Annotated in this window: 240 protein-coding genes, 1 tRNA gene, 2 riboswitches and 2 other annotated features (1 of these 245 cut by a window edge); of the genes, 196 read left to right on the top strand and 45 right to left on the bottom strand. The window is 41.7% G+C overall.

What is annotated here, in order from left to right; translation table 11 throughout:
* The 13 genes from ACIFOD_RS01205 to ACIFOD_RS01145 form a co-directional block, all read left to right on the top strand.
* On the top strand, window positions 1–488 hold the final stretch of the coding sequence (locus ACIFOD_RS01205; protein WP_430313191.1) for an AI-2E family transporter. 589 nt of this gene lie to the left of the window's left edge; only the last 488 of its 1,077 coding nucleotides appear in the window; the start codon falls outside the window, past its left edge; the stop codon is at window positions 486–488.
* A gap of 76 nt (window positions 489–564) precedes the next feature.
* Window positions 565–839: a binding site (T-box leader), on the top strand.
* Window positions 840–900: 61 nt separating this feature from the next.
* On the top strand, window positions 901–3,534 hold the full coding sequence (gene alaS / locus ACIFOD_RS01200; RefSeq protein WP_430313189.1) for an alanine--tRNA ligase: 2,634 nt from the start codon (window positions 901–903) through the stop codon (window positions 3,532–3,534).
* An 83-nt stretch (window positions 3,535–3,617) separates the two neighbouring features.
* On the top strand, window positions 3,618–3,884 hold the full coding sequence (locus ACIFOD_RS01195) for an IreB family regulatory phosphoprotein (protein WP_064092452.1): 267 nt from the start codon (window positions 3,618–3,620) through the stop codon (window positions 3,882–3,884).
* Between the two features lie 3 nt (window positions 3,885–3,887).
* On the top strand, window positions 3,888–4,304 hold the full coding sequence (gene ruvX / locus ACIFOD_RS01190) for a Holliday junction resolvase RuvX (RefSeq protein ID WP_113971295.1): 417 nt from the start codon (window positions 3,888–3,890) through the stop codon (window positions 4,302–4,304).
* Window positions 4,305–4,318: 14 nt separating this feature from the next.
* Complete coding sequence (locus ACIFOD_RS01185) at window positions 4,319–4,612, top strand: DUF1292 domain-containing protein (protein WP_113971296.1); 294 nt, start codon at window positions 4,319–4,321, stop codon at window positions 4,610–4,612.
* Window positions 4,613–4,777: 165 nt separating this feature from the next.
* Window positions 4,778–5,917 carry an endolytic transglycosylase MltG gene (mltG, locus tag ACIFOD_RS01180; RefSeq protein ID WP_397552207.1) on the top strand — a complete coding sequence of 380 codons (1,140 nt, stop codon included), beginning with the start codon at window positions 4,778–4,780 and terminating at the stop codon, window positions 5,915–5,917.
* A 200-nt stretch (window positions 5,918–6,117) separates the two neighbouring features.
* A complete protein-coding gene (locus tag ACIFOD_RS01175) occupies window positions 6,118–6,765 on the top strand; it encodes an O-methyltransferase (RefSeq protein ID WP_430313188.1) in 648 nt (215 codons plus the stop codon).
* Window positions 6,762–7,691 carry a peptidase U32 family protein gene (locus ACIFOD_RS01170; RefSeq protein ID WP_430313187.1) on the top strand — a complete coding sequence of 310 codons (930 nt, stop codon included), beginning with the start codon at window positions 6,762–6,764 and terminating at the stop codon, window positions 7,689–7,691. Before ACIFOD_RS01175 ends, ACIFOD_RS01170 begins: the two co-directional genes overlap by 4 nt.
* Before the next feature lie 37 nt (window positions 7,692–7,728).
* A complete protein-coding gene (locus tag ACIFOD_RS01165; RefSeq protein WP_430313253.1) occupies window positions 7,729–9,006 on the top strand; it encodes a peptidase U32 family protein in 1,278 nt (425 codons plus the stop codon).
* Between the two features lie 5 nt (window positions 9,007–9,011).
* Window positions 9,012–9,647, top strand: a complete 636-nt coding sequence (gene udk, locus ACIFOD_RS01160) for a uridine kinase (protein WP_044339568.1) — start codon at window positions 9,012–9,014, stop codon at window positions 9,645–9,647.
* Window positions 9,648–9,825: 178 nt separating this feature from the next.
* Window positions 9,826–10,302, top strand: a complete 477-nt coding sequence (gene greA / locus ACIFOD_RS01155; RefSeq protein WP_148969762.1) for a transcription elongation factor GreA — start codon at window positions 9,826–9,828, stop codon at window positions 10,300–10,302.
* 99 nt (window positions 10,303–10,401) lie between these two features.
* A complete protein-coding gene (locus ACIFOD_RS01150; RefSeq protein WP_430313186.1) occupies window positions 10,402–12,159 on the top strand; it encodes a peptidoglycan D,D-transpeptidase FtsI family protein in 1,758 nt (585 codons plus the stop codon).
* A gap of 137 nt (window positions 12,160–12,296) precedes the next feature.
* On the top strand, window positions 12,297–13,016 hold the full coding sequence (locus ACIFOD_RS01145; protein ID WP_397552121.1) for a DUF1510 family protein: 720 nt from the start codon (window positions 12,297–12,299) through the stop codon (window positions 13,014–13,016).
* 52 nt (window positions 13,017–13,068) lie between these two features.
* Here ACIFOD_RS01145 and ACIFOD_RS01140 read toward each other — a convergent pair whose 3' ends face one another.
* Entirely contained in the window at window positions 13,069–13,275 is a 207-nt protein-coding gene (locus tag ACIFOD_RS01140; RefSeq protein ID WP_113971303.1) for a DUF2536 family protein, read from the bottom strand.
* A gap of 195 nt (window positions 13,276–13,470) precedes the next feature.
* Here ACIFOD_RS01140 and ACIFOD_RS01135 point away from each other — a divergent pair, with 195 nt between their 5' ends.
* The 6 genes from ACIFOD_RS01135 to ACIFOD_RS01110 all read left to right on the top strand — a co-directional run bounded on the left by ACIFOD_RS01135 (window position 13,471) and on the right by ACIFOD_RS01110 (window position 18,394).
* Window positions 13,471–14,109, top strand: coding sequence for a class I SAM-dependent DNA methyltransferase (locus ACIFOD_RS01135; RefSeq protein WP_430313183.1), 639 nt, complete (start codon window positions 13,471–13,473; stop codon window positions 14,107–14,109).
* Window positions 14,110–14,124: 15 nt separating this feature from the next.
* Complete coding sequence (mtnN, locus tag ACIFOD_RS01130; protein WP_397552123.1) at window positions 14,125–14,817, top strand: 5'-methylthioadenosine/S-adenosylhomocysteine nucleosidase; 693 nt, start codon at window positions 14,125–14,127, stop codon at window positions 14,815–14,817.
* A gap of 124 nt (window positions 14,818–14,941) precedes the next feature.
* On the top strand, window positions 14,942–15,865 hold the full coding sequence (locus tag ACIFOD_RS01125; protein ID WP_430313182.1) for a PLP-dependent cysteine synthase family protein: 924 nt from the start codon (window positions 14,942–14,944) through the stop codon (window positions 15,863–15,865).
* A 2-nt stretch (window positions 15,866–15,867) separates the two neighbouring features.
* Window positions 15,868–17,004, top strand: coding sequence for a bifunctional cystathionine gamma-lyase/homocysteine desulfhydrase (locus ACIFOD_RS01120; RefSeq protein ID WP_430313181.1), 1,137 nt, complete (start codon window positions 15,868–15,870; stop codon window positions 17,002–17,004).
* A gap of 102 nt (window positions 17,005–17,106) precedes the next feature.
* On the top strand, window positions 17,107–17,346 hold the full coding sequence (locus ACIFOD_RS01115; protein ID WP_430313180.1) for a YrhC family protein: 240 nt from the start codon (window positions 17,107–17,109) through the stop codon (window positions 17,344–17,346).
* Between the two features lie 907 nt (window positions 17,347–18,253).
* Entirely contained in the window at window positions 18,254–18,394 is a 141-nt protein-coding gene (locus ACIFOD_RS01110; RefSeq protein WP_181778201.1) for a YrzI family small protein, read from the top strand.
* 504 nt (window positions 18,395–18,898) lie between these two features.
* Here ACIFOD_RS01110 and sigK read toward each other — a convergent pair.
* A complete protein-coding gene (gene sigK, locus ACIFOD_RS01105) occupies window positions 18,899–19,615 on the bottom strand; it encodes an RNA polymerase sporulation sigma factor SigK (RefSeq protein ID WP_430313178.1) in 717 nt (238 codons plus the stop codon).
* 198 nt (window positions 19,616–19,813) lie between these two features.
* On the opposite strand from sigK, the gene ACIFOD_RS01100 reads away from it, so the two are divergent.
* Window positions 19,814–19,951, top strand: a complete 138-nt coding sequence (locus tag ACIFOD_RS01100) for a hypothetical protein (RefSeq protein WP_172655779.1) — start codon at window positions 19,814–19,816, stop codon at window positions 19,949–19,951.
* Between the two features lie 70 nt (window positions 19,952–20,021).
* Here ACIFOD_RS01100 and pssA read toward each other — a convergent pair whose 3' ends face one another.
* Window positions 20,022–20,561, bottom strand: a complete 540-nt coding sequence (pssA, locus tag ACIFOD_RS01095) for a CDP-diacylglycerol--serine O-phosphatidyltransferase (RefSeq protein ID WP_397552126.1) — start codon at window positions 20,559–20,561, stop codon at window positions 20,022–20,024.
* Between the two features lie 227 nt (window positions 20,562–20,788).
* Here pssA and ACIFOD_RS01090 point away from each other — a divergent pair, with 227 nt between their 5' ends.
* The gene (locus tag ACIFOD_RS01090) at window positions 20,789–21,571 is read left to right on the top strand and encodes a phosphatidylserine decarboxylase (protein WP_430313176.1); all 783 of its coding nucleotides are present in this window, start codon (window positions 20,789–20,791) and stop codon (window positions 21,569–21,571) included.
* A gap of 86 nt (window positions 21,572–21,657) precedes the next feature.
* On the opposite strand, the gene ACIFOD_RS01085 is transcribed toward ACIFOD_RS01090, so the two are convergent.
* Window positions 21,658–21,798 carry a sporulation histidine kinase inhibitor Sda gene (locus ACIFOD_RS01085; protein WP_113970654.1) on the bottom strand — a complete coding sequence of 47 codons (141 nt, stop codon included), beginning with the start codon at window positions 21,796–21,798 and terminating at the stop codon, window positions 21,658–21,660.
* 439 nt (window positions 21,799–22,237) lie between these two features.
* On the opposite strand from ACIFOD_RS01085, the gene ACIFOD_RS01080 reads away from it, so the two are divergent.
* The 8 genes from ACIFOD_RS01080 to ACIFOD_RS01045 are packed head-to-tail and all read left to right on the top strand — an operon-like array spanning window position 22,238 to window position 27,258.
* A complete protein-coding gene (locus ACIFOD_RS01080; protein ID WP_397540958.1) occupies window positions 22,238–22,780 on the top strand; it encodes a YqeG family HAD IIIA-type phosphatase in 543 nt (180 codons plus the stop codon).
* On the top strand, window positions 22,777–23,877 hold the full coding sequence (gene yqeH / locus ACIFOD_RS01075; protein ID WP_113970652.1) for a ribosome biogenesis GTPase YqeH: 1,101 nt from the start codon (window positions 22,777–22,779) through the stop codon (window positions 23,875–23,877). The genes ACIFOD_RS01080 and yqeH overlap by 4 nt, the downstream gene beginning before the upstream one ends.
* Before the next feature lie 10 nt (window positions 23,878–23,887).
* Complete coding sequence (aroE, locus tag ACIFOD_RS01070) at window positions 23,888–24,733, top strand: shikimate dehydrogenase (protein WP_430313175.1); 846 nt, start codon at window positions 23,888–23,890, stop codon at window positions 24,731–24,733.
* Window positions 24,720–25,013: a ribosome assembly RNA-binding protein YhbY gene (yhbY, locus tag ACIFOD_RS01065; RefSeq protein ID WP_113970651.1), complete on the top strand. Its 294-nt coding sequence runs from the start codon at window positions 24,720–24,722 to the stop codon at window positions 25,011–25,013. The genes aroE and yhbY overlap by 14 nt, the downstream gene beginning before the upstream one ends.
* Window positions 25,014–25,024: 11 nt before the next feature.
* Window positions 25,025–25,594 (top strand): nicotinate-nucleotide adenylyltransferase, encoded by a 570-nt coding sequence (locus tag ACIFOD_RS01060; RefSeq protein WP_430313173.1) that lies wholly within the window; start codon window positions 25,025–25,027, stop codon window positions 25,592–25,594.
* Window positions 25,587–26,153: a bis(5'-nucleosyl)-tetraphosphatase (symmetrical) YqeK gene (gene yqeK, locus ACIFOD_RS01055; protein WP_430313172.1), complete on the top strand. Its 567-nt coding sequence runs from the start codon at window positions 25,587–25,589 to the stop codon at window positions 26,151–26,153. Before ACIFOD_RS01060 ends, yqeK begins: the two co-directional genes overlap by 8 nt.
* Before the next feature lie 4 nt (window positions 26,154–26,157).
* Window positions 26,158–26,511, top strand: coding sequence for a ribosome silencing factor (gene rsfS / locus ACIFOD_RS01050; protein ID WP_397552131.1), 354 nt, complete (start codon window positions 26,158–26,160; stop codon window positions 26,509–26,511).
* Window positions 26,512–27,258 carry a class I SAM-dependent DNA methyltransferase gene (locus ACIFOD_RS01045; protein WP_430313171.1) on the top strand — a complete coding sequence of 249 codons (747 nt, stop codon included), beginning with the start codon at window positions 26,512–26,514 and terminating at the stop codon, window positions 27,256–27,258.
* Window positions 27,259–27,382: 124 nt separating this feature from the next.
* Here ACIFOD_RS01045 and comER read toward each other — a convergent pair whose 3' ends face one another.
* Window positions 27,383–28,204, bottom strand: a complete 822-nt coding sequence (gene comER / locus ACIFOD_RS01040; protein WP_430313170.1) for a late competence protein ComER — start codon at window positions 28,202–28,204, stop codon at window positions 27,383–27,385.
* 80 nt (window positions 28,205–28,284) lie between these two features.
* Here comER and ACIFOD_RS01035 point away from each other — a divergent pair, with 80 nt between their 5' ends.
* From ACIFOD_RS01035 to ACIFOD_RS01025, 3 genes are all read left to right on the top strand, one after another.
* The gene (locus ACIFOD_RS01035) at window positions 28,285–28,890 is read left to right on the top strand and encodes a helix-hairpin-helix domain-containing protein (RefSeq protein ID WP_430313168.1); all 606 of its coding nucleotides are present in this window, start codon (window positions 28,285–28,287) and stop codon (window positions 28,888–28,890) included.
* Window positions 28,891–28,970: 80 nt separating this feature from the next.
* Window positions 28,971–29,534, top strand: coding sequence for a ComE operon protein 2 (locus tag ACIFOD_RS01030; RefSeq protein WP_428974849.1), 564 nt, complete (start codon window positions 28,971–28,973; stop codon window positions 29,532–29,534).
* Window positions 29,527–31,794 (top strand): DNA internalization-related competence protein ComEC/Rec2, encoded by a 2,268-nt coding sequence (locus ACIFOD_RS01025; RefSeq protein ID WP_430313166.1) that lies wholly within the window; start codon window positions 29,527–29,529, stop codon window positions 31,792–31,794. The genes ACIFOD_RS01030 and ACIFOD_RS01025 overlap by 8 nt, the downstream gene beginning before the upstream one ends.
* A 149-nt stretch (window positions 31,795–31,943) precedes the next feature.
* Here ACIFOD_RS01025 and ACIFOD_RS01020 read toward each other — a convergent pair whose 3' ends face one another.
* Window positions 31,944–32,078 carry a YqzM family protein gene (locus ACIFOD_RS01020; RefSeq protein WP_113970642.1) on the bottom strand — a complete coding sequence of 45 codons (135 nt, stop codon included), beginning with the start codon at window positions 32,076–32,078 and terminating at the stop codon, window positions 31,944–31,946.
* Between the two features lie 293 nt (window positions 32,079–32,371).
* Here ACIFOD_RS01020 and holA point away from each other — a divergent pair, with 293 nt between their 5' ends.
* On the top strand, window positions 32,372–33,400 hold the full coding sequence (holA, locus tag ACIFOD_RS01015) for a DNA polymerase III subunit delta (RefSeq protein ID WP_430313165.1): 1,029 nt from the start codon (window positions 32,372–32,374) through the stop codon (window positions 33,398–33,400).
* A 72-nt stretch (window positions 33,401–33,472) separates the two neighbouring features.
* Here the strand turns inward: holA and rpsT are convergent, their stop codons facing one another.
* Complete coding sequence (rpsT, locus tag ACIFOD_RS01010; protein WP_113970640.1) at window positions 33,473–33,724, bottom strand: 30S ribosomal protein S20; 252 nt, start codon at window positions 33,722–33,724, stop codon at window positions 33,473–33,475.
* 202 nt (window positions 33,725–33,926) lie between these two features.
* On the opposite strand from rpsT, the gene gpr reads away from it, so the two are divergent.
* The 14 genes from gpr (at window position 33,927) to deoC (ending at window position 51,111) form a co-directional block, all read left to right on the top strand.
* Entirely contained in the window at window positions 33,927–35,036 is a 1,110-nt protein-coding gene (gene gpr / locus ACIFOD_RS01005) for a GPR endopeptidase (protein WP_430313164.1), read from the top strand.
* A 470-nt stretch (window positions 35,037–35,506) separates the two neighbouring features.
* A complete protein-coding gene (gene spoIIP, locus ACIFOD_RS01000; protein ID WP_397552139.1) occupies window positions 35,507–36,715 on the top strand; it encodes a stage II sporulation protein P in 1,209 nt (402 codons plus the stop codon).
* A 19-nt stretch (window positions 36,716–36,734) separates the two neighbouring features.
* Entirely contained in the window at window positions 36,735–37,070 is a 336-nt protein-coding gene (locus tag ACIFOD_RS00995) for a DUF3679 domain-containing protein (RefSeq protein ID WP_397552140.1), read from the top strand.
* A 187-nt stretch (window positions 37,071–37,257) separates the two neighbouring features.
* Window positions 37,258–39,090, top strand: a complete 1,833-nt coding sequence (lepA, locus tag ACIFOD_RS00990) for a translation elongation factor 4 (RefSeq protein ID WP_430313163.1) — start codon at window positions 37,258–37,260, stop codon at window positions 39,088–39,090.
* A 66-nt stretch (window positions 39,091–39,156) separates the two neighbouring features.
* Window positions 39,157–40,314: a radical SAM family heme chaperone HemW gene (gene hemW, locus ACIFOD_RS00985; protein ID WP_430313252.1), complete on the top strand. Its 1,158-nt coding sequence runs from the start codon at window positions 39,157–39,159 to the stop codon at window positions 40,312–40,314.
* Between the two features lie 86 nt (window positions 40,315–40,400).
* On the top strand, window positions 40,401–41,435 hold the full coding sequence (gene hrcA / locus ACIFOD_RS00980) for a heat-inducible transcriptional repressor HrcA (protein WP_430313162.1): 1,035 nt from the start codon (window positions 40,401–40,403) through the stop codon (window positions 41,433–41,435).
* A gap of 96 nt (window positions 41,436–41,531) precedes the next feature.
* Window positions 41,532–42,098, top strand: a complete 567-nt coding sequence (grpE, locus tag ACIFOD_RS00975) for a nucleotide exchange factor GrpE (protein ID WP_430313161.1) — start codon at window positions 41,532–41,534, stop codon at window positions 42,096–42,098.
* 39 nt (window positions 42,099–42,137) lie between these two features.
* The gene (dnaK, locus tag ACIFOD_RS00970; protein ID WP_397552143.1) at window positions 42,138–43,967 is read left to right on the top strand and encodes a molecular chaperone DnaK; all 1,830 of its coding nucleotides are present in this window, start codon (window positions 42,138–42,140) and stop codon (window positions 43,965–43,967) included.
* Window positions 43,968–44,160: 193 nt separating this feature from the next.
* Window positions 44,161–45,288, top strand: a complete 1,128-nt coding sequence (gene dnaJ, locus ACIFOD_RS00965) for a molecular chaperone DnaJ (RefSeq protein ID WP_113970634.1) — start codon at window positions 44,161–44,163, stop codon at window positions 45,286–45,288.
* 24 nt (window positions 45,289–45,312) lie between these two features.
* Window positions 45,313–46,254, top strand: a complete 942-nt coding sequence (gene prmA, locus ACIFOD_RS00960) for a 50S ribosomal protein L11 methyltransferase (protein WP_430313160.1) — start codon at window positions 45,313–45,315, stop codon at window positions 46,252–46,254.
* 31 nt (window positions 46,255–46,285) lie between these two features.
* Window positions 46,286–47,032: a 16S rRNA (uracil(1498)-N(3))-methyltransferase gene (locus ACIFOD_RS00955; protein ID WP_430313159.1), complete on the top strand. Its 747-nt coding sequence runs from the start codon at window positions 46,286–46,288 to the stop codon at window positions 47,030–47,032.
* A 5-nt stretch (window positions 47,033–47,037) separates the two neighbouring features.
* Window positions 47,038–48,372 (top strand): tRNA (N(6)-L-threonylcarbamoyladenosine(37)-C(2))-methylthiotransferase MtaB, encoded by a 1,335-nt coding sequence (gene mtaB, locus ACIFOD_RS00950; RefSeq protein ID WP_430313158.1) that lies wholly within the window; start codon window positions 47,038–47,040, stop codon window positions 48,370–48,372.
* A gap of 236 nt (window positions 48,373–48,608) precedes the next feature.
* A complete protein-coding gene (locus ACIFOD_RS00945; RefSeq protein ID WP_430313157.1) occupies window positions 48,609–50,273 on the top strand; it encodes a glycoside hydrolase family 13 protein in 1,665 nt (554 codons plus the stop codon).
* Window positions 50,274–50,439: 166 nt separating this feature from the next.
* Window positions 50,440–51,111: a deoxyribose-phosphate aldolase gene (gene deoC / locus ACIFOD_RS00940; protein WP_430313156.1), complete on the top strand. Its 672-nt coding sequence runs from the start codon at window positions 50,440–50,442 to the stop codon at window positions 51,109–51,111.
* 35 nt (window positions 51,112–51,146) lie between these two features.
* On the opposite strand, the gene ACIFOD_RS00935 is transcribed toward deoC, so the two are convergent.
* The gene (locus tag ACIFOD_RS00935; RefSeq protein WP_430313154.1) at window positions 51,147–52,079 is read right to left on the bottom strand and encodes a Na/Pi symporter; all 933 of its coding nucleotides are present in this window, start codon (window positions 52,077–52,079) and stop codon (window positions 51,147–51,149) included.
* 335 nt (window positions 52,080–52,414) lie between these two features.
* Between ACIFOD_RS00935 and rpsU the strand changes: the two genes are divergently transcribed.
* A complete protein-coding gene (gene rpsU, locus ACIFOD_RS00930) occupies window positions 52,415–52,588 on the top strand; it encodes a 30S ribosomal protein S21 (RefSeq protein WP_032087602.1) in 174 nt (57 codons plus the stop codon).
* Window positions 52,589–52,602: 14 nt separating this feature from the next.
* Window positions 52,603–53,049, top strand: a complete 447-nt coding sequence (locus ACIFOD_RS00925; protein ID WP_397552151.1) for a GatB/YqeY domain-containing protein — start codon at window positions 52,603–52,605, stop codon at window positions 53,047–53,049.
* On the opposite strand, the gene ACIFOD_RS00920 is transcribed toward ACIFOD_RS00925, so the two are convergent.
* The gene (locus ACIFOD_RS00920; protein WP_430313152.1) at window positions 53,044–53,244 is read right to left on the bottom strand and encodes a hypothetical protein; all 201 of its coding nucleotides are present in this window, start codon (window positions 53,242–53,244) and stop codon (window positions 53,044–53,046) included. The two genes, ACIFOD_RS00925 and ACIFOD_RS00920, sit on opposite strands and share 6 nt — an antisense overlap.
* A gap of 124 nt (window positions 53,245–53,368) precedes the next feature.
* Between ACIFOD_RS00920 and ACIFOD_RS00915 the strand changes: the two genes are divergently transcribed.
* From ACIFOD_RS00915 to recO, 13 genes are all read left to right on the top strand, one after another.
* On the top strand, window positions 53,369–54,679 hold the full coding sequence (locus tag ACIFOD_RS00915) for an NfeD family protein (RefSeq protein WP_430313151.1): 1,311 nt from the start codon (window positions 53,369–53,371) through the stop codon (window positions 54,677–54,679).
* Between the two features lie 26 nt (window positions 54,680–54,705).
* Window positions 54,706–55,707, top strand: a complete 1,002-nt coding sequence (gene floA, locus ACIFOD_RS00910; protein WP_113970660.1) for a flotillin-like protein FloA — start codon at window positions 54,706–54,708, stop codon at window positions 55,705–55,707.
* 29 nt (window positions 55,708–55,736) lie between these two features.
* Window positions 55,737–56,195 carry a hypothetical protein gene (locus ACIFOD_RS00905; protein WP_430313150.1) on the top strand — a complete coding sequence of 153 codons (459 nt, stop codon included), beginning with the start codon at window positions 55,737–55,739 and terminating at the stop codon, window positions 56,193–56,195.
* 56 nt (window positions 56,196–56,251) lie between these two features.
* A complete protein-coding gene (gene yqfC, locus ACIFOD_RS00900; protein WP_113970624.1) occupies window positions 56,252–56,536 on the top strand; it encodes a sporulation protein YqfC in 285 nt (94 codons plus the stop codon).
* An 11-nt stretch (window positions 56,537–56,547) separates the two neighbouring features.
* Window positions 56,548–57,735: a sporulation protein YqfD gene (gene yqfD / locus ACIFOD_RS00895; protein WP_428974833.1), complete on the top strand. Its 1,188-nt coding sequence runs from the start codon at window positions 56,548–56,550 to the stop codon at window positions 57,733–57,735.
* Between the two features lie 3 nt (window positions 57,736–57,738).
* Window positions 57,739–58,698, top strand: a complete 960-nt coding sequence (locus ACIFOD_RS00890; RefSeq protein ID WP_397552155.1) for a PhoH family protein — start codon at window positions 57,739–57,741, stop codon at window positions 58,696–58,698.
* A gap of 212 nt (window positions 58,699–58,910) precedes the next feature.
* A complete protein-coding gene (locus ACIFOD_RS00885) occupies window positions 58,911–61,076 on the top strand; it encodes an HD family phosphohydrolase (RefSeq protein ID WP_430313149.1) in 2,166 nt (721 codons plus the stop codon).
* Complete coding sequence (gene ybeY, locus ACIFOD_RS00880) at window positions 61,073–61,546, top strand: rRNA maturation RNase YbeY (RefSeq protein ID WP_430313148.1); 474 nt, start codon at window positions 61,073–61,075, stop codon at window positions 61,544–61,546. Before ACIFOD_RS00885 ends, ybeY begins: the two co-directional genes overlap by 4 nt.
* Entirely contained in the window at window positions 61,521–61,919 is a 399-nt protein-coding gene (locus tag ACIFOD_RS00875; RefSeq protein WP_428974830.1) for a diacylglycerol kinase, read from the top strand. The genes ybeY and ACIFOD_RS00875 overlap by 26 nt, the downstream gene beginning before the upstream one ends.
* Before the next feature lie 251 nt (window positions 61,920–62,170).
* Complete coding sequence (locus ACIFOD_RS00870) at window positions 62,171–62,569, top strand: cytidine deaminase (protein ID WP_034757514.1); 399 nt, start codon at window positions 62,171–62,173, stop codon at window positions 62,567–62,569.
* Window positions 62,562–63,482, top strand: coding sequence for a GTPase Era (era, locus tag ACIFOD_RS00865; protein WP_397552159.1), 921 nt, complete (start codon window positions 62,562–62,564; stop codon window positions 63,480–63,482). The genes ACIFOD_RS00870 and era overlap by 8 nt, the downstream gene beginning before the upstream one ends.
* Before the next feature lie 111 nt (window positions 63,483–63,593).
* Complete coding sequence (locus ACIFOD_RS00860; RefSeq protein ID WP_113970616.1) at window positions 63,594–63,737, top strand: YqzL family protein; 144 nt, start codon at window positions 63,594–63,596, stop codon at window positions 63,735–63,737.
* Window positions 63,738–63,782: 45 nt separating this feature from the next.
* Window positions 63,783–64,535: a DNA repair protein RecO gene (recO, locus tag ACIFOD_RS00855; protein ID WP_397552160.1), complete on the top strand. Its 753-nt coding sequence runs from the start codon at window positions 63,783–63,785 to the stop codon at window positions 64,533–64,535.
* Window positions 64,536–64,856: 321 nt separating this feature from the next.
* Here recO and ACIFOD_RS00850 read toward each other — a convergent pair whose 3' ends face one another.
* Entirely contained in the window at window positions 64,857–66,230 is a 1,374-nt protein-coding gene (locus ACIFOD_RS00850) for a glycine--tRNA ligase (protein WP_430313145.1), read from the bottom strand.
* A gap of 467 nt (window positions 66,231–66,697) precedes the next feature.
* On the opposite strand from ACIFOD_RS00850, the gene ACIFOD_RS00845 reads away from it, so the two are divergent.
* The 10 genes from ACIFOD_RS00845 to ACIFOD_RS00800 all read left to right on the top strand — a co-directional run bounded on the left by ACIFOD_RS00845 (window position 66,698) and on the right by ACIFOD_RS00800 (window position 76,452).
* Window positions 66,698–67,324, top strand: a complete 627-nt coding sequence (locus tag ACIFOD_RS00845; protein ID WP_113970613.1) for a helix-turn-helix transcriptional regulator — start codon at window positions 66,698–66,700, stop codon at window positions 67,322–67,324.
* Window positions 67,325–67,337: 13 nt separating this feature from the next.
* Window positions 67,338–68,150 carry a pyruvate, water dikinase regulatory protein gene (locus tag ACIFOD_RS00840; protein ID WP_113970612.1) on the top strand — a complete coding sequence of 271 codons (813 nt, stop codon included), beginning with the start codon at window positions 67,338–67,340 and terminating at the stop codon, window positions 68,148–68,150.
* Window positions 68,151–68,486: 336 nt separating this feature from the next.
* On the top strand, window positions 68,487–68,927 hold the full coding sequence (locus ACIFOD_RS00835; protein ID WP_397552162.1) for a YaiI/YqxD family protein: 441 nt from the start codon (window positions 68,487–68,489) through the stop codon (window positions 68,925–68,927).
* A gap of 43 nt (window positions 68,928–68,970) precedes the next feature.
* A complete protein-coding gene (dnaG, locus tag ACIFOD_RS00830) occupies window positions 68,971–70,782 on the top strand; it encodes a DNA primase (RefSeq protein ID WP_397552163.1) in 1,812 nt (603 codons plus the stop codon).
* A gap of 33 nt (window positions 70,783–70,815) precedes the next feature.
* Window positions 70,816–71,946 (top strand): RNA polymerase sigma factor RpoD, encoded by a 1,131-nt coding sequence (gene rpoD, locus ACIFOD_RS00825; RefSeq protein WP_113970609.1) that lies wholly within the window; start codon window positions 70,816–70,818, stop codon window positions 71,944–71,946.
* A gap of 118 nt (window positions 71,947–72,064) precedes the next feature.
* Window positions 72,065–72,601: a hypothetical protein gene (locus ACIFOD_RS00820; RefSeq protein ID WP_430313143.1), complete on the top strand. Its 537-nt coding sequence runs from the start codon at window positions 72,065–72,067 to the stop codon at window positions 72,599–72,601.
* Between the two features lie 164 nt (window positions 72,602–72,765).
* Window positions 72,766–73,908, top strand: a complete 1,143-nt coding sequence (locus ACIFOD_RS00815) for an acyl-CoA dehydrogenase (protein WP_113970607.1) — start codon at window positions 72,766–72,768, stop codon at window positions 73,906–73,908.
* A gap of 228 nt (window positions 73,909–74,136) precedes the next feature.
* Window positions 74,137–74,511 (top strand): cytochrome c550, encoded by a 375-nt coding sequence (cccA, locus tag ACIFOD_RS00810; protein ID WP_148969708.1) that lies wholly within the window; start codon window positions 74,137–74,139, stop codon window positions 74,509–74,511.
* Between the two features lie 118 nt (window positions 74,512–74,629).
* On the top strand, window positions 74,630–75,337 hold the full coding sequence (locus ACIFOD_RS00805; protein WP_430313251.1) for a tRNA (adenine(22)-N(1))-methyltransferase: 708 nt from the start codon (window positions 74,630–74,632) through the stop codon (window positions 75,335–75,337).
* The gene (locus ACIFOD_RS00800) at window positions 75,334–76,452 is read left to right on the top strand and encodes a Nif3-like dinuclear metal center hexameric protein (protein ID WP_430313141.1); all 1,119 of its coding nucleotides are present in this window, start codon (window positions 75,334–75,336) and stop codon (window positions 76,450–76,452) included. Before ACIFOD_RS00805 ends, ACIFOD_RS00800 begins: the two co-directional genes overlap by 4 nt.
* A 41-nt stretch (window positions 76,453–76,493) precedes the next feature.
* Here ACIFOD_RS00800 and ACIFOD_RS00795 read toward each other — a convergent pair whose 3' ends face one another.
* Window positions 76,494–77,450 (bottom strand): 4-hydroxy-3-methylbut-2-enyl diphosphate reductase, encoded by a 957-nt coding sequence (locus tag ACIFOD_RS00795; RefSeq protein WP_397552167.1) that lies wholly within the window; start codon window positions 77,448–77,450, stop codon window positions 76,494–76,496.
* Between the two features lie 175 nt (window positions 77,451–77,625).
* Window positions 77,626–78,342: a VrrA/YqfQ family protein gene (gene vrrA, locus ACIFOD_RS00790; protein WP_397552168.1), complete on the bottom strand. Its 717-nt coding sequence runs from the start codon at window positions 78,340–78,342 to the stop codon at window positions 77,626–77,628.
* A gap of 307 nt (window positions 78,343–78,649) precedes the next feature.
* Between vrrA and ACIFOD_RS00785 the strand changes: the two genes are divergently transcribed.
* Window positions 78,650–79,957 (top strand): DEAD/DEAH box helicase, encoded by a 1,308-nt coding sequence (locus tag ACIFOD_RS00785; protein ID WP_113970602.1) that lies wholly within the window; start codon window positions 78,650–78,652, stop codon window positions 79,955–79,957.
* A gap of 69 nt (window positions 79,958–80,026) precedes the next feature.
* On the top strand, window positions 80,027–80,920 hold the full coding sequence (locus tag ACIFOD_RS00780) for a deoxyribonuclease IV (RefSeq protein ID WP_430313140.1): 894 nt from the start codon (window positions 80,027–80,029) through the stop codon (window positions 80,918–80,920).
* A gap of 55 nt (window positions 80,921–80,975) precedes the next feature.
* Here ACIFOD_RS00780 and ACIFOD_RS00775 read toward each other — a convergent pair whose 3' ends face one another.
* On the bottom strand, window positions 80,976–81,230 hold the full coding sequence (locus tag ACIFOD_RS00775) for a DUF2624 domain-containing protein (RefSeq protein ID WP_113970600.1): 255 nt from the start codon (window positions 81,228–81,230) through the stop codon (window positions 80,976–80,978).
* 90 nt (window positions 81,231–81,320) lie between these two features.
* On the opposite strand from ACIFOD_RS00775, the gene ACIFOD_RS00770 reads away from it, so the two are divergent.
* The 5 genes from ACIFOD_RS00770 (at window position 81,321) to ACIFOD_RS00750 (ending at window position 84,900) form a co-directional block, all read left to right on the top strand.
* A complete protein-coding gene (locus ACIFOD_RS00770; protein ID WP_113970599.1) occupies window positions 81,321–82,202 on the top strand; it encodes a YitT family protein in 882 nt (293 codons plus the stop codon).
* A 151-nt stretch (window positions 82,203–82,353) separates the two neighbouring features.
* Window positions 82,354–83,130 carry a metal ABC transporter ATP-binding protein gene (locus ACIFOD_RS00765; protein ID WP_430313139.1) on the top strand — a complete coding sequence of 259 codons (777 nt, stop codon included), beginning with the start codon at window positions 82,354–82,356 and terminating at the stop codon, window positions 83,128–83,130.
* Between the two features lie 18 nt (window positions 83,131–83,148).
* Window positions 83,149–84,006: a metal ABC transporter permease gene (locus ACIFOD_RS00760; protein WP_430313138.1), complete on the top strand. Its 858-nt coding sequence runs from the start codon at window positions 83,149–83,151 to the stop codon at window positions 84,004–84,006.
* A 3-nt stretch (window positions 84,007–84,009) separates the two neighbouring features.
* Window positions 84,010–84,426 carry a Fur family transcriptional regulator gene (locus tag ACIFOD_RS00755; RefSeq protein ID WP_113970596.1) on the top strand — a complete coding sequence of 139 codons (417 nt, stop codon included), beginning with the start codon at window positions 84,010–84,012 and terminating at the stop codon, window positions 84,424–84,426.
* Window positions 84,427–84,540: 114 nt separating this feature from the next.
* The gene (locus tag ACIFOD_RS00750; RefSeq protein ID WP_430313137.1) at window positions 84,541–84,900 is read left to right on the top strand and encodes a DUF1499 domain-containing protein; all 360 of its coding nucleotides are present in this window, start codon (window positions 84,541–84,543) and stop codon (window positions 84,898–84,900) included.
* A gap of 33 nt (window positions 84,901–84,933) precedes the next feature.
* Here the strand turns inward: ACIFOD_RS00750 and ACIFOD_RS00745 are convergent, their stop codons facing one another.
* Window positions 84,934–85,503: a hypothetical protein gene (locus ACIFOD_RS00745; RefSeq protein ID WP_397552174.1), complete on the bottom strand. Its 570-nt coding sequence runs from the start codon at window positions 85,501–85,503 to the stop codon at window positions 84,934–84,936.
* Between the two features lie 734 nt (window positions 85,504–86,237).
* Here ACIFOD_RS00745 and ACIFOD_RS00740 point away from each other — a divergent pair.
* Window positions 86,238–86,618 (top strand): DUF4190 domain-containing protein, encoded by a 381-nt coding sequence (locus tag ACIFOD_RS00740; protein ID WP_113970527.1) that lies wholly within the window; start codon window positions 86,238–86,240, stop codon window positions 86,616–86,618.
* An 88-nt stretch (window positions 86,619–86,706) separates the two neighbouring features.
* Here the strand turns inward: ACIFOD_RS00740 and ispG are convergent, their stop codons facing one another.
* Entirely contained in the window at window positions 86,707–87,810 is a 1,104-nt protein-coding gene (gene ispG, locus ACIFOD_RS00735; protein ID WP_324748471.1) for a flavodoxin-dependent (E)-4-hydroxy-3-methylbut-2-enyl-diphosphate synthase, read from the bottom strand.
* A gap of 123 nt (window positions 87,811–87,933) precedes the next feature.
* Window positions 87,934–88,296 (bottom strand): hypothetical protein, encoded by a 363-nt coding sequence (locus ACIFOD_RS00730; RefSeq protein ID WP_430313136.1) that lies wholly within the window; start codon window positions 88,294–88,296, stop codon window positions 87,934–87,936.
* 56 nt (window positions 88,297–88,352) lie between these two features.
* On the opposite strand from ACIFOD_RS00730, the gene ACIFOD_RS00725 reads away from it, so the two are divergent.
* Together ACIFOD_RS00725 and ACIFOD_RS00720 are read left to right on the top strand one after the other, a co-directional pair.
* The gene (locus ACIFOD_RS00725) at window positions 88,353–89,549 is read left to right on the top strand and encodes an MFS transporter (protein WP_430313135.1); all 1,197 of its coding nucleotides are present in this window, start codon (window positions 88,353–88,355) and stop codon (window positions 89,547–89,549) included.
* Between the two features lie 137 nt (window positions 89,550–89,686).
* Entirely contained in the window at window positions 89,687–91,357 is a 1,671-nt protein-coding gene (locus ACIFOD_RS00720; protein ID WP_430313250.1) for a methyl-accepting chemotaxis protein, read from the top strand.
* A 75-nt stretch (window positions 91,358–91,432) separates the two neighbouring features.
* Here ACIFOD_RS00720 and ACIFOD_RS00715 read toward each other — a convergent pair whose 3' ends face one another.
* A complete protein-coding gene (locus ACIFOD_RS00715; RefSeq protein WP_397552179.1) occupies window positions 91,433–92,206 on the bottom strand; it encodes a DUF1189 domain-containing protein in 774 nt (257 codons plus the stop codon).
* Between the two features lie 244 nt (window positions 92,207–92,450).
* On the opposite strand from ACIFOD_RS00715, the gene ACIFOD_RS00710 reads away from it, so the two are divergent.
* The 10 genes from ACIFOD_RS00710 (at window position 92,451) to phoU (ending at window position 103,850) form a co-directional block, all read left to right on the top strand.
* Window positions 92,451–94,079: a Na/Pi cotransporter family protein gene (locus ACIFOD_RS00710; protein WP_397552180.1), complete on the top strand. Its 1,629-nt coding sequence runs from the start codon at window positions 92,451–92,453 to the stop codon at window positions 94,077–94,079.
* 72 nt (window positions 94,080–94,151) lie between these two features.
* Entirely contained in the window at window positions 94,152–94,631 is a 480-nt protein-coding gene (locus ACIFOD_RS00705) for a DUF456 domain-containing protein (RefSeq protein ID WP_430313133.1), read from the top strand.
* A 174-nt stretch (window positions 94,632–94,805) separates the two neighbouring features.
* Window positions 94,806–95,414 (top strand): superoxide dismutase, encoded by a 609-nt coding sequence (locus tag ACIFOD_RS00700; protein ID WP_044339644.1) that lies wholly within the window; start codon window positions 94,806–94,808, stop codon window positions 95,412–95,414.
* A 105-nt stretch (window positions 95,415–95,519) separates the two neighbouring features.
* Window positions 95,520–96,734, top strand: a complete 1,215-nt coding sequence (locus ACIFOD_RS00695; protein WP_397552181.1) for an MFS transporter — start codon at window positions 95,520–95,522, stop codon at window positions 96,732–96,734.
* Window positions 96,735–96,911: 177 nt separating this feature from the next.
* Window positions 96,912–99,041 carry a peptidoglycan D,D-transpeptidase FtsI family protein gene (locus ACIFOD_RS00690; protein WP_430313131.1) on the top strand — a complete coding sequence of 710 codons (2,130 nt, stop codon included), beginning with the start codon at window positions 96,912–96,914 and terminating at the stop codon, window positions 99,039–99,041.
* Between the two features lie 356 nt (window positions 99,042–99,397).
* Entirely contained in the window at window positions 99,398–100,333 is a 936-nt protein-coding gene (locus ACIFOD_RS00685) for a PstS family phosphate ABC transporter substrate-binding protein (RefSeq protein WP_430313130.1), read from the top strand.
* A gap of 132 nt (window positions 100,334–100,465) precedes the next feature.
* A complete protein-coding gene (gene pstC / locus ACIFOD_RS00680) occupies window positions 100,466–101,371 on the top strand; it encodes a phosphate ABC transporter permease subunit PstC (protein ID WP_397552211.1) in 906 nt (301 codons plus the stop codon).
* A 2-nt stretch (window positions 101,372–101,373) separates the two neighbouring features.
* Window positions 101,374–102,252 carry a phosphate ABC transporter permease PstA gene (pstA, locus tag ACIFOD_RS00675; RefSeq protein WP_430313129.1) on the top strand — a complete coding sequence of 293 codons (879 nt, stop codon included), beginning with the start codon at window positions 101,374–101,376 and terminating at the stop codon, window positions 102,250–102,252.
* A gap of 44 nt (window positions 102,253–102,296) precedes the next feature.
* Window positions 102,297–103,103 carry a phosphate ABC transporter ATP-binding protein PstB gene (pstB, locus tag ACIFOD_RS00670; RefSeq protein ID WP_397552184.1) on the top strand — a complete coding sequence of 269 codons (807 nt, stop codon included), beginning with the start codon at window positions 102,297–102,299 and terminating at the stop codon, window positions 103,101–103,103.
* Between the two features lie 87 nt (window positions 103,104–103,190).
* On the top strand, window positions 103,191–103,850 hold the full coding sequence (gene phoU / locus ACIFOD_RS00665) for a phosphate signaling complex protein PhoU (protein ID WP_187443284.1): 660 nt from the start codon (window positions 103,191–103,193) through the stop codon (window positions 103,848–103,850).
* Between the two features lie 51 nt (window positions 103,851–103,901).
* Here phoU and ACIFOD_RS00660 read toward each other — a convergent pair whose 3' ends face one another.
* Window positions 103,902–104,249: a helix-turn-helix domain-containing protein gene (locus ACIFOD_RS00660; RefSeq protein ID WP_430313128.1), complete on the bottom strand. Its 348-nt coding sequence runs from the start codon at window positions 104,247–104,249 to the stop codon at window positions 103,902–103,904.
* 352 nt (window positions 104,250–104,601) lie between these two features.
* Here ACIFOD_RS00660 and ACIFOD_RS00655 point away from each other — a divergent pair, with 352 nt between their 5' ends.
* From ACIFOD_RS00655 to ACIFOD_RS00615, 9 genes are all read left to right on the top strand, one after another.
* The gene (locus ACIFOD_RS00655) at window positions 104,602–105,309 is read left to right on the top strand and encodes a DUF4912 domain-containing protein (protein WP_430313127.1); all 708 of its coding nucleotides are present in this window, start codon (window positions 104,602–104,604) and stop codon (window positions 105,307–105,309) included.
* Window positions 105,306–107,621, top strand: coding sequence for a glycosyltransferase (locus tag ACIFOD_RS00650; RefSeq protein ID WP_430313126.1), 2,316 nt, complete (start codon window positions 105,306–105,308; stop codon window positions 107,619–107,621). The genes ACIFOD_RS00655 and ACIFOD_RS00650 overlap by 4 nt, the downstream gene beginning before the upstream one ends.
* Window positions 107,618–108,625, top strand: coding sequence for an NDP-sugar synthase (locus tag ACIFOD_RS00645; RefSeq protein WP_397552188.1), 1,008 nt, complete (start codon window positions 107,618–107,620; stop codon window positions 108,623–108,625). The genes ACIFOD_RS00650 and ACIFOD_RS00645 overlap by 4 nt, the downstream gene beginning before the upstream one ends.
* 6 nt (window positions 108,626–108,631) lie before the next feature.
* Entirely contained in the window at window positions 108,632–109,213 is a 582-nt protein-coding gene (locus ACIFOD_RS00640) for a hypothetical protein (protein ID WP_430313125.1), read from the top strand.
* Window positions 109,214–109,270: 57 nt separating this feature from the next.
* Window positions 109,271–109,420 carry a 50S ribosomal protein L33 gene (gene rpmG / locus ACIFOD_RS00635; protein WP_064091498.1) on the top strand — a complete coding sequence of 50 codons (150 nt, stop codon included), beginning with the start codon at window positions 109,271–109,273 and terminating at the stop codon, window positions 109,418–109,420.
* Between the two features lie 115 nt (window positions 109,421–109,535).
* A complete protein-coding gene (locus ACIFOD_RS00630; protein WP_430313124.1) occupies window positions 109,536–110,102 on the top strand; it encodes a 5-formyltetrahydrofolate cyclo-ligase in 567 nt (188 codons plus the stop codon).
* Window positions 110,092–110,874: a DUF92 domain-containing protein gene (locus ACIFOD_RS00625; RefSeq protein ID WP_430313123.1), complete on the top strand. Its 783-nt coding sequence runs from the start codon at window positions 110,092–110,094 to the stop codon at window positions 110,872–110,874. The genes ACIFOD_RS00630 and ACIFOD_RS00625 overlap by 11 nt, the downstream gene beginning before the upstream one ends.
* A gap of 87 nt (window positions 110,875–110,961) precedes the next feature.
* Window positions 110,962–111,141, top strand: a complete 180-nt coding sequence (locus tag ACIFOD_RS00620) for a hypothetical protein (RefSeq protein WP_113970508.1) — start codon at window positions 110,962–110,964, stop codon at window positions 111,139–111,141.
* A gap of 122 nt (window positions 111,142–111,263) precedes the next feature.
* Window positions 111,264–112,787: a rhomboid family intramembrane serine protease gene (locus ACIFOD_RS00615; protein ID WP_430313122.1), complete on the top strand. Its 1,524-nt coding sequence runs from the start codon at window positions 111,264–111,266 to the stop codon at window positions 112,785–112,787.
* Here ACIFOD_RS00615 and ACIFOD_RS00610 read toward each other — a convergent pair.
* A complete protein-coding gene (locus ACIFOD_RS00610) occupies window positions 112,784–113,662 on the bottom strand; it encodes a hypothetical protein (protein ID WP_430313121.1) in 879 nt (292 codons plus the stop codon). The genes ACIFOD_RS00615 and ACIFOD_RS00610 overlap by 4 nt on opposite strands.
* A 141-nt stretch (window positions 113,663–113,803) precedes the next feature.
* Here ACIFOD_RS00610 and ACIFOD_RS00605 point away from each other — a divergent pair, with 141 nt between their 5' ends.
* From ACIFOD_RS00605 to ACIFOD_RS00575, 7 genes are all read left to right on the top strand, one after another.
* Window positions 113,804–115,264 (top strand): spore germination protein, encoded by a 1,461-nt coding sequence (locus ACIFOD_RS00605; protein WP_430313120.1) that lies wholly within the window; start codon window positions 113,804–113,806, stop codon window positions 115,262–115,264.
* Between the two features lie 821 nt (window positions 115,265–116,085).
* Entirely contained in the window at window positions 116,086–116,292 is a 207-nt protein-coding gene (locus ACIFOD_RS00600) for a YqgQ family protein (protein ID WP_113970503.1), read from the top strand.
* A 5-nt stretch (window positions 116,293–116,297) separates the two neighbouring features.
* Window positions 116,298–117,266, top strand: coding sequence for an ROK family glucokinase (locus ACIFOD_RS00595; protein WP_430313119.1), 969 nt, complete (start codon window positions 116,298–116,300; stop codon window positions 117,264–117,266).
* A 359-nt stretch (window positions 117,267–117,625) separates the two neighbouring features.
* The gene (locus ACIFOD_RS00590; protein ID WP_430313118.1) at window positions 117,626–119,494 is read left to right on the top strand and encodes an LTA synthase family protein; all 1,869 of its coding nucleotides are present in this window, start codon (window positions 117,626–117,628) and stop codon (window positions 119,492–119,494) included.
* Between the two features lie 101 nt (window positions 119,495–119,595).
* Window positions 119,596–120,789 carry a M14 family metallopeptidase gene (locus ACIFOD_RS00585; RefSeq protein ID WP_430313117.1) on the top strand — a complete coding sequence of 398 codons (1,194 nt, stop codon included), beginning with the start codon at window positions 119,596–119,598 and terminating at the stop codon, window positions 120,787–120,789.
* Between the two features lie 431 nt (window positions 120,790–121,220).
* Window positions 121,221–122,327 (top strand): hypothetical protein, encoded by a 1,107-nt coding sequence (locus ACIFOD_RS00580; protein WP_430313116.1) that lies wholly within the window; start codon window positions 121,221–121,223, stop codon window positions 122,325–122,327.
* Window positions 122,327–122,641, top strand: a complete 315-nt coding sequence (locus ACIFOD_RS00575) for an MTH1187 family thiamine-binding protein (protein ID WP_430313115.1) — start codon at window positions 122,327–122,329, stop codon at window positions 122,639–122,641. Before ACIFOD_RS00580 ends, ACIFOD_RS00575 begins: the two co-directional genes overlap by 1 nt.
* A 54-nt stretch (window positions 122,642–122,695) precedes the next feature.
* Here the strand turns inward: ACIFOD_RS00575 and ACIFOD_RS00570 are convergent, their stop codons facing one another.
* Both ACIFOD_RS00570 and ACIFOD_RS00565 read right to left on the bottom strand, forming a co-directional pair.
* A complete protein-coding gene (locus tag ACIFOD_RS00570; RefSeq protein WP_430313114.1) occupies window positions 122,696–123,049 on the bottom strand; it encodes a winged helix-turn-helix transcriptional regulator in 354 nt (117 codons plus the stop codon).
* Window positions 123,050–123,269: 220 nt separating this feature from the next.
* Window positions 123,270–123,443 carry a DUF2759 domain-containing protein gene (locus ACIFOD_RS00565; protein ID WP_148969664.1) on the bottom strand — a complete coding sequence of 58 codons (174 nt, stop codon included), beginning with the start codon at window positions 123,441–123,443 and terminating at the stop codon, window positions 123,270–123,272.
* 199 nt (window positions 123,444–123,642) lie between these two features.
* Between ACIFOD_RS00565 and ACIFOD_RS00560 the strand changes: the two genes are divergently transcribed.
* Window positions 123,643–124,278 (top strand): MBL fold metallo-hydrolase, encoded by a 636-nt coding sequence (locus tag ACIFOD_RS00560; protein WP_430313113.1) that lies wholly within the window; start codon window positions 123,643–123,645, stop codon window positions 124,276–124,278.
* 47 nt (window positions 124,279–124,325) lie between these two features.
* Here the strand turns inward: ACIFOD_RS00560 and ACIFOD_RS00555 are convergent, their stop codons facing one another.
* Window positions 124,326–124,571, bottom strand: a complete 246-nt coding sequence (locus ACIFOD_RS00555) for a DUF2626 domain-containing protein (RefSeq protein ID WP_113970494.1) — start codon at window positions 124,569–124,571, stop codon at window positions 124,326–124,328.
* A gap of 81 nt (window positions 124,572–124,652) precedes the next feature.
* Window positions 124,653–125,351: a helix-turn-helix transcriptional regulator gene (locus ACIFOD_RS00550; RefSeq protein WP_430313112.1), complete on the bottom strand. Its 699-nt coding sequence runs from the start codon at window positions 125,349–125,351 to the stop codon at window positions 124,653–124,655.
* A 218-nt stretch (window positions 125,352–125,569) separates the two neighbouring features.
* Here ACIFOD_RS00550 and ACIFOD_RS00545 point away from each other — a divergent pair, with 218 nt between their 5' ends.
* Entirely contained in the window at window positions 125,570–125,950 is a 381-nt protein-coding gene (locus tag ACIFOD_RS00545; RefSeq protein WP_397553401.1) for a Spx/MgsR family RNA polymerase-binding regulatory protein, read from the top strand.
* Window positions 125,951–126,057: 107 nt separating this feature from the next.
* Here ACIFOD_RS00545 and ACIFOD_RS00540 read toward each other — a convergent pair.
* Together ACIFOD_RS00540 and ACIFOD_RS00535 are read right to left on the bottom strand one after the other, a co-directional pair.
* Window positions 126,058–126,129 (bottom strand) — tRNA-Gln (locus ACIFOD_RS00540).
* A gap of 81 nt (window positions 126,130–126,210) precedes the next feature.
* Entirely contained in the window at window positions 126,211–126,849 is a 639-nt protein-coding gene (locus ACIFOD_RS00535) for a cupin domain-containing protein (RefSeq protein ID WP_430313111.1), read from the bottom strand.
* 251 nt (window positions 126,850–127,100) lie between these two features.
* On the opposite strand from ACIFOD_RS00535, the gene comGA reads away from it, so the two are divergent.
* From comGA to ACIFOD_RS00490, 9 genes are all read left to right on the top strand, one after another.
* Window positions 127,101–128,141, top strand: a complete 1,041-nt coding sequence (gene comGA, locus ACIFOD_RS00530; RefSeq protein WP_430313110.1) for a competence type IV pilus ATPase ComGA — start codon at window positions 127,101–127,103, stop codon at window positions 128,139–128,141.
* Window positions 128,125–129,147 (top strand): competence type IV pilus assembly protein ComGB, encoded by a 1,023-nt coding sequence (gene comGB, locus ACIFOD_RS00525; protein WP_430313109.1) that lies wholly within the window; start codon window positions 128,125–128,127, stop codon window positions 129,145–129,147. The genes comGA and comGB overlap by 17 nt, the downstream gene beginning before the upstream one ends.
* A 107-nt stretch (window positions 129,148–129,254) precedes the next feature.
* Window positions 129,255–129,560, top strand: a complete 306-nt coding sequence (gene comGC, locus ACIFOD_RS00520) for a competence type IV pilus major pilin ComGC (protein WP_113970487.1) — start codon at window positions 129,255–129,257, stop codon at window positions 129,558–129,560.
* Window positions 129,560–130,003: a competence type IV pilus minor pilin ComGD gene (gene comGD, locus ACIFOD_RS00515; RefSeq protein WP_430313108.1), complete on the top strand. Its 444-nt coding sequence runs from the start codon at window positions 129,560–129,562 to the stop codon at window positions 130,001–130,003. The genes comGC and comGD overlap by 1 nt, the downstream gene beginning before the upstream one ends.
* The gene (locus ACIFOD_RS00510) at window positions 129,987–130,313 is read left to right on the top strand and encodes a hypothetical protein (protein ID WP_430313107.1); all 327 of its coding nucleotides are present in this window, start codon (window positions 129,987–129,989) and stop codon (window positions 130,311–130,313) included. The genes comGD and ACIFOD_RS00510 overlap by 17 nt, the downstream gene beginning before the upstream one ends.
* A complete protein-coding gene (gene comGF, locus ACIFOD_RS00505; protein ID WP_430313106.1) occupies window positions 130,240–130,743 on the top strand; it encodes a competence type IV pilus minor pilin ComGF in 504 nt (167 codons plus the stop codon). The genes ACIFOD_RS00510 and comGF overlap by 74 nt, the downstream gene beginning before the upstream one ends.
* A 109-nt stretch (window positions 130,744–130,852) precedes the next feature.
* A complete protein-coding gene (locus ACIFOD_RS00500; RefSeq protein WP_430313105.1) occupies window positions 130,853–131,092 on the top strand; it encodes a hypothetical protein in 240 nt (79 codons plus the stop codon).
* Between the two features lie 3 nt (window positions 131,093–131,095).
* Window positions 131,096–131,605 carry a shikimate kinase gene (locus ACIFOD_RS00495; protein ID WP_430313104.1) on the top strand — a complete coding sequence of 170 codons (510 nt, stop codon included), beginning with the start codon at window positions 131,096–131,098 and terminating at the stop codon, window positions 131,603–131,605.
* A gap of 47 nt (window positions 131,606–131,652) precedes the next feature.
* Window positions 131,653–131,832, top strand: coding sequence for a YqzE family protein (locus tag ACIFOD_RS00490; protein ID WP_044340022.1), 180 nt, complete (start codon window positions 131,653–131,655; stop codon window positions 131,830–131,832).
* 77 nt (window positions 131,833–131,909) lie between these two features.
* Here the strand turns inward: ACIFOD_RS00490 and ACIFOD_RS00485 are convergent, their stop codons facing one another.
* Entirely contained in the window at window positions 131,910–132,701 is a 792-nt protein-coding gene (locus ACIFOD_RS00485) for a YqhG family protein (RefSeq protein ID WP_430313103.1), read from the bottom strand.
* Window positions 132,670–134,370: a DEAD/DEAH box helicase gene (locus ACIFOD_RS00480; RefSeq protein WP_430313102.1), complete on the bottom strand. Its 1,701-nt coding sequence runs from the start codon at window positions 134,368–134,370 to the stop codon at window positions 132,670–132,672. The genes ACIFOD_RS00485 and ACIFOD_RS00480 overlap by 32 nt, the downstream gene beginning before the upstream one ends.
* Window positions 134,371–134,544: 174 nt before the next feature.
* Window positions 134,545–134,636: riboswitch (glycine riboswitch) on the top strand.
* A gap of 3 nt (window positions 134,637–134,639) precedes the next feature.
* A riboswitch (glycine riboswitch) is annotated at window positions 134,640–134,720 on the top strand.
* Window positions 134,721–134,816: 96 nt separating this feature from the next.
* Here ACIFOD_RS00480 and gcvT point away from each other — a divergent pair.
* From gcvT to gcvPB, 3 genes are read left to right on the top strand one after another with little or no spacing between them, the layout of a single operon-like run.
* The gene (gcvT, locus tag ACIFOD_RS00475) at window positions 134,817–135,923 is read left to right on the top strand and encodes a glycine cleavage system aminomethyltransferase GcvT (protein WP_430313101.1); all 1,107 of its coding nucleotides are present in this window, start codon (window positions 134,817–134,819) and stop codon (window positions 135,921–135,923) included.
* 16 nt (window positions 135,924–135,939) lie between these two features.
* Window positions 135,940–137,286, top strand: a complete 1,347-nt coding sequence (gcvPA, locus tag ACIFOD_RS00470) for an aminomethyl-transferring glycine dehydrogenase subunit GcvPA (RefSeq protein ID WP_430313100.1) — start codon at window positions 135,940–135,942, stop codon at window positions 137,284–137,286.
* Entirely contained in the window at window positions 137,279–138,742 is a 1,464-nt protein-coding gene (gene gcvPB / locus ACIFOD_RS00465) for an aminomethyl-transferring glycine dehydrogenase subunit GcvPB (RefSeq protein WP_430313099.1), read from the top strand. Before gcvPA ends, gcvPB begins: the two co-directional genes overlap by 8 nt.
* Window positions 138,743–138,842: 100 nt before the next feature.
* On the opposite strand, the gene ACIFOD_RS00460 is transcribed toward gcvPB, so the two are convergent.
* Both ACIFOD_RS00460 and ACIFOD_RS00455 read right to left on the bottom strand, forming a co-directional pair.
* Complete coding sequence (locus ACIFOD_RS00460; protein WP_430313098.1) at window positions 138,843–139,163, bottom strand: hypothetical protein; 321 nt, start codon at window positions 139,161–139,163, stop codon at window positions 138,843–138,845.
* Window positions 139,164–139,254: 91 nt separating this feature from the next.
* Window positions 139,255–139,638, bottom strand: coding sequence for a rhodanese-like domain-containing protein (locus ACIFOD_RS00455; protein ID WP_113970477.1), 384 nt, complete (start codon window positions 139,636–139,638; stop codon window positions 139,255–139,257).
* A gap of 212 nt (window positions 139,639–139,850) precedes the next feature.
* Here ACIFOD_RS00455 and ACIFOD_RS00450 point away from each other — a divergent pair, with 212 nt between their 5' ends.
* From ACIFOD_RS00450 to ACIFOD_RS00440, 3 genes are all read left to right on the top strand, one after another.
* Window positions 139,851–140,687 (top strand): lipoate--protein ligase family protein, encoded by an 837-nt coding sequence (locus ACIFOD_RS00450; protein WP_430313097.1) that lies wholly within the window; start codon window positions 139,851–139,853, stop codon window positions 140,685–140,687.
* Window positions 140,688–141,038: 351 nt separating this feature from the next.
* The gene (locus tag ACIFOD_RS00445) at window positions 141,039–143,609 is read left to right on the top strand and encodes a vitamin B12-dependent ribonucleotide reductase (protein ID WP_430313096.1); all 2,571 of its coding nucleotides are present in this window, start codon (window positions 141,039–141,041) and stop codon (window positions 143,607–143,609) included.
* Between the two features lie 106 nt (window positions 143,610–143,715).
* On the top strand, window positions 143,716–144,597 hold the full coding sequence (locus ACIFOD_RS00440; protein WP_324744508.1) for a patatin-like phospholipase family protein: 882 nt from the start codon (window positions 143,716–143,718) through the stop codon (window positions 144,595–144,597).
* A gap of 16 nt (window positions 144,598–144,613) precedes the next feature.
* On the opposite strand, the gene ACIFOD_RS00435 is transcribed toward ACIFOD_RS00440, so the two are convergent.
* Window positions 144,614–144,976 (bottom strand): SA1362 family protein, encoded by a 363-nt coding sequence (locus tag ACIFOD_RS00435; RefSeq protein WP_397553417.1) that lies wholly within the window; start codon window positions 144,974–144,976, stop codon window positions 144,614–144,616.
* A 282-nt stretch (window positions 144,977–145,258) separates the two neighbouring features.
* Between ACIFOD_RS00435 and ACIFOD_RS00430 the strand changes: the two genes are divergently transcribed.
* From ACIFOD_RS00430 to ACIFOD_RS00295, 28 genes are all read left to right on the top strand, one after another.
* Entirely contained in the window at window positions 145,259–145,828 is a 570-nt protein-coding gene (locus tag ACIFOD_RS00430) for a YqhR family membrane protein (RefSeq protein WP_148969594.1), read from the top strand.
* 94 nt (window positions 145,829–145,922) lie between these two features.
* Window positions 145,923–146,381, top strand: coding sequence for a type II 3-dehydroquinate dehydratase (gene aroQ / locus ACIFOD_RS00425; protein WP_397553418.1), 459 nt, complete (start codon window positions 145,923–145,925; stop codon window positions 146,379–146,381).
* Window positions 146,371–147,435, top strand: coding sequence for a M24 family metallopeptidase (locus ACIFOD_RS00420; protein ID WP_430313095.1), 1,065 nt, complete (start codon window positions 146,371–146,373; stop codon window positions 147,433–147,435). Before aroQ ends, ACIFOD_RS00420 begins: the two co-directional genes overlap by 11 nt.
* A 40-nt stretch (window positions 147,436–147,475) precedes the next feature.
* Entirely contained in the window at window positions 147,476–148,033 is a 558-nt protein-coding gene (gene efp, locus ACIFOD_RS00415) for an elongation factor P (protein ID WP_148995647.1), read from the top strand.
* Between the two features lie 200 nt (window positions 148,034–148,233).
* On the top strand, window positions 148,234–149,157 hold the full coding sequence (gene spoIIIAA / locus ACIFOD_RS00410) for a stage III sporulation protein AA (protein WP_430313094.1): 924 nt from the start codon (window positions 148,234–148,236) through the stop codon (window positions 149,155–149,157).
* Window positions 149,158–149,673, top strand: coding sequence for a stage III sporulation protein SpoIIIAB (gene spoIIIAB / locus ACIFOD_RS00405; protein WP_430313093.1), 516 nt, complete (start codon window positions 149,158–149,160; stop codon window positions 149,671–149,673). It begins immediately after the preceding gene.
* Window positions 149,674–149,748: 75 nt separating this feature from the next.
* Window positions 149,749–149,955, top strand: a complete 207-nt coding sequence (gene spoIIIAC / locus ACIFOD_RS00400; RefSeq protein ID WP_034758004.1) for a stage III sporulation protein AC — start codon at window positions 149,749–149,751, stop codon at window positions 149,953–149,955.
* A 12-nt stretch (window positions 149,956–149,967) separates the two neighbouring features.
* Window positions 149,968–150,360 (top strand): stage III sporulation protein AD, encoded by a 393-nt coding sequence (gene spoIIIAD, locus ACIFOD_RS00395; protein ID WP_172655798.1) that lies wholly within the window; start codon window positions 149,968–149,970, stop codon window positions 150,358–150,360.
* 28 nt (window positions 150,361–150,388) lie between these two features.
* Window positions 150,389–151,585, top strand: a complete 1,197-nt coding sequence (gene spoIIIAE, locus ACIFOD_RS00390; protein WP_430313092.1) for a stage III sporulation protein AE — start codon at window positions 150,389–150,391, stop codon at window positions 151,583–151,585.
* Between the two features lie 18 nt (window positions 151,586–151,603).
* Window positions 151,604–152,227, top strand: a complete 624-nt coding sequence (spoIIIAF, locus tag ACIFOD_RS00385; RefSeq protein WP_430313091.1) for a stage III sporulation protein AF — start codon at window positions 151,604–151,606, stop codon at window positions 152,225–152,227.
* The gene (spoIIIAG, locus tag ACIFOD_RS00380) at window positions 152,217–152,870 is read left to right on the top strand and encodes a stage III sporulation protein AG (protein WP_430313090.1); all 654 of its coding nucleotides are present in this window, start codon (window positions 152,217–152,219) and stop codon (window positions 152,868–152,870) included. Before spoIIIAF ends, spoIIIAG begins: the two co-directional genes overlap by 11 nt.
* A gap of 14 nt (window positions 152,871–152,884) precedes the next feature.
* Complete coding sequence (locus ACIFOD_RS00375; RefSeq protein ID WP_430313089.1) at window positions 152,885–153,433, top strand: SpoIIIAH-like family protein; 549 nt, start codon at window positions 152,885–152,887, stop codon at window positions 153,431–153,433.
* A 274-nt stretch (window positions 153,434–153,707) separates the two neighbouring features.
* A complete protein-coding gene (gene accB, locus ACIFOD_RS00370) occupies window positions 153,708–154,220 on the top strand; it encodes an acetyl-CoA carboxylase biotin carboxyl carrier protein (RefSeq protein WP_430313088.1) in 513 nt (170 codons plus the stop codon).
* 15 nt (window positions 154,221–154,235) lie between these two features.
* Window positions 154,236–155,588 carry an acetyl-CoA carboxylase biotin carboxylase subunit gene (gene accC / locus ACIFOD_RS00365; protein WP_113970462.1) on the top strand — a complete coding sequence of 451 codons (1,353 nt, stop codon included), beginning with the start codon at window positions 154,236–154,238 and terminating at the stop codon, window positions 155,586–155,588.
* 24 nt (window positions 155,589–155,612) lie between these two features.
* Window positions 155,613–156,023, top strand: coding sequence for an Asp23/Gls24 family envelope stress response protein (locus ACIFOD_RS00360; RefSeq protein ID WP_113970461.1), 411 nt, complete (start codon window positions 155,613–155,615; stop codon window positions 156,021–156,023).
* Between the two features lie 611 nt (window positions 156,024–156,634).
* Entirely contained in the window at window positions 156,635–157,021 is a 387-nt protein-coding gene (gene nusB / locus ACIFOD_RS00355) for a transcription antitermination factor NusB (RefSeq protein ID WP_397553425.1), read from the top strand.
* A gap of 21 nt (window positions 157,022–157,042) precedes the next feature.
* Window positions 157,043–157,909, top strand: a complete 867-nt coding sequence (gene folD, locus ACIFOD_RS00350; RefSeq protein WP_430313087.1) for a bifunctional methylenetetrahydrofolate dehydrogenase/methenyltetrahydrofolate cyclohydrolase FolD — start codon at window positions 157,043–157,045, stop codon at window positions 157,907–157,909.
* Between the two features lie 118 nt (window positions 157,910–158,027).
* Window positions 158,028–159,395 carry an exodeoxyribonuclease VII large subunit gene (xseA, locus tag ACIFOD_RS00345; RefSeq protein ID WP_430313086.1) on the top strand — a complete coding sequence of 456 codons (1,368 nt, stop codon included), beginning with the start codon at window positions 158,028–158,030 and terminating at the stop codon, window positions 159,393–159,395.
* The gene (gene xseB / locus ACIFOD_RS00340; protein ID WP_113970456.1) at window positions 159,382–159,615 is read left to right on the top strand and encodes an exodeoxyribonuclease VII small subunit; all 234 of its coding nucleotides are present in this window, start codon (window positions 159,382–159,384) and stop codon (window positions 159,613–159,615) included. Before xseA ends, xseB begins: the two co-directional genes overlap by 14 nt.
* 3 nt (window positions 159,616–159,618) lie before the next feature.
* Window positions 159,619–160,509, top strand: a complete 891-nt coding sequence (locus ACIFOD_RS00335) for a polyprenyl synthetase family protein (RefSeq protein ID WP_397553429.1) — start codon at window positions 159,619–159,621, stop codon at window positions 160,507–160,509.
* A gap of 703 nt (window positions 160,510–161,212) precedes the next feature.
* Window positions 161,213–161,845, top strand: a complete 633-nt coding sequence (locus ACIFOD_RS00330; protein ID WP_397553430.1) for a hypothetical protein — start codon at window positions 161,213–161,215, stop codon at window positions 161,843–161,845.
* Window positions 161,846–161,866: 21 nt separating this feature from the next.
* Complete coding sequence (gene dxs / locus ACIFOD_RS00325; protein WP_430313085.1) at window positions 161,867–163,759, top strand: 1-deoxy-D-xylulose-5-phosphate synthase; 1,893 nt, start codon at window positions 161,867–161,869, stop codon at window positions 163,757–163,759.
* A gap of 2 nt (window positions 163,760–163,761) precedes the next feature.
* Window positions 163,762–164,598 (top strand): TlyA family RNA methyltransferase, encoded by an 837-nt coding sequence (locus ACIFOD_RS00320; RefSeq protein ID WP_430313084.1) that lies wholly within the window; start codon window positions 163,762–163,764, stop codon window positions 164,596–164,598.
* 398 nt (window positions 164,599–164,996) lie between these two features.
* Entirely contained in the window at window positions 164,997–165,446 is a 450-nt protein-coding gene (gene ahrC, locus ACIFOD_RS00315) for a transcriptional regulator AhrC/ArgR (RefSeq protein ID WP_044340153.1), read from the top strand.
* Window positions 165,447–165,567: 121 nt separating this feature from the next.
* Window positions 165,568–167,277: a DNA repair protein RecN gene (gene recN / locus ACIFOD_RS00310; RefSeq protein ID WP_397553433.1), complete on the top strand. Its 1,710-nt coding sequence runs from the start codon at window positions 165,568–165,570 to the stop codon at window positions 167,275–167,277.
* Window positions 167,278–167,403: 126 nt separating this feature from the next.
* Window positions 167,404–168,693, top strand: a complete 1,290-nt coding sequence (gene spoIVB / locus ACIFOD_RS00305) for a SpoIVB peptidase (RefSeq protein WP_324744486.1) — start codon at window positions 167,404–167,406, stop codon at window positions 168,691–168,693.
* Between the two features lie 348 nt (window positions 168,694–169,041).
* Window positions 169,042–169,821, top strand: a complete 780-nt coding sequence (gene spo0A / locus ACIFOD_RS00300; protein ID WP_113970450.1) for a sporulation transcription factor Spo0A — start codon at window positions 169,042–169,044, stop codon at window positions 169,819–169,821.
* A gap of 601 nt (window positions 169,822–170,422) precedes the next feature.
* Complete coding sequence (locus ACIFOD_RS00295; protein WP_430313083.1) at window positions 170,423–171,157, top strand: glycerophosphodiester phosphodiesterase; 735 nt, start codon at window positions 170,423–170,425, stop codon at window positions 171,155–171,157.
* Window positions 171,158–171,171: 14 nt separating this feature from the next.
* Here ACIFOD_RS00295 and ACIFOD_RS00290 read toward each other — a convergent pair whose 3' ends face one another.
* A complete protein-coding gene (locus ACIFOD_RS00290; protein WP_113968006.1) occupies window positions 171,172–171,411 on the bottom strand; it encodes a DUF2627 domain-containing protein in 240 nt (79 codons plus the stop codon).
* Window positions 171,412–171,545: 134 nt separating this feature from the next.
* On the opposite strand from ACIFOD_RS00290, the gene ACIFOD_RS00285 reads away from it, so the two are divergent.
* The 18 genes from ACIFOD_RS00285 (at window position 171,546) to ACIFOD_RS00200 (ending at window position 197,023) form a co-directional block, all read left to right on the top strand.
* Complete coding sequence (locus ACIFOD_RS00285; protein WP_430313082.1) at window positions 171,546–173,615, top strand: sigma 54-interacting transcriptional regulator; 2,070 nt, start codon at window positions 171,546–171,548, stop codon at window positions 173,613–173,615.
* Window positions 173,616–173,751: 136 nt separating this feature from the next.
* Complete coding sequence (yqiS, locus tag ACIFOD_RS00280; RefSeq protein WP_430313081.1) at window positions 173,752–174,660, top strand: phosphate butyryltransferase; 909 nt, start codon at window positions 173,752–173,754, stop codon at window positions 174,658–174,660.
* Window positions 174,661–174,699: 39 nt separating this feature from the next.
* On the top strand, window positions 174,700–175,797 hold the full coding sequence (bcd, locus tag ACIFOD_RS00275) for a branched-chain amino acid dehydrogenase (protein ID WP_113967509.1): 1,098 nt from the start codon (window positions 174,700–174,702) through the stop codon (window positions 175,795–175,797).
* A gap of 136 nt (window positions 175,798–175,933) precedes the next feature.
* Window positions 175,934–177,055: a butyrate kinase gene (gene buk / locus ACIFOD_RS00270; protein ID WP_397553439.1), complete on the top strand. Its 1,122-nt coding sequence runs from the start codon at window positions 175,934–175,936 to the stop codon at window positions 177,053–177,055.
* A gap of 19 nt (window positions 177,056–177,074) precedes the next feature.
* Entirely contained in the window at window positions 177,075–178,499 is a 1,425-nt protein-coding gene (gene lpdA, locus ACIFOD_RS00265) for a dihydrolipoyl dehydrogenase (RefSeq protein ID WP_430313080.1), read from the top strand.
* A gap of 349 nt (window positions 178,500–178,848) precedes the next feature.
* Complete coding sequence (locus ACIFOD_RS00260) at window positions 178,849–179,847, top strand: thiamine pyrophosphate-dependent dehydrogenase E1 component subunit alpha (protein WP_113967514.1); 999 nt, start codon at window positions 178,849–178,851, stop codon at window positions 179,845–179,847.
* Between the two features lie 14 nt (window positions 179,848–179,861).
* Window positions 179,862–180,845, top strand: coding sequence for an alpha-ketoacid dehydrogenase subunit beta (locus tag ACIFOD_RS00255; RefSeq protein WP_149157725.1), 984 nt, complete (start codon window positions 179,862–179,864; stop codon window positions 180,843–180,845).
* 47 nt (window positions 180,846–180,892) lie between these two features.
* Window positions 180,893–182,212, top strand: a complete 1,320-nt coding sequence (locus ACIFOD_RS00250) for a dihydrolipoamide acetyltransferase family protein (protein WP_430313079.1) — start codon at window positions 180,893–180,895, stop codon at window positions 182,210–182,212.
* Window positions 182,213–182,725: 513 nt separating this feature from the next.
* Window positions 182,726–187,075, top strand: a complete 4,350-nt coding sequence (locus ACIFOD_RS00245; RefSeq protein ID WP_430313078.1) for a S8 family serine peptidase — start codon at window positions 182,726–182,728, stop codon at window positions 187,073–187,075.
* A gap of 213 nt (window positions 187,076–187,288) precedes the next feature.
* A complete protein-coding gene (locus tag ACIFOD_RS00240) occupies window positions 187,289–189,070 on the top strand; it encodes a methylmalonyl-CoA mutase family protein (RefSeq protein ID WP_430313077.1) in 1,782 nt (593 codons plus the stop codon).
* Window positions 189,057–191,213 carry a methylmalonyl-CoA mutase gene (gene scpA, locus ACIFOD_RS00235; RefSeq protein ID WP_430313076.1) on the top strand — a complete coding sequence of 719 codons (2,157 nt, stop codon included), beginning with the start codon at window positions 189,057–189,059 and terminating at the stop codon, window positions 191,211–191,213. Before ACIFOD_RS00240 ends, scpA begins: the two co-directional genes overlap by 14 nt.
* Window positions 191,213–192,250 carry a methylmalonyl Co-A mutase-associated GTPase MeaB gene (gene meaB, locus ACIFOD_RS00230; RefSeq protein ID WP_430313075.1) on the top strand — a complete coding sequence of 346 codons (1,038 nt, stop codon included), beginning with the start codon at window positions 191,213–191,215 and terminating at the stop codon, window positions 192,248–192,250. The genes scpA and meaB overlap by 1 nt, the downstream gene beginning before the upstream one ends.
* Window positions 192,251–192,367: 117 nt before the next feature.
* Complete coding sequence (locus tag ACIFOD_RS00225) at window positions 192,368–192,805, top strand: BrxA/BrxB family bacilliredoxin (protein WP_430313074.1); 438 nt, start codon at window positions 192,368–192,370, stop codon at window positions 192,803–192,805.
* A 380-nt stretch (window positions 192,806–193,185) separates the two neighbouring features.
* Window positions 193,186–193,968, top strand: a complete 783-nt coding sequence (locus ACIFOD_RS00220) for a transporter substrate-binding domain-containing protein (RefSeq protein WP_430313073.1) — start codon at window positions 193,186–193,188, stop codon at window positions 193,966–193,968.
* Window positions 193,969–194,036: 68 nt separating this feature from the next.
* Window positions 194,037–194,696, top strand: coding sequence for an amino acid ABC transporter permease (locus tag ACIFOD_RS00215; RefSeq protein ID WP_430313072.1), 660 nt, complete (start codon window positions 194,037–194,039; stop codon window positions 194,694–194,696).
* Window positions 194,689–195,405 carry an amino acid ABC transporter ATP-binding protein gene (locus ACIFOD_RS00210; RefSeq protein ID WP_430313071.1) on the top strand — a complete coding sequence of 239 codons (717 nt, stop codon included), beginning with the start codon at window positions 194,689–194,691 and terminating at the stop codon, window positions 195,403–195,405. The genes ACIFOD_RS00215 and ACIFOD_RS00210 overlap by 8 nt, the downstream gene beginning before the upstream one ends.
* A 106-nt stretch (window positions 195,406–195,511) precedes the next feature.
* The gene (locus ACIFOD_RS00205) at window positions 195,512–196,498 is read left to right on the top strand and encodes an aromatic acid exporter family protein (protein ID WP_430313070.1); all 987 of its coding nucleotides are present in this window, start codon (window positions 195,512–195,514) and stop codon (window positions 196,496–196,498) included.
* 21 nt (window positions 196,499–196,519) lie between these two features.
* Window positions 196,520–197,023, top strand: coding sequence for a L,D-transpeptidase (locus ACIFOD_RS00200; RefSeq protein ID WP_430313069.1), 504 nt, complete (start codon window positions 196,520–196,522; stop codon window positions 197,021–197,023).
* 50 nt (window positions 197,024–197,073) lie between these two features.
* On the opposite strand, the gene prli42 is transcribed toward ACIFOD_RS00200, so the two are convergent.
* A complete protein-coding gene (prli42, locus tag ACIFOD_RS00195; RefSeq protein ID WP_428974694.1) occupies window positions 197,074–197,169 on the bottom strand; it encodes a stressosome-associated protein Prli42 in 96 nt (31 codons plus the stop codon).
* Window positions 197,170–197,359: 190 nt separating this feature from the next.
* Between prli42 and mce the strand changes: the two genes are divergently transcribed.
* The 8 genes from mce to ACIFOD_RS00155 all read left to right on the top strand — a co-directional run bounded on the left by mce (window position 197,360) and on the right by ACIFOD_RS00155 (window position 205,872).
* The gene (gene mce, locus ACIFOD_RS00190) at window positions 197,360–197,773 is read left to right on the top strand and encodes a methylmalonyl-CoA epimerase (protein WP_430313068.1); all 414 of its coding nucleotides are present in this window, start codon (window positions 197,360–197,362) and stop codon (window positions 197,771–197,773) included.
* A gap of 4 nt (window positions 197,774–197,777) precedes the next feature.
* On the top strand, window positions 197,778–199,325 hold the full coding sequence (locus ACIFOD_RS00185) for an acyl-CoA carboxylase subunit beta (protein WP_430313067.1): 1,548 nt from the start codon (window positions 197,778–197,780) through the stop codon (window positions 199,323–199,325).
* A 76-nt stretch (window positions 199,326–199,401) separates the two neighbouring features.
* Window positions 199,402–200,526, top strand: coding sequence for a tripeptidase T (locus ACIFOD_RS00180; RefSeq protein WP_430313066.1), 1,125 nt, complete (start codon window positions 199,402–199,404; stop codon window positions 200,524–200,526).
* Window positions 200,527–200,673: 147 nt separating this feature from the next.
* A complete protein-coding gene (locus tag ACIFOD_RS00175; protein WP_430313065.1) occupies window positions 200,674–201,144 on the top strand; it encodes a chemotaxis protein CheW in 471 nt (156 codons plus the stop codon).
* A 21-nt stretch (window positions 201,145–201,165) separates the two neighbouring features.
* Window positions 201,166–202,419, top strand: a complete 1,254-nt coding sequence (locus ACIFOD_RS00170; protein ID WP_430313064.1) for a DNA polymerase IV — start codon at window positions 201,166–201,168, stop codon at window positions 202,417–202,419.
* Window positions 202,420–202,620: 201 nt separating this feature from the next.
* Window positions 202,621–204,027: an NADP-dependent phosphogluconate dehydrogenase gene (gene gndA, locus ACIFOD_RS00165; protein ID WP_374054247.1), complete on the top strand. Its 1,407-nt coding sequence runs from the start codon at window positions 202,621–202,623 to the stop codon at window positions 204,025–204,027.
* 215 nt (window positions 204,028–204,242) lie between these two features.
* On the top strand, window positions 204,243–204,806 hold the full coding sequence (locus ACIFOD_RS00160) for a GNAT family N-acetyltransferase (RefSeq protein WP_430313063.1): 564 nt from the start codon (window positions 204,243–204,245) through the stop codon (window positions 204,804–204,806).
* Window positions 204,807–204,852: 46 nt separating this feature from the next.
* A complete protein-coding gene (locus tag ACIFOD_RS00155; protein ID WP_430313062.1) occupies window positions 204,853–205,872 on the top strand; it encodes a serine hydrolase domain-containing protein in 1,020 nt (339 codons plus the stop codon).
* A 148-nt stretch (window positions 205,873–206,020) separates the two neighbouring features.
* Here the strand turns inward: ACIFOD_RS00155 and ACIFOD_RS00150 are convergent, their stop codons facing one another.
* A complete protein-coding gene (locus ACIFOD_RS00150; protein ID WP_430313061.1) occupies window positions 206,021–206,641 on the bottom strand; it encodes a cyclase family protein in 621 nt (206 codons plus the stop codon).
* A gap of 16 nt (window positions 206,642–206,657) precedes the next feature.
* A complete protein-coding gene (gene zwf, locus ACIFOD_RS00145) occupies window positions 206,658–208,166 on the bottom strand; it encodes a glucose-6-phosphate dehydrogenase (protein ID WP_430313060.1) in 1,509 nt (502 codons plus the stop codon).
* Between the two features lie 308 nt (window positions 208,167–208,474).
* Here zwf and rnz point away from each other — a divergent pair, with 308 nt between their 5' ends.
* Genes rnz through ACIFOD_RS00130 form a run of 3 tightly spaced genes read left to right on the top strand, consistent with a single transcriptional unit; the run spans window position 208,475 to window position 210,733 of the window.
* Window positions 208,475–209,401, top strand: a complete 927-nt coding sequence (gene rnz, locus ACIFOD_RS00140) for a ribonuclease Z (protein ID WP_430313059.1) — start codon at window positions 208,475–208,477, stop codon at window positions 209,399–209,401.
* Between the two features lie 10 nt (window positions 209,402–209,411).
* Window positions 209,412–209,951, top strand: a complete 540-nt coding sequence (locus tag ACIFOD_RS00135; protein ID WP_430313058.1) for a histidine phosphatase family protein — start codon at window positions 209,412–209,414, stop codon at window positions 209,949–209,951.
* Window positions 209,952–209,977: 26 nt separating this feature from the next.
* Complete coding sequence (locus tag ACIFOD_RS00130) at window positions 209,978–210,733, top strand: GNAT family N-acetyltransferase (RefSeq protein ID WP_430313057.1); 756 nt, start codon at window positions 209,978–209,980, stop codon at window positions 210,731–210,733.
* A 62-nt stretch (window positions 210,734–210,795) separates the two neighbouring features.
* Here ACIFOD_RS00130 and namA read toward each other — a convergent pair whose 3' ends face one another.
* The 3 genes from namA to proC all read right to left on the bottom strand — a co-directional run bounded on the left by namA (window position 210,796) and on the right by proC (window position 213,955).
* Complete coding sequence (namA, locus tag ACIFOD_RS00125) at window positions 210,796–211,812, bottom strand: NADPH dehydrogenase NamA (RefSeq protein WP_430313056.1); 1,017 nt, start codon at window positions 211,810–211,812, stop codon at window positions 210,796–210,798.
* A 99-nt stretch (window positions 211,813–211,911) separates the two neighbouring features.
* Window positions 211,912–213,063 carry a glycosyltransferase gene (locus ACIFOD_RS00120; protein WP_430313055.1) on the bottom strand — a complete coding sequence of 384 codons (1,152 nt, stop codon included), beginning with the start codon at window positions 213,061–213,063 and terminating at the stop codon, window positions 211,912–211,914.
* A gap of 73 nt (window positions 213,064–213,136) precedes the next feature.
* A complete protein-coding gene (gene proC, locus ACIFOD_RS00115) occupies window positions 213,137–213,955 on the bottom strand; it encodes a pyrroline-5-carboxylate reductase (RefSeq protein ID WP_430313054.1) in 819 nt (272 codons plus the stop codon).
* Window positions 213,956–214,005: 50 nt separating this feature from the next.
* Window positions 214,006–214,228, bottom strand: a binding site (T-box leader).
* Between the two features lie 249 nt (window positions 214,229–214,477).
* Here proC and ACIFOD_RS00110 point away from each other — a divergent pair.
* From ACIFOD_RS00110 to ACIFOD_RS00090, 5 genes are all read left to right on the top strand, one after another.
* Window positions 214,478–215,437: an MBL fold metallo-hydrolase gene (locus tag ACIFOD_RS00110; RefSeq protein WP_430313053.1), complete on the top strand. Its 960-nt coding sequence runs from the start codon at window positions 214,478–214,480 to the stop codon at window positions 215,435–215,437.
* Between the two features lie 16 nt (window positions 215,438–215,453).
* Window positions 215,454–216,248: an SDR family NAD(P)-dependent oxidoreductase gene (locus ACIFOD_RS00105; RefSeq protein WP_430313052.1), complete on the top strand. Its 795-nt coding sequence runs from the start codon at window positions 215,454–215,456 to the stop codon at window positions 216,246–216,248.
* 49 nt (window positions 216,249–216,297) lie between these two features.
* On the top strand, window positions 216,298–216,822 hold the full coding sequence (locus ACIFOD_RS00100) for a DUF3221 domain-containing protein (RefSeq protein ID WP_430313051.1): 525 nt from the start codon (window positions 216,298–216,300) through the stop codon (window positions 216,820–216,822).
* Window positions 216,823–217,076: 254 nt separating this feature from the next.
* Window positions 217,077–217,928, top strand: coding sequence for a GRP family sugar transporter (locus tag ACIFOD_RS00095; protein ID WP_430313249.1), 852 nt, complete (start codon window positions 217,077–217,079; stop codon window positions 217,926–217,928).
* Between the two features lie 12 nt (window positions 217,929–217,940).
* The gene (locus ACIFOD_RS00090) at window positions 217,941–218,726 is read left to right on the top strand and encodes a glucose-1-dehydrogenase (protein WP_430313050.1); all 786 of its coding nucleotides are present in this window, start codon (window positions 217,941–217,943) and stop codon (window positions 218,724–218,726) included.
* A 64-nt stretch (window positions 218,727–218,790) separates the two neighbouring features.
* On the opposite strand, the gene ACIFOD_RS00085 is transcribed toward ACIFOD_RS00090, so the two are convergent.
* A complete protein-coding gene (locus tag ACIFOD_RS00085; protein ID WP_430313049.1) occupies window positions 218,791–219,093 on the bottom strand; it encodes an EthD family reductase in 303 nt (100 codons plus the stop codon).
* A 398-nt stretch (window positions 219,094–219,491) separates the two neighbouring features.
* Here ACIFOD_RS00085 and ACIFOD_RS00080 point away from each other — a divergent pair, with 398 nt between their 5' ends.
* Together ACIFOD_RS00080 and ACIFOD_RS00075 are read left to right on the top strand one after the other, a co-directional pair.
* Window positions 219,492–220,754 carry a DNA polymerase thumb domain-containing protein gene (locus tag ACIFOD_RS00080; RefSeq protein WP_430313048.1) on the top strand — a complete coding sequence of 421 codons (1,263 nt, stop codon included), beginning with the start codon at window positions 219,492–219,494 and terminating at the stop codon, window positions 220,752–220,754.
* Window positions 220,755–220,772: 18 nt separating this feature from the next.
* Complete coding sequence (locus ACIFOD_RS00075) at window positions 220,773–221,105, top strand: YolD-like family protein (protein ID WP_430313047.1); 333 nt, start codon at window positions 220,773–220,775, stop codon at window positions 221,103–221,105.
* A 54-nt stretch (window positions 221,106–221,159) separates the two neighbouring features.
* Here the strand turns inward: ACIFOD_RS00075 and ACIFOD_RS00070 are convergent, their stop codons facing one another.
* Window positions 221,160–221,375: a CDGSH iron-sulfur domain-containing protein gene (locus ACIFOD_RS00070; RefSeq protein WP_113967576.1), complete on the bottom strand. Its 216-nt coding sequence runs from the start codon at window positions 221,373–221,375 to the stop codon at window positions 221,160–221,162.
* Between the two features lie 131 nt (window positions 221,376–221,506).
* Here ACIFOD_RS00070 and ACIFOD_RS00065 point away from each other — a divergent pair, with 131 nt between their 5' ends.
* Entirely contained in the window at window positions 221,507–221,839 is a 333-nt protein-coding gene (locus tag ACIFOD_RS00065; protein ID WP_430313046.1) for an iron-sulfur cluster biosynthesis family protein, read from the top strand.
* A gap of 108 nt (window positions 221,840–221,947) precedes the next feature.
* Here ACIFOD_RS00065 and ACIFOD_RS00060 read toward each other — a convergent pair whose 3' ends face one another.
* From ACIFOD_RS00060 to ACIFOD_RS00045, 4 genes are all read right to left on the bottom strand, one after another.
* Entirely contained in the window at window positions 221,948–222,853 is a 906-nt protein-coding gene (locus tag ACIFOD_RS00060; RefSeq protein WP_430313045.1) for an aminoglycoside phosphotransferase family protein, read from the bottom strand.
* Window positions 222,850–223,776 (bottom strand): alpha/beta hydrolase, encoded by a 927-nt coding sequence (locus ACIFOD_RS00055; RefSeq protein WP_430313044.1) that lies wholly within the window; start codon window positions 223,774–223,776, stop codon window positions 222,850–222,852. Before ACIFOD_RS00055 ends, ACIFOD_RS00060 begins: the two co-directional genes overlap by 4 nt.
* 129 nt (window positions 223,777–223,905) lie before the next feature.
* A complete protein-coding gene (locus ACIFOD_RS00050) occupies window positions 223,906–224,037 on the bottom strand; it encodes a hypothetical protein (protein WP_258549516.1) in 132 nt (43 codons plus the stop codon).
* 58 nt (window positions 224,038–224,095) lie between these two features.
* Window positions 224,096–224,998, bottom strand: a complete 903-nt coding sequence (locus ACIFOD_RS00045) for a hydroxymethylglutaryl-CoA lyase (protein WP_430313043.1) — start codon at window positions 224,996–224,998, stop codon at window positions 224,096–224,098.
* A 173-nt stretch (window positions 224,999–225,171) separates the two neighbouring features.
* Between ACIFOD_RS00045 and ACIFOD_RS00040 the strand changes: the two genes are divergently transcribed.
* The 5 genes from ACIFOD_RS00040 to ACIFOD_RS00020 all read left to right on the top strand — a co-directional run bounded on the left by ACIFOD_RS00040 (window position 225,172) and on the right by ACIFOD_RS00020 (window position 228,642).
* The gene (locus ACIFOD_RS00040; RefSeq protein ID WP_397553478.1) at window positions 225,172–226,359 is read left to right on the top strand and encodes an acetyl-CoA C-acetyltransferase; all 1,188 of its coding nucleotides are present in this window, start codon (window positions 225,172–225,174) and stop codon (window positions 226,357–226,359) included.
* A 35-nt stretch (window positions 226,360–226,394) separates the two neighbouring features.
* Window positions 226,395–227,087: a CoA transferase subunit A gene (locus ACIFOD_RS00035; protein ID WP_098353600.1), complete on the top strand. Its 693-nt coding sequence runs from the start codon at window positions 226,395–226,397 to the stop codon at window positions 227,085–227,087.
* An 18-nt stretch (window positions 227,088–227,105) separates the two neighbouring features.
* Window positions 227,106–227,768: a CoA transferase subunit B gene (locus tag ACIFOD_RS00030; RefSeq protein WP_430313042.1), complete on the top strand. Its 663-nt coding sequence runs from the start codon at window positions 227,106–227,108 to the stop codon at window positions 227,766–227,768.
* Window positions 227,769–227,884: 116 nt separating this feature from the next.
* Complete coding sequence (locus ACIFOD_RS00025) at window positions 227,885–228,115, top strand: YqkE family protein (protein ID WP_113967588.1); 231 nt, start codon at window positions 227,885–227,887, stop codon at window positions 228,113–228,115.
* Complete coding sequence (locus ACIFOD_RS00020; RefSeq protein WP_430313041.1) at window positions 228,094–228,642, top strand: GrpB family protein; 549 nt, start codon at window positions 228,094–228,096, stop codon at window positions 228,640–228,642. Before ACIFOD_RS00025 ends, ACIFOD_RS00020 begins: the two co-directional genes overlap by 22 nt.
* Before the next feature lie 29 nt (window positions 228,643–228,671).
* On the opposite strand, the gene ACIFOD_RS00015 is transcribed toward ACIFOD_RS00020, so the two are convergent.
* A complete protein-coding gene (locus ACIFOD_RS00015) occupies window positions 228,672–229,595 on the bottom strand; it encodes an aldo/keto reductase (protein WP_430313040.1) in 924 nt (307 codons plus the stop codon).
* Between the two features lie 79 nt (window positions 229,596–229,674).
* Window positions 229,675–229,800 (bottom strand): Z-ring formation inhibitor MciZ, encoded by a 126-nt coding sequence (mciZ, locus tag ACIFOD_RS00010; protein ID WP_427596633.1) that lies wholly within the window; start codon window positions 229,798–229,800, stop codon window positions 229,675–229,677.
* An 82-nt stretch (window positions 229,801–229,882) separates the two neighbouring features.
* On the opposite strand from mciZ, the gene ACIFOD_RS00005 reads away from it, so the two are divergent.
* Window positions 229,883–230,431: an NUDIX hydrolase gene (locus ACIFOD_RS00005; protein ID WP_430313039.1), complete on the top strand. Its 549-nt coding sequence runs from the start codon at window positions 229,883–229,885 to the stop codon at window positions 230,429–230,431.
* Window positions 230,432–230,686 lie beyond the last annotated feature (255 nt).

Here is a 230,686-nt window from a genome sequence, read left to right as displayed (position 1 = left end):
AATGGAGGGACAGCGCTATTTCATTCTCAAAGGATGTGGATGAATCGCTGGGAGGCTATATCCGGGGACAGCTTTTAGTTTGTTTGATCATTGGGGGACTTTCAGCATTGACGCTCTGGTTCATTGGTATGAAGTATCCTTTGATCCTTGGATTGATCATTGGAGTAACCAATGTAATACCCTATTTCGGACCGATTATCGGAGCCGTTCCAGCTGCCATTGTGGCAAGTACGATTTCCGTCAATATGATGATATATGTCGTCATCATGGTCGTCATACTCCAATTCCTGGAGGGGAATATCTTATCGCCCCTCATTGTCGGAAAAAGCCTTCATATGCATCCACTGTTTATTATGGCTGCCCTTATCATCGGTGGTGAAGTAGGGGGTGTGATCGGCATGATTGTGGCAGTACCTTTTTTAGCTGTGGTAAAAGTAGCGATTTTACACGGACGAACCCATTTCATTCATGCAGCAGGGAAAGATTAACTGAAAAAATAAGAATCAACATTGACAAATACAGTGAATATTTCTATAATCCAACATATACAAGTATTCGCATAAAATGAAAGCAATGAAGGATCGAGTAGGTTATAGCCCATCTACCAGAGAGGAATCCCCCAGGCTGTAAGGGATTTTAGATGAAGGATAACCGAACGCTAATCCTGAGTGCAGGTAAAGCCTGTCGTCTATCCGCGTTAAGGTGTTTTGAGGGATGAACAATATAGAAATGCAAAAAGGTTTTGTGAGGGGGCAACCAAGGAATTACGAACCCCTAAGCCTGCACTTTCTTTGTTCATAACCAGGGTGGTACCGCGAGAAACAGCTCTCGTCCCTGTTTTAGGGATGAGGGCTTTTTTGTATTCTTTTTTAACCATACATATAAAGGAGGAAGCTTAACATGAAAAAGTTAACAGGCGCAGAAATTCGTCAGAAGTTTTTAGATTTCTTTCAGGAAAAAGGGCATGGGGTGGAACCAAGTGCACCATTAGTTCCACATGAGGATCCGTCCCTTTTATGGATCAATAGTGGGGTAGCGACATTAAAGAAATATTTTGATGGACGTGTCATCCCTCAAAATCCTAGGATCGTGAATGCCCAAAAGTCGATTCGTACAAATGATATTGAAAACGTAGGGAAAACAGCACGCCATCACACGTTTTTCGAAATGCTTGGAAACTTCTCGATCGGAGAATATTTTAAAGTAGAAGCGATTGAATGGGCTTGGGAGTTCTTAACGGATAAAAAATGGGTCGGCTTTGATCCTGAATACCTATCTGTTACCATTCATCCCGAAGATCACGAAGCATTTGACATCTGGAACAAAAAAGTTGGCGTACCAGCTGAACGAATCATTCGCATCGAAGGGAACTTCTGGGATATCGGGGAAGGTCCAAGTGGCCCGAATACAGAAATCTTCTATGATCGTGGGCCGGAATATGGGGACAATCCTGAAGACCCTGAATTATATCCGGGTGGAGAGAATGATCGTTACCTTGAGGTATGGAATCTTGTGTTCTCACAATTCAATCATAACCCTGACGGAACGTACACTCCGCTCCCTAAGAAGAATATCGATACCGGTATGGGACTTGAACGTATGGCATGTGTCGTACAAGAAGTACCTACAAACTTTGATACCGATTTATTCATTCCGATCATTAAGGCGACAGAAGAAATTTCTGGTAAGTCTTACGGAACAGACAGTGACATCGACGTAGCGTTCAAGGTCATCGCCGATCATATCAGAACGGTTTCCTTTGCCATAGGTGACGGAGCTCTTCCATCCAATGAAGGCCGCGGCTATGTATTAAGAAGACTGCTTCGCCGTGCGGTTCGATTTGCGAAACAAATTGAAATCAACCGTCCATTCATGTATGAATTGGTCCCGGTTGTTTCTGAAATCATGGTGGATTTCTATCCGGAAGTGAAACAAAAAGCGGAATTCATCCAAAAAGTAGTGAAAAATGAAGAAGATCGCTTCCACGAAACATTGAACGAGGGGCTTGCTATTCTTTCTTCTATCATCAAGGTACAAAAATCTGCAGGTAATAAGATCGTTCCAGGTGAGGATGTCTTCCGTTTGTATGATACGTACGGCTTCCCGGTTGAGTTAACGGAAGAATATGCAGAAGAAGAAGGATTAACAGTGGACCATGAAGGTTTTGAAAAAGAAATGGAAGCCCAGCGTGAAAGAGCGAGATCGGCTCGCCAGGATGTAGGAAGCATGCAGGTGCAGGGTGGAGTCCTTAGTGACATCACGGTAGAAAGTCGCTTCGTAGGGTATGACACTCTAGAAACGACTGCTACTATTCTTGAGCTGCTGGTTGACAATGAGCGTCAGCCTAAAGTAGATAAAGGACAGGAATGTCAATTCATTCTGGACCAGACACCTTTCTACGCAGAGAGCGGCGGACAAATCGGCGATAAAGGGTACATTGAAGCTATGGGTGTGAAAGTTTTGGTGACAAACGTCAAGAAAGCACCTAATGGCCAAAACCTTCACTCTGCCATCGTCGAAGAGGGTACGTTAGAGCAACATGCACAGGTGCTGGCTAAAGTGTCCCGTGAGTCCAGAACAAGAGTGGAGAAAAATCACACAGCTACTCACATCCTTCATCAGGCATTGAAAGATGTTCTTGGAGATCATGTAAACCAGGCAGGTTCTTTAGTAGAACCAGATCGTCTGCGATTCGATTTCTCTCATTTCGGTTCTGTTTCCCAGGAAGAGATTGAACGAATCGAAACCATCGTCAATGAGAAGGTTTGGCAAGCTATTTCAGTGAACACAGCCCTTAAATCATTATCAGAGGCAAAAGCGATGGGGGCGATGGCTCTATTCGGAGAAAAATACGGCGAAGAAGTTCGCGTGGTATCGATTGGAGAATATAGCTTAGAACTTTGTGGTGGCTGTCATGTATCGAACACGTCTGAAATCGGGTTATTTAAGATCCTGTCTGAAAGCGGGATTGGAGCAGGTACGAGAAGGATTGAAGCTGTTACAGCAGAGAATGCTTATAAAGTGCTGAATGACCAAGTTTCTCAACTGAAGCAAGTAGCAGGCAAACTTAAAGCGAACCCTAAAGAAGTGGTCAATCGCGTCGACTCCTTATTAGTAGAAATGAAAGAGCTTCAAAGAGAAAATGAATCATTATCCGGAAAGTTGTCTAACATAGAAGCAGGTAGCTTAACGGATCAAGTCAAAGTCATTGACGGGGTGAATGTTCTTTCCGCGAAAGTGGCTGCTGGAGATAGCAATGGATTGCGTACAATGATGGATGATCTTAAACTGAAAATGGGCTCCGGGGTGATTGTATTGGCAACAACTGGGGACGATAAAGTTACGATCATTGCAGGAGTTACGAAGGACTTAGTCGAAAAAGGATATCATGCTGGAAAACTTGTTAAAGAAGTAGCTTCACGCTGTGGTGGAGGAGGCGGTGGCCGTCCGGACATGGCTCAAGCTGGTGGTAAACACCCGGAAAAAGTTGAAGAAGCACTGCAAATTGTAGAAGAATGGGTCAAATCCATTTAACTCCTTGTGAAAGTGGTGTACAATGTAGGTAACGATTAACAATTCGGTTGTCAAAAAGACAAGCCTAAAGAGAGGTGCTAAAAATGAGTTCTTTTGACAAAACGATGCGGTTTGATTTTTCAGAGGAGCCGTTCGAACATGACGTGAGGGAAGTTCTCCTGCAGGTTCATGATGCTCTTCAAGAAAAAGGGTACAACCCGATCAATCAAATCGTAGGGTACTTATTATCTGGAGATCCTGCTTACATTCCCAGACATCAAGACGCCAGAAATATCATCCGCCGTTTAGAACGTGATGAGATCATCGAAGAATTAGTCAAATCGTATTTGAAACAGCACAAAGAGGGATAATACATGCGTGTAATGGGTTTAGACGTCGGCTCTAAAACAGTGGGAGTCGCAATTAGCGATGAGCTTGGTTGGACCGCTCAAGGAATTGAAACGATTAAGATTGACGAAGATCAAGGTGTGTTCCGGATCGACAGATTAAAGGAACTTGCCGAAGAGTACCAGGTGGATACAGTTGTAGTCGGATTGCCTAAAAACATGAACAACTCAATTGGTCCCCGGGGAGAAGCGTCTAAAGCTTATGGGGATTTAATTCAGCAAGAGTTATCCCTTCCCGTTAAATACTGGGATGAACGACTGAGTACGATGGCTGCGGAACGAGTCCTTTTAGAAGCCGATGTAAGTAGGAAGAAACGTAAGAAGGTAATTGATAAAATGGCTGCGATGATGATCCTTCAAGGATATCTTGATAGCCAAAAATAATGAGGTGAATGTTCATGGAACACGGAGAAAAACAAATAACAGTAGTTGACGAACAAGGAAATGAACAATTATGCGAGGTTCTTTTCACGTTTGAATCAGATAAATTCAATAAATCATATGTCCTTTACTATCCACTGGGAGCAGATGAGAACGACGAAGAAGAAATCGAAATTCACGCTTCTGCTTTCCTTCCGGGAGACGAAGGACAAGAAGGCGAATTAAAGCCGATTGAAACGGAAGAAGAGTGGGACATGATCGAAGAAATGTTAAACACTTTCTTAGACGAAGAAGAAGAAGACGCAGAATAAGCAGTAAGCTATAGTTTCATACGAAACAGGGACCGCAAAAAGGGACAAAAAATTCACCTTTTTGCAGGTCCCTGTTTCACTTTGTGCAAAATATTGTATAATAGTGGAGATGATGTCGAATTACGTTTGACGGATATCCCGCTTTTTTGCTCGAAAGGGGGAAATATAGCTTTGGATAAAAAGAAAAACATAAAAGAAACACTTATGAAAAAACTGCTGGAAAGACAAGAGGAGGCAAAGGTCATTAGAAAAATAGTAGGACTTGTCATTCTTTGTCTTGTCATTATTATTGGAGGAACGGCCATTGGTGGATACCTTTATGTGAATTCAGCATTAAAACCCGTCGATCCGGACAATACGAAACCAGTAAAAGTCGAAATACCTATAGGCTCTGGAGTTACATCCATCGGGAACATTCTCGAGGAAGAAGGAATCGTTAAGAATTCTACGATTTTTAAATACTATGTCAAATTCAACAATGAATCCGGTTTTCAGGCAGGTTCTTATGACTTGACACCTTCCATGACATTAAATGAAATTGTGAATAGCTTAAAAACAGGGAAGGTAATGAGAAAAGCAGAATTCAAGATTACCATACCCGAGGGACTGCAATTAGACCAAATCGCTGAGCTTATTGCTGATAAGTCCCCTTACAAAAAAGACGAAATTGAAGAGAAATTAAATGATAAGAAATGGTTCGAGCAATTAAAACAGGAATATCCGGCATTGATAACTGATGAAATATTAAAGGAAGGAATTAAACGTCCGTTGGAAGGATACCTCTATCCTGCGACGTACCCTTTCTATGAGAAAAAACCTTCTTTAGAAGCCATCTTAACGAAGATGATTGCCCAAACGAATGAAGTCCTCGCTCAATATGAGGGAGCGATGGCAGATAGGGAATACACGGCTCATGAGCTTCTTACGTTATCTTCCCTCATTGAAGAAGAAGCAACAGAAAAAGCAGACAGAGGAAAAATCTCAAGTGTTTTCTATAATCGTATAGAAGAAGGTATGCCTCTTCAAACCGATCCTACGGTGCTTTATGCATTAGGTAAACATAAAAAAAGAACCGTCTACAAAGATCTGGAAGTGGATTCACCTTATAACACATATCAAGTGAAGGGGTTACCACCCGGCCCGATCGCGAATGCCGGTGTCTCTTCGATTGAAGCGGCTTTAGAACCAGAGGATACAGAATATTACTATTTCCTGGCTTCTTCCAATGGATCCGTTTATTATTCTGAAACTTTAGAAGAACATAACGAGAAAAAGGCGAAGTATATAACAAACAAAGAAGAATAGCCTGGTGAGAAGAGGAAAGAAATATTCGCTTTCCTCTTCTCTATGTGATAAAATAGTACAAGTTATTTTTATATACGGGCGATATCTTTATGAAGATGTGTGTGAAGTAGAAAGCTCATTGTAGCTTTCTTCTTTTCATGTTGTCTAAAGAATGGATCGTTACCCGAGACCACTTATGAACATGATCGTGAGGCTTATTTATGAACGAAGAGGTTATTCACTATATAGAATCAATTGTGAAAGAACGTCCCCCTTTACTTGCTGAGATGGAGCAATATGCAGAAGCTCATAACGTTCCGATTATGGAGCTGGTAGGGATTGAAGCATTGCTGGGGATGTTACGTATACAACAACCGAAACGCATCTTGGAAATTGGGACTGCTATTGGGTATTCCGCTCTCAGGATGGCGGAGGCTCTTCCCCACTCGACAATCGTCACCCTTGAACGTGACGAAGAAAGATTCGACGCAGCTCAGAGCTTTCTGTCTCGTTCAGATGACCGTAAGAGGATCGTAACTTTATTCGGTGACGCCTTGGAGCTCGGCGAAGAAGTAGAAAACCACGGTCCTTTTGATGCCATATTTATCGATGCTGCCAAGGGACAATACCTTAAATTCTTTGAACTCTACTCTGAAATGCTGTCAGAAGAAGGGGTCGTCTACTCGGATAATGTCCTTTTTAAGGGACTTGTCGCCCAAGAAGAAGTAGAACAGAAAAGAATTCGGAACATGGTGAAAAAATTAAAGAATTATAATGAATGGCTCATGAATCATGGGCAATTTGATACGAGTATTTTACCCGTTGGAGACGGTATTGCCATCAGTAAAAAAAGAGGTGATCGCTCATGAAAAAACCAGAATTACTCGTGACCCCTGTCTCTGTTTCTGATATTGAACCGTTAGCATCGGCGGGAGCGGATGCGTTTATGATTGGTGAACAAAGGTATGGCTTAAGGCTTGCAGGAGAGTTTTCAAGAGAAGATGTAGCCGAAGCCATCAAAGCGGCCCACAAATATGGTAAAAAAGTGTATGTAGCCATGAACGCCCTTTTCCATAATGATAAAATTTCTGAACTTGACGACTATATTGCCTTTCTAAAAGAAGCCGGTGCGGATGCGATCGTGTTCGGTGACCCTGCTGTGTTAATGGCTGCCCGTGAAGTGGCACCGGATATGTTGCTTCATTGGAACACGGAAACGACCGCCACCAATTGGTATACATGTAATTATTGGGGCAGAAAAGGGGCGAAACGCGCTGTTCTGGCCCGGGAATTAAGCATGGATACCATCGTGGAGATGAAAGAAAATGCAGAGGTTGAAATCGAGGTCCAGGTCCACGGAATGACCTGCATGTTCCAATCAAAACGCTCATTACTAGGTAATTATTTTGAGTATAGAGGCAAGGCGATGGAGATTGAAAACCGTAAAGAACAACGTAATATGTTCCTGCACGATGAAGAACGTCATAATAAATACCCAATCTATGAAGATGAGAACGGCACCCATATTATGAGTCCGAATGATATGTGCATTGTCGATGAGCTGGGTGAAATGATCGAAGCCGGCATTGATTCCTTCAAAATCGATGGGGTCCGGAAATCTTCAGAATATATACTGGAAGTAACGAAACTATATCGTAAAGCCATTGATCTATATGTAGAAGACGAAGATCAATATGACGAGAAAAAAGACGGGTTTTTGGAAGAAGCGAAGAGCCTGCAACCTGAAAATCGTCCATTGGATACTGGATTTTTCTTTAAAGAAACGGTGTATTAAGAACGAAATGAAGATTGATCAGAACGGAGGAGTTACGATGACCACGGTTGTGAAAAACCCCATATCCAAGATAGTAGATGGAAGACGTGTCATTGTGAAGAAACCTGAGTTACTGGCTCCTGCTGGTAATCTGGAGAAATTGAAGATCGCTGTCCATTACGGTGCAGATGCAGTCTATATAGGCGGACAGGAATACGGCCTGCGCTCAAACGCCGGGAATTTCACCCTCGAACAAATGAAAGAGGGCGTGGAGTTTGCGAGAGGTTATGGCGCCAAAATTTATGTAACAACCAACATCTATGCCCATAATGAGAATATGGAGGGTCTCGAAGACTACCTGCGTGGACTTCAGGAAGCGGGGGTTGCGGGTATTATTGTCGCTGACCCACTCATCATTGAAACATGCAGGAGGGTCGCACCAAAAGTGGAGGTGCATTTAAGTACCCAGCAGTCCCTTTCAAACTGGAAAGCGGTTCAGTTCTGGAAGGAAGAAGGACTCGATCGAGTGGTATTGGCACGTGAAGCAAGCGGGGACGAAATCCGTGAAATGAAAGAAAAGGTAGATATTGAAATCGAGATCTTTATCCATGGGGCGATGTGCATTGCCTACTCCGGCCGCTGCACATTAAGTAACCATATGACGGCCCGTGACTCAAATCGTGGCGGGTGCTGTCAATCATGCCGTTGGGATTACGACTTATATGAAGCGGACGGAGGGAATGAGAATCCTCTTTACCAAAACGGTGATGCACCTTTTGCCATGAGTCCAAAAGATTTAAAGCTGGTTGAATCGATTCCGAGAATGATTGAATTGGGCATTGACAGCCTGAAAATCGAGGGACGTATGAAGTCCATTCACTACGTAGCCACTGTCGTAAGCGTATACCGTAAAGTGATTGACGAATACTGTAAAGATCCCGATAATTTTACGATTCAACAACAATGGCTGGAAGAGCTCGATAAATGTGCGAACCGTGATACAGCTCCAGCATTTTTTGAGGGAGTTCCAGGCTTCAAGGAGCAAATGTTTGGTGTTCATAATAAGAAAAACACAAATTATGAATTTGTCGGACTTGTGTTAGATTACGACGAAGAAACGCAAATCGTCACCCTGCAACAGAGAAACCATTTTAAAACAGGAGAAGAAGTAGAATTTTTCGGTCCTGAAATCTCAAACTTTACGCAAGTTGTCGAGAAGATGTGGGATGAAAAAGGAAATGAGCTTGATGTTGCACGTCACCCATTACAAATTGTGAAATTCAAGGTTCATCAGAGAGTATATCCTGATAACATGATGCGAAAGGAGAACACCTAATACTTATGAAGCATAAACCCGTTGTGATTGGTGTAGCAGGAGGATCCGGCTCAGGTAAAACAAGTGTTACCAAAGCCATTTATGAGCAATTTCAAGGTCATTCGATTTTAATGCTGCAGCAGGATTATTATTATAAAGATCAATCGAATCTACCTTTTGAGGAACGTCTGAAAACGAATTATGATCATCCATTGGCCTTTGATAATGATCTATTGATTCAACATCTTCACGGTCTTTTAGATCATCAACCCGTAAATAAACCGGTATATGATTATAAAATGCACACCCGTTCAGACGATACGATTCTCGTTGAACCAAAAGATGTTATTATTTTAGAAGGAATTTTAGTATTAGAAGATGAAAGATTGCGTAACTTAATGGATATTAAGCTATATGTAGATACAGATGCCGATCTTCGCATCATCAGAAGAATGCTTCGCGATATTAAAGAGCGGGGTCGTTCCATTGATTCCGTCATTGATCAATACATTACAGTTGTTCGTCCTATGCATAATCAATTTATCGAACCGACGAAGCGATATGCTGACGTGATCATTCCTGAAGGTGGTCATAATCACGTAGCAATCGATTTAATGGTAACAAAAATTCAAACTATTCTTGAACAAAAGTCATTTTTGTAATACGATAGCATAGATAAAGACATATAGGTAGATTTTACATTTTCCCACATTGTAAAGAAGCAGGGAATGGAGAGAGAAGGAATTCTCTCTCCATTCCCTACCTTTACATAGTTAACAAATGAACATTTACATAAAGAGTATGGGGAACTCTTAGATAGAAGAAGGAGTGAAGAGGGTCATGAGTACAGATAAAGTATTTCCGATGACAGCAGAAGGTAAAGAGAAGTTAGAAAAAGAACTTGAGAATTTGAAAACGGTTAAACGTAAAGAAGTCGTTGAGCGTATTAAAATCGCCCGAAGCTTTGGAGATTTATCCGAGAACTCAGAGTACGACGCAGCGAAAGATGAACAAGCATTTGTTGAAGGTCGTATTTCTACTTTAGAAAACATGATTCGCAATGCGAAAATCATTCAAGAAGATGATATGAACTCAGATACAGTACAATTAGGGAAAAAAGTAACGTTCGTTGAACTGCCGGACGGAGACAAAGAAACATACACAATCGTCGGTAGTGCAGAAGCGGATCCATTTGAAGGGAAAATTTCAAATGATTCACCAATCGCGAAAAGCCTTCTGGGACATAAAGTTGGCGCGAAAGTAAGTGTTCAAACTCCAGGTGGAGAAATGAATGTGAAGATTGTAGAAGTAAGCTGATCATGTAGAAGAGACTCATTAGCGAGTCTCTTCTTTTTTTATGCTGTGAATAAGATTATTTCACATGAAACTCGTCAACAATGGGGACGAGGTGACAAAATGAAACGAAAACGAATCAGGTTACTCAGTATATTTTTATTACTTGCCCTTTTTGCGCTAGCAGGTAGACTGATGCAATTGCAATTATTTCAAACAGAATCCTATTCGAAACATCAAATCAATCTTCTGGAAGAAAGTGTCTCTCAACGAACGCAACAATTGGTGATCGATGAAGGCCGGGGAGAATTTCTCGATCGGAACGGGGAACCACTTACGTATACGGAGAAAAATGTTCTTGTTCTTTTTCCTTTCTTGAAGAAAATGGACTGGCCAGCAGAAAAAGTGGCAGATATACTCCATGTGCCACCTCAAACCATCCTAACAAAGCTTGCGGAAGCGAAAGGACCCATCATCTTTGGCGGAAAAGAGCCGTTACAGCTGTCGGAAAGCCAAATGAGTGACATTAATGACCTTGAAATTCAGGGAGTGTTTGCACTCACTAAAAAGTTCAAAAGCACCGAAGTCCCTGCTTCTCAGTTGATCGGCGTAACAGGAGAAAATACAGAGGTTTTTCATAAGCGGTATCCTGATAAAGTAAAAGGAGCGAATCAGAAAATTGGTGTGTCCGGCCTTCAAGAAAGCTTTGACGAGTGGCTGGTCGCAGAGGAAGAAGCAAAGCTGATCTATCATGTGGATGCCATCGGTGGTCCGCTATTCGGTGTAGACGTGAAGTATTTGGCCCCTGCCAATCCCTTCTACCCCCTTAATGTGAAAACGACAATCGATGCCAGGATGCAGATAGCATTGGAAGAAGTCGCCGATATGTATAACATTCAAAAGGGAGGATTACTGCTCCTTGATATTGAAAAGAGTGAAATCGTTGCCAGTGTATCAAGACCTTCCATGAAAAGCCGTGACCCGTTTAGTGGAGGTGCAACGAATTACATGCTGAAAGCGTTGATCCCCGGATCCGTGTTTAAGACCGTGGTTGCCGCTGCAGCCATGGACGAAGGGATTGTGGATGAAAGCAGGCTGTTTGCATGTGATGAAGGCATCAGGGGGGCTCCAGCCGAAAAGCCACACGGTAATATCAATATTAAGACGAGTCTTGCTGTCAGCTGTAACCGAACGTTTGCGGATTTGGCGAACGAACTAACGGAGAAGGATGGTCATCTCCTGGATGAATATGCTGAAAAGATTGGTCTGCTCGGGGATATAACCTGGAAAGGAAACGTCTTTCATTATGAAAGTTTTCCTCAGCTTCAAGTAAGCGCGGGAAGAATCTTTACCTCAGAGACAGACAGAGAGGATCCGAATCTCGTTTCCTTAACAGGTATCGGACAAAAAGAAGTTCGAGTCACCCCCCTTGGCATGGCCAATATGATGGCCACCATTGCCAGGGGAGGAGAAAAATATCAGGTAAGTGCGGTATCCGCAGTCGAGTATCAAAATGGAACGAAGATGTTTTCCTTCCCCAAACAGAAGCAGGAGGGTGAGACAATCACTCCTTATACGGCCATGAAGCTTCAGCAGTATTTAAGAGGAGTGGTGAACTCCCCAGAGGGAACAGCTCCATACCTGCAAACAGCTGCCTACACCATTGCCGGTAAAACGGGAACGGCCCAGACAGGTAATTATCGTGGAGAACAAGTGAAGGAAAATGAATTGTACAATAAATGGTTCGCAGGATATTTTCCTTTTGAAAATCCCAAATACTCCCTCGTTGCCGTCAACATGGACGTAAAAATAAATGAAGGCGGCATTTATCCGATTTTCAAAGATAGCGTGGATGCCATTTATAATCTAGAGAATAATTAACCAAGATGTACAATGGTCCTGCGACCTTTTTCCCTTTCTTATGAAAGTAACTAAAACCAGCTGAGCTGGATAATGTTTCGCTTTATTCTTTTCCTCTAGTCATGTTAAAATGTTTAGGATAATAGGGAGGGAACGTAATGGCGAAATACCAATCTCGATTAGATAAACGATCCAAGAAGAATTCAAATAAAATTTTGAACATAATGATCGCAGTCGTACTTTTATTGATTGTCGTTGTCGGAGCTACAATAGTGATGGGAGGCGGCGATGAGAAGGCATCATCTAACGCTGCTGATACAGAAACAAAAGATACAGAAACAAAAGATTCAGACAAAAGCAATAAGAATGCTGAAAAAGACGATAAATCTGTTTCTTTAGATGAGGATAAGAAATCTGAGGAAAAAGAAAATGAAGATAAAAAAGACGAAGAAAAGAAAAGCGATGAAGAAAAACAAAAAGACAAAGCTTCTGATGAAGAGGACACTGTTAAATTAGAAGGTGAAGAACAAAGCGAATTAAAAGTGGAAGATAGTGACGAACCCAATGTGAAGAAAACCATGGTGCATCCTAACTGGAAGCCGATTGGTACTGAGCAATCAGGCGAGCACGTATCGTCATATGATATGGGATCTGCCGACTGGCAGGAAAAGGTGAAGGCCACCTCGTATGCAACGGGCATTCCCGAAGAGAATATGACGGTTTGGTTTATCGAAGGAAATGGCGGACCTCAGAAGTCCATGGCTACCGTAACAGCGAAAGATACAAAAACCCCATACAGAGTGTATCTGCAATGGGTGGACGGCAAAGGGTGGCAGCCTACCAAAGTACAGGAATTAGTGGAAAATGATAAAGATTAATATGTGATGAAATGAAAAAGGCTTTTCCTAATTAGGAAGAGCCTTTTTTGAATCATTTTTTTACTTTAAAATGAACCGCCGCGCTATACAATCTTCTGCCATTCTCATCAATGGATACGGCATGATTTACATGATGAACGCTCAGCATGATCGCTTTATTATGCTGGATTTGTTCATCCACCTTCTTTTCCAACGTTCGTAAGCTATCTGCTTCAAAAAATTCTACTTTATCTTCTATTAAGTCAAATGAAATATTCATATGTTTATCCTCCTCTATTACTTATGATCTTTTTACAGACAGGTTGTCCTCCTTATTTTAGAGGCGGAAAATGTTTTTTACAATTATTATTTGTTGAATTGATTGAAAGAATATGATAATTTAATAACAGTTTTAATTTTAATCCATAGTATGTTTATAGGAATTATAAACTTAATGTAGCTGAGGTGCTGAACCATGGGTAGAGAATTTTTGGATTTGTTCCAGGATTGGGCAGATTCTTATGACGATACAGTAACGGGAAAAGACGTTGAATATCAAGCGGTTTTCGAACACTATGAATCCATTCTTGACGAAGTCGTTTCCCGGTCAAAGGGAAGAGTCGTTGAATTTGGCCCGGGGACAGGGAATTTGACCAGGAAATTACTGGATGCAGGGCTTGAAGTGGTTCCTTTTGAACCTTCCCCTGAAATGAGAGCCATTGGAATGCAGAAGCTTGGAAAAGAGGTAACGTTCACGGATGGAGATTTCCTCGACTTCTCTTTAGAAGGAGGGGCAGATTCGATCGTGAGCTCCTATGCATTCCATCACTTAACAGATGAAGAAAAGGGAAAAGCTTTTCGCATATATGGAAAGCTACTGGCACATGGTGGTAAAATAGTATTTGCCGATACGATGTTTGAAACGGATCAGCACTATCAAGCCGCCATATCCCAAGCAATCAAAAAAGAGTATTACAACCTTGCTGAAGATTTAAAACGGGAATATTACACAACCTTGGATGTTCTAAGGGAATTGTTGGACCAGAATGGGTTTTCAGTCACTTTTAAGCAAGTAAATACCTTTGTGTGGATTATGGAGGCGACTAAACAGTAGAAAGAGGTTTTAGTAATGAAAATCGCCATCATTGGAGCAATGGAAGAAGAAGTAGCCTTACTTAGAGAAAATATTTCAAACCCGACAGTGGAAACAATCGCAGGGTGTGAATATACAAGTGGAACGATGGAAGACAAAGAAGTGATTTTACTTCGCTCAGGAATCGGCAAGGTGAATGCAGCGATGTCAACAGCCGTTCTTCTGCAGCATTTTAAACCGGATTGCATCATCAATACAGGGTCAGCCGGAGGATTCGATCCTTCGTTAAATGTTGGGGATGTTGTCATCTCAACAGAAGTAAGGCATCATGATGTGGATGTGACGGCTTTTGGATATGAATACGGTCAGGTACCACAGCTTCCGGCCGCATTTACAGCAGACGGGAAATTAATGCAGACAGCCATTGATAGCGTGAAGGAGCTTGGAAATGCACAAGTGGTGTCAGGATTGATCGCCACGGGCGATTCATTTATGAATGATCCTAAGCGTGTGGAAGCGATCCGTGACAAATTCACTGATTTACAGGCAGTGGAAATGGAAGCGGCAGCCATTGCGCAAGTGGCTCATCAATTTAACGTACCATTTGTCATCATCCGCTCTCTTTCTGATATTGCCGGCAAGGAATCAGATGTTTCCTTCGAACAATATTTAGAAAAGGCGGCCCTCCACTCTGCCAAAATGGTTATGAGCATTGTAAAGTCTGTTTAATACAAGGAAAATACGGCTGACCCGGGTACCTACTTTCTCATCAAAACATACGGTCCAATCATATGTATTTGAGGACAGGGGAGGTACATGGAGTCAGCTTTTTTTATGAAGGGGGATTGAGTACATGGACGTGTATAACAGCGTACATGACCTGATTGGGAATACACCGATTGTCGAGCTTACAAACTTCCCATTAAAAAAAGGAGTCCGCCTCTTTGCTAAGCTGGAATTTTTCAATCCTGGAGGTAGTGTGAAGGATCGTCTGGGCAGGGAATTATTAGAAGATGCCATCCGTAACGGTAAAATAGAACCGGGAGGCACTCTCATCGAACCGACTGCAGGGAACACGGGAATCGGCCTGGCTCTTGCAGCTGTGAATTCGGGATACAATGTCATGTTCTGCGTACCTGAAAAATTCAGCATAGAAAAGCAGGAGCTTATGAAAGCATTAGGCGCCAAAATCATTCATACCCCAACCGAGGAAGGAATGAAGGGGGCCATTGCAAAAGCAAATGAACTGGTAAAGGAAATTCCGAACTCTTATTCTCCGCAGCAATTCGGGAATGCGGCCAATCCGGAGACGTATTACAAAACGTTGGGACCTGAACTATGGAATCAGATGGATGGCAACATTCAAACATTTGTTGCAGGAGCAGGGACAGGGGGTACCTTCATGGGGACTGCTCAGTACCTGAAGGAAAGAAATAAGAACATCAAAACAGTCATTGTTGAACCTGAAGGCTCCATCTTGAACGGTGGGCCATCAGGACCTCATAAAACAGAGGGAATCGGCATGGAATTCTTGCCTCACTATATGGATTCAAGCTATTTTAATAGCATCCATACCGTGACGGACGACAATGCTTTTAAACGAGTAAAAGAGCTTGCGCTGATGGAAGGCTTGCTGGTCGGAAGTTCTTCTGGCGCAGTGCTGCATGCTGCATTACAGGAAGCGGAAGAAGCAGAGCCGGGAAGCCATATCGTCACGATTTTCCCGGACTCGAGTGAGCGCTATTTAAGTAAGAAAATATATGAAGGAGGACTCTAATCATGAAAAAGAAAACACAACTAATTCACGGCGGTATCCCTACAGATACTCAAACGGGTGCTGTATCCACTCCCATCTATCAGGTGAGTACGTATAAGCAGGATGAAGTAGGAAAGCATAAAGGCTTTGAATATTCACGTTCAGGAAACCCGACAAGGCACTCACTTGAAGAGTTGATTAAAGATCTGGAAGGCGGAGAAAAAGGCTTTGCATTCGGATCGGGAATGGCAGCTATTACGGCAGTTATGATGATGTTCAATAGCGGAGATCATATAGTCATGACAGATGATGTGTATGGCGGAACGTATCGGGTCATGACCAAGGTCTTAAACCGCATCGGCATCGAGTCCACTTTCGTTGATTCAAGTGATATCGGCAATATTGAACGTGCTATTGGGCCGAATACAAAGGCTGTCTACATTGAAACACCAACGAATCCACTGCTGAAAATTACCGATATCGAGGCAGCGGCTTCCTTAGCCAAGAAGCACAATCTATTGACGATCGTGGATAATACATTCAGCACGCCTTATTGGCAAAATCCAATCAGCCTGGGAGCAGACATCGTTCTTCACAGCGCAACGAAATATATCGGCGGACATAGTGACGTTGTGGCAGGACTGGTCGTTGTGAATTCCGAAGAGCTTGCTGAAGAGTTGTTCTTTGTACAGAATTCAACAGGCGGGGTTCTTGGACCACAGGATTCATGGTTACTGATTCGAGGCATTAAAACCTTAGGGCTGAGAATGGAAGAGCATGAAGAAAACACGAAGAAAATAGTCGAGTATCTTACATCACACCCGAAAGTATCAAAGGTTTACTATCCGGGACTCGAAACGCATCCGAACCATGACATTGCCAAGAAACAGGCATCGGGCTTCGGGGGAATGGTTTCCTTTGATGTAGGCAGTGAAGAAAATGCCGATCGTCTGCTCACGAACACCAAATACTTCACATTAGCTGAAAGTCTTGGTGCTGTAGAAAGTTTAATCTCAGTACCTGCCCGCATGACTCACGCATCCATTCCGGCAGATCGCCGAAATGAGTTAGGGATCACAGATGGTTTGGTACGTATCTCTGTCGGTCTTGAAGACGTAGAGGACCTGATTGAAGATATTGAAAATGCCCTCTCGAAGTAATTCGTCTATTGGCAGAACTGGTATCAATTACATGGTAGCTGACATGAGTTAATATGTTACCATAGAATGAGAGTTTACTAGTTCTAAAGTAGGTGAATACACATGAAGAACGCAAAAATGAGAACCATTCAACAAAAAATGAACGACTTCAAGCGATTTGGTTTTACGCTACTTGCACTTAGTGTCTTTATGTATTTAGGGGTTATTATTCCAACCGAAACCGTCACACCAAGTAAAACGATCACCCTCATGACAGGGACCGTTGTTTTACTCGGATTGTCACTTGTATTTTTTACAAAAGCGATCAAATACAAAAAAGATATGCAATCTATAGATGAATAGATCATGTAAAGCGGGTTCTCATTGAGGACTCGTTTTTTTCATGTCGTTTTCAAAGGGTGCTGGCGGTGAGTTTTGAATAGATTCCCAAAAAGTAAATTCATTTTTTATATGAGTGAAGTGCGAAAACCCTGACCGTTACTTTCCGCTCCAATCCACTCTGTGCTATTTATTTTTTGTAATCAAAAATAGTTCCTATTGAAGAGAATTTGTTTCTAAAAAAACTATCTGCAAAGAAAGCACAAAACATCTATTGGTAACTCATAAACCGGTCATTAATCAATGTTTACTCTTCTTATTGCCACATTGAATCATTGGAATTGATATCCTATACATTCTATATTTGTTATTCTGATCTTTAAGCTCTGTCACGAAAATCTATTATAGATGGTGAGGAGAACTGCGTAGACTCCTGCGGAAGAACGGTCGTGCAGAGACCCCGTTCGGCTAAGCTGAGGAGGCTCGGCCGAACACTAGCTGCAAGCGAAGCAGTTCCCCTCACCATCAAGCACAATACTCATTGACAGAGCACCGGCAGATCAGATGTTTTAAAATCATAAACCTGAAAAAAGAACATTCTAGAACCATGTGGAAATTTGTAGAAAAAATAATGGGGAAAGTGGTTTACTTTACTGTAAAAATTGGATATACTAACCAATGTAAGAAAAAAATCACAAGAAGGAGGTCGAAGAACATGTTCGTGCTTAATGGAAAAAAAGACACAACTTCATATTGTTTTCATCATTCGACCACTTGTGGGATGTTTTACGCTTAATTTTAAATCCATTAAATGATAGCCACAGGGAGAATGTAGGTTCCTGTGGCTTTTTTGTGCCACAAGGATCGGTCTCTTTGTGGCTCTTTAGTATGCCTTGTAGCTCACGGGGCACTTTGAAAGGGGTGATACGTAATGACACTTAATCTTTTATTTATAACGGTAACGTTCAATAAGAAACAAGAAACGTTTGAAGAAGCGACGCACAATGAAACGGTTTCAAAATCCTATGAAGAAACAAAAACCAAGAACCAATACATGTCGCAAATGTTCTAATTCCAATGATATCTAAATAATGGAGAGGAGAATGAAATATGATTTATGTTCAGGAGAAAATGCTTAATGCGCTATGGGTAGAGAAGGATACTGCCTAACGAAACAAAAGGTGGGTGAAACGATGTTTTTAAATATTGTTTTTTGGTCGGCTTTCTTCCATAAAAAGAAGAAGCAGGAGACGAAATAGAATGAATGAGGAGGATACCCTTTTTTTGCCGGGTGTCCTCCTTTATTTTTATAGTGGTTACGACGGGATAAGGAAGACACAGTTCTGTCAATCTTTAGTAATAAGTTGTTCACGAATGAGAGGGGAATATGCAGGTTTTCGTGATACATTAATAGTAAGAAGAGCAGGTAGTTATGACTGCTAAAGAGGGAGTGAGATTACGATGTTTTCAATGATAATGGGTCTGGTCGTAACATCTGTGATTGGTCTGATTATTGCCGCTGAAGTCAGTGTTGAATAGAGAATAAAAAAAGCGATCCGAGTCTGGATCGCTTTTTTTATGATTTATTCCGTTTTTCTTTTTCCTCGCGATAAAATTCATGAAACATCTTCATGAGTGCCCTTTTCTCGATTCGTGATACATAGCTTCTTGAGATTCCTAATTCCTTGGCAATTTCCCGTTGGGTTTTTTCCTCTTTCAAGTCTAATCCGAATCGCCCGACGATCACTTCTTTTTCCCTCTCGTCCAATACACAAATGTATTTTCTTACCTTTTCAAGCTCCATACTTAATTGAATCGTATCGATGACATCATCACTCTCGGACTTTAAGATATCAATTAAGCTGATTTCGTTTCCTTCTTTATCTTGACCGATAGGATCGTGAAGAGAGACATCTTTTTTCGTTTTCTTGAGAGCACGAAGATGCATAAGGATCTCATTCTCGATACAACGTGCCGCATAGGTAGCAAGCTTCGTGCCTTTGCCTTCTGAATAACTTTCAATTGCCTTTATCAATCCGATGGTCCCGATGGATATCAGATCTTCTGGATCTTCGCCTGTGTTTTCAAATTTCTTGACGATGTGAGCAACCAATCGCAGGTTATGTTCAATGAGCATGTTTCGGGCATGCTCATCTCCTTCTGCCATCAGCCTTAAATATTTTCGTTCATCCGCTGCTGATAGAGGTTGAGGGAATGCATTGTTCTTTACGTAAGAAACGAGGAAAATTAACTCTTTGAAGAAATACCCCAGTGCCGTTAGAATTCCAGACATATTCACACCTCCATGAGGACTTAAGCCTATACTCATTCATATGTTTCGAAAGGGATGTCCTTGCATGTCCCTGGAAAGTAATCAAAGAAATCGTTAACTTTCTTTCCGGAGGATTCGGGTAATAATGTTGGAAACTGCCTATACGCTATTTCCCTATGAACATATACTAGTAGTAAAAGTAGGTGAGGAGGTATTGCAATGCCGTATGGATACCCTTGTTATGGACCAGTCTATCCAGGTTATTATGGTGGTGGCGGATTCTACTTCGCTCTAGTCGTTGTATTACTAATCTTACTTTTCCTATTTGGTGGATGGTGGTACTACAATAACTGTTAGCCTGACAAGCACAACATTTATAACATGACAGAGCCCTGTTCACCTTGTGAACAGGGCTCTGTCATACTCCTTACATCTTCTTCAATGTAAAAGGGCTGATCATTAATACAGCCAGAGTGATTGTCATACATAAAATCAGCACACCTGAAACAAACGGGATAGCCAGGTAGCACAGGGTCAGTAAACATCCGGCTACGGTGATCGGCAATCCCGTGAAGTAGCCATCGTTCTCTGAAATATTGAAGCGGGCTAACCGAAAAGCGCCACACCCTATATAGAATATGGTGAAAAACATCCCGGGAAAGTCATACTGATTAAGAACGGATATATACAGGAGCAGGGCAGGGGCAATGCCGAATGAAATGATGTCACTCATGGAATCCAGCTGTTTCCCTAACTCTGACTCAATGTGCATTTTCCTTGCCACCATCCCATCGAAGCGGTCTGTTAAGGCAGCGATGAAAATCAATAACAAGCTCAGGTTTAATTGGTTATGAAGTATAGAAATAATAGCAAATCCACCTAATGATAAGTTGGACAAAGTAATGAGGTTGGCCGTTTGACTTTTAAGCTTTTTAAATGTTTGATCGACGACTTCGGAGAGAAACAATCATCACTCACTCCCTTTGAATAAGTTTGTTCACTACTGAACATGTTTTCTGGCTAACATATTCGCTTTACACACGTTTGTAGATACAATTGGAAAGGTAATAACAATATATGTTAAATTCCACAGTGAAAAAAGATTCTTATAAATATAGTATATAATAATATTTTATTATATACTTATTAAACTGTTAAAGTTAATCGTTTTTTAGAAATTTGTGAGGGATATTAATGAAGCAATCGATTTATCGACTATTTATCGAACTAACAAATAAAAGATGGTCTTCTTATATGATCAGGAAATTTGTACAGTCTCCTTTGAGTCGGCCATTTATTTCATCATTCATCAAAACGTACAAAATAAACGTGGATGAAATAGAAGGTCAAGTATCTGACTATAAAACGCTACATGATTTCTTTATAAGAAACCTGAAAGAAAATGCAAGGATTGTAAAATATAGCGAGAAACAAGCGGTCAGTCCAGTGGATGGATTATTGGCCGAAACCGGCAGCATTTCCGATGATCTTGTTATTGAAGTGAAAGGAAAGCCCTACTCCATCCTTGATATGCTTGGTAGTGAAGGGAAAGCTTCTGATTATAGTGGGGGAGAATTCGCGGTATTTTATTTAAGTCCTGCGAATTATCACCGTATTCACAGCCCCGTGTCAGGCGCGATTCTAAAGCGGTGGTCACTTGGGCAACACTCTTACCCCGTCAACGAGCTGGGATTGATGTACGGAAAAGAAGCCCTTTCAAAAAACTTCCGCTCTATTACGGAGCTGAAGCATGTAAAAGGGAAAGTAGCTGTCGTAAAAGTAGGGGCCATGTTTGTCAACAGCGTTGATTATGTCCATGAGAGGAAAGAATGGACACAAGGCGAGGAAGTCGCATACTTCAGCTTCGGCTCCACCGTCATTCTCCTTTTTGAAAAAGGTACGTTCCGATTCGAGCAGAATAAAGAAGTACCTAGAAATGTGACGGTCGGGGAAACGATTGGAGATTTCATTAAATAACGCTGCTTTCTAAAGATTACGAAAACATCCTTATATAAAAAAGAGGACGGATTTTAAACAAATCCGTCCCATTTCATGTTAGTATTCTACGATGAAGCTTTTATTTTATTAGTAAGAGATCGACGGTGAATTTCCATTTCGATGAGGCGAATGAATTCTGTATTGAGTTTCAACTCCAACGCTTTGAAATAAGAATCAATCAACAGTTCGTCCGATAATTTCCTCATTAATGCCACCTCCAATAATCATCATCTTTTTTGTATTTCGAAACATAATGTCAGTACGTTTTTAAGTAGTAATTAAACTTTACCAAATTTGTTTTTTCAGAACAAGCGTTCCGTTATCCACAGTTCACGGTGGATAAGTTGTGACTAACTTGTATATAACTGGTAAATAAGCGATGTTTATGTCTTGTATAATGTGAATAAGGTTATCCACAACCATGAAAGCATCTGGAAATTTGTCGAAAAATATTTATTCTCCTTGGGAATATTTATGGAATTCCAGGAATATATGTGATTTATTTTGAATCTGCAGGGAAAATTGGTTATCATTAATCTGTTATAGGTTAAAAGATACTATAGAGAGAATAGGTATCCGCAGAAACAATGAACGTGGAGCTATACGACTAAGAAGAAAAGTAAACATTAGAGTATATAAATGATAATGAAATTTGAGGTGCTGCAAGTGATAAAGCAATTTTTACCCGATGAACAGGTTCAGGATATTTTCAGTATCAGACCGGAGTATCTAAAAGAAAAAGGAATTAAAGCGATCATTACAGATTTAGATAATACGTTAGTGGAATGGGATCGTCCCAATGCCACCCCTAAGTTAATCCAATGGTTTAAAGAAATGCAGGAGCATGGAATCCTTGTGACCATTGTGTCCAATAATAACCAAAACCGGGTGGGAGCATTTGCAGAGCCTTTGGGTGTTCCGTTTATCTTCCAGGCCCGTAAGCCAATGGGACGTGCTTTTAAAAGGGCGATTCAGGAAATGGGTGTCAAGAAGGAAGAGTCGGTAGTCATTGGAGACCAGCTGTTAACGGATGTTTTAGGTGGAAATCGAAACGGCTTCCATACGATACTGGTTGTTCCCGTTGCACAATCAGATGGGTTCATCACAAAGTTCAATCGTCGTGTAGAACGAAGAATAATGAAGTTTTTCAAGCGTAAAGGCATGCTTGAGTGGGAGGATAAAAAGTGAGTCAAGTTGTATGTATAGGATGTGGCGTTGAAATCCAGACGGAGAATAAGGAAGGGATGGGGTATGCACCTCCTTCCGCTCTTCAAAAAGAAGAGATTATTTGTCAACGTTGCTTTAGATTAAAGCATTATAATGAAGTCCAGGATGTCCCTTTAACGGATGATGACTTCTTGAAAATTTTAAATGAACTTGGTGATTCAGAAGGGTTGATAGTCAAAATCGTCGATATATTCGATTTCAATGGGAGCTGGCTGCCTGGACTGCATCGTTTCGTGGGATCTAACCCGATTCTGCTCATTGGAAACAAAGTGGATCTGCTTCCAAAGTCAGTGAAACCCTCCAAGCTCATTCATTGGATGAAGCATGAAGCAAGTCAATTAGGGTTAAAGCCTATTGATGTTCAGTTAGTGAGTGCCGCAAAAGGTCAGGGAATTACCGAAGCGATCGAAGCGATTGAACATTATCGAAACGGGAAAGACGTGTATGTAGTAGGGTGTACAAACGTAGGGAAATCAACGTTCATAAACCGTATTATCAAGCATGTATCAGGAGAACAAGATGTCATTACGACATCTCACTTCCCTGGCACCACTCTCGATATGATTCAAATTCCACTTGATGACGAAGAGTCACTCATAGATACGCCGGGAATTATCAATCATCATCAGATGGCCCATTTTGTTGATAAACAGGATTTGAAAATCATTACTCCCAAGAAAGAAATCAAGCCGAGAACCTTCCAGTTGAATCCAGAACAAACCTTGTTCTTCGGTGGGCTGGCACGCTTTGACTTCATGGCTGGTGAGCGTCAGGCATTTACCTGCTATTTCTCAAATGAGCTATCCATTCATCGCACAAAGATTGAAAAAGCCGATGATCTCTATAAGAACCATGCAGGTGAGCTATTACAGCCGCCAAGAAAAGATGATATGGGCACATTCCCTCCACTTGTGAGGCATGAATTCAGAATTAAAGAAGCAAAAACGGATATCGTCTTCTCAGGTTTAGGATGGATTACCGTAAATGACGCTGGGGCGACCATTGCTGCCCATGTTCCTAAAGGCGTTAGTGTTTTCTTGAGAAAGTCATTAATCTAGGAGGGATTCTGTGGCTCTTTATGGTGTTATAGGAGATCCGATTGCCCACTCTATGTCTCCCCAGATGCATAATGCCGCGTTCCAAGAATGTGGCGTGGATTCTGCTTACGTGAAATTTCACGTGAAAAAAGAGCAGCTTTCCGAGGCTCTTAATGGAATTAAAGCGCTAGGAATACATGGAGTGAATGTGACAGTTCCACATAAGGAACATGTCATGCCTCTTTTAGATGAAATCGATCCATTGGCCGAGGCAATCGGGGCAGTGAATACGATTGTCAATGAAAATGGCAAGCTGATCGGTTATAATACAGACGGTCTTGGATTTGTGGAAGGCTTGAAAAATATAGCAGATGAACCACTTGAAGATAAATCGATGCTGATCATCGGTGCCGGTGGTGCTGCGAAAGCCATTTATTATTCCCTTGCTTCTCTTGGAGTGAAGAGAATCGATGTGACCAACCGGACGGCACTGAGAGCTGAAAAGATGATGGAAGCTTGCCCTTTCGATTTGAACTCAGGGTTTCTATCTCTAGAAGCTGCTGAAAACGCATTGGACCAATATGATGTGATCATCCATACAACATCTATCGGAATGTTTCCTCATATAGAAGTCAGTCCAGTAACGATCCAAGAGTTGAAAGAGGGATCCATCGTTAGTGACATTATCTATAATCCCTTGGAAACAGCATTATTGAAGCAGGCGAAACAGAAAGGTGCCCGTACTCAAAATGGTCTTGATATGTTTGTGTATCAGGGAGCCCTTTCATTTGAAAAGTGGACGGGAATCTTTCCACCATATTCGATTATGAAAAACATCGTTTTACAACAACTAGGAGGTCAACATGTTAACAGGTAAACAAAAAAGATATTTACGTTCAGAAGCACATCATTTAAATCCGGTTTTCCAAGTAGGAAAAGGCGGAGTCAATGAAAATATGATCAAAACAATCGGAGAAGCGATTGAAGTAAGAGAATTGATGAAAATCAGTATTCTTCAAAACTGTGATATGGATAAGTCCGAAATTGCTGACGAGTTATCCAAAGGAGTAGGGGCGGAAATTGTCCAAATCATTGGAAATACCATTGTCCTATACAAGGAATCGAAAGAAAACAAGCAATTAATCCTCCCACGATAAGGATTGATAAAATGAAGAAAAAGGTTGGACTCCTGGGGGGGACATTCAATCCTCCTCATATGGGCCACTTGGTTATTGCAGAACAAGTTTTAATGAAAGCGGATTTGGATGAAATACGATTTCTTCCGAATCACGTTCCTCCTCATAAACAGGCGGATGAAAGTGTATCAGTAGAACAGCGTCTCTTCATGCTGCAAAACGCGATAAAGGGTAACCCTCACTTTTCCATTGAACGGATTGAACTTGAAAGAGAGGGTGCCTCATACACTTACGACACCATCAAGCTATTAACCGAGAGGGAAGAGAATACCGAGTTCTCTTTTATCATAGGCGGGGATATGATTGAATATCTACCGAAGTGGTACCGGATAGAGGAACTTCAGGAAATGGTCAGCTTCATTGGTGTTAATCGTCCTTCCTATTCACATGACACTGCGTTTAATGTTCAATTGATTGAAGTACCGGCCATTGATATTTCTTCTTCCTACATTCGCAACACAGTGAAACTGGGGCAATCGGTACGCTACTTAGTCCCCGACGATGTGTATCGATTCATAAAGGAGGAGAAATTGTATGAATAGGGAAAAAGCCTTGGAAATCGTGAAAGAACATTTAACGGAACATCGTTATATACACACTTGTGGAGTCATGGAAACAAGCATAGAGCTTGCAAAGCGATATGGAGCTGATGAGAAAAAGGCGGAAATAGCGGCGATTTTCCATGACTATGCGAAATTCCGGGATAAACAGGAAATGCAAACAATCATTGTAGAAGAGAAGCTGGCTCAGGATCTTTTACTGTATAATAGCGAGCTTTGGCATGCACCGGTAGGAGCGTTACTTGTAGAGCGTGAAGTTGGTATACAGGATGAAGATATATTAAATGCCATCCGGTACCATACTTCGGGAAAAGAAGAAATGACCATCCTGGACAAAGTAATCTATTTAGCTGATTACATCGAGCCGAATCGTCAATTTCCCGGGGTGGAAGAAGTGAGGGAACTCGCCAAAGAGTCATTAGATCAAGGGCTGTTGAAGGCACTTCAAAATACAATGACGTTTCTTATGAAAAAAAATCAAGCGATCTACCCGGATACATTCCGCTTTTATAACGGATTAATTTTAAACAAGAGGAGATGAAGGAATGGAACAAAATTTAGTAGAATTAGCGTTTAATGCCGCTGATGATAAACGTGCTGAAGATATTGTTGTATTAGATATGAAAGGTGTTTCTTTAATTGCGGATTATTTTCTGATCTGTCACGGGAACTCAGACAAACAGGTGCAGGCCATTGCACGGGAATTAAAGGACAGAGCAGAGGAAAACGGCTATACGGTCAAACGGTTGGAGGGCTTTGATCAAGCACGCTGGATTTTAGTTGACTTAGGTGATGTCGTTGCTCACGTGTTCCATAAAGAGGAAAGAGGCTACTATAATCTAGAGCGTTTATGGGGAGATGCATCCTTCGTCGAAGTTGGACAAGGTGAGAGTCGCTAAATGAGTTATGAACGTTTTGCTTATGTATACGATTATTTAATGCAGGACGTCCCATACGACGGCTGGTTGGAGTTTGTCAATAAACAGGCTAAAGCCTATTCAATCCAAGGGGATAGCGTCCTTGACATTGCTTGTGGCACCGGGGAATTATCGCTGCGCCTTGTCCGGGATGGCTACGATGTGACAGGCGTCGATCTTTCCCAGGATATGCTGATGGTAGCTCAGGAAAAGGCTTTAGAAATGAACGTAAAGCTTAATCTGTTTCAACAGGATATGTCAAAGCTTGATTCCCTTGGTGAATACGACCTTATTACGATTTTTTGTGATTCCCTGAATTACCTGGAAGACGAAAAGGACGTGGAAAATACGTTCAAAAGTGTATATGCTCATCTTAAGCAGGATGGCTTATTCTTATTTGATGTGCATTCCATTTATAAAATGACGCAAATATTTATAAACCAGACGTTTACCCTGACCGATGAACATGTCTCGTACATTTGGGATTGCTTCCCTGGAGAAGTTCCCAATAGTGTAGAGCATGAGCTGACTTTTTTCGTGAAAGATGAGGAAACGAATCAGTACGAAAGAGTAGAAGAGCTTCACAAACAGCGCACATACCCCATTCTGACCTTAAAGGAATGGTTGAAGGATGCAGGGTTCGAAGTGTTGAACGTCTCTGCAGACTTCACAGAAGAAGCCCCTGCAGACCATAGCGAAAGAATTTTCTTTACGTGTAAGAAGAAATGATAAAAAGCCGGACCGTCTCTAAAAAAGAGAATGGTCCGGCTTTTATTTATGGTTTTTTATAAAATTTTTTTTGAAAAAAGAAGGAAAAAATCAATTCGTGTCGAAATATAAAAAAGGAGCCTCGCTAGACTCCAAATTGTGATTTCGTTCCTTCGATATCATCCACGAACTTTTCCTGCGTGGCTTCAAATAATTTCTCGAAAACATCTCCCAGCTCTCTTTCCATTACGGAAATACCTATTCCAGTCACTCCACCTTTTACACAAACTTTTTCTTGAAGTGTCGGTAATGTATAGATATTTTTCTTCAATAAGTCCCCAAGACCAACAAGCATTTCAGAAGCTAAAACAGTGGCCGTTTCCCTATCAATTTCTGTCACTTCTGCAGCAGCGTTAATAAACCTCTGTGTAACATAACTGAAAAAAGCAGGTCCACAGCTGACAATGTCAGAAGCCACTCGTGTCACATTTTCATCAATGACCACCGGTGTGGAGATATGCTCAACCAATGTCATTAAATCCTGCCTCCATTTATCTGAACAATGACTTCCATACGTTAAAAGTGACACTCCGCTTAATGCACGATTCGTAATGCTTGGAATGAATCGGGCACAGGAACTGGTCAGGATTGATTCTAATTGTTCCACACTTACTGGACTGGTTATTGAAACTACGCATTTATCCCTGGTAAAACTTTTTTTATTCTCCTGAATCACATCATAAACATCATGAGGTTTCACGCATATGAAGATTAAGTCAGATAACTTGATCACTTCTTCATTTGAATGGCTGACATTCACTTTATTCCATTTTTCCTTTATATCCTTGGCTTTTTTTAATGAACGATTCGTAATATGAAGATGTGAAGGAGAAATCGCCTTTGATTCAATGAGAGCTTCAATAATGATTTTCCCCATGTTCCCTGTGCCAATGATACCCACTTTCATGTGCAGCCCTCCTTCTATCACACTCTCTCCTAAAACTTATGAATTCCTTTCAATGAATATTCCACCTGAGGTGATTTCCTGTGCAGTCCCTAATTGAAAAATACAGAACGGTTCTTGTAATTCTTGTCATTTGTGCCATTGTCCTGATTGCATATATTTTAAAAAGTGCTTCCGCCGCTCCTGTAAAAGAAGCTTCTTTTACAGCCGCTCCCGTTAAAAAAGAAAAGGAGCCTGAAAAATTGAAAATAGTCGAAAAAGTATTTGTAGACGTAAAGGGAGAGGTTGTTAAACCTGGATTATATGAAGTCAGGCAGGGAGACAGGTTGAAGTTTGTGATCGATCGAGCCGGTGGTTTCACCCCGGAAGCAGATAAGAAAGTGATCAATTTAGCGGTAAAGGTATCAGACGAAATGATGATTTATGTCCCTAAAGTCGGAGAAATAGAAATGCCCGGGCTGGCTCCTTCCATGCCTGGGACCGATTCAGCAAAGGATAGAATCAACATTAATACAGCCACTCAACAGGAATTCGAAACACTGCCCGGAATTGGCCCTGCGAAAGCATCAACCTTTATCCAATATCGGGAAAAACATGGTCCATTTGCAGCTATAGAAGAGATTCAAAACATCTCTGGAGTCGGAGAAAAAACGTTTGAGAAATTAAAAGAATATATTTATGTTCAATGAATTGACGAAACATAGAAAGTCTTTATACACTTAAACAAGCAAATGAAAATGCAGCTAAAAACATAGAAGGGGGAATGGTGATGGAAAGAATCGCTTGGCATCAATATTTTATGGCCCAAAGTCAGCTCCTTGCCCTGCGCAGCACGTGTACAAGACTGGCGGTGGGGGCAACCATCGTTCGTGAAAAACGAATCATTGCAGGAGGCTATAACGGCTCCATTGCAGGAGGGGATCATTGTATTGATGAAGGGTGCTATGTGATTGACAATCACTGCGTGAGAACCATACATGCCGAAATGAATGCCCTGCTACAATGTTCAAAGTTTGGGGTCGGAACGGAGAATGCGGATATTTATGTTACTCACTTCCCTTGTCTTCAATGCTGTAAGGCTCTTATCCAGGCAGGAATCAAAACGGTTTATTATGCAAAAGATTATAAAAATCATCCTTACGCCATTGAACTTTTCCAAAAGGCAAACGTCCATGTAGAGAAAGTGCCCTTTCAAGAAAGCAGCATCGACGTAAAGCACAAAGAAAAAGCCTCCATGATGCTTCAATTAATCGAAGACTTGAGAAAGCAAGGTGCCGAAGACGAGAAGCTCGCTTACTATGAACAAGAATACATAAAATTATTTAATGAATAGAGGATTATACCTCTATCCCGCGATTTCAGTACTTTCAGGAACATTACTGGCACTTCAATTCCATTGGGGTGCCGTCGTTCTTGCTCTGCTTCTGGTATCCCTTTTCCTCAGAAAAATGACCTTCACCATCCTTTTTCTCTGCCTCGTATTCCTCTTTATTTCCTTTCTCAACACCACTATTCAAGAAAAGAGACAGAAAACCGTTCTGACATCAGAACCTGAAACGGTCGACTTTCAAATTGTGATCAATGACATTCCGGCCATCGATGGGAATTCCTTTGTCACCCTCGCTCAAATAAAGAAAGAGAAGGTTCTCATTCGCTATTATTTCTCTACAGAGGAAGAAAAACGAAAATTCCAATATGTGAAACCCGGTTTTGTATGTAAAGTGAAGGGGCAGTTCACAGAACCCAAACCGAATAAAAATCCAAACCTGTTTCATTATAAAAATTATTTGGCTCATCGAGGAGTGTATTGGGTTCTTGGCGTAAACGTATTCGAGAAGTGTGCAGATAAAAGTACATGGAAGCATGCCCTCATAAATCTGAGATTCAATGGATTGAAAAAAATCGAAAGGGAATTTCCATCTTCAACAGTAGGAGTGACCCAAGCGTTACTGTTTGGAGAAACTGGGATGATTGCAGAAGACACGATGAAGGCATTCAGAGAGCTGGGTGTCGTTCATTTACTGGCAATTTCAGGCCTGCACGTTGGGTTGGTCTTTGCGATTCTTTACTATTGTCTTTTGAGGATCAGCGTCACAAAGGAATCGGTGACATGGATCGGGATTGTTTTTCTCCTATGTTACATCGTACTGACGGGGGCATCTCCTTCCGTGATGAGGGCATCCTCCATGCTGATCGTGATTCTCCTCAGTAGAAAAGTGGCAAGTAAGTTAAGTACAATCGACAGTTTGTCCATTGTATTTGTGATGTTGGTTTTATATGATCCATATTCTGTATTCAATGTTGGGTTTCAGCTGTCATTTATGGTGAGTTTTTCTATTGTAGTTTCTTCAGGCGTTATTCTAAATACTTCCTCATCCATTGCACAATTGGTGAAAGTAACACTCGTTGCCCAGCTGTCTTCGCTGCCGATCATCCTCTATCATTTCTATGAATTTTCTTTACTGGGCTTTCTCACGAATCTTCTTTATGTACCCCTCTTCTCATTCATTGTTCTTCCCATGACCATCATCGTCTATATTCTGTCAGTTGAGTGGTTGATACTGCTCCATAAACATCTTTTGGATGGAATACAATGGGTTTCTACCTTTATCGCTTCTTTTCCATTCAGCACCATTGTGATGGGAAAGCCTCCATTTTTGTTATTGATTGGTTACCTCATCGCTATTTATATTGTGTTTGTTTGGTTTGAAAAGAGGAAATATATGCTTTCCGGTCTTCTTTTGATTTTCTGGGCATCCACTCACGTGCTCATCAACACCTATAATCCATATGGAGAGATTGTATTTGTGGATGTTGGGCAAGGTGATGCTACATTGATCAAGCTGCCGTACAATCGAGGAACCTATCTGATCGATACAGGTGGGGAAGTGCAGTTTTCGAAAGCAGAATGGGAAGAGAGAAAGAGTCGTTTTTCTGTAGGGGAAGATATCGTCGTTCCTATTTTGAAAAGTAAAGGCATCACGTCCATTGACACCTTGATCTTAACACACGGAGATCTCGATCATATTGGCGGATCAGCAGCGGTTCTTAAGGAAATGAAAGTGAAGGAAGTCCTGATTAGCCCTAACAGCGACGAGAAAGGCGAAATGAAGAAAATCATGAAAATCGCCGTACAAAAGAGAGTTCCTGTTAAAGAAGCCTGGTATCCATACAGCTGGGCTGGTGATAAAGATGGATTGCATATTGTTTCTCCGCAGGATGAAGAGTATGAAGGAAATAATGATTCCATTGTGTTATATGGAGAAATCGGGTCATTGAAATGGTTATTTACTGGAGATTTAGAAGAGCAAGGAGAGAATGAGTTCATCCGAAACTTCGATCTGCCGATTGATGTGTTAAAAGTGGGGCATCATGGGAGTAATACGAGTACAACCGAAGAGTTCCTCGTTGACACGAAACCGTCTGTGGCGGTTATTTCTGTGGGTGAAACCAATCGCTTTGGCCATCCTCATCCTGAAGTAGTGGAACGATTGAAGAGAAGAGGAATAACTATATATAGCACAGGAGAAAATGGGGCGATCACCTATCGATTCTGGGATAAAAAAGGAACGTTTTCAGCCCACCTGCCATAGGATGTATGACAAAACAAATTAAGCGCTAATGAAAAAGGGGCAGACCTGCTACAAGAAGTCAGGCACCTTCAAGCCATCTGTATGATACATCAGTACCATATATGGAAGTTGAAGAAACCGGAATCTTTAAGGTCTGCCTCCTATATTCATTAAGAGCCGATAAACTTAATAACAGTTGCAATAACGAACATTGTCGCAAAGAATCCAAAAGAAACAATAAACCCAACGCCTGAATCTACTGCATCATTTCTTTTTGATTGTACATTCTTTTCAAATTGGTTCACAACTACCCCTCCTATTTCTATTCTAGTATAGAACATCGCTACTGAAAAATCTATACTTCACTTTACTTTTTCCTTTACTGACAAGAGTTGTCACCTATAAGTTCCTGAAAGGGGGTGACACTAATCATTACAAAGGAAATACCGTTTTCGGAAAAGGTTCCTAGGTCTTCTCCGTTAACGTTAATATAGATATAGGGGGTGTCCCATTTGACGGATGTCCCCTTTACCCCTTGTCAAAACCAAAAAGCTTTTTTACCATAGAGTAGAGAAAAGAATTAATGGAGAGTGCTGACTTGGTTATTGATACTTGGAAGAAAATAGAGAAATCTCAATTCGCAGCTATATATTTAGTTTACGGAAATGAGTCATTTATTATTAATGAAACGAAACAAAGAATTGTTTCAAGTGCCCTTTCAGAGGAAGAAATGGATTTTAATTTTTCCAGTTATGATCTGGAGGAAACTCCTGTGGAAGTGGCGATAGAAGATGCAGAAACCTTTCCATTTATGGGGGAGAAAAGGGTCGTCATCCTACAAAACCCTGTATTCTTGACAGCTGATAAAACAAAAGAGAAGGTAGAGCACAATATTAAACGACTGGAACAATACATACAATTCCCTGCTCCTTATACGATCTTGGTCATTACAGCGAATTACGAAAAATTGGACGAACGTAAGAAGATTACGAAGTCCTTGAAAAAACTGGCAGAAGTCGTAGAAGCCAAAAAGCTGAACGAGCATGAATTAAAGTCGTGGGTTAGAGAACGGGCTGCCTCTAATAGTGTTAAAATAGATGAAGATGCCATTGAATTATTGCTCACCCTCGCCGGAACAAACCTAATGATGCTGACACAGGAGCTGGACAAGCTTTCTTTGTACGCAAGCGATACAAACAGAATCGATGTGGAAGTGGTGGAACGATTAACAGCCCGGTCCCTGGAACAAAACATTTTCACATTAGTGGATAAGGTTGTTCACCGAAGAATTGATGAGGCATTGAGAATTTATTACGATCTTCTCAAACAAAACGAAGAACCGTTGAAGATTCTATCGATCCTGGCAGGACAGTTCAGACTGATATATGGAACGAAGGAACTATCACGAAGAGGATACGGGCAACAAAAAATTGCTTCCTACCTAAAAGTACACCCTTTCAGAGTGAAACTTGCAGCAGGTCAGGCAAAGCACTTCAACGATAAACAACTTGCCCATATCATCGAATTGCTGTCTCAAGGAGATTATGAAATCAAAACAGGAAAAATCAAAAAAGAGCTGATGATTGAAATGTTTCTCTTTAAACTTCATGATCAGAGTTTTACTTGAGGACACCCCTTAATGAAAAATAAAGAGCAAAAGAAAAACCACCCGGCCATAAGGCTAGGTGGTTTTTTTCAATTAGTTCGCTTTTTTCATAAGGCGAGACTTTTGACGATCCGCAGCGTTTTTGTGGATAAGACCTTTTTGAGCTGCTTTGTCTAATTGACGAACCGCTTCTGTTGCTAAATCTTTAGCGTTATCTGCGCTGTTAGCAGCTGCAGCTTCTGCTTTCTTGATAGCAGTACGCATTGTAGATTTCACAGCAGCGTTTTGAGCGTTGCGCTCGTTGTTAGTTTTTACACGTTTGATAGCTGATTTGATATTTGGCATTCCTGTCACCTCCTATAAAAGGATCGAGATTCTATGTGACTCGATTTAAATTCCTAAACAATAAGAACAAATGATATTTTATCAAACGAACAGTGATATTGCAATACTATGTAGTGAAATTAAACGAGTGAATGAACACATACGAAAAAGGTAAACATAAAAAAATAGTAGATAACATCCCAAGCCTGGAGGTAGAGCCGAAATGAAAAACGAAGAAATCGATTATAGTAAATATTCCATTCGTACCGATCTTGCCGTTGAAGCAAGAGAAATGGTCGTCACTGATAAGGCGGAAGATACGTCATCCATCCAAGGAGTCATGATTAAAGAGAAAGAAGAAGATGGAGTAAAAGTTTCCCTTGTCACCGTTACACCTGAAGGAGAAGAGAAAATCGGTAAAAAACCTGGTAATTACTTAACCATCGAGGCCCATGGAATTCGCCAGGAAGATGCAGAACTGCAACAAAGAGTTGAAAAAGTATTTGCCAATGAATTTAATCAATTTTTAATTAATAATAAAATCAGTAAAAATGCAAGCTGCTTAATTGTTGGGCTCGGCAACTGGAATGTAACCCCAGATTCATTAGGGCCGCGCGTCTGTGAAGATATCATTGTGACGAGACATCTTTTTGAACTGCAGCCGGAATCAGTGGAGGAGGGCTATCGACCGGTCAGTGCCCTCGTGCCTGGTGTGATGGGGCTCACGGGTATTGAAACGAGTGATATCATTTTCGGAGTAGTGGAGAAATCCAAACCCGACTTCATCATCGCCATCGATGCCCTGGCATCCCGTTCCATTGAGCGTGTCAATTCAACCATCCAGATCTCGGATACAGGCATCCATCCTGGGTCAGGAGTAGGGAACAAGCGAAAAGGATTGGATCAGGAAACGTTAGGGGTTCCGGTTATTGCCATCGGTGTTCCGACCGTACTTGATGCTGTCACGATCGTAAGTGATACAGTCGACTTTCTTTTAAAGCATTTTGGAAAGGAAATGAGAGAAGGGGACCGTCCATCCAGATCCCTTGCACCGGCAGGGTTGAGCTTCGGTGAGAGAAGGAAATTAACAGAAGAAGATCTTCCGGAAGAACAACATCGTCAAGCCTACATGGGAATTGTAGGAACACTCGAGGATCATGAAAAACGAAAATTGATTCATGAAGTATTGGCTCCCATCGGGCATAATCTGATGGTCACACCTAAAGAAGTCGACGTGTTCATGGAAGATATGGCCAACCTTATCGCAAGCGGCTTGAATGCCGCACTGCATGATGCGGTCGACCAGGAGAATACGGGATATCAGACGAGGTAGATGGCAGGTGAAAGATAGCGTCTTAGGGGTGGTTAATGATCCTTGAGGCGTTTTTTTAGTAGTGGATTCATTGCAGAGAGACCATTTCGCCGATATATTTGGAGTTTCGCCGTTAAATTGAAAAATTCGCCGATATCAAAAAATGCAGATGAAATATTTCTATAAAAAATGGAATTTATATGCCCCTGACACCGGAGATAATAGATAAAAGGAGTGATCTTTACCTGAAAAAGATTATTCTGCCTTAAAAATCGCAGTTCTCCCTCCAAAAATTGAAATTTCCTACTCAGCTCACTACACCTCACTCTAGCTATCGAACCCCACCCCCACCTTGCCAACCAATATAAAAATAATAGATTCCCCTGTTTAACTTTCCACCAATAACCTCATAATGACTACTAAATATTGTTCTACTTTCTCTAGTAATGACATACGTTGTACTAGAGTAGATTAAAGGAAAGGGTGGGAGAATGAGGTCGTATAAAGCGCCTAATTATGTAGTTGCGATTAATATGTCAACGATACTGAAAGGGATGTTGATCTTCGTGGCAGGATTGCTCTCAATTTTTTCGATAACGGGCATCCTCACTTCCTTGAACCCTGAGTATAGAATTACATCGAATTCCTTGAATCAAGCAGCTTCCAATGTGAAGGGTGAAGCATTATATAAGATCCTGGCATTAGAAAACCGGTCTTTTAATCAAGTTTTGACTGAAGAAGAGCAGGCTTTACCAAATTTGTCCTCCCTCCTTTTTCAGGTGGCTACCAATGTGAGCTTTGAAGATCCACGAAGTTTCCTGGGGAGAGAGCTTCCGGGATTCTCGATTTTCGATGGGGATATCCTTGTGGCCGGGGAGGGAACGGATTTTACGAATATGCCGATCGAATCTGTCCCTCCTCCCGAAGCACTCGAAGCGGGAAATGAAGCTCCACTCAAGAATGTAGAGAATTTAAAAGAATCGGATCAAAAGAGTGGGGATGTGGCCCCACCACTATCAACCGGAAATAAAAAGACGGTTCATCTTTACTTCACCCACACCCGCGAATCCTATCTGCCCTACTTGGAGGGGGTGACCAATCCGGATTCAGCCATGCACTCGGAAGTAAATGTCACCAAGGTGGGGGAAATGGTGAAGAGGAACTTAGAGGGACTTGGGATTGGAACGACCATCGATAAAACCGATGTGATAGCGAACCTGAACAATAAAGGATTGGATTATTGGGCTGCTTACCAGGAGTCGAGACCATTAGTGCAGGCTGCCATGACGAGTAATAAAGACTTACTTTATCTTGTTGACATCCATCGTGATTCACAGAGAAGGGCTATCACGACGGGGACCATCAATGGGAAATCTTATGCCAAGCTCGCATTTGTCGTTGGGGAAGAGCATCCGAATTACGAGCAGAATTTAAAGGTGGCCACAGAGCTTCATAAATTATTGGAAGCAAACTATAAAGGGATCTCACGTGGAGTGATAGCGAAAAAGGGAAGCGGGACCAACGGGAAGTTCAATCAGGATCTTTCAAGCAATGCCATGTTACTGGAGTTTGGCGGAGTAGATAATACGTTTGAAGAATTGGAGCGTTCTGCACAGGCTTTCGCTGAAGTATTCGCAGATTATTATTGGCAGGCTGAAAAGGTGAATCATACACCTGTCACTCCTGCTTCAAGTCAGTAATCAAAAGGATGGATGACCAATGACCAAATTCTTTTTTAAATGTGCATTACTTATATCTGCATTATTTATCGGGGTACTTATCGGAATGCAGTATGCGAATCAAGGGATCGTGGAAATGAAGGGACATGAACAACAAAAATTCACTTCGCCGGTGGGAGTGAGTCAGGACGGGGAAGGAAATGTGGAAGCGTCTTTCCTTGGGAATGAAGTGGAATCGAAAACGTTAAGCGAAAAGAAAGAGAAATTAGAGGACATGAAAGCCTTTAATGCGTTTTCCTCGATCGGAAAGGCGCTTGCAAATACAATTGAAAGTATCACCAATGAAATAGTGAACTTTATTGCTTCGTTAATATAAGAGGAGGCTTTCGGGAATGTTCCTGCCTTCTCTTTTTTTGAGGCTTTTTCTCTGAGAACTTAAGTGATTTGCTTTTTAAAATGGACAATTCCGTATAGCCCTTTTAGTTTACATTGAATAATATATAGTCTACTGCTATAATTCAAAATAGTGTACATGTGTGGAAATAACAGGAGTTGAACGTATAATGAACCGTGAAGAGAAATTAGAAAGACAATCGAGAATTAGAAACTTTTCAATCATTGCTCATATAGATCATGGGAAATCTACCCTTGCCGATCGTATTTTGGAGAAAACAAAAGCACTGACGGCGCGTGAAATGAAAGAGCAATTACTGGATTCAATGGATCTTGAGAGAGAACGTGGAATCACAATCAAATTAAATTCTGTGCAATTAAAGTATCAAGCAAAGGATGGAGAAGAATATATCTTTCATCTGATTGATACACCAGGGCACGTAGACTTTACATACGAAGTATCTCGTAGTTTAGCTGCTTGTGAAGGAGCCGTCCTTGTTGTTGATGCTGCTCAAGGGATTGAGGCGCAAACATTGGCAAACGTGTATCTTGCCTTGGATAATGACCTGGAAATCCTGCCGGTCATCAACAAAATCGACCTTCCTGCAGCAGATCCTGAAAGGGTTCGACAGGAAGTGGAAGATGTCATCGGTCTGGATGCATCTGAAGCGGTCCTTGCATCAGCCAAAGCAGGGATCGGGATTGAAGAAATCCTCGAGCAGGTGGTTGAAAAGGTACCGGCTCCCCAGGGAGATCCCGATGCCCCACTAAAAGCCCTTATCTTTGATTCATTATATGACGCCTATAGAGGTGTCGTTGCCTACATCCGTGTGATGGAAGGGAGCGTCAAAGTAGGGGATAAGGTCCGAATGATGGCAACCGGTAAAGAGTTTGAAGTGACCGAGATCGGAGTCTTCACTCCGAAAGCGACGGGTCAGAAAGAACTGACGGTCGGGGATGTTGGGTACCTGACAGCAGCAATCAAGAATGTTGGGGACACCCGGGTGGGGGATACCATCACTCTTGCGAAAAACCCTGCTGAAAAAGCATTACCAGGTTACCGCCGCTTAAACCCGATGGTATATTGCGGTTTATATCCAATCGATTCAAATCGCTATAACGATCTTAGGGAAGCACTTGAAAAGCTTGAATTGAATGACTCGGCACTTCAATATGAGCCTGAAACATCTCAAGCGTTAGGGTTCGGGTTCCGTTGTGGATTCCTGGGACTTCTTCATATGGAGATCATCCAGGAACGCATTGAGCGCGAATTCAAAATCGACCTTATCACGACTGCACCAAGTGTTATCTATCATGTCAAATTGACAGATGGCGAAGAAGTGAAAGTGGATAACCCGTCTATGATGCCTGATCCGCAAAAAGTGGATCATGTTGAAGAGCCGTATGTTAAAGCAACGATCATGGTTCCGAACGACTACGTCGGTGCGGTCATGGAGCTTTGCCAAGGAAAACGCGGTAACTTTATCGACATGCAGTATATGGATGATACACGAGTAAACATCGTCTATGAACTCCCGCTTGCTGAAATCGTATATGACTTCTTCGATCAATTGAAGTCGAATACGAAAGGGTACGCTTCATTTGATTATGAGCTGATCGGATACAAAGAATCCAAGCTTGTGAAGATGGATATCCTTTTGAACGCTGAAAATGTCGATGCCCTTAGCTTTATCGTTCATCGTGACTTCGCTTATGAACGCGGGAAGTTGATTGTAGAGAAATTAAAGGAATTAATTCCGAGACAACAATTCGAAGTACCTGTCCAGGCAGCGATCGGGCAGAAGATTGTCGCAAGATCGACTATTAAAGCCATTCGGAAGAACGTTCTGGCAAAATGTTACGGTGGAGATATATCACGTAAACGTAAACTTCTTGATAAACAAAAAGAAGGTAAAAAACGTATGAAGTCCGTAGGGAATGTAGAAGTTCCGCAAGAAGCATTCATGGCCGTCCTGAAAATGGACGATACGGATAAAAAATAATTGTCTTCATGATAAAGGGGGGAAAGTGGCTTGTACCATACAGGCACTGCTTACCCCCTTTTCTCTATGAATGCCCCCAAAGGAGGGATATACTTGGTAAAATCAGCTTATATTCATATACCTTTCTGTGAACATATCTGTCACTATTGTGATTTCAATAAAGTCTTTTTAGAAGGACAGCCCGTAAATGAATATTTAATCAGCCTGGGCAATGAAATGAAGCAAAGAGTCATGTCTCCTGACAAACTGGATACGATTTTTGTCGGTGGCGGCACTCCGACATCATTGAATGCAAGCCAGCTTGCTCTATTATGCGAATCGATCAACACTCATCTACCCTTTGATCAGGGTGAATTCACATTTGAAGCAAACCCCGGCGATTTGACGGAAGACAAACTTCGAGTGTTAAAGGACCACGGTGTGAATCGATTGAGTTTTGGTGTTCAGTCATTCAATGATGAGCTTCTAAAAGGAATCGGACGGACACATAGAAGCGAAGATGTGTATACGTCTGTGGAAAAGGCTCAAAAAGTTGGATTCTCGAATATCAGCATTGATCTGATTTATAGCCTGCCTAAGCAAACAGAGGAAGATTTTCAAGATACATTGAAGAAAGCACTGGACCTTGATCTTCCTCATTACTCGGCTTATTCACTCATCGTAGAGCCGAAAACGGTCTTCTATAACCTGATGAGGAAAGGGAAGCTGTCATTGCCTTCTCAAGACCAGGAAGCGGCTATGTACGAGATTCTGATCGAAACGATGGAGAAATACGGGATCAATCAATATGAAATCAGTAATTTTGCTAAACGGGGATTCGAAAGCAAACATAATCTCGTTTATTGGGACAATAATGAATATTATGGTTTAGGAGCCGGTGCTCACGGATATATAAACGGAGTACGTTATTCCAATTATGGTCCCCTGAAAAAATATATGGACCCGATTGCAGAAGGTTCCCTGCCTACCATCCAGCAACACGAGGTAACGAAAGCAGAAAGAATGGAAGAAGAAATGTTCCTCGGATTACGTAAGGTAGAGGGAGTAAGTAAGTCTGTTTTTCAACAAAAATTCGCCTGCAGTATCGAGTCCGTCTTCGGTTCATCGATTGAAGAAATGAAGAAACGGGAACTGCTCACGGTGAATGAAGAACGGGTCGCACTTACGAAACAGGGCCGCTTTTTAGGAAACGAAGTATTTCAATCTTTTCTGGGAGTAATCTAATATATTGACATCCCTTTTCTGATTTGATAATTTATTAATTAGATTTAGCACTCATCTCAATAGAGTGCTAACAGGGGTGATGAATGTTGTTAACAGATCGACAACTTCTAATTCTTCAAGTGATTATTGATGATTTTATCCTGTCAGCTCAGCCTGTCGGTTCGAGGAGCTTGTCCAAGAAGGATGAAATTTCCTTCAGCTCAGCTACGATTCGAAATGAAATGGCTGATTTGGAGGATTTGGGTTTTATCGAAAAAACGCATACTTCTTCAGGACGTGTTCCATCTGAAAAGGGTTATCGCTATTATGTGGATCACTTGCTTTCTCCACAGAAATTAGAGAAGAATGACGTGCATGCCATACGCTCCATCTTCACTGAGCGAATATATGAATTGGAGAAAGTGGTTCAGAAGTCGGCAAAGATTCTTTCCGAGCTGACGAATTACACTACCATCGTATTAGGTCCCGATTTGAAGGAAAATAAGCTGAAGAAGATTCAACTTATTCCTTTGAACAAGGATACAGCGATTGCCATCATCGTGACGGATAACGGGCATGTTGAAAATAAACTGTTCCATATCCCGCCGACAATGGATGCAGCAGAGCTTGAGAAGCTTGTGCACATCTTAAATGACCGGTTATCGGGTGTTCCCATCAGTGAGTTAAACGATAAAATTTTCAAGGAAGTCGCTCTTTTGCTAAGAGAGCATATTCAGAACTATGATTTTATCCTTCACTCGATCACGGATTCCTTTAATCCAACGGTCACGGATAAGCTGTTCTTTGGTGGGAAAACCAATATACTCAACCAGCCTGAGTTTAATGACGTCCATAAAGTTCGCATGCTCCTTGAAATGATCGAACAAGAGGAGAGCGTCTACAACTTGATTCGTCCATCCGCTTCAGGATTGAACATTAAAATCGGGAAAGAAAATGATCATCTTGCTATGGAGAATTGCAGTCTCATAACCGCTACTTATTCTATTGGTAAAGAACAATTAGGATCCATTGCGATCATCGGACCTACTCGAATGGAGTATTCCCGTGTCGTGAGTTTACTTAATTTCTTTTCAAATGATATGTCCAAGGTTCTTACGAAACTGTATCAAAGTGAAGATTAGTGGACATATTGTATAAAGGAAAATAAGGCTCTAATGCCGTCTTTATCGTCATCTGGAGCCTACAAGTGTTCGTAGATTTTTAAGGAGGTGAATGTTATGTCTGAAAAAACAAAACAAGAGCAGCATGATGCGAAAGAAGAAAACAGCGAAGTGGTGGAAGAAGTGTTCGCTGAAGAACCTCAAGCAGAGGAAGTAGCAGAAGAACAACATGAATCAGATGAGCTTTCACAATTGGAAGATAAGCTGAATGAGTCTGAGAATCGTTATCTTCGTTTAAGAGCTGATTTTGATAACTTCCGCCGACGCGTCAATGTAGAAAACGAATCGAAGGAGAAATATCGTGCTCAAGGACTTATCACTGAACTATTGCCGGCACTTGATAATTTCGAGCGTGCTTTAAATATAGATGCTGATAATGATCAAACAAAAACACTGCTTCAAGGAATGGAAATGGTTCATAGAAGTATTGTTGAAGCCCTTAAGAAAGAGGGAGTAGAGCCAATTGAAGCGGTAGGTCAAGAGTTTGATCCACATTTGCATCAAGCAGTTATGCAAACAGAAGATGAAAATTTCGATAGCAATGTAATTGTTGAAGAATTCCAAAAGGGATACAAACTGAAAGATAGAGTAATTCGTCCTTCCATGGTGAAGGTCAATCAATAATAAAGACATTACATATACAAAACAGGGAGGTTTCTTACTATGAGTAAAATTATCGGTATTGACTTAGGTACAACAAACTCATGTGTATCAGTACTTGAAGGCGGAGAGCCAAAGGTTATTGCAAATGCAGAAGGAAACCGCACAACTCCATCAGTTGTTGCGTTCAAAAATGGAGAAAAGCAAGTTGGGGAAGTAGCAAAGCGTCAAGCCATTACAAACCCAAACACGATCATCTCAGTGAAACGTCATATGGGAACAGCTCACAAAGTAGAAGCAGAAGGAAAAGAATACACTCCACAAGAGATTTCAGCTATGATTCTTCAACACTTAAAATCATATGCAGAAGACTATCTTGGAGAAACAGTTGAAAAAGCAGTCATCACAGTACCTGCTTACTTCAATGATGCAGAACGTCAAGCAACAAAAGACGCTGGTAAAATTGCGGGTCTCGAAGTTGAGCGTATCATCAACGAACCAACTGCTGCTGCACTTGCATATGGTCTGGATAAAATGGATCAAGACCAAACCATCCTCGTATATGACCTTGGTGGCGGTACATTTGACGTATCCATCCTTGAACTTGGTGACGGTGTATTCGAAGTACGTTCTACTGCCGGTGACAACCGTCTTGGTGGAGACGACTTTGACCAAGTGATCATCGATTATCTTGTAGCTGAATTCAAAAAAGAGAACGGGATCGACCTTTCTAAAGATAAAATGGCACTTCAACGTCTTAAAGACGCAGCTGAGAAAGCGAAGAAAGATCTTTCAGGAGTGACTTCAACTCAGATCTCACTTCCATTCATCACGGCAGGAGAAGCTGGTCCACTTCACTTGGAAGTGACTCTTTCAAGAGCGAAATTCGATGAAATCTCTTCAGATCTTGTAGAACGTACAATGGGACCAACTCGTCAAGCAATGAAAGATGCTGGTCTTTCTGCAAGTGAAATCGATAAAATCATTCTTGTTGGTGGATCAACTCGTATCCCGGCTGTACAAGAAGCAATCAGAAAAGAAACAGGTAAAGAGCCATCTAAAGGCGTTAACCCTGACGAAGTTGTAGCGATGGGTGCAGCGATTCAAGGTGGAGTTCTGACTGGAGACGTGAAAGATGTTGTCTTACTTGACGTTACACCACTTTCACTTGGTATCGAAACAATGGGTGGCGTATCAACTAAGCTGATCGAGCGTAACACGACGATCCCGACATCTAAATCCCAAACATTCTCAACTGCCGCTGATAACCAGACAGCTGTTGATATCCACGTATTACAAGGTGAGCGCCCAATGGCTGCTGATAACAAAACGCTTGGTCGTTTCCAATTAGCGGACATTCCGCCTGCACCACGTGGCGTACCACAAATCGAAGTGAAATTCGATATTGATAAGAACGGTATCGTGAATGTTAGTGCGAAGGACCTGGGAACAGGTAAAGAGCAAAACATCACAATCAAGTCTTCTACCGGTCTTTCAGATGATGAAGTAGAACGCATGGTGAAAGAAGCAGAAGAAAATGCCGAAGCGGATAAACAACGTAAAGAGGAAGTCGAACTTCGCAACGAAGCAGACCAACTTGTTTTCCAAACGGAAAAAACGTTAAAAGACCTTGAAGGCAAAGTAGAAGAAGATGAAGTGAAAAAAGCGGAAGATGCGAAAGCTGAATTAAAAGAAGCAATCGAAAAAGATGATCTGGATCTTATCCGTGAAAAGAAAGATGCATTACAAGAAATCGTTCAAAGCTTAACGATGAAGCTTTATGAGCAGGCTCAAGCGGAAGCTCAAGCAGCTCAAGGAGCAGAAGGCGAAGCTTCGAAAGACGACGATGTAGTCGATGCTGAATACGAAGAAGTAAACGACGACAAGAAATAATCCAGTATGAACGAAAAAGTCAAAGTCAGGGCGGTTCTTGGCTTTGACTTTTTCTATGATTGAAAGAAACAGAATGTGTTACATTCATCTAACAGACACAATCAATTAGAAGTAATGTTGAGTTTTTATTGATAATAGTCAAAGCTCAATGTTAAAATAACCTTTATGCAAAGGATTCGGGAGTGGTGTTTTAATGAGTAAACGGGACTATTATGAGGTTCTTGGTGTCGGAAAAGACGCTTCAAAAGACGAAATGAAGAAAGCATACCGCAAGCTCTCCAAAAAATATCATCCGGATATTAATAAAGAAGCGGATGCGGATGAAAAATTCAAAGAAATATCGGAAGCCTATGAAGTATTGAGTGATGATCAAAAGCGTGCTCAATATGATCGTTTTGGACATACTGACCCTAACCAGGGATTTGGCGGCGGAGCTGACTTTGGCGGTGGCGGTTTCGGTGGTTTCGAAGATATCTTTAACACATTCTTCGGAGGCGGCGGAGGCCGCAGAAGAGATCCGAACGCACCTAGACAAGGTGCCGACCTTCAGTACACGATGTCATTGACATTTGAAGAAGCGGTCTTTGGGAAAGACACAGAAATCGAGATTCCGAGAGAAGAAGAATGTGACACTTGCCATGGTTCAGGTGCGAAGCCGGGAACCAAGGTCAATACATGTTCTCACTGTAATGGATCGGGTCAATTGAATGTAGAACAGAATACACCGTTTGGCCGCATTGTGAACAGACGGGTTTGTCACTACTGTAACGGTACAGGTAAACAAATCAAGGAGAAATGTTCAACTTGTGGCGGAGCCGGAAAAGTACAGAAGCGTCGTAAAATCTCTGTTAAAATCCCGGCTGGTATCGATGATGGACAGCAGCTGCGTGTGACTGGTCAAGGTGAACCAGGTATAAATGGCGGACCTGCCGGTGACTTGTACGTTGTCTTCCACGTTCGCTCTCATGATTTCTTTGAGCGTAACGGAGATGATATCTATTGTGAAATGCCAGTGACGTTTGCACAAGCGGCATTAGGTGATGAAATTGAAGTACCGACCCTGCACGGGAAAGTAAAGCTGAAAGTGCCTGCTGGAACTCAAACAAGCACGAGATTCCGTTTGAAAGGTAAAGGAGTACCGAATGTACGTGGATACGGTACAGGTGATCAGCATGTTCAGGTGAAGGTGGTTACCCCTTCTAAATTAACAGATAAGCAAAAGCAATTATTAAGAGAATTTGCGGATATTAGCGGACAGGTACCAGACGAACAGCATGAAAGCTTTTTTGATAAAGTAAAAAAAGCCTTTAAAGGCGAATAACTAAAGGACGGAGTTGGTAGATCAATGAAATGGTCAGAAATCAGTATTCTTACTACGAATGAAGCGATTGAACCTATTTCAAACATTCTTCATGAATCTGGAGCAAGCGGTGTGGTCATTGAAGACCCTGCCGAATTAATTAAGGAAAGAGAAGATATGTTCGGAGAGATCTACCAACTCAATCCTGATGATTATCCGAGTGAAGGTGTCTTAGTCAAAGCGTATTTACCCGTAAATAGCTTTCTTGGTGAAACCGTTGACGAGATCAAGCAGGGCATTACGAACCTGGTTACCTATGATATCGACATTGGTGAAAACAAAGTGGAAATTTCAGAAGTGAATGAGGAAGAATGGGCAACGGCGTGGAAGAAATACTACCATCCTGTGAAGATTTCCGATAAATTTACGATCGTCCCTACTTGGGAAGACTATACACCGGTTCACAGTGACGAACTCATCATTGAACTGGATCCAGGCATGGCGTTCGGGACAGGAACTCATCCTACAACGGTCATGTGTATCCAGGCTCTTGAGCGAATCGTTAAAGAACATGATACGGTCATCGATGTAGGAACAGGGTCAGGTGTATTATCCATTGCTGCTGCACAGTTGGCTGCAGACAATGTAAGAGCGTATGACCTGGATGAAGTGGCTGTCCGTTCAGCGAGACTGAATGTGAAGCTGAACAAAGTTCAACAAACTGTGACGGTTGACGAGAATAATTTATTGAATGGCGTTACAGGGCAAGCGGATGTGATTGTAGCGAACATTTTGGCTGAAATCATTTTACGCTTTACACTTGATGCCTTCGAACTTGTGAAACCGGGCGGATTTTTTATCACCTCTGGGATTATCCAGCCAAAGAAGCAAGAAGTTCGTGATGCATTGGAGTCTGCCGGATTTATAATAGAAGAAATTATGGTCATGGAAGACTGGGTCGCTATTATTGCCAAGAAGCCTATGTGAATTTAAGTAAAAACGGTGGAGTTGAAACTGTATGCAACGATATTTTATTAATGACACATATCGAGAAAATGATCCGATTACGATAACAGGGGACGACTATCATCATATCGTTCGTGTCATGAGAATGAAGGAAGAGGATGAAGTCTATGCTGTCTTTAAGGATCAAGCATCAGCAATCGCCCGTATTGAAACGATTTCCAGTGACTCAGTAGAACTATCAATAGTAAAATGGGAAACAACGACGAAAGAATTACCAATTAAAGTAACCATTGCGAGCGGACTGCCGAAAGGGGATAAATTGGAGTTGATTTTCCAAAAGGGAACAGAGCTTGGAGCCACTCAATTTATCCCTTTTAATGCGGATCGCTCCATTGTGAAGTGGGACGATAAAAAAGCAAAGAAAAAGGTGGAACGATGGGAAAAAATCGTCAAGGAAGCAGCGGAACAGTCTCATAGACTCCTTGTTCCCGACGTATCTGCCCCCATTTCATTGAAGCAATTAATACAGGCACAGTTTGATTACAAACTGATCGCATATGAAGAAGAAGCAAGAGCCGGAGAAAAAGGAAATCTTTCAAAGGTGTTATCGACGATTGAACATGGACAAAGTGTCCTTGTCGTATTCGGTCCTGAAGGTGGATTGACAGAAAAAGAAGTAGAGATGTGTAAGAGCGAGGGCTTTATCCCATGTGGCCTTGGCCCAAGAATCTTACGGACGGAGACTGCTCCATTGTATGTCCTCTCAGCCATCAGCTATCAATTAGAACTTATGAGGTGATTGTAATGCCATCAGTAGCGTTTCACACTCTAGGGTGTAAAGTGAACCACTACGAAACAGAAGCCATCTGGCAACTATTTAAAGAAGAAGGATACGAACGTGTAGAATATGATTCGATTGCAGATGTGTATGTCATTAACACGTGCACGGTAACGAATACAGGAGATAAAAAAAGCAGACAGGTCATTCGTCGTGCCATCCGTAAGAATCCAGACGGAGTGATTTGTGTAACAGGATGCTACGCTCAAACATCCCCTGCTGAAATCATGGCAATACCAGGCGTCGATGTCGTGGTGGGAACGCAGGATCGAAGAAAAATGCTTACGTATATCGAAGAATACAAAACAGAACGTCAACCGATCAATGGCGTCACGAACATCATGAAGAACCGTGTCTACGAAGAACTGGATGTCCCGGCGTTTACAGATCGTACACGTGCCTCTCTTAAGATCCAGGAAGGCTGCAATAATTTCTGTACGTTCTGTATCATTCCTTGGGCACGTGGTCTGATGAGATCCCGTGATCCTGAAGAAGTCATTCATCAAGCTCAACAGCTTGTGGATGCAGGCTATAAAGAGATTGTCCTGACAGGCATTCACACAGGTGGATACGGAGAGGACATGAAAGACTACAATCTTGCCATGCTTCTTAAAGATCTGGAGCAAAAAGTGAAAGGTCTGAAGAGAATTCGTATCTCTTCCATCGAGGCCAGTCAACTGACGGATGAAGTCATTGAAGTGATCGATCAATCAAATATCGTTGTCAGACACTTACACGTTCCACTTCAATCGGGATCCAATACGGTCCTTAAGAGAATGCGCAGAAAATATACGATGGAATTCTTTGCAGAACGCTTGGAAAAGCTTAAGAAGGCTTTACCGGGACTTGCCGTTACATCTGATGTCATTGTCGGATTCCCTGGTGAAACGGAAGAAGAATTTATGGAAACATTTAATTTCATCAATGAACATAAATTCTCGGAGCTTCACGTGTTCCCTTATTCAAAGCGGACAGGTACTCCTGCAGCACGTATGGACGACCAAATCGATGAAGATATTAAGAACGAACGAGTTCATCGTCTAATTGAACTTTCAAACCAATTAGCGAAAGAATACGCTTCTCGGTTTGAAAATGAAGTATTAGAAGTTATCCCTGAAGAAATTTACAAAGACGATCACTATGTTGGATATACGGATAATTACCTGAAAGTAGTATTCCCGGCAACGGAAGATATGGTAGGGAAATTGGTGAAAGTGAAAATCACGAAAGCCGGTTATCCTTTAAACGAAGGTCAATTTGTACGTGTCCTTGAAGAGGAAGACGAAAAAGCCGCAATTTAATAGATCAAGGCACCTGACAATGGTTGGGTGCTTTTTTGTTTTTGCACAATAATTCTTTGTAACCACTTTCTTTTTTTGTATAGAATCAATTTATCTATTGATAAGTGAAGAAGAAGGTTGTAAACTATTAATGTCAATATAATAAATGAAACAGGTCTTTTTTTTAAATTAATAGTGCAAACGATTGCATTAAATGTAAGCGTTTGTATCTTACTATACTTTGATGAGGTGTTACGATGAAAAAGGCATGGCGTAAAGAAGCGGTAGGCTATCAAATCTATCCCAGGAGTTTTCAGGATTCAAACGGCGACGGAATTGGTGACTTGCAGGGCGTGATTCAACGGTTGGATTATATTAAAGAATTAGGTATCGATGTGATTTGGATTTGTCCAATGTATAAATCACCTAATGATGATAATGGATATGATATTTCTGATTATCAGGATATTATGGAAGACTTCGGTACGATGGAGGACTTCGATCAGCTACTTAATGAGGTTCACAAGAGAGATATGAAACTGATCATTGACCTTGTACTTAATCATACAAGTGACGAGCACCCTTGGTTCATTGAGTCTAAGAGCTCTAAAGAAAATCCAAAGCGTGACTGGTATATATGGAGAGATGGCGTAAAAGGCAAGGAGCCGAATAACTGGGAAAGTATCTTTGGGGGATCTGCCTGGGAGTATGACGAAGAAACAGATCAATATTTCCTTCACGTATTCTCTACGAAGCAGCCGGATTTGAACTGGGAAAATGAAGAAGTCCGCGACGCTCTGTATGACACTGTCAATTGGTGGCTTGATAAAGGAATTGATGGCTTCAGGATCGATGCCATCAGCCATATTAAGAAACGTTCAGGACTTCCTGATATGCCAAATCCGAAAAAGGAAAAGTATGTTTCTTCTTTCGATATGCATATGAACCAAAAAGGGATTCATACGTTCCTGCAAGAATTCAAGGATCGGACGTATGCAAACTATGATGTCATGTCCGTTGGAGAAGCAAATGGTGTAAAAGCCGATGAAGCGGAACTGTGGGTTGGAAAAGAAAACGGTAAGATGGATATGATTTTCCAATTTGAACATCTTGGTCTTTGGGACGCCGAAACCAACCCGGACCTTGATATCGTCGAATTGAAGAAGGTGCTCACTCGCTGGCAGAAAGGCCTCGAAGGCAACGGCTGGAATGCCCTATTCATCGAAAACCATGATAAACCACGTGTTGTATCCACTTGGGGGAATGATAAAGAATATTGGAGAGAAAGTGCCACTGCCATGGCAACCATGTACTTCTTAATGCAGGGGACTCCCTTTATTTATCAAGGACAGGAAATCGGGATGACAAATGTTCAATTCCCTTCCATTGAAGATTATGATGATGTAGCGGTCAAGAATCTATATCGTCTGAAGCGTGAAGAAGGAGTACCTCACCAAGACATCATGGACATCATCTGGGCTTCTTCCCGTGACAACAGCAGAACACCGATGCAATGGACGGATGAAGGAAACAGTGGATTTACAAACGGCAAGCCTTGGATGAAAGTGAATCCAAACTATAAAACAATCAATGTAAAAGCTCAGGAAAAGGATGAAAACTCCATTCTGAACTTCTATAAAAAAATGATTCAACTAAAGAAAAAGGAAGATGTCTTCACGTACGGGATCTATGACCTGCTTCTTGAAAAAGACAAGCAAATCTATGCGTATACCCGCACAGGAGAAGATCGGTCCATGATCGTGATCACAAACCTTTCCACTAAGAATGTGGTTTGTGACCTTGGTGAATTGGAAGTCTCCTCTTCTAATCTTCTGTTGAATAACTATGATGCGGAAAGCCATGAAAATGTAAGCAAGTTAACTCTTAAGCCATACGAGGCGAGAGTGTACCGTTTAAAATAATGAAGATCGCAACCCTGGTATGTGAATACCGGGGTTGTTTTTATTTTGATATGAAAAATGAAAAGGTTTTCTTTTTTTGGAGATGCTAATAAGAAATGCTCGTCTTTTTCTCTTTGTTTTGTTATGATAAGAGAGGTACGGACAACTGTTAAAGGAGAGATAATGAATGACTAAGAACATTGCAAGTATGATTGATCATACTTTACTTAAACCAGAATCAACGAAAGACCAAGTAGAAGTACTTTGCCAGGAAGCGAAAGAATTTAAATTTGCTTCTGTGTGCGTTAACCCGGCATGGGTTCAATATTCAAGCGAATTATTAAGCGGCACTGAAGTAAAAGTGTGTACAGTTATCGGGTTCCCACTTGGAGCTTCCACGCCTGAAACGAAAGCATTCGAAACTAAAGATGCAATCGAAAAAGGTGCTACAGAAGTGGATATGGTCATCAATATCGGCGCATTGAAAAGTGGCGATCATGAGTTGGTTAAACGCGATATTGAAGCAGTTGTGGCAGCATCTAAAGGTAAAGCACTTTCAAAAGTAATCATTGAAACATGCCTGCTGACGGATGAAGAAAAAGTGAAAGCTTGCCAATTAGCTGTAGAAGCTGGAGCAGATTATGTGAAAACATCTACAGGATTCTCTACTGGGGGAGCGACTGTAGAAGATATCGCTCTTATGAGAAAAACAGTTGGACCTGATATCGGTGTGAAGGCTTCCGGAGGCGTACGTTCTTCCGAAGACGCACAAGCTATGATTGATGCAGGAGCTACCCGCCTGGGAGCAAGCTCTGGTGTGAAAATCGTACAAGGCTTGACAAGCGACTCTGATTATTAATAAGAAAAAAGCTGAACGAGGAATTCAATCCTCGTTCAGCTTTTTTTTGGCTGGTGAATCCTTTCAATGAAACGGGCGAATTGATTCGCAAATGGCAACACAAGGATCGAGCATAAAAGGTTAAATAGGACACTGGCGTGGGCCAATTGTAAATCGGGTGAGCCTGCTAAAGATTGAGCTGCCAATCCGAGTAATGGGATGAAGGGGATAAAAAGAGCGACCCCAATAACGTTAAGCCATATGTGAGCGTACGCCGTCAGTTTTGCTTGAGTCCCCCCACCGATGCTTGCAATAAAAGCTGTAATACATGTCCCGACGTTTGCGCCGAGCATAATGGTGATTCCCGCATGAAGATCAATGGAACCTGCAGCCAGAAATCCCATCGTCACTCCTGTCACAACGGTGCTGGACTGGATGATCGCCGTTAATATACAACCAATAAGCAGCGCGAGTACAACATGCTCGTTCACTTCTATGATATACGTGCGCAAGGAGTCGTGAGTCGTTAATGGAGTAGCTAACCACTGAATCGCCCGGATCGACGTAAAGATTAATCCAAACCCGATAAATATCATTCCCGTACTTCGGATGGAGGGTGAGCGGAAGAAATACAGAATGCATCCGATGATCATGGATGGGACAATAAGATAATTCATATCCAGTGTGAACATTTCAAGGGTGAACGTTGTTCCGATATTCGATCCAAGCATGATTCCGATCGTCTGTCTAAACGGTATCAAGCCGGAAGAGGCCAGTCCCACAGTGAGAACCATAACGGCAGAACTGCTATGGATAAAGGCTGTTACAATCGTTCCTGTAAGGACACCTTTAGCAGGAGTGCTCGTTAAATAATGAAGCCATTTCTTAATTTTCTGATTGGCAATATTAAAAAGCCCTGACCGCAGCCAAGTCATCCCCAGTAAAAAACATAAGATGAAAAAAATAAAGGCGATTCCATGTAAAATCATTACATTCCTCCCACACACCAGCCTGTTTTATACAAATGTATGGAAGAATTGAGTGAGACATGCCTATTTATATAAGGTGTTTTATGATAAATTGTTGACCTATTACATATCATATATTATAATGGCAAAGTACATGGATTTCTTTATATTAATAAAGAATTCATCCAAGAAAGACATACACTTTCTGTCCCCTTGTGACAATGATCCAAGGGCAAAGCCATAACCTATTGGTGAAGTAAAGGACGCTAGGAAACTCTGCGTCTTAAGAATTTGGTACAAACCATTTCTTGACTTTAACATGTAAGTGTAGTGTGTTCGGAGGGAGGGAAAGAGAGATGTCAAAAACAGTTGTTCGTAAAAACGAATCGCTTGAAGATGCTCTTCGTCGCTTCAAACGCTCAGTTTCTAAAACAGGAACTTTACAAGAGTTTAGAAAGCGCGAATTTTATGAAAAGCCAAGCGTAAAACGCAAAAAGAAATCAGAAGCTGCAAGAAAGCGTAAGTTCTAAGAGAGGGTGTAAGCATGAGTCTTCTCAATCGTTTAAATGATGATATGAAACAAGCGATGAAAAATAAAGAAAAAGAGAAGCTTTCTGTTATCCGCATGCTTAAAGCTTCACTTCAAAATGAAGCGATTAAACATGGGAAACAGGAACTCTCTGAAGACGAAGAGTTGACTGTCCTTTCTCGAGAAGTGAAGCAACGGAAAGACTCCCTCCATGAATTTCAAAACGCTGGTCGCGAAGACCTCGTTGAAAAAATTCAAACAGAACTGACTTACGTCGAAATATATATGCCGAAGCAGCTTTCAGAAGAAGAGGTCTCTGCTATTGTCCAACAGACGGTAGCGGAGGTAGGTGCTACTTCTAAAGCCGACATGGGCAAAGTGATGGGAGCAATCATGCCTAAATTAAAAGGGAAAGCCGATGGAGCTCTCGTCAACAAACTTGTTCTTCAACATTTATCATAAGATTAAAGAGACCGGAAAGCCATCATGCTTTCCGGTTTTTTTAATAGCGTTAAGGAGGGAGGCGGTTTGAAAATTTATAGGAGAAGTTAAGATTACAGTTTGAAGGTTGAAAATAAGCTTGAGGAAGTCGATAATAAAAGGTGAAAGATCGTCATAACCAAGCTTCAATCCATCAAAAATATCCTTCTTTTTCAAGTTTTTTTACTATATTAATAAATTCCGCCCCAACCACATAATATTTTTAAAAAAGTTGAAACTTTTTTTAAGGTCAAACGTACATAGAGTATCAAGGAATATTACCTGAAACGAGGGGGTTGCGTTGAAAAAAGGTCTACTAATATTTTTCATGATGATTCTTGGGTTCAGTTTTCTTCAGCCCTTGTTAAGCTCCGCGGATAATACAAAAAAAGTATACGTCATTCCTATTCACAAGGAAGTTGAAAAAGGGCTTCATGCATTTCTGGAGAGAGCGATAAGTGATGCAGAGGAAAACAATGCTGAACTGATTGTTTTTGATATTGATACGCCTGGAGGTCTGGTCACTGCAGCTGGAGATATTGGTCAGCTCCTTGACGGCGTAGAAACGAAGACGGTTGCCTTTGTGAATAATCACGCTTTATCGGCAGGTGCCTTCATCTCCCTTCATGCAGATGAGATCTATATGGTTCCGAATGGTCAAATCGGTTCTGCGGCTGTGATTGATCAAGCTGGAAATGCCGCTGATAAGAAAGCTCAGAGTTACTGGCTTTCTGCCATGAAGAGTGCGGCTGAATCAAATGGGAGAGATCCTCAAGTTGCCCTGGCCATGGCGGATGAATCGGTAGTGATCGAAGAATTGGGGATAGAAAAAGGGGAATTATTGACTCTCGGTTCAAAAGAAGCCAAGCAAGTCGGCTACTCTGAAGGAACCGTTGCGAACCTGGATGAGTTATATGAAACCCTTGGTGTCGATAAATCTTCTGTTGTAAATGTCGAAGAGACCTTTGCAGAGAAGCTGGCACGATTTATAACCAACCCGGTCGTGGTACCAATCCTTCTTTCGTTGGCAAGCCTTGGGTTGATTGTCGAATTGTATTCACCAGGCTTTGGGATTGCCGGTTCTATCGGATTGATTTCCCTTGTATTATTCTTTTATGGACACTTAGTGGCGGGACTTGCCGGTTACGAAACCATAATCCTCTTTATCATTGGGGTCGCTCTTATCGTAGCGGAATTTTTCCTCCCTGGGGGCATTGCAGGCGGACTTGGGATCGGGGCTATTCTCGCAAGTATTATGTTGGCAGGGGGCGATGTAGTGCAAATGGGCATTTCTCTTCTTATCGCTTTACTTATTGCCGTTGCGACAATGATTATATTTGTAAAGGTGTTTGGTAAAAAAATGAAATTTTTTAACAAAATCATTTTAAAAGATTCAACAAGCACAGAAAGTGGATATGTATCAAACATCAATCGATTAGAGTTGATCGGTAAAGAGGGTGTAACGAAAACACCTTTAAGACCTTCCGGAACTGTGATCGTGGATGATGAAAGAATTGATGCAGTGACAGAGGGTGGCTTTATTAAAGCAGGTGAAAGAGTTAAGATTGTGAAAGTGGAAGGTTCGAGGATTGTTGTAAGAGACATTTCATAATTACTTAGGAGGTAAAGAATATGGTTATAGGACCAAGTACGATTTTATTGCTCGTTGCCATTGTGGTGGGAGTGATTGTATTAGCAGTTTTATTTACATTTGTACCAGTCATGCTGTGGATTTCAGCGATCGCAGCAGGAGTAAGAATCAGTATTTTCACACTAGTGGGGATGAGGTTGAGACGTGTTATCCCGAGTCGTGTGATCAATCCATTAATTAAAGCCCATAAAGCAGGCATCACGGTAACGATCAATCAGCTGGAGAGTCACTATTTAGCTGGTGGTAATGTAGACAGAGTGGTCAATGCACTGATTGCAGCCCATCGTGCAAACATTGAACTGACCTTTGAGCGTTGTGCGGCGATTGACCTTGCTGGTCGTGACGTACTTGAAGCGGTTCAAATGAGTGTTAACCCTAAAGTAATCGAAACGCCATTTATTGCCGGTGTTGCAATGGATGGAATTGAAGTGAAAGCCAAAGCGCGTATTACGGTTCGTGCGAACATTGACCGCCTTGTCGGGGGGGCCGGGGAAGAGACGATCGTTGCCCGTGTAGGGGAAGGGATTGTATCAACAATCGGTTCATCCAGCAATCATAAGAAGGTATTGGAAAATCCGGATTTGATTTCTCAAACGGTCCTTTCGAAAGGCCTGGATGCAGGTACAGCATTTGAAATCCTCTCGATTGATATCGCGGACGTTGATATCGGCAAGAATATCGGAGCAGAACTGCAAACAGAACAAGCGGAAGCTGATAAAAACATTGCACAGGCGAAAGCTGAAGAAAGAAGAGCAATGGCCGTTGCCAATGAGCAGGAAATGAAAGCAAGAGTAGAAGAAATGAGAGCGAAAGTTGTGGAAGCAGAAGCAGAAGTACCTCTTGCCATGGCTGAAGCACTCAGATCAGGAAATATCGGTGTGATGGACTATATGAACTTAAAGAATATCGACGCTGATACGGAAATGAGAGACTCGATCGGGAAACTAACCGGGGATAAAAATGATCCGAAAAATTCTAAAGATAAGTAATTTCCCCTTGTGAGAAAGGAGTTTTCTCCATGGAACCTTTAATCATTGCCATACTGATCGGACTTATCACTACGATTTTCAATAAAGTGAAAGAGTCTCCTTCTAATAAACCGGTAAGGCAAAAGCCGATTCAAACGGCGTCTCCCCCTCCTTCCGAACCTCATGAAAGAGGAAGAGAAAGGGAGAGAACGGCACGGAGCAGATTGCCAAGAGAATACAAAGAACCATTGAAAGACGCAGCCTCTTCTATTCAAACCCTGTTTGAAGAAAAGAAGAAGGAAGCGGAATCAACGTATGCAGATTTACAAAAGAAAGAAGAACGTTACTCCCGCAGACTGGAAGCTCATCAAACCAGGGCAGAGAAGATACGGGAAAAAGGTTCAACTCTCAACATTGATTTCAACAAGGAAGATGATATCGTAAAAGGTTTTATCTTTTCAGAGGTATTTGGACCTCCAAGATCAAAAAAACGTCATCATCAAAAATAAGAGTGATGAAACCCCTTTTCATTTCATAAATATGAGATGAAAGGGGGTTCTTTTTTATGGCAAAAAGCTTTTTACAACATGCGCGTAAATGGATGACACAGAAAATGGATTTACCTGAAGATGTCATGATGGACCTTCCTCGCGTCACCATGATTGGACAAATTCACATCTATATAGAAAACCATCGTGGTCTGTTAACGTTCACAGATCGAGAGGTACGACTTCTGCTAAAACAAGGTCAACTTTTAATAAAAGGTGAACAGTTTGTCATCAAGATGATTCTTCCTGAAGAAATTCTTCTTCAGGGGAAGATCGTAGAAGTGATCTATTTGGAACAATAGGAGGGACGGGTTTGAAGAATCAATGGTTCACCTTTCTTAGGGGAAAGGTATTTGTGAAAATGGAAGGCAGATTAGTTGAGAGGGTCATCAATCAATTGCTTCGTGCAAATATCACGATTTGGAATGTGAAGAGAGCTGGAACGGAGACCATCACCTTTTACTTATCCTTAGAGGATGTACATAACTTCCGAAGAGCGGTTCGAACATCCGAGTGTAAAGTGACATTTCTAAGAGGTCAGGGAGTTCCATTTTTGTTTAAGCGATCTCTGAAGAACTCAGGATTCATGATAGGTGGACTTGCTTTCTTCGTCATCGTCTTCCTGCTTTCCAATATGGTTTGGGACATTCAAATTAAAGGGGCATCCCCTCAAACAGAGCACAGCATCAGAAAAGAGCTGGAAGAAATGGGAGTGTCGAAAGGGAAGCTGCAATTCTCCCTGCCGGATGTGGAAAATATCCAACGGGAGCTATCCTACAGAATGAACAATATTACGTGGGTAGGGGTGGAATTGCAAGGGACGACCTTTCACTTCCAAGTGGTTGAGAAGAACGCCCCTGAACCTTCTGAATCCTCTGGTCTGCAGCATATCGTAGCGAAGAAGAAAGCGATCATCACTCAAATGTTCGTAGAAGAAGGAGATCCCCAGGTGAACGTCAATGACTATGTGAACAAAGGTCAGCTTCTCGTATCAGGATTGATAGGGAATGAAAAGGATCCTAAAGGGGTCCCCGCCAAAGCAAAAATCCTGGGGGAAACATGGTATAAATCTAACGTTGATTTACCTTTGAAATCCCAATTTGTGGTTTTTAGCGGCGATGAAAAAAGAAAGCATTATGTCGGAGTCGGCTCTATTAATATTCCGATTTGGGGATTCGGAAAAGTTGAGTATGAAGAGTCCATCGAGGAAGAGAACAAAAAGAACCTTCGTTTCTTGAAATGGGAGCTGCCGATATATTATATAGATAAAAGCTTTAAAGAGAAAGAGGATGTAGAGAGAACTTATACGAAATCAGAAGCCATCGATGCGGCGAGGAAACTGGCCAAGAGTAATTTGGAGTCCACCCTCCCTGAGGATGCCGAAGTCATAGGTGAAAAAATTTTGCAAGAAAAGGTTGAGAATGGTAAAGTTAGGGTAACAATTCACTTCAAAGTATTAGAAAACATTGCAGTAGGACAACCAATTATTCAAGGAGACTAACGAATGTCAGATGAAATCTTAATGAAATTACAACTTGAAAACCCTAATGAAGCCATCGCTTTGTTTGGCGTTTCAGATTCTCACCTTAAATTAATCGAACAGGAATTACACGTTTCAATCGTAACAAGAGGCGAAGAATTGCTGGTTTCAGGTAAGGAAGAAGATGTAAGTCTCGCTCTAGATGTTTCAGATCGACTCGTGGCTGTAATACGTAAAGGAATCAATATTGGCCAAAGAGATGTCCATTATGCACTGGAAATGGGCAAGCAAGGGACACTTGAATACTTTACTGACTTGTACAATGAAGAAATTACGAAAAATGCAAAAGGTAAATCCATCAGGGTGAAAACCCTTGGGCAGCGTCAATACATTCAGGCTATCAAAAAACACGATATGGTGTTTGGGATTGGTCCGGCAGGTACAGGGAAGACCTATCTTGCTGTGGTGATGGCGGTGCATGCGTTGAAAAACGGGCAGGTAAAGAAAATCATTCTCACAAGGCCTGCTGTTGAAGCGGGAGAGAGTCTCGGCTTCCTTCCGGGTGACCTGAAGGAAAAAGTGGACCCTTATCTCCGTCCCTTATATGACGCTCTGCATGATGTGTTGGGGGCTGAGCATACAGCTCGGTTGATTGAAAGAGGAACCATTGAAATCGCTCCTCTTGCCTATATGAGAGGCCGAACACTGGATGATGCGTTTGTCATCCTCGATGAGGCACAAAACACAACGAAAGCACAAATGAAAATGTTTTTAACCAGACTTGGCTTTGATTCGAAGATGATTATTACAGGAGATCGCTCTCAAGTGGACTTACCTAGAGGAAGCGAGTCAGGACTGATTTCCTCTGAAAAAATATTAAAAAATGTAAAAGGCGTATCGTTTATTTATCTAGATCAAGCGGATGTGGTTCGTCACCCATTAGTCGCTAAAATAATCGATGCCTATGAAACAATCGAAAAGTAATGCAATAAAGGGATTGACCCAATGTGTTCATGTCGCCTGTTAATACAGGTGGCGCATGCAGAGGTCAATCTTTTTTTATAGGGTTTAACATGGATAATTAAGTGAAAAACTGTTATCATTTTACATAATTGCTAGATTGTTTTTTCTCATGATTTCTGTGAGATCTATACTTAAAATGATTGAAATTGTACTTACATAACAGGGGGTTCTTTATGCAAACGCACCCATTTTTACTCAAAATAAGGAGCTTTCTTAGCTACCGACTTTTTACTAATCTCTTATTTGTGTTACTTGGTATTATTGTTTTCGGGGTTTTATATGGGAATGTAAAACCGAAAACCCTGGATATTAATTTGTATGAAGAAGCTCCTACTACAATTAGGGCGCCGAAGAAATTTGTTGATGATGAGGCAACTGAGAAGAAGCAGCAGGAAGCTGAAGAAGAAGTAGGAAATGTCTATACCCCTAAAGAAGGGGCGGTCGACAACTCCATATCGTTACTTCGTTCCCTTATGGAAAGTGTAAAAGAAGTGAAGAAGGAAACTGAAACTCAAGAACCCGGATCAGAGGAACTGAAGCCTCCAGCTGAAGCGGAAATAAATGAGCAGCTAAAACAGCTTAAAGCTAAGCTTCCTAAAGATAAGAATAATAATGTAACCAACCAATTGAATGATACGGTTTTAAAAACTCTAGTGGAAGCTTCAGAGGAAGATCTGGAACGAGTAGAGACAATCGTTTCTACGCAAATGAAGATTATCATGGAAAATGGTGTGAAAGAAGAGGAATTGAGTGAAGCGAGATTAAATTTAGAACAAAGGATCACAAACTATACCTTTAGTGGGGATCTATCCAATGCTGCCGTAAAGCTTGGGAATGTGGCACTTGAGCCTACACAATATTTTGACTCTGAAAAAACGGATGAATTAAAAAGGCTGGCCGTGGCGAATGTTCAATCAGTTGAAATCATTGAAGGCGGAGTCATTGTAGAAGATGGGGAGTTGATTACTCCTAAAGAATATCGGATCATGAAATCATTGGGGATGGTGGAAAATACGTTCTCCTTCCGCCCATACATCGGATTGGCGCTTTTTGTGCTTGTGGTGATCAGTTCACTTTATTATTTCTTCTATACATTGGAAGTAACCGAGGAACGAAAACAAAACTATTTGATCCTCACGAGTATCGTGTTTGTCATCTCACTGTTGATCATGAAGATTGTAGGATTGATAGAACAGCTGGAAATCAATGATATCGCCTTTATATTCCCTGCTGCATTCACGGGAATGATCCTGAGGATTTTATTGAATGAGCGGATTGCCATGATGATGGTGTTTATTTTATCAGCTTGCTCAAGTATCGTTTTTCACCAGCAGTTCTCAGGTTCAATCGATATGGAAATCGCTATTTATACGTTATTCAGTGGCGTATCAGGGATTCTTTTCCTGGTGAGCCGCAATCAGCGCTCGAATATTTTAAGAGCGGGTATTTACGTAGCTCTTGTAAATATATTGATCCTGGCGTTTTTGGTCCTGTTAAGCGGAACTTCTTATTCCAATAGTGAATATGTGTATTATCTCGTGTTTGCCCTGGTATCAGGAATCAGTTCCTCTATATTAACAATCGGTTTTCTGCCGTTTTTCGAGGCAGGGTTCGGCATACTTTCTTCCATGAGGCTGGTGGAGCTTTCAAGCCCTACACAACCACTATTAAAGAAGCTGCTGACCGATGCACCCGGTACCTATCATCACAGTGTCATGGTAGCGAATCTTGCAGAATCCGCGTGTGAATCCATTGGTGCAAACGGACTATTAGCGAGAGTCGGCTGCTACTATCATGATGTCGGAAAATCAAAAAGGCCACACTTTTTCATTGAAAATCAGCTTAATATGGGAAATCCTCATGATCGGGTCTCGCCTGAGACGAGCAGGGATGTTATTATAAGTCATGCTTCAGATGGTGCTGACATGCTTCGGAAACATAAGCTTCCAAAGGAAATCGTCGATATTGCCGAGCAGCATCATGGGACAACCTTGTTGAAATTTTTTTATTATAAGGCAAAGGAACAAGGGAAAGATGTTAAGGAAGAAGATTATCGATATCCCGGTCCAAAACCACAAACAAGGGAAGCGGCCATTATTAGCATTGCAGATAGTCTAGAAGCGGCTGTCAGATCCAAGAAATCCCCCACTCAGGGAGAGATCCAACAGCTCGTTCATTCCATTGTACAAGACCGCCTGCAGGACGGTCAGTTTAACGAATGCGATCTTTCAATGAAGCAATTAGAGACAGTCAAGAGGTCTCTATGTGAGACTCTGAATGGAATCTTTCATCCAAGAATAGAATATCCGGAACTTAAAGCAAAAGGAGAAGAAGTATGACATTATTGATCGACTTTATTGATGAAACTGAAACATTATCCGAAGAGGAAACAAGTTTGGTGCAAAACATCTTAAACTTTGCAGCAAAAAAAGAAGAGGTCGAAGATGACAGCGAAGTGTCGGTTACGTTTGTGACGAACGAAAGAATTCAGGAAATTAATCGTGAATACCGCCAGAAGGACCAGCCGACGGATGTCATTTCCTTTGCTCTTGAAGAACTGGGGGAGGACGAAGTCGAAATAATTGGTGGTCAAATTCCCCGGGTTCTCGGTGATATCATCATTTCCATCGATCGGGCCAAAGAACAGGCTGAAGAATACAATCATTCATTCTCCCGTGAACTGGGTTTTCTTGCTCTGCACGGATTCCTGCATTTATTAGGCTATGATCATATGGAGGAAATGGATGAAAAGAAAATGTTTCAGAGACAGAAGGATATTTTAGATGAGTATGGACTCAAAAGGGACTAAGTTCGGCCTGTTCAGGTTCTTGAAGTCTTTTGGATATGCGGCAGATGGGATTAAATCTGTATGGTCCACTGAGCAGAATTTCAGGATTCACTCATGTGTAGGGATCATTGTTTTTATCTTAGCGTATCTGCTTTCCGTATCTGCCATGGAATGGATCATCCTGATCATATTGGTGTTTTCCGTACTGGCACTTGAAACCATGAATACGGCGATCGAAAAGGCAGTGGATCTTTCAATTTCAGACTACCATCCCTTGGCGAAAGCGGCAAAGGACCTTGCTTCGGCTGCCGTATTACTCTTTGCCGTCTGTACGGCGATTGTGGGTGCCATTATCTTTATTCCAAAGCTGCTAGAACTCATCACGGCTCTTTGATGAGATGCAAAGAAGATACAAATACCTGAAAAACAAAGGCTGCAGGAGAGAAATTGAACGATTTCTTTCCTGCAGCCTTTAATTCATTTGAAAACGTTCTTATACTTGTATAGAATAAGTGGAGCAAAGGACAAAATCAATAAATAGTTTGAATTATCTAACTATTTTATTACAAAATGATAACAGCCCATTTTCTTTTATGAAAATTGTAGTAAAATGAATTTGTAAGGGTTAAAAGGAGAGTTAAACTAATGAATGCAGAACAATTGATACAAGAAGCTAAACTAGCGAGAGAAAAAGCATACGTACCCTATAGTAAATTTAAGGTGGGAGCGGCCCTTCTGTCAAAGGATGGTAAGGTCTATCACGGTTGTAATATCGAGAACGCAGCCTACAGTATGTGTAATTGTGCCGAAAGAACAGCACTATTCAAAGCTTACTCAGAAGGCGATACAGACTATTCAATGATTGCGGTTGTAGCAGACACGGCAAGACCGGTGCCGCCATGCGGAGCCTGTCGTCAGGTCATTTCAGAGTTATGTCCGAAAGAGATGAAGGTCGTACTGACAAACCTTAAAGGCGATGTGGAAGAACTAACCGTTGCAGAACTATTACCAGGAGCTTTTTCACCGGAGGATTTAAATGAGTAATATAGGCAGTAATACAGGGCACAAATCAGGCTTCATCTCCATCATTGGACGTCCAAACGTTGGGAAGTCCACTTTCTTGAACCATGTAATCGGTCAAAAGATAGCGATTATGAGTGATAAGCCCCAAACAACACGAAACAAAGTTCAGGGAGTTTACACGACAGATGATGCACAAATGATATTCATCGATACTCCAGGGATACACAAACCGAAACATAAACTGGGAGACTTCATGATGAAGATTGCTCAGAACACTTTAAAAGAAGTGGACGTCATTTTATTTATGATCAACGTAGAAGAAGGGTTAGGAAAAGGAGATCACTTCATCATCGAGAAGTTAAAAGGGGTCAAAACACCTGTTTTTCTTATTCTTAATAAAATTGATCAAATTCACCCTGATGCGTTATTGCCGATGATTCAACAATACAATGACCTGTTTCCTTTCGCGGCGACTGTTCCGATTTCAGCACTTGAAGGAAATAATGTAGATAACCTTCTGCAATTATTAAAGGATCAACTGCCGGAAGGACCTCAATTTTATCCTGCTGATCAGATTACAGACCATCCTGAACGTTTTATCGTTTCAGAACTCATACGTGAGAAGGTCCTGCACCTGACAAGGGAAGAGATTCCCCACAGCATTGCAGTCGTGATCGATAAAATGGAGCGAAAGCAAGAGAAGGACCTTATTGACGTGATCGCAACCATTATTGTGGAGAGAGACTCGCAAAAAGGGATTGTCATCGGAAAACAGGGGTCGATGCTAAAGGAAGTAGGGAAGCGTTCCCGTGTAGACATTGAGAACCTGTTGGGATCAAAGGTATATCTTGAACTATGGGTGAAGGTACAGAAGGACTGGAGAAACCGATCTTCTACCCTTCGTGACTTTGGATTCAGTGACGACGAATATTGATAGCTGAATTAACAATATTTAGGCCGCATCTTTTAGAGAGAAAATGCTCATTCTAATCACAAGAAAGCTTATGAAGTCTTGCTAGTTTAAATCCAGAAAGGTGGGTTTTTTATGTTAGACTTAACATGGAAATTTTTTTCGCAGACAGGAAGTATAGACACCTATTTACTTTTTAAGGAGCTTGAAAAGGAGACGACTGAGGATCCTTACAGCTTTGAAGAAGAAATAGCGGAAGTTGATTTTCCTTTAACGTGATAAGCTTGTCATCACCCGGATGGATTGATGTCGGGAGGTGGCTATATGCTGCAGAAGTGTGAAGGAATCGTGATCAGAACGAATCATTACGGTGAGTCGAACAAGATTGTTACCATATACACACGAGAATTCGGAAAGATTGGATTGATGGCTAGAGGGGCAAAGAAACCTAATAGCCGTCTATCCGCCATTTCACAATTGTTTACATATGGTTATTTCCTTTTTATTAAAGGAAGTGGACTAGGTACACTTCAACAGGGAGAGATGGTTGAATCGTTAAGGCATGTGAGGGAAGATTTGTTTAAGACGGCTTATGCCACTTACATCGTAGAGCTTCTCGATAAAGCGACGGAGGACCGGAAACCGAACCCATTTCTATTTGAACTGCTTTACAAGACCATTCACTATTTAAATGAAGACTATGATCCCGAAATTCTTATGCACATATTTGAAATGAAGATGCTCCCTGTATTAGGGCTGTATCCTCATCTGAATGGATGTAGTGTATGCGGGGAAGCGGATGGAGAATTCGCTTTCTCCTTTAAAGAAAATGGATTCATCTGTCATCGTTGTTTAAGTGAAGATCCTCATCATTTTCCGATCTCGCAGAGCACTGTGAAGCTTCTGAGGGTATTTTACTATTTCGATATCAATCGATTGGGAAATATATCGGTGAAAGATGAAACAAAACGTCAATTGAAGCGGGTAATCAGGACTTATTACGATGAAAATTCAGGTCTAACATTAAAATCCAGGAGGTTCTTAGACCAAATGGATAACCTGAAGGACTTATTCTAGCTTATAATGCTGCTTGTGATTATATAGAAAGGCCCATTCACTATGGTGAATGGGCCTGTTTTTTATGTGTCTGCTAGCTCCGGGGCTTAGAGGCTCGAGGTCATAAGTCAAACATACCAAAAAGGCAAAGAACGCCTTTCCGGTATGTTCGTCTTATGCTTGTCGCCTCTGGGCAAAGCCCCTCCGCTTTAGGTGTCTGCCAGCTCCGGCGGCTAGAGGCTCGAGGTCATAAGTCAACCCTGCCAAAAAGGCAAAGAACGCCTTTCCGGCAGGGCTGTCTTATGCTTGTCGCCTCTGAACGAGCCGCCTCCGCTTTAGGTTTTAAAATTGAATTTTTTCCTGCAAAAAAGCTTTAACTTCGCTGATTGGCATTCTTACCTGATCCATCGTGTCACGGTCACGTACGGTCACTTGACCATCTTCTACCGAGTCAAAGTCAAATGTGATACAAAATGGTGTACCGATTTCATCTTGACGACGGTAGCGTTTACCGATTGATGCTGTTTCGTCGAAGTCTACCATAAGGTCCTGTGATAATTCTTCATATACCTTGAATGCATCATCAGATAATTTCTTAGAAAGTGGCAGGACAGCTGCTTTAAATGGGGCCAGTGCCGGATGGAAGCGAAGCACTGTACGTGAATCATTTTCAAGCTCTTCCTCTTCAAATGCGTCACATAGGAATGCAAGAGTGACACGGTCTGCACCAAGGGATGGTTCAATACAGTATGGTACATACTTTTCATTTGTTTGAGGATCCATGTAGTGGAAGTCCTCATTCGAATGTTCCATATGACGCTTCAGGTCAAAGTCTGTTCGATCTGCTACACCCCAAAGCTCTCCCCAACCGAATGGAAATTTGTATTCAATATCCGTAGTTGCATTACTGTAATGAGATAATTCATCTTGATCATGATCGCGTAAACGCATATTTTCTTCGTTCATTCCTAGGTTAAGTAACCAGTTTTTACAGAATTCACGCCAGTAAGAGAACCATTCCAGGTCTTCTCCAGGTTTACAGAAGAATTCCAGTTCCATTTGTTCAAATTCACGTGTTCTGAATGTAAAGTTCCCAGGTGTAATTTCATTTCGGAAGCTTTTTCCGACTTGAGCAATACCGAATGGCATTTTTTTACGCATGGAGCGCTGAACATTTTTGAAGTTAACAAAGATACCTTGTGCTGTTTCAGGGCGTAAATAGATTTCATTTGTAGACGATTCTGTCACACCTTGATGAGTCTTAAACATTAAATCGAATTGGCGGATATCCGTGAAATCCTGGCTTCCGCAATCAGGGCACGCGATACTGTGCTCATTGATGATTTCTTCCATTTTTTCAAACGAAAGCCCATCAACGATCATCTCGATGCCTTTTTCTTCAAGGGCATTTTCAATGATTTTGTCTGCGCGATGGCGTGTTTTACATTGCTTACAGTCGATCATTGGGTCGTTGAAGTTTCCAACGTGACCAGAAGCTACCCAAGTTTGTGGATTCATTAAAATACTTGCATCAAGACCCACGTTGTAAGGGGATTCCTGAACGAATTTTTTCCACCATGCTTTTTTAATATTGTTTTTTAACTCTACACCTAATGGACCGTAATCCCACGTGTTAGCAAGTCCTCCGTAAATTTCAGAACCCGGGAAAACAAATCCGCGATGCTTCGCTAAATTCACTACTTTTTCCATTGACATAAAAGTCACTCCTTTTCATCATGTATGTAATAAAATAAAAAAGCTCGTCCCTAGGCTTATAGCCTAGGGACGAGCTTGATACTCGCGGTTCCACCCTAGTTGATATACGTCAAGTATACCCACTTTCAAATGATAAATAGCTCGGGATTGCCGTTTTCCCTGCTCTCCAGGCTTTCACCGTCCCTGGTCGCTTGAGTGCAGCAAGTACTTATTGATCCGTCGTAGCCTTATTGATTATAAGATGAAGACATTTTATCATGATAAAGAAATAAAAACAACTACTGAACAGTAGAAGGGAAAAGATTTGAAGTTTGTATTTAAAAAAGATACTCTGTGTTAGGTGAAATTTAAAATATAGTGTTGACACAAATGAATGATAATATGCTCTTTTCATTTTTTTTAAATAGTATATAATATTTCATATAAAGTATAACATAAATAGTTTGTCCGTTAGGTGGTGAGTAACAATCGAACTTAATAAGCGTCAAGAGCATATCTTACAAATAGTTAAAGACAACGGACCTATCACTGGTGAACAAATCGCCGATCGATTAAACTTGACCAGGGCGACTCTGCGACCTGATCTAGCCATTTTAACCATGGCAGGTTACCTGGACGCACGTCCCAGAGTGGGGTATTTCTATACAGGAAAAACAGGAACGCAGCTATTGACAGAAAACCTTAACAAAATATATGTTAAAGATTATCAATCGATTCCTGTGGTGGTAAACGAAAATGTTTCTGTGTATGATGCCATCGTGACAATGTTCCTGGAGGACGTAGGAACATTATTCGTAGTGGATGGAAATACGTACTTAGTTGGCGTCCTGTCTCGTAAGGATCTTTTAAGGGCGAGCATCGGGAAGCAGGAACTTAGTACCTTGCCGGTGAATATCATTATGACGAGAATGCCTAATATTACGGTCTGTGAAAAGGATGACCAGCTAATAGGCGTGGCCAAAGACTTGATTCATAAGCAAATCGACTCTGTTCCAGTGATTAAGAAAACAGAAAAAGGCGATTTAGAGGTCATAGGCAGGATTACGAAAACCAATATCACAAAAGCATTTGTAGCGTTAGCAGATGAATATTAGAAGGTGGTGAACGATCGTGAAAGAACCGATCATCTATGTTGTATCCGACTCGGTGGGTGAAACTGCTGAACTAGTCACAAAAGCGGCGATTAGCCAATTCAATGGTTCCAATACGGTCATTAAACGCTTTCCGTATGTAGAGGACTTAGAGCATATCGATGAAGTGATTTCCCTGGCGAAATTAAACCAGGGACTGATTGTGTACACTCTCGTAAAGCCGGATATGCGTGCGTATATTAAAAAAGAAGCTGAAAGAGAAGAATTGTACGCGTTTGATATTATCGGTCCATTAATGGATAAATATCAATCAGCTTACCAGAAGGAGCCGTTGTTCGAGCCGGGAACGGTAAGAAAGCTGGATGATGATTACTTCAAGAAAGTGGAAGCGATAGAGTTTGCCGTGAAGTATGATGATGGGCGGGATCCCCGCGGCATCCTTAGAGCGGATATTGTGCTTGTAGGTGTTTCCAGAACATCAAAGACGCCGTTATCACAATATCTTGCACTGAAGAGGATTAAGGTGGCCAATGTACCTCTAGTACCGGAAGTCGATCCCCCAGAGGAATTATTTATGGTTTCTCCGAAGAAGTGCTTCGGATTAAAGATCAGTCCTGAGAAGTTGAATACGATTCGCCGGGAAAGATTAAAGTCATTGGGATTGAATGATCAGGCGAGCTATGCAAATATTCAACGCATTGAAGATGAGTTGAAATATTTCGAGAAAATAACCAATCGCATCGGTTGCCATGTGATTGACGTAACGAACAAAGCTGTAGAAGAAACAGCCAATGTCATTACGAATATCTATCAGCACTCAAGCAATTAACATTTAATAAAGAATGATTCTTTCCCTGAATAAAAGGGGAAAGAATCATTCTTTTTTGGTGAATTGAAACGGAAACAATCATAGGTTTCATAAATTGAGTTTTTATAGTGGTCAAACTTGTCCGATTATACTATAATAAAAAATTGTGATAAAAATATTTAAAATAGGTTTAGACTAAACCCTTAAGGAATAAACTAATTATTGTGATATGTCAAGTCTCGTCTCAATTAAAATTCGACAATTTTAATCAATTCTCCAGGAAAGTTCAAAAGAGAGAAGGATAATACGGAGTGATGTAGAATAGTTAGTATTAGCGAACATAAGTCTACCGTATATGTGGATGCAGATGCTTGCCCGGTAAAGCAGGAGATCATTAAAATTACCAGAGGATATGGCTTTGAGGTTGTATTTGTTGCTTCTCATGCCCATAGAAAGAACACACCTGATCAAGGCAGGTGGGTATATGTCGATAGTTCGAAAGAAGCGGCTGACTTATACATCATGAACCATGTCAGGCCACACGATGTACTGGTTACCCAGGATATTGGACTCGCGTCATTGGTTTTGCCGAAAAAAGTTTATGCCATCTCTCCCAGGGGAATAGCCTACAGGGAAGAGAGTATAGTCACGGCACTCGATTATCGATACGTCGCAGCAAAAGAACGCCGTAGAGGAAACTATGGTAAAGGTCCTAAACCTTTTACAAATGAAGACAGAGAAACATTTTGTATTTCCTTCGATAAAATCTTGTCGGAAATTGCAGGAGAATCGGAATAAGTACAGAATGGATTAAGAGGGTAAATAAAACAGGTGATAAATCGTGTCTGAAAGAATCCCTGAAGATAAGTTAAATAAAATATTATCGTCAACCGATATCGTAGATGTCGTGAGTGATTATGTACAACTGAAAAAGCAGGGACGCAATTATTTTGGTTTGTGTCCGTTTCATGGAGAGAATACTCCATCTTTTTCTGTTTCCCCTGACAAACAAATATTTCATTGTTTCGGATGTGGGGCCGGGGGAAATGCGTTTACGTTTCTAATGGATGTTGATGGTTTAAGCTTCCTCGAAGCAGCGCAAAAGCTTGGTTCTAAAGTAGGAGAAGAAATCTCCATACCGACATCTTCGTCTGAAAGGGAGCTTCCCCCTCAAGAAGATGAAAAGCAAATGATGGAAGCTCATGGGTTATTAAGTAAATTTTACCATCATCTCCTTCTAAACACAAAAGAAGGTCAGGAAGCCCTCGAATATTTATTGGCTCGGGGGTTTACGACTGAAAGCATTACTAAATTTCAGATTGGGTGGTCACTTCCCAGCTGGGATTTCACGGTTAAGTTTCTTCAGAAACGAGGCTATTCCCTGGAGCTGATGGAAGCGGCGGGTTTACTCGTTAGAAGAGAAAGAGACAATTCCTTCTTGGATCGCTTCAGGGGAAGGATCATGTTTCCTATTGTGGATACGAAAGGAAACACGGTCGCTTTTTCAGGAAGAAGCATCGATTCGAATGATGAACCGAAGTACTTAAACAGTCCGGAAACGAAAATCTTTAACAAAAGCAGCATTCTTTATAACTATCACGGCGCACGTTCAATGATTAGAAGAAAACAGCAGGCCATTCTGTTTGAAGGATTTGCCGACGTCATATCAGCCAGTGAAGCAGAGGTGGAAAATGGCGTAGCCACTATGGGTACTTCATTAACAGAGCAGCAAATCGGACTGCTTAAACGCCTGACTGATTCCGTGATCATTTGTTATGACGGTGATTCTGCTGGAGTGGAAGCCGCATTCCGGGCAGGAAATCTTCTTCACAAGCATCAGCTGAACATTCGTGTCGCAACAATACCGGAACAATTAGACCCTGATGACTACATTTCAAAATATGGACCAACAAAGTTTCAACAAGATGTAATAGGGGCAAGCTTGACGTTCATGGCATTTAAGCTTCGGTACTATAAGCTGAATAAAAACTTAAATGATGAAGGAGATCGCCTTAAGTATATAGAAGACATACTTAAGGAAATTACCCAACTGAGTAAAGCGGTTGAAAAGGATTATTATTTAAGGTATTTAGCAGATGAGTTCGAATTATCTCTTGAGGCTCTTCAACAGCAGCTCTTTGAACTGGAAGGCCCTGATAAACGGAATTCTAAACCGCCTAAACAGGTAGGTATGCAAGGTAATTTCTCCAGGCAGACTCAGTCTAAACTATTACCCGCTTACCAAACGGCTGAGAGAAGATTGATTGCCTATATGCTTAAGGATCCGAACATCGCTTATAAGATTCAGGAGTGGCTTGCAGGTACTAACCTTAATATTGATGAACATCAGGCTATTATTACTTATTTATTGGGTTATTATGAAGAAGGTCTACCTCCAAGTGCCAGTGCCTTTATCGGGTATCTTCCCGATGAGAGGTTAAGAAGGATCGTAACCGACATCGAAATGATGTCAATAAGCGAAGAAAGTACGGACCAGGAATTAGTAGATTATGTCAATCAGGTGTTAAAACATCAAAAGATGTTGAGAATAAAAGAAAAAGAAGTGGAAAGAAAAGAAGCAGAACGACTAAAGGATTACCGAAAAGAAGCACAAATAGCAATGGAAATCTTACAGCTGCGTAAGTCTCTATAAAGTTTTGTAAGGAAGTTGGAAGGAGGGGAACAAATGGCTGAAAAGTCAGCGCGTTCCAAACAAATAGCGTCAGAATTAACAGTTGATCAGGTGAAAGAATTTTTAGTTAACCAAGGTAAAAAAAGAGGGGTCCTCACATACGAAGATATTGCCGATAAATTATCAGGGTTTGAGTTAGATTCCGATCAAATGGATGAATTCTACGAACACTTAGGTGAACAAAGTGTAGAAATCATCAATGAAAATGATGAAGATGATGATCCGGGTGCTACTGAGTTAGAGAAAGAAGAGGAAGAAGAATTCAATCTGAATGATTTAAGCGTTCCTCCAGGAGTTAAAATAAATGATCCTGTTCGTATGTATCTGAAAGAAATAGGAAGAGTTGATCTTTTATCTGCAGAGGAAGAGATAAATCTTGCCAAGAGGATTGAAGAAGGCGATGAGGAAGCTAAGCGACGTCTTGCTGAAGCGAACCTGCGACTTGTTGTCAGTATTGCCAAACGTTACGTTGGTCGCGGTATGCTATTCTTAGACCTTATCCAGGAAGGAAATATGGGTCTGATTAAAGCGGTAGAAAAGTTTGATTACCGCAAAGGGTACAAATTCAGTACGTATGCAACTTGGTGGATTCGCCAAGCCATCACACGTGCGATCGCTGACCAGGCAAGAACGATTCGTATTCCGGTTCATATGGTTGAAACCATTAACAAACTTATTCGTGTGCAAAGACAGTTATTGCAAGACTTAGGGCGTGAACCAGCACCGGAAGAAATCGCAGAGGAAATGGATCTGACACCTGAAAAGGTTAGGGAAATCCTTAAGATTGCTCAAGAGCCAGTATCTCTTGAGACACCAATTGGTGAAGAAGACGATTCTCATCTTGGTGACTTCATTGAAGACGCAGAAGCTCAATCTCCTTCAGAACATGCTGCTTACGAACTATTAAAGGAACAGCTTGAAGATGTACTGGATACTTTAACAGATCGTGAAGAAAATGTTCTTCGTTTACGTTTTGGTCTGGACGATGGCAGAACCCGCACACTTGAAGAAGTAGGGAAGGTCTTCGGTGTAACAAGGGAACGTATTCGTCAAATAGAAGCCAAAGCCCTTAGAAAACTGCGTCATCCAAGCAGAAGCAAACGATTAAAGGACTTTTTAGAATAGAAACCCCATTGACTGCCTCTATTGTGATAGAGGTGGTTTTTTTTGCTCGAAATAAAGGGTTTTCCATCACCTTTGACGAATGTAGCTAAAAGATTTAACAGACAAAGGTGTGACAGCTGTGAAAACAGTAAAAAATTCAAGAAAAGAATTAATCGTGAATGAAATACAACTTTGGAAGCAAGCCAATATGCTGCCAGAGCACTATTGTGACTATCTCCTTGCATTATATACCGAAGGAGATGGTATGGAACACAGTGACCAAAAGAATGTCAAAAAGAAGACAATGCTTAAAGACTTCGCTTCAATTTGTGCGATATTTATTTCATTATTTGTCATTTATTTTACTGAATTGTCAATCGTTTTGCAAACAACGATTTTGGCAAGTTTTGTCGGATTATTAGTAGTATCAGGAATTTATTATACTAAAAAACAATTATCACCTTTACTCTTGTATATGGCTGCCGCTTGTATACTTCTTCTGGCCACTATAGAAATAACAGAAGAGCTATTCGGTGGGAGTTCTTTCGGAATGTACATAACCTTATTTCTGAACTGTTTCCTTTGGATCGGTGCAGGTTTGAAATGGAAGCTGGGTTATTTTTCCCTTTCAGGATTGGCAGGGGGAATCCTCCTGATTATTTTTATATTACTATAACTTCTGAAAATTTAAAAGTTTTTTAAAGTTGAGAAAATTCACTATTCCCTTTTATAATAAGAATGAGAGCGCATTCATAGAGTGCAGTGATTATGCTTGAAAGCGCTATTATGGAAATGAAGATAGGGGCTTTCAGTCATCAAAGTTAGACAAGGGGGATAAGAATGAATTTTGACTTAACACAAGAACAAACAATGATTAAAAAGACAATCAGGGAATTTGCTGAAGAAGAAGTGGCTCCTGGTGCATTGGACCGGGACCGCACAAAGGAATTTCCTAAAGAAATTTTCAAGAAGCTTTCTGATCTGGGGATGATGGGACTTCCGTTTCCCGAGGAATATGGGGGAGCAGGTGCCGATACGGTCAGTTTCGCAATCGTAACCGAAGAGCTTAGCCGGGCATGTGCTTCGACAGGTATTACTTACTCTGCGCATATTTCACTGGGAGGAGCACCCATTAACTTATTTGGTTCCCATGAACAAAAGCAGGAATACTTGACGCCAATCTGTACAGGGGAATCGTTTGGAGCTTTCGGCCTGACTGAACCCAATGCAGGTTCTGATGCAGGCGGCACCCAAACCACTGCAGAAGATAAAGGGGATAAATGGGTTATTAACGGTAATAAGTGCTATATTACCAATGCAAGCTATGCGAATCATCTCGCTTTAACAGCGATTACAGGTAGAAACAATGGGAACAAAGAAATTAGTGCGATTATCGTTCCGACTAAAGCAAAAGGATTTACGGTCATCGATAATTATGAAAAAATGGGTCTTCATTCATCAAACACGACTGAGTTGGTTCTTGAAGATGTAGAAGTGCCGAAGGAAAACCTGTTAGGTAAAGAAGGAGAAGGTTTCAAGCAGTTCCTTGTCACCCTGGACGGTGGAAGGATCGGAATCGGTGCCATGGCTGTCGGTGTGGCACAGGCTGCTTTTGATAAAGCACTGCAGTATTCCAAGGAAAGAAAGCAATTCGGGAAAACCTTATCACAGTTTCAAGTCACTCAATTTAAGCTTGCTGATATGGCAATGAAGATTGAACTGGCAAGGAATATGGTTCATAAGGCAGCATGGTTGAAAGATCAGGGAAGACCATTTTCGAAAGAAGCTTCGATGTGTAAGCTTTACGCCTCAGAAATCAGTATGGAAGTAGCTGATGAAGCCATTCAGATTCACGGTGGATACGGATACATGAAAGAATACCATGTGGAAAGATATCTACGGGATGCCAAACTCCTTGAAATCGGAGAAGGGACCTCAGAAGTCCAGAGAATGGTCATTTCAAGGCTTATAGGATGTCAATAAGGTGAAAACGCCATAACATCAATCAGGAGCTCTATTGGTCCTCTCCGGGGCAATAGGGCTCTCCTCCTTTAAATGAAAACTTACCTTATTTCACACGAAATGTGTCTAATTTGTGAGAAAGATGGAAAAGTTAATTGATAGTACTTTTACTTTGTCGTTTTTTACAGTAAAATATAAAGTGTTGAAAAGAGCACTATTTTGGATGTTGTACATAAAGGAGGTTAAATCATGAATCGTAATCCAATCATTCCATTCGTACTTATCATGGCTCTAGGAATTGGTCTTGTTTTCTTCTTATCTTTAGAAGGCCTTAACAACGCTGATGAAAAAGCAAAAGAAGAAGGTCACGGGGAAATGGAAGGTAAAGAAGGCGAACAGGCTTCAAGCGGAGAATTCGATCCGGAAGCTAAGTACAAAGAGTCTTGTGTATCTTGTCATGGTGGAAACTATGAAGGTGGCGCCGGTCCTGCTCTAAAGGGAACAAAGCTATCTAAAGACGAGATTAAAGAAACGATCAAAAACGGTAAAGGTATGATGCCGGCTGGTCTAGTAGAAGAAGGAAATCTGGATGCTATGGCAGACTGGATCAAGTCACTTAAATAATCAATGATTGAAAAAGGTTCTTTGTCTTTTGGGCAAAGGACTTTTTTTATCGGGAAAAGTTGGTTAGAATGATTATCGTACATGATTTACCCAATAAAAAATGATTATAGGTGAACGAATGAATATTCAACAATTATCAAAACGACTAGAAACAGTTGTGTCATACATACCCAAGCAAGCTAAAATCGCTGATATCGGTTCAGATCATGCATACCTACCGTGCTATGCCGTCAAAAAAGGGATTGCTTCCTTTGCAATCGCAGGAGAAGTAGTGAAAGGGCCATATCTTTCCGCCAAGAAACAAGTGGAAGATGCCCAATTAACTCAGGAGGTAGAGGTGAGATTTGGAAGTGGTTTGGAAGTGATCGCTCCAGGCGAAGTGGATTGTATTACGATCGCCGGAATGGGGGGCGCATTGATTGCTTCTATTTTAGAGGCAGGAAAAGAAAAGCTGACCAATCAGCGACTGATTCTTCAGCCGAATGTGAGTTCAAGGTCCATCCGAACGTGGCTCATGGACAATGAATGGGACTTAGTAGGGGAAGAAATTCTTGAAGAAGATGATAAGGTATATGAAATTTTAGTAGCGGAGAAAGGAAATCCGAGACGCCATTACTCAGGTGAGCTTGAAAAAGAGTTGCTGCTCGGTCCATTTTTGATAAAGGGGCGCAACGATGCATTTTTGAAAAAATGGAATCAGGAGCTTCATCAATGGAAGAATATATTGAATAACATGGAAAAAGCGGAAAAAACCGATGCGTTGGAAGAACGAAAACGGGAACTTATTCAAAAAATACAAATGGTGGAGGAGGTTCTTATCCCATGAAGACAGTAAACGGTCATGAGATCATTCAACTGTTTGAACAATTTTCACCAAAATATTTAGCAGAAGAAGGGGATCCGATTGGTCTTCAAATTGGTAAGCTGAACGAAAAGGTTGAGAATGTGATGATCACCCTGGATGTATTGGAGAATGTGGTGGATGAAGCCATTAAAAACAATGTGAAATTAATCATAGCCCACCACCCACCGCTCTTTCGTCCATTAAAGTCCCTGCAAACGGACACCTATCAGGGACGAATGATTGAGAAGTTAATCAAGCATGATATAGCCGTGTATGCGGCTCATACGAATCTTGATGTGGCGACGGGGGGAGTGAATGACCTTTTATCCGACATGCTGCAATTGCAGGATACGTCTGTACTCGTCCCTACTCACCATGAGGAGCTCCGTAAATTGGTCGTTTATGTGCCAAAAGAAAACGCAAAGGAACTTCGAACAGCCCTTGGGAATTCAGGAGCAGGGCACATCGGAAACTATTCTCATTGCAGCTTCTCGACTGAAGGAAAGGGAAGATTCCTCCCTGAGGAGGGAACGAACCCGCATATCGGGAAGCAAGGTTCCCTTGAGGAAGTAGCGGAAGAGAAGGTGGAAACGGTTTATCCTGTTTCTTTAGAGAAAAAAGTGTTGAAAGCGATGTTTACCCATCATCCTTATGAAGAAGTTGCCTATGATATCTATTCCCTTAAAAACGAATCGCCTGCTTTAGGCCTGGGTAGAATCGGACATTTACAGAATGAGATGAGTCTTAAGGAATTTGCTTTAGTTGTGAAAGAAACATTTGGTATGGACGGAATCAGAGTCATTGGTGATGGGGAAGCAAAAGTGAAGAAAGTGGCAGTGCTTGGCGGAGATGGAAATAAGTTTATCGGGAAAGCGAAAAGACAGGGAGCGGATGTATTCGTCTCAGGCGATATTTATTACCACACTGCCCACGACGCCATGATGATGGGGCTGAATGTCGTTGATGCAGGACATCACATCGAAAAAGTCATGAAGGATGGAGTGGCCAGTCATTTAGCGAAAAAATCCTCGGAAAAAGGGTATATCGTCAATATATTCGCGTCAAAAGCTGAAACCAACCCATTTACGTATATGTAAAGATGAAAGGCCCCTTAGAATTTCTAAGGGGCCTTTCATCTTTATTTTGTTCCCAATTTAGATTTTCGTACTTTAGGGAGAATTTTATTTATTGGAACATTTCGCTCTCTTGTCCAAGTGGATTCATCATTTGGGTTAAAAGCTTCAAGGAATTTAATGACTTCTTTTACGATTGGAGTAGGAGTGGATGCACCTGCTGTTACAGCAACGATGCCCGCATCTTTAATCCATTCTATATCCAATTCACTAATGTCGGAAATGCGATGTGCAGGAGTACCTGCGATATCCTTTGATACTTGAGCGAGCCGGTTGGAGTTATTACTCTTTGGATCTCCAACGACGATGAGAACATCTGCATCTCCAGCTTGTTCGGCAACTGCTTCTTGACGAACCTGGGTAGCCAGGCATATTTCTTTGTGCAGCTCAACGTGAGGATACATTTCCTTCACTTTATCCATCGTGTCCAATACATCCCACTGACTCATCGTCGTTTGATTGGTCACAATGATTTTTTCGTTTTCAATTGAAAGCTTTTCTACATCTTCTGCTGTTTCCACGAGATGTACGATCTCAGGTGCGACCCCGACAGCCCCTTCAGGCTCAGGATGTCCTTTTTTACCGATATAGATCACGTCATAGCCTTCCGCTTCTTTAGCTCGAATCAAATCATGGGTCTTCGTTACATCGGGACATGTTGCATCCAGTGTGACAAGTCCTTTTTGTTTGGCTATTTCTTTCACTTCGGGAGAGACTCCATGTGCCGTGAAAATAACCGTTCCTTCATTTACCTGTTCGATGATTTCTTTTCTGTTGCTGCCATCCAGGGTAATGATCCCGTCTTCTTCGAATGCGTCAGTCACATGCTTGTTGTGAACGATCATGCCTAAAATATAAATTGGACGAGGAAGCGATTTGTCTAATGCGGCGTTTCTTGCAATGACCATTGCATCTACAACACCGTAACAATAGCCTCTCGGGGTAATCTTTATAATTTCCATCTATGAATATCCTCCTACATGAGAAAAGGTTTTGTCTTCATTATAAAGGAGAACAGTCTTCCTGACAAAGAGAACGATAATAATATGAACCTTTCCCTATGGAAATGCCTTGTTAGTGGCCGCCAAATAAAAAAATCCCTAAACAGGTGATTCGGTACCTTTAGGGATCCTGGCTTTAAATATACAGTTTGGGTTTTGATCCTGATTTAGACTTTGATGGCGCCTGGCTCTCATCAAGATCACTATCCTCTGAACTTTCTACCGGTGGTTTCTTTCTCTTTTTTTTCTTTACGGTGGATTGGACTTCAGGGATGTCGATATCCGCATCTTTTTCTTCGCTATTCCCGTCGTCGGACGCATCATCGGCAGACATATCTTTGAATCCACGATATAACTTCCATAGTGCCGGGATATTTTTCACCATAGGTCCATATTGTTGGAACATCGGACCCAGCTGTTGAGCGGTCTGGAGCAGTTGCTGTGAATTGGATAAAAATGAATTCACATTGCCGGGGTTCAATAGGCTCTGGAGGATTCCGCCAGCTGCCTGGGGAGATCGTTCAAAGCCAGACGCGTTGGAAGATGAATCCCCTCTGGAAAATTGTTGTAATAATCCTCCGCCGGCATTCTGATCATCACCCTTTTTAAGAAGCTTAGACAATAAACCACCTTTACCTGGTCCCCGGTTTCTTCCTCTCTGATTCATTCCCATATTGAATCCCTGATTTTGACGTTGTCCTCCAAATTGAAACGGGGGTGGCTGCGTCTGCCCCAGTCCAAAGCTGTTTCTCCCAGGCTGCTGCATTCCGAATCCGTTGAATCCCCGCTGCTGTCTCATTCCGAAAGGATTTCGCATATCCTGGCCCTGATTCCTCATTCTTCTAGGCGGCATAATGACAGCCTCCTTTCATTCGAATAAATTCCTCGTCAGTATAGAGTATGCAATAGGTGGAAAAAGGGTATTCATACAGTATCATCTCAAATTAAATAAAGTATGAACTAGATGTTTTGCCAAAAAAATATTATAATGGTTAGATGTTCTTTAAATATGACGCTTGCTAACGTTAAGATAATATCACTCGCGATGATAAAGTGACCCGTAAATTTTATATATATCTATGGTGATGATGTGTACGAGAAGTCATCCATCCCGATGACAGCGTAAATAAAAGGATATTTTGATAAAAGGAGATGTAAGAATGAAAAAGAATTTATTTCTAAAATTCGGATTACAGTCTTTCATTAATGAAGCTGTAGAACAACTGGGTTTCTACGAACCAACAGAAATTCAAAAGAAAATGATCCCACTGATTTTAAAAGGGCAAAGTGCGATAGGTCAATCCCAGACAGGAACGGGAAAAACACATTCATATCTATTACCGATCATTGAGAAGGTGAATGCAGATTCTGAACAGGTTCAAGCAGTCATTACTGCTCCAACCCGTGAACTGGCACAACAGATTTATCAAGAAGTACTAAAGATCACGAAAGATAGCAACATTGTTTCCCGTTGCTACATTGGTGGAACGGACAAGCAGAGAACGATTGAGAAATTAAAACACCAGCCTCATATTGTGGTTGGTACTCCTGGCCGGATCAATGATTTAGTGAAAGATCAAGCCTTATTTGTTCATACTGCCAGTCTACTGGTGATTGATGAAGCGGATCTAATGCTTGATATGGGATTTATTGAAGACGTGGATCAGATTGCCGCGAAGATGCCTGAAAAATTACAAATGCTTGTATTCTCTGCGACGATTCCAGAGAAACTGAAGCCATTCTTGAAAAAGTATATGGAAAATCCACAATATGCACATGTCGAGCCCGAGCAACTATCGGCAAAGAATATCCAACATGTGATCGTCCCTCTTAAGAGTCGCGATAAAATTAACTTATTGTACAATATTTTAGTGGATATTAATCCATATTTAGGCATCGTTTTCACCAACACAAAACAAAAAGCAGATGAAGTGGCAGATGCTTTGATCGCTAAAGGATTAAAGGTTGGACGGATTCACGGAGACCTTTCCCCACGTGAGCGTAAGAAAATGATGAAGCAAACGAGAAACCTGGATTATCAGTACATCGTAGCGACTGATTTAGCAGCAAGAGGGATTGATATTGAAGGTGTAAGTCATATCATTAACTTCGAATTGCCACAAGATCTGGATTTCTATGTTCACCGTTCCGGCCGTACAGCGCGTGCCGGTAATAGCGGAATTGCCTATACCATTTATACACCTTCGGATGAAGATGCATTGAATCGTCTGGAGAAGCTCGGAATCAGCTTTGCTCATCACGACATTAAGAAAGGGGAATGGTCTGAGTTACCACCCCTGAACAAACGTAAGAACCGTCAAAAATCGAATGTTAATGAGATTGATGAAAAAGCGAAATCAATGGTTCGAAAACCGAAAACCGTTAAGCCTGGCTATAAAAAGAAAATGCAATACAAAATGGACCAAATTAAGAAACGTGAGAGAAGAATGAAAAACAGAAATAAATAAGTGTTTTAACGTGATTCATTTGTACACATTCGATACAATATAGAGAGATTTTCTTAGGAGTTGAGAAGAATGGTTAAGATTGGATCCCATGTTTCAATGAGTGGTAAAAAAATGCTATTAGCTTCCAGTGAGGAAGCCGTTTCCTATGGAGCTAATACATTTATGATTTATACAGGTGCACCTCAAAATACGAGAAGAAAAAAGGTCGAAGACTTAAATATTGAAGCGGGAATCGCTCACATGAAAGAAAATGGGATAGAGGATATCGTTGTTCATGCTCCCTATATCATTAACATCGGAAATACGACGAACCCTGCTACATTTGAATTAGGTGTCAATTTCCTCCGTTCTGAAATCGAGCGCACAGAAGCTCTGGGAGCGGGGCAGATTGTGCTTCACCCGGGTGCTCATGTGGGTGCAGGCGCAGATAAGGGGATTGAAAAGATCATTGAAGGTCTGAATGAAGTACTGACCAAAGACCATAAAGTGCAAATTGCATTGGAAACAATGGCAGGGAAGGGTTCAGAATGTGGAAGATCTTTTGAGGAATTAGCTCAAATCATCAATGGAGTTGAACTCAATGACCGCCTTTCTGTTTGCTTCGATACTTGTCACACCCATGATGCAGGATATGATATTGTGGAAGATTTCGATGGAGTCCTGGAAGAATTCGATAAGATCGTCGGGATTGACCGCTTAAAGGTTCTTCACATTAACGATAGTAAGAATGTACGTGGAGCAAGTAAAGACCGCCATGAAAATATAGGATTCGGACATATCGGATTCAAAACACTGAATTATATTGTGCATCATCCACAACTGCAAGAGGTCCCTAAGATTCTGGAAACGCCATATGTAGGGGAAGATAAGAAAAATAAAAAACCTCCTTACAAGTTCGAAATTGACATGCTTCAGAATCAAACATTCGATGAAGATGTATTAACGAAAATACTGAATCAATAAAAAAAGCAATAGAGGAGGTCATCTCTCATCAATAGGGACGCCTCCTCTTCTTTTACTATCTGATGAGCTGCAAAAAGAGTTGGTTGATTTCCTTCGCCTTGGCAGGTCCTATGATCCTGGCTAAGTCTTTCACCAATTTACTGCGCTTCTTGTCATCAAAAATATTGATGTTCTTTCCTTTAACACTAGCGACGATGCTTGTTGCCTGCTGGGACGTCAATGAAATGTTATATTGATTCGCGTACTTTAATAATTCATCATTTGTGATATTGTTGATTTTGTGATTAATCACGTTTTGTAATAGCTTCATGTTTATCACTCCTCAACAGATACATATGTAACTCCTGATCAGAAAGTGACATTTTTATAAGAAAATAAAGTGAAAGGAAAGGAATTGACGATGACTCAAAGAGTACATAAAAAAGAAAGTCCCCTTCATTTTATTTACCGATTGATCTTTATTACGATTGGAGCAGCCTTAGCTGCTATATCCATTGAGTTGTTCCTTGTTCCAAATAATATCATCGATGGTGGAATTATTGGTGTTTCGCTGATTTTGGATTATTTAGTTTCAGACACCATTCCATTTGTAAACTTTGCAACCCTGCTGGTTTTTTTAAACCTCCCTTTCATGTATTACGGGTATAAACATATCGGGAAGACCTTTGTCGTTTCTTCTCTGTTTGCCATTATAGCGCTGGCAGGTATTGAGAGCCTTTTACACCATATTGAACCGTTTGTAACAGAGAAAGTGTTAGCCACTGTTTTTGGAGGTTTGACCCTTGGGGTTGGGGTCGGCCTTGTGATACGTCATGGTGGATCTTTGGATGGAACTGAAATTCTTGGTATCCTTTTAACGAAGAAGCTTCCGTTTTCAGTCGGGGAGTTTGTTATGTTCATCAATATTTTCATTTTCGCCTGGGCAGCATTTGTCTTCGGGCTTGAAGAAGCGATGTATTCCGTTATGACCTACTATATAGCCTTTAAAACGATTGATACGGTCATTCAGGGAATGGATGAAACGAAGGCGGTTATCATTGTTTCTGACCATTACCTGGATGTATCCGACGCTATACTTAAAAGACTTGGCAGGGGAACAACCATGTTAAAGGGGCGTGGAGGTTACACAGATAATGATAAAGAGGTCATTTATGTCGTGGTCACGAGACTTGAAGTAACAAAATTGAAATCCATTGTTTCTGATGTAGACCCCAATGCATTCATTACGATTATGAGTACACAGGAAACAAAGGGTGCACGATTTAAGTCTGCCATTCATTAATGCAGCATTGGAGTAAAGGACTGCTCACTCAAATTGAGCAGTCCTTTTATTATGGTATCGGGGTATGAATATTTACAATTGTGCACCCATCATGTATACTACCCTATGTACTTTTAAATCGTAATGATTCTTATAAAGAGAGATGATTAAAATGGATACGACAAATCCTATTATTAAAATAGAAGATGTGAATTTCAGATATGAGCGGGAAAGAGTGCTCGAGGATATTAACCTAAGCATCCCCAGGGGGGCCTTCCTTGGGATCGTCGGACCTAACGGTTCAGGAAAATCGACCTTACTTAAGCTTGTTCTGGGCCTTTTACGAGTGAAACAAGGGAATATTGAGCTATTTGGGATCCCCCAGCATAAATTCAAACAATGGGATCGCATAGGGTTTGTTTCCCAGAAGGCCAATAGCTTCAATACAGGTTTTCCAGCCACGGTTTATGAGGTGGTGGCGAGCGGATTAGCGAAAAAAGCAGGTTTGTTCAAGAGGATTTCATCTAAATATAAACAAGATGTTCATGGAGCCATAGAATCGGTTGGGATGAGTCCATTCGCTAAACGTAATATTGGAGAATTATCAGGAGGACAACAGCAAAGGGTGTTCATTGCCCGTGCGCTCGTCAGCCAGCCTGATGTGTTGATTCTAGATGAGCCGACAGTTGGGGTGGACAGTCAAAACGTCCAAAACTTCTATGATATGTTAGAAACCTTAAATAAAGATTTAGGGATTACTCTCGTTCTTGTCACTCATGATATAGGATCGATTTCGAACAAAGTGACTCATGTCGCTTGTTTAAATAAACATTTACATTTCCATGGCAAAACAGAAGAGTTTGAGAAGCTAAAGGAAAATCAGCTTTCCTCTTTTTATGGTCATGATGTACATTTCTTAAATCATGAGCATGAACATCATCATTCATGATCGGTTGGAGGGAAGACAATGCTTCAAGCTATTTTTCAATATGAATTTCTACAAAATGCATTTCTGACGGGGATACTCATTGGAATCATCGCCCCCTTATTAGGAGCATTCATCGTTGTAAGGAGGCTCTCTTTAATTGCGGATGCCTTGAGTCACGTCACTCTGTCAGGTATTGCAGCGAGCCTGTATGTAAGTAAAACAATGCCTGCTTTTTCGGGATTGAATCCACTCTACTTTGGAATGGTATTCTCTGTCATGGGTTCCTTGTTCATTGAGCGTTTGCGTATGTTATATAAGCATTATCAGGAGCTTGCGATTCCGATCATCCTATCTGGCGGAATCGGGATAGGGGTCATCTTCATTTCTCTGGCAGACGGTTTTAATACAGATTTATTTAGTTATTTGTTTGGAAGTGTCAGCGCAGTCAGCAGAGGGGATTTGTATCTTATTGGGGGAATCAGCGTCCTTGTCATCGGCGTGATTATCTTGCTGTATAAGGAATTGTTTCTTTTATCCTTTGATGAAGATCATGCAAAGGCGTCAGGTATCCCCGCTAAGGCGATTCACTTTATCTTTATGGTCATGGTGGCTCTAGTGATTGCCGCTTCCATGCGCATCGTCGGGATCCTGCTGGTTTCGTCTCTTATGACATTACCGGTTGCTGCAAGTATCAGGATTGCCAATGGATTTAAGCAAACGATTGGGTTTTCACTGTTATTCGGTGAAGTTTCTGTTATTGTTGGATTGATCAGTGCGTTCTATTTGAATCTTGCACCAGGTGGTACGATTGTCATGACGGCTATTTTAATCCTTCTCATTACAATTGTGATGAAAAAAATAAGAACGTCGAGTCATTCTTCTAAAGTTGAGGTGTAGGAAATGAATGTAACGGAAGCAATGGACCTGTTAAAATCAAAAGGATATAAGCATACGGGAAAACGGGAGCAATTACTTGAACTTTTTTCCAGCTCGAATAAATATTTGACGGCCAGGGATGTATTAGAAAACATGAAGGCTGATTACCCTGGGCTCAGTTTTGATACAATTTACCGTAATTTGAGCTTGTTTGTTGAACTTGAGATCTTGGAAGAGACTGAACTCTCAGGCGAAAGACATTTTCGATTTACATGCGAAAGTCATCACCATCATCATCACTTCATTTGTATGGATTGTGGAAAAACGAAAGAAATTCACACATGTCCCATGGAAACATTAAAAGAAAATTTAACAGATACAGGGTATGATATATCCGGCCACAAATTTGAAATATATGGTAAATGTCCTCAATGTCAGTAGAGAGATCCTTTTCGGGTCTCTCTTTTTTCTTTTGCTGGAATGTCCAGAGTTTAAGTGAAGGTAAAAGAGGGAAAAAATGCAATTATAGAGAAGGAAAGGAGAGGAGATGCAGCCATGGAAACAGCCCCTTTTACGCACTGCCCAACGAATAAAAAAAACTGTGTGAGCACAATTGATCTCACATCATATCATCGAATAGCACCACTTCCCATCAGTGACAACACAGAAGATACGAAGATGAGAATCCGCAACACCCTAAGCAAGTTCGATCATGTAGAGATCAAAGAAGAAAAGTCACATTATGTACATGCGGTTTTCACATCAAAGTGGTTGAAATTCAAAGATGACCTGGAACTCTATATTGATGAAAGCACCAACCTTCTACATATCAAGTCAGGTTCACGTCTCGGATATTATGATTTTAAAGTGAATCGGAAACGGGTGGAGCAATTTAAAAATTTATTCAATAAATAATGGAAAAAGCCTCTTACGATTAGAGGCTTTTTCCTATGATTCATTTTGAAGCCAGGTTTGAACCCAGGAGTTCGCTTCCTGCCAGTCGTTTACGCGAATGACTCCATCAGGGATCGGTTTTTGATTGTATGGTGTGTTAAATAATAGAACGGGAATCGATAGTTCTTCAGAAATCGCTACAGCATTATCATGTTTATCTTCAAAGAAAATATCGACACCATGTTTTTTTGCTGTTGAAATTTTGTCATGTGAGCCAATTAATTCGATGTGATGATACATCAAATCTTGTGAATTAAACCATTCTTTCGTTAATTGGATGAGATCGGATCTTCTTGCACTTATAAAATAAAGCTCATGTATTTCTTTCCATTGATCCAATATTTTCTTCGCGCCGGGAGCAAGGGGAGATTCTTTGTAAATGGTTGGTTCTGCTTCCTTAAACCATTTCCCGAAAGTTTGAGGTGAAATATTCAGAACTTCTGTCAGTTCATATTGGGTGATGTCTTGTAAGGTTAAATTCAACTTAAAATAATCATTTATGTGAGGCAGTAAAGATTCAGGTGACGTAACTGTCCCATCAATATCTATTCCAAAACGTTTCATTCTTTATCATGCTCCTCTTTATAAAAACTCCTTCAAGTTTATCACATTTCTGACCAGTAGATAAACGATGTTTTCAATAGACTCTTTTCGTAAAGATTGTTGTCTTTTAACATAGTATCTGATTTGGCTCTGTCCATTAGTGTGTGCTGGATGGTGAGGGGAACTGCTTCGCTTGCAGCTAGCGTGTGGCCAAGCCTCCTCAGCTTCGCTTCCGGGGTCTCGGCACGCCCGTACTTCCGCAGGAGTCTGCGCAGTTCCCCTCACCATCTTTAACAGGATTTTCATGACAGAGCTTCAAGTTGTGTAAGAAAACAATGTAACAAGAAAAAATATTTCTTTTCCTTAAAAGGAAGATCAATCTCTACTTACCTTAAATGAGATTGTTTGCTAAAAAGCTTGTTTTAATTGTTTTCGATTAAGGATTCATGCTCAGAAAGTTGATTGGAGCGGAAGGATGATCGACTCCTGCGGGAATAGCTGGACAGGTGAGACCCCGGAGGCGCAGCTGAGGAGGCTCACCGCCAGCCCCGCGGAAAGCGAGCATCCTGGAGCGGAAATCAACTACTACTTTCTTTCTTAAGATAGCAACAAACTTTGGGAAAAGCAGCCTTTCAAAAGCAATGGTTTGAAAAGTGAAAGTAAGCTAACAAAAATGACAAACATTAGCATAGTAAATATAGTGAAGTGACACACAATAAGAAGGCTCCCAAACACAGAAAGTGAGGGATTGCTGTATGAATGATGAACGACGCGAATTAAACAGCGTTGATCGAAATCTACAAGATATCGACGTGTATTACGACAATCCGGAAACAGATGTGAGTAAAGAATACCGTGAAGAAACAGCAGCGGAAATTGCTGCTCCAATGAGTGTAAGCCGCGACTTTGAAGAGGATACCGCCCGAGATACGACAACATCAGGTCGTGTATTGGGATACTCTGCACTTGCTCTATCCATTCTTTCCTTATTTATTCTCCCGGTAATCATGGGAGCTGCGGGAATTGTTCTTGGATTTGTGGCAAGAAGAAGAGGAGCAGAAATGCTCGGTGCCTGGGCAATCGGAATTGGGGCCGTATCAATAATTATTGGATTATTTGTACTGCCGTTCTTTTAAAAATAACACTTTTTCTTGAAATTGGGAGCGTTTCAAGAATGAAAAAAAGAGGGCTGATCGAGATCAGTCCTCTTTACTTTACATGCATTTAAACTTCTTGTTCATTCTTTTCTGCTTCTTGCTGTGCAAAATATTCTTCTGCAATCTTGTCGATTTCTTTCTTTAATTCCTCAACCATCGTCTCTTCAGGAACTTTCCGGACAGTCTTTCCTTTTCGGAATAATAGTCCTTCACCACGAGCACCGGCGATACCTATATCGGCTTCTCTGGCTTCACCTGGTCCATTTACTGCACATCCCAGGACAGCCACTTTGATTGGTGCTTTAATGGTGGAGATGTATTCTTCCACTTCATTCGCTATTGAAATTAAGTCGATTTCGATACGGCCGCATGTCGGACACGAAATTAAGGTAGCAGCATTTGAAGCTAATCCAAACGACTTTAATAGTTCTCTGGCTACTTTCACTTCTTCAACAGGGTCAGCACTTAAGGAAATGCGCAGTGTATTACCAATGCCAAGACTCAGAATTGCCCCCAGACCTGCTGCACTCTTTACAGTTCCTGCAAACAATGTACCCGATTCAGTGATTCCAAGGTGAAGAGGGTAATCAAATGCTTTAGCCGCTTTCGTGTATGCTTCAATGGCCAAGTTCACATCAGATGCCTTCATGGAAACGATTATGTCATGAAAATCGAGATCTTCCAGAATCTTGATGTGATGAAGGGCACTTTCTACCATACCGTCAGCCGTTGGGTATCCATACTTTTCAAGGATTTTTCTTTCCAAGCTTCCGGCATTTACCCCGATTCGAATTGGAATCCCTTTTTCTTTCGCTGCTTTGACAACGGCCTCCACTTTTTCACGGCGACCGATATTTCCTGGATTGATCCGAATTTTATCGGCTCCGCCTTCAATGGCTTTTAAGGCTAGTTTATAGTCAAAATGTATATCGACAACAAGTGGAATATTGATCTGTTTCTTAATATCAGCTATCGCGTCTGCAGCACGTTCATCTGGACAAGCTACGCGGACAACCTGACAACCTGCTTCTTCGAGACGGTGAATCTCTTTAACCGTTGCTTCAACATCATGTGTCTTTGTAGTGGTCATACTCTGGATAACAAGTTCATTGTTACCGCCAATAGTTAAATCTCCGACTTTGACCGGACGTGTTTTTGAACGATGTATAATTTCACTCAAGTGTAATTCGCTCCTTTAGAAAGGTTCTCAAAGTTTCATTATAAGTAATACGAAGCTATTGTAACAGTGTTTTGTGTGAAATGACAAGAAATAGGTGTATTTTGAATGCTTGGATTATTGATAATTTGGGATTTTGTAGGTTTTCCCGATTTGGATCTTTGCAGGCGGCACATCATTTAATTCTTCGAAATCGGTAATCACACGTTCGATGGGAACAGGTATAGAACCATCAAGAAGATCTTCTACAAGACTTAAGACTGTATCACCGGGCTTGATCTCCATTTCCACATAAGGTATGGATGAGGGATCTTCCTCAGGAGTTTCCTGGGACGCGGTTGGAGATGCCTGATTAACCTGAGGCTGGGCTGTTGCGACAGTGGATTCCTTATAAAGCAGCCTTAAGGTTCCCTCATTTAAATCATAATAGACACTATAAAGAAGAATGATAATACCAAAGAAAATAGCCATTCTTTTCATATATACTTTCCTCCCGGTATTTTAGAATGAATCTGATTATGAAGGGGTTACGAATCATGACGAAAAAGACGAATAAGCTTCTCCAACTGGTAATCGGATTACTGCCCATACTAATGGTACTGGGAAATTCTATGCTTATTCCCATTCTCCCGAGTATTGAAGCGGATCTACATTTGAATAGCAGTTGGTCCGGTTTTATCTTAAGCTCATTCACCATACCTGCAGCAGTGGTGATTCCGTTTGTGGGAATGTTGTCTGATCGCTTTGGTCGTAAACGATTAATCATTGTTTCTCTATGGATCATGATTCTGGGAAGTGTCCTATGTGTTGTGAGCGGAGAAGTAAATGAAACTGTTAAACTCTTCATGATTGGCCGAGGTTTACAAGGTGTGGGGGCCGCTGGAACGACACCACTGGCCATGGCCTTGATCGGTGACATCTTTCAGGGACAGGAACGCTCAAGGATGTTAGGCTCGCTAGAAGTGTTTAATGGGATAGGCAAGGTCGTCGCACCCCTTACTGGTGCCACACTGGCTATCCTTGTCCATTGGAATCATGCATTTTGGGTGTTTCCTGTATTGTGCTTGGTGATTTTAATAGGTCTCAGAAAAACGATTGAAACAAAAGAAGATGATCACAAGGCTGATAAAAAGAACCTGTACTCCATCCTTATTTCAAAGGGACGTTTATTATTTCCACTTTATGCGATTGGAGGGATAGGCTTATTTTTATTATTCGGCATTCTCTTCTTCCTTTCCTACCATATTGAAAATACTTTTCATATTGACGGCTTTTTCAAAGGATTTACATTTATCTTTCCACTTGGAGCGATGACCATTAGCTCTTACTGGTGTGGGAGGAGGTTAAAGACGGATGAGGAACTGGGATGGACGTATATGAAATGTGGGTTGTTAATGATGTCGGTCCCATTAGGCTTTCTGATCTTTTTTTCATCGCTTGGTTCTCTTATGTTCTTTATAACGGTAAGCTTTGGTGGATTAGGCTTGATGCTGCCAGTCATCAATACCTTTATTACGGGGAGTGTATCGGAGCATGAAAGGGGACTCATTGTCAGTATTTATGGTGCTGTGAGGTTCGGAGGAGTTGCACTCGGACCTATTGCATACAGCTTATGGAAAGAGAATGTGATGGAAATGTATATGATTACATTTGCTTTTTCTCTACTAAGCATGATTCTCTTTCTGTCGATAGCCAAACGAAGGGAGGGGGTCTTTCGTCCTAAAATTCAATAAACCTTTACTCCAGCTTTACATTTCCTTCATCTTTCTTTGAGAAAATGAAATATGGAATGATTAGGGAAGGGTGTATAATTTTGTCGAAAATACTAAAGTTCAAACGAGAATGGCTTTGGAGGATTAATAAGGTGAAAATGAACGTTCCTTTTACCAAGTTATCATTAAAGAATCGATTATTGATTGTCATTTTACTCCTGGTTGCCATTACAGGCTCAGCGATTGGGGGGATATCCTATATAAAGTCCAAACAGGCAACGATCCATTTAATGGAACAGCGATTGGACCGTGAAGTGACATCGATGAGTGATATAGCACAAAGCATGATGCTCCTTTATGTTGGGAAACAGGAACAGTTTGAAAAAAAACTGGACGATGTGATTATGAAGCAGGATTCTGCACTCATCCAAGATAATATAGAAGCACAATTCTTTTTTGTCAAAGATTCGAAAGCAGTCCCTTTTTCAGTAAGTCAACGTTCTGAATTACAATTTGAGAAACCCCTTATTGATCGAATTGAAAATCTTGAAAAAGGGACCATTCAAACCACCATCAAGGGTGAGGCCTATACGTTAGCATTTCATTCGATTCAGGAGCTGCAAGGTGAATACGTGATTGTTGTTCCTCAGGAAGAGTATATGCAGGACATTCGATCAATGGCTGCTTATACAATGGTTATGATTGGTCTAAGCGTAGGGGTTGCCTTTATCATTATCCTATTATTGGTGAACCGGTTAACCTCCCCAATCGCAAAATTGCGAGAGTCGATGAAAAAAATAAGAGATGGGGATCTTTCAGCAAACGTCCCCGTGGAAACGACGCTGCCCGAAATTGTTTCCCTTCAAAAAAGTTTTGATTCGATGGTATTGAAAATGAAAGACTTAATACATAATATTCATCAAACAACAGACAGTTTATCTTCTACAGGGACAAAGCTTCAATCCTCTTCATCTGAACTATTGAAAGAAAATGAGTATATGGTAGAAACTGTGAGAATGGTGAAAGAGGGGGCAGAACAGACGGCGGGTACTTCTGAAGTAAGTGTCAACCACTTCCAAGAAATGAATATCACTGTAAAATCCATATTTATGAAAATGAATTCCGTCTTCCAGAAAACAAAGGATATGAACGAATCAGCGGGTGACGGGGAGTACAAGGTTGATAAAATGGTAGTGGGGTTGAACAGGGTATCCGGCGACTTCAAGCATATGAATAAGATCATTCAAGATGTCCATGATCAATCATCCTCCATCGTCTCTGTTATCTCATTGATTAATCAAATTGCTGAACAAACGAAACTGCTTGCCCTCAATGCCACGATTGAAGCCGCACGGGCGGGTGAATCCGGTCGTGGATTTGCGGTTGTCGCCAATGAAGTAAAAAAACTTGCAGATCAATCATCAGATGCTACGAAGAATATTAGGGAAACCATTCATACTATGGAGTCAATCACGTTGAATGCTTCCAGGCAATTCGATCAATTTTTCAAAGAATTTCAGTACTACGTATCAGAAGCTACTGAGACACGAGAATCGTTTGATCTGTTGAAAAATGAAATAGATGGTGTCAGCAGGGATCTGCAAAATATGAAGGCGGATTTGGGCTACTTAGAAATATCTCTTCCAAAGGTGGAATCATCAACAGAGGCATTTTCTTCCGTGTCACAAGAAACGTTAGCGGGAACGGAGCAAATGCTTGCTGCCTTTAAAGAGCAACACGAAAAGGTAAGGAATACCCATGAAGTAGGAGAAAAGCTATTGAATGCTTCTAACCAACTAAAGGAATTAAGCAGGCAATTCAAGTTATAGGGATGAAGCCGAATGGTCCTTATAAAAATGGTGTAAAAGGGAAATCCCTGTCTCCGGGTGAGACAGGGATTCTTATTATGCCCGGATCCTCTTTTGAGGAATCTCTTTCACGACTAAGTAAAGAATGACGGTGATTACAAACCAATCCAATATCGGGGCTGCAGGAATATAGGTTTGCAGCATTTCCATTAGGGTAAAAAATAAGGTGGAAACCGTCGCGGAATAGGCGGTCATCCGAAAGCTTTGCCGGTAGTTAACATTTCGTTTAAGAACATTGGCAAACGTAACACCGATTATGGCGAAGAGGGTGATCTTCAAGAACGTCATTCCGGAAGTGAATAAGTAAAGAAAGAATAACGCTACGGGAAGGAGAATCCATTTCATATCTATTAACGAATCCAATAGTTCGATTAAGCCATCCTTTGTAAGAGCCGTATCTCCAAATAAACTATAGGAAGAAGATTGAACATTTCCTTGATTGATGACTACGAAACTCTTTTCCAAAAAGGCTATCGTATCATCGTTTGCGTCAAGTTTTTCTTCCTTGAGTTCGCCTGTACTGTCAAAGATGATAGTGATGCCTTCCTTTTCTAATGTAATCGGTTCTGCTTGATCGGAAGATAACGAACCATTTTCGATTGTAAAGGGTGGAAATTCAGATTCCACTGATTCTCTTACATTGTCAATGGCACTGGTTGCAAACGATATAAACTGTAAAGCCACTGGTAAAATAGAAATTAGTGCCAGTAAGAATATGTAACGGATCGTCTTGCCGATTCCCTGAAAGCGGAATGTTGCAATGTCTTTTGGGGAATAGATACTTTTATACAATTGTTGAAATACATTCATTTAAACTTTTCTCCTTTCGTGCATACCCTTTCTATTTTATGCTTGTCTTTCTTCTTCATCAAGTATGGAGAATATGAACAATCTGTAATAATTATATTTTGTAACATAATTGTAATAAAAGACGAGTTTTATTAACCTATTGTAAATTTGGAGTAAAAAGTATTTACCTTTGCTCAATTATATATTAAAAATGATATGGGGTTTTTGTTGTTTAATGTCGAAAATTTAAGTAGGGGTTGAAAAAATGGAATTAAATTGGCAAGAGATGTTGTTTCAGTTCTTTGGAGGACTAGGGATTTTCCTCTTCGGGATAAAGTATATGGGGGACGGACTTCAAAAGTCTGCCGGTGAACGATTGAAAGAAATTCTTGATAAGTTCACGACCAACCCATTCATGGGTGTGCTTGCAGGTATCTTTGTAACGGTTTTGATTCAATCCAGCAGTGGTACGACGGTTATCGTGGTCGGGCTGGTAAGTGCAGGCTTCATGACGCTCAGACAAGCAATCGGTGTTATCATGGGTGCGAATATCGGTACAACGGTAACAGCGTTTATCATCGGGATCGATATCGGTGAATACGCATTACCAATCATTGCAGTGGGAACAATTATGTTATTCTTCTTTAAGAATAAAAAAGTACACAATTTTGGCCAGATGATTTTTGGTTTCGGTGCATTATTCTATGGATTGGAATTAATGGGTGGAGGAATGAAGCCTCTGCGTTCACTTGAAGCCTTTCATGACCTAACTGTAAGCATGAGTACAAACCCAATTCTTGGAGTAGTGATTGGAACTCTATTTACTGTAATTGTACAAAGTTCATCTGCAACTATCGGTATCTTACAAGAGCTATACAGTTCAGATTTAGTGGACATCCAGGCAGCACTTCCTATTTTATTTGGGGATAATATTGGAACGACCATTACGGCAGTTCTGGCAGCTTTGGGTGCTTCAGTTGCTGCAAGACGAGCTGCAGCAGTCCATGTACTCTTTAATCTGATTGGCTCAACAATCTTTTTAATCATATTGCCATTTTTCACTAAGTTTGTTCTGTTTTTACAATCTTCATTTAACCTGAATGAACCGATGACAATCGCTTTTGCTCACGGCTCATTTAATATAACGAATACGATTATCCAGTTCCCTTTCATCGCTCTATTAGCAGTGATCGTAACGAAATTGATCCCTGGACAGGATTCACTTGTTGATTATAACTCTAAACATCTAGATCCAATGTTTATTGAACAATCACCTTCTATCGCTTTAGGACAAGCTAAGGAAGAAGTCCTTCGCATGGGTAAATTCGCTGTTAAGGGATTAGAAGAAACCAATGAATTCTTAAAGTCAAAGAGCTCTAAGAATGCTGAAGCAGCTTATCAAATTGAAGGAGCCATTAACAATCTTGATAAGAAAATCACAAATTATTTGGTAGATTTATCTTCAGCTTCATTATCTGAAAATGAATCAGAAAGACACTCTATATTGATGGATACCGTTCGCGACATCGAACGTGTAGGAGATCACTTTGAGAATATCGTTGAACTGATTGAATACCAACAAACCAACAAGGTTAAGATTACAGATGATGCAATGAACGACCTTGAAGTAATGTTTAGTCTAACAATTGAAACAGTGGAAAAAGCCTTGAAATCTTTAGACTTGAACGATACTGATATCGCAAGGGAAGTAGCTGAAAAAGAAGATCAGATCGATAAAATGGAAAGAAAGCTTCGCAAACAGCATATTCTGCGTATGAACGAAGGAAAATGTTCGGGACAAGCAGGAATCGTGTTTGTTGATATCGTCAGTAACCTAGAACGTATCGGTGATCATGCAGTCAATATTGCCGAAGCGGTTTTAGAAGTAGAGTAATACAAGTGCTGACCCATTTGATATTTGTCAAATGGGTCAGTTTTTTTTATACTGAATGAGAGGTGTTAAAAGATGGAAATTTTTTATTGGGGTATTATCATCGTATTAATGATTTTAGCCTTTGTGGGATTAATCTATCCGATCTTGCCGAGTGTCCTATTTCTGATTGGAAGCTTTATTTTATACGGCGTGTTTTTCAGTTTTGAACCCTTTAGCTGGTTATTCTGGAGTGTGCAGGTCCTGTTTGTGATTCTTCTTTTCGGTGCTGATTACATGGCGAACCTCATAGGGGTAAAGAAATTTGGTGGTACAAAAGCGGGAATATGGGGAAGTACGATCGGTTTGCTTGTCGGACCTTTCGTCATTCCTGTCATCGGGATTCTGATTGGCCCGTTTTTGGGTGCGATCATCGGTGAATGGGTCGTGCATAGATCCAATCTAAAGACCGCCGTAAAAGTAGGTGTTGGATCCGTCGTTGGATTCATCTCCAGTGTCGTGACAAAAGGAATCATCCAGATTGTCATGGCTGTATATTTCTTTTTTGTTATTTGAAGGGGAAATATATTCTTATGACTAGTAATGAAAATATAGGGAATTTTATTCTTGTATGAGAAAAGTGAGAAATAGAAGGCAAAATATTTGAACAGATATAGTAGTTTTGGTAATCTTATACTGAAACGGCCTGAATTCATTGTTCAGGAAACTATACATAGGGAGGAATTTATAATGGCTTACGAATTACCGCAATTACCTTACGCATATGATGCATTAGAACCTCATATCGACAAGGACACAATGAACATTCACCACACGAAACACCATAATGCATATGTTACGAAAGTAAATGATGCACTTCAAGGTCACGATGATTTACTAAGCAAATCCATTGAAGATCTTGTTTCTAACTTAGACGCTGTTCCTGAAGGTGCTCGTACTGCAGTACGCAACAATGGTGGCGGCCACGCTAACCACTCTCTATTCTGGACAGTATTATCCCCGAATGGTGGAGGCGCTCCATCTGGAGAGTTGGCAGATGCTATTTCTTCCAAGTTCGGAAGCTTCGATTCATTCAAAGAAGAGTTCGCTAACGCTGCTGCTACTCGCTTTGGCTCAGGTTGGGCTTGGCTTGTGGTAAACAACGGTGAATTAGAAGTAACAAGCACACCAAACCAGGATAGCCCTCTAATGGAAGGCAAAACACCAGTTTTAGGTCTTGATGTTTGGGAGCATGCTTACTACCTGAATTATCAAAACCGTCGCCCTGATTACATCGGTGCGTTCTGGAACGTTGTAAACTGGGATGAAGTAGCTAAGCGTTATTCAGCTGCTAAATAATTTTACTTGTAGAGGAGAGAGGTTCTTTTAAGAACCTCTCTTTTTTTTGTATAACTTTCCTCCCTTTTTCAAAAGATAGGGGTACGTTAAAGGGGAGTTTTTCAAATGAGTAGATATAAAAAGTTATTAGGCGATATTGATTTAACGAAAGATCTTACTCTGTTGCTGTTGATCGGTGGATTATATTCATTGAGTATTGCGCTCTCAAACACATTCGTAAACATCTACTTGTGGAAGCAGTCAGGTGAATTCATTGACTTAGGTATCTATAATTTAACCGTGGTGATCTTTCAGCCAATAACGTTTATATTAGCTGGAAGATTGGCAAAGAAAGTAGACCGGGTGATTGTGTTACGCTTCGGGGTTATTTTTTTGGCTCTATTTTACATATCTGTATTGGCGTTCGGGGAGTCGGCTGAAAATTTTCTGGTTGTATTGGGGGCGTTGCTCGGGATAGGTTATGGCTTCTACTGGTTAGCGTTTAATGTGCTGACCTTTGAAATCACGGAACCTGAAACGAGAGATTTCTTCAATGGTTTCCTCGGTACGTTAACGTCAGCTGGAGGAATGATCGGACCGATCCTCGCAGGTTTCATCATTTCCAGGTTTACTTCATTTAAAGGATATACCATTGTGTTCGGTCTATCTCTCCTGCTATTTGCTATCGCCGTCCTTATGAGCTTCTTTCTTAAAAGGCGACCTGCCTCCGGAAGATATCTATTCCTCAGAATTCTGGAAGAAAGGAAAAACAATGATAATTGGCGGCACATTACGAACGCCCACTTCTTCCAGGGATTGAGGGAAGGAACGTTTATCTTCATTATTTCTGTGTTTGTGTTCATCAGCACGGGAAGTGAGTTTGCCATTGGTACATTCGGACTCATTAACTCAGGGATCGCATTCGTTGGCTATTACATTGCATCCAGGGTGATTAAAAAAAAGTTTCGGAAAAAGGCCATTTTATTAGGTGGAATCCTTCTGTACCTGGCAATATTCTTGATTGTTTTTGATGTCACTTACACGAAGTTATTGCTCTATGCCGGGGTGATCGCCATTGCGTACCCCATACTCCTGGTACCCTATATTTCCATGACATATGATGTGATCGGAACGGGCTGGAACGCCGCTGAAATGAGAATTGAGTATATTGTCGTGAGGGAAATTTTCTTGAATCTGGGAAGGATTGTATCAGTCACAGCCTTTATAGTTGCCGTCACATTTTTCAATCACGAAGAGAGTATCCCCATCCTTTTACTAATGCTTGGAGCGGGTCATACCCTCATTTATTTCTTCGTGCGAAAAGTGGACTTGCCCATATAGGATATTAAAGCAAAGAGAGGCAAAGATTTCCTCTCTTTGCTTATGTCTAGATTATCCTTGTATTTTTCTATAAAATAAGAAGGGATGGTAACGATATAAAGATATTTTTACATAGAGGAAGGGTTGGAAAGATTGAAAAGAAATAGGAGAAAAAGAAAGACGCATGTTCCCGTTCGGATGAATCTGCTGTTTTTTGCCGTGTTCTTATTGTTTTCTCTTCTGGTTCTTAGACTGGGACTCGTTCAAATAGTGAACGGGGAAAGCTACAAGAAGGAAGTAGAGAGAACAGAGGATGTTGTCGTCAATACAGGTGTGCCACGAGGGAAAATGTATGACCGTTATGGTAATGTGATCGTGGATAATGTTCCGCTGAATGCGATTACGTACACACGTGCTAACAACACCAAGATCGAAGAGATGATGGAGGTTGCCTCCAAGCTTTCTGAGTACATTGAAAAAGATACAAAAGAAGTGACGGAAAGAGACAAGAAAGATTATTGGTTGTTAAATAATAAAGAACAAGCAGATAAAAAAGTGTCAGAACAAGAAATAAAAAAGCTTCAAAACAATGAAGATTTATCTGAAGACGATGTGAACGCGAAAGTGTACCAAATGAGACTGGATCGGATCTCAGAGGATGAGTTAGCGTCACTGACTGAAAAAGATTTAGAAATCATTGCGATTTATCGTGAGTTCTCCAGCGGATACGCATTAAATCCGCAAGTTGTGAAGAACGAAGGGGTCACCCCGGAAGAATTCGCCGTCGTCAGTGAACATCTAAGCGAACTTCCCGGTATCAATACCACTACAGACTGGAAGCGATCCTACGTATTTGATGATACGTTGAGGACGATTCTTGGGAACGTATCTTCCTCAAGAGAAGGTTTGCCGAAGAACCTGGTAGATTCCTATTTAGCTAAAGACTACAACCGGAATGATCGTGTAGGGAAGAGTTACGTTGAATTAGAATATGAAGATGTCCTGCAAGGTCAAAAGGAACAAATCAAAAACGTCACTAAAGGCGGTAGCGTGTTGGAATCTGTACTCGTACAAGAAGGTCAACGGGGAAAAGATATCGTACTGACAATCGATATGGAGCTTCAACGTGAAGTCGAAAAGATTATAGAAGAAGAATTACGAAAACAGATTGTGAATCGCGGTGAGTCTCCTAACCTGGATCGTGCTTACGTGGTCATGATTGACCCGAGTACCGGGGAAATATTAGCCATGGCCGGAAAACAGTATGTGAAGAACTCCGAAACAGGCAAGTACGAAATGAAGGATGCTGCGTTAGGAACCTTTACGTCTTCTTATGAAGTTGGATCAGTTGTTAAGGGAGCCACTGTTTTAACAGGATACATGACAGGGAACTTGACTCCTGGTGAAGTGCTGGTAGATGAACCAATAAAAATTGGTAATGATCGACCAAAAACTTCATGGTTTAATCGATCGGGAAGAATACCGATGTCGGACTTGTTCGCCCTTGAGAAATCTTCGAACTCCTATATGTGGAAAATTGCATTTAGAATTGCGGGAAGAGAATATATTCCGAACGAAACCATGATTAATAATCCACAGGCATTCGACATTCTACGTAATCATTATGCCCAATTTGGATTAGGTGTGCCAACAGGTATCGATCTGCCAGGTGAGTCTTCCGGACTTACAGGTAACGACACCACTCCAGGTTTCTTGCTTGATTTAGCGATCGGTCAGTTTGATACGTATACAACGATGCAATTAGCTCAGTATATCTCTACGATTGCTAATGATGGATATCGTGTGGAACCACATATCATGAAAGAAATAAGAGAGCCAACAAACGATCAGGAAAGCCTGGGACCGATTCTGTTTGAAAAAGAGACGAATGTGCTGAATCGTATTGGAGCTACACAAGCCCAAATCGAGCACGTCCAAAAAGGTTTCTACCGGGTGTACCACTCCCCTGATGGAACGGCGTATGATCAATTTAAGGATGCACCGTATAATGCGGCGGGTAAATCGGGTACCGCTGAGACATATGTGGATGGAGAGCTGAACTATAATACGACCCTTATCGGTTATGCTCCATTCGATAATCCGGAAGTGGCTTATGCCACAATGGTTCCCGCTTCACATATCCAAGGAAGTGGAGTGGCCGATCCTTACGTGAATAAATACATCTCCAAACGAGTGATGGATAAGTACTTTGAACTGAAGAAGAAACGTGCAGAAGAAGTGAAGGACCCTACTTCAGTTAACAAGGAAGTAGAAAACGCTGAAGAGGCAGAAGAACAAATGCAAGAAGAAAGAGAACAGAATAACTAAGCAAACTTTAGCTGATTTCCACGAAATGTATTTCTGGAAATCAGCTTTTTTCTTATGGTGTTAAGTCTTTTGACTCAAGATCAAAAGAACATTTTTAGAATGAAAACGGGAATCAGGGTTAAATCTTATAAATATTTGATGTTTTTTAAGCGAACTACATAATTTGCAAAAGTATGTCTAATACTATGTTTAATAAGGATTTCATGAGGTTCTTCAAGTTCTGTGAAGGGTCTGAAGGTGAAGAATAATGTCGAATTTACAAAACCTTTACAAACGGTTAAAACCTCATTAACACTCATCTATTAATCTATTACTCGTAGGACAAAACAACCAAGTTTCTTAGGGGGAATTTAGGAATGAAAAGCTTTAAGTATCTGGCAATGTCAGCAATGATCGGATCAGCTCTTGTATTAGGAGCATGTGGTGCTCAAGGTGGAGCAGAGAATGGTTCAGGAGAACAACTATCCGGCAGTGTAAAAATGGATGGTTCATCGACTGTAGCTCCCATCATGGAAGCTGTTAACGAAGAGTATGCAGCTACACAACCTGATGTAAAAGTATCGATTGGTGTATCCGGTTCTGGTGGTGGATTTGAAAAATTCATCGCAGGTGAAACTGATCTTTCAAACGCTTCCCGTCCAATTAAAGACGAAGAAAAGCAAAAGCTGGAAGAAGCTGGTATAGATTTCACTGAATTCGAAGTTGCTAAAGATGGTCTTACAATCGTTGTTAATAAAGAAAATGACTGGGCAAAAGATATGACAGTCGAGGATCTTCAAAAGCTTTGGGTTGAAGATGGAAAGACAAAGAAATGGTCTGATATCAATCCTGAATGGCCGGATGAAGAAGTGAAATTCTATTCTCCTGGTACTGACTCAGGAACATATGATTATTTCAACGAAGCAATCTTAGAAGAAAAAGATATGGTTAAACAAAACATTCAGCTTTCTGAAGATGATAACGTTCTTGTACAAGGTGTGACGGGTGATAAAAACGCGATCGGATTCTTCGGTTATGCTTATTACCTTGCAAATAAAGAAGAACTTAAAGCGGTTAAAATCGGCGGAGTCGAGCCGAATAACGAAACAATCGAGAGCGGGGAATACACTCCACTATCACGTCCATTGTTCGTATATGCTAAAAACTCTTCTGTTAAAGATAATGAAGCTGTATATGATTTCATGAAATTCACTCTGGAAAACTCTGCTGAAATGGCAGAAGCAGTTGGCTATGTAAGTCTTCCAGAAGATAAAATTAAAGAAGCTACTGAAAAATTAGAAGGTCTTAAATAAGTTTTAATCGTTGTTAAAGTCAAAATGAAGAGATGAGAAGCGATTACTTGCTTCTCATCTTGTCATGTGGATGAAAGGGGTTTGCATTTTATGGCTTCAAATTCAAAAGAATCATCATATTCTGTTGCAGAGATGATATCAAAAAATAGTGGGAAAAGCTTGAATCGCTCTGTTGAAAAGTCTATCCCATGGATCTTGTTTGCAATAGCCGGGGTCTCAGTATTAACAACCATAGGTATCGTATTTACTCTTATCTTTGAAACATTTACATTTTTCACAAGGGTATCCGTATTTGATTTCATAACAGGAACAGAATGGTTTCCATTTTCTAATCAGAATCCAAGTTACGGAATCCTTCCTTTAATCTCAGGAACATTGAAGATTACCGGAATAGCTGTAGTGGTAGCAGTACCGATAGGACTTGCTTCCGCCATTTATTTGAGTGAGTATGCAACAGATCGTTCAAGAAGATTCATCAAACCGATATTAGAGGTATTAGCAGGGATCCCAACAATCGTATTTGGATTCTTTGCTCTAACATTTGTTACTCCTGTATTGGAGTCCTTTATACCTGAATTGAGTATATTTAATGCATTAAGTCCTGGAATTGTAGTTGGGATCATGATTATTCCCATGATTGCTTCCCTATCTGAAGACGCGATGTCGTCTGTTCCGAATTCCATACGTGAAGGTGCACAGGCATTAGGGGCAACTAAATTAGAAGTTGCACTTAAGGTTGTCTTACCCGCTGCTGTATCAGGCATTGTTGCATCGATTGTTCTTGCCATCTCCCGTGCAATTGGAGAGACCATGATTGTAACGGTTGCTGCAGGTGCTTCTCCAAACCTTTCTTGGAATGTTACTGATTCCATCCAAACGATGACTTCGTACATCGTTCAGGTAAGCACAGGAGATGCAGGATATGGAACGACGATTTACTATAGTATTTATGCAGTAGGTTTCACACTATTCTTATTCACACTAGGTATGAACCTGCTTGCTCAATACATCTCTAAGCGATTCAGAGAGGAGTATTAATCATGAAGTATATCAATCAGGAAAATGTCTTGAAAAAGATGTCCTCCAGACTAATGGTGAATAGCGTCTTTAAAGGGCTTTTCTTAATGGCGACTTTATTTGGCTTAGTCATATTATCTGTATTATTATATCGGGTATTCACTCAAGGAATTGGATACTTGGATTTGCAATTCTTACAAAATGTGGGATCGAGATTCCCTGAAAAAGCAGGGATTTATGCCGCCTTTATGGGTACGATCTGGCTGATGTTGGTTGTTGTCATTGTCTCATTCATATTAGCAGTGGGGACGGCCATTTATTTAGAAGAATATGCTAAACAAAACAAAATCAATAAATTTATCAAAGTGAATATTTCAAACCTTGCAGGTGTTCCTTCCGTGGTATTTGGTCTTTTGGGTTTAACGATCTTTGCCCGGGCATTTGCCCTTGGTCAAAGTGTACTGGCAGCCGGTTTGACGATGAGTTTGCTCATACTTCCTGTCATTATTGTTGCGGCACAGGAAGCGATCCGTTCGGTACCAAGAGAGCTAAGGGACGCTTCGTATGGGATGGGTGCTACAAAGTGGCAGACCATTACAAGAGTCGTATTACCAGCTGCAATACCCGGGATATTGACAGGAAGCATTTTAGCGTTTTCCCGTGCAATCGGAGAAACAGCGCCCCTCGTCGTTATCGGTGTACCAACGATATTATTATTTACACCAGGTTCCATCTTGGATACATTCACAGCACTTCCAATGCAAATTTACGATTGGACAAGACGACCACAAGCAGATTTCCATGATGTGGCAGCTGCAGGAATCATCATCCTGTTGGGCCTACTACTAATAATGAACTCGATTGCAGTGTTAATTCGTAATAAGTTTCAGAAGAGATATTAATAAGTTATTAATTGGTTTTTTATTGGATGAAGGAGGCTTTCGAAATGCAAACGATCAAATCAAAAGAAAGTAACATGGTTAATCTTAAAGAAACAAAAGAAGCGGTATATCAAACGAAACAATTGAACTTATGGTATGGTACGAATCATGCGTTAAAGAATATCGACCTGGATATCATGGAAAATGAAGTTACGGCAATTATTGGACCTTCAGGGTGTGGTAAGTCAACGTATATCAAAACATTAAACCGAATGATCGAATTGATTCCAAGCGTAAAGACTTCTGGTGATATCATCTATCGCGATCGCAACATTTTTGACAGTAAATACCGCGTTGAGGAATTGCGTACAAAAGTAGGAATGGTATTCCAAAAGCCAAATCCTTTTCCGAAATCGATTTACGATAACATTGCATATGGACCACGCATTCACGGAATCAAAAACAAAAAAATGCTGGATGAAATTGTTGAAAAAAGCTTACGCGGTGCAGCAATTTGGGATGAAGTGAAAGATCGTCTGAATCAAAATGCATATGGACTATCAGGTGGACAGCAGCAGCGTATCTGTATAGCAAGATGTCTTGCCATTGAGCCGGATGTCATTCTAATGGATGAACCTACTTCTGCTCTTGATCCGATTTCTACATTAAAGATTGAAGAACTGGTTCAAGAGTTAAAAACAGAATACAGTATTATTATTGTTACTCATAATATGCAACAGGCTGCACGTATTTCTGATCGCACAGCCTTCTTCCTGAACGGGGAAGTAGTTGAATTTGACAAAACAGATAAAATTTTCTCTACTCCATCTGATAAGCGTACAGAAGACTATATCTCCGGTCGTTTCGGTTAATTCACATTAGAAGAAGGATAAATGCCAATAGGTGTTTAATTCCTACTATTGAGAAGATAAAGTGTTGAAATAGGAAGGGGCATAAACATGGCAGTAAGAGGACAATTTGATGCGAATTTAAAAGAGTTGCAAACCAAACTAATGGATTTGGGGAATATTGCAAAGATTGCACTTGAGAGAAGTATTGTGGCGTTAGAAGAGAAGGATGTTGATACGGCGCTTGCCATTATCGAAGGCGACCAAAAAGCCGATGATCTGGAAGAGGAAATCAATGATTTAGCCATTCTGACTATAGCTAAGCAACAGCCAGTGGCAACTGATTTAAGAAGAATCATCGTTGCGATCAAAATTGCTTCAGACTTGGAAAGAATCGCAGATTTCGCTGTGAATGTAGCGAAATCAACGATCCGTATTGGTAATGAACCTCTGATTAAACCGATTCATCATATTAAAGAAATGCATGCCATCACATCTGAAATGATTCAGCTTACATTAGAGTCATTTGTCGAAGAAGATGTGGCGAAAGCAAAGAGAATCGCTGATATGGATGATAAGGTGGATGACTTATATGGTGAAACGATTGTAGAGCTTCTGACTCTCAATAAAGAAAAGCCTGAATTCACGGCTCAGATTACTCAGCTCTCATTCATCTGCCGTTATCTTGAAAGAGCTGCGGATCATTCAACAAACATTGCAGAAGGTGTATTCTATCTAGTGAAGGGTCGTCGTTACGACTTGAATGAATAGACACTACCAAAAAAAGCTGTCCTTTTTCGGGACAGCTTTTCTTATGTTTTGTTACAGCTTCGAAATGAGTTGCTGAACTTCTGTTTTAGAAAGTGCGGATTGTTTTGCGATTTGTTCGACAGGTATACCTTGTTGATATAACGCAATGACTTGATTTTTCACGACCTCATGAATAGGTTTCCTGACTGGGGCTGTTCTTTTTAATGGGAAGTCACCATCCACCATCAGCTCTTCTTCCAGTACCCGTATTCTCTTCTTCAACTGATAATGCTCCTGAAGAACATTCATTGACAATTCTTCCATGTCTTTTTCAATATCACGATACCGATCCCGTTGGAAAAACGAAATGACTAGTAATAGGATAGAGAAGCTTACTAATCCAATGAATAGTAAATCCACTATATCACCTCATGCAGTATTATTCTCCTTTAGTTATAGCATAGATAATGGCTTATCTCTATATGATGGAAGGATAAATTTGTGGAAAGAACCAATATTTTGTCGAATGTCACTGGGCAATTATGAAAGAATCTTGTCGTTCTGGTAATGTAATCGCTTTAATATCATTTCAGCATAATAATTTGAAAAAAAAATGCATGATAAACCCCACTATCACCACGTTTAACAAGATACGACAAAATGCGTTTATTGTAGGTTTTTGAATAGGGTGTTACGATGAATTCATAGATAATTGTCATAATTTTTAGATTGAAATTATATAATATTTGGTTACTCTTTAGGAGGAATTGTTTTGATCACAGAAATCATTCGGTTAAAAGAACAAGGAGTGTCATTCAGGAAAATTGCCAAAGAGCTGAACACGACCGTTGGGAAAGTTCAATATCAATGGGTGAAGTATCAGAAGGCTCAGGGGAATCCTACTGTAAATGTGGGTGCCCCTGTAGAAGTGATTGAGCCGGAAGTACCGAAAAAACGAGTAGGAAGAGCTTCCTTTGGAAGAAAGATGCCTAAGCCCCGTGCGAAAAACCCGCGTGCCACTGAATTATCAATCATGTTCTCTACGTCATCCAGAATCTATTGCTATTGGAATATTACACAAGAATGGATTCGCCATGTGAAAAGCCATTTTAAAATGAATGATGACCCTCAATCTTTTGTCCTTCGTTTATATGATATTACATCGATGTCCTTTAACGGGCATAATCATCACTCATATTCAGATTCATATGTTCCCCATACAGAGAGTGATTGGTTTGTAAATGGTCTAAAGGAAAACAGAAGCTACTGTATGGAAATTGGATTGCGCTTACCGTCCGGTGACTTTGTTGCATTCACACGCTCCAATGTACTACATACCCCAAGAACGTCCCATCATCAGGAGTATCATAGTATGAAAGAGTTATTTGAATATGAGCAAGGATTAATTAAAGAACCGAAATGGGTGGAGCATGTGAGCACCTATTCGTATTATGTAATGAATCAGGAGGAAAAGGCATGAAAGGACTTTCGGCAGTGATGATATATCCACAATTTAACGAAATGGCTTTTTCACAATGTAACGAAAGAGAAGATCTACTGACATCCATCCTTCTCGAAAATAGTGCATTATTAGATCTTCTGCAGCGTAACGGAGCATCCGCGATACCTGTCGTGATGAATCCTACCCTCTTCTCCCTTTTTATGAGTGAAGAGTTTAAGGAGAAAGCCCACTCAATCATTCAATCCAATCTTCTACAAGCAGAGCCGCATGAAAAGAGTAAATGGCAGCTGATCTATTCTCAGTGGTCGACCCATGACATGAATTTCGTACAAGCCTATAAGAGTCTGGTGGTAGAAGGTAAAGCTACCGTCATTCCTACGACTGTAAGCTCATTTCCACTGACACATTACAGGACTCCGAGGGCGATTGAATCACAGGTGCGCATGAGTACGTTGTTGTATAAGCAGTATTTCCAAATGATTCCGAAGTTTTTTTGGTTACCGCGGGCAGCATATGTTCCTGGAATTGACTTATACCTTACTAAGCAAGGAATTGAATTCACCTTTATTTCCTCCTTCTCGTATGAACATAGTGAAAAAGAGAGGGATAGCGGTGTCATAAGAACACCCAGGGGGTTAAAGTTAATACCGGTTTCAGAAGGAAGAATCGGAGCATTAGAAGAGAACGTTCATTCACTCTCCGTTGTTTTCATCGAGGATCATTCTAGCTACGGTGAATGGATGAATGGAGAGATCACCCACTCATTAGAGGAGAAGGTGGAATCTTCTACCGCTCTTTCCAGAGTAGGTTTTGGTTATCTTAGGATGGAGAAGCAGAGCCCGATTCTATCTGACCCGGCCATGAAGAATATCCGGATCATTCATCGTATGGAAGAGAAACTTGACGATCTGTATTCTTCTGCAGAACAGACAGAGGTCGCACATCAACTAATGCGGGAATGGGTCGCGAGCATGGAAGGGACGAATATTGAGTCTGGCTTGACGACTATTCACTTTGACAGCTTACTTGATATGGTAACGGGGAGTAAGGTTGATGAACATTTATTCCTTCATCGTAAAAGGGTCGTTCCATTCCCATCTGATGAAATCCTTGAAAAGCTCTTCGCAGGCAATGTAGAAGAGAAAGCAGTGAAACAGGATTCCGTTCTGGTCCTCTCGTGGGAATACCCGCCGAATATCGTGGGGGGACTCTCGAGGCATGTGTATGACCTGGCTAATAATCTTGTGAAAAAAGGGAAACAGGTGCACGTTCTTACGACAAAAGCAAATGATGCCCTGTCACTTGAGAAAATGGAAGGGGTTACGATTCACCGTGTGCATCCCCTGCATCCCTATGAAGAAGACTTCTTCACATGGGTATTTGATTTAAATCAGGCGTTCATTCATTACGCTCATGATCTCTTAAAAGATGAAAGAATCACTCATATTCATGCCCATGATTGGATTGTGTCCACTTCAGCAATGAAACTGAAAGAGTATTATTCGATTCCTCTCATAACGACCATTCATGCAACGGAACATGGACGGAATCAGGGGATTTACACAGATTTGCAACACAAGATTCACCGGGAGGAGCAACTTCTCATTCGTGCATCCGACCATCTTATTGTGTGCAGTGAACATATGAAAGAGGAGATCAAGAGCCTATTTACTATCGAAGCACCAGTCGCTGTGATACCAAATGGGGTGGAATTGGAGAAGCTCGATCAATCCTCTCCTTATAGCTTTGTACAGCCATCCACTCCGTATTTCTTTTCAATCGGACGGATGGTTCATGAGAAAGGGTTCGACACGATTATCAGGGTAGCCTCACAGTTAAAGAGAGAAGGATTCAACATCTCGTTTATCATAGCAGGAAAAGGCCCGATGTTAGAGCATTATCGTCAAATGGTAGCCCATGAAGACCTAGGTGATTGTGTGTCCTTCATCGGATACATTTCTGATAGGGAGCGGAATGATTATTTGAAAAATTGTTTAGCGGTTATTTTCCCTAGCCTTTATGAGCCATTCGGTATTGTTGCCCTGGAGGCGATGGCTTTCCGTAAAGGGGTGGTCGCATCCAATACAGGAGGACTTAAATCAATCGTGAAACATGAACAAACTGGCTTATTATTTGAGCCCAATCATGAACAAAGCCTTTATGGACAATTGGTCTCATTAATTGAAAATCCTTCAAAATCGGAGCAATTAGGGAATCTCGGTTTCAAAATGGCTCAATCCATGTTTAGTTGGGACCGGATCGCTGAACAAACCATCCACGTATACGATGATGTGCTTCTTCAATCAAAAGTAGAAGGCATAAAAAGATGAAGGCCGTGATATTGGCAGGTGGAGAAGGCAAGCGGTTAAGACCCTATACAATGTCGATTGCAAAGCCGATGGTTCCGATTCTGAATAAGCCAATTCTGGAATACAGCATCAACCTCCTCAGGTCATATGGAATTAAAGATATTCTCATCACCACCTGTTACAAAGGCGAAACGATTAAAGACTATTTTGGTGATGGGAAACGGTTCAATGTAAACATTACCTATCTGGAGGAAAAATCACCCCTTGGAACAGCAGGAGGGGTCTTCCTCGCCAGGCACAGACTTCGTGAACCGTTCCTGGTGTTAAGTGGAGATGCATTCACGAATATTCCAATAGATAAAGTCATTGAATTCCATTATGAGAAAAGAGCGGTAATGACCGTGGTCTCAAAAGAAGTAGAGAATCCAAAAGAATATGGGATTTGTCATACAGACGAAAATCGGAAATTGGTTAATTTTATTGAAAAGCCGGAAGAGTGGGTAGGAAATGAGGTGAACACCGGGGTATATATGTTAGATCCAAGACTGCTTGATCGCTATGCTCACTTAGGAGCGAGGGATTTCGGTCAGGATTTCATTCCTCAACTGCTTACGAACAATGAGGAAGTCTATGTCTTCAAAACAAGTGCCTATTGGAGAGATATCGGAAACCCGGAAGAATATAAATGTGCACGTGATGATCTCATGAGGGGGCAATATTCTCCCCCCTCCTTTATAAAAGGCTCCCACCACTCTAAAGACTTTATAGAGCCATTTATCACCAGACTTCAAGTAGCGTGTCCAAATGGTAAAAAACCCATCGTCCTTGCTAAATTACTGGAAACCGTTCCGTCTTCCTCCAGTCAGAAAGAAATCGTTTTTGATCATAGAGATGGTGGCCGAACGAAAATCATCAGTGATTCAAAAAGAGGATTCATCATTTATTCCAAAGCTGACAGACGGAATCTGGCAAGGGAGCTTGCCAGATATTATGGAAAGAAAATAAAAATCTGGCAAAAGGTGTAGAGGCTAATGAAGGAGAATCCGAATGAAAAGTTCCATATCCAAGGAATAGCCTGGAACAGGAATAATGAATATGTACCCCTTTACTCAGAGAAACTAACCACTCTTACCGGCATAAATGTGAAAATTCACGAACATATTGAAGGGTGGGGAGAATCCTTTGCCTTCGAAATGGAAAATACCACAAAGGAGAGCAGGCATTTTAAGGTTTTTTTTCTCATTGAATGGCTCGCTTGTAAAGAAGATGGAGTTGGGGTCTTATCATTATCTAAGGATACGTTCTGGAATTACAGTGGTAAACGTGTTGCCATCACGAATATTGTTTCCTGCGCGGGCTCTGTTAAGAAAACAATCTATCCCCTTAATTTGAAAGGTTTACAACTATGGAAAAAATCCCTGAGTAACGGAAGCCTTTACTACTATCCGATCACCAATGGCCTTAATATGATGGTCTATATGTTAGACTTCTCATTCAAGCCTTTTGAAGTGAAACAAGGCAAAGTGTATGCCATTGAAGGTGCTTTTGAAGAAGAGGTTTCAAATTTAAGCGATAGAATAAAAAACGGACTAGCATTTCCGAAAGAAAAATGATATTATATAAAAGTCGTATGAATAGTAGAAGATGTATATGTTTGGAGGGAAACAATAATGCGTGTAAACATTACTTTGGCTTGCACAGAAACTGGTGAGCGTAACTATATTACAACTAAGAACAAGCGTAACAACCCAGACCGTCTTGAGCTAAAAAAATATTGCCCGAAATTAAAGCGTGTGACTCTTCACCGCGAAACGAAATAAGCAGCCGGATTTTATCCGCTGCTTTTTTTTATGCTCATAACTGTCACAACATCGCATTTACATAGAGAATCCATTAAAATAATATCTGTATAGTAAGCATGGAGGGATATCTAATATGGGAAAAAAAGAACTGCGGAATCTTCAGCTTCAAATATTGAAATCGATCGATCATATAGCGTTTCAACAAAAGTGTTTCCAAATTGAACAATTACTCTTTCAGTCTCCTGAGTGGAAAAACAGTACCACTATCGCGGTGACCATTTCAAAGCTTCCGGAAATCAATACGTGGAACATCATCAAACGGGGATGGGAGGAAGGGAAAACCGTAGTAGTCCCGAAATGTTTTCCGGAAAACCGTGAATTGGTCTTCTATGAGCTTCTTGATTTCCATCAGCTCGAACCATCCTATTTTGATTTGTATGAACCAGCCCCTGACAAGTCGGCCGTTGTACATAATGACGCTATTGAATTGATGATCGTTCCTGGTTTGGCTTATACAGAAAAGGGATACCGGTTGGGGTTTGGTGGGGGATATTATGACAGGTTACTCTCAAGCTATCCGGGTCTGACAATGTCCCTTGCCTTTGTGGAGCAAATGGTCGACACATTGCCAATCGAATCTTTCGACATACCCGTTGGAACGATCTTGACGGAAAAGGGACGGATCGATTGTGGTTCTTGAGTATTTCTTTCTTCTCCTTTTTATTTTCTCCATCGCCATAGCAGGGTGGAAAACCAGTAATTTAAGTCTCTCAGGCGCTGTAATGGCCATAATGATTGGCCTCGCTATTGGCTATTCATATGGGTTTGAGGGGCTGTTTATATTAGGCGTGTTCTTCTTGTCATCAAGCATATGGTCACGCCTTTTTAAGAAAAGCAAGATAGGGATCGAGGAGCGCTTAGCGAAAACGTCCATCAGGGACTGGCAGCAAGTGTTGGCGAATGGAGGTCCTGCAGCCCTGTTTGCCATATTATTCAGTGTGACGGGAAACGAAGTATGGACCCTGGCCTTCATTGCGTCGATCGCGGGGGCAAACGCTGATACATGGGCATCAGAAATCGGTCCTCTCAGTCATAAAATGCCGTTTTCCATAAGAACGTTCAGGAGAGTTCCCAAAGGCACGTCGGGTGCGGTTTCCATCACCGGTACGGTAGCGGCTTTAATTGGATCTGCCCTTATCTCACTGGCCTCATTGATCTTGTTGAATGTCGGGGATGTCTCTCTCTTCTTACTCCTTCTCCTTTCCGGGTTTTTAGGAAACATCCTGGATACAGTTCTGGGCGCGTTCATTCAGTTGGAGTACCGGTGTCCGGTCTGCGATCTTCGAACAGAGTCATCCGTTCATTGTGGACATCACACAGAAAGAACGAAAGGGCTTCCTCTCATGAATAATGAGACAGTGAATGCTATGTCGAGTCTTTTTGCAGGATTACTTATGCTCATATTCTATTGACGGTACCGAAAGAAAGTATCGTTTCCTTGTAATTTAGTGGAATAAGCTTCTCGATAATGATCCAAACTACTAGCAGGAGGGATCATCATGAACGGATGGACAAAATGGTTAGTGCTGGGCGGTTTGGTTCTTTTTCTGATTCCGAATCGATATCGACTGTTAAATGTATTTCTAGGGAACTTTCTCATTAGAAAATTTGCTGTGAAAGCAGCCATGGGGATACCCGGTATTCGCTCTAAATTCATTCAAGGTGCATTCAGAGGATAACAGTGAAAAAGACTGTAAGGGGAAAACCCCTCTTACAGTCTTTTTTGTTTTACAGGTTAAGAAAAGGTTCGGTATAGTAGGGGTAGAATAAGATTTCTTAAAAAAAGAAAGTAGTGGATGATGTGGATTTACGTTATCATTATTTGTTTTGGAAGATAGCTTATCATCTCGTTGAAGATAAACACTATCGAATTCTTAACCTCTCACCCAATCAGGATGAAATATGGCTGGAGAATACCGGTAAGAAAGAAGCGAACGTCATTCGAATGGTCCGGAAAGATCTGGATTGGGGAAACTGGGTCAAGCGGGATATGGAATCGACCTCCGTGAATGGGGAGAAAATCAGAAAATCCCTTGGGAAAAGACAGCTTCAAATGAAGAATATCTATGTCTCCACTTATCCACCTGTAGATGCAGATCCGGACTTATTCCAGGAATCCCTGAACAATCAAAAGACATCCGTTCAGCCACTTCTTCTTCATGGTGATCAGAGTGTCGAAACGCTTAGGAATGACCCTTTATTCAATGACGGGGAATGGGACCTCCCCCCGGAAGTATTGGATGCCAATGTAGAGTGGATAAAAAGCATGACCATGACTTCTTCTTCCAAACAGATACAAAAGGAAAGGCAGCTGTTTGAAAAAGGAAAGCCGTTCTTTACCTATTTCTTCATTGCACTCCAATTGATCATGTTCTTCATTCTTGAACTAAATGGTGGAAGCAAGGATCCACAAACACTGATTGAGTTCGGTGCCAAGTACAATCCCCTCATGATAGAAGGAGAGTGGTGGCGCCTTGTAACCCCAATCTTTCTGCATATAGGAATACTGCATTTACTTATGAATACGCTGGCACTATTTTATCTGGGAATGGCAGTGGAGAAAATGTTCGGGCGACTCAGATTCATCTTCATTTATATGATATCGGGAATTGCGGGATCTCTAGCCAGCTTCCTTTTCACATCCAATCTTTCTGCAGGGGCCAGTGGCGCGATCTTTGGCTGTTTCGGTGCACTGCTGTATTTCGGTGTATTATATCCGAAAATTTTCTTTAGAACGATCGGTACCAATATTATTGCGGTGATCCTATTGAACTTAGTCCTGGGATTTACCATCCCGGGAATTGATAATGCAGGTCATATCGGTGGATTGGTGGGAGGCTTTCTCGCAGCAGGAATGGTCAGCTTGCCGAATGCTCTCCGCCCGCTGCGTCAATTGCTATTTCTGACGGGAAGCATCCTACTTGTTGGGGTTCTTGTGTCGAGGGGGATTGGTGCAGATCCAACCTCTTGGGACGTTAACACTGTGAATGGCGTGGCTCAAGAAAAGATTTCCAATCAAGAGTGGGAGGAAGCGGAAAATATTCTTGTCCCGGTGGTTGAAAATGGCTCACCAAATGCACAGACATATTTCTACTTATCATATGCTGAAATCAAGATGAACAAATTAACACAAGCGAAAGATCATTTGAGAGATGCAATCCAGGAAAATGGTGAGTTTCATGAAGCTCACTACAATCTTGCGTTAATTCTGATCGACTCAGGTGACAGAAAGGAAGCTCTTGTTCATGCAAAAAAAGCCTATGAATTAAATAGGCAGGATGAAAATTATGAAAAACTTTATAAAGAGTTACAGGAGAACACTTAAATGGAAATCTGTTGTTTAAGTACAGAAGCTTCTCCATTTTTATCAATCAGTAACACGAGAACTTCCTTTCGATCATTTTTCACTAATATAAGTGGGATGGAACTGTCTATTGACTCAATGACAGAGCCGTCCTCTTTTTTAATTCCTAAATAATAGTTTTTATAAAGTCCTTCCCATAGGTTGCCTATAACACGTTCCCATTCTTGCTCGGTGAATCCTTCCAAAGGTTGATTTTCTAATTTAGGGAGTTGAGTCAATGGAAAGGATGTATAGTCTTCCATAGGGATTTTCATGGCTGCGATTGCCTTTTCCCATTGATAGTCAAGCTGTTGGGAAGTCACTTTGTCCAGTATGTTTTTCCATTCTTTTTCTGCATCTGTACCGGGTTGTCGGAAGGCATTTAATGGGCTGAAATTCGAATCAATCACATACAGTGTATCTTCAGACATTTTCTGAGCACTCGTTAAATCTGTTTCCGTTTCATGAATTTCAGAATAGTGGAAAGACACAGCTTGAAGGAGACTACTTTCTTTTCCCTTTATGGTTGATTCCTCAACAATTTGATCGGTGTCCTGTTCCCATTCGTTCATGAGCCCTTTTAGTCTCCCGTTCATAAATAAAAAGCCGACATCCTGACGTAAATAGGCAGGTGTATCAAGCTTTGAAGATACCTTCCAGTTCACCTCATAATGATCATTTTTCTTCTCGGGTTGAAGCATCAGAAGGGTAGTGGCAGATTCATAGGAAACATGTTCATTTATCGGGAAAAAAATAATGCTTTCCTCCGTTTGGGGCTTGTAAACATATTGAATCCCAAGAGCAACAATGCACATGATGACAAGAAAGGGCATGGCTTCTTTTAGTCTTTGCTTCATTTCGTTCACTCCAGTAGTATGTCCATTTAGTAAATAGTATGAAGCGCATGATATCAATATGATAGGATGTATGTTTTCTAGTTGCTTTGTCTAGGATGGTAAAGATGGAAATTCATGTAAAGGTATTGGGAGTGAAGGCTAATGACAAATCAAAAGAAAAAGCCTGTCTCTACTCAGATTGAAGAAAACACCAATTATCTAAGGGATACCTTAGCAGTAGACAAAAGCTTTGATGTCATTCAATTGGATTTGGAGTATGCTGAGAGAAAAATGGCGATGTTTTTAGTGGATGGCTTTGTTAAAGATGATATTATGCATTATCTGATGAAGCTTTTGTCAGGACTTAGTCCTGAACAATTAGAAGAAGACACGTTAGAAAAATTATTGAAGACGTACATTCCTTACATAGAGATCGAGCAAGTAGATGATCTGAACCAAGTGATCGATTTAGTATTGGCAGGTCCCACAGCCCTTGTGGTGGATGGTATTGACAAGGTCATTATGATTGATGCAAGAACGTATCCAGTCAGAGGACCTCAGGAACCAGATATCGAACGGGTGGTGAGGGGTTCCAGGGACGGGTATGTCGAGACGATTGTGTTCAATACAGCTCTGACAAGAAGGAGAGTTCGCGATCCTTCGCTTCGAATGGAATATATGCAAATTGGGAGAAGATCCAAAACAGATATAGTCATCAGCTATATTGAAGACATTGCCGATCCAAATTTAGTCCATAAAATCAAAGATGCCCTATCGAAGATCGACACAGATGGTCTTCCCATGGGAGAGAAGACGCTGGAAGAGTTTATTGCCGGGCGCCACTGGAATCCATATCCCATGGTCCGTTATACGGAAAGGCCGGATACAGCAGCTGCGCACTTATATGAAGGGCACGTCATTATTATGGTGGACGGCTCACCGAGTGTCTTGATTACACCGACAACTTTTTGGCATCACCTCCAGCATGCAGAAGAATATAGGAATAAGCCTTCAGTTGGAGCCTACTTACGCTTTGTCAGGTTTATCGCTGTGTGGAGTTCGATTTTCTTACTGCCGTTTTATTATTTATTTGCCATTCATCCTGAACTATTGCCGGAAGCAATGAGTTATGTCGGGCCAAATGATGTTGGGGAAGTACCGTTGTTCCTCCAATTTTTAATCATTGAAATCGGAATCGATATTCTAAGGATGGCAGCTATTCATACCCCTTCTTCGTTAGCTACGGCCCTTGGTCTCGTTGCTGCGTTAATGATTGGACAAGTGGCGGTGGAAGTTGGTCTCTTAATTAACGAAGTCATCCTTTACCTGGCCATTGCAGCAATCGGTACCTTTGCAACGCCAAGCTATGAGATGAGCTTAGCCAACCGGTTAGTCAGGATCTTCTTATTGATCTGTACTGCATTATTCGGAGTGTACGGATTTGTGGTGGGTATACTGCTATGGATTATCATGCTTTCAAGAATGAATTCATTTGATATTCCATATATGTGGCCATTTATTCCGTTTAATTTGAGAGCATTCCGGGACGTATTCCTGCGTTCGCCAATGCCGTTGAAAAACAGACGACCAAGATTCTTACACCCGAAAGATCCCGATCGTTAATATAAGATGAAGAGATTTCCTTATTGAATATTCCATTAAGGAGGTCTTTTTTGTTTTTTAGATAGGCTCTGTTCATAATTTTTTCTTGTAACAGTGATTTGCGAACAAAATGTTGACCGTTCCTTTCCGCTCCAGGCACTTGCTTTCCGCGGGGAGGAAGTCGAGCCTCCTCGACGTTCCGTCTGTGGGGTCTCGACCTTTCCTCTATTTCCCGCAGGAGTCAAGTGCCTTCCGCTACAATCCACTCTGTGCTATTACATTCTAACTGCCTATAAATATAGATAAGAGATTACAAAAATAGCTCATATTGTAGAAAGTTTGTTCATAAAAAGAAACTTCCTACTAAGAATACAAAACACTACAAGGTGGGATTTAACCCCAAATGAAAACGCAGATATATAATGTGGTGGAACATTGGACGACTATTCTCTCGATTGCTAATCATGCCCCAGGGTTTTGAAAGTCGTAACCAAATTCTTAGATAGGCTGTCTTCATTTTAATTGTTTTTCTCACTATTAAACTCTGTTATGAAAAATCTATTAAAGATGGTGAGGGGAACTGCGTAGACTCCTGCGGAAGTACGGGCGTGCCGAGACCCCGGAAGCGAAGCTGAGGAGGCTTGGCCGCACGTCCGCGGAAAGCGGAGCAGTTCCCCTCACCATCCAGCACACTCTGGTTGACAGAGTCATATCTCATCTTTGTTATATAACAACAACCTTCGTGAAAAGAACCTAGAAGGGATATTTGATAGCTGCGTATTGAGAAGATGGGGATTTTCACTTATACTTTAATGTGAATGATAGAAAGCAGGGTGTATGATATGAAAACGATTTATGATATCCAACAGTTATTAAAAAGTTATGGAACCATTATCTATGTTGGGCATCGTCTTTCTGACCTGCAACTAATGGAAGGCGAACTAATAGAACTTTATCAATCCCAGCTGATCGAAACGCGGGATTTTCAAACAGCTTTGTTTTTGTTGCGACATGAAATAGAAATTGAAAAAGAAAAACAGGACAGGTGATAAAGATGACAGAAAAATGGTTGGTTGGTGTAGATTTAGGAGGAACGACGACAAAAATCGCGTTCTTGAATAAGTACGGTGAGCTCTTACATAAATGGGAAATCCCTACTGATAAATCAGAGAATGGCAAAAATATTATTGTAGATATTGCTAAAGCGATTGATAAGAAGCTTGAAGACTTAGATCAATCAAAAGATAAACTGGTCGGAATCGGAATGGGTGCGCCGGGACCTGTCGATATGGCGAAAGGGATTATTTACGAAGCCGTTAATTTAGGCTGGGACAAAAATACGCCATTAAAAGATTTACTTGAAATGGAATCAGGTTTATCAGCCGTTATTGATAATGATGCAAACTGCGCAGCACTGGGTGAAATGTGGAAAGGTGCAGGAGACGGAGCGAAGGATATCGTCTGTGTGACCCTTGGAACAGGTGTTGGTGGGGGAGTCATAACCAATGGAGATATCGTGCACGGGGTGAAAGGTGCAGGTGGTGAAATCGGGCATATTACCGTTGTTCCTGAAGGTGGGTTCCAGTGTAACTGTGGAAAGACCGGTTGTTTGGAAACGGTTGCTTCTGCTACTGGAGTCGTTCGTCTCGCAAATGAAAAACTGGATGCTACAACGAAAGCGTCTGTCCTGCGAGGGATAAGAGAGTCCCATGGAACAGTCAGTGCAAAGGATATTTTTGATGCAGCCAGAGAACAGGATGAACTTGCCCTTGAAGTCATTGATCAATTAGCCTTCTATTTAGGGTTGTCCCTCGCGAATTTAGGGAATGCCCTGAATCCTGAAAAGATTGTCATTGGTGGAGGAGTTTCCAAAGCGGGTGAGATCTTATTAACCCCGGTCGTGAAATATTTCAAGCAATTTTCATTCCCTACCGTCCGTACTTCAACAAACTTGAGCATTGCTACACTTGGAAATGACGCCGGTGTGATCGGTGCAGCCTGGTTGGTAAAGAATAAGATCTGATGAAATAAAGTTGCATAATCAGTGGAGAAAGAGCTTTCCTGTAAAGGAGGGTTCTTTTTTCTGTGATTCTACTAAAGGTCACAACTAGTCTTTATGACTCAGGGACGAAGGAACCGTTTTTAAAAAATATAGTTATTTTGAAACTTTCAACGGTTTCAATCGTCTAATAGTATGGGTAAGAGAATAAGACTTAAATAATTATTATACATGAGTGATGTGAAATGAAGTTTGACGTTTTGTAAAAAAAGTATTAAGATAGGTCAAGGTTGCACGTCTGGGATTACCTAATTTTACCATTACAAATATTACATGAATTTGTTACATACGAATGAACCGTTTGTAGCAAGGAGGTTGATTAAATGAATTTGAAAAAGACACCAAAGGCTTCTCTTATTATCATCGCTGCATTGCTCCTTTGGGTTAAAACGTACATTGTCTATAAAACTAGTTTTGATATAAAGATAGAAAATACACTCCAAGAACTTATACTCTTCATCAACCCACTAAGTTTCTTACTTTTTATCTTCGGAGTAGGACTACTTCTTAAGAAGGATAAGTCTCGCACCCGCTATATTATCACTGCAAGCTTCGTCCTATCGTTTATCCTATACGGAAACGTTGTTTTCTATCGATTCTTTGATGACTTTTTGACACTCCCCGTCCTGTTTCAAACAAGCAATTTCTCTGATTTAGGTACGAGTGCCAGCGCCATTATGAGCTGGAAGGATTTATTCTATTTTACAGATGTCATTGTGTTAATTCTGTTCATCAAGTTAAAGCCAACATGGTTCTCTCTGCAAAACTATAGCAGAGCCAATCGACGTGCGTATTTCCTAGTTGCCACGGCCCTTGTTTTCTTTAACCTTGGCTTGGCAGAATCGGAACGACCACAGCTGCTGACAAGAACGTTCGATCGTGAAATGTTAGTAAAGAATATTGGAACGTATAATTACCATGTGTATGATATTTTCTTACAATCAAAGTCTTCCGCTCAACGAGCAATGGCAGACGGCAGTGAATTAGCGGATATTGATAACTATGTTCGCGCAAGTTACATCGAACCTGATAAAGAAATGTTTGGTGTGGCAAAGGACAAGAACTTGATCATCGTATCACTTGAATCACTACAGAACTTTGTCATTAATAGCGAAATGAATGGTCAGGAAATTACACCTTTCCTGAATGACTTTATTGGAGAAAGCTATTACTTCGATAATTTCTACCATCAGACTCAGCAAGGGAAAACGTCTGATTCCGAGTTTTTACTCGATAATTCCCTTTACCCATTGAACCGTGGGGCGGTATTCTTCACGCATTCAGGAAATGAGTTTGAATCCATGACGGAAAAGCTTGGAGAAAATGGATACTATACAACCGCTATGCATGCAAATAATAAAAGCTTCTGGAATCGTGACATTATGTATGATTCCTTAGGATATGAACGTTTCTATTCTTTACCCGACTATGAGGTAACGGAAGAAAATTCTGTTAACTGGGGTATGAAGGATATTCCGTTCTTTGCGCAATCTGTTGAGCATATGAAAGAGATGCCTCAACCATTCAGTACGAAGATGATCACACTGACGAACCATTATCCATTTACACTGGATGAAGAAGATAAGCTTATCGATCCTTATACATCCAATGACGGTACGGTCAATCGTTATTTCCAAACGGTCCGTTACATGGATGAAGCTGTAAAGAACTTCATTACAGACTTAAAGGAATCAGGTTTATATGAAAACTCTGTTATCGTGATGTACGGAGATCACTACGGCATTTCCGAAAATCATAATAAGGCCATGAGCCAATATCTTGGTAAAGAAGTTACGCCAGTTGTAAGTACACAGCTTCAAGAGGTTCCTTTAATCATTCATGTTCCTGGACAGGATGGAAAAACCATTTCTAAAGTTTCCGGGCAAATTGACTTAAAACCAACGATTATGCATCTTTTAGGAATCGACACGAAGGAGGATATCCAGTTCGGTTCTGATATGTTCTCCAGTCAGAAAGAAGATCTGGCCATTCTGCGTGACGGTCGATTCATCACTAAGGACTATGTTTTTGCAGGTGAAAAGTGCTGGAATAAAGAATCCGAAGAAACAACGGATATGAAATACTGTGAGCCATACAAAGAGCGTGTAAATGAGGAGCTGGAATACTCCGATAAGATCATTAATGGAGACCTTCTCCGCTTTTATGGTGAAAACGAAAACCATGATGAATAAGTAAGAAAGAGCTTGCGAAGAGATTCGCAAGCTTTTTTTGTCATGAATTATAGAACCATTCATACATGTAAGTAAGGACGTATGTATAGGGAGGTTCCTTCATGAAAGTGAAAGTTCGTAATGGCGATTCTCTTTGGTACTATAGCCAGCTGTTTTATATTCCAACCCAATTAATCATTGACTCGAACCCTTCCGTTGATCCGAATGGATTGAAGATTGGGACAGAGATAGAACTCCCTGGATTCAGAAAAGAAAGCCATACCATAAATAAAGGAGATACCTTTTGGACGCTTGCCGAGCAGCGGAATATAGGAGTAGACGCCTTACTCCTACTGAACGAAGGAGTTAATCCTAACCGTTTACAAATAGGGTCAAGCATTTTTCTGCCATCAAGAGTGGTATATCCGCTAGTCAATGGGAAACAAGCCTATAGCTCCGAAACATTCGAAGAAGATGTGAAAAAATTAAAAGAGGTCTATCCATTCATCAAATTAAACTCGGTCGGCGAAAGTGTCCTTGGTAAAGATCTCATTGAAATGAGAGTTGGAACAGGAAAGAAAAAGGTTCACATAGATGCTTCTTTTCATGCAAATGAATGGATTACCACTTCCATCCTAATGACGTTCATTAATGATTATTTATTATCGTTAACGAATGGAAATCTCATGAGAGGAATTCAAACCCTCCCTTTATATGAAGTGGTGACAATATCGTTTGTACCTATGGTTAATCCGGATGGAGTAGATCTCGTCTTGAATGGTCCGCCGAAAGACAAACGAAAGGAATTGATCGAAATCAATCGGGGAAGTTCTGACTTTACAGGCTGGAAAGCAAATATAAGAGGAGTAGACTTGAATAACCAATTCCCTGCCAAATGGGAGCAGGAAAAAGAAAGAAAGGAAGAAAAAGCACCAGCTCCGAGAGATTTCCCAGGATATAAGCCTCTTTCAGAACCTGAAGCAGTCGCTATGGCAAAACTGGCCCGACAGGAAAAGTTCGACCGGCTGCTTGCCCTCCACACTCAAGGGAAGGAATTCTACTGGGGCTATGAAGGGTTAGAGCCGCCGGAAGCTTCAAGGCTTTCAGAAGATTTTAACAGAGTAAGCGGATATGAATCTGTCAGATATATAGATAGCTACGCGGGTTACAAGGATTGGTTCATTAAAGAATTCAAGCAAGCGGGGTTTACCATTGAGTTAGGAAAAGGAATAAATCCTCTGCCCCTCTCTCAATTCAACGAAATCTACCAAGACATGCTCGGAATCTTCCTCGTATCCATCTATCGCTGGTACTAACAAAAGCGGAGGCGGCTCGCTCAGCCCCGACAAGCATAAGATGAATTGGCCGGGAAGGCGTTCTTTGCCTTCTTGGCCAATTTAGCTTATGACCTCGAGGGGCTAGCCGCCGGAGCTGGATGAAACAAAAGCGGAGGCGGCTCGCTCAGCCCCGACAAGACTGTATGAAATTCGACTTATCATAAAAAATGAATCGAAAAATCTTTTGACAGGTTCCATAAATAACTATTGTACAAAGTGAAAATCAGGAGTAAAATAAATCATCATCCTATTTAAAGAATAACCGATCGTGGTGACCCAAATGGTGTGCGAGTAATCATCTGGTCATCACTTTTTTGAATTTTTGTAATGTTTTTTTAATAATTTTGAAACATTTTCTGCTTTGAAACGTACTAATTAGTATGAAAAGAATGGAGGGAGGGAGAAGGATAATGAATAAGAAAAAGGTAAATGTATTGCTGTTTTTTCTGTTAAGTATTCTGTGGCTGTCAGCTTGTCAAACTGAACAAACTCAAACTTCTCCCCCCGTGAAAGAGAAGACTGAAAACAAGGAAGTCGTTGCAGGAATTCTTGCTCAAGACAGTTTTGTAGAAAACATAGGCTGGCTTTCAGATTCAGAGATTCTATCCGTACAAAATGATGATGATCTATCCTCTTTATATATATATAATCTCTATGATGGAAGCAATAAGAAAATCTATGGTATTCCTTCGTCATTTGTGAGTGCAAGCATCTCACCCGATAAGAAAAAAATACTCATACATTCTGCACCTGCCTCGTATTCAGCCCGGGTGACGATAATAGACAGAGCAGGAGAGGTGTTGTTTCAGGAAGACATCCCATCCTACGAACTGACTCATTCCTGGAACCAGTTTAATGACAATGCATTACTCATGACCAGCTTCAGCGAAGATTGGAGCTTTCAAGTCTTTCATATTGATGTAGAAGAGGGAACCATGGATTCTATTGAAGTAGAGCAGCCATTTGTTCAGTGGCAATCCAAATCTTCCATTCTTTTTCAAGATTGGAATAAGGAAGAAATCAGCGTTGCGGCTCCACTCGTATCCCAGAATATTCAGGGTGGTGGGAAGGAAATGATTGTGGATACAAGCGTCCACTTCAATCAATTTAAGGATTCTCTTTTATCTATCTTTTCTCGTGAAGAAGAAGGTCCGTTTGCGTATCAATTCATTACTGCAAATGGTAAGATTCAGTCAGAATTTACAGTAGATCTGTTGAGCCGTTATTCTGATTGGTTAATTCCTCATTATGATATGATAGAAGGGAAGGGTCAGTTGATTACTTTCGTAGCAAATGAACAGGGTTCCTTTGATACTTACTCTGGTACATTCTCATTAGAAAAATGGGATACGGTTTCTGGAGGAGAAAATGTTCTTTTTGAGGACCTTCCTTTAGAACCTATTCAGTGTTCACCCAATGGGGACTATTGTTTATATGGAAATCAACTTGAGAAAGTAATCGATTTGACGGACTCAACCATCATTCAACTACTGAAAGAAGAAGGAGCAGATCTATAATGGCAATCGTTGATGTAACAGTCATTCCAATCGGGACGGAATCACCAAGTGTAAGTTCCTATGTAGCGGACTTACATAGAATACTTAAAGAGTATGAGGAAAAAGGGGAAATCCGTTTTCAACTAACCCCGATGAATACCATCATCGAGGGGGGTCTTCCCGTTTTGTTTCAGGTCATACAAGACATTCATGAATCCCCTTTCCAACAGGGGATCAAACGGGTAGCAACAAATATTCGAATCGATGATCGCCGTGATAAGAAGTCGACAATGGAAGGAAAACTTTCTTCTGTACAGCGTCAATTAGAAGAATAAGCAACAAATAAGGGGTGGGTATCTTTAAGATACTCACCCCATTGGTTTTCTGAACTATGCTTCCTCACTATTCACCAACACTTCGCTTTTGTCAGGACAGGTTTTTTCAATATGCTGTTCTCCCCATGCACATAGCATATCTAAAGGTCCTTTTAACGACCATCCATACTCCGTTAATTCGTATTCTACTTTCGGGGGAACTTGATTGTAAATAATTCTATTGATGACTCCATCTGCTTCGAGTTCTCTCAGCTGCTGCGTCAGCATTTTCTGAGTGATTCCAGGCATTAGTTTCTTCAATTCACTGGTTCTTCGCTTGCTTTTGATCAAATGACAGAGTATCACAACTTTCCACTTGCCCCCGATGACTTCTAAGGAAGCCTCCACAGGTATATTATATTTTTTCATGAATAAACCTCCGTTCCAGAACGATTATTTCCATATAGGATAGACCGCTACATTGGCTATTATCCTGATCGGCTTAAATGTATTTCTATTATAACGTACCCATCGTAAAGGTCTATAGGGTACTTTTTAGTGCCTACATAACTTTCGGGTACCCTAATTAAAAGTAAAAAAGCCTTCCGTTATGAAACGGAAGGCTTTTTTATGAGTATTCATTGTTTAATTAATGCCCACCTGGGTAACCAGAGTGAAGGACAGTCATAATTGTAAACCAACCAAAAACGCCTAATGTTGCCAGTGAGAAAAGAATTCCCATGGCATTCTTGTTTTTGAAAGTGCTTACTACCGCAAACAAAGCTAATAATGTAACCAATGCTGTAATAATTACAAGACCCATTTATATGACCCCTTTCATTAAAATGCGTTTTACTACCTGATAATCATATGTACATAAATGCACTCATTAACATTTTATATTTTTTTCCTCTGTTTGTCGAGGTCAAAAATTTGACACTTCTATGGCGCTCTATCCACCATGTTTTTATGATGTGATAAGTTCTGCTACAATAATAGTATCACATTTGGAGGTGGAGACGTTGCAGTGGAAACAAATTCCGTTAGGACCCTTACAAACCAACTGCTATATTCTATGGAACACAAAAAATGAATGCCTGGTCGTGGATCCGGGTGGAGAAGGGGAGAAGCTGATTCAGTGGTTAGAGAATCATGCGTTAACTCCGTTAGCCATTCTCCTTACTCATGCTCATTTTGATCATATTGGAGCAGTTGATCAAGTACGTGACAATTATAGCATTCCGGTATATGTTCACGAGAAAGAAGCTAAGTGGTTACTGGATCCTGCATTAAACGGGTCACAATTATTCATGATGGGTGACCTGATCCGACTTAAGCCTGCTGATTACATATTAACAAATGAAAAACATCTGACTATTGGTGATTTTCAGTTGCAGTTATTTGAAACGCCTGGTCATTCACCTGGTAGTATTTCTTATTATGTACAAGAAAGTGGAATTGTATTAGCGGGAGATACGTTATTTATGGGCAGTATCGGGCGATCCGATTTGCCTGGAGGAAATCATAAAGAGCTGCTGGCAAGCATTCATGAAAAGTTGTTAACGTTGCCTGAGACTACGACGGTTCTACCTGGTCACGGTCCGGAAACATCGATTGAAGGTGAGATGGATTCAAATCCATTTTTAAATGGGTTTTAAATTGCACAAAAAAATTCCCTTTAGCCGTAAAGCTAAAGGGAATTTTTTTAGTGTCCTCCTGCACCCGGAGTCATCATAAAGGTCGTCCAATAAGTAAATCCAGCAAAGAACACTGTTAAGTAAGCACCGAAAATGTAAATATACATACGTTCAGACAGTTTTAAATAGCTAAGCATAATGAAGAATCCTGTTTGGCCTAAAAAGATTAATGATGTCGTGGTCATATCACCAAGATAGAACATTACAGCAAATATACCAGTCCAAAATCCAAGAACTCTAAACATACGATCCATATGTAACCCTCCTTTGCACCCTAAGTCCATCATTCAATATTATAAATGAATACTACCATAAAAGTAAATATCCGTTTGCTTTTAGTTTGTGACGATTACGTGATATCTACACGTGGAACAGTCATTTATCATATTTTCTTCTTGTTTAAATTCTTCCACAGAGTATAGATTTTCAAACATACCTTTTAATAACGCGTTGTGTAGACCGCAAATGAACACGGGTTCCAGCTGAGCATTTTCATTAAAAGGGCAATGATCATAGTGGAACCTGATGTGATCCGCATCACTGATTGACTCATCTAAGGTAAAGCCGATCGATTTGGCAATTTGTGATAAAACATGCAACTTTTCAGCTTGTGTTACCCCCACTAAGGATAGGTTACGGCTTTCAAGGTAGTGGTCCACCAAGCTTTTACCGTACTCATATCCTGTCTCCACCAAGACCCTGAACCCTTCTTCTCCCAGCTTAGCTAATGAGGCAATGGTGAGATCGCTAAGTAAACGGAAGTCACGAGGAGGAAAGGATAACTGCACGACTTCTTCAGAAGGAATATATCGTTTGCCTGGCCTGCCGCCTTTGCCGGTCTTTACATATTCTGATTGCAACACTCGAATCTCTTCCAGCTTTGATAGGTGTAGACGGGCAACATTCGGGTGAATATGAAATTTCTCGGCGATGTCTTGAACTGAAAGCTCATGTTTTCTCTCACTAATGTACAAGTAAATGGAATACCGGGTCGGGTCTGAAAGTACGCTTGTAACCTTCAGTGTCATATCCATTCAAGGAACACCTCAATTTTGTGGTTAATAACTCTATTATAAGCCTCGAGAAAAAGAATGGATATGAATGAAAAGCCTATTATAGCTTGATTCATTCATTGTTTATAAAAAGTTCACAATTTTCCAAGGGATATCACTATACAAAAGTTATACAAATAATGTACAATATGTTTAACATATCGTGAACATGCAAGCTTAAATTTAAGGAGGTCATGAAAGTGAATAACCTGACATTTTTTACTTATCCAAGCTGTACCTCTTGCCGAAAAGCCAAAAAATGGTTAACTGCCCATTCCGTTGATTTTGATGAAAGACATCTATTCAGAGAGACGCCTACCCATAGAGAGCTAATGGAGCTACTATCCCTGACCACCGATGGACTCGATGAAATATTGGCTACAAGAAGCCAAACCTTCAAAGACTTAGGTAAAGATGTGAACGATTTACCTCTATCAGAAGTGATTAAATTAATTATTGAAGAGCCAAAACTTCTCCGCAGACCCTTGTTAACAGACGGTAAAAAGCTGGTGGTCGGATACAATCCAGAGGGATTACAAAGCCTTGCGAACAAGAACAGACCGTTGAAGAAAAGCAGCTGAATGCATAATGAAAAATAGGTTGGATTGAAAACGGCAGGCACTTTTTGAAAAGTGCCTGCCGTTTTCGATGCTTGTAGGGGCTGAACAAGCCGCCTCCGCTTTTAATACTGGGCTAGCTGGATTCGAACCAACGCATGTCGCAGTCAAAGTGCGATGCCTTACCGCTTGGCTATAGCCCATTGTGTCGTCTTTACAAAATATAGTATGGTTGTATTTAGAAATTCTATTCATTTGTTTTTTAATAAGTTACCTTCCGTTTTCTAAAAGGTTTTGGGAATGCACTGACGATAAAAATAAGGGTTTGGCTGATATTGATAGTGGTATGGGGAATAGGTGAAATGGGACTGTCGTGCAGATGAATGCCTTTGAGGTTCTAGGCAAGCCGGACCAATGTAAGTACTTGGTTTCACTTGTTCAGTCGTTTTTATCCATTCGGCTTCATCCATACAATAATTGTAAGCCATGACACTTGATGGCGTTAACTTTAAGATATCTGAACCCAGTACTACTTCCGGTGTAGGGGCGTTAAAAATGGCCAAAAGGTGAGTTTGATCTTGGGTTGCTTCCTCATAATGCCACCAGCCTTGTGGGACATTGGTTACCTGACCTGGAGAAATACGGTAATTCAGAATTTGTTTCGTATATGGATTGAGCATGGAAACGGTAGCTCCACCAGAAATACAATAAACCAGTTCAGCTGCGTTCTGATGGTAGTGTGGTTCCACAAAATTATGTTTACTTAAATAGATATCAAGCAGGGAAGAGTTATCCAATGTATTCAACTGATTTACCCCTAAGATATTTATTAAATTTTGATTGTCTTTTTTATATAAGGGACTTTTATTAACATCAAATGAGAATTGTGCTTCACCAGAGGTGTAATCCATGTATTTACTCATGGGATATCGTCACCACTTTCGATTTTATGATATTTATTCTTTTTATGTATATGGGCGAGGGGTGAATGTGTGAATGACTGGTGTGGGGTTTGAGCATGGAAGAAATGATTTCAATTATCCCTAAGTATTTGGTAAGAAAAAATTTCAAGAAAAAGAAGGATTTTGTAAATTAATGTCGTATATCTTAAGTTAGGAAAACAGAAAGGTGGTGCCTATGTATATTTCACTCAGTAGAATCCCTATCGGAAGTGATGATTGGAGAAGCATTCAGCAGTGATGCGACAGATGTTCATGTAATACCCAGAACGAAAGATTACTTGATTCAGTTTAGAAAGCTCGGGGTATTAGTACCGTTCCAGACGATTGATCCGGATCAGGCAGAACGATTGATAGCCCATTTAAAGTTCATGGCTTCCATGGACATTGGAGAAAAACGAAAGCCGCAAAGTGGCTCCTTCAGTCTTACCGTTCGAAATACACCTCTATCTCTCAGAATATCTACCTTACCAACCACTCATTTAAAAGAAAGTCTCGTTATTCGAATACTCCCTCAAAAATATCAAATACCTATTGAAAAAATGTCACTATATCCTTCCTCTGCAAAAAAATTACTCGCTCTACTGATGTATTCTCATGGTCTGATTTTGTTTACAGGACCGACCGGCAGTGGGAAAACAACGACTTTGTATTCCCTTGTTCACCACTGTTCGGCAGCCTTGAACCGCAATGTGATCACACTGGAAGATCCCGTGGAAAAGATGCATGAAGATATGGTACAGATACAAGTGAATGAAAAAGCCGGGATAACGTATTCCACCGGCTTGAAAGCGATTTTACGACACGACCCGGATATTATCATGGTGGGGGAGATCCGCGATCGGGAAACGGCGGAGATTGCAATAAGGGCGAGCTTAACTGGTCATTTGGTCATTTCAACGATGCATACGAGAGATGCAAAAGGGGCGATCTATCGTTTAATGGAATTAGGAGTTGAGTGGCATGACATTGAACAGACGCTGCTGGCAGTTTCAGCCCAGAGATTACTAAGGTTAGTGTGTCCGGTTTGCAAAGCAGAGTGTGGTGGGAAGTGCCATCGGGTTAAAACTCTGAACATGGCATCTGTATATGAAATTGTAACCGGAAGTGCTTTGAAAGAAGTATTAAAAGAGGCGAAGGGGGAGTCGGTCCAGTATGAGTATCATACACTCCAGACTTTGATCAATAAGGGGGTGGCACTAGGATTTGTTTCAGAACTTGAATATAGGAAATGGGTACATGAAGAAAAGCGATGATCAGGGAAAGTTTCTTAAAAGACTTGGAGACCTTCTCCAAAAGGGGTATAGCTTTTCGGAAGCCATCGATTTTCTCTTGCTCCCTAAAGAAAAGAATACGATCAAATTAAAAAAGAGAATGATTGGATCCTTGCAAAAAGGAGAGTCCGTCTCTTCCGTCATCACCAAACAGCTGAATATCCCGAATCACGTCAGTGCACAGATTTTTTTCGCCGAGCATCATGGGCAAATGGGCCACACTTTATCAGAGGCGGGAAAATATCTTATAAAAAGAAGGAAAAACCAGCAGAAAATACAACAAGTCATTCAGTATCCATTAATGCTTATCATCGTCTCGATTTTAATGATGGTCTTACTAAGAAAAGTGCTATTTCCAAGATTTCAGTCTCTGTATACTTCTATTGGATATGAACCTTCAGCGAATCTAAATTACCTCATACACTTCATCGAAAGCTTCCCAATGATTTTCAGTAGCTTTTTACTATCACTCATTATCTGCACCATATTATTCTTCCTGTTCAAAAAAAGAATTTCACCTATTAAAATATCAGTCACCCTATGCAAAATTCCTTATCTTTCAAATTATTTAAGGCTTGGTCATTCACACTTTTTTGCGAGGGAACTAAGCTTCCTTCTCACAAGCGGAGTATCCATCACAGAGTCCCTTCTCATCATCGAAAGTCAATCCTTCCGACCAACTCTACAATTCATTTCAAAAAGTTTGATCAAAGGATTAAAAGAAGGGAAACCATTTCATGAATGTTTCTCCTCGCTTCCTTTTTTTCAAAAAGAGTTACCCTTTGTTGTGCATCACGGGCAATCCAATGGACGATTAGCAGAAGAGCTGCGACTTTATAGCGAGATATGCTTTCAAGAATTAGAGGAGAATACCAATGCACTGCTTAAATATATTCAGCCCATGATTTTCACTTTTGTAGGTCTATTCATCATGGCGATTTACTTCTCCATTATGATGCCGTTATTTCAGATGATGCAGGGTATTTAGAAAAATATCTGAAAATGGCCAATACCTGCTTTCAGCAAATTAAATGAATTTCTTCGTTCACCATAGTCACATTAGAAACAAATACCCAAAACCCAAGGAGGAACACCATGCTCAAAAACCAAAAAGGCTTCACCCTGATCGAAATGATGATTGTTCTATTAGTCATATCTGTATTGCTTTTTATTACAATACCCAACGTCACCAACCAAAGCAATTCCATTAACTCGAAAGGATGCGAAGCATTTGTTCACATGGTGGAAGGCCAGGTGGAGGCCTACAAAATGGATGGGAATGCGCTTCCGGTCACCATAGATACACTCGTCACAGATGGGTATTTAAATGAGGATTATAAAGCCTGCCCCGACGGTAGTGCCATCACCATTGATGCCGAAGGGAAGGTAGCCTCTAATTAATGAAGAAAGAAATGGGGGAAGCAGGGTATACCCTTATTGAGATGCTTGTCGTCTTATTGATTTTCACGACCCTTCTTTCTTGGGTCAGCTTTTCCATCCTTCCCATGAAAGAAGTTAATGAAAAGGACTTATTTCTTTCCCAGCTCCAATCAGACCTCTATCAGATCCAAAGCTACAGCATTAGACACCAGGTTCCCATCACCGTGACCTTTTACCCCTTAACAAATAAATACGTTGCGAAAACTGCTACTAGACAAACAATCGTCTCAAGAGAAATTTCATCTTCCATTCAGATTACATCAATCAACAGCTTGGAAGACATCACATTCTACCCGAATGGAAATACAAACCAATTTGGAAAAGTGAACTTTCAAATGGGGGATATCATGATTCAGCTCATGTTTCAAATTGGGCAAGGGAGATTTTATGTACAAGAATACTAAAGGTTTCTCACTTCCGGAAACCCTTATTGCCTTCAGTTGCATCCTTATGATTGCAGGCGTATTTATTCCATTTCTCATTGACTATGCTTCCCAACTTCAACGACTTCAGTATGAAGTGGAGGCTTTGAAATTTCTTGAAGAAGGGGTGGAGAAGGCAATCGTCAGTCACGAGTATGAGGATTATACAAGAATGTATAAAGGAGTCAGATATGAACTCGATTGGAAAGGGGGAGGCAATGAAGAAGCGTGTGTCCAATATCATAAAAGAGGTGCAGATCCCCATGAAGTCTGTATCTCAAAGGCTGAATAACCAAGGATATACACTAATCGAGGCTCTGTTAAGCTTTACAGTATTTTGCATGATTTCACTATGCATCCCTCTCATCTTGAAGGGTTTCTCTACGATTAAACAGGATATGGTTCCTCCCCATTATTATGAATGGAATCTATTCAATGAAAGCCTTAGGAATGAATTATGGAAAGGGGAAAGTGTAGTGATCACTCACGATAAGATCTCTTTTCTTGTGAGTGGTGAATCCATTTCGTATGAAAAGTATAATCATTCCATTCGAAGGAGGGTAAATAATCGAGGGCATGAAATCGTACTACAGTCAGTTGATTCATTTAGTTTTGCTTCCATTATTCAGGGAGTGCATATGGATTTGGAGTTTGTTGGTGGAGAAAAAGTGGAGGGGGAATTCTTTTACTTTTCAACCGAACAAGGAGAAGGAATGCCTTAACAATAAGGGATTTATTTTGCCCTATACTTTATTGCTTCTGATGATTGTTTTATCGATAGGGTTTGCTGCGAAGGATCTTTTTATTAGTAAATATCTATACTTAACAAATATGAAAAACATTTATGAAAGAGACGTGAGTGTGTCCCATGCGATCCTGTTGGAGATGGATAGTGGGATGCTTACTTCCAAACAATTGAAAGGGAATTATGGTGAAATCGTGACCCACAGCGAAATGGTCAACCCGGATGAAATACAATTGGAAGTGACATTCAAACGGGATGAGAAGCTTTTTCTTCCAACGACGGTTGTGTATAATAGGGAAACAAAACACATAATAAGTTGGGAGTAGAATATGAAACCGATTTTCTTTATTGGATTTATGGGGGTAGGAAAAACGACGATCGGGAAACATCTTGGGGAACTACTGAATCTACCGGTCATTGATATGGACAGTTACATTGAACACAAAGAGAAAAAGTCTATAAAAGAGATCTTTAATCAGCAGGGAGAACAACATTTCAGGGATCTGGAAAACAAAGTGCTCCTTGAGTTAGCCAACAAGCAAGCGATTATCACTACGGGTGGCGGAGTGATTGAAAGGGAAGAGAACCGGGAGTTCTTACGACAACAGGACTTTGTATTCCACCTGACTTGTCCTTTTGCTTCATTATGGTCCCGTTTAGAAGGCGATGAAAATCGTCCACTCGTACAAAATAACTCCAAGGAACGTTTATCGGGTTTATTCAACCTCCGCTTCCCACTGTATGAGAGTGGAAGCTCCATAACGATTCATACAGACAATAAAACCATAGAAGAGGTCATTGAAGAAATACTGCCTCATCTAAATGGGCAAGCTGAATAAATTACCTATAGCCGGGCATACTGATAAAAGCAGGAGGTGGTGCTTTTATGTCAGTGAATGATTATGTTAAATTCATAACACAAACATTTGTCCAACATTATGAAAAATCACCTCATGAACGTAAAAGTATAAAGAAGCAACGGAAGAATGAGAGAGAACCATTCCTATTTCGCTGGTTCGGGATCATCCCATATGCTTTCATGATCATGTTTAAGAAAAATAAATAGTTAACGGCTGCCTTTTGGCAGTCTTTTTTATGGAGTAAAACGGAGTAAGTGTGTGATGCACTCACTCCGTTTACCGGTTAACTTGAATGCTGTAAATAAAAAATCCCGCCATTGATGATATCAATGGAAATCTTGGGCTCATACTGCTCTTTCAATGCTTGTTGTTCCATGAAATAGGATTCGGGCTTTTCCTCTTGATCTCCATAAAAGTGATTCAATAATTGTAAATCTTCCTCCCACGTCTTTCGTGCCTGCTCAGCCCATTCAACAGGTTCCTTTTTGATTTCTTCATACAGGAACGTTTGAATGCGGTTCACTCCGCTTTTCGGTTTAATGATCGGTGTCAATGTGAACGAGAAATCAGGAATCTTAGGTGTCAGGTTTCTGGACATCAATGACGAATGAAAGTTTTCCTGAATGACTCCATTGATCAGGTTCAATCCCATGCTTCGAATGCTGTCTTTCTTTCGGTTGGATTGATACGAAATTTTGATATTCAGTCCAAGCCATGGATGAAGAGGGGTTTGCTGACCACTCGGTGTGAGCCGGTTTTCGTATAACCGTATATACCCTGCTAAATTTCGTGTTGAATGGAAGATTTGGTGTAACCGCGGAGAACCAAAGTGAATAGGTTCTCCTTTTAAGTCTTCAGGTGCTTTATCCGGATTCGTTATAAGTGATAATGTCATTGGATTTGGAATACCTCCCGTTTTCTCAAGGTAGTGCCAGTAGAACGGACGATTCATCAGCTCCTTATCCAAATCAATCGTGAGCTGGACGGTCATATGACCGTCTCCGTTCGCAACCAGGTCACATCCATTAGCCACGAAGTATCTCTCAAGAAATCGATGAATTTCGTGCTGCTGCATTTGATTTCTCCTCCTTTAATTGTTCGGCAAATTGAATCATACTCGTTAAATTCTCCATTTTAATCTTCATTTCCCCTTCCGTTCTGGATGAAGAAAGAATATCGGTTACATGCTCTTCGAAGTCGCGGAAATCCAGGCGGGTCAGGATTTCATCCAATTCTCCGATCACCCGTTCAAATAGATTGATTTTTTCATAAAGAAGCTTCAATATATGTTCTTCAACCGTGTCTCTGGTAGCAAAATTGTAAATATGAACATCCTCTGTCTGTCCGAGACGGTGGACACGACCGATTCGCTGCTCTAACCTCATAGGATTCCATGGCAGGTCAAAGTTGATCACGTGATGGCAGAATTGGAGGTTGATTCCTTCCCCTCCGGCCTCAGTAGCAATTAACACCTGTGCATGCTTTTGAAAGAGTTCACGCATCCAATCCTTTTTCCCCCGTTTAAATCCACCTCGGAACGGTACGGAGCTTATTCCATGTTGTTTTAAGAACCATTGCAGATAGAGCTGTGTTGCCCGGTACTCTGTAAATATAATCACTTTGTCATTGATCGATTGGACGATTTCAAGTGCTTTCTGAGCCTTGGAGTTCATTGTCACGTTTTCTACTTTTTTCATAAGAGTGCCAATTGTATTCTCAAAACCAGCCGTCGGAGCCTCCTTCTTCTCAAGCATGTTTTTGAGAGTATAAAATACTGCTTCACGAGAGCTGCATGCTTCTCTTTGAAGCGTTAATAGAGAGAAGGAGCTTGAATTAGCCCAGTCATCATAGTTCCCCCTGAGCAAATCGATGCTGTTATATAAATCTCTTTCAGCCTCGTTAAAATCGATTAAGACAGTCTTTACGTGCCGTTTTGTCCATTCTATACCCGTATCGCTGCGTCTGTTACGGATCATCACTTTGTTAATGAGACTTTTTAAATGTTCATCCTCTTGAAGAGTACGATCCCCTTTTTTATATCTTTCAGAAAAACCGGATTCATTTCCGAGATGTCCCGGCTTAAGGAGAGAAACCAGATGGAAAATCTCTTCGACACGATTTTGAATAGGTGTCGCTGTCAGCAATAAGCAGAATTTCTTTTTTAGGTTTTGGACAAATTCATAGTTTTTTGTTTTATGATTTTTTAGTTTGTGAGCTTCATCGATAATCACCAAATCATAATCCTGTTCATACACCTTTTCCCGATGAGGGCTCCGCTTAGCCGTATCCATGGATGAAACGACAATATCGCACTGATCCCATACGTAACTTTTTCGTTGCGGAACAGCCGGAATGAAAAACTTACTGTTTAATTCATAGGACCATTGAGAGACCAGGGATGCAGGAACCAATATTAATACTTTCTTCACTAATCCTCTAATCATGTATTCTTTCAATATCAATCCGGCTTCAATGGTTTTACCTAATCCGACCTCATCTGCAAGGATCGCTTTTCCGTTCATCGTTTCGACAACCTGCTTTGCTGCTTCCAACTGATGGGGGAGCGGAGTGACATTTGCCAAATGTTTTGGAGCTTGCAGGCCTTCAAAGTTCGGAATTGCAAGATGATGTTCAAATTCGATGGCCAGCTTATATAGCTCCCAATTTCCCCATGGGCCATCGTTATCAATTAAATTCTCGAGACCCTCGCCCCATTCTTCATCAAATAAAACCTCAACATTCATCTGAAAAACATCTCCTTAATTCTAATAAAAATGATTGCTCAATCCTCGTATTTAATGGTAGGATAAAAATAGATTTTCTAATGTTTAAAAAACTCGAAAATCCGAACATTCACATTTACAACATTTCTTCTGTATATTTCTAGTATGACCAAATGTTTCAAGGAATATTGGCGAATGATAACAAGGGGAGAGACTGTGCATACAGCGCCGAAGGAGCAAGCACATTTAAGTGTGAATCTCTCAGGCAAAAAGACTCTTGTTGGACGCAACTCTGGAGAGTGTTTCCGGTACCCGGGAACCACCAAAGGGGAAAGCCGTTCTTCGGTAAACTTTCAGGTGCAAGGACAGAGAAACTTCTTTATGAAAAGGGGTTTTTCTGTCCTTTTTTCATGGGATAAAACTTGGTTAAGGATTATGCATGTAAGGAAGATAAAGGGGGAAAAGTCATGTCAGAGTTAAAACAAACACCTTTATACGAAGTGTACAAAGAGTATGGAGGAAAGACCATCGACTTCGGTGGCTGGGCTTTACCAGTGCAATTCTCAAGTATTAAAGAAGAACATGAAGCGGTACGAACCCGGGCTGGACTATTCGACGTTTCTCATATGGGAGAAATTGAAGTGAAGGGTGAAGGGGCTCTTGACTACTTACAAAGAATGATGACAAATGATGTCTCCAAAGTAAAAGATGGAGGAGCTCAGTATACGGCTATGTGCTACGAAAACGGTGGGACGGTCGATGACTTATTAGTTTATAAAATAAAAGATAATGATTATTTGCTCGTTGTTAATGCGGCAAATATAGATAAAGATTTTCAGTGGCTGAAAGAGCATGAAGTCGATGGAGTTGAAATCAACAACATCTCTGAACATATGGCGCAATTGGCCCTTCAAGGTCCACTTGCTGAACAGGTTTTACAAAAGCTTACAAACGAACATTCACTAAGTGATATCGGATTTTTTAAATTCCAGACCGAAGTGAACATAGATGGTAGACATGCACTTGTTTCACGTACCGGTTACACAGGGGAAGACGGATTTGAGATTTACTGTGATGCAGGTGATGCGGCTGCAATCTGGAAAGCCATCCTGGATGCAGGAAAGGAACATGGGGTGCTTCCATGCGGACTGGGTTCTCGTGATACATTGCGTTTTGAAGCGAATCTTGCCCTTTACGGACAAGAATTATCTCAATCGATCACGCCGATCGAAGCAGGGATTGGATTCGCCGTAAAAGTTAATAAAGAGGTTCCATTTAATGGTCATGAAGTGCTGAAACAACAAAAGGATGAAGGCGCTCCAAGAAAAATCGTCGGGATTGAAATGATTGATCGCGGAATTCCCCGTCATGGATATAAGGTGTATGCCGGTGAAGAAGAGATAGGGGAAGTCACAACCGGTACGCAATCGCCGACATTAAAGAAAAATGTAGGATTAGCATTACTCCATAAAGAGTTTACTTCTTTAGATACAGAAGTACTGGTTGAGATCAGAGGGAAAAAGTTAAAAGCGAAAGTAGTAGCGACACCATTCTATAAAAGACCAAAGAAATAGGGGAGGAATGACGGTCATGAAGCATCGTTATTTACCGATGACAGAGCAGGATCAAAGGGAAATGTTAGACAGCATAGGAGTAGACAGCGTTAACGATCTATTTGAAGATATTCCTGAGAAGGTCCGTTTCAAAGGGGATTACAAAATCAAAGAAGCGAAGTCAGAAACGGAATTGGTAAAAGAATTGACCAAAATGGCAGCGAAGAATGCTGACTTAAGAAGTCATACATCCTTTTTAGGGGCAGGAGTATATGACCACTACATGCCGATCATCGTGGATCATGTATTATCACGCTCTGAATTTTATACAGCATATACACCTTATCAACCGGAAATCTCTCAAGGAGAACTTCAAGCCATTTTTGAATTCCAAACGATGATTTGTGAGCTGACCGGCATGGATGTAGCCAACTCTTCCATGTACGATGGAGGAACGGCTCTTGCAGAAGCAGCTATGCTGAGTGCAGGGCAGACCCGTCGGAAAAAGGTACTGGTTTCAAGTACCGTGCATCCCGAGTCACGTGATGTTTTACGATCTTATGCAAAAGGTCAGTATATAGAAGTGGTGGAAATTCCGCACGATAATGGTGTTACGGATGTTGAAGAACTTAAGAAATTAATGAGTAATGAAATTGCAGCGGTAGTCGTTCAATATCCTAACTTCTTCGGCCGGGTAGAAGAACTAAAAGCAATCGAAGAAGTGGCGCACGCTGAAAAAGCAATGTTCGTTGTTTCTTCAAACCCGCTTGCATTAGGGGCGCTTACTCCTCCTGGACAATTAGGAGCCGATATCGTCATTGGTGATGCACAGCCATTCGGTATCCCAAGTGCATTCGGTGGACCGCACTGTGGATACTTCGCTGTGAACAAAAAGCTTATGCGTAAAGTTCCGGGCCGTCTTGTTGGTCAAACCGTTGATGAAGATGGAATCAGAGGATTTGTTCTTACTCTTCAAGCACGTGAGCAGCATATCCGTCGAGATAAAGCAACGTCGAATATTTGTTCAAACCAGGCATTAAATGCACTCGCTGCATCTGTAGCCATGACAGCACTTGGAAAACAGGGCGTCAAAGAGATGGCACTTCAAAATATCCAAAAAGCACATTATGCAAAAGAAGCCTTTAAAGCAAAAGGATTCTCCATTGCATTTGAAGGACCATCATTCAATGAGTTTGTCGTAAAGGTAAATAGGCCGGTCAAAGAAATCAATCAAAAGCTCCTGGGTAAAGAAATGATTGGCGGTTATGATTTAGGATTAATGGATGACAGCTTATCACAGCACATGCTGATCGCTGTTACTGAACTTCGCAGCAAAGAAGAAATCGACGCATTCGTAGCAGAATTGGGGGATTGTCATGAATAAGCAAGATCAACCTCTTATTTTTGAATTATCTAAAGAAGGCCGTGTCGGCTATAGCTTACCTGAGATGGATGTACCACAGGTAGAACTGTCAGATCTCATTCCATCTGATTATATCCGTACGGAAGAACCGCATCTTCCAGAGGTTTCTGAACTGGATATCATGCGTCATTATACGGCATTATCAAAACGTAATCATGGTGTGGATTCCGGTTTCTATCCATTAGGGTCTTGTACGATGAAGTACAATCCGAAGGTGAATGAAAACGTGGCACGCTTGAATGGATTCGCTCATATCAATCCTCTCCAGGAAGCAGAAAGCGTTCAAGGTGCCCTTGAACTGATGTATGATCTTCAGGAGCATTTGAAAGAGATCACAGGCATGGATGAAGTGACCCTTCAACCTGCTGCCGGTGCTCACGGAGAGTGGACGGGTCTTATGATGATCCGTGCTTACCATGAAGCAAATGGAGACACTCATCGTACGAAGGTCATCGTACCGGATTCAGCTCATGGAACGAACCCTGCCAGTGCGACTGTAGCAGGTTTCGAAACGGTAACGGTGAAATCAAACGAAAACGGTTTAGTTGATTTAGAGGATCTGAAGCGAGTAGTTGGAAATGATACAGCAGCCTTGATGCTGACCAACCCGAACACCCTTGGATTATTTGAAGAAAACATTCTGGAAATGGCTGCAATCATTCATGAAGCAGGCGGTAAGTTGTATTATGATGGTGCCAATTTAAATGCCGTATTATCAAAAGCCAGACCAGGGGATATGGGATTTGATGTCGTGCATTTAAATCTTCATAAGACCTTTACTGGCCCTCACGGAGGCGGTGGTCCAGGGAGCGGTCCTGTGGGAGTGAAGGAAGACCTGATTAAATACCTTCCAAAACCGATACTGGTAAAAAATGGTGAAAAGTTCGAATTCGATTACAACCGTCCTGATTCCATTGGCCGTGTAAAACCTTACTATGGAAACTTTGGAATCAACGTTCGTGCGTATACGTACATCAGAACGATGGGGCCGGACGGACTGAGAGCCGTGACGGAAAATGCCGTCCTGAATGCCAATTACATGATGCGCCGCCTGGCGCCTCACTTTGACCTTCCATTCGATCGTCATTGTAAGCATGAATTCGTGATCAGCGGAAAACGCCAGAAGAAGCTTGGTGTCCGAACATTGGATATTGCGAAGCGACTACTCGACTTCGGATATCATCCGCCAACCATCTACTTCCCACTAAACGTGGAAGAGTGCATGATGATCGAACCGACGGAAACAGAATCGAAAGAAACCCTTGATTCCTTCATTGATGCCATGATACAGATTGCCAAAGAAGCAGAAGAGACGCCGGAAATCGTCCAGGAAGCACCGCACACAACCATCGTCAAACGTATGGACGAAACACTCGCAGCAAGAAAACCGGTACTGCGTTATACAAAAGAAAGCTAAAGAAATAAAATTGGAAATCCCCGCAGTAATTCGCTGCGGGGATTTTTGTTGAGGGACGGACCTTCATTGTAAAGGAAGTGGGGTGGAGGTGATTGTGGTATTATTTTGTGAAGTTCAGGAGGTAAAAGAGGGGATTCGACCGTTTAATGAATTCATTACGGTAGAAAGACAAGTAAACAAGCAGATTTAGTCGATCACTGAGCAGAATAGGTGCGGAATCCAGTCGTGATGATCGGTAATCCTCGGTAATACAGCGGAAGTGATAGATAATCCAGCCGGTTTGGTCGATAATCCAGCCGATTTGGCCGATAATCCAGCCGAAATGAGCAGGAATCCAGCCGATTTGGCCGATAATCCAGCCGAAATGAGCAAAAATCCAGCCGTGTTCCACATAATTCCATTTATTGATCAAATTATGCACAATACCAATACCACTAGAACCATCACTCCAATCCAACCTACTACTTACAACGATCAAAAAAAAGGATCGCCCCAAAGGCAATCCTTTCACATTATTTTTTATGTTTTACTTTGCCTGTCCACTTTTTAAAGCCGCCCTGCAATTGGTGAAGATCCCGGTACCCTTTGCGGTGAAGCATTTGAGCTGCTCGTCCGCTGCGGAGTCCGCTTTGGCAATAAAGGTAAACGGGTTGATCGGCACGGATTTCCTTTTGTCTCATTTTAATTTGAGAGAGGGGGATATTTCGTGCGCCAAGTACGTGACCGTTATCAAATTCATTCGCTTCACGAACATCTATCAACTGAGCTTTACGATATCCTGCTCGAAATTCTTCTTCAGTCAATGTATTCACAATCCTCTTTTGATAGAAGAACGTAAAGAGTGAATAAACAATGATTCCACCAAGTACGACTAAAAGAATATATAATCCTTCCATCATTCATGCTCCTTTCTACAAATGCGCTAACTTCTATTATATTCATGAAAGCCCCGAGAATCAAAACAAATTTATTATTTTACAGCAAACACTTTCCAATCTGTTTTTCTTTGTTTTTTCTTTTGGATTTGATAGACTAGTAACGGACTTAATTGAAGTTGGTTTTTTACATAACATAATATCAAAGAGAAGACGCAAATGAGGTATGATGCATGAAAAAAGAAACATGGAGATTCATTGACTCAGGGAATTGTTCCCCTTCTTATAATATGGCCCTTGATGAGGCGCTACTGGATTGGCATAGCGAGGGAAAGATTCCTCCCACGATCAGGTTTTATGGCTGGGATCCCGCGACGCTCTCGATCGGTTATTTCCAAAAGGTAGAAAAGGAAATCAATCTTGATGCAGTGAAAGAGCACAGTCTTGGCTTTGTCAGAAGACCGACGGGAGGCAGAGGGGTTCTGCATGAACATGAATTGACGTACAGCGTCATTGTTTCTGAAGAGCACCCGGAAATGCCTAAAACCGTTACAGAAGCATACCGGGTGATTTCGGAAGGGATCTTAAAAGGATTTCAAGGACTTGGACTCGAAGCCTATTTTGCCGTTCCTAAAACAGCAGAAGAGCGGGAAGGGTTAAAGAATCCACGTTCAGCCGTTTGTTTTGATGCACCGAGCTGGTATGAACTGGTGGTAGAAGGAAGAAAAGTGGCGGGCAGTGCCCAGACGCGCCAAAAAGGTGTCATCCTTCAACACGGTTCCATTCTATTGGATCTTGACGAAGATAAGCTGTTCAGCCTGTTTCACTATCCATCTGACCGGGTGAAAGAGCGTATGCAGCGGGCATTTAAAAGCAAGGCTGTCGCGATGAACGAAATCAGTTCGGAAACGGTCACCATGGATATGGCGAAGGAAGCATTCAAAAAAGGTTTTGAGGAAGGATTGAATATTCACCTGGAGCCATATGAACTTTCTGAAGAGGAAACACAATATGTTGTGGACCTTGCCAAAACCCGGTACGAATCAGATGACTGGAATTTCAAACGATAAAAAATTTTTTGTAGAAAAAAAGCGATGCTTGTCGCTTTTTTCCTGTTTTACCAACTATTACGCGACTTGGATTTATATCAAGTTCTAAATTAATAGAAATGGTCGGAGTATTATATGATTATCTATTAAATCCTTCTGTTTTCTATTTTTATTGGCATATTATCCGTTTGACAAACAAATGACCTATTGACCTGAAACACAATATGTGGTGTGTCGAATAATTTTTTACACACTATATGTTGTGTTTATTTATTGCTTTTCCAATTGAGCTATGATATCGTATTATTTGATATAACACATCAAAGTTAACAACAAACAAATGAAAGATTTGAGATAGAAGGAGTTGTCTTTATGACTGTTGCGTCTAAAAACACAATGAAATTAAACATCGAAAGATTAAATCAGGATATTGGATTGTTTCCTCAAGTACATCCCATAACCCCGGATATGAAAACTACACATAAGGGTGTATCCCGTCTTGTCATGATTGATCGCTATTCTTTCAAAGACACGGAAAAGATCACTCTTTCAGAAGGTGATTTCGTGGTCCTCACCATCAAAGAAGATCCTAAATTCCCTGCAAGAGGATTAGGGTATATCACAAGCATCGACTGGGAGACGAAGAAAGCAGATGTTTGGATCGAAGAAGAGTACAGAAGTGCCATCGACAAACCTGAAGAAATGGAAACGGGTGTCGTCTCAAGAACACTTGATGTCATTGAAAAACCTCTCGAAGTCTACTACGAACAAATTGCGAAGCGTAACGCAACAGGCTTGGCAGAAGTGGAAAAAACTCCTGAAAAGAGACAAGTTTGGTTTGAAAAATTCTATCATGAATTAGTGAACCTGCATTTTGTTCCTGCTGGCCGGGTGCTTTATGGAGCGGGTGCCGGAACAGACGTAACGTACTTCAACTGTTACGTGATGCCTTTCGTACAGGATTCCCGAGAAGGGATTTCAGAACATCGCAAGCAGGTGATGGAGATCATGAGCCGAGGCGGGGGTGTCGGAACGAACGGATCGACTCTTCGCCCACGAAATACTCTGGCTAAAGGTGTGAACGGTAAATCCTCCGGTTCGGTTTCCTGGCTGGATGACATCGCTAAATTGACTCATTTGGTTGAGCAGGGCGGATCAAGACGTGGGGCACAAATGATCATGCTTTCAGATTGGCATCCCGATATTATCGAATTCATCATTTCTAAAATGCAAAACCCGCGTATTCTGCGATATCTTCTTGAAAATACAGAAGATGAAACGATTAAAAAAGCAGCACAGGATAAGTTGAAATTCACCCCTCTGGCTGAACAAGAGGAAGCGATGTATCAAGGAATCCTAAATTATAGACAAATCCCTGGATACGGTGGATTTGATGCGAAAATCCTTAAGAATGCAGAAGAAAAGCTCCGTACAGGCGGAACATACAGCGTCCATAATTCAGAATTCCTGACAGGAGCGAATATCTCGGTTTGCCTGACAAGCGACTTTATGGAAGCCGTGGAAAACGATCGTGAATACGAACTGCGCTTCCCTGATGTAGAAAGCTATAATGAAGAGCAGATGAAATACTATAATGAAGAATGGCACAACGTAGGGGATGTCCGTGAGTGGGAAAAGCTCGGCTACAAAGTGCGTACTTACCGTAAGATCAAGGCGAAAGAACTTTGGAATCTTATCAATGTATGTGCAACCTATTCTGCAGAGCCTGGAATCTTCTTTATTGATAACGCGAATGACATGACGAATGCGAAAGCATACGGTCAAAAGGTAGTTGCTACGAACCCATGCGGTGAACAGCCTCTTGCTCCATATTCCGTGTGTAACCTGGCAGCCGTCAACCTTGCTCAGTTTGCCAATAAAGAGACGAAAACCGTTGATTTTGAAAAATTGAAGCGTACCGTTGAAGTGGGTGTTCGCATGCAGGACAACGTCATCGACGCGACTCCTTACTTCCTGGATGAAAACAAAAAGCAGGCCCTTGGTGAGCGACGTGTTGGCCTTGGTGTAATGGGTCTTGCAGATTTGTTGATCTACTGTGAGAAAGAATACGGTTCTGAAGAAGGCAATCAGCTTGTGGATGAAGTATTTGAAGTCATCGCCACAACCGCTTATCGTGCTTCTGTTGAATTATCGAAGGAAAAAGGAAGCTTTCCATTCCTGACTGGAAGCACCGATGAAGAAACGAAAGCTTTACGAAAAGCATTTGTGGAAACGGGCTTTATGAAGAAGATGCCTAAGGATGTCCGAACAGACATTGAACAGTATGGAATCCGGAATTCCCATCTGTTAACTGTTGCTCCTACAGGTTCAACAGGTACGATGGTTGGAGTATCTACCGGGCTTGAACCTTACTTCTCCTTCACGTACTACAGAAGCGGTCGTCTTGGTAAGTTCATTGAAGTGAAAGCGGATATTGTAGAGGATTACTTGAAGAGAAATCCGGATGCAGATACTGACAATCTTCCAGAATGGTTTGTTTCTTCCATGAGCTTGGCGCCACAAGCACATGCCGATGTCCAATGTGTCATTCAGAATTGGATCGACAGCTCTATTTCGAAAACGGTTAATGCCCCTCGTGGTTATACGGTTGATCAAGTTGAAAAAGTGTATGAGCGACTCTATAAGGGTGGAGCAAAAGGTGGAACCGTCTACGTTGACGGAAGCCGTGATTCACAAGTTCTTACCCTTAAGGCAGAAGAAAACAGCTTTGATGACGAGGACGAACAGGAACAACAAGACATTCCTACATCGAAAAAGCCGATCGTGTTACTTGATACGATTCAGGACGTACGTTCAACAGACGTGTCCATTGGTTCTGAAGTTGGGAATACGTGTCCAGTCTGCCGTAAAGGGACGGTAAAAGATATGGGTGGCTGCAATACTTGTACAAACTGCGGCGCTCAGCTGAAATGCGGACTATAATATATGAAGAAAGGTAGGAGGGACTGGTTCCCCTCCTATTTTTTTAGTCTAAAATCCTTCTTTGTGAATTAAAGATGTAGTAAGAGACATTGAAGGAGTGGGGCCTTTGGACATCGATGGCGTTTTTTCAGGTGGAGGCATAAAGGGGCTCGCGTTGATTGGGGCATATCAAGCATTAGAGGAGAAGGGCTACAAATTTAAGAGGCTCGCAGGAACAAGTGCCGGAGCGGTGATTGCAGCATTTATTGCCGCCGGTTATTCGAGCAGGGAGCTCTTGAAAATCATGGATGATATAGATTTTAATAAATTGCTGGACTCAAACGCGATCATCTCTCTCCCTATAATAAAATGGCTTCGGGTTTACAATCGTTTAGGTTTATATAAGGGAGTGGCGCTTGAAAGTTGGGTGGAAGAAAAGCTGAAAGCGAGGGGAATTTATACGTTCGCCGATTTACCACCCCATTCACTCCGGGTCATCGCTTCGGATTTATCGAATGGCAGATTGTTGGTTCTCCCGGATGATCTTGAGAAGTACGGCATTGCGAAAGAAACCTTTCCCGTTGCCAGGGCGATACGAATGAGTGCGAGTCTTCCTTACTTCTTTGAACCTGTAAAGCTGCGATCTTTAGAAGGAATAAGTTTCATGGTGGATGGTGGGGTGCTCAGTAACTTTCCTATGTGGCTGTTTGATAGGGAAAATGTGAAAAAGATAAGGCCGGTCATCGGGGTGAAGTTAAGTCACGATCTAATCGGAAAGCCAAAAAAACAAATCAAAAATGCGATTGATATGTATGAAGCCCTCTTTACTACGATGAAAGATGCACATGATTCAAGATACATTTCCAGAAAACTTGAAAAAAACATCATTTTTATTCCTACTGAAGGTGTGCTCACGACCGAATTCGGATTAACTCCCGAAAAAAGAGCAGAGCTCTTTCAATACGGGAAATCAAAAGCGGAAGCATTCCTTCAAAAATGGCCGTATTAATAAAACAATCGAGCTCCTAAAATGAGGCTCGATTGTTTTTCTTATTCTTTTTTCCTTCAATTACAGTAAGGTTGGCATTGGATTTCTTTCGTATCGAACGTTTCTTTGAGGCGTTTGATACTTGAGGCTTACTTGGAGACTTTTTCTTATGCCGCCTCTTTGATTGTTTGGCTGCTTTAAGAAACGCTCTCTGTTCATTACTATTACCAGCCCGCCTCCCGCTGAACCATCTTCGGTAAATGAAGTAGATGATTCCGATCACAGCTGCTGTAACAAGTAATTGTTTAACTAGCCCTAAAGGATTTCCGAATAGGGAAGTGAAGAGCCCTACAATAGCTAACAATATTAATGTGATAACAAAGATATTACGAGCGTTCAACAAAGCCACCTCCTTACAATACAATCCATTATACATATCTATACTATTATTCTAGACAATTCCCTTGTTATTTAACCATATTATTTATCGATTTTCTGTGAATTTTTGCTGGGGTTATTTTCTGAAACTTGGAAAGATATTATCTATTTTACTAAAAAATGAATCAAAGGACTAGAGATAGGTTTTATCACCCATATTTCCTCATCATCCACAGATGAAAAATAAGTAAAAACATGCAAATGTTTAAGTCAATGGGACATACTACGAATGGAGGTGTTTCAGATGGCTGAACAAAAGGGACAGCATGAAAAGATTCAGGATGGCACAGAAGAAAGCAAGGAAAATCCACGTTTAGAGCAGAATCAGGGTGAAAAACCACTATCGTTCATGGCAATGGTTGTGGTGACGGGCTTTATCGGTGGGATGTTATGGAGTTCAATTGCCTATATTTGTTACTTTTTTTCCTTTACGAAAATCGAGCCAAATATTATATTTGAGCCGTGGGCGGTTGGTGACTGGGTGGACAAATGGATCGGTATCGTTCTTTCCATTGTGGCTTACGGAGTGATTTCTATAGGTGTGGCCCTCATTTATTATGGTTTATTACGAAAATTCAAGTCTATGTGGGTAGGAGTTGCCTACGGAGTAGCGTTATACCTAGCTTTCTTTTTACTGCTCAATCCTCTTTTCCCGAGCATTGAATCCTTTACATCCATTGACTATCACACTTTGATCACAACCTTCTGCCTGTATATTTTGTATGGCGTATTTATCGGCTATTCGATTTCTTATGAAGAAAATGAATTGAGACATCAGAATGAGAAAGAAAAATCAGGGGAAGTATCCCATTAACAAATCCTCATTATCAGACAATTATGTAGGTATAGGTATAAGGTTTGTGTTAGAATGTTCATGATGAACATTCTATTTTTTTAGGGGTTTACATATGATGAAAATCTTGCTTTTAAATGGTCCTAACTTAAATAGGCTCGGGAAACGTGAACCCGATATTTATGGACATGTCACCCTGCCGCAACTTGAGGGGAAGCTTTCGAAACAAGCAGAAGGTGAAGGATTTCAACTCTTTTCAGCTCAATCGAACCATGAAGGGGAACTGATTGATTACATACACAGGGCAGAGGATGAAGGGTATGGGGGAATCATCCTGAATCCCGGTGCTTTCACGCATTACAGCTATGCGATAAGAGATGCAGTGGCTTCGGTATCAGTACCGGTAGTGGAAGTGCATATATCTAATATCCATGCCCGTGAAGCGTTCAGACATCAATCTGTCGTGGCAGCTGAAACGGTTGGCCAGATCGTCGGTTTTGGACTGTTTGGTTACGAATTGGCTTTACAAGCGATCATAAAGAATATTAAGGGAGTGGAATTGAATGAAGATTGAACGATTAAGAGAGACTTTTTCAGAAAACGAACTTGACGGGGTTTTACTTACAAGTACCTACAACCGTCGGTACATGACAAACTTTACGGGTTCATCAGGTGTTGCTCTGATTTCTAAAGAGAAAGCATTATTCATAACAGATTTCCGCTACATCGAGCAAGCAACCGAGCAGGCTGCCGATTTTGAAATCGTCCAGCATACTGGACCCATCCATGAGGAAGTAGCCAAACAAGTGAAAAAACTTGGGATCAAGAAACTGGGCTTTGAGAAGAACTACATGACATTCAGTGCGTATGACAGCTATCGTGAAGTGCTGGAAGCAGAACTTGTACCGGTATCCGGGCTGGTGGAAAAGTTACGCTTGATTAAGACACCTGAAGAGCTTAAGATAATTAAGGATGCGGCGGATATTGCCGATGCAGCATTTAAGCATATATTAGATTTTATTAAACCGGGTGTGACAGAGTTAGAAGTTTCCAATGAATTAGAATTCTTCATGAGAAAAGCGGGAGCGACATCTTCATCTTTTGATATCATCGTTGCTTCAGGTAATCGTTCTGCACTTCCTCATGGGGTCGCCAGTGATAAAGTCATTGAAAAAGGTGATTTTGTAACGTTGGATTATGGTGCATACTATAAAGGATATTGCTCCGATATGACACGTACATTATCTGTAGGAGAACCAAGTGAGAAATTGAAAGAGATCTATGACGTCGTTCTACAATCACAGCTTCTGGCTATGGAAAAAATCAAGCCTGGTATGACAGGTAAAGATGCGGATGCTATTGCACGTGATTACATAACAGAAAAGGGTTATGGAGAGTATTTCGGACATTCACTGGGACACGGAATCGGCCTTGAAGTCCATGAAGGACCAGGATTGTCTTCCCGTTCCGATGTGGTACTGGAGCCTGGAATGATCGTAACGGTTGAACCGGGCGTCTATGTTCCGGGTGTTGGCGGTGTTCGTATTGAAGATGATACACTCATAACAGAAGATTCCAATGAAACACTGACACATTCTACAAAAGATCTAATCATTCTGCCATTGTAGTCCTAAAGACAGTTCTACTAGACAATAGGAGGAAATAAATATGATTTCAGTAAATGATTTTCGTACAGGTTTGACGATTGAAGTCGATAACGGGATATGGCGAGTAATCGATTTCCAACACGTTAAACCAGGTAAAGGGGCAGCATTCGTTCGCTCCAAACTTCGTAACCTGCGCACAGGTGCCATCCAGGAAAAAACGTTCCGTGCAGGAGAAAAAGTAGGAAAAGCCCAAATCGATAACCGTAAAATGCAATACCTGTATGCTAATGGTGACATGCATGTATTCATGGACAACGAAAGCTACGATCAAATCGAACTTCCGGCTTCTTCCATTGAATATGAATTGAAATACCTGAAAGAAAACATGGAAGTGCACATCATGATGTACGGTGGAGAAACTCTTGGAGTCGAGCTTCCTAACTCAGTTGAATTGAAAGTAACTGAAACAGAACCGGGTATCAAAGGCGATACAGCTTCCGGTGGTTCAAAGCCTGCTACAGTGGAAACAGGATTAGTGGTTAACGTACCGTTCTTCGTCAACGAAGGAGACACATTGATCATTAACACAACGGACGGATCTTACGTATCACGTGGATAATTGAATGTGAAAAGCCTGAGCGAGATTATTCTCGTTCGGGCTTTTTTTATATTAAATCTCCCAATCCCCGCCTCAAATCTTCCAACTCTACTGTCATAATCTCATCCCACTAGAATACATTGTATTATCGGGAAGCATGTACGAAGGTTCATTTCCGTGTTCATACATTCCGAAGTGGAACAAGATTAGGAGGTACCTAAATGCAAGAAGTTCTAGCCTTACTACCCAGCACTATTTCTGACAAAGTCCTGACCCTTCCACAAGATCTTATTGACCGAATTGAAGAAATCAGAGTTCGTACCAACCGTGTGTTGGAGGTCACGGCCAGGGGGAAGCCATATTTTCTTTCCTATACCGTTACCGAGGAAGATAGCGAACAGCTCATTAACAAACTATCCAGGCATTCATTTTATACATTGGAAGAAGAACTGAAGAGAGGATATATCACGATTGAAGGCGGACATCGGGTCGGTCTTGCCGGCAAGGTCATTCTAGAGGGTGGTGTGGTGAAAGGGATTCGGAATCTGTCTTCCTTTAACATCAGGATTGCGAGACAAAAGCTTGGCATAGCTCAATCTATTTTTCCATATGTTTATGATAGTGGCTGGAAGCATACGATGATTATCGGCTCGCCTCAGACAGGGAAAACCACATTGCTAAGAGATCTTGCACGTTTGATCTCGACCGGCGTCCCGGAAAAAAAGATCCCTCCTTTTAAAGTAGGGATTGTCGATGAACGGTCCGAAATTGCCGGCTGTGTAAATGGAATCCCCCAGCTGATGTTCGGACCCAGGGTGGACGTGCTGGATGCATGTCCGAAGGCTGAAGGGATGATGATGCTGATCCGCTCCATGAGTCCCGACGTCCTGATTGTGGATGAGATTGGCCGCGTGGAAGATGGTCAAGCTATCCAGGAAGCCGTTAATGCCGGTATTACCCTTGTGATGACGACTCATGGATCTACATTCGCGGAAGTAGCGAAGAGACCGGTTATCAAGGACATTGTGAATCTTCAAACCATTGAGCGGTTTGTTGAACTAAGGAGAGGGGATGAGCCTGGTAAGGTTCATGAAGTGTGGAATGAACACGGTCAATCTCTTCTGAAAAAAGTGAGTGTGACATAAATGATTAAACTAATCGGTGCTGTTTTCATCCTGCTTTCTACTTCCTGGGCTGGATTCGAAGCGTCTAAATATTTAACGGAAAGACCGAGGCAGCTTCGGTTGTTGAAGGTGGCCCTCCAGTCATTGGAAGCAGAAATCACATACAGCCATACCCCATTGCATGAAGCAACGAGAAAGATCTCCAAGCAGTTGCAAAAACCTGTTTCCTGGTTCTTTGAAACGTTCTCAAAGAAATTAACGGAGCAGGAGATTTCAGTGAAGAAAGCGTGGGAAGAAAGCCTGAATGATATATGGAAATTAACGGCTTTTAAAACAGGTGAATATGAAATCCTGAAACAATTTGGAGAAAACCTGGGCAAACACGACATGTTGACCCAGCAGAAACATATACAGTTAGCGTTAAAACATCTGGAAAGAGAAGAATCAGAGGCGATAGAAAAGCAGAGAAAATATGAAAAGATGACGAAGAGCTTGGGGTTCTTGTCAGGTTTATTATTGATCATCCTATTACTCTAACGATGCTTCATAGGTCAATACTTTCATACATGCCAATCGCTTGCGAGAAGTTTAGAAACCAGGAGGGAAATGAATATGGGAATTGATGTGGATATTATTTTCAAGATCGCAGGGGTGGGGATTGTAGTGGCCTTTTTGCATACGATTTTAGATCAGGTCGGGAAAAAGGAATATGCACAGTGGGTTACCCTCTTTGGGTTCATCTATATTCTGTTTATGGTAGCCTCGATTGTCGATGATCTGTTCCAGAAGATTAAATCGGTCTTCTTATATCAAGGTTAGGGGGCGTCCGCGATTGAAATCATTCAAATTGTTGGTATAGCACTGGTTGCGACCTTTCTGGCTTTGATCGTGAAAGAGCAGAAACCAAATTTTGCTTTCTTGCTTATTGTGTTTGTAGGATGTTCGATTTTTTTATTTCTGATCGATCAAATTTACTCCATCATTCATATGATTGAGAAGCTTGCTGCGAATGCAAATGTGAATATGGTGTATGTAGAAACCATTCTCAAAATTATCGGCATCGCCTACATAGCGGAATTCGCTTCTCACATTACAAAGGATGCCGGACAAGGTGCTCTTGCGGCGAAAGTGGAGCTTGCAGGGAAGATTTTGATTTTAGCAATGGCGGTACCTATATTAACAGTGATTATCGAAACGATCATCAACATGATCCCAACTGGATAAGCGAAACGTTAAGAGGTGGAATAAATTGTTGCAAATATATCGAATAATCGTCATAGCACTCGTCATTTTTTTCGTAGGAGCCTCCAGTGGACAAGCTGAAGAAGGGGAAGAACAGAATCCGCCCGATTCGACGATTCAACAGCAAATGATCGATCAGCAGTTAGATCAGTTAGGAATCGAAGAATTAAAAGGGTTTTGGAACAGTATTGTGGATGAATACGGTGGCTATCTTCCTGAAAGTCAAAAGGGCAGTTTGGTTGATTTTATCAAAGGAGAAAAAGAGTTTTCTTTTAAAGCATGGTTTAGTGGAATCTTCAAGTTCGCCTTCCAGGAGCTTGTGATGAATGGGAAGCTATTAGGAACGCTGATTATGCTCACGATTTTCAGTATGTTTCTTCAATCCCTGCAGAATGCATTCGAAGGAGGGAGTGTCAGCAAGGTTGCATATAGCATTGTGTTCATGGTGTTGATCATCATCGCCCTTAATAGTTTTCACGTGGCGATTGATTACACCCGGGATGCCATCTCCACCATGATCCACTTCATCATTGCCCTCATACCTTTGTTGTTAGCCCTTATTGCCGCTTCCGGGGGAATAGTATCTGCCGCATTTTTCCATCCTGTGATTATCTTTTTAATGAACACAAGCGGTTTGTTGATCCAAAATGTCGTGCTGCCCCTGCTATTTCTGGCGGCGCTTTTAAGTATCGTAAGTACCCTTTCCACTCATTATAAAGTGACGCAGCTGGCACAATTATTGCGCACATGGAGTATCGGGTTATTAGGAGCCTTCATGACCGTTTTCCTTGGTGTTATATCCGTACAGGGAGCCACGGCAGCGGTGACTGATGGGATTACCATTCGAACAGCGAAATTTGTAACAGGAAATTTTGTACCTGTGATCGGCAGAATGTTCACCGATGCGACGGACACAGTGATCAGCGCTTCCGTTCTATTAAAGAATACAGTGGGAATCGCTGGTGTCGCCATTGTTCTGATCATTGCAGCTTTTCCCGCAATCAAGATCCTCATGATTGCGTTTATTTATAAATTAGCAGCGGCTCTCTTGCAACCCCTCGGTGGCGGACCGGTGATAGAATGTCTCGATATCATTGCCAAAAGTGTGATTTATGTGTTTGCGGCCCTTGCCATTGTATCCTTTATGTTCTTTTTGAGTCTTACCGTCATCATTGCAGCAGGAAATATCACGATGATGATGAGATAAAGAGGAAGGAGTATCGTCATGTCATTTCTCACCGATTGGATTACAAATATTATAATCTTTGTTCTCTTAGCCACCGTCATTGACATGCTTCTTCCCAGTTCCAACATGCAAAAATATGCGAAAATCGTGACTGGCTTATTGTTGATCACCATTATCCTTACCCCTTTGTTTAAATTAATGTCAACCGATTTTGATACGGTGATGGAGTCAATTGATATAAATGGAGATTCCCGGAATAATTCAGTAGAAAATTTAATAGAAATGAAGAAAAAAGAAATACAAGCCTCACAACGTGCATATATTTTAGAACAGATGGCTGTCCAAATGAAACAACAAGCTGAAAAGGAGATGATGGATGAACACGGTAAGGTCATTGAGAAGGTTGTAGTAAAAGCAGATGATTTGGAGAATGTCCCGGATAGTATCACAGAAGTGACAGTGGTAGTGAAAGACAAACAAGAAAACACTACGATTGAAACCGTTCAAAACGTGGAGATCGATACGGGAGCTGAGCCAAGAAAGAAAACCCCTGAAGAAAGTACGTCCCAAATGGCCTCCTTACTTGCCGAGCAATGGAATCTTACACCAGACAAAATAATCATTACAGTTGAAGGGGGGACTGGGGAAGCCAATGAACTTTAATAAAAGTCCGCTTAACGCATTGAAGGAATGGCTGTCAAAAGAAAATTCCAATTCACCGCCAAAGGATAAAAAAGGGAATAAGTTTCAATACTTTCTCATTGTTCTGTTAGTAGGTGTCGCCTTTATGCTGATCAGTGATCTTTGGAGCAGGGATAGCAGCTTGGAGGTCTCGAAATCAGTAGACGAAGGAGTACCTGAAGAGGTCGCGACATTCGGCTCTGGCCATAAGGAATCGGATGGCTCCATGAGAGGGTACGAAGATCAATACGAAAACCAATTGAAAGAAGCACTTGATCAAATTGTCGGGGTCAGCGAAGTACATGTTGTGGTCAATGTAGAGGCAACAGAGTCAAAAGTATATATAAAGAATGAATCCACACAGTCACAAACAACTTCAGAAGAAGATAAACAAGGTGGAAAACGATCGATAGAGGATAAATCGCGAGAAGAAGAAATGGTCATCGTGAGGGATGGAGAGAAAGAAATTCCCATTGTGAAAGAAACTAAAAAACCTAAAGTCAGCGGTGTCCTTGTTGTAGCAAAAGGGGCCGATAATATACAAATCAAAAAATGGATCATAGAGGCTGTTACCCGCGGATTAGACGTACCAAGTCACAGGGTATCGGTTCTGCCCAAAAAATAAGGGGGAAATGATAGATGTTACTTAAAAAACAAACGGTTTGGTTATTAACGATGTTAAGTCTTGTGATCGTGCTTTCAGTGTATTACATTACTTCTCCTACACAGCAAGTGTCAGATATGGCATATGAAGAAAAGGACGGAAAAGAGCAAGCGAAAGAAGATGGGAAGGAAACCATGTCTGACATGGAAGTCGTAACAGACGCAGCTGGAAATGAAATGTTCGAAGCTTTAAGAATTGAAGTATTGGATCAACGTGAACAGCTTCGCGAAGAACTGGAAGCGAAAGTGGCGAACGCTGATGTATCAGCAGAGGAAAAAAGCGCTGCCTATGAAGAAATGGAGAACTTAAGAGAATTGGCCATGACAGAATCAGTATTGGAAACCATGATTAAAACAATGGGTTATGAAGATGCGTTAGTCAGAGCTAACGGTGAAAATATCCGAATTACAGTGAAATCCGACAAAGAGCACTCAACAGCCGATGCAAATGAAATCATCCGCCTTGTGATGAGTGAAGTTGGTCAGATGAAACCGGTAGCAGTAGAATTCCAGCCAACAAACTAACGTGTACACCAGTGCCGCCGAAGGGAAACCTTCAGGCGGCCATTTTTTGTTTGAAAAAAGGTAATGCATTGACCTGCATCACACCTAAACTTCCTCAGAAATCAAAAAAATTCTTCTATTATTTTATTTTTTTCCTAAAAAGGTCTAGAATAGAGAATAGGGTTGTATGCGCTTTACAGAATGGTAGGAATCGCATATTGAATTTATACGAGGTATTATCGTATGATATTAGTAGCTAGTCATAATTTTTTAAACTATAAGAGGGGTGTCAACCGTGTTAAAAATTCAAGAAATTCGTGAAATAATCAAACTCGTAGATCATTCTAGTGTTGATGAGTTTACATACGAGCATGATGGTTCGAAAATTAAACTTAAAAAGAATAATGGTGTAACAGTTTCCGGGCAACCACAAGTCGTTCAGGCAGTAGAGGAAGTAAAACCTGCAGCTCAAGCAGTACAGCAGGCTCCTGCGCCTGTACAGGAAGCAGCTCCTTCCATAAATACAGAAGAAAAAGAAGCTCCACAAGCAAAAGCAGAAGATTCAAACTTACATAAAATCACGTCTCCTATGGTTGGGACGTTCTATCAATCTTCTTCCCCGGAATCAGGTCCATATGTGAAGGTTGGAGATAAAGTCGATGAAAGCTCTGTCGTATGTATCGTAGAAGCGATGAAATTATTTAATGAGATCGAAGCTGAAGTAAAAGGTGAAATTACTGAAATCTTAGTAAAAGACGGTCAATTGGTTGAATATGGACAGCCGTTATTCTTGGTCAAACCTGAATAAGGAGCGAAAATAGATATGATAAAAAAAGTATTAATCGCCAATCGAGGAGAAATTGCGGTACGTATTATTCGTGCATGCCGAGATTTAGGCATCGAAAGTGTAGCCGTATATTCTGAAGCAGATAAAGAAGCACTCCATGTTCAATTAGCGGATGAAGCTTATTGCATCGGACCGACTGCATCGAAAGACAGCTACCTGAATTTCACAAACATTATTAGCGTGGCAAAACTGACAGACTGTGATGCCATTCACCCGGGTTACGGATTTTTAGCAGAGAACTCTGATTTTGCAGACCTGTGCCGCGATTGTAACATCATCTTCATTGGTCCTTCACCAGAAGCGATCTCGAAGATGGGTACGAAAGACGTGGCTCGTGAAACTATGAGAGAAGCAGGTGTTCCCATCGTACCAGGCTCAAAAGGTATCGTGAAGGACGCAGAAGATGCTGTACAGCTTGCAGAATCCATGGGGTATCCTGTCATCATCAAAGCCACAGCCGGTGGTGGAGGAAAAGGGATCCGTGTTGCGAAAAGTGAGGAAGAGCTTGTTAAAGGGGTAACGATCACTCAGCAAGAAGCCATGACTGCATTCGGTAACCCTGGTGTTTACATTGAAAAGTACATTGAAGACTTCAGGCATGTGGAAATCCAGGTGCTGGCTGATAATTTCGGGAACGTGATCCATCTCGGGGAACGTGACTGTACGATTCAGCGCCGCCTTCAAAAACTGATCGAGGAAACGCCATCACCCGCTTTAACAGAAGAAATTCGTGTTAAAATGGGGGAAGCAGCAGTAAAAGCAGCCCAAGCGGTTGATTATACTGGTGCCGGCACGGTAGAATTTATATATGACTACGTAAATCAATCATTCTACTTTATGGAAATGAATACCCGTATTCAGGTAGAACACCCTGTAACAGAACAGGTAACAGGAGTCGATTTGATTAAAGAACAAATTCTCGTAGCATCAGGAGAAAAACTTTCTCTTACACAGGAAGAAGTAACGTTCACTGGTTGGGCCATTGAATGTCGTATCAATGCAGAGAATCCTGAGAAGAACTTCATGCCTTCAGCGGGGCGCATTGAAATGTATCTTCCACCAGGCGGCATAGGCGTAAGAATCGATTCAGCCGCATATCCTGGTTATATGATCCCTCCATACTACGATAGTATGATTGCCAAAGTGATCACCTATGGAGCGACTCGTGAAGAAGCGATCTCGAGAATGAAACGTGCCTTGAGTGAATTTGTGGTTGAGGGAGTACACACAACGATCCCGTTCCATTTGAAACTATTAGATCATGAAACCTTTGTTGGTGGGGAATTTAATACGAAATTCTTAGAGAAGTACGAAGTAATGAAATCCTAGTGTGAATTCAGGAGGTGCCTTAAAATGGCGGAAAATCAAAACCTTTTACAAATGTCTCACGGTAAAGACGGCCTTGGGAAGATTGAAATCGCACCTGAAGTGATTGAAGTGATTGCAGGAATCGCTGCTTCAGAAGTAGAAGGCGTTTCACAAATGCGTGGTAACTTCGCAACAGGTGTCGTCGAGCGTCTCGGAAAGAAAAACCACGGTAAAGGTGTCAAAGTGGAGCTTGCAGAGGAAGGAATCATCGTGGATGTATACTGCATCATGAAATTTGGTGTAGCCATCCCGACAGTGGCTCAAAAAATCCAGGATAACATTCGTCAAGCCCTGCTTAACATGACTGCATTAGAAGCAGATGAAGTAAATGTTCATATCGTAGGCATTCAATTTGAGAATCAGAAATTTGAAGCTGAAATTGAAGACGAAATGTAAGAGAGGGACGGTCCTTTAGGGGGCCGTTCTTTTTTGTGTGTAGGTTTGTGTCTGAATTGGTGTTTTTTTGTAAAACGGCTGTATTATTGCGTAAATTGGCCGGATTATTTCATGGAACGGCTGGATTCCGAAAGGTTTCGGCTGGATTTTTCATCAAAACGGCTGGAATTATTGAAATTCCGGCTGGATTCTTCTCGAGAAGCGCTTTTCAATTTTCAAGAAATGCTTGTCGGGCCTGACCAACCCGCCTCCGCTTTTCTGATTGTCCAGCTCCGGGGCTTAGAGGCTCGAGGTCATAAGTCAAACCTGCCAAAAAGGCAAAGAACGCCTTTCCGGCAGGTTCGTCTTATGCTTGTCGCCTCTGGGCAAAGCCCCTCCGCTTTTCTGATTGTCCAGCTTCGGCGGGTAGTCCCTCAAGGTCATTTCTGAAAAATCCCCAAAGGCAAAGAACGCCTTCAGGGATTTCCCAGAAATGCTTGTCGGACCTGACCAACCCGCCTCCGCTTTTCTTGTCAGAATATTGATTTTTTTACATAGACGTGCGTATTACCCTTAGTTTGTGCTATTATCAAAGGTATGAAAATTGATGGATTAAAAGGAGTAAATATAAGATGAAGAGAAGAGTTGCTCGTGAAAAGGCCTTACAAGCGTTATTTCAAATAGATATGAGTGGGATTGAGCCGGATGTTGCGTTAACCAATGTGCTGGAGGAAGATCAAAAGATGGATGCCTATCTTCAACAGCTTGTTCTCGGGTTCATTGAGAATCAGGAACGTATCGATGGACACATTCGTGAAAACCTGGAGAAATGGTCCTTTGACCGCCTGGCAAAGGTAGATCGTAACATCTTGCGTTTAGGAGTCTATGAACTGCTGTTTGTGGAAGACGTCCCTAATAATGTAGTCATTAACGAAGCAGTTGAAATTGCAAAGATCTTTGGAGATGATCAATCAAGCAAGTTTATCAATGGTGTTCTTTCAAAGGTAAGTCAATCTTAACAATGTTAGGGGTCGAGTGGAATGTCAGCTTCTATAATTGATGGCAAACTCATTGCAGGTCATTATCGTGAAAGATTAAACAGTCAGATCGAGGAGCTTAAGGAAAAGGATGTCACTCCAGGGTTGGCTGTCATCCTGGTAGGAGATAACCATGCTTCTCATTCATATGTCAAAATGAAGAGAAAAGCGTGCAGTAATCTGGGCATTCATTCAGAGCTTTATCAATATGAATCCAGTTTAACTCAAGATGAACTGCTGAATAAAATTGAAGAGTTAAATGAACAGAGCCATATTCATGGCATTCTTGTTCAACTGCCTCTCCCTGAGCATATTAATCCAATAACCGTGATTGAAACGATTTCCCCATCAAAAGATGTGGACGGATTTCATCCCGTTTCCATTGGGAAAATGGTGACCAATCAAGATACCTTCTATTCTTGTACGCCACTTGGAATCATGAAGATGCTTGAATATGAAAACATTTCAGTAGAAGGTAAACACGTCGTGATTTTAGGAAGAAGTAACATTGTCGGAAAACCGGCAGGTCACTTATTCCTCAATCGTAATGCGACGGTTACGTATTGCCATTCGAAAACGAAGAATATGTCTTTCTACACAAAGCAGGCAGATATTATCGTATCTGCGGTAGGGAAAGCCAATCTAATCGGCGCAGAGGATATTAAACCGGGAGCCGTAGTCATCGACGTCGGAATGAATCGTGATGAAAACGGTGCACTTTGTGGGGATGTGAATTTTTCAGAAGTGAAGGAAAAAGCCGGAAAAATCACACCTGTTCCTGGTGGTGTCGGCCCTATGACGATTACGATGCTACTGTATAATACAGTGAAATCTGCCGAATGGGCTCTTGCCAATCGCCAAAACGGTTAAAAAATAGTACACTATAGGTAACATAAAACGGAAAGGGACAGCTCATCGCTGGTCCCTTTCCGTATTCCTACATACAAAAGCCTTTACAAATTGCAGGAAACAAAGGAGTCACTTGAGCATGGAACTCGATCAATCACGTTATTTAACGGTACAAGCTCTGACAAAATACATAAAGCGTAAATTCGATAGAGATCCCCACCTGTCCAATCTATTCGTACGGGGGGAAATTTCTAATTTCAAAAGACATTCAAGCGGCCATATGTACTTTACCCTGAAAGACGAAAAAGCCCGTATCTTGTCTGTCATGTTTTCAAGTAATAATCAATCCATGAAATTCAGACCTGAAAATGGAATGAATGTGTTGATTCGGGGAGACGTCTCTGTCTATGAATCAGGTGGGCAATATCAGATCTATGTAAAAGAAATGCAGCCTGATGGAATCGGTGAGCTGTATTTGGCGTATGAGCAGTTGAAAGAGAAGCTTGAGAAAGCAGGTTATTTCGATCAAGGCCGGAAGCGTTTCATTCCTAAGTTTCCGAAACGAATCGCCGTTGTGACATCTCCAACAGGTGCTGCAATCAGAGATATCATTACAACCATCAAAAGAAGATATCCAATTGGGGAAATCCTTATTTTCCCTGCTTTGGTTCAAGGGGAACAAGCCGCAGGATCGATTGCCGGGGCAATGAAAAAGGTAAATGATCTGGGGGATATAGATGTATTGATTATTGGCCGGGGCGGTGGTTCGATTGAAGAGTTGTGGGCGTTTAACGAAGAGATCGTGGCCCAAGCCATCGTTGAGTCAAAAATCCCCGTCATTTCTGCTGTCGGACATGAGACAGACTTTACGATTGCCGACTTTGTAGCCGACTTAAGAGCACCTACACCAACAGCAGCGGGAGAATTAGCGGTTCCACACGTTGATGATTTGCTGGAAAGAATCATGAATCGTAGATTACGACTGATCAAATCGTTCAAGGCAAAGCTTCAAAGTGAGCGCAGCCGCTTAAATAGTTTAATGAAATCCTACGCTTTAAGAAACCCGCGTAATCTATATCAACAGAAAATTGAAACCGTCGACCGGCTGACCGACCAGCTGCAAAAAAATATAAGCCTTCATGTAAGGCGAAATCACGATCAATTAACCCGTCTTCACTCACGACTTCAACGTGTACATCCTTCACAACTCATCACCATTCAACACGAGAGAGTCTTATTTATGAAGACGCGGGTAGAAAAGCAATTTAAACAGGTGCTGAAAGAAAAGAATAATCGTTTCAGTTCTTCCCTGTCTACCTTGCATGCCCTGAGTCCTTTAAAGGTCATGGACAGAGGATACAGCCTGGTTTATCAGGATGAAGGTACATTGATCAAATCATCCAAGCAAGTCAAAGCTGGTGACCATCTGGAGATAAATGTAAGAGATGGTAAAATACATTGCGAAGTTGAATCCGTTGAGGAGCGTGAAAATAATGGCGAAGTCTAAAGAAGAACTATCATTTGAAACAGCTATGGAACAATTGGAAGAGATTGTGGAGAAACTGGAAGAGGGAGAAGTTCCATTGGAGAAAGCGTTAGAGTTCTATCAAAAAGGAATGGATCTTTCGAAATACTGTCATGATACGTTGCAAAAAGCAGAAAACCAATTAACAAAGATGATGACAGATGAAGGGGAAAAAGCCTTCGACCTGGATGAGGGGGAATAAAGGGTGAATCCTCACGTTGATCTGAAAGAATTTCAACAACAGCATGGAGAATTGATTACCAATCATATGGTCGAGACAATAGACAGCCTTGCTATGCCCCCGAACTTGAAGGGAGCTATGATCTATTCATTGCAAGCAGGTGGAAAGAGAATTCGTCCCATCCTCCTTTTAGCAACGATTAAAGCCTTTAACAAGGACCCTTTACTCGGGTTAAACACTGCGTCTGCCCTCGAAATGATTCATACCTATTCCTTGATTCATGATGACCTTCCTGCCATGGATGATGACGATTTGAGAAGAGGGAAGCCGACCAATCATAAAATGTTTGGGGAAGCGATGGCGATTTTGGCCGGTGACGGTTTACTGACCTTTAGTTTTCAACTGATTGCAGAGGACAATGACCTTACAAGTGACATGAAGATAAGGCTCATCGGTCTTTTAGCGAAGTGCGCAGGACCTCAAGGTATGGTTGGCGGACAAGTTGCGGATATCGAAGGGGAAAATAAGCAGCTATCAGTGACAGAACTTGAAGGCATCCATGAGCATAAAACAGGTAAGTTATTGATATTTAGTGTGCTGGCAGGCGGAATTGTTTCTGAGGCGTCGGAGGAAGAGCTGGAATTACTTGAAAAATTTGCTTATCATATTGGACTCGCCTTTCAAATCCAGGATGACATCCTGGATATTGAAGGCTCGGAAGAAATGATTGGAAAGCCTGTAGGGAGCGACGAATCAAAACTTAAGAGTACCTATCCAAGCCTACTGACGATGGCAGGAGCTAAGGAAAAGCTTCACTACCACTTGAACGAAGCGTTAGCATCACTGAAACAAATGCCTATTGATACCCGACTTCTTACCGAAATTGCCCAATTAATCGTTGCCCGGAATCATTAAAACCATTCTATGTTTGAGCAAATTATTTAACATATGTTATAATGTAAGTAGAATAAATTTTGGGGTGGTGCAGTATTCTAGTCAGTCCACCAATCCTGAAGGTGGGCCTAAAAATCCACTAAAGGGCACATCGATGAAGTTCCTGGAATTGGCTTGAGGCGCCCAGCCTTGGGTCATATCTGGGAGTAAGGCTTGAGGGCGATCCACAATGGCATGTGGGCGTTGACCCGCGAGCCGCGGAGGCTTTGTTTCTTATGCTGGCATTAAGCATATGCAATAAGAACAAAGTATGAACCTGCGATGTGATGATTCACTAGCAGCGTAGCCTGCCTTGAGTGAAGAGTGAGGGGATTATGGTTACAAGGTACACATCAGTTGGCCATTGATATGTGCTTTTTCGCCCATATGAAATCCTCTTTGCAAAAGAGGCTAAGGATTGCGTTAAGGACTGTTGAGGAAAACTCCTAGACTGTTCATATTCGGACATATAAAGAGGATTATAGTGCGGACTAAGTGGTAATCCAGTCTAGCTTGTGGTGACGCAGCTAAGTCGGGTTTAATGGGAAACCGCCGGTATGGCAACATCCGGTATCTGATTGGGAAAACCTACTGGACCTAAGCTGCAATTTTTACTCTTTATATGACCCCCCAATTACATATAAACAAACTATTTACACAGTAGAAACGGTGTGTTTAAACGATAATGAATGAAACAATGAAAAACTCAATAAAGTGGAGTGTCAGCATTGCCGTTATCACATTTGTGTTAGCGGCTATTTTTTCAGTTACATCCAATATGGTTTTAAATGGAGTCGCATGGTATACAGGACTGGTTGTTGTGTTCATCATCGTCTTTATCGGTATCTTCTTTGATATGCTGGGGATTGCTGCAACGGCTGCTGATGAAACCCCTTTTCATGCCATGGCGGCCAAAAAAGTGTACGGTGCACGTTATTCAATTAAAATCGTCCGGAACGCAGACCGTTTCGCAAGCTTCTGTAACGACGTAATCGGCGATATTTCAGGGATTATAAGTGGTACTGCGTCAGCGATTGTCATTATACAATTAGCCGTATCTTTTCAGCTTGAAGGCGGCTCTTTGAGAGAATATATTGTAAGTGTAACACTGACAAGTATCATAGCTTCCTTGACCGTTGGAGGCAAAGCGCTTGGAAAAACGTTTGCTATCACCTATTCTAAGGATATAATATTTAGAGTTGGTAAAGTTCTACAATTTTTTGAAGATCGATTTCACATCGTAGTGATTAAAGATAAAAAAGACAAAAAAGATAAAAACAAGAAAAAACGTTACAAGCGTGCGAAACAAAATATTTAGTGATGAAAGTGAGTGGACCCCATGGATTTATTATCAATAAAGGAGCCTTCTTTTCTTAAAAATATGTCGAATGAACAATTAGAAGAGCTCAGTCAAGAGATTCGCCATTTCTTAATAAAGAATCTATCTAAGACTGGCGGTCATATTGGTCCAAACTTAGGGGTGGTCGAATTAACAGTTGCCCTTCATAAGCATTTCTCAAGTCCAAAAGATAAAATCCTTTGGGATGTTGGTCATCAGTCGTATGTACATAAGATCTTGACTGGCCGTGCATGTCAGTTTGATACGTTGCGACAATACAAAGGGTTATGTGGTTTCCCTAAACGCAATGAAAGCGAGCATGATGTATGGGAAACGGGGCATAGCTCTACTTCACTATCCGCAGCCATGGGTATGGCAATCGCAAGGGATGTCAAAAAAGAAGATTCATTCATCATCCCTGTGATCGGAGATGGTGCCTTAACGGGTGGGATGGCACTCGAGGCACTTAACCACATTGGTCATGAAAAGAAAGATATGATCGTCGTTTTAAATGATAATGAAATGTCCATTGCCCCAAATGTTGGAGCCCTTCACAGTGTTCTTGGCCGATTGCGCACTGCCGGGAAGTACAACTGGGTGAAGGATGAAATGGAATATATTCTTAAACGGATCCCTGCTGTCGGTGGCAAATTAGCAAGTACGGCTGAGCGGGTGAAAGATAGCTTAAAGTATTTATTTGTTTCAGGTATGTTCTTTGAAGAATTAGGATTTACCTATCTTGGGCCAATCGATGGACACGATTATAATGATCTATCTGAAAACATCCAGTATGCGAAGAAAACAAAAGGTCCAGTCCTTTTACACGTCATAACGAAAAAAGGAAAAGGGTTTCATCCTGCTGAATCAGACAAGCAGGGCACATGGCATGGTACAGGTCCATACAAGATTGACACAGGAGACCTGATTAAACCTATAAATGCCCCACCTTCCTGGAGTGGGCTTGTAAGTGAGACCGTCAGAAAGATTGCCCGTGAGGATGAACGAATTGTCGCCATCACTCCAGCCATGCCGGTAGGATCAAAACTGCTTGGATTTGCTGAAGAATTCCCCGATCGAATGTTTGATGTAGGGATTGCCGAGCAGCATGCCACCACGGTGGCAGCGGGTCTTGCTACTCAGGATATGAAGCCATTCCTGGCCATTTATTCAACATTCCTGCAAAGAGCGTATGACCAAGTGGTTCACGATATTTGCCGACAAAACTTAAATGTCTTCATCGGGATTGACCGTGCCGGATTAGTCGGTGCCGATGGTGAAACGCATCAAGGGGTATTTGATATTGCCTTTTTAAGGCATTTACCGAATATGGTGATCATGATGCCGAAGGACGAAAATGAAGGTCAACACCTTGTTAATACGGCTCTTCAGTATAATGATGGTCCAATTGCGTTACGCTATCCCCGTGGAAACGGATATGGAGTGCCTATGGATTCAGAGCTGAAAACCATTCCAATCGGAACGTGGGAAGTATTGAAGCAAGGTACAGATGCTGCCATATTGACATTTGGTACCACGATTCCAATGGCGATGGAAGCGGCTGATGAGCTCGAGAACCAAGGTCTTTCCGTTCGGGTCGTGAATGCGAGATTCATTAAACCAATGGACGAAACGATGCTAAAGAGTATCCTTGGAGAAGAAATGCCTATTTTAACGATAGAAGAGGCCGTTCTTCAAGGAGGATTCGGAAGCGGTGTTCTTGAGTTCGCGCAAGAACAGGGTTACCATAACGCCGTGATTGACCGCATAGGAATTCCTGATTACTTCATCGAGCATGGAAGCGTGAAGGAATTGCTGAACGAAATCGGTATGACTAAAGAAAATGTCGTAGATCGTATTTTAACGATAACACCAAAAAAACAAAAAAGGGCTTAATGATGAAAGTAAAAAAACAACGTGTAGACGTACTTCTTGTAGAACGAGGATTAATTGAAACGAGAGAAAAAGCTAAAAGGGCTGTCATGGCGGGACTTGTCTATTCCAATGAAATGAGATTGGACAAGGCCGGGGAAAAAGTAAGTGAAGATATTCCCCTTACGATAAAGGGGAAAGTGATCCCCTATGTGAGCCGTGGCGGCTTGAAGCTGGAAAAAGCTTTACAAGTCTTTGATGTAGACGTCAACGATAAAGTGATGATAGATATCGGGGCGTCTACTGGAGGATTTACCGATTGTGCTTTGCAAAACGGGGCAAAGATGTCCTATGCACTTGATGTAGGGTACAACCAACTAGCCTGGAAGCTAAGACAGGATGAGCGGGTCGTGGTAATGGAAAGGACCAACTTCCGTTACGTTACCCCGGCTGATTTGCAAAGAGAAATGCCAAGCTTTGCATCCATCGATGTATCCTTTATTTCCCTTTCCTTGATATTACCTGTACTGAAAACATTATTGGTGCCTGGTGGGGACTGCGTCGCTTTAATCAAGCCGCAGTTTGAAGCAGGGAAGGACCAGGTTGGGAAGAAAGGAATTGTAAGAGATCCCGCCGTGCACAAAATGGTCATCGAGAAAATCATGACGTTATCGATTAAAGAAGGCTACCATATCTCCGGCTTATCCTATTCTCCTATCACAGGTGGAGATGGGAATATTGAATTTCTCATTCATTTGAAATGGTCGGGGCAAGAGGGTGAAGGAGAATCGCTTCTCACCACCACACCGGATGAAGTGATTGAGGAAGCGCATCATCAATTAAAGGCGAAAATCCAGCAGTAAAATAGGGCCACTCTTCTTCGGAGGGTGGCTTTTTGACGTCTCTATTGAACTAAGTATGGTTTTGAAAATAAAACAGTCCCTTCCTGAATTTATGTTTCTAAAACCTATCCTAAACAGAGGATCATGACACTTTTAATGTCATTTTTCAGAAAAAATACATGCTGTATTACCGAAAAGGGCGAAACTTCATGAAAATCTGTCGCTGTGAACAAGCCTTCCGGACCAACACGTCTAATGCTTGTCGCCACAGGGTGAGCCCTTTCCTCTTTGCTTGTCGGGCCTCACCAAGCCGCCTCCCCTTTTCTTTTTTATTGTACTCTGATACAAAATAGGCTAACATAAACGTAGAGGTATATTTATACAGGTTTTAATCAAATGTAAGAGGTGTATGTTCTATGATGAACAAAGGGCAAAGACATATAAAAATCAGAGAAATCATTACGAATAGAGATGTGGAAACACAGGATGAGCTGGTGGAAAGTCTTAAGAATGCTGGCTTTAATGTGACCCAGGCTACCGTATCGAGGGATATTAAAGAATTGCATTTGGTTAAAGTACCGTTGATGGATGGCAGATACAAATATAGTCTGCCTGCTGATCAGCGCTTTAATCCTCTGCAAAAACTTAAGCGTACCCTGACCGATGCGTTTGTTAAAGTGGACCAGGCAGGGCATATGCTGGTCATGAAGACTCTACCTGGTAATGCCAATGCTATCGGTGCTTTAATTGATAACTTGGACTGGGAAGAGATTCTGGGGACGATTTGTGGGGATGACACATGTTTGATCATCTGCCGCACTGAAGAAGAGACAAAGATTGTTTCAGAACGTTTTTTAGATATGCTATAAAGGGTAGGATCAATTCTAAATTAATGTGCTGCTGTTTGCAGCCCTTCATACAAAATTCAATAGGAAGCTTTTCTTTTAAATTGTTTGAGGGAAAAGTTCCTTTTTATTTGAGGTGAATGTTTTGCTACAAGAACTATCAATCAAAAATTTCGCCATAATTGAATCCCTCTCTCTTTCCTTTGAAGAAGGCCTTACCGTTCTATCAGGGGAGACTGGAGCTGGGAAGTCGATTATCATAGATGCCATTCACTTATTGGTTGGTGGAAGAGGATCCTCGGAATACGTTCGGCATGGGGAGAAAAAGGCTGAAATTGAAGGGTTATTTATTCTTGATAATGAAACGCATCCTTGCATTGGGAAAGCGGCGAGCTTCGGGATAGAGATCGAAGAAGGCATGATCATCCTCAGAAGAGATATCTCGAGTTCAGGAAAAAGTGTTTGCAGGATCAATGGTAAGCTCGTGACGATTGCGATCATGAGGGAAATCGGTGCTTCACTTATTGATATTCATGGACAGCATGAGCATCAAGAGCTGATGAATGAAAGCCTTCATCTTTCCTTATTGGATCAATTCGGGGGAGATGAGATTGCTTCTGGTCTCTCGAGTTACGGAGAAGTATACAAAGAATATCTTTCCATTTATAAGCAGCTAAACAGGCTTAATGAGAACGAGCAGGAGATGGCGCATCGATTGGATCTCATTCAGTTTCAGCTGAAAGAAATTCATGATGCGGATCTGCAATTAAACGAAGATGATGAGCTAATGGAAGAGAAACGGAAGCTTATGAACTTTGAAAAGCTTTTTGAAGCACTGCAGACTTCGTATGACAGCATTCAAGGCGAGAGAAAAGGGCTGGACTGGACAGGCCTTGCCATGAGTCATCTCGAGACAGCTGCAGAAGTGGATTCACAATATGATAAGACTCTGGAATCTGTTTCGAATGCTTTTTATATGCTTGAAGATGCTGCTCAACAAGTAAGAGGAGAGTTAGATCAACTTGAATTTGAACCGAACCGTTTGGATCTTATCGAGACGAGACTGAACGAGATTAACGGTTTAAAGAGAAAGTATGGATCCTCTGTAGAAGAAATTCTCGCATATAGTTCAAAGATTGAAGAAGAAATTGAAACCATCGTGAACAAAGATTCTCATGTCGAACATTTACAAAGTAAATTACAATCACTTGAGAAAGACTTATCATTAGAGGCGAGAAATCTGTCACAATCGAGAAAGCAGTGGGCGAAGAAATTAACCACAAGTATTCATGAGCAGTTAAAGCAACTTTACATGGATAAAACGAAATTTGACGTTCGTTTTGTGAAAAGTGGGGAAAATGAATCGTTTTCCTTCAATCATTTTAAAAAGGATGGTTGGGATACAGTGGAGTTTTACATATCCACCAATCCGGGTGAGCCTTTAAAGCCGCTGTCCAAAGTGGCTTCAGGTGGAGAACTTTCCCGCATTATGTTAGCTTTGAAGACCATCTTTTCCAAACACCAGGGAATCACCTCCATCATTTTTGATGAGGTGGATACGGGAGTGAGTGGAAGAGTGGCTCAAGCGATCGCTGAAAAAATTTATCAGGTGGCCATTCATTCCCAGGTGATGTGTATATCTCACTTGCCACAAGTAGCTGCGATGGCGGATTGTCACTTGTTTATTTCGAAAAAACTTTCAGGCGGCAGAACGAGCACAATGGTTAAACGTCTTCAAGAGAAGGAAAAGATCAAAGAAATCTCCAGAATGATTTCAGGAGTGGAAATTACAGATTTAACATTGGAACATGCCAAGGAATTGTTGCAGTTAGCAGGTTCCATTAAAGAAACATGAAAAGCTATCCAATTCGGGTAGCTTTTTTTTCATGATTACCAGTTATAAATGTGGCTTTTAAAGGCAAAATTAAAACTGTAGCCAATAGTTAGTGTGTGTGGATTAGAAGCGAGGAGAGTGAATATATTGAGTTTAGATTGGTTAAGAAAATGTATAGGTGGAATTCTCCTTGTTTCGCTTTGCCTTATTGGTTTCTACAAACCTGTTCAACAGTTTATCAATACTCCGAACTCTGTAAGGGTGATGGAAGGGGATCAAGTTGCTCTCCCTAAGGCTGCATCCGTTACGACGATGGGTTCGTCTGATAATCAACATGTTCAATTGAAAGAAGAGGAAGGTCAGCTCTCAATCCAAGGAAGTTCTGTAGGCAAGGATGAAGTGGTATTTGAGTTAGCTGGGTTACCCATTAAAAAAGTCGATGTAGAAGTACTGAAAGATTTCAAGGTGATCCCGGGTGGTCAATCCATCGGGGTGAAATTAAATACTGTCGGGGTGTTAGTCGTAGGTCATCATCTGGTTGAAACAGATGCAGGTAAGATGTCTCCCGGCGAAAAAGCCGGAATTCAGGTAGGGGATATGATTACAGAAATAAACGGAACGAAAATTGAAGAACTTGCGGATGTTGCTCCTTTTGTTCAGAAAGCAGGAGAAGAATCCCGATCTTTAGACGTTGTGATCAAGCGTGAACAGAAGACCGTAAAAACTCAATTGCTACCGTTAAAAGAAAAAGGGGAAAAGAACTATAAATTAGGGTTATATATTCGTGATTCTGCAGCTGGAATCGGTACGATGACGTTCTTTGACCCGAAGTCCAAGAAGTATGGGGCGCTGGGACATGTCATTTCTGATATGGATACAAAAAAACCGATTGTCGTTGAAAACGGAGAAATCGTTCATTCAGAAGTAACGTCCATTCAAAAAGGGACCGATGGAAAACCAGGTGAAAAATTAGCCCGTTTTTCTTCTGATCGCAACGTCATTGGAAACATTACCAGGAACAGTCCATTCGGGATTTTTGGTGAATTAAATCAATCCATCGATAACGATCTAATGGATAAACCAATGCCCATCGCTCTTTCCCATCAAGTGAAAGAAGGACCTGCCCAGATATTGACTGTGGTAGATGGAAAAGATGTAGAAATGTACGATATTGAAATTGTCAGCACCATTCCACAGAAATATCCGGCAACAAAAGGAATGGTTTTGAAAGTAACAGATCCGAAGCTATTGGATAAAACCGGTGGAATTGTCCAAGGCATGAGTGGAAGTCCCATTATTCAAAACGGTAAAGTCATCGGAGCCGTCACGCATGTGTTTGTAAATGATCCTACAAGCGGCTATGGCGTTCACATTGAATGGATGCTGAGTGAAGCGGGAATCGATATTTACAAGAAAGATCATGACCGAGCAAGCTAAAAGTGGAAAACCCTTACTAAAGTCCCGATCGTGGGTGCTTATAAGGGTTCTTTTTTATCCTGACAATTGGTTTTGTGAAATCTACGTGATTCAAGAAGAAGGACATTAGGAAATAAGGAAGGTTTGCCAAAAGCACGGTAAGCTTGTTAAAATAAAGATTATTCGACAAACCATTGAGTAAATATCGAATAGGGTCGAAATATAAAGAAATCTTTAGAAAATCAAAGAAAATATAATATTTTTCAAGTTTTTTTCAAAAATAAAAGGAATTTAGGTTGCATTGTCGAAAAAGTAATTTAGAATAAAATTACAGAGAAGAATTAATTAGGATTGAGGAGGAAACCTGTAGTGAAATCGATTAAAGTATGTGTTGTGGATGATAACCGTGAACTTACGTCATTATTGGAAGACTACATTGCTTCACAAAATGATATGGAAGTAGTAGGAATTGCTCATAATGGCCAAGATTGTTTAGATTTGTTAGAAGAAGTGGAGCCTGATGTCCTGGTATTGGATATTATTATGCCTCATTTGGACGGGCTCGCTGTGCTCGAACGACTTCGTGAAAAGAAGAGCATTCCTAATGTCATCATGCTGACAGCTTTCGGTCAAGAAGATGTTACGAAGAAAGCCGTCGACCTTGGAGCTTCTTACTTTATCCTAAAGCCATTTGATATGGAAAATCTAGTGAGTCACATTAGACAAGTAAGCGGTAAATCAAACTCAATCATCAAAAAACCTTCCTCATCCAGAATGCATACAGAACAGAAACCAAGAAATTTAGATGCAAGTATTACAAGCATCATCCACGAAATTGGCGTTCCGGCACATATTAAAGGTTACTTATATTTAAGAGAAGCGATTTCTATGGTTTATAACGATATTGAATTACTTGGTTCAATTACAAAAGTACTCTACCCGGATATTGCAAAAAAATACAACACTACAGCATCAAGAGTAGAACGGGCTATCCGTCATGCAATTGAAGTAGCTTGGAGCAGAGGGAATATAGATTCCATTTCTTCTCTTTTCGGATATACAGTGAGTATGTCGAAAGCAAAGCCGACAAACTCAGAGTTCATCGCCATGGTTGCTGATAAGCTTCGTTTAGAGCACATGGCTTCATGAAAGAGTAAGGAGTAGAGCCATCATTTTTTTAGCCCAATAGTATGATTGTAAAACCCTATGAGCCCAGGTGGATTCGTGGGGTTTTTTGGTTTAAAGATAATCGTCCAATAATTTTTCCGTTTTCTCAGTAGAAATCGCCTCTTTTTTCAAAAGTAGGAGGACGCCCTTACGGCTTGTCCATTCTTACATAAGATACAATGTAATACAAAATCATATATAGGGAGGTGAGACAATGGGATGCTTCCGTGATAGAGATGATGTAGCTGGTGCTTTTGACAGAGACAGAGACGACTTTAGAGTTCCTGTTAGAGCTTTTATTAGAGGAGAGGATTTCTGCAGAGCTGTACGCCGTTGTGACAGAGACGATGTAAGAGGTATTGAAGACCGTCGCCGTAGAAGAAGATGCTGCAGGTGGTTTTAATAGTTGTCAGCCTTAACATTGAAACAAAAAAATCCTGAGCTTCTCAGGATTTTTTTATAAAGGTTTCATCCTTTGAGGAGATTTGAAATAAGTATATAATGGGAGGAGACAAACATTCATAAGGATTGATAAAGAATGTACATACAGGAATAGATTATCTTAAGAAAAGGGAGTGCACTCATGACGCTAATCTTTGCACACCGTGGCTCAGCCGGGACTCACCCGGAAAATACGATGGACGCATTTTTTGAAGCTGAAAGAGTAGGGGCGGACGGTATTGAATTAGATGTTCAGCTAACAAAAGATGGAGAAATCGTCGTCATTCATGATGAAACGGTTGATCGCACAACCAATGGGAAAGGGTTTGTCAAAGACTATACGTTTAAGGACATTCAAAAGCTGCAGGCGAATTTCAAATTTAAAAGTAAGTTGTTTAAAAAAAATCGTTTGCCTTCATTGAGAGAGGTATTTCAGTGGTTAAAGGGCAATGATATGCTTTGTAATATTGAATTGAAAAACAGCATTATGGACTATCAGGGCTTGGAAGAAAAAGTGATCGGATTGATTAGGGAGTTTGGGTTTGAGGATCGAATCATCATTTCTTCCTTTAATCACTATTCGATCGTGGCCTGCTACCGATTGGAGCCTGCAGTTGAAATTGCTCCATTGTACTCATCGGGTCTATATATGCCCTGGATTTATGCCAGGTCCATCAGGGCGAAAGCGATACATCCCAATTTAAAGGCTGCCCCCGATGAGATCATTATAGAAGCCATGAAAAACGGGATAGCTGTCAGGCCCTATACGGTTAATAAGATAGATCAGATGGAGAGACTTCTCAGTATTGGCTGTTCAGGGATTGTGACGGACTTTCCTGATCGGGCATTGAAGTTAAGGAATCATAAAAAAAGCTAGCGTAGAAAATTACGCTAGCTTTTTTTCGTGAATCGGGACTGTACTTTATTGCGCTTTCGATCACGGTGCAGAACAAATCCCGCAATAAAACCGAGACCGCAAATAAAGAATAGCAAACCGATCACGAATTGCAGCCATAAATAAGGAATGGGTGACTGCAGAATCCCAAATAACATATCTCTCATCAATTTAATCCCCAGTGCAGCAAGTGCGCCAGGAATCAACATTATAATAAGGGCAATTAGTCGGACCATGAGGTGCATAACTCCTTTTTTCGCTTCCATACTAAAATTCTAACTCCAACTAGAAAATTGTCAAGTTTAGAAAAGTAGTGTAACATTATGGTTGTGAAAAAAATTGCAGGTATTGATAGTCGGGGTGAAAAATGTTGCAAGAGGTTCTAATTGTCGGTGGGGGTAAAGGTGGAACAGCGATTTTAAAAATCCTCCACGAAGCTTCCGTCATGAAAGTGATTGCAGTTGTAGACCTAAATAAAAACGCTTCAGGTATATTGTTGGCTAAAGAGCTGGGGATACCAGTTGGTACTGATTGGCGACAATTCCTGAATGATACTGTTGATATCGTCATTGAAGTGACCGGTGAACAAAAAGTGTTTGAAGATATAAGAGATATGCGGGGGAAGAATACAGTCATTATTCCAGGCAGTGTTGCCTTTCTTATCTCAAAGCTTCTCGAAGATAAGGAAGATCTCATTCATCAATTAACAAGTGAGTCGTTTAAAAGAGATCTTATTTTTAACTCGACTGATGATGGTATGGTCGGGATTGATGATCAAGGAAATGTGATGCTTTATAATAAAAGCGCAGAGCGGATGATTGGGAAGGATCAGGAAGACGTTATCGGGATGCATATCTCTGACGTGATTCCCGAGAGTAAATTAACCACCACGATGGAAACACGGCGTACTGAAACCAATCAAGAAGTGGTGTTGGATAATGGGCTGAAGATCATCTCCAATCGTATTCCGATGATTACCGACAATGATGAGATCATTGGTGCTTTTTCTGTGTTTAAAGACATCACGGAGGTCGTGAATCTTGCCGAGGAAATAACGAACCTCAAAGAAATCCAGACCATGCTTGAGGCTATCATTCATTCCAGCGATGATGCCATTTCAGTAGTCGACGAAGAGGGGAAAGGAATATTAATAAACCCTGCCTATACACGAATTACAGGGCTCACCCAAGAAGAAGTAATCGGAAAACCGGCAACTGCAGATATTTCCGAAGGAGAGAGTATTCACTTAAAAGTCCTTCAAACAAGAAGGGCCATCAGGGGAACAAGAATGCGGGTTGGTCCGAAACGTAAAGAAGTGATCGTTAATGTAGCTCCTATCATAGTGAACAATAAGCTCAAAGGGAGTGTCGGTGTCATCCATGATATGTCTGAGATTCAGTCACTCACCCAGGAGTTGGATCGTGCGAGAAGAATCATTCGGACCCTTGAAGCAAAGTATATGTTTGAAGACATCATCGGAGACTCAGAGGAAATGATGATTGCCGTAGAACAAGCGAAATTGGGGGCGAAAACGCCTGCCACTGTTCTTCTTCGGGGTGAATCCGGTACGGGAAAAGAATTATTTGCACACGCGATACATAATGCGAGTGATCGAAAGTTCAACAAATTCCTGCGGGTCAATTGTGCTGCATTATCGGAGAATCTATTGGAAAGTGAATTATTTGGATATGAAGAAGGTGCCTTTTCTGGAGCGAAGCGGGGAGGCAAGCGAGGATTATTTGAAGAAGCCAATAATGGCAGCATATTCCTGGATGAAATTGGGGAGTTGAGCGCCAACACTCAAGCCAAGTTACTGAGGGTCCTGCAGGAGAGAGAAATTGTTCGGGTTGGGGGGACAAAATCCATCCAGATTAATGTCCGGGTCATTGCGGCGACGAATGTGAATTTGGAAAAAGGAATCGCTGACGGTTCTTTCAGAGAAGATCTTTACTACCGGCTAAACCGAATGCCCATTCAAATACCTCCACTGCGACATCGTAAATCAGATATTCCCCTCATTTCTGAAACCCTGATAACCAAGATCAACCAGGATTACGGTAGAAATGTTGAAGGCGTTACAGAGGAAGCGATGAACAAGTTAATGAATTACCATTGGCCAGGGAATGTCAGAGAGCTTGAGAATGTATTGGGTCGAGCGATTATCTTTATGAATTACAACGAAGTAATGATTGCCGGCAATCATTTACCTCAGCTGGAGAATACATCAAAGAGCCATCTTGAAAAGGTTGCGGCCGATCCATCAGGAAGCCTCAAAGATTTGGCCACTCAAGTAGAACAATATGAAAGAAATATAATTCAGAAGGTTTTAGAGCAGAATAATGGTAACAAAACGGCAGCAGCCAAAGCATTAAATGTTTCAGTGCGAAATTTGTATTACAAAATTGAAAAATATAACATTGAAATAACTAGCATGAAATAATTTGCGTGGTATGAAGAAAATTGCATGGTTAAATGTTTGGAAATGAAGCGTTTTCAACACTTTAAAAGTTGGCACGGTTCTTGCATATAGTTTAATGGGAACATAATAACAGAAAAAAGGGGTTGAAACGACATACATGAATCTACAATCTTTGGTGGAAAAAGCAACCCAGATAGAAAATTCCACTGTAGCTGTCGCAGCTGCAGAAGATAAAGAAGTCCTTGGGGCTGTCGCAATGGCAGTTGAAAAAAATATGGCCGAATTTTTATTGTTTGGTGATAAAGAAGAAATTCTCACTCTTTTAGAAGAGGTCGCTCCACAGCTTCGGTCACACGGCAACATTAAAATCAAGCATGCTTTTTCTCCACAGAAAGCAGCGGAACTAGCTGTGAAGGCTGTAAAGGAAAACGAAGCAAGTGCTTTAATGAAAGGAAATGTTCCTACTGCTGTCATTTTAAAGGCAGTGTTAAATAAAGAGTGGGGACTCCGTACAGGTAATGTATTATCACATGTTGCAGCTTTTGAGGTGGCTGGGTTCGATAGATTGACATTTATTACTGATGCAGCTATGAACATTGCACCTGATTTGCAGCAAAAAGCGCAAATTATTGAAAATGCCGTTGAGATTGCCCGATCAATCGGTGTCATCCATCCGAAAGTTGCCCCGATAGCCGCGGTTGAAGTAGTGAATCCGGCCATGCAGGCAACTGTGGATGCCGCTTCCCTTACGATGATGAATCAGAGAGGTCAGATTCGTAATTGTGCCGTCGACGGACCGTTAGCCCTTGATAATGCAGTTTCTCATCATGCTGCTGAACATAAAGGGATTGAAAGTGAAGTCGCAGGACAAGCTGATATCCTGCTTGTTCCGAATATCGAAACGGGTAATGCTCTTTATAAGTCCCTGATCTACTTCGCAAAAGCGAAAGTTGGGGCTGTGATTGCGGGAGCAAAAGCACCCATTGTGTTAACATCCAGAGCAGACAGTGCAGAAAGCAAGTTATATTCATTGGCACTGGCTATATGTTCTGCTTCAAATAAATAAGAAACATTAAACATAATTAGACTTTAGGGGGAAATAAAAATGAAAATTTTCAGCTATATGGAACAATATGATTATGAGCAATTGGTATTCTGTCAAGATGAAGCATCAGGGTTAAAAGCGATCATCGCCATTCATGATACTACTCTTGGACCTGCACTTGGAGGAACCCGTATGTGGACATACGAATCTGAAGAAGCGGCGATAGAAGATGCTCTGCGTCTTGCCAAAGGAATGACGTATAAGAATGCAGCTGCCGGGCTTAACTTAGGTGGAGGGAAAACGGTTATCATCGGTGATCCACGCAAAGATAAGAATGAAGAAATGTTCCGTGCGTTTGGTCGCTACATCCAAGGATTAAACGGTCGTTATATTACTGCAGAAGATGTTGGTACTACCGTTGCTGATATGGACTTGATCCATGAAGAAACAGATTATGTAACAGGTATCTCACCAGCCTTTGGTTCTTCAGGTAACCCTTCTCCTGTTACGGCTTATGGAGTATACCGTGGAATTAAAGCTGCAGCGAAAGAAGCCTTTGGAACAGATTCACTGGAAGGGAAAACAATCGCTGTTCAAGGAATCGGTAATGTTGCGTACAATATGTGCCGCCATCTTCACGAAGAAGGAGCAAATCTGATCGTTACAGATATCAATAAAGAAGCTGTTCAACGTGCTGTAGACGAATTCGGAGCAAAAGCTGTTGATATCAACGAAATTTATGGAGTTGAATGTGACATCTTTGCCCCATGTGCATTAGGAGCGATCATCAACGACGAAACCATTCCACAGCTAAAAGCAAAAGTCATTGCAGGGGCTGCGAATAACCAATTAAAAGAAACTCGTCATGGTGACGCGATCCATGAAATGGGTATCGTTTATGCACCTGACTATGTCATCAATGCAGGTGGAGTCATCAACGTGGCGGATGAATTATATGGCTACAATAGTGAAAGAGCGATGAAAAAAGTGGAGCAAGTGTACAACAACGTTGAGCGGGTTATTGAAATCGCTAAACGTGATAATGTTCCAACTTACGTAGCTGCTGATCGTATGGCGGAAGAAAGAATCGAGAAAATGCGTCGTTCAAGAAGCCAGTTCTTACAAAACGGTCAACATATTTTAAGCAGACGTGGATAATTAGAAGAAAAAACGCTTTACTTCTAACAAAAGTAGAGCGTTTCTTCCCTGTTAATGCGAACATCGAACAGATTAAGGGGTTATCTATCATAGGGGAAAAATTCTACGTACAAACATTACAATAATAGCTACCCAAATGGAGGTAACAACAGTGCAAGAGAACAAACATCGAATATTAGTCATTAACCCTGGTTCGACATCAACCAAAATAGGTGTTTTCGATGATGATCGATCTATCTTTGAAAAGACGATTCGTCATGATACAGAAAAGATTAATGAATTTCCAACCATTATTGATCAGTATGAATTCAGAAAGGATACCATTCTTCAGACATTAGATGAAGAAGGGATCAACATTTCAAAACTAAGTGCTGTTTGTGGCCGTGGGGGCCTTCTTAGACCGATAGAAGGTGGCACATACTTAGTGAATGATGAAATGCTCAAGGATCTTAAAGAAGGATTCTCGGGTCAGCATGCTTCAAACCTTGGCGGGATTTTAGCATTTGAAATTGCCTCTGGACTGAACATTCCATCTTATATTGTCGACCCTGTTGTAGTGGACGAGCTACAATCACTTGCCCGGGTTTCAGGATTTTCACTCATTGAAAGAAAGAGTATTTTCCATGCGTTAAATCAGAAAGCGGTAGCAAGAAGAGTCGCAAAGGAACTCGGAAAGAAATATGAGGACCTAAACCTGATCATCACTCATATGGGTGGTGGAATTACCGTCGGTGCCCACCGCAATGGGAAAGTGGTGGATGTGAATAATGGTTTACATGGCGATGGTCCATTCAGTCCTGAAAGAGCAGGTACTGTTCCAGCGGGTGATTTAGTTGACCTATGCTTCTCAGGTGATTATTACCGTGATGAAATCATGAAAAAGCTCGTTGGTCAAGGTGGCTTAGTCGGTTATCTTGGAACAAACGATGCGGTAAAAGTAGAGAAGATGATCGAAAATGGCGATGAAAATGCCAAAGCCGTGTACGATGCGATGGCGTATCAAATTGCAAAAGAGATAGGCTCAGCAAGTGCCGTCCTTAATGGTAAAGTAGACGCCATTGTGTTGACGGGTGGTCTTGCTTACGGTAAAGAGTTTGTAAAAGCGATTAGCAATCGAATCAATTGGATAGCAGATGTCGTGATACAACCAGGAGAAAATGAACTGCAAGCTCTTGCGGAAGGGGCATTAAGGGTCTTACGAAGTGAAGAAGACTATAAGGTGTACCCTGGAAATGTAAAAGAAGAAGCAAGAGTATAAGAGCAAGGAGGACTCAAGATTGGCAGAAGAATATGATTTAGTCATTCTAGGGGGAGGAACAGGTGGCTATGTAGCCGCCATTCGTGCTTCTCAACTTGGATTAAAAACAGCAATCGTTGAAAAGGGAAAACTGGGGGGAACATGCTTACACAAAGGATGTATACCCAGTAAAGCTCTTCTTCGCAGTGCTGAAGTATATGCTACAGCTAAACACAGTGAAGACTTCGGTGTGAAAATCAATGGAGTAGAGTTAGATTTCACAAAAGTTCAATCCAGGAAAGACAGGATCGTTGAGCAGCTTCACAAAGGAGTTCAACACTTGATGAAACAAGGCAAGATCGATGTCTTTGAAGGACTGGGACGTATTTTAGGACCTTCTATTTTCTCCCCGATGCCAGGGACGATTTCTGTTGAAATGAACAATGGGGAAGATAATGCAATGTTGATCCCTAAGAATGTGATCGTTGCAACAGGTTCCAGACCTCGTTCGTTACCGGGCCTTGATATTGATGGAGAATACGTATTATCCTCAGATGAAGCGCTTTCACTTGAAACTCTTCCAAAATCGATCATCATCGTTGGAGGAGGGGTCATCGGTATTGAGTGGGCTTCCATGCTGTCTGACTTCGATGTTGAGGTAACCGTTGTGGAATACGCTGATAAAATCGTACCAACCGAAGACCATGAAATTTCCAAAGAAATGCAGCGCTTGATGAAGAAAAAAGGCGTCAAAATCGTGACAAGTGCAAAGGTGCTTCCTGAATCCTTAGAAAAAGGAGACGGGGAGGTCACCATTAAAGCTGAGCATAAAGGAGAAGAAAAATCCTTTACAGCAGAGAAGATCCTTGTATCTGTCGGCAGACAAGCGAATGTTGAAGGCATTGGCATAGAAAACACAGATATTAAAGTGGAAAAAGGCTTTATTGAAGTGAATGATTTCTTCCAAACAAAGGAATCTCATATATACGCAATCGGTGATGTCATCGGCGGCCTTCAATTAGCACATGTTGCATCTCACGAAGGAATCACAGCGGTGGAACATATGGCGAATGAGAAGCCTCATCCCATTGACTATTCACTGATTTCAAAATGCATCTACAGTAATCCTGAAATTGCAAGCGTAGGGATCACGGAGCAGGAAGCGAAAGAAAAGGGATATAACCTGAAGACCGGGAAATTCAGTTTCAGAGCCATCGGGAAAGCACTTGTTTATGGTGAATCGGATGGATTCGTCAAGATCATTGCAGACAAAGATACCGATGATATTCTGGGCGTGCACATGATTGGTCCGCATGTAACGGACATGATTTCAGAAGCGGGACTTGCTAAAGTATTGGACGCAACCCCATGGGAAATCGCACACACCATCCACCCTCATCCATCCCTGTCAGAAGCGATCGGAGAAGCAGCACTTGCTGTAGATGGAAAAGCGATTCATTCATAGAAAAGCGAAGCCGACTGTTCTGACCCGATAAGCACAATGGGGAAATCCCAAAAGGCGTATTTTGCCTTATGGGATTTATCCATTGTGACCTCGAGGGACAAGGAGGCGCAGCTGGACAAATAGAAAAGCGAAGCCGACTGTTCTGGCCCGACAAGCACAATGGGGAAAACCCAAAAGGCGTATTTTGCCCTATGGGATTTATCCATTGTGACCTCGAGGGACAAGGAGGCGCAGCTGGACAAATAGAAAAGCGGAGATGGTTTTTAGCCCTCTTCATCAAATAAAAACATTATAAGGTAGAGATCTTCTCTACCTTTTCAACCATTAGATTGTGTAGGAGGTAAAAAAAATGGCAGAGAATCGTCATGAAGAGTTAGGCCTTTCAAATGAGAAAGTATTAGAAATGTATGAAACCATGCTGCTTGCCAGAAAAATCGATGAGCGCATGTGGTTACTGAACCGTTCGGGTAAAATCCCATTCGTTATTTCATGTCAAGGTCAAGAAGCGGCTCAAGTTGGTGCTGCATTTGCTTTAGATCGTGAAAAGGATTATGTACTTCCGTATTATCGTGACATGGGTGTTGTATTAACATTCGGGATGACGGCCCGTGAATTGATGCTATCAGGTTTTGCAAAAGCAGAAGATCCAAACTCAGGTGGACGTCAAATGCCTGGTCACTTTGGTCAAAAGAAAAATAATATCGTAACAGGTTCTTCTCCTGTAACCACTCAAGTGCCACATGCCGTTGGTATCGCTCTTGCAGGAAAAATGGAGAAGAAGGATGTTGTGACGTTTGTGACGTTCGGTGAAGGGTCTTCCAATCAGGGAGATTTCCATGAGGGCGCAAACTTTGCAGGTGTACATAAACTTCCTGTCATTTTTATGTGTGAAAACAATAAATATGCGATTTCGGTTCCGATTGAAAAACAATTAGCTTGTGAGAACGTGTCCGATCGTGCCATTGGATATGGAATGCCTGGAATCACAGTTGATGGAAATGACCCAATCGAAGTATATAAAGCGGTCAAAGAAGCAGCGGATCGAGGCCGTCGTGGGGAAGGTCCGACCCTTGTTGAAACAGTTTCTTATCGTTTAACTCCTCACTCCTCTGATGATGACGATCGAAGCTATCGCTCTCCTGACGAAGTGGCAAAAGCGAAAACAAACGATCCGATCATCACGTTTGGTGCTTATCTGAAAGAAACAGGCGTTATGAACGATGACATTGAGAAAGAGATCAATGATCGCATTATGAAGCTCGTGAACGAAGCAACGGATTATGCAGAAAACGCTCCATATGCTGAAGCAGAATCAGCGATGAAGTATGTTTATGCAGAAGAGAAGTAAGGGGGAATTCAATCATGCCAGTAATTTCATACATTGATGCCGTAACAATGGCCATTAGAGAAGAAATGGAACGTGATGAGAAAGTATTCGTTCTTGGAGAAGACGTAGGGAAAAAAGGTGGAGTATTCAAAGCGACTCATGGATTGTATGATCAATTTGGAGAAGACCGTGTCATCGATACACCACTTGCAGAATCAGCTATAGCCGGAGTTGGAATCGGAGCTGCCATGTATGGTATGAGGCCGATTGCAGAAATGCAGTTCGCTGATTTCATCATGCCTGCTGTGAACCAAATCATTTCTGAAGCTTCACGTATTCGTTATCGCTCGAATAATGATTGGAGCTGTCCGATGGTTATTCGTGCTCCATACGGTGGTGGAGTACATGGAGCACTTTATCACTCACAATCCGTTGAGGCCGTTTTCGCTAATCAGCCAGGATTGAAAATCGTGATGCCTTCTACTCCATATGATGTGAAAGGCTTGCTGAAAGCGGCGATCCGTGACGAAGATCCAGTATTATTCTTCGAACACAAACGTGCTTACCGTCTAATTAAAGGAGAAGTACCTGAGGATGATTACACTCTTCCAATCGGAAAAGCAGACGTGAAGCGTGAAGGGGAAGACATCACAGTTATCACTTACGGCTTGTGTGTTCACTTTGCTCTTCAAGCAGCAGAAAAGCTTGCGCAAGATGGAATTGAAGCGCACATCCTGGATTTACGTACAATCTATCCATTAGATAAAGAAGCGATCATTGAAGCAGCTTCCAAAACAGGTAAAGTTCTGCTCGTGACAGAGGACAATAAAGAAGGAAGCATCATGGGTGAGGTTTCTGCGATTATCGCTGAAAATTGTTTATTCGAGCTTGATGCTCCAATTAAACGCCTTGCTGGTCCCGACGTTCCTTCAATGCCATATGCACCAACAATGGAAAAATACTTTATGATTAACCCGGACAAAGTTGAAAAAGCAATGCGTGAACTTGCAGAATTTTAATCAGAGGAAATACCAATTAAACTCAACACAGTAAGGAGGGTTCCTCATTGGGTATTGAAAATATGAAAATGCCTCAGCTAGGGGAAAGTGTTACAGAAGGTACAATAAGTAAATGGTTGGTTTCACCTGGTGATACCGTCAATAAATATGATCCGATTGCGGAAGTTCAAACGGATAAAGTAAATGCAGAGGTACCATCATCCTTTACGGGTACCATTAAAGATTTAATTGCTGACGAAGGAGACACTCTTGAAGTCGGTGAAATCATTTGTTCGATTGAAGTGGAAGGTGAAGGTTCTGCACCTGCTGAAGAAACTCCGAAAGAAGAGCCTAAGAAAGAAGCGGATGAAACACCTCAATCAGCACCTAAAACGAATGCTCCAAGTAAAGATAGTGGGAATAAAGCAAGGTATTCTCCGGCAGTATTAAAGCTATCTCAAGAGCACGATATTGACCTGAATCAAGTGGAAGGCACTGGAAACGGCGGCCGTATCACTCGTAAAGATCTTAAGAAGGTCATTGAGTCAGGTAATATTCCGAAAGCAGGAGAGGCTCAGGCACCTAAGGCTGAAGCTCCGGCTCCTCAGCAAGCGCCTGTGAAAGAGCAAGCCGTTCAACAACCGGCCAAGCAATCGGCACCTGCAGCGAATGTTCCTGTTGTACCTGGGGATATTGAAATCCCGGTTTCGGGAATTCGTAAAGCCATCGCATCCAACATGGTTCGCAGCAAGCATGAAGCTCCTCACGCATGGACAATGATGGAAGTGGATGTTACAAACCTTGTTGATTACAGAAACTCACTTAAAACGGAATTCAAACAGCGTGAAGGTTTTAATCTGACATTCTTCGCATTCTTTGTGAAAGCTGTAGCGCAAGCCCTTAAAGAGTATCCGCAAATCAACTCTATGTGGGCAGGGGACAAGATTGTTCAGAAGAAAGACATCAACCTTTCCATTGCAGTGGCCACAGATGATGCACTATATGTGCCTGTGATCAAAAATGCAGACGAAAAGACGATCAAAGGAATTGCAAGAGAAATTACTGAGCTTGCCGGAAAAGTCCGCAGCGGTAAATTAACTTCTCAGGATATGCAGGGAGGCACATTTACGGTTAACAATACCGGGTCATTTGGTTCAGTACAATCGATGGGGATCATCAATTATCCTCAAGCAGCGATCCTTCAAGTGGAATCGATTGTGAAGCGTCCAGTTGTCATGAACAACGGAATGATCGCAGTTCGTGATATGGTGAACCTGTGTATGTCACTTGATCACCGTGTACTTGACGGATTGGTATGCGGAAGATTCTTGCAGCGGGTGAAAGAAATTTTAGAAAACACATCAAAAGAAAACACATCTGTTTATTAATAGTGACAAGGACTGGCCCTGGGTGGTTAGTCCTTGTTTTTTTCTGCTTCTGGATAGAAAGAATTATAAAAACTGAATGGCAGGCCCAAGGATTCGGGAAATAAAGTAGAATTATAACTGGAAGAATATCCCGGATATAAATTCTTTACTGTTTATAGGTAGTTTTCCGAGTGCTTTCAAGATAAAATCCCCTCCTATGTCTTCTCTCTCATTTATTTCTTACTTAATCTGAAAAAGTAGGACTACTCCATCCTTTTACCCTAAGAGATGTGCATTGTAATCCAAAATATTCCTGGAGTTATATAATCTGTATGACTATATGCATACATGAAATAAGCGTGAGGGTGACTTTTCTATTAATTTCTGAATATTCAGATTTAATCCGACATAAACTTACAACATTTTACATCTACACTTGGTTATCTTTGGTTTAACAACTACTTTTTACCAAGTAGTGAATCAGGGAGGTGTCGGGTTTACTGAAGGAATCAAAAATTACTGGGAGGGAATTAGATGACAAGTAGAAAGCGTAAGGCAAGATGGTTATCCATTGTACTCACCTTAGTAATGTTTGTCCCATTACTGTTTCCATTCAATGCAGGGGCAACGAATACCTCACAATCAGCTCTGGCTAAAGAAAAACCATCCACTTCAGCAAGCGAAAGCGCAAAGGTAAGTCCACAATCAAAGATCACATCGAAACTACAGGATCAATTCAAGAAAGATAAGCACGTCACATACTTAGTGAAGTTCAAGGAGCAGCTTGATACGAAGGCTGTAGCTAAGAAGGCGGCTGAAAAAGCGAAAAAGCAGAAGCTGTCTGCTAACAGCAAAAAATTACTGAAACGAAATATGGTCGTTTCCGAGCTTCGTGCCACGGCCCTTGAATCTCAAGCAGAAGTAAAAGAATACTTAACGAAACAGAAGAAGTCCGGTGCAGTCAAAGAAATAAAAGACTTCTATGTTGTAAACGGAATGGCCGTTACTTCCACAAAAGAAGTAATGGATAAAATTTCAACATTTGCGGAAGTTGAGAAAATCTTGCCGAATGAAACGCGTCAGCTCATTCAACCGGCGAAAGCTGAAGCTTCAGCTAGCGTTGCAGAAAAAGAAGTCCAAAACAGTCCGGCATCCATTGAATGGAATATTGACAGGGTTGGTGCACCGGCGGTTTGGGATATGGGAATTGATGGAGCAGGAACCGTTGTAGCCTCGATTGATACAGGTGTTCAATGGAATCATCCGGCTTTACAGGAAAAGTACAGAGGGTATGACCCTCAAAATCCTGATGCCCCTGATCATGAATTTAGCTGGTTTGATGCAACAGCCGGGCAAAGTGCGCCTTATGATGATCAAGGCCACGGTACGCATGTTACAGGAACAATGGTTGGTGCAGAACCTGACGGCAGCAATCAGATCGGCGTCGCTCCGGGAGCAAAGTGGATTGCTGTTAAAGCATTCACGGCTAATGGAGGAACAGATGTTGATTTATTAGAAGCGGGAGAATGGATTCTTGCTCCAAAGGATGCTGAGGGCAACCCGCATCCGGAGATGGCTCCAGATGTTGTCAATAACTCATGGGGTGGCGGTGCCGGTCTTGACGAGTGGTACCGGGATATGGTGAACGCCTGGAGAGCGGCCGAAATATTCCCTGAGTTTTCTGCAGGTAATACAACATTATTTAATCCTGGTGGCCCGGGTTCAATTGCTACTCCTGCAAATTACCCTGAGTCATTTGCAACGGGCGCCACTGATATTAATGACAACCTAGGAAGTTTCTCACTACAAGGTCCTTCTCCTTACGAGGAAGTTAAACCTGAAATATCCGCACCAGGAGTGAATATTCGATCTTCAGTACCAGGAAGTAACTATGAAGGTGGATGGAATGGTACATCAATGGCGGGTCCTCACGTCTCTGCAGTTGCAGCACTATTGAGACAAGTGGATGCAAGTTTGACGGTTGACGAAATGGAAGAGATCTTAATGTCAACGGCTGTTCCATTGACTGACGGCACCTTTCCTGAAACGCCTAATAATGGATATGGTCATGGTTTGGTTAACGCCTTCGATGCCGTTTCATCCGTAATGAGCGGAATTGGAAAAGTTGAAGGGCAAGTTTCAAAAGAAGGGGATGACACTGAAGCTCCAGTAATCAGTCATGAAGCCCCAGGTGAAGCATTTGAAGGAATGAATTTGCCACTACAAGCAGATGCAAGTGATAATGTGAGCGTAACGAATGTTTCACTACATTATCAAAATCAGGATGGTGCTTGGGAATCTGTTGAAGCAACTAGATCTTCAGGTGACTATACATCAGGAACTTATGAGGCAACCATTCCTGGAGAAGCACTGACAGGAGAAAGTGTTACTTATAAATGGATGGCAATGGACTTTGGTGGAAATGAAGTAGAAACGGATGCTTATTCTGTCACTCTTCTTCCGGGAATCACAGTTGGATATGAGCAGGACTTTGAGACTTCTCCAAGTGGCTGGAATTCTTATGGTCCAGGAAACAGCTGGGAGTGGGGTGTACCTGTCAATGGTCCAGGTGCCGCTACTTCAGGAGAAAAGGTATATGCAACAAGTCTGGATGGTACGTATGACAACAGTGCCAACATGTCGCTGCAAATGCCTCCGATTGATTTACCAGAAGGCAGTGGCTTCTTGCAATTCAAGCAGTGGCACGAGCTTGAAAGAAACTATGATTACGGTCATGTATTTGTATCCACTGATGGTGAAGAGTGGACACAGGCGCTACGTGTAAATGGCAATACGGATGGCTGGATCGACGGAGAAGTGGATCTAAGTCAATATGCCGGTCAGCGCGTCTACATCGCATTTAATGTTACAACAGATGGAAGTGTCGTAAAACAAGGCTGGTATATCGATGACGTTAAGCTAAGTGGAGAATCGATTCTTCCAGCTAAAAAGATGAACCTTGGATTGAAATCGAAGGATGAGAAGTCATCATCCGTTTCAAAGAAACCGAGTGTAAATCCGACTAAAATCAAAATGGCTAAACAAATAAGCAAAGAAACTCCTGTAGAAGGAAACGTACCAGGACCAGTGCTTCTTCCATTGCAAGCAGAAGTGAGTGTACTGGAAACAGGACGTTCGGTATATACGAACCCTGCCAATGGATCGTACCAAATGACTCATGCAGCCGGTGAGTTTACGCTACAAGCTTCAACCTATGGTTTCAGATCAGAAACACAAAGTGTAACGATTGAAGCAGATCAAACATCCAACGCCAATTTTACACTTGAAGAAATTCCTCAAGGAAATATTACGGGAACAGTCACCAATGAAATTTCTGGAGAACCGGTTGAAGGAGCTACCGTCTTCTTACTTGAAGATGCTGTTGTGGAGCCGGTGGAAACGAATGAAAATGGTGAGTATGAACTGGAGGCATATGAAGGTGAGTACACCCTTAAAGTAGTTGCACCTTACTACTATAGTAAGGAAATGACTGTAACGGTTGAAGGTGGAGAAGTCTCAAATGCCGATGTTTCATTAGAGCCTTTCATCGGGTATCCTGGTGAAATTGGTTACGATGATGGGACAGCTGAAAACGCCCGTGCATTCTATGATGCAGGTAATGGCTGGGCTGTGAAAATGTCTCTTGAAGAAGGCAATGAAACAGCATTGGTTACGGGTGGTTTATTCCGATTCTGGGATACAGAATGGCCAGTACCAGGAGGAACAGAATTCCAAGTTGCCGTTTATGATGCATCTGGTCCTGATGGCGCGCCTGGTAAGAAAGTAGCCGGCCCGTTTGATGGAACTGCTTTACGTAACGGGGAATGGACACATGTAGATCTAAGTCAGCATGGCATCATGGTAGACGGTGACTTCTACATGGTTTATATTCAATCAGCTCCAAATCCGAATGCACCAGGACTTGGAACAGACGAAGACGGGGAATATGCAGCGAGAAGCTGGCAATTCGTCGGAGGTGCATGGTCACAAGCACCAGAAGATGAAGGGAACTATATGATCCGTGCAACAGTGAATTATGAAGTCACTGCACCAGTCATCACATCACCGGAAGATGGATCATTCACTAATCAGGATTCGGTTACGGTTGAAGGGACTTCTGCCCCGACCACAACGGTTCACCTCTTTAATGGTGACGACGAAGTGGCAACTGCAGAAACGACGGATGATGGTACCTTCTCTGCAGATGTTTCATTACATGATGGAGAGAATTCGATCACAGCCAAAGCAGCAACCGAACAAGGGATGACAGGACCATCTGAGCCTGTAACCATCACCCTTGATCAAGTGAAGCCTGAGCTTGCCATCACGTCTCCGAAAGAAGGCATGAAAACAAATCGTGAAGCCATCACCGTAGAAGGGACGATTGTCGATGAAAACCTCGCTTGGGTAAAAGTAAACGGCGAGAAAGCTTCTGTAAGTGATGGACAGTTCAGTCATAGACTGCTTCTGAATGAAGGAGAAAATGTCATCCAGGTAGTAGCGAAAGATAAAGCTGGAAACAAAAAGAAACAAAGAGTAACAGTCTTTGCTAAATTTGGTGACATCGCTGTTGAAAATCTTCTTCCTGCTGAAGATAAAGAGCTGAAGAAGGGTGAATCGGTTAAAATCGAATTTGACAGTGAGCCTGGTTTAGATGCCACATTTGTCATCCAAATGCCACTGACAAATGCCGGATCCCAAGTAACAAACGCAAATGAGCTTCCAATGATGGAAACATCAGAAGGTCACTACGTCGGTTACTATACAGCCACTTCAAATGTAAAAGCACCTGGAGCACTTATTGAAGTGAAGATTTCCGATGACTATGGAAATGTCACAACAAAACGTGCAGAAGGTAAATTGTATATCAATACAAAAAAATAAAACCTTAAAGGAAGAAGAGTCGACCCCGTCGACTCTTCTTTCTTTTTTGATTCATTTCCCTGAGAGATTGAAGAAATACGTTTTTTTTTATATACTAAAATAGTATTAGTATAAACATTTCGAATTTTCAGGTGAGCACTCATGCTGATTTAGTAAGATTCTTCAGGTGAAAATGTAAACGATTACAATCATGCAGGTCGAAAGAGGGGTATTATGAAACTTAGTGATATGAAAGAACAATCATTCAGTCGACGAACACTAACAGAATGGCAAGAAGCAGCTGAAATAGCGTTAAAGGGGAAAGGGATTCGTTCCTTACATACAAAAACCTATGAAAATATTGAACTTAAACCATTATACACGAAGGATGATTTACCCGGGGTAGATAGGGTGAAAGCTTATATCCCTAATGTTGAAGGGAAGTTGGAGAGGGCTCCAAAATGGTTCATCGCTCAACCGGTCAAAAGGGGATCTTGGGAAGAACTCACTTCTGCGATGAAGGATGCATTATCCCGGGGACAGAACTGTGTTTCATTTGAGGTAGGTGACTTAGACATAACAGAAGGCTTCGATCAATATATAAAAGAAGTCGTTGAGTTAGAGACCCCTGTCTTTTCCATTGAAAAAAAGACAGCTTTCTCTATTCAGCGAATGATGGAAATTCCTGAACTGAAGGAAATCAAAGGTGTGATGGGCTTTGATCCGATAAATGAAAATCCGGAGCATGTGTTTGAAGATTGGTTGGAGGTTGTAAAAGAAGTAGATGAGCATCTGCCTAATCTGAAGACCATAATCATTAATTCTGCCCTCTATCATAATAGTGGAGCGAGTGCCACGCAGGAATTGGCATATGGCCTGAGTGAAGGGATCGCTTATATTGAAACACTTCAAGAAAAGGGATGGACCATTGAAAAAATTGCCGGGAAGATGCATTTTCACTTTTCAGTAGGCAGCCACTTCTTCATGGAAATAGCCAAAATCAGAGCCTTTAAGAAATTGTGGCAAGAGGTATTATCCTCTTATGGACTTTCAGAACAAGCGATTGCGAATTCTGTCAGCTGCAGTGCGGAAACGTCTCAATTGAACAAATCCACACTCGATCCGTATGTCAATATGCTTCGCGGGGGTGGAGAAGCGTTTTCTGCGGTTCTTGCAGGAGTCGATTATCTTCTTGTTGCATCGTTCAATGAAGTCAGTGGGGAAGCGAACGCATTTTCTGAGAGAATTTCCAGGAATACTCAACTGATTCTCGGTGAAGAAGCTCATCTGGATAAAGTGGTGGACCCTGGAGGCGGTTCTTATTATGTGGAATGGTTATCAGAAGAGGTAGGGAAGAGTGCATGGAAGGAATTTCAGGACGTTGATGGGGATGGGGGAATTCTTGCCTGTCTGAAAAATGGTTCCATTCATGAAAAAATAAATAGAGTGAGAGAGTCCCGCATCCATGATTTAGCCACAAGAAAGAACTCGATGATCGGGACGAATATCTATGCGAATCTTGAGGACCCATTTCAAGCTCCATCATCAAATGTGGGTGAGCGTTTGTCACTTCCTTTTGAAAGATTAAGAGAAAGGGCACATAGGCTGGCAAGGAAACCGGTGGCAGGCTTAATAGGATTAGGGAAGTTGAAAACCCATAAGCCCCGGGCTGATTTTGTGAAAGGATTTTTAGCAACGGGGGGCATTCATGCGAATCAAAGCAAAGAATGCTTCTCTAAGGAAGATGTACTTCAATATGTGGAAGAAACCCGTTATCCATACTATGTGGTTTGTGGAACAGAGGAAGAATATCAAGACAAACTGCCCATGCTGATTGAGTCCATTCATCATATTGATTCGACCATTGTGATTGACGTAGCAGGGAAAATACCTGATGAGCATGAGTGGGTCCGTCTTGGGCTGAATGGGTCCATATACACCAAGCAAAACATACTTAAAAAAGTAGATGAGCTATTAACCATCTGGGAGGAGGGAACTGACAATGACAAAGCCTGATTGGCAAGAAATCAACCCTTATTCGAAAGAAGCGAAAACGAATGATGTTTCTCTAATAGGCAGCACCTATGAGACAAATGAGAAGATTGTCATTAAATCTCTTTATTCAGAACAGGACTCAAAGGATATATCCCATGGAGAAGACCTCCCAGGCTTGGCTCCCTATACAAGGGGACCGTACCCGACGATGTATGTGAATCGTCCTTGGACGGTAAGGCAATATGCAGGGTTTTCAACAGCAGAAGAAAGCAATGCGTTTTATAGAAGAAACTTAAGTATGGGTCAAAAAGGCTTGTCTGTCGCTTTTGATTTAGCTACTCATCGGGGCTATGATTCGGATCATCCCCGGGTGGTAGGGGATGTAGGAAAAGCGGGAGTGGCCATTGATTCTATTCTGGATATGAAGATTCTGTTTGATGGAATACCTCTTGACCAAATGTCTGTTTCCATGACGATGAACGGAGCGGTACTGCCCATCCTTGCATTTTATATCATCACGGCAGAGGAACAGGGCGTTTCGCAGGAGAAGCTATCCGGTACGATTCAAAATGATATTTTAAAAGAGTATATGGTGCGGAACACCTATATTTATCCTCCTGAAACATCCATGAAGATTATTGCCGATATCTTTGAGTATACGTCCAAACATATGCCGAAGTTTAATAGCATCAGTATTTCCGGGTATCATATGCAAGAAGCGGGTGCGCCTGCCGATATTGAGCTGGCTTATACGCTGGCAGATGGTCTTGAGTATGTGCGTACCGGATTGCAGGCAGGGATCGATATTGACTCCTTTGCACCAAGACTTTCATTCTTCTGGGCGATTGGCATGAATTATTTCATGGAAGTGGCCAAAATGAGGGCGGCGCGGAGAATCTGGGCGAAAATGATGAAAACATTCAGTCCTGATAATCCGAAATCGTTGGCGCTCAGAACCCACTCCCAGACATCGGGTTGGAGCTTAACCGAGCAGGATCCATATAATAATGTCATTCGTACATTACTTGAGGCGCATGCGGCTGCTATGGGTCATACGCAATCCCTTCATACCAATGCATTGGACGAAGCGATCGCCCTGCCGACAGACTTCTCTGCACGAATCGCACGTAATACACAGCTATACCTTCAAGAGGAAACCGCTATTACGAAAGTGATTGATCCATGGGCCGGTTCACATTATGTTGAATCCTTGACCGATCAGTTGATGGAGAAGGCCTGGGAGCATATCGAAGAAATCGAAGAGCTTGGCGGGATGACCAAGGCGATTGAAACCGGGTTGCCAAAAATGCGGATTGAGGAAGCGGCTGCGAGAAGACAGGCAATGATTGATTCGGGGGATGAAGCGATTGTCGGGGTAAATAAGTATCGCCTGGACAAGGAAGACCCGATTGAAACCCTGGACATTGATAATACAGTTGTAAGACAAAAACAAATAGAGCGAATTCAAATGCTTAAAGAAGAACGAAATGAAGATAGAGTAATCGAAACGCTCGAGGCATTAACGCTGGTAGCAGAAACAGGAGAAGGGAATCTTCTTGAAAAAGCGGTAGATGCAGCGAGAGCTCGGGCGACACTGGGAGAAATATCTGATGCCATTGAAAAAGTATCAGGACGACATAAAGCAACGATCAGGAGTATAAGTGGGGTGTACAGCTCGAATTTTTCAAATGAACAAGAAATCAACGTCGTGAAAGAGATGACAGAAGAATTTTTGGAAAACGAAGGAAGAAGACCGCGGATCCTTATAGCGAAGATGGGACAGGACGGGCATGACAGAGGGGCTAAAGTGATTAGCACGGCGTTCGCAGACCTTGGCTTTGATGTGGATATCGGACCATTGTTCCAAACGCCTGAAGAAACGGCTCTGCAAGCAGTTGAAAATGACGTGCATGTCATCGGTGTAAGCTCATTAGCCGCAGGACATAAAACACTCCTGCCTCAACTGGTAGGGGAACTAAAGAAATTAGGCAGAGAAGACATTCTCGTTGTCATTGGTGGAGTGATTCCGGCTAAGGATTATGACTTCCTATTGAATAACGGAGCTTCTGCCGTTTTTGGACCAGGGACGATCATACCCGTTGCTGCACAAAAAGTCATCAAAGAAATTTATGAAGTGCTGGGCTATGAGGAAGTGGCTGAATAATGGCAGAGCATGACTCAGGGCGAAAAAAGCGGTTTGTGAAGAAGAAAAGGGATTCTGTATCGATTACCGAATTAAAGGACGGGGTCTTGAACGGAGACCGTAGCTACTTAGCGAAAGCCATCACGCTGATTGAAAGCAATGCAGAGCAGCATTATGCCATGGGACAGGAACTGTTGCAGGAGCTCCTGCCCTATACGGGTAAAAGCTTCCGGATCGGCATTACAGGTGTGCCGGGAGCCGGTAAAAGTACATTTATAGAATCGTTCGGGGAGATGTTATGTGAGCTGGGCCTCCGAGTTGCCGTCCTTGCGATTGATCCCAGCTCTTCCATTTCAGGGGGCAGTATTCTGGGGGACAAAACAAGGATGGAACAATTATCGAAAAACCCCCGTGCTTTTGTAAGACCTTCCCCCACTGCAGGAACACTTGGTGGAGTACACCGGAAAACCAATGAAACGCTCCTCTTATGCGAAGCGGCAGGATATGATCTGATGATCATTGAAACCGTTGGAGTGGGTCAAAGCGAAGTGATGGTGAGGCAAATGGTGGATTTCTTCCTCCTGCTCGTCATCACAGGAGCCGGGGACGAGCTTCAAGGAATGAAAAAGGGGATCATGGAGCTTGCCGATGCCTTACTTGTCAACAAAGCGGATGGAGAGAATAAACCTCTCGCTGAAAAAACAAGAAGAGAGCTGAACCAAATCCTGCACTTTTTGATTCCCGCTACTAAAGGATGGAGCTCAAAGGCTTATACCTGTTCTGCCTTGAAAAATGAGGGATTAAAAGAACTGTGGAATGTGATTCAACAGTTCGAGAAGCAAACAAAAGAACAGGGAGTCTTTGAAGAAAGACGACTTCTCCAAAAGCAGGAATGGTTTCATACGATGTTGAAAGAAAGGGTTCTCTCAGACTTCTTTTTTCATCAAAACATAAAGTCTGTCCTTCCTCATATGGAAAAGCGAGTGAAAGAAGGAGACTTTACGACTTCTCAGGCAGTAGAAGAATTGCTAAAGCGATATAAGGATGCAATTCATTGACGGGTTTAGTTAATTTTAATTGAAACATAGGGATTGAAATTGTTATGATAGGGGTACATCAAAATTCCTGTTTTTATGGAGAATGATTAAGTCAACGATTAAAAGGAGAGTTCAAGCATGGATATAGATTTCAATTTATTTATGAATGATGTTGTTCGCCAGGCTCGTCAAGAAATCGAACAAGCCGGTTATACTCAGTTAACAACTGAAGAAGAAGTAGATCAAGCTTTCGCTAAAGAAGGTACCACACTCGTGATGATCAACTCCGTTTGTGGTTGCGCCGGAGGAATCGCACGTCCAGCAGCAGCTCATTCCGTTCATTATGATAAACGACCAGATCAATTGGTATCGGTTTTCGCCGGCCAAGATAAAGAAGCCACTGCGAAAGCGCGCAGCTACTTTACCGGCTACCCGCCATCTTCACCGTCATTTGCTCTATTAAAAGACGGAAAGCTATTGACGATGGTAGAAAGACATGAAATTGAAGGTCACGACCCAATGTCGGTTGTGAACAAAATTCAATCTTACTTCGATCAGTATTGTGAAGAAGTGTAAGTAAGAGAGTGAGGCCCGTCAGGTTCCCTACATGAATATCTGCTTTAGGTGGATGTTTGTGTGAGGAGCTTGACGGGTTTTTTGTTTTGGTTGAAGAGGAGGTACCGTATGTTTGGAAAATGCTAGAATCATTACTTCCCTCAAAATCTCCATATATAAAAATGTATAAAATATGAATAAAAATCCCCTTCACATTGCATTTTTTCTTCCATTCAACGATTTAACCTTGTAAATAGGCACTTATATTTTCAGAATATATAAACATTTACTGACGGCTATAAAAACTATTGCATAAAAATTTATCTCTGCTAGAATACGAATATAGTAATTAATATACATTATGTATTATATTTATACATTATAATCGGGGAGGAATTACAATGAAAAAGATATTATCTCTTATATTAGTATTAATCGTTTCTACTACTCTTGCTGCGTGTGGTGCAGGAGAAGAGAATGCAGGAACCGCTTCAGGTGAATCAAAGAAACTGATTATGGGTACGTCGGCTGACTATAAACCATTTGAATATGTCGATACGGCAAACAGTGATGAATTTATCGGGTACGACATTGACTTGGCTCATATGCTGGCAGATGAACTTGGTTATGAAATCGAGATTAAAGATATGGAGTTCAGCGGATTAATTTCAGCACTTAAAACCGGCCAGGTGGATTTTGTGCTTTCTGCCATGACGCCAACGCCGGAGCGACAAAAGAACGTTGACTTCAGTGATGTCTACTACACGGCGAAGGATATGATCATCTCAACAAAAGAGAGCGGAATTCAAAGCGAAAAGGATCTTGATGGTAAAACGGTTGGCGTTCAGTTAGGTTCCATCCAGCAGGATGCTGCAGAAGAACTTTCAAAGTCGATTCAATTAAAAGTGGAGACACGTGACCGTATTCCTGAGCTGATACAGGATCTGCAAAATGGACGTTTTGACGCCATCATCATCGAAAATACAGTAGCAAATGGTTATTTGGATAAAAATAAAGAACTTCAAGGAAATACAATGGACGTGAACGAAGAAGAGGCCGGTTCTGCCGTTGCACTTCCAAAGGACAGTGAGCTTACAAGCGAATTCAACGATGCATTGAAAAAGCTCGAAGAAAACGGAGAATTGGATAAACTGGCTGAAAAGTGGTTTGACGGAGAACAGTAGATTGATTAAGGGCTAACCCATCATCGGTTAGCCCTTCCTATTTAACAGTACGAATGGAGGAGAATATAATGCCGCTTGATTTTCAACAACTGATTCCTTCGATTCCTTTTATTTTGGAAGGATTGAAGGTCACTCTTAAAATTGTCGGGTTAGCAGGAATACTTGGATTTGCCTTCGGTATTCTGCTTGCTCTTTGTAAAATAAGTTCCATCAAACCTTTAACATTACTTGCGGATATTTATACATCGGTTTTTCGGGGGACTCCTTTAGTTCTGCAATTAATGATCATCTTTTATGGCTCGCCTCAGCTTTTTGGAACTCAGATCGAACCGTATACAGCAGCGATCCTTTCTTTTTCCCTTAATTCAGCTGCCTATATTTCCGAAATCATCCGTGCGGGGATCAATGCAGTGGATAAAGGGCAAAAGGAAGCGGCCATGGCCCTTGGGGTTCCATATCATTTGATGATGAAAGACGTGATCCTGCCTCAGGCCATTAAAAACATCCTGCCTGCCTTAATGAACGAATTTATCACCCTTACGAAGGAATCTGCCATCGTCACTGTTATCGGAGCCGCCGATGTGATGAGGCGTTCGTATATGGTAGGCAGTGATTTGTATTCCTTTTTCGAACCACTCTTATTTGCAGGACTGATCTATTATGTGCTTGTCATGATTCTAACCTTATTAGGGAAAGCGCTGGAAGGGAGACTACGTGGGAATGATTAAAGCAGAAAAAATCACCAAATCGTTCGGTAAGCTTCAAGTATTGAAAGGTATAGATTTCTCCGTAGAAAAAGGGGAGGTTGTCGCATTGATCGGTCCTTCCGGTTCCGGAAAATCCACTCTGCTCCGCTGCCTGAATTATTTAGAGGAACCAACTTCAGGATCGATATACTTTGAAGAAGCTGTCGTAAAAGGCAAAAATATAAGCAAAGTGAGACAAGACATAGGCATGGTATTTCAACACTTTCACCTCTTTTCGCATATGACGGCGTTGGAAAACGTGATCTACGCTCCAGTGAAAGTGAAGGGGCTAAACAGATCAGATGCTAAAAAATTAGGGACGGACCTTCTAACAAAAGTAGGTTTGAAAGAAAAAAGTGATGAGTACCCAAACCGTTTATCAGGAGGCCAAAAACAGCGTGTAGCGATTGCAAGGGCACTGGCCATGGAACCGAAAGTGATGCTTTTTGACGAACCGACATCTGCACTGGACCCGGAAATGGTCAAAGAGGTGCTGGAAGTCATGAAATCACTTGCTCATTCAGGGATGACGATGATCATTGTAACCCATGAAATGGGCTTTGCCAGAGAGGTGGCAGACAGAGTCTTATTCATGGATGATGGCAAGATCGTCGAAGAAGGAGAGCCTCTTCCTTTTTTCTCGAACCCGCAAAGCGAACGTGGAAAAGAATTCTTAGAGAAAATACTTTAAACGATGAAAGGATTAGCGAACCGTTTCGTTAATCCTCCTTTTTATGTTCAAGGGGAAATATGGTATTCTAAAGTAGCTAAAAAAGAAAGAGTTAGGAGAAAAATGAATGTTTCGAATCGGGTATCGAACACTTAAGACTGGGATCGGCACAGCGGTTGCGATCAGTATTGCACAGTGGTTTCAGCTGGATAACTTTGTATCAGCCGGGATTTTGACGATACTGTGCATTCAGAATACGAAGAAGAAATCGGTTAACGCGTCATGGAGCCGTTTCCTGGCCTGTGTGATCGCCATGGTGATTTCGGCTGCGTTCTTTGAGTTCATTGCCTATCATCCTGCCGTAATCGGCTTGTTATTACTTGTGTTCATTCCGATTACGGTAGCTCTGAATATCAAAGAAGGAATCGTCACCAGTTCCGTTATCATTTTACATATTTATTCGGCAGGTAACGTGACCCCCGGCCTTTTTCAAAATGAATTAGGAATCATTGTGATTGGGATCGGGATCGCTCTTATTATGAATTTGTATATGCCAAGTGTTGATAAAGAGATGATCGAATATCAAGAAAAGATCGAATCCAATTTCTATAGAATCTTTTGTGAAATGATCAACTACCTGCGAACAAATGATAGCCAATGGGATGGAAAAGAAATCACTGAAACAGAACAATTACTTAAAGAAGCGAAGACCATAGCATTCAAAGATGTTGAAAATCACTTTTTACGACATGAGAACTTATATTATTTGTATTTTAAAATGAGGGAAAAACAGTTCGAAATCCTACAGCGTATTTTACCGATTGCGACATCGATCTCATTGACGGTAGAGCAGGGACATCGGATTGCAGAATTTCTGGATGAGCTCAGTGATCACATACATCCGGGAAACACGGCCCTGTTATATTTGAAAAAATTGTACGATATGAAAGTGGAGTTTGAACAGATGGATTTACCGAAGACGAGGGAAGAATTTGAAACCCGCGCCGCTCTCTATCAATTTGTTCAAGAGATGGAGCAGTATCTTCTTCTGAAAAGTTCGTTTAAAGGAATAAAGAAGGATGAAAATGATCAAAAGGAAGTAAACTACACCTAAAACACGAAAAAAGGTGATAGGATGCGTATACTTCTTGCCATTATCTTGTTCGCTTCTCCCATATGGCCGCTTGGAAGGAATCCACTGCCCGGGGATCCGTTTATTATCGTGAACAAGGAAAGTAATCAATTAGCTTACATGGACGACGGGAAGATTCAGCGCACATTCCCGGTAGCAACAGGGAAAACGACGACCCTCACCCCGGAAGGATTATTTAATGTTACCGTTAAAGCCAAGAACCCTTATTATCGTAAGAAGAACATTCCCGGTGGAGACCCGCGGAATCCATTGGGTTCAAGGTGGATTGGATTTGACGCCAAGGGGACAGATGGAAGGATTTATGGAATTCACGGAACGAATCAACCTTCAAGCATAGGCAAATTTATCTCAAATGGATGCATCCGAATGCACAACAAACATGTCGAATATCTGTTTGATCAGGTGCCAGTCGGAACAAAGGTTCTAGTCGTCAAAACGAACAAAAGCTTCTATCAGCTGGGAAAAGATCACGGTGCGATAAACTAAAATGGATCTGCTAATCGACCCGGTCGAAAAGCAGATCCTTTATTTTTCTATTATAATAAGAAAGTCAGTCCCGCCATGATCGTCGATGCAACCATCGCAAACAACATGACAAATACAATTATTTTTTGTAATTTTTTATTACCCATTGTATCTCTCCATTCTTCATCTTACCTTAAAGAGGCGATTTTCAACTCTATTTTAACGTGAATAGTGAGAGAAAACAACCATTGGCATAAAAGAAAACGCTTTAATTATTCGCGGGATTAGGAGGGAATTCGACAACATTTATCGAATACTATACGGGTGGAGCATGTAAACAACAGGGGGATGATAGGGATGAAAAAGGTAGACCATATCGGAATAGCAGTATCATCAATAGACAATGTTCTTCCATTTTACAAAGATACTCTTGGGCTTTCACTCGTCAAGATTGAAGAAGTGGGAAGTCAAGGTGTGAAAGTAGCATTTATTGATGGTGGAAATATTAAGCTTGAATTACTTGAACCATTACATAAGGAAAGTCCGATTGCCACGTTCATCGAGAAAAAGGGAGAAGGCATTCACCATATCGCCTTTGGTGTTGAAGGAATTGAAGAACGAATTAAGGAACTGCAAGTGAGTGGAGTCCGGATGATCAACGAAACGCCAAAACCTGGGGCTGGCGGAGCTGCAGTTGCCTTTATGCATCCAAAGTCAGCGCACGGTGTACTATATGAACTATGTGATAAATCAAACATCAAAGGGGAGTAACATAATGGATATCTATGAAAAAATTAATGAATTGTATGATCGCAGAAGAGAAGTAGAATTAGGCGGCGGAGATAAAAAAATAGATAAGCAGCACGAAAAAGGAAAACTGACGGCGAGAGAACGAATCGATATTTTAGTGGATCCGGGCAGCTTTGTTGAGCTGAATCCATTCATTGAGCATCGCTGTTCAGACTTTGGACTGGACGGGGTTCAGGGCCCCGGAGATGGAGTCGTTACAGGTTTTGGAAAAGTAAATGGAAAACCCATCTACTTATTTTCTCAGGATTTCACCGTATTTGGCGGCGCATTGGGGGAAATGCATGCAAAGAAGATTTCAAATGTCATGGATTTGGCAGTCAAAAATGGTGCGCCTTTCATTGGATTAAATGATTCTGGTGGTGCAAGAATTCAAGAAGGCGTCGTTTCTTTAGATGGATACGGACATATCTTCTATCGAAACTCCATTTATTCCGGAGTGATTCCACAAATCTCCGTGATCATGGGACCTTGCGCAGGAGGAGCGGTTTATTCACCGGCCATCACGGATTTTGTGTTTATGGTAGATGATACGAGTCAAATGTTCATCACAGGACCTAAAGTAATTGAAACAGTCACGGGTGAGAAGATCAGCTCAGAAGATTTAGGCGGTGCGAAGGTCCATAACTCCATCAGCGGGAATGCTCATTTCAGAGGGAAAACTGAAGAAGAGGTGCTTCTCGAGGTTCGAAGGCTATTAGCGTATTTACCCCAAAATAATGAGGAGAAGCCTCCTCGTTTGGAAGTGGATGAAGAAGATGATTATCGTGGGAATTTAACGGACCTGATTCCATTCGATGCTATCCGTCCGTACGACGTCCGCACGGTCATCAATGAAATTGTGGATGAAGACAGCTTTATGGAGGTTCAGAAAGAATTTGCGAAAAATATCGTCGTAGGTTTGGCCAGAATCAAAGGAGAGGTCGTAGGACTTGTCTGTAATCAGCCGAAATTCATGGCAGGAGGACTCGACATTGATTCTTCTGACAAAGCAGCCCGTTTTATCCGCTTCTGTGATTCTTTCAATATTCCGTTGATCACCTTTGAAGATGTAACAGGCTTCTTCCCTGGAATCAAGCAGGAGCATGGCGGGATCATCCGTCACGGTGCGAAAATCCTCTATGCCTATTCAGAAGCGACGGTTCCAAAAATGACGGTGATTTTACGAAAAGCCTATGGAGGTGCTTATGTTGCCCTAAACAGTAAGTCCATCGGGGCTGATTTAGTTTTTGCATGGCCTAATGCAGAAATTGCCGTCATGGGTCCACAGGGAGCAGCGAATATTATTTTTGCAAGGGAAATTGCAGGCAGTGAGAATCCTGAACAGCTCCGGGAGCAAAAGATTGAAGAGTACCGTGAGAAATTCGCTAATCCATATGTGGCAGCGTCCCGTGGTATGGTGGATGACGTCATTGATCCTCGTGAAACCCGGATCAAATTGATTCAGGGATTGGAAATGATGAGAAATAAACGGGAAGAGAGACCGAAGAAAAAGCACGGTAATATTCCATTGTAGAAGCGATACCATTTGTTGAACCGGCCTATTCACGCTATACTATAGAAGTGAATACATAATTGTGGAGGTCGACTAAATGATTAATCATGAACGTTTATTGAATGAATTCCTGGAATTGGTACAAATCGATTCTGAAACGAGAGAAGAAGCAGAAATTGCCAAAGTATTAACACAGAAATTCTCTGATCTTGGCGTAGAGGTATTTGAAGATGACACGATGGGGGAAACGGGCCATGGTGCCGGAAACCTGATCTGTACGCTGAAAGGAAACAAAGAAGGCGTGGATACCATCTACTTCACTTCCCATATGGATACAGTTGTTCCTGCGAAAGGGGTTAAGCCAACACTGAAAGATGATGGCTATATTTACTCTGACGGCACGACCATTCTTGGAGCCGATGATAAAGCGGGTCTTGCAACGATGCTTGAATCTGTACGCGTACTTAAAGAGAACAATATTTCGCATGGTGATATCCAGTTCATCATTACAGTAGGGGAAGAATCAGGATTAGTCGGAGCGAAAGCACTGGATTCAACTCTTGTAAAAGCGAAATACGGTTTCGCCCTAGATAGTGATGGGAAAGTCGGAAACATCATCGTGGCCGCTCCTACACAAGCGAAAGTGAGAGCGACGATATATGGGAAAACAGCACATGCCGGAGTAGCTCCTGAAAAAGGCGTTTCCGCCATCACGATTGCGGCTAAAGCGATTTCCAAAATGCCACTCGGGCGCATCGACGAAGAAACGACTGCAAACATCGGACGCTTTGAAGGTGGAAAAGCAACGAACATCGTATGTGAACAAGCGGATATTCTTGCAGAAGCACGTTCACTCGTCCCTGAAAAAATGGAAGCTCAAGTAGAGAAGATGAAAGCTGCATTCCAATCCGTAGCAGAAGAAATGGGCGGAAAAGCGGAAGTTGAAGTACAGGTGATGTATCCAGGCTTCAAATTCAAAGACGGTGACGAAGTAGTCGAAGTGGCAAAACGCGCCGCGAAGAAAATCGGTCGTCCAAGCGAGCTTCTTACAAGCGGAGGCGGAAGTGACGCCAACGTCATCGCAGGTTTCGGAGTACCAACCGTCAACTTGGCAGTAGGATACGAAGAAATCCATACGAAGAGCGAAAGAATGCCTGTCGAAGAACTGAACAAGCTCTCTGAAATGGTTGTAGCAATCATTCAAGAGGTTGCCGGGGAATAGAAAAGGCCTCGAGGCTCGATACATTCAAATGTCCGCGTTCAAAGGTTCCCCCTTTGAACGCGGACATTTTCTTCTTTCACCTAACCTTTCTAAAATATGGTACATTAATAGTATACATATCAGAAGTTTAAGAGGGGACGTTATACAATGTCTAAAGTAGTCGTTTTTCATGCTGGAAAAGAAGAATATGCTCTACCTATTGAGAACGTAGTATCGATTGAAAAAGTGGAAGGAGTGAGACCCATCCCTCATCTGCCTTCATTTGTCCAGGGACTTGTAAAGGTCAGGGGAGAACTGATCCCTGTCCTTGATTTAGCAAATATCCTTTATAACACAAATGCAGATGCCGAAACAGGAATGTTTCTTCTCGTCGTTCACACAGAAACAATGCAGATCGGTTTGGTCGTAAAGGAAGCGAAAGAAATTCTCGAAGTACCGATTGACTCCTTTACAAACGTAGGTTTACTTGCGTATTCAAAAACAAACTATTTCTCAGGAATCATCAATCTTGAAGACTCGCTCATTACCCAGATTGATCCCGATGTTTTAATAGAGAGTTTAGAAGGTATTAGAGAGATAAAGGATTACGTGAACGAGCAAAGAACCCATCAAAATTAGACAAAGAAAGCCGCGATTTAAATGAACTCACATTATCCAAAAAACGGACGAGTGATCCTTCATGTGGATATGAATAGCTTTTATGCCTCTGTTGAGACAGCTTTTGACCCAACATTGAGGGGCAAGCCATTAGCTATTGCCGGGAATCCCCAAGAGAGACGAGGCATTATCGTGACATGCAGCTACGAAGCGAGAAGCTTCGGAGTAAAAACGACAATGCCTCTTTGGGAAGCCAAAAAACTTTGCCCCGAGCTCTTGATCATGACACCTAACTTTGACCGTTACCGCGCAGCCTCCAAAGGAATATTTGATATCCTCAGACAATATTCAGAATTAGTGGAGCCCGTCTCGATTGATGAGGGATATCTGGATATCACGGACTCCTTTGAAAAAGGAACCCCCTTACAAATTGCGTCAGACATTCAATCCCAAATTAAAGGTCAACTCGATCTCCCCTGCAGCATCGGGGTGGCCCCCAACAAATTCCTGGCGAAAACCGCCTCAGATATGAAAAAACCCATGGGAATCACCGTATTAAGAAAGCGTGATATCCCTGAAAAGCTCTGGCCCCTTCCTGTCATCGAAATGCACGGCATTGGACTGAAGACCGCCGAAAAGCTCAATTCGTTCGGTATTCATACCTGCCATGATCTCGCTCATGCGAATGATATACAACTGAAGTCAGTGCTTGGAATCAATGGTCTACGTCTCAAAGAACGCGCCAACGGGATCGATAGGCGAAGCGTGGACCCTGATTCGATCTATGATTATAAAAGCGTTGGAAACTCCACTACTTTACCAAAGGATACAACGAACCAACACGAGCTGTTAATGGTTGTAGAGAAACTATGTGGAAAAGTGTCGTCACGCCTGCAGCAGAAAGACGTTCTGGGGATGACCATCCAGCTCATGATCAGGGATAAATTCAGAAAAACCATTACAAGAAGCAAGAAGCTGGAAAATCCGATTTATAAAAAAGAAGATTTATTTCATTATGCTAAAGACTTATTGTTGAAGCACTGGGATGGAGATCCCGTAAGACTTTTGGGGGTCACCGCCCAGGATATAGTGGAAAAGAGTGAAGCAACCGAACAACTGGACCTATTCTCTTATAAAAAGGTTGCAGAAAAGGAACCGCTTTATAATGTATTATCACAGCTTCAGGAAAAGTTCGGGAAAGATTCCATCTCCCAAGGAATTAAAGGGAAGAACAAGAAGAAGACCTTTGACTCAAAACAGGACACAAGCTTCAACAAAGATTTTCTGAGGGAATGACCCAGGAAGAAAGAGGACACCTTAAGGTAGATAGCGAACACTTCAAACGGATTATTTGCATCGCCACACTATTCTTGATAGATTGAAATAGAGTGCGAAATACAGATTTTGAAAAACGAATCAACTGGAGTTTTCCTCCATATTGTTGATAGTTTTAAAAAGATGAAAACCAGTATTCTATAAATGAAAGGATGTTAATTCATGTCTCAAGAAATTGGTGTTATCGGCTTAGCCGTAATGGGTAAAAACTTAGCTTGGAATATTGAGAGCAGAGGGTATTCTGTTTCTGTATATAATCGTTCCCGTGAAAAAACGGATGAAATGATAAGTGAATCTAAAGGAAAGAATGTCGTTCCTACATATACGATTGAAGAATTCGTTAATTCCCTAGAAAAGCCTAGAAAGATCCTCTTGATGGTGAAAGCAGGAAATCCAACTGATGCAACCATTGAACAATTAAAGCCGTTCCTGGAAAAAGGGGACATTCTGATTGACGGAGGAAATACGTTCTTCGAAGATACGCGCCGCCGCAATCACGAACTAAGCGAATTAGGTATTCACTTTATCGGAACGGGTGTCTCCGGTGGAGAAGAAGGTGCTCTTACTGGTCCTTCCATCATGCCTGGTGGACAGAAGGAAGCGTACGACCTAGTCGCTCCTATCCTGAAAGACATTGCAGCTAAAGTAGATGGAGACCCTTGTACGACGTATATAGGTCCTGATGGTGCGGGTCACTATGTGAAAATGGTGCACAACGGCATCGAGTACGGAGATATGCAGCTGATCGCAGAATCCTACTTCCTGATGAAAAATGTCCTGGGCTTAAGCGCCGAGGAACTGCATGAAGTGTTTGCCGACTGGAATAAAGGCGAGCTTGATAGTTATCTCATCGAAATCACAGCAGATATCTTCACGAAGAAAGATGAGGAGACAGGAAAACCGATGGTCGATGTCATCTTGGATAAAGCAGGACAAAAGGGTACAGGGAAATGGACAAGCCAGAGTTCTTTAGACCTCGGTGTTTCCTTACCGATCATCACTGAGTCTGTCTTTGCCCGTTTCATCTCAGCCATTAAAGATGAACGTGTGAAAGCAAGCAAAATGCTGAAAGGACCTGACACGAAACCATTCCAAGGCGATAAAAAAGCGTTGGTTGAATCAATCCGTAAAGCTCTTTACATGAGCAAGATTTGTTCGTATGCTCAAGGATTCGCACAAATGCGCTCTGCATCTGATGAGTACAAATGGGATCTTCAATACGGGGATATCGCAATGATCTTCCGCGGAGGATGCATCATCCGTGCTCAATTCCTGCAAAAAATCAAAGAAGCTTACGACCGTGAATCAAATCTTTCAAACCTTCTATTAGATCCTTATTTCAAAGAGATCGTAGAAAGTTACCAATATGCACTTCGCGAAGTCATCAGCGTAGCCGTCCAAAATGGTGTACCGGTACCCGGCTTCTCTGCGGCACTGTCTTACTACGATAGCTACCGTACAGAAACCCTGCCTGCAAACCTGATCCAGGCTCAGCGTGATTACTTCGGTGCCCATACGTATGAGCGCGTGGACAAAGAAGGTACTTTCCATACTGAGTGGATGAAATAATCGAATGAGTATAGCCCCTTTCCTTTTAGGAGAGGGGCTTTTATTTTTGAAAGGATATATATATAAACAAAACATATTTAATTATCGGAATTTTATCGTATGAGAGAGACAGGGTGTGGTACCATAATATTACTTATAAGATAGGGATGAAGAATACTTCAAAATATAAAAGAAAGCAAAGTAATGAATGTCAGGTTATCAAGGAGTGATTTTCAGTGCTTAAGATAGATATAAGAAGACCACAAATAAAAGACAAAGATGAGCTGAATCAATTTTTTTCTACAGTCATTAAGCATACCTTTGCCAGAGAAGGTTTAGCGGAGCTGCTTGATGACATCGAAAGTGAAATAGAGAGCAAGAAAAAATACTTAAAAAGTGACTTGGACACTAATGGGACGAACCGATACTTTCTAATCGCTTCAGAAAAGAACGATGCTGACATCATCGGAACCATTGAATACGGTCCTGCCAGTGAACTGATTCGCACCTGTACTGATGGAGCATTGAATGAGATGTATGAAATCGGAACCGTGTTTGTGCATCCCGATTATCAAGGACGTGGTGTTGGGACATTACTATTAAACGTCATGTTCCTTACCTTTCTAAACCGGGGAATCCAGGAATTCTGTCTGGACAGTGGATACGGCAATGCCCAGAAGATATGGATGAAAAAATTTGGGCAGCCTTATTATTGGCTGAAGGATTATTGGGGGAACGGTTCTGATCATATGATATGGAAGAAATCGATGAATGATGTTTGCATCAACTTTAGATGGTGAGTTTACTAGTGCGGGAACATATTTTAATAGAATGATGGGGGTTATGATGAAACCACAAATGATCAACATACAAAAGCTTATGAAAGAGTATGGTGTAACGGGATTAAGCATGTCAGTCATTGAGGGGGGCAGCATCAGCAGCACAGAATGCTTCGGATTACTCGAAGCAGGAACGGGTAAACGGGTGGGAAGTGATTCGATTTTCAGTGCTTGTTCAATCAGTAAATTTCTAACCTCCATGTTGGTCATGACCCTGACGGAACAAGGTATTCTGAATTTAGATGAGGATGTAAATCAAACGCTAACATCATGGAAGGTCCCTCTACATGGATATAATGGGAACGTTACCTTAAGAAATTTACTTAGTCACCAGTCGGGGGTTGTCGATCCTGAAGGTAGCTTCAATGAACTCGATCCGAAGTTCGGAACGCCGGCGTTGGTTGATTTGTTACAAGGCAAAACCGCTTATTGTAAGGTCCCTATTGAATTGAAATATGAGCCTGAAAGCGACTTTCATTATTCTGATGCAGGCTTTTGTATCATTCAACTGTTGATTGAAGACGTTACAGGGAAACCTTTTTCCGAAGTCATGAGCGAACATCTTTTTCAACCAATACATATGGAAAATAGCACATTTGATCCTCCTTCTCAAAATGTCTCATGCGGTCATACGAATGAAGGAAAAGTTGTGAATGACAAACATCCAATTTATCCGTATCCTGCTGCTTCGGGACTGTGGACAACCCCAACAGACCTAGCCCTTGTAGTGGTTGAACTCATGCATGGGTTAAAAGGGGAAAGCAAACTCAAGCTTTCGTCAAGTAAAGCAGCCGAAATGATCCATCCACAAGGTGGGAAGGCATGGACCGGACTGGGGGTTTTCCTGGATCAAACCGACAAGGGGATCGAAATATCATCGCTTGGCTGGGGCGTCGGTTTTCAATGTATGATGGTGGCCTATCCTCAATTGGAAAGGGGTTTGGTCATCATGACCAATACTGACTTAGGTGTTCATCAATTAAAAGGGATCATTGGTGACGTGTACAAGGCTTTTTTTAATGATTGATTAACACAAAGGGGGGAATCAAATTGAAGTTTGTCTTAAAAGAAGCGACCTTAGACGATTTCGAATTTTCACATAGTAGAATATATGCGCATTTTTCAACAAATCAAAAAAACGACTCCCTAGTATTCTAGAGAGTCGTTTTCGGATATCACCCGATCAATTCATCAAACAACAACACACGTGCAGGTGATGCATCGGTGTTTTCAATCTTTAGTGGAGCGGCAACCATGAAGTATTGGCCGGCTTCAATGTCTTTCAGTTGAAGTCCCTCCATGATGATGACTCCGCTTCCCATTAAACTTCGATGAGTAGGGTGTCCTTCCTGGGCTCTTTCGATACCAAGTGCATCGATTCCAACCCCTGAGATTTTTTTGTCTGCAAGGTACGCCGCTGCATCTTCTGCTACATAGATGAATTCAAAGTTGAATTCGGTATCCCATGAATTTTTTGTTTTAAAGAGGATGAAATCATTCTCTTCAATTTCTAATCCTTCGATATCTTTGAGGCTGATTTTCTCATCCACTTTTGTTAGGTCGAATACTTTAACGGGACGCACGAGCTGCTCGATATCGATCGTTTCGATTGTTTCACCGTCGTTGATCATGTGAAGGGGAGCATCAACATGTGTTCCTGTATGAACATCCATTGAGATGCGGGACTCTGTTACATGACCGTTCGTTTTTGTATCGATTGTAGGTTGTTTTTCCGGTTTGTTCTTATAAACCGGCATTCCGTTAAAGATTGGGGCTGTTACATCATAAATTTTCATTGTTTCCACACCTTCCTTAGCATTGGTCTACGTCTAGATTCGCAATTGGCCACCAGTAGAAGCTATCTTTAGCCAGCAGGTTGTCGGCTGCTTTCGGACCCATTGATCCTGCTTCGTAGTTCGGGAATTCTCCGTCACGTGTATGTTCCCATACTTCAGAAATCTTATCGACGAATGCCCAGGATAACTTCACTTCATCCCAATGAGTGAAGTTGGTTGCATCCCCGCGCAGGCAATCGAATAGAAGTTTTTCGTATGCTTCCGGCGTGTTCATCCCGTCTATACTGGTGTTGGCGAAGTTTAGTTTTACAGGAGTCGTTTCAATGTTTTGTCCGGATTTTTTCACGTTTAAGTGCAGAGTGATTCCTTCTTCAGGCTGAATGTGAATCACCAATAAATTCGGTGCCAGTGGCTTGTCCGGATTGTAGTACAGGTTCATTGGTATATCTTTGAATTGGATGACGATTTTCGTTGATTTTGTTTCCATTCTCTTTCCTGTGCGGATGTAGAACGGAACGCCTGCCCAACGGAAGTTATCGATCATCAGTTTCCCGGCAACATACGTTTCGGTATTGGATTGATCATCCACGTTCTCTGCTTCGCGATACCCTGGCAGATCCTGATTACCGGATGTTCCAGGACCATATTGACCCCGCACGAAATAATCTTTCACTTCTTCATGTTCAAACGGACGCAGGGATCGTAATACACGGACTTTTTCACTGCGGATTTCGTCTGTCGTCAATTTGATTGGAGGCTCCATGGCAAGTAGCGCAACCATTTGAAGCAGATGGTTTTGAACCATATCGCGAAGAGCTCCACTCTTTTCGTAATAGCGTCCACGATCTTCGACACCCAGCTCTTCAGAGGAAGTGACCTGGATATTGGAGATGTAACGGTTGTTCCATAGGGGTTCAAACATCGCATTGGCAAAGCGGATGACTTCGATGTTTTGAACCATTTCTTTTCCAAGATAGTGGTCGATACGATAAATTTGATCCTCAGAGAACGATTCCCTGATTTGGCTGTTCAGTTTTTCGGCTGAAGGCAGGTCGTGACCGAATGGTTTTTCGATGACCAGTCGTTGGAAACCGCTTGTATCGGTTACACCTTGATTCTTCAGCTGCTCTGTAATCGTTCCGAAGAATTCAGGAGCCATCGCCAGGTAGAAAATGCGATTTCCTTCTAATTCATATGTTTCATCCAGTTCATCAGAAAGGTGCTTCAATGCTTTATACGAGTCGCTGTTTGAAACATCATTCGGCTGATAGTAGAAATGAGAGACGAACTCATCTATGTTTTCGTTGCTGCCTAATGCTTTATGTACCGAATTTTTGACGTGTTCCTGGAACTCTTCATTCGACCATTCACGGCGTGCTACCCCTACAATGGCAAAACGCTTCGAAATTTTCCCTTTACGGAATAAATGATAAAGAGACGGATATAGCTTTCTTTTGGCTAAATCACCAGTGGCTCCAAAAATCGTAATGAGAGATGATGGTGTAGTTGAATTATTCAATGTCATGACCTCACTTTATCTTGTTGCTAGCTTGTTTAATGTATGTCTTCTTATTTAATATCCTATACAATTACTTAATTTTAAAGACTTATGGTTCAATTAGCAAATTATATGCTGATGACTTTTTTCATTAAAAACATGAAAGCGTTTTATGCAGAATCTCTACGTAATTATATTGGCTTTAATTCACGTTCTTATTACTCATTTATGTTTCAGGGGGTAGACAATGCGGTATGAACGATGTGAGAGAAAGGTAAATAATCGTTGGATATGCTAAAATAATGGCAGTATGGCTCATCATAGGAGTGAATAAGTTGGAACTATTATTTTTAGGAACCGGGGCTGGAGTACCCGCTAAACTCCGAAATGTAACCAGTATTGCTTTGAAATTATTAGAAGAACGCGGTGCGGTTTGGCTTTTTGATTGTGGTGAAGCAACGCAGCATCAAATTTTACATACTAGCTTGAAACCGAGAAGAATAGAGAAGATTTTCATCACCCACTTACACGGAGATCATATATACGGGCTGCCGGGATTATTAGGCAGCCGCTCCTTTCAAGGTGGAGAGTCCCAGCTTACGGTATATGGACCCAAGGGAATCAAAGAGTATATCCACGTGTCTCTATCAGTCAGCCGGACGCATCTTCTATATCCCCTTGAAGTGATCGAGATCGAAGAAGGGACCGTCTTTGAAGATGAAGGGTTTATTGTAGAGGCGAGGGGGCTGGATCATGTTCTTCCTACCTTCGGATACCGTGTGGTGGAAAAGGATAAACCGGGTGTCCTTCAAGTTGATCAATTACAGGAAAGAGGGATTCAACCTGGACCCGTCTACAAAAAATTAAAATTAGGTGAAGCTGTTCAGCTGGAGGACGGCACTGAACTCAATGGTGAGGATTTTCTTGGACCTTCGATTCCAGGACGGGTTGTGACGGTCCTTGGAGACACCAGGGTTTGTCCAAGTGCTGTCGATTTAGGAAGGTCAGCAGATGTACTCATTCATGAAGCGACCTTCAATCGGGATCAGGAGGAAATGGCCCGTGAATATTTCCATTCGACGACAAAGCAAGCAGGAGAGACAGCTTTACAAGCAGGGGCTAAATTGCTGTTTTTAACCCATATTTCTTCCCGATATGCAAAAGAGTCATGGGAAGAGTTGGAAAGGGAAGCAAGGGAAGTCTTTCCAGAATCCTATATCGCAAAAGATTTCATGGAGTACGTAATACCTGTAAAGAAGTGAGGGGAAGCAAATGAAGACGATTTATTTGGTGCGCCATGCGAAAGCCGAAGGGCAGCCTTTTCATTCGCCGTTAACGGAGGTAGGGAAACAGCAAGCGGTCGAATTGGCAGCATTTCTGGAAAACCGGTCGATTGAGGCAATCTATTCGAGTCCTTTTGTAAGAGCCATAGAGACCATAGCGCCCTTTGCCAAACAGACCCCATTACCGATTCAAGAAGACGATCGCTTGGGAGAAAGAGTATTAAGTGCTCGGGAGCTTCCTGATTGGATGGAAAAGTTAAAGGATAGCTTTGATGACTTTTCACTTGTTTTACCTGGTGGAGAATCGAATCAGCAGGCAATGGAGAGAGCAAGGTCTTTTATAGAAAACGTATTAGAAAAAGAAGAAGATCATGTGGTGTGTGTGAGTCATGGAAACTTAACGACGCTGCTTTTGAGATTGTTTGATGAGAAATACGGGTATGATGAGCTGTTTGCCCTTTCCAACCCTGATGTATATGTAGTAAAAGTTGAAGGAGACGAGGCAATTGTTCAACGGATCTGGGAGTAAGTTCATAGAGGAAAAGGGGAGTACGAATGAAGGAAATCACATTTGACCATATTTATAATCCAGGGCATGAAATAGGAGAGAATGATCTCTATAAACATATTCATTTTCCAGAAATGTTAACAAGGTATGATAGTAACTTTCTTGAGTTCAAAAAACATCCAACCCTGGCTGAATTTAAAGAGGCTGCTCACTTTTTAAGAGAATTTCATCAATCAAAAGGGCAAAAGCATGTGAAATTTTATTTTCCCCAGGATACAAAACCAACAGAGGAGTTTATGGATTATTTTAAACGTGAAGGGTACGAATCAGGATTTAATGAACTATACAGTATAGAACCTGGTCAATTTCCTTCTATAGAAGACAATCCTGATATTGAAGTGAAAGTGGTGACCGACAGGGAATTGGATCCGTACCTGGCATTTCAATATAGGGAGGATCTTGAATACGGTGAAGCCTTCGCTAATCAAAAGGTCGACATGCATAAGAGGAATTTTCAAAATCCGCGTTTGATGCAGCTCCTCGCTTTCGATAAGGGGACCCCGGCTGGATCCGTGGATGTGATCATTGAAGATGGGACAGCAGAAATCGATGGACTGATGGTTCATGAATCGTTTCAAAAGAAGGGCATCGGCAGCATGCTGCAACAGTTCGTCATGAGACAGTTCCCTGAAAAAAACGTGATTCTGGTAGCGGATGGAGAGGACACACCGAGATTGATGTATCAAAAACAAAACTATCGTTGTTTAGGGTTCAGGTATGAAGTCCAAAAAGTATACGAATAAAAAAAAGAGAGCTGCACGCCCGTTGGCATTCAGCTCTCTTATTAAGTCTGACAAAACATTCCTTACCAGGCGCGATCATACTGCTTAGGCGCTTCGATCTCTACACCCAGGTCTTTGGCTGCCGTCCTTGGCCAATATGGGTCACGAAGTAATTCACGAGCGAGTAAGATGAGGTCGGCTCGGTCGTTTTGCAGGATTTCTTCTGCCTGAATGCCTGTCGTAATCAGCCCGACTGCACCTGTATCGATCTTCGCTTCTTTTTTAATGGTTTCAGCAAGCTTCACTTGATAACCAGGGAACACCGGGATTCGCGCGGGTACGACGGCACCGGAGCTTACGTCGATCAAATCGACTCCTTGTTCCTTCATCCATTGGGCGAACACCACATAGTCTTCTACGTCCAATCCTTCTTTGTTATAATCTTTGGCAGAAACACGAACAAGGAGAGGTCCGTCCCATACTTGTTGAATTCCGTCGATGACTTCACGAAGGAAGCGGTAACGGTTCTCAGCAGATCCGCCGTATTCGTCCGTACGTTTATTGGAAAGCGGGGACAGGAATTCGTTGATGAGATATCCATGTGCCCCGTGAATCTCAATCACATCAAAGCCCGCTTTCTTCGCTCTTTCGGCTCCTTTGATGAAGGCAGTGATGGTCTCTTTAATATCATTCGCCGTCATTTCAACAGGCGTTTTCATCTCATCGTTGAACGGGATCGCAGATGGAGCAAGAATATCTCCTTCGAGTACGGCCTTTCTTCCTGCATGAGCAAGCTGAATACCTGTCTTCGCACCCTGTTCTTTGATTAATCCCACTAACTCTCTTAATCCTTCAATATGCCCGTCATCCCAAATCCCTAAATCTTGAGGGGAGATTCTTCCTTGGGGCGTGACAGCTGTAGCTTCCTGAATGATGAGCCCAACGCCACCCACTGCACGGCTTGTATAATGAGTACGATGCCAGTTCTCGACTTTTCCATCTTCGTTATGAGAAGAATACATGCACATAGGTGCCATTACAATTCGATTCTTCAGTTCTACATCTTTAATCGTATATGGTTGAAATAGCTTTGCGTTCATTTCTGATCACCTTCCATGACGTGGTATTTATTTCGGGTTCCTAAATAGTACTACACATGAATTATAACAACACCTTTTTTGTTAGAAAAGAAATGTGCTTTACTTTCTTCTCTGCTTCAGTTCCTTATACGAATAAACCGTTCCACGCCATTCGATTCCGCCTCGCTTAAAGGTTAAAAACGTAGCTCGTCCAATGGAATAGATAAATAATAGGGCTGTTACAGGTAATGCAAGAAAAAGAAGGGGAGACTCATTCGTCATCTGCTTTATGACTTTGAAATAAGTGATGCCAATGAATAAAATGATCAACAGACTCACGATTCGAATGGGGGGTGACGCTGAAAAAATCGTGATGAAAGGGAGTACCGTAGAGCAGAAGATTCCAAACATGGCAAACACAACGAGCAGCATGGAATAGTGCAGTCCGGCAAATGTATTTTTTTCCAATCCGTTGAAGGCTTCTTTCAAGGATCGATACCATTCCACTTCCAGAGACTGAAGGGCCGTGAGGAAGAATTGTCTCTTATGGTGTTTCTTTATCTGAACCCCCAGCTGCAGATCATCATCGGGCATATGCTTAATGGCCTCGTGAGTACCGATTTCCTCATAAGCCGGTCGGGTGATGAGGTTGAAGGCTCCAATGCCCATACCTGTCTTAGAGGAGGGATCGTTCGCTTTCCAGGGTCTTTTATAAAAAGAGAAACCAAATAAGAAAAAAGCCACAAAGCTCTTTAGCCAAAAGGATCCCGATCGAATATTAGGAGCCAGTGTAACGTGGTCCAGTTTCTGTGAATGAAGAAAGGACACCGCTCTGGATAAGATGACGGGGTCTTTAAAGATGATGTCGGCATCGGTGAAAAGGATCAGGTCTCCTTTTGCCATTTGATACCCTTTATACAATGCCTGATTTTTTCCCAGCCATCCCTGTTCCAGTGAGTCGATATGAAGGACGCTGATTCGTTTATCGAGTTCGGCCAAAGCTTCAAGCTTTTCAGGAGTTCCATCTGTTGAACGATCATTGACTAGGATCCATTCAATTTGGCGATAGTCCTGTTTCAGCTGCGACAAGATGCTGTCTGTAATCGTTTCTTCTTCGTTTCTCGCCGGTACAATGACAGACAGGAGCGGCCCTTGATCTGTATAGGAGAAGTCTTGAATGGAAGAGAGCTTTGATAAGCCCCTCCACACATCAATGGTAAGCACCAGCCAGACCGCAAGTACAGTGTAAAGTAGAATGAGTAGGGAAATCATTGTGCCGACCTTCTTTTTTGCTTTGATTGTATCAATGGAAATTGAAATTTGCGAATGATGATGGGTTTTCACCTTATTTTTTCAAAGATTGTTTTTTTAATTCCTTCCCAAGAAGTTCAGAACGGTTTTTCGCAGATGAGACACATTGGAAAAAGGCATCTCTAACCTGGTAATCTTCCAATGTGGTGATTCCCGCCTCTGTCGTTCCACCTGGACTGGTCACGTTTCGCCTTAATTCCCGGGCTTCCAACCCGGATTCTGCAAGCATTGCACTTGCCCCTGCAATCGTTTGGGTAACGAGGCTTTTAGCGAGTTCCTCCTGCAGACCTAACTCTACTGCCGCATTCTTAAGTAATTCAGCTACATAATAAATATAAGCAGGTCCGCTGCCTGATAGAGCCGTGATAAGGTCTAATTGTTCTTCCGCTACTTCCACTGCTGTTCCGACGGATTGGAATAATGTTGTCGTCCATTCTTTCTGGGAGTCAGAGAGGTACCGGTTGAACGATACTGCCGTAGCTGATTTTCCCATGGCCGCACTTGTATTGGGCATGGCTCTTGCAATGGCTCCGTTAAAGGAAAGTTTGTCGCTAATATGTTCCATGGTGATCCCTGCTAATACAGAAATGACCACCGTATCCCTTGAAAGGTGGGTCCTGATAGAATCTGCTGCCTCGTGAAGGTCTTTTGGTTTCATGGCCAGAATGACGACGTCGTATGGTGAATCATGTTCAACATGACGCACACCGAATTCGTGCACGATTTCGTTTAAACGCTCTTGGTTGGTCCGATTGGTAACATGCACTTTTTCATTCATCAGGACCCCGGCTTTCAGTGCTCCACTCATTAATGCGTAAGCCATCGACCCTGCTCCAATAAACAATGTCTTCATTCGTTCATTCCTCCTCCATTATTTTCGAAAAAAAGCAGACCCTCTCATCCATAAAGGACGAAAGGGTCTGCTTCCGTGGTACCACCTTGTTTTGTTCATTCCTCACTGGACGAAATGAACACACTTCACTTCCATGTAACGCTGGAAAAACGTTCTGCTTTAAGACGCTCAAAAGGCAGGTTCACAAATAGAGGGGATGACGGTGCCTTTCAGCCGGTGGGCACCGATCTCTAACATCATCTATTCATTACTAGTCTTTATCATCGCTTTTTCTTTTATCATTATGTAAGGTGACTTTTCAATGGTAAACGTATATTATAGGTGATTATCATAGAAAGACAGCTTATCTGTCAAGTGATTATTTCAGTATATTCAATCATTTTAAAAATGACATTTGTTTGGAAAAAATGTACACTATTAAATGAAGGGTCATTCATTTTTTGTTAACATCAAAGGAATGAATTGGTGAGGGCATGTCGTTTTGGCTGCCTACCCTTTTATTATGAAGAATGTGGTGAATTTATGACAACTTTAGTGAATGATCTGGCAAAAATTACTCTATCAACTCCTTTTGCCGTTGGAGATGTGAATGTGTATTTGGTGAAAGGGGACGCCTTGACGTTGGTGGACGCAGGGCCCCTTACAGATACAGCCTGGGTACAGTTGACCGAGCAATTATCCCTTTTGGGGTATACACCTCAAGATATTGAACAAATTGTTCTGACCCATCATCATCCCGATCACGCGGGGCTCATTGATCGGTTTTCTTCCTCCGTCAAAATATATGGTCATCCCTATAACAAGTTTTGGCTGGATCGCAACGAATATTTTCATGAAGTGTATGATCGCTTCTTCCTTCAATTGGCGATAGAATCAGGTTTACCTCAAGAGTATCTTCGAGCAATCCATAAATTTAAGAGTCCTTTGAAATTTATGGGGAACCGAAAACTGGATATTGAAATAAAGGAAGGGGACGTCATCCCCGGAATGGAAGACTGGACGATCATTGAAACGTTAGGGCATGCTCAGAGTCACTTATCCTTTTACCGGGAGAGTGATGGTGTCCTGATAGCCGGAGATCATATACTCGCGAATATTTCCCCTAACCCACTCATTGAACCTCCTCTTGAAGGGGAGCCGGAACGTTCAAAGCCATTGCTTCAATACAATGAGTCTTTGAAAAAGTTATTGGCTATTCCCATTTCCCTTGCCTATACAGGTCATGGGGACAATATTACGGATGTTCATGGATTAATTCCCAGGAGATTAGGGAAACAGGATGAAAGAGCACGCGGGGTACTCGAAATGATCAAAGGTAACCGTCTGACCGTATTCGATATCTGTAAGACACTATTTCCTTCCGTCTATCAAAAGGAACTGGGCCTGACACTGTCTGAAACAATCGGACAATTGGATTATCTTGAATCACTTCACTACATAAAGAAAGAATCGCACGAAGGAATCTATTATTATTTTGCCTAGAAAGATGGGACGAGACATGAACAGTAGAATAAAAGGAAAAACCATTGTCATTACCGGTGCCTCTGGAGGAATCGGGGAACAAATGGCCATTAAAGTAGCAGAAAACGGCGGTAATCTCGCCTTGATTGCGCGTCGCGTCCATCTGCTTGAAGCATTAAAAGAAAAGCTCATAACCGAATATAGTTGTAAGGTGGAAGTGTACCCGTTAAATATAACGGATTACGACGAAATCCCACGCACCTTCAACACCATCCTGAAGGACTTTGGAGCGATTCATGCCTTGATCAATAACGCAGGCTATGGAATATTTCAGGAAGCACATGAAACATCATTCCAGGATGTAAAGGGAATGATGGACGTGAATGTTCTTGGACTTATGGCATGTACGGGAGAAGTCCTTCCTTATATGCGTCAACAAGGTTCCGGTCATATCATCAACATTGCCTCTCAGGCAGGTAAGTTCGCTTCGCCAAAGTCGAGTGCGTACTCTGCCTCTAAGCATGCTGTACTGGGATATACGAACAGTTTAAGGATGGAAGCGAAAAGGTACGGTGTGAGGGTGACTGCGGTGAATCCCGGGCCGATTGCCACAGACTTTTTCTCCATTGCCGATGAATCCGGGACGTATGTGAAGAATGTAGAAAAGTTTATGCTTGATCCGGCAGATGTCGCTCAAAAAGTCGTGGAAGCCCTTTTTACCAATAGGAGAGAAATCAATCTGCCTCGATGGATGAATATGGGAAGTGTCATCTATCAATTATTCCCATCTTTTGTCGATAAAGTAGGAAATAACCTTTTCTTCAAAAAATAGTGAAACTAAATCATGCTCTCATTCGTCTAATCTAATAAGGGGGGAGTCTATGAAGAAGTGTTTGACTGTTCTGATCATTTGTTTCTGTTTTCTATTTACCGGTTGCGGGCCTGCAACATCTGTAAATTCATCACAAGAGGGCACAAATTTCATAGGCTTTATTACCCAGCTTGAAGATAATCAAGTGCTTATTAATGATGTTTGGTTTTCTTTCAGTGATCAAACCGTCATGAAGACAGACAAGGATAAAAAACTGCAAAAAAAAGATATTGAAGTTGGGAAAAAAATAAATGTGACATTTGACGGTAAGCTCCAGGAATCATTCCCGCGCAGAGCTTCTGCAGATCAATTGGTTTTTCTGACAGATCAACAAAGCAAAACCGAAGAAAGCGCCGTTAAATTAGTCATGAAAGACCCTCGATTTTCACAAGTCGTTATACAATCCATCGAAAAAAATCCTACAGGCTTATATTCAATACGATTCAAAGATCTCTCCATTAACAGAGATGTACACGTCATTGTGAATGTGGACAATGACCGGGTGATTGTGCCCATACATACCTCTACAAAATGACAAAGAAGAAAGCATTGGTTTATAAACCAATGCTTTCTTCTTTGTCATCTATTTCATAGAGTTGAAATTTCCTGTCAATCATCTTCATGATCCACTGTCTATCCATATTTCCATCTCACCTTGAGATTATACGGGACAAAATGAGGGTATGCATCAGAGAGTGGAAAAAATAGTTGTTTTCTTTCATGAATGGCTAGAATGTTCGTTTCAGAGGAAAACTATGATTATTGTTGGGAAAAGGATGTGGATGTATGATAGGGATTCTTTTAGCCCTGATCCCCGCAGTAGCATGGGGAAGTCTTGTGTTTGTAAGTGTAAAACTTGGAGGGAATGCCTACAGTCAAACGGTTGGGATCACCATTGGATCATTATTGTTTGCGGTTGGCGTATTCTTCATCAAATCCCCGGAATTGACGTTATTTGTGTGGGGAATCGGCTTCATCTCCGGCGTCTTCTGGGCAGTCGGTCAAGTCAATCAATTAGCGAGTGTAACGTTCATCGGAGTTGCGAAAACCGTTCCGATTTCAACGGGAATGCAGCTGATCGGAACGACTCTCTTTGGCGTTTTAGTGTTTAAGGAATGGAAAACGACAGAAACGATCCTCCTCGGTAGCGGAGCCGTTTTAGCTCTGATTATTGGTGTGGTGTTAACATCATTCACACAAAAATCCGAGGGAGATGAAAAGTCTCAACTAAAAAAGGGTCTACTCACTTTATTGCTATCCAGTTGCGGATACATAGCCTATGTCGTCATTTTAAGATGGTTTGATATTGACGGATGGGAAGCGATTTTGCCACAGGCGATTGGAATGTTTATCGGGGCGGTTGTCATTACGTTCAGGCATAAGCCCTTTACAAAATATACGGTGAGAAATATCTTAACCGGTCTGATGTGGGCATCGGGGAATTTAGGGTTGCTGCTTGCGCTTCCACGCATCGGGGTGGCAACGAGTTTCTCCCTATCTCAAACAGGGATCGTCATTTCTACCCTTGGAGGTTTGTTTTTCTTAGGTGAAAAGAAATCCAGGAAGCAAATCCTTCTCGTCATTGCAGGGTGTGTTCTTATCATTATAGGCGGTGTTCTATTAGGCTTTACGAAAGATTAAGGAGGAATGGATATGTATTCAGATCTAACAGGGAAGGTTGTCGTTATATCCGGAGCTGCTACTGGAATAGGAAAGGCGATAGCCAAACGATTTGCCAGTGAAGGCTGTAAAGTGGTCATTAATTATTTCAAAGAAGAAGAAAATCCTGAAGGACTAGTAAGGGAAATCGAAGAAGCTGGGGGAACAGCCTCCATTATTCAAGGTGATGTGTCAAAAGAAGCAGACGTTCAGGGCTTTGTTAAATTGGCCCATGATACATATGGTCGCCTTGATATCTATGTGAACAACGCAGGAATCGAGAATGAGGCACCCTCTGAGAATCTTTCACTCGAAGATTGGCAGAGAGTCATCAACACAAATCTGACGGGGACCTTTCTCGGGTGCCGTGAAGCAGCGAAATACATGCTTGATCATAATATCAAAGGGTCGATCATCAACGTTTCTTCCGTTCATGAAATCATTCCGTGGCCTCACTTTGCTCACTATGCAGCCAGTAAGGGTGGGGTGAAATTATTAATGGAAAGTCTTGCATTGGAATTCGCCCCTGATGGGATCCGGGTCAACAATATTGCTCCCGGGGCCATTGATACTCCCATCAATGCCGAGAAATTTTCCGATCCCGAAAAGAAAAAGGGAGTGGAAAAGCTCATTCCCATGGGCTATATCGGAGAACCGGAGCAAATCGCTTCCTGTGCAGCCTTTTTGGCTTCAGAGCAGGCAAGTTATGTCACAGGGACCACCCTCATCGCTGATGGGGGCATGACGAAATATCCAGGATTCCAAGCCGGGAGAGGCTGATGGGAAAAAGGCCAAAATCAATGTGTGATTTTGGCCTTTTCTGTTTTTGGCAGAGTAAGTATTCTTAATCGACTATGGTGATAATTGGTGGATTTTCTAAGTATTTCATGAAGTTCGGAACGTCTTCTCCAACCGCTTTCCATTCTTCTGAAGCAAATGCTTCTTTCATATCCGCTTTGTTTTCAAACTCGATTTCCGTTATTAGGTAGAGTGACAAATCCGTATTCTGATTGGATACAACCCGCTGTACGTTCGCATTTTTTACATGAGGGACCTTTCCTGCAATCGGCATATGGGTGTTAAAGTAATACTCCTCGAACCCCTCTTGATCCTTGGGCTTTTCATACATCACAATCACTTTCGCCATGTTACTCCTCCTCGTCCTGACAATTTGTGTTCATATGAATTTTAGCAATTATAGGAAGATGTGACTATGCATTTCGTAACAAAAATCTCGACAGTATTTGCCTTTGATTATCTTTGAAATGCTTGTCGGGCCTACCCAAGCCGCCTCCGCTTTTCTTTTTTCCAGCTCCAGGGCTTAGAGGCTCGAGGTCATAAGTCAAACATACCAAAAAGGCAAAGAGCGCCTTTCCGGCATGTTTGCCTTATGCTTGTCGCCTCTGACCAAAGCCCTTCCGCTTTTCTTGTTATTCTCTCTATTTCCATTAATTTTAGTTGAAAGGGAACGTATATTCGTATAGAATCATAACTATACTATATAAGAACATTTGTTCTATTTTAGGTAAAATGGAGGACGAATATATGACTGTCGATTACAGTGTGCTGCCACACCATAAGATTCTGTGCATCGATATGAAGAGCTTTTATGCTAGCTGTTCGGCTGTCATGCTGGGTCTCGATCCCCTTGAATGCCATTTGGCCGTAGTTGGGGATCGAGACCGCCAAGGAAGTATTGTGTTGGCGGCATCCCCCAGGCTGAAGAAGGACTTTGGGATCAAAACGGGCTCGCGGATGTTTGAAATCCCAAAGGACCCGCGCATCCGGCTTGTAGAACCAAAAATGGCTACGTATGTCAGGATCTCGACTGAGTTGACCCGGTTATTCCATCGCTACGTACCGAAAGATGCCATTCATACGTATAGTGTGGACGAAAGTTTTATTAAGATTGATGGAGCGACGAATCTTTGGGGGGATGCCACGACCATTGCCGGTAAAATCAAGGATGATATGGAAAGGGAGTTTCAACTTCCCTGCGCCATAGGCATCGGTCCCAATATGCTGTTGTCTAAGCTGTGCCTGGATCTCGAAGCAAAAAAAGAGGGGATTGCCGAATGGACCTATGAAGACGTTCCGGAAAAACTGTGGCCGTTATCACCTTTACGTGAAATGTGGGGGATTGGCGGACGCTTAGAAAAAACGCTCAATCGCATGGGCATTTTCTCTGTCGGGCAATTGGCGCAGTATGACCTGGAGAAGTTGGAGGCCAAGTTTGGCGTTATGGGCAATCAGCTCTATTACCACGCATGGGGAGTTGATTTATCTGAAATAGGAGCACCGATCATGGATGGTCAAATCAGCTTTGGCAAGGGGCAGATCCTGTTGCGCGATTATAAGGAGAAAGGGGAAATCAAACGTGTCATTTTAGAAATGTGTGAAGAAGTCGCTAGGCGCGCCCGCACCCATCACAAGGCGGGGAGAACAATAAGCTTTGGCGTCGGTTACAGTCACGAAGAATTTGGTGGAGGGTTTCACCGGTCGCGGACCATCGAGGAGCCGACCAATATCACCATGGATTTATATCGTGTATGCCTGGAGTTATTCGAAGAGAATTACAACGGGAAAACTGTACGGAAAATCAACATCGCTCTTTCAAATATTGTAGATGATGGGGCCTTGCAGATTTCTTTGTTCGAGCCGAATCGATGGGAGAAGCGGGAGCTGGGGTATGTAGTGGATCGAATCCGAAATAAATATGGATCAGCAGCCCTTCTCCGAGCCGTATCCTATACAGAAGCAGGAACAGCAAGGCACCGTGCCCGCCTGGTCGGTGGACATAAATCGTAAATATAGGAGGTGAGAGGATTGATCCGCGATCGAGGAAGAATCAAATGGACATCTATGATGCTGCCGGAGCACGTGAAATTACTGAGGGATTGGGCAAAGGAAGATACGCACGAGAAAAGGATCGAACTTGACGAGCAGGAACTGGACAGGATGAATGAAGTCGTCTCAGAGGCGATGGAGTTTGGGAAATTGGTGTCGATTACTCACTATGTAAAGCACCGTCATCAATTATCGATTGGAACCGTTCACCATGTCGACTCACTGGAAGGGAAGCTGCACGTCGTAGACAGGTTCGAAGACGTACACTATATTCCACTTGCAAGCATTGTGGACATTCGCTTTTTCGATTGACAGCCCAATGAAAAGAGAGACTTCACCAGGGTGAAGTCTCTCTTTTCATTCCATTTACTCTTCGTCCAATACTTTTTCTGCGCGCACACATGATTCGAATTTTCCTTTATGAGATGCGTCACAAAACGGCATGTTTGTAGATAAACCACAACGGCAAAGAGTAAACACTTGTTTCGTTGGAAATACATTTCCGTCAGCATCAATCAGTTCCACGTCCCCGCTTACACGAAAAGAACCATTATCATTCACTTTAATTTGAGCTTTTGCCATGAAAAACCACCCTTTCTATAAAATACAAAAGAATCCCCCTTATCGATAGTAAATTGAAAACAGGAAAAATGCAATATTCTAAAGGAAACAAATGAAATGTGATAATATGGTGGAGTAAGGGAGGTCGTAGAATGAAGATTGAATTAACGAATGAAGCAACCAAAAAGATTCAAGGTAAAATAGATAATCAAACCGGATACCTGAAATTAAAGTATGATACAGAGGGGTGTGGCTGTGTCGTAAGTGGAATTCCTACTTTATGGTTTGTACATGAACCTGAAGAAGGGGAAGATATAACGATTGAAACCAACAGCTATCCGATCCTGGTAGAAAAATCTAAAGTGGTGTTTCTTGATGAAGACCTGAAAATTGATTTTTCTTCCCAAAGTAACACGTTTCAATTAAAAAGCCCCGGGCAAATCATAAATGGAAGAATGAACTTTCTGATGTTTCCGGGGGAGTAAACATAAAAGCCTCAGATCTGAGTACATCCGGGATCCGAGGCTTTTTATAAATATAAAGCCATTTATGTATCGTGATGGATGTTGCAGCGGTAAATGGTTCTATAAATACTAATCTAGTTCATTCACCAATTCCTCAAACAATCGGGCCACTGAAACCCCTGTCTTCCACCCATCCATCCCGTCCTCTACAGACCAACACGCAGATAAAACCGAATGACAGAACCCGTAACGAATCAACCGTTCATAAGAAAGGGAGAGTAGTGAGGCCATTGTTTTGATTCTGTATCGAAGCAGCTCTATTGGAATATCCCATTTACTCCATTCATTTAATGTAAACTGAATGCAGTCATATTCTCTCTCACCGATCAGCCCCTTGGGATCGATGGCCGTCCAACCCGAAGATTCCGAGTAGAGAATGTTCCCGTGATGCAGATCACCGTGTAGAAGAAAGAAATCGGTGGAAGTACTGAGCAACTCAGGAAAAAGGTTTTCAGCTTTTAAGACGAGATCTGCAGGTATGGGCCCACTTCCTCCATTGAATCTTTCCCGCAGGCGCCCAATTCCTTTTGACCAGGCCTGAACGGTAGGGTAGGGATGATGGCTGACAGGTTTATGCCATAAACGGTGAGCCACATGGGCAAACACCTGCAGGACCTCTTCTTCATCGTCAACGGAGTGAAGGGAGATTCCCGGTGTCAGGCGATCTAAAAGGATCCATCCCTCCTCCTTATTGAAATCGAGGACTTCCACCATGCCCCTTCCTTGAAAATCTTGAAGAGCATGAAACTCATTTGAGAAGTCGTTGTTCGGGTACCCGATCTTTAGGACCGCAGTCCGTTCATGATCAATTCGGACAGGAACCACAAAATTGTAGCTTAATGAAAAGGGCTCGCCATAGGTTAAGCGCAGCCTGTCTTCCAAAATCACCATGAGCTCTTCCACGTTTGAAATCCATCCTTCACCCGATTCCCCGTACATGGTTTGCATTTTTGATCTGAAATCAGTTGGAATCAAGAGACATCATCCCTTTCATTTAATACAAATTGATGAAGAAACCGTTGAATCACGTGTTCATATTCCTCGGGGTTGTCATTATACGATTGAGCATGAGTGCCCCGGAAATCCAGAAACAGCTCTTTGGGTCCCTGTTTTTTTTCAAATAAATCCTTCGTCATTTGAGGCAGGATAAAGTCATCATTTGTGCTGTGGATAAATAACACGGGTTTTCTGATGTTTTGAACAACCGATATTGGTGATAAATCCTTTAATGTGTACCCTTGTCGCAGCTTTAGTGTGCCGCCTACGAGGGGGAGGAGAAATTTTGCCGGCATCTTCACTTCTACGCTCATACGATAGGCGAGCTGTTCACCAAAGTCGGAAAAAGGGCAATCGGCAATATAAAAATCTGCCCGATCTTCCAAACTGCCTGCATATAAAAGCAGAGTAGCTGCACCCATGGACTCCCCGTGGATTCCGAAGAAAACATCCTCGCCTTCCCGACGGATCAACTCATCCACAACGGCCTTTAAATCATACTTTTCAAAATACCCGTAACTTGTCGTCTTCCCGCCGGACTCCCCATGACGCCTGTGGTCATAAATCACGGCATTGAAACCCTGTTTGATGAAAAGGTTCATATACTTGATCGAATTCCATTTGTTTTCTGTCACCCCGTGGGAAAAGATCATGAATTTTTTATGGGGGTGAGGCTTCACGAAAATGGCTTTAATGCCATATCCGTATTGTGAAGGGATCAGCACCTCTTCTTTAGGAAGGGAGTCATAATCCTCTTCTATCAGCCTGGTCGAACCTGTTTCACGTGACCGGATAAAGTCATCCCCCTTTTTCGGTAAATACATAAAACGATTCGTAATATAAATCCCAAGCAGACCTATGGACGAAAGGGTACCGCCAAGGATGGCAAGTTTTTTTCTCATCTTCATCACCTCAAAGCAAAATCATTCATACTCATATTGTAGCAAAAGGAGGAAAAAAGAGGAATTTTTGAATAGGGGAATACAAAGAAAAAGTGTCCCTTAAGAAGAGACACTTTCATGAATGGGTACTTATGATTTAGCATTTTGACCTTTAGTAGGATGAATGGCTTTTTCAAGTTCTTCCTTAGCCATCGGGTTAGAAACCGTATCTGAGTTAGGTTTGCCCTTTTGGCTGAAGCCTTTATCGCGTTTTTGACTCATGAACTCATCTCCTTCAAGTATTATCTACTTTAGAATGCTCGAAGGAGAAAGATGGTATTCATGATTGATTCAATTCATACAGACGGTAGTAACCGCTTTCAATGGGGCGACTGACATGGGGCTTCACCAGCTCGATGGCATGAGCCAGCTTCCCTAAATCAATTCCTGTGGAGATTCCCATTTCTTCTAACATATACACGACATCTTCAGTCGCTACATTCCCTGTTGCACCAGGGGCGAAAGGACAGCCTCCAAGTCCACCGGCAGAAGTGTCAAAGCGGTCAACTCCCGCTTGAAGCGACGCAAGGATATTAGCAAGTGCCATCTTACGGGTGTCATGGAAATGCGCTGTCAGTAATGTGTGGGGCAATTCCTGTTTCAGTAACGCAAAGAGATGATAGGCTTCAGATGGATTAGCTCTTCCTATCGTATCGGCGACGCTCAATTCATCCACGCCCAATGAAACAAATTCCCGACAAAGAGAAAGGGTATCCTCTGGTAAGACCTTCCCTTCATATGGGCAGTAGAAAGCGGTGGAGATGCAAGCTCTCACGAAGTAACCCCGCTCTTTTAACTCTGAAATCAGAGGGGCCAAGCCTTCAAGAGCTTCATCTGTCGTTTTATTAATGTTTTTCTGATTAAACGTATTGCTTACCCCTACAAATACGGCCACTGATCGACAGCCCGTATCATATACCCGCTCGATTCCCCTTTTATTGGGAGCGAGAACGATATCTCTTGAATCAATCGTCATGCAGGAGTCAACAATATCACTCGCATCCTTCATCTGGGGAACCCATTTGGGAGATACAAACGAAGTCAGCTCCATTTCCCTGATTCCCGATTGCTTCAGTCGAAGGATAAACTCTTTTTTTACATCAGTCTGAACAAAGTTATTCTCATTTTGTAATCCGTCTCTCGGACCTACTTCAATAATCGTTGCTTTTTTAGGTAAATTCATAATTTCCCTCCCTCTTTCATTTTAAGAAAATTTCGACATATAAATCAATATAAAAATTTTTTGACGAATTTAGAGGAATTTAACCGCTTACATAGAATGAGTTAAAGTGGAACTGTTTTTAAAGGTTAGTCATAGGCAAACCAATCAGTCAGAAGAGAAAGGGAGGAAGAAAGATGTCGAATGAAGTCGTCATTGTGAGCGCAGTGCGCACAGCCATCGGAAGCTTTAACGGATCATTAAAAGGCATTTCAGCTCCGGAACTTGGAGCGATTGTCATTAAAGATGCCCTGGAGAAGGCTGGTTTAAATGCAAGTGATGTAGATGAAGTGATCATGGGGAATGTATTGCAGGCAGGATTAGGTCAAAATCCGGCTCGCCAAGCATCCATCAAAGCGGGACTCCCTGAGCATGTGCCTGCCATGACCATTAACAAAGTGTGTGGATCAGGATTAAAAACGGTCCATCTGGCAACGCAGGCCATCCTTGCTGGGGATGCGGATATCATCGTTGCAGGTGGAATGGAAAATATGAGTCAGGCTCCATATTTACTAAAAGGAGCAAGAGAAGGATACAAAATGGGAGACCAGAAAGTAGTCGACAGCATGATTTCCGACGGCTTATGGTGTGCCTTTAATGATTATCATATGGGCGTAACGGCAGAAAATCTTTGCGACCGCTATTCCCTTACACGTGAAGAGCAGGACGAATTTGCGGCCTGGAGCCAGCAAAAGGCAGCTGCTGCGATTGAATCCGGCCGATTTGAAGATGAAATCGTCCCGGTACATATCCCCGTGCGAAAAGGGGAGCCTGTTGTATTCAACCAGGATGAATTTCCCCGTAAAGGGTCGACTGCCGAGAAACTTTCCGGCCTTCGGGCAGCCTTCAAAAAAGAGGGCACTGTAACAGCTGGAAATGCATCGGGCATCAATGATGGAGCCGCTGCAGTGGTCGTCATGTCGAGGAAGAAAGCCGACGAACTGGGTATCACGCCTCTAGTGACGATCAAAGGAAACGCCAATGCCGGTGTTGATCCGAGCGTTATGGGAATCGGACCCGTTGCGGCCGTTAAAAAAGTATTGGAAAAAACAAAGCTGACGATTGAGGATATGGAATTAATTGAAGCAAATGAAGCATTTGCTGCCCAATCATTAGCGGTGGATAAAGAACTTCAATTCAAAAAGGATGCTCTTAACGTAAACGGCGGAGCTATTGCATTAGGTCACCCGATTGGAGCCAGCGGGACACGGATTCTGGTGACCCTGATTCATGAAATGAAGAAAAGAGGCGTTCAAAACGGATTGGCTACCCTTTGTATCGGTGGCGGCCAGGGAGTAGCGACAGTCGTTGAACTTCATAAGTAAGGAATGGAAAGATCCAGATTCAAGGAGGGAATACAATGAAAGAAGTATACACTTCATATGACGAAGCGGTGGCAGACATCCACGATGGCGCCACTTTAATGGTTGGAGGATTCGGCCTGTGCGGGATTCCTGAAAAACTCATTCTTGCCCTTGTAGAAAAAGGTGTGAAAAACCTGACCGTCATCTCCAATAACTGTGGGGTAGACGACTGGGGCTTAGGTTTATTATTGAAAAATAAGCAGATTGATAAAATGATAGGCTCCTATGTCGGGGAAAACAAAGAATTTGAAAGACAGGTATTATCTGGTGAACTGGAAGTGGAATTGGTTCCTCAAGGTACGCTTGCAGAGAAGATCCGTGCCGGGGGAGCAGGGATTCCTGCCTTCTATACGCCGGCAGGAGTCGGGACACCGGTAGCCGAAGGGAAAGAAACACGCACATTTAATGGAAAAGAATACTTGCTGGAAGAAGCCTATACGGCAGACTTTTCCCTTGTTCGTGCGTGGAAGGCCGATAAGATGGGGAATTTGATCTACAACAAAACGGCTCAAAACTTTAACCCGATGATCGCGGCTGCAGGAAAAGTGACGATTGCCGAAGTAGAAGAGCTTGTTGAAATCGGAGAGATCAATCCGAATGAAGTGCATACCCCGAGCATCTACGTACAGCGACTGATTCAAGCAGATCAGGAAAAACGCATTGAAAGAAGAACAGTGAAGCAAGCATAGAAGGGAGAGTGGAACGGGATGGATCGTGCCAAAATGCGTGAAAGAATAGCAAGAAGAGCGGAAAAGGAAATAGAAGATGGTTTCTATGTCAATTTAGGAATCGGGATGCCTACACTGGTAGCCAATTATATAACAGAAAACAAACAGGTTGTCCTTCAATCTGAAAATGGATTACTTGGAATCGGCCCATATCCTGAGGAAGATGAAGTCGATGCAGATCTCATCAACGCCGGGAAAGAAACCGTTACGGCAATTCCAGGCTCCTCTTACTTTGATAGCTCGGAATCATTCGGGATGATTCGTGGAGGCCATATCAATATTGCCATCCTGGGTGGAATGGAAGTAGCCGAAAATGGTGATCTTGCCAACTGGATGATACCTGGGAAAATGATCAAAGGGATGGGTGGAGCAATGGATCTCGTCCATGGAGCCCAGCGCATCATCGTCATCATGGAGCACGCGAATAAGGCCGGTGAGAGCAAGATCCTGAAAGAATGCACATTGCCTTTGACAGGAAAAGGCGTCGTGCACCGGATCATCACCGATCGTGCCGTGATGGATGTGACGGAAGAAGGCTTATTGCTTCGTGAAGTAGCGAATGGATTCTCCGTGGAAGATATCCAATCATCAACGGATGCGACATTGATTGTAGGAGAAGATGTGAAATTGGAAGCCTATTGATGGAGAGAGTCGGTTATAAGGGGCGTGTTCCTCTTTTGACCGGCTTTTTTTGAGCCTGATTTTTGACTAAAGCTAAAAAAAGATTTATAACTATGACAGATAGGGGGAGTCAGCGCATGTCTAAGAAAAAGAAACAGGAAGCAGAAATGACGTTAAAGAATTCCATCAACCAGGATCTATTCGAACAATTAAAGCAGAAGAAGAAAGAGCTTGAAAAAGTAGAGTCTGTGAAAAAGGAAGAAGAGCGTCTTAGAAAAATAGAAGAGAAGAAGCAGCGGGAGAAGAATAAGAGCTTTGAAGAGCTGCTGAATGAAAGCAGTATGGATTGGAAGAGTTACAAGGATTGATGAGGGATGTAAAAGTAGTACCACATCAAGCAGAATGGAAAGAAAAATTCGAAACAGAAAAGCGTTCACTCGAAAGGATTCTCCCGGGTGCAACCATCCATCATATCGGCTCGACGTCGGTACCTGGATTGGCCGCTAAACCGATTATCGATATTCTTATAGAAGTCCCTGGCCTGGAGAGCATTGATGACCGGACAGAAGAATTCAGCCAACTGAATTTTGTCGGGAAAGGGGAGAATGGTATCCCGAACCGTCGCTACTTCTATAAGGGAGAAGGTAATGAGAGAGCCGTACATCTTCATGTTTTCCCTTATGGAATCGATCATGTGATCAGACACTTAGCGTTTCGTGATTATTTAAGGGAATACAGCCAAGAAGCAAAGCGATATGGTGAATTGAAATCAAGGCTTGCAAAGATATTCCCCCATGATATGGAAGGCTACATTCAAGGGAAAGACCAATTTGTGAAGGACTTGGAGAAAAAGGCGTTAAATTGGTATGAAAAAAATAAGCGGGAAGGGAATTAAGAACCCTGACCCGCTTATTTTTTGTTCACTCAATCCCTATGTTGCTCATACCGTGATAATTTAGTTAAGTGTTTAAGCATATCCAACTCCTCAGTAGATATTGGATTCGCATTGGCAGCATCAATATTCTCTTGAAGCTGCTGAACAGAACTGGCTCCCGGAACCACTGCTGCAACCGATTGGTGGGAAAGAATAAATTGGAGGGCAAGCTCATTCATTTTGCGTTGATCTCCCATTTTGCTATGAATGGACTCGATCGTTTCTTGAAGCTCATGATAAGAATAGTCCAGATACCCACTCTCTTTCATTTTGGCAGAAGCTTTGGAAAGCATTTTCTCAGAAAGAAGTCCTTTTGCCAAAGGTCCCCGGGCCACGATACTCACCTTATTCTCAGCCAATAGGTCCATCCATTCTTCCGGGCGACGATCCAGTAAGCTGTACTGCATCATCACGCTCTCGATGGAAGAACTCTTCAGGAATCGCTTAATGACATTCGGCCGAATGGAGGAGATTCCATAATGGCCAATCAAACCTTCACTCTTTAATTCTTCAAAAGCCTCGATCGTTTCATCAAAATGATCTTCAATCGTCCCGCCATGAAGCTGATAAAGGTCGATATAGTCCACTTTCAGGCGGGATAGGCTATCCTTGACGGCAGACTTGATATAGGATTTGGAAGGGTCCCAGCGCCAGCCATCTTCCACGTCATCAAAGCGATTTCCTACCTTTGTGGCAAGTATAATGTCATCTCGGACCTCGCGGATGGCTTTACCCACAATTTCTTCATTTTGACCAAAGTCATATAAATCAGCGGTATCAAGATAATTGATCCCATTCTCTAAAGCGTGTTGTACAATTTCCTTGGCAGCACTCTCTTCGGTTCCAAGAGACATACAACCGAGTCCCATCTTTGATACAAATAAATCGGAGTTTCCTATTTGTCTTTTTTCCATTGTATCCGTCCTTTCGACATTAGCACTCTCTATTATATTAACGAAAGTAGGGACGAATAAACAAAAGATACGGCTGGTTTCAACGATTGGCTTCGATCCATTCCTTCACCGTGGCGTAGGTTTGATTATATTGTTTCAGCTTCTCCCTGATTTCCCATGCTTTACCTACCAGGATGATCCGGTCTTTTTCAGCAATCACCTTCAAGGGGTTTCACCTCGATCCTCGAATGGGATATGGTAAAATGTATGAGGACAAGGTCAATGACAGAACAAGGAGAGTTGAGCGGATGAAAAAATTTGAAGAAAAAACGATTAAAACGGAAACCATCTATCAAGGGAAAATCATTGATCTTCAGGTTGATGAAGTAGAGCTTCCCAATGGAAAGACTTCCAAGAGAGAATTGATTAAGCATCCTGGGGCAGTTGCCGTTATTGCATTAACACCAGAGGGGAAACTTGTCATGGTAGAGCAATATCGCAAAGCGCTGGAGAAATCCATCATCGAAATTCCTGCAGGGAAGCTTGAGCCGGGGGAAGAGCCCGATATAACAGCCCTTCGTGAATTGGAAGAAGAAACGGGCTACGGTTGTGGGAACCTGGAGCATTTGATTTCGTTTTACACGTCGCCCGGATTTGCAGATGAGCTTGTTCACTTGTATATCGCTCACGATCTTTATCCCATTCATGAATCCAAAGAAACGGATGAAGATGAATTTGTAGAGTTGATTGAAGTAACAGTCGAGGAAGCGGCGCAGCTTATAAAAGAACAACGGATTTATGATGCAAAAACAGCTTATGCCATTCAATATCTGCAACTGCAGAAGCTTGCAAAATAAGAAGGTAATGGTGAAGGAAAGCTGGACTTCTGAGGAGAGGGAGTCCAGTTTCCTTGTTTATTGGAAAATAGAGGTAAAATACGCATATAATGAAAAATGGACGCAATTGCGACTAATTTTGACGCAATAAATAAAAAAAAGACGCAATAACCCCGGATTTCGACGCAATAAATCTTAGAACGAGTCAATCGGGGCTTCATTCCCGTATTCGAAGCGCCCAGCCCCTGTTCTAAAGGATTAAGTCCATATAATTGT

The sequence above is a fragment of the Rossellomorea sp. NRS-1567 genome (genome assembly GCF_050467885.1).
GTDB classification, from domain to species: domain Bacteria; phylum Bacillota; class Bacilli; order Bacillales; family Bacillaceae_B; genus Rossellomorea; species Rossellomorea aquimaris_C.
This window is presented reverse-complemented; position numbering and strand designations above follow the sequence as displayed.

Excerpts from the sequence above, each read along its gene's own strand:
- nusB (WP_397553425.1), top strand. The coding sequence starts at position 156,635 with ATGAAGAGAAGAGTTGCTCGTGAAAAGGCCTTACAAGCGTTATTTCAA.
- ACIFOD_RS00650 (WP_430313126.1), top strand. The coding sequence starts at position 105,306 with ATGAAAGGACTTTCGGCAGTGATGATATATCCACAATTTAACGAAATG.
- ACIFOD_RS00610 (WP_430313121.1), bottom strand. The coding sequence starts at position 113,662 with ATGAAGCAAAGACTAAAAGAAGCCATGCCCTTTCTTGTCATCATGTGC.
- ACIFOD_RS00770 (WP_113970599.1), top strand. The coding sequence starts at position 81,321 with ATGACTCAAAGAGTACATAAAAAAGAAAGTCCCCTTCATTTTATTTAC.
- ACIFOD_RS00775 (WP_113970600.1), bottom strand. The coding sequence starts at position 81,230 with ATGAAGCTATTACAAAACGTGATTAATCACAAAATCAACAATATCACA.
- ACIFOD_RS00100 (WP_430313051.1), top strand. The coding sequence starts at position 216,298 with ATGAAGAAGTGTTTGACTGTTCTGATCATTTGTTTCTGTTTTCTATTT.
- ACIFOD_RS00105 (WP_430313052.1), top strand. The coding sequence starts at position 215,454 with ATGAACAGTAGAATAAAAGGAAAAACCATTGTCATTACCGGTGCCTCT.
- ACIFOD_RS01125 (WP_430313182.1), top strand. The coding sequence starts at position 14,942 with ATGGACGTGTATAACAGCGTACATGACCTGATTGGGAATACACCGATT.
- ACIFOD_RS00215 (WP_430313072.1), top strand. The coding sequence starts at position 194,037 with ATGCCGCTTGATTTTCAACAACTGATTCCTTCGATTCCTTTTATTTTG.
- ahrC (WP_044340153.1), top strand. The coding sequence starts at position 164,997 with ATGAACAAAGGGCAAAGACATATAAAAATCAGAGAAATCATTACGAAT.
- ACIFOD_RS01110 (WP_181778201.1), top strand. The coding sequence starts at position 18,254 with ATGACACTTAATCTTTTATTTATAACGGTAACGTTCAATAAGAAACAA.
- deoC (WP_430313156.1), top strand. The coding sequence starts at position 50,440 with ATGACTAAGAACATTGCAAGTATGATTGATCATACTTTACTTAAACCA.
- ACIFOD_RS01080 (WP_397540958.1), top strand. The coding sequence starts at position 22,238 with ATGAAATTTGAGGTGCTGCAAGTGATAAAGCAATTTTTACCCGATGAA.
- gcvPA (WP_430313100.1), top strand. The coding sequence starts at position 135,940 with ATGAAGCATCGTTATTTACCGATGACAGAGCAGGATCAAAGGGAAATG.
- ACIFOD_RS01165 (WP_430313253.1), top strand. The coding sequence starts at position 7,729 with ATGACCACGGTTGTGAAAAACCCCATATCCAAGATAGTAGATGGAAGA.
- ACIFOD_RS00705 (WP_430313133.1), top strand. The coding sequence starts at position 94,152 with ATGGAAATTTTTTATTGGGGTATTATCATCGTATTAATGATTTTAGCC.
- ACIFOD_RS01100 (WP_172655779.1), top strand. The coding sequence starts at position 19,814 with ATGCCGTATGGATACCCTTGTTATGGACCAGTCTATCCAGGTTATTAT.
- mce (WP_430313068.1), top strand. The coding sequence starts at position 197,360 with ATGAAAAAGGTAGACCATATCGGAATAGCAGTATCATCAATAGACAAT.
- ACIFOD_RS00205 (WP_430313070.1), top strand. The coding sequence starts at position 195,512 with ATGTTTCGAATCGGGTATCGAACACTTAAGACTGGGATCGGCACAGCG.
- ACIFOD_RS00090 (WP_430313050.1), top strand. The coding sequence starts at position 217,941 with ATGTATTCAGATCTAACAGGGAAGGTTGTCGTTATATCCGGAGCTGCT.
- ACIFOD_RS00045 (WP_430313043.1), bottom strand. The coding sequence starts at position 224,998 with ATGAATTTACCTAAAAAAGCAACGATTATTGAAGTAGGTCCGAGAGAC.
- rpsU (WP_032087602.1), top strand. The coding sequence starts at position 52,415 with ATGTCAAAAACAGTTGTTCGTAAAAACGAATCGCTTGAAGATGCTCTT.
- lepA (WP_430313163.1), top strand. The coding sequence starts at position 37,258 with ATGAACCGTGAAGAGAAATTAGAAAGACAATCGAGAATTAGAAACTTT.
- ACIFOD_RS00695 (WP_397552181.1), top strand. The coding sequence starts at position 95,520 with ATGAGTAGATATAAAAAGTTATTAGGCGATATTGATTTAACGAAAGAT.
- hemW (WP_430313252.1), top strand. The coding sequence starts at position 39,157 with ATGAATGCCCCCAAAGGAGGGATATACTTGGTAAAATCAGCTTATATT.
- ACIFOD_RS00815 (WP_113970607.1), top strand. The coding sequence starts at position 72,766 with ATGAATTTTGACTTAACACAAGAACAAACAATGATTAAAAAGACAATC.
- ACIFOD_RS00320 (WP_430313084.1), top strand. The coding sequence starts at position 163,762 with ATGAAAGTAAAAAAACAACGTGTAGACGTACTTCTTGTAGAACGAGGA.
- ACIFOD_RS00510 (WP_430313107.1), top strand. The coding sequence starts at position 129,987 with ATGTACAAGAATACTAAAGGTTTCTCACTTCCGGAAACCCTTATTGCC.
- ACIFOD_RS00600 (WP_113970503.1), top strand. The coding sequence starts at position 116,086 with ATGAAAACGATTTATGATATCCAACAGTTATTAAAAAGTTATGGAACC.
- ACIFOD_RS00065 (WP_430313046.1), top strand. The coding sequence starts at position 221,507 with ATGAAGATTGAATTAACGAATGAAGCAACCAAAAAGATTCAAGGTAAA.
- ACIFOD_RS00360 (WP_113970461.1), top strand. The coding sequence starts at position 155,613 with ATGGCGGAAAATCAAAACCTTTTACAAATGTCTCACGGTAAAGACGGC.
- ACIFOD_RS00570 (WP_430313114.1), bottom strand. The coding sequence starts at position 123,049 with ATGAAAAAATATAATATACCTGTGGAGGCTTCCTTAGAAGTCATCGGG.
- ACIFOD_RS00860 (WP_113970616.1), top strand. The coding sequence starts at position 63,594 with ATGTTAGACTTAACATGGAAATTTTTTTCGCAGACAGGAAGTATAGAC.
- buk (WP_397553439.1), top strand. The coding sequence starts at position 175,934 with ATGGAGGTAACAACAGTGCAAGAGAACAAACATCGAATATTAGTCATT.
- accC (WP_113970462.1), top strand. The coding sequence starts at position 154,236 with ATGATAAAAAAAGTATTAATCGCCAATCGAGGAGAAATTGCGGTACGT.
- ACIFOD_RS00755 (WP_113970596.1), top strand. The coding sequence starts at position 84,010 with ATGAATGTAACGGAAGCAATGGACCTGTTAAAATCAAAAGGATATAAG.
- ACIFOD_RS00455 (WP_113970477.1), bottom strand. The coding sequence starts at position 139,638 with ATGGAAGGATTATATATTCTTTTAGTCGTACTTGGTGGAATCATTGTT.
- rsfS (WP_397552131.1), top strand. The coding sequence starts at position 26,158 with ATGGAACAAAATTTAGTAGAATTAGCGTTTAATGCCGCTGATGATAAA.
- efp (WP_148995647.1), top strand. The coding sequence starts at position 147,476 with ATGATTTCAGTAAATGATTTTCGTACAGGTTTGACGATTGAAGTCGAT.
- ACIFOD_RS00025 (WP_113967588.1), top strand. The coding sequence starts at position 227,885 with ATGTCTAAGAAAAAGAAACAGGAAGCAGAAATGACGTTAAAGAATTCC.
- pstC (WP_397552211.1), top strand. The coding sequence starts at position 100,466 with ATGATATCAAAAAATAGTGGGAAAAGCTTGAATCGCTCTGTTGAAAAG.
- ACIFOD_RS00500 (WP_430313105.1), top strand. The coding sequence starts at position 130,853 with ATGAAAAACATTTATGAAAGAGACGTGAGTGTGTCCCATGCGATCCTG.
- ACIFOD_RS00730 (WP_430313136.1), bottom strand. The coding sequence starts at position 88,296 with ATGAAAAGAATGGCTATTTTCTTTGGTATTATCATTCTTCTTTATAGT.
- ACIFOD_RS00130 (WP_430313057.1), top strand. The coding sequence starts at position 209,978 with ATGAAGGAAATCACATTTGACCATATTTATAATCCAGGGCATGAAATA.
- vrrA (WP_397552168.1), bottom strand. The coding sequence starts at position 78,342 with ATGCCGCCTAGAAGAATGAGGAATCAGGGCCAGGATATGCGAAATCCT.
- pstB (WP_397552184.1), top strand. The coding sequence starts at position 102,297 with ATGCAAACGATCAAATCAAAAGAAAGTAACATGGTTAATCTTAAAGAA.
- ACIFOD_RS00495 (WP_430313104.1), top strand. The coding sequence starts at position 131,096 with ATGAAACCGATTTTCTTTATTGGATTTATGGGGGTAGGAAAAACGACG.
- gpr (WP_430313164.1), top strand. The coding sequence starts at position 33,927 with ATGAAAAACGAAGAAATCGATTATAGTAAATATTCCATTCGTACCGAT.
- ACIFOD_RS01185 (WP_113971296.1), top strand. The coding sequence starts at position 4,319 with ATGGAACACGGAGAAAAACAAATAACAGTAGTTGACGAACAAGGAAAT.
- ACIFOD_RS00765 (WP_430313139.1), top strand. The coding sequence starts at position 82,354 with ATGGATACGACAAATCCTATTATTAAAATAGAAGATGTGAATTTCAGA.
- ybeY (WP_430313148.1), top strand. The coding sequence starts at position 61,073 with ATGACATTATTGATCGACTTTATTGATGAAACTGAAACATTATCCGAA.
- ACIFOD_RS01145 (WP_397552121.1), top strand. The coding sequence starts at position 12,297 with ATGGCGAAATACCAATCTCGATTAGATAAACGATCCAAGAAGAATTCA.
- rpsT (WP_113970640.1), bottom strand. The coding sequence starts at position 33,724 with ATGCCAAATATCAAATCAGCTATCAAACGTGTAAAAACTAACAACGAG.
- ACIFOD_RS00005 (WP_430313039.1), top strand. The coding sequence starts at position 229,883 with ATGAAAAAATTTGAAGAAAAAACGATTAAAACGGAAACCATCTATCAA.
- folD (WP_430313087.1), top strand. The coding sequence starts at position 157,043 with ATGTCAGCTTCTATAATTGATGGCAAACTCATTGCAGGTCATTATCGT.
- comER (WP_430313170.1), bottom strand. The coding sequence starts at position 28,204 with ATGAAAGTGGGTATCATTGGCACAGGGAACATGGGGAAAATCATTATT.
- ACIFOD_RS01060 (WP_430313173.1), top strand. The coding sequence starts at position 25,025 with ATGAAGAAAAAGGTTGGACTCCTGGGGGGGACATTCAATCCTCCTCAT.
- pstA (WP_430313129.1), top strand. The coding sequence starts at position 101,374 with ATGAAGTATATCAATCAGGAAAATGTCTTGAAAAAGATGTCCTCCAGA.
- ACIFOD_RS00785 (WP_113970602.1), top strand. The coding sequence starts at position 78,650 with ATGAAAAAGAATTTATTTCTAAAATTCGGATTACAGTCTTTCATTAAT.
- prmA (WP_430313160.1), top strand. The coding sequence starts at position 45,313 with ATGAAATGGTCAGAAATCAGTATTCTTACTACGAATGAAGCGATTGAA.
- ACIFOD_RS00030 (WP_430313042.1), top strand. The coding sequence starts at position 227,106 with ATGGATCGTGCCAAAATGCGTGAAAGAATAGCAAGAAGAGCGGAAAAG.
- yqeK (WP_430313172.1), top strand. The coding sequence starts at position 25,587 with ATGAATAGGGAAAAAGCCTTGGAAATCGTGAAAGAACATTTAACGGAA.
- ACIFOD_RS00150 (WP_430313061.1), bottom strand. The coding sequence starts at position 206,641 with ATGAAAATTTATGATGTAACAGCCCCAATCTTTAACGGAATGCCGGTT.
- ACIFOD_RS00375 (WP_430313089.1), top strand. The coding sequence starts at position 152,885 with ATGTTACTTAAAAAACAAACGGTTTGGTTATTAACGATGTTAAGTCTT.
- ACIFOD_RS00750 (WP_430313137.1), top strand. The coding sequence starts at position 84,541 with ATGGAAACAGCCCCTTTTACGCACTGCCCAACGAATAAAAAAAACTGT.
- ACIFOD_RS00485 (WP_430313103.1), bottom strand. The coding sequence starts at position 132,701 with ATGCAGCAGCACGAAATTCATCGATTTCTTGAGAGATACTTCGTGGCT.
- ACIFOD_RS00155 (WP_430313062.1), top strand. The coding sequence starts at position 204,853 with ATGAAACCACAAATGATCAACATACAAAAGCTTATGAAAGAGTATGGT.
- ACIFOD_RS01175 (WP_430313188.1), top strand. The coding sequence starts at position 6,118 with ATGAACGAAGAGGTTATTCACTATATAGAATCAATTGTGAAAGAACGT.
- ACIFOD_RS00260 (WP_113967514.1), top strand. The coding sequence starts at position 178,849 with ATGGCAGAGAATCGTCATGAAGAGTTAGGCCTTTCAAATGAGAAAGTA.
- greA (WP_148969762.1), top strand. The coding sequence starts at position 9,826 with ATGAGTACAGATAAAGTATTTCCGATGACAGCAGAAGGTAAAGAGAAG.
- rpoD (WP_113970609.1), top strand. The coding sequence starts at position 70,816 with ATGGCTGAAAAGTCAGCGCGTTCCAAACAAATAGCGTCAGAATTAACA.
- gcvPB (WP_430313099.1), top strand. The coding sequence starts at position 137,279 with ATGAATAAGCAAGATCAACCTCTTATTTTTGAATTATCTAAAGAAGGC.
- ACIFOD_RS01090 (WP_430313176.1), top strand. The coding sequence starts at position 20,789 with ATGAAGCAATCGATTTATCGACTATTTATCGAACTAACAAATAAAAGA.
- ACIFOD_RS00715 (WP_397552179.1), bottom strand. The coding sequence starts at position 92,206 with ATGAATGTATTTCAACAATTGTATAAAAGTATCTATTCCCCAAAAGAC.
- yhbY (WP_113970651.1), top strand. The coding sequence starts at position 24,720 with ATGTTAACAGGTAAACAAAAAAGATATTTACGTTCAGAAGCACATCAT.
- ACIFOD_RS00690 (WP_430313131.1), top strand. The coding sequence starts at position 96,912 with ATGAATCTGCTGTTTTTTGCCGTGTTCTTATTGTTTTCTCTTCTGGTT.
- ACIFOD_RS00870 (WP_034757514.1), top strand. The coding sequence starts at position 62,171 with ATGAATGCAGAACAATTGATACAAGAAGCTAAACTAGCGAGAGAAAAA.
- ACIFOD_RS01140 (WP_113971303.1), bottom strand. The coding sequence starts at position 13,275 with ATGAATATTTCATTTGACTTAATAGAAGATAAAGTAGAATTTTTTGAA.
- gndA (WP_374054247.1), top strand. The coding sequence starts at position 202,621 with ATGTCTCAAGAAATTGGTGTTATCGGCTTAGCCGTAATGGGTAAAAAC.
- ACIFOD_RS00780 (WP_430313140.1), top strand. The coding sequence starts at position 80,027 with ATGGTTAAGATTGGATCCCATGTTTCAATGAGTGGTAAAAAAATGCTA.
- xseA (WP_430313086.1), top strand. The coding sequence starts at position 158,028 with ATGGAACTCGATCAATCACGTTATTTAACGGTACAAGCTCTGACAAAA.
- udk (WP_044339568.1), top strand. The coding sequence starts at position 9,012 with ATGAAGCATAAACCCGTTGTGATTGGTGTAGCAGGAGGATCCGGCTCA.
- ACIFOD_RS00720 (WP_430313250.1), top strand. The coding sequence starts at position 89,687 with ATGAACGTTCCTTTTACCAAGTTATCATTAAAGAATCGATTATTGATT.
- dnaK (WP_397552143.1), top strand. The coding sequence starts at position 42,138 with ATGAGTAAAATTATCGGTATTGACTTAGGTACAACAAACTCATGTGTA.
- ACIFOD_RS00955 (WP_430313159.1), top strand. The coding sequence starts at position 46,286 with ATGCAACGATATTTTATTAATGACACATATCGAGAAAATGATCCGATT.
- comGC (WP_113970487.1), top strand. The coding sequence starts at position 129,255 with ATGCTCAAAAACCAAAAAGGCTTCACCCTGATCGAAATGATGATTGTT.
- ACIFOD_RS00035 (WP_098353600.1), top strand. The coding sequence starts at position 226,395 with ATGAAAGAAGTATACACTTCATATGACGAAGCGGTGGCAGACATCCAC.
- ACIFOD_RS00890 (WP_397552155.1), top strand. The coding sequence starts at position 57,739 with ATGTCAGATGAAATCTTAATGAAATTACAACTTGAAAACCCTAATGAA.
- ACIFOD_RS00180 (WP_430313066.1), top strand. The coding sequence starts at position 199,402 with ATGATTAATCATGAACGTTTATTGAATGAATTCCTGGAATTGGTACAA.
- ACIFOD_RS01120 (WP_430313181.1), top strand. The coding sequence starts at position 15,868 with ATGAAAAAGAAAACACAACTAATTCACGGCGGTATCCCTACAGATACT.
- recO (WP_397552160.1), top strand. The coding sequence starts at position 63,783 with ATGCTGCAGAAGTGTGAAGGAATCGTGATCAGAACGAATCATTACGGT.
- ACIFOD_RS00080 (WP_430313048.1), top strand. The coding sequence starts at position 219,492 with ATGACTGTCGATTACAGTGTGCTGCCACACCATAAGATTCTGTGCATC.
- yqfC (WP_113970624.1), top strand. The coding sequence starts at position 56,252 with ATGGCAAAAAGCTTTTTACAACATGCGCGTAAATGGATGACACAGAAA.
- ACIFOD_RS00885 (WP_430313149.1), top strand. The coding sequence starts at position 58,911 with ATGCAAACGCACCCATTTTTACTCAAAATAAGGAGCTTTCTTAGCTAC.
- era (WP_397552159.1), top strand. The coding sequence starts at position 62,562 with ATGAGTAATATAGGCAGTAATACAGGGCACAAATCAGGCTTCATCTCC.
- ACIFOD_RS00580 (WP_430313116.1), top strand. The coding sequence starts at position 121,221 with ATGAATAAGAAAAAGGTAAATGTATTGCTGTTTTTTCTGTTAAGTATT.
- comGF (WP_430313106.1), top strand. The coding sequence starts at position 130,240 with ATGAAGAAGCGTGTGTCCAATATCATAAAAGAGGTGCAGATCCCCATG.
- dxs (WP_430313085.1), top strand. The coding sequence starts at position 161,867 with ATGGATTTATTATCAATAAAGGAGCCTTCTTTTCTTAAAAATATGTCG.
- ACIFOD_RS00590 (WP_430313118.1), top strand. The coding sequence starts at position 117,626 with ATGAATTTGAAAAAGACACCAAAGGCTTCTCTTATTATCATCGCTGCA.
- ACIFOD_RS00700 (WP_044339644.1), top strand. The coding sequence starts at position 94,806 with ATGGCTTACGAATTACCGCAATTACCTTACGCATATGATGCATTAGAA.
- ACIFOD_RS00295 (WP_430313083.1), top strand. The coding sequence starts at position 170,423 with ATGACGCTAATCTTTGCACACCGTGGCTCAGCCGGGACTCACCCGGAA.
- ACIFOD_RS00645 (WP_397552188.1), top strand. The coding sequence starts at position 107,618 with ATGAAGGCCGTGATATTGGCAGGTGGAGAAGGCAAGCGGTTAAGACCC.
- ACIFOD_RS00490 (WP_044340022.1), top strand. The coding sequence starts at position 131,653 with ATGTCAGTGAATGATTATGTTAAATTCATAACACAAACATTTGTCCAA.
- ACIFOD_RS00725 (WP_430313135.1), top strand. The coding sequence starts at position 88,353 with ATGACGAAAAAGACGAATAAGCTTCTCCAACTGGTAATCGGATTACTG.
- proC (WP_430313054.1), bottom strand. The coding sequence starts at position 213,955 with ATGAAGACATTGTTTATTGGAGCAGGGTCGATGGCTTACGCATTAATG.
- ACIFOD_RS00585 (WP_430313117.1), top strand. The coding sequence starts at position 119,596 with ATGAAAGTGAAAGTTCGTAATGGCGATTCTCTTTGGTACTATAGCCAG.
- cccA (WP_148969708.1), top strand. The coding sequence starts at position 74,137 with ATGAATCGTAATCCAATCATTCCATTCGTACTTATCATGGCTCTAGGA.
- ACIFOD_RS01045 (WP_430313171.1), top strand. The coding sequence starts at position 26,512 with ATGAGTTATGAACGTTTTGCTTATGTATACGATTATTTAATGCAGGAC.
- ACIFOD_RS00055 (WP_430313044.1), bottom strand. The coding sequence starts at position 223,776 with ATGAGAAAAAAACTTGCCATCCTTGGCGGTACCCTTTCGTCCATAGGT.
- ACIFOD_RS00595 (WP_430313119.1), top strand. The coding sequence starts at position 116,298 with ATGACAGAAAAATGGTTGGTTGGTGTAGATTTAGGAGGAACGACGACA.
- ACIFOD_RS01115 (WP_430313180.1), top strand. The coding sequence starts at position 17,107 with ATGAAGAACGCAAAAATGAGAACCATTCAACAAAAAATGAACGACTTC.
- ACIFOD_RS00255 (WP_149157725.1), top strand. The coding sequence starts at position 179,862 with ATGCCAGTAATTTCATACATTGATGCCGTAACAATGGCCATTAGAGAA.
- ruvX (WP_113971295.1), top strand. The coding sequence starts at position 3,888 with ATGCGTGTAATGGGTTTAGACGTCGGCTCTAAAACAGTGGGAGTCGCA.
- ACIFOD_RS01030 (WP_428974849.1), top strand. The coding sequence starts at position 28,971 with ATGGAAAGAATCGCTTGGCATCAATATTTTATGGCCCAAAGTCAGCTC.
- ACIFOD_RS00575 (WP_430313115.1), top strand. The coding sequence starts at position 122,327 with ATGGCAATCGTTGATGTAACAGTCATTCCAATCGGGACGGAATCACCA.
- phoU (WP_187443284.1), top strand. The coding sequence starts at position 103,191 with ATGGCAGTAAGAGGACAATTTGATGCGAATTTAAAAGAGTTGCAAACC.
- ACIFOD_RS00550 (WP_430313112.1), bottom strand. The coding sequence starts at position 125,351 with ATGGATATGACACTGAAGGTTACAAGCGTACTTTCAGACCCGACCCGG.
- scpA (WP_430313076.1), top strand. The coding sequence starts at position 189,057 with ATGACAAAGCCTGATTGGCAAGAAATCAACCCTTATTCGAAAGAAGCG.
- ACIFOD_RS00605 (WP_430313120.1), top strand. The coding sequence starts at position 113,804 with ATGACAAATCAAAAGAAAAAGCCTGTCTCTACTCAGATTGAAGAAAAC.
- meaB (WP_430313075.1), top strand. The coding sequence starts at position 191,213 with ATGGCAGAGCATGACTCAGGGCGAAAAAAGCGGTTTGTGAAGAAGAAA.
- ACIFOD_RS00640 (WP_430313125.1), top strand. The coding sequence starts at position 108,632 with ATGAAGGAGAATCCGAATGAAAAGTTCCATATCCAAGGAATAGCCTGG.
- ACIFOD_RS00760 (WP_430313138.1), top strand. The coding sequence starts at position 83,149 with ATGCTTCAAGCTATTTTTCAATATGAATTTCTACAAAATGCATTTCTG.
- ACIFOD_RS00290 (WP_113968006.1), bottom strand. The coding sequence starts at position 171,411 with ATGGTCCGACTAATTGCCCTTATTATAATGTTGATTCCTGGCGCACTT.
- ACIFOD_RS01135 (WP_430313183.1), top strand. The coding sequence starts at position 13,471 with ATGGGTAGAGAATTTTTGGATTTGTTCCAGGATTGGGCAGATTCTTAT.
- aroQ (WP_397553418.1), top strand. The coding sequence starts at position 145,923 with ATGATGAAAATCTTGCTTTTAAATGGTCCTAACTTAAATAGGCTCGGG.
- ACIFOD_RS00875 (WP_428974830.1), top strand. The coding sequence starts at position 61,521 with ATGAGTATGGACTCAAAAGGGACTAAGTTCGGCCTGTTCAGGTTCTTG.
- ACIFOD_RS00935 (WP_430313154.1), bottom strand. The coding sequence starts at position 52,079 with ATGATTTTACATGGAATCGCCTTTATTTTTTTCATCTTATGTTTTTTA.
- zwf (WP_430313060.1), bottom strand. The coding sequence starts at position 208,166 with ATGACATTGAATAATTCAACTACACCATCATCTCTCATTACGATTTTT.
- ACIFOD_RS01085 (WP_113970654.1), bottom strand. The coding sequence starts at position 21,798 with ATGAGGAAATTATCGGACGAACTGTTGATTGATTCTTATTTCAAAGCG.
- grpE (WP_430313161.1), top strand. The coding sequence starts at position 41,532 with ATGTCTGAAAAAACAAAACAAGAGCAGCATGATGCGAAAGAAGAAAAC.
- ACIFOD_RS01150 (WP_430313186.1), top strand. The coding sequence starts at position 10,402 with ATGAAACGAAAACGAATCAGGTTACTCAGTATATTTTTATTACTTGCC.
- ACIFOD_RS00535 (WP_430313111.1), bottom strand. The coding sequence starts at position 126,849 with ATGAGTAAATACATGGATTACACCTCTGGTGAAGCACAATTCTCATTT.
- rpmG (WP_064091498.1), top strand. The coding sequence starts at position 109,271 with ATGCGTGTAAACATTACTTTGGCTTGCACAGAAACTGGTGAGCGTAAC.
- sigK (WP_430313178.1), bottom strand. The coding sequence starts at position 19,615 with ATGTCTGGAATTCTAACGGCACTGGGGTATTTCTTCAAAGAGTTAATT.
- spoIIIAA (WP_430313094.1), top strand. The coding sequence starts at position 148,234 with ATGCAAGAAGTTCTAGCCTTACTACCCAGCACTATTTCTGACAAAGTC.
- ACIFOD_RS00070 (WP_113967576.1), bottom strand. The coding sequence starts at position 221,375 with ATGGCAAAAGCTCAAATTAAAGTGAATGATAATGGTTCTTTTCGTGTA.
- spoIIIAF (WP_430313091.1), top strand. The coding sequence starts at position 151,604 with ATGTCATTTCTCACCGATTGGATTACAAATATTATAATCTTTGTTCTC.
- ACIFOD_RS00795 (WP_397552167.1), bottom strand. The coding sequence starts at position 77,450 with ATGGAAATTATAAAGATTACCCCGAGAGGCTATTGTTACGGTGTTGTA.
- ACIFOD_RS00630 (WP_430313124.1), top strand. The coding sequence starts at position 109,536 with ATGGGAAAAAAAGAACTGCGGAATCTTCAGCTTCAAATATTGAAATCG.
- ACIFOD_RS00330 (WP_397553430.1), top strand. The coding sequence starts at position 161,213 with ATGAATGAAACAATGAAAAACTCAATAAAGTGGAGTGTCAGCATTGCC.
- ACIFOD_RS00210 (WP_430313071.1), top strand. The coding sequence starts at position 194,689 with ATGATTAAAGCAGAAAAAATCACCAAATCGTTCGGTAAGCTTCAAGTA.
- ACIFOD_RS00905 (WP_430313150.1), top strand. The coding sequence starts at position 55,737 with ATGGAACCTTTAATCATTGCCATACTGATCGGACTTATCACTACGATT.
- ACIFOD_RS00185 (WP_430313067.1), top strand. The coding sequence starts at position 197,778 with ATGGATATCTATGAAAAAATTAATGAATTGTATGATCGCAGAAGAGAA.
- ACIFOD_RS00430 (WP_148969594.1), top strand. The coding sequence starts at position 145,259 with ATGGCTGAACAAAAGGGACAGCATGAAAAGATTCAGGATGGCACAGAA.
- namA (WP_430313056.1), bottom strand. The coding sequence starts at position 211,812 with ATGAACGCAAAGCTATTTCAACCATATACGATTAAAGATGTAGAACTG.
- dnaJ (WP_113970634.1), top strand. The coding sequence starts at position 44,161 with ATGAGTAAACGGGACTATTATGAGGTTCTTGGTGTCGGAAAAGACGCT.
- spoIIIAG (WP_430313090.1), top strand. The coding sequence starts at position 152,217 with ATGAACTTTAATAAAAGTCCGCTTAACGCATTGAAGGAATGGCTGTCA.
- ACIFOD_RS00925 (WP_397552151.1), top strand. The coding sequence starts at position 52,603 with ATGAGTCTTCTCAATCGTTTAAATGATGATATGAAACAAGCGATGAAA.
- prli42 (WP_428974694.1), bottom strand. The coding sequence starts at position 197,169 with ATGGGTAATAAAAAATTACAAAAAATAATTGTATTTGTCATGTTGTTT.
- ACIFOD_RS01025 (WP_430313166.1), top strand. The coding sequence starts at position 29,527 with ATGAATAGAGGATTATACCTCTATCCCGCGATTTCAGTACTTTCAGGA.
- ACIFOD_RS00175 (WP_430313065.1), top strand. The coding sequence starts at position 200,674 with ATGTCTAAAGTAGTCGTTTTTCATGCTGGAAAAGAAGAATATGCTCTA.
- ACIFOD_RS00565 (WP_148969664.1), bottom strand. The coding sequence starts at position 123,443 with ATGGGTCTTGTAATTATTACAGCATTGGTTACATTATTAGCTTTGTTT.
- ACIFOD_RS00555 (WP_113970494.1), bottom strand. The coding sequence starts at position 124,571 with ATGGATCGTATGTTTAGAGTTCTTGGATTTTGGACTGGTATATTTGCT.
- ACIFOD_RS00995 (WP_397552140.1), top strand. The coding sequence starts at position 36,735 with ATGACCAAATTCTTTTTTAAATGTGCATTACTTATATCTGCATTATTT.
- ACIFOD_RS00710 (WP_397552180.1), top strand. The coding sequence starts at position 92,451 with ATGGAATTAAATTGGCAAGAGATGTTGTTTCAGTTCTTTGGAGGACTA.
- ACIFOD_RS00450 (WP_430313097.1), top strand. The coding sequence starts at position 139,851 with ATGAAAAAAGAAACATGGAGATTCATTGACTCAGGGAATTGTTCCCCT.
- ACIFOD_RS00120 (WP_430313055.1), bottom strand. The coding sequence starts at position 213,063 with ATGATTTCCCTACTCATTCTACTTTACACTGTACTTGCGGTCTGGCTG.
- ACIFOD_RS00200 (WP_430313069.1), top strand. The coding sequence starts at position 196,520 with ATGCGTATACTTCTTGCCATTATCTTGTTCGCTTCTCCCATATGGCCG.
- ACIFOD_RS00240 (WP_430313077.1), top strand. The coding sequence starts at position 187,289 with ATGAAACTTAGTGATATGAAAGAACAATCATTCAGTCGACGAACACTA.
- ACIFOD_RS00480 (WP_430313102.1), bottom strand. The coding sequence starts at position 134,370 with ATGAATGTTGAGGTTTTATTTGATGAAGAATGGGGCGAGGGTCTCGAG.
- ACIFOD_RS01195 (WP_064092452.1), top strand. The coding sequence starts at position 3,618 with ATGAGTTCTTTTGACAAAACGATGCGGTTTGATTTTTCAGAGGAGCCG.
- ACIFOD_RS01170 (WP_430313187.1), top strand. The coding sequence starts at position 6,762 with ATGAAAAAACCAGAATTACTCGTGACCCCTGTCTCTGTTTCTGATATT.
- spoIIIAB (WP_430313093.1), top strand. The coding sequence starts at position 149,158 with ATGATTAAACTAATCGGTGCTGTTTTCATCCTGCTTTCTACTTCCTGG.
- comGD (WP_430313108.1), top strand. The coding sequence starts at position 129,560 with ATGAAGAAAGAAATGGGGGAAGCAGGGTATACCCTTATTGAGATGCTT.
- ACIFOD_RS00245 (WP_430313078.1), top strand. The coding sequence starts at position 182,726 with ATGACAAGTAGAAAGCGTAAGGCAAGATGGTTATCCATTGTACTCACC.
- mtnN (WP_397552123.1), top strand. The coding sequence starts at position 14,125 with ATGAAAATCGCCATCATTGGAGCAATGGAAGAAGAAGTAGCCTTACTT.
- ACIFOD_RS00800 (WP_430313141.1), top strand. The coding sequence starts at position 75,334 with ATGAAGACAGTAAACGGTCATGAGATCATTCAACTGTTTGAACAATTT.
- ACIFOD_RS00850 (WP_430313145.1), bottom strand. The coding sequence starts at position 66,230 with ATGTCAATGGAAAAAGTAGTGAATTTAGCGAAGCATCGCGGATTTGTT.
- ACIFOD_RS00805 (WP_430313251.1), top strand. The coding sequence starts at position 74,630 with ATGAATATTCAACAATTATCAAAACGACTAGAAACAGTTGTGTCATAC.
- comGA (WP_430313110.1), top strand. The coding sequence starts at position 127,101 with ATGATTGGAGAAGCATTCAGCAGTGATGCGACAGATGTTCATGTAATA.
- ACIFOD_RS00740 (WP_113970527.1), top strand. The coding sequence starts at position 86,238 with ATGAATGATGAACGACGCGAATTAAACAGCGTTGATCGAAATCTACAA.
- ACIFOD_RS00110 (WP_430313053.1), top strand. The coding sequence starts at position 214,478 with ATGACAACTTTAGTGAATGATCTGGCAAAAATTACTCTATCAACTCCT.
- ACIFOD_RS00015 (WP_430313040.1), bottom strand. The coding sequence starts at position 229,595 with ATGGAAAAAAGACAAATAGGAAACTCCGATTTATTTGTATCAAAGATG.
- ACIFOD_RS00040 (WP_397553478.1), top strand. The coding sequence starts at position 225,172 with ATGTCGAATGAAGTCGTCATTGTGAGCGCAGTGCGCACAGCCATCGGA.
- yqiS (WP_430313081.1), top strand. The coding sequence starts at position 173,752 with ATGAATCTACAATCTTTGGTGGAAAAAGCAACCCAGATAGAAAATTCC.
- ACIFOD_RS00225 (WP_430313074.1), top strand. The coding sequence starts at position 192,368 with ATGGATATAGATTTCAATTTATTTATGAATGATGTTGTTCGCCAGGCT.
- gcvT (WP_430313101.1), top strand. The coding sequence starts at position 134,817 with ATGTCAGAGTTAAAACAAACACCTTTATACGAAGTGTACAAAGAGTAT.
- ACIFOD_RS00170 (WP_430313064.1), top strand. The coding sequence starts at position 201,166 with ATGAACTCACATTATCCAAAAAACGGACGAGTGATCCTTCATGTGGAT.
- ACIFOD_RS00220 (WP_430313073.1), top strand. The coding sequence starts at position 193,186 with ATGAAAAAGATATTATCTCTTATATTAGTATTAATCGTTTCTACTACT.
- ACIFOD_RS00085 (WP_430313049.1), bottom strand. The coding sequence starts at position 219,093 with ATGGCGAAAGTGATTGTGATGTATGAAAAGCCCAAGGATCAAGAGGGG.
- spoIIP (WP_397552139.1), top strand. The coding sequence starts at position 35,507 with ATGAGGTCGTATAAAGCGCCTAATTATGTAGTTGCGATTAATATGTCA.
- ACIFOD_RS00135 (WP_430313058.1), top strand. The coding sequence starts at position 209,412 with ATGAAGACGATTTATTTGGTGCGCCATGCGAAAGCCGAAGGGCAGCCT.
- ACIFOD_RS00445 (WP_430313096.1), top strand. The coding sequence starts at position 141,039 with ATGACTGTTGCGTCTAAAAACACAATGAAATTAAACATCGAAAGATTA.
- bcd (WP_113967509.1), top strand. The coding sequence starts at position 174,700 with ATGAAAATTTTCAGCTATATGGAACAATATGATTATGAGCAATTGGTA.
- ACIFOD_RS00685 (WP_430313130.1), top strand. The coding sequence starts at position 99,398 with ATGAAAAGCTTTAAGTATCTGGCAATGTCAGCAATGATCGGATCAGCT.
- ACIFOD_RS00420 (WP_430313095.1), top strand. The coding sequence starts at position 146,371 with ATGAAGATTGAACGATTAAGAGAGACTTTTTCAGAAAACGAACTTGAC.
- spoIIIAC (WP_034758004.1), top strand. The coding sequence starts at position 149,749 with ATGGGAATTGATGTGGATATTATTTTCAAGATCGCAGGGGTGGGGATT.
- xseB (WP_113970456.1), top strand. The coding sequence starts at position 159,382 with ATGGCGAAGTCTAAAGAAGAACTATCATTTGAAACAGCTATGGAACAA.
- comGB (WP_430313109.1), top strand. The coding sequence starts at position 128,125 with ATGAAGAAAAGCGATGATCAGGGAAAGTTTCTTAAAAGACTTGGAGAC.
- mtaB (WP_430313158.1), top strand. The coding sequence starts at position 47,038 with ATGCCATCAGTAGCGTTTCACACTCTAGGGTGTAAAGTGAACCACTAC.
- ACIFOD_RS00945 (WP_430313157.1), top strand. The coding sequence starts at position 48,609 with ATGAAAAAGGCATGGCGTAAAGAAGCGGTAGGCTATCAAATCTATCCC.
- ACIFOD_RS00620 (WP_113970508.1), top strand. The coding sequence starts at position 110,962 with ATGAACGGATGGACAAAATGGTTAGTGCTGGGCGGTTTGGTTCTTTTT.
- ACIFOD_RS00745 (WP_397552174.1), bottom strand. The coding sequence starts at position 85,503 with ATGAAACGTTTTGGAATAGATATTGATGGGACAGTTACGTCACCTGAA.
- alaS (WP_430313189.1), top strand. The coding sequence starts at position 901 with ATGAAAAAGTTAACAGGCGCAGAAATTCGTCAGAAGTTTTTAGATTTC.
- ACIFOD_RS00050 (WP_258549516.1), bottom strand. The coding sequence starts at position 224,037 with ATGAGTCAAAAACGCGATAAAGGCTTCAGCCAAAAGGGCAAACCTAAC.